Here is a 225,810-nt window from a genome sequence, read left to right on the forward strand (position 1 = left end):
ATTCCGTTCGACTTGCGCGGCAGTCTGGCGATCAGCACCGAACGCAGTAAAACCGGGCAGAGCCAGCAGCGGGTCAACTACAGTCGCGCGGTGCCGACCGAGGGCGGCGTAGGTTTCAATCTGGGTTACGCCAAGGGTGACGGCGCCGACTATCGTCAGGCTGACGTCACCTGGCGCCTGCAATCGGTGCAATTGCAGGCCGGTGTCTACGGTACTTCCGACGCCGAAACCCGTTGGGCCGACGCCAGTGGTTCACTGGTGTGGATGGACCGTCAGGTGTTCGCCGCCAACCGTATCGACGACGCTTTTGTGGTGGTCAGTACTGAGGGTTTTGCCGACATTCCGGTGCGCTACGAAAACCAGCAGGTCGGCCAGACCGACAAGAACGGTCATCTGCTGGTGCCGTGGAGCAGCGCTTATTACCGGGGCAAGTATGAAATCGATCCACTGAATCTGCCGGCCAACGTACGCAGTCCCAACGTCGAACAGCGCATTGCCGTGCGCCGTGGCAGCGGTTATCTGCTGGAATTTCCGCTGACCCGAGTGATTGCCGCGAGCATCGTGCTGGTCGACGCGCAGCAGCGCGAGCTGCCGTTGGGCGCGGGTGTTTTGCACGAGCAGAGCGGCACGCGGACGGTGGTCGGCTGGGATGGGTTGGTCTATCTGGAAAACCTGCAGGCGCAGAACTCGCTGCAAGTAACACTGGCCGACGGCAAGACCTGTCAGGCGCAGTTCAGTGTCGATCTGAATCAGGATCAGGTGCCGTTGATTGGCCCGTTGGTGTGTCAATGATGTTCCGGCGATGGCTGTTATGTCTGGCACTGCTTATACCCGGGGCGGTGCAGGCCGCGTGTTCGGTGGTCAGCACCACGCCGGCGGCGTTCGGTATGCTCAGTTCGATCGCCGTACGCACGACTTCGCAGCCCAGTTCCACACTGAATGCCGGTTTGAGTTGCACCGGCTCTCTGTTGTCCCTGCTGACCAGCAACGACCACTTCTGGGGCACCGTTTCTTCGACTAAAAGTGGTCTGGTCGGGCCGACCGGCGATGTCATCAATTACACGATCTACGCCAACAACAGCACCAGCTACCCGCTGACGCGCGGCACCGCCTACGACTTCGCGCGCAACGGCATCATCGATGCCTTGGGCCTGCTCAACGGTACGACGCCGAAAACCGTGCCGCTGTATCTCGGCACAACCATTGGCAGCAACGTCGCCGCCGGGGTGTACACCGAAACCCTGAGCATTTTCTGGAACTGGAATTACTGTTCCGGGATCGGCATCGGTGCCATTTGCATTGGGCGCGATATCGCCAACGGCACGACTTCTTTGACGGTGAACCTGACGGTGTCCAACGACTGCACGATTACCGCGCCGAACATTGCCTTCGGCAGCGCGCCGGTGGTTAGCGCGTTCACCCCGGTGACCGGACAAACGATCAATCTGGCCTGCACCAAGGGCAGTGCTTACACCGTGGGGTTGAGCGATGGACAGAACCCGGTGAGTGTCGGCGGGCGGCGGCGGATGATTTCCGGGAGCAATTTTCTCGCCTATGACATTTTCAAAAGCGCCGGTACCACGCGCTGGGGCAGTGTTGGCGCGGCGCGGCGCGCCAGTACCGATGCCGAGGTGAATCCGGGTAACGGGTTGGGCACCGGTAGCCAGATCTTCAATTACAACGCAAAAATCTACACCGACCAGACCACACCACCGGCGGGCACTTATCTGGACAATGTGGTGCTCGACGTCGGTTTCTGAGCCTGACTCGCCCCCTTGCTGACCCGACTCAATCCCTGTAGGAGCTGTCGAGTGCAACGAGGCTGCGATCTTTTGACCCTGTTTTTTAAGATCAAGATCAAAGGATCGCAGCGTGCCGCAGCTCCTACGGGAGCGATTCAGAATTGCAGCGATTGCCTGAGCTGTTGCGCCGCCGGGGAGTCAGTCGGGCTGACCATCGCGTAGTTGTACCCACCACCCGACCAGTATTCGGCCTGCAAGTCGCCGTCACTGCGGGTACCGCGCGGCAAAAAAGTATTTTTCGGTCCCGGTGGGCGAACGTAAAAGCTCACCTTGTGCCCGCTGCCATCCTCATACATGACCATCGCCGCCGGGCCTTCGTCAGTGCTGAGCAGGCGTCCGCTGACCGGTTCAAACCCGGCCGCTTTCAGATCGGGCAAGCGACTGGCTTTGGTGAAGTAGCGGTCGAGCCAGCGTTGCATGTCACCGTCGCTGTCGACCTTGTAATCGGCCGGCAACATCCCTTGCTGGGCGATCAGCCGATACGCCTGCAACGCGTCGGTCATCGGTAACAGGGAAGGGCGCACCAGGGTCATCTCACGGGCCTGCCAGCCGCTGAAGCCGCCGACGCTCACCGCGATCAACAGCACCGCCGCACTGGCCAGATGGCGACGTGCCTGGCGCTGACGACGCTGGCGGAGCATCAGCGGGTCAAGCGCCGGATTGGCCGGTAGCTGCAAGGCACCGCCAAGCGCCGCGCGCAATTGCTGGGCATCCTGCTGCCAGGCGCGTACTTGCGCAGCGTGTTCCGGATGACTGGCCAACCAGGTTTCCAGCACACGCCGGTCGGCGTCGCTGAGCTGGTGGTCGACGTAAGCGTGCAAATCACGCTCGCTGGGAGGCAGGCTGATCATTTGAGTATCCGCAAAGAAGGGCTGCTGATTTCGCCGTCGCTGAGTTGGCGCAAGGCCTGGCGGGCGCGGGACAGGCGCGACATCACGGTGCCGATCGGGGCGCCGAGAATCTCGGCGACCTCTTTATAAGTCAGGCCTTCCACCGAAACCATCAACAGCAGGGCGCGTTGTTCGGTCGGCAATCGGTCGAAGGCCTGCAGGGTCGACTGGGCAATCACGGTGCGTTCCACCGAAGGCTCGGCATCCTCGCGTCCGGTGAAAAACTCGAGCATCCGCGCATAGCGCCGCGAGCGCCGGTGGGCGTCGAGAAACTGCCGGTAGAGGATTGCGAACAGCCAGGCACGCAAGTCGCCGTCGGCGCGCTTGGCGCCCCAACTCGACAAGGCACGCTCCAAGCAGGCCTGCACCAGATCGTCGGCGCTGCTGCTGTTGCGCGTCAACGACACGGCAAAGCGGCGCAATCGCGGGATCAATTCACGTAGCTGTTGGTCTAGCTCGTTCATGGTGAGGTATTCATGCCGTAGTGCTGATGAAATGGAACATGCCTTGAGGCCCGAAACGCGGTGTTGGCTTGGAAGACGTCCCGGCGCGCCGATTATTCCATCCGCGGCAGTGAAAGTTTTTGTACCTCGCTTTGTAGGATAGTTCGCCGCGCTTTGTAGTCACTGTAATGGCGGCTGATTTCCCTTCTCAACCCTTTTGACTGACACGTCTGGCAGGCGGTGTAGCCCCAAGCCACTGCGCCAGGCGTGACTGAACCATTGTCGGGATAGAAGGGAAGTCCAATGCAAACATTCGCGAGGAATAACCGTTGTGCATCAAGCACGTTGACGGCTTCGGTTGAATCAAAGTCATGGCCGCGTTTTGGATGCGGTCCGCTGCGCCAGCCTCAAGCGACTTTGATCCACCGCGCCATCGAAGCGCAGGCGATAGCCCGGCCTCAGGCTATCGCTGCGGAGTATCAGGGCCGCTCCATCACTTACCGCGAATTGAATCGCCAAGCCAATCGTCTCGCCGCAACCCTGCTGGAGCAAGGTGTAGTGGCGGACGATCATGTCGCGCTGTTTGTCGAACGCTCGATCCCGATGCTGGTGGGCATGCTGGCGGTGCTGAAAATCGGTGCCGCCTATATTCCGCAGCATGTGGGCGTTACCCCGGCGGCGCAGATGCGGCATATCCTTACGGTGGCCAACGTGCGCGTGGTACTGACGCTGGCGAAACTGGCATCGGCGCTGCCGCTGACGGCGGCACAACAGTGCATCCACCTTGACGCGTTCATCAGCGTCGACAGTGTCGCTGCAGATGACCGGAACATCGGCAGCGCAGCGTCATCGCCTGATTCGTTGTGTTTTGTGCTGTTCACGTCCGGCACCACTGGCCAGCCCAATGGTGTTCGCGTGACGCAACGCAACGTCTGCAACATTCTCCTGACCGCGCCCGGCAACCTCGGCATTCGTCCCGGGTTGAGGGTCGGACAGATCCTCAATATCGCCTTTGATATGTCGGCCTGGGAAGTGCTGGGGTGTCTGGCCCATGGGGCGACACTGTTGATCCGGGGCAAGGACATTGCCCAGACTGCCGAGCGCTGCGACGTGTTGATTGCGACGCCATCGATTCTCGCCACCCTTGATCCGGCGCGCTGCACTCAACTGAAAGTGGTCGCGCTGGCGGGTGAGCCATGTCCGCAACCGTTGGCGGATCGCTGGTCGGCGTTTTGCACGTTCTATAACGCCTGCGGGCCGACTGAAACCACCATCGTCAATACCATGCAGCACTATCGGGGCGTCGGACCATTGACGATTGGCAAACCGACTCCCAACAACACGGTTTATGTATTGGATGAGGCGGGCCAGCTCTGCGCGCCGGGTGAGCCGGGCGAAATGTGGGCCGGCGGCAATTGCGTCACGGCCGGGTACTTGGGCAATCCCGAGTTGACCGCCGAGCGTTATCAACCCGATCCGTTTCTCGGACAGGGGCGCATGATGTTTCGCACCCGTGATCTTGCACGCTGGACAGTCGACGGTGAGCTTGAACACTTGGGCCGCATCGATGATCAGGTCAAGGTCAGAGGCTTTCGGGTCGAGCTCGACTCGGTCTCTGCAGCGTTGGAGTCAGCGCCCAATTGTGAGCGTGCGGTGACGCTCAAGCTCGACAGTCGCCATCTGGTGGCATTCGTCTATCCACCCACCACGGATATCGATGTCGCGCGCAGCCTGTGCGCAGAGCGGCTTGCCTATTACTGCGTGCCGTCCCTGATTCTTGCCGTCGAGGCCATTCCGTTGACGTCGCGTGGCAAGGTCGACAAGCGTTTGTTGCTTGAGTGGGCAGTGGCGCATCAGGCGCAAGATGCTCGCACCGAACAGGCGGTGACGGCATGAGCGGGCTGGCTTCGAACCTGCAGATGCCGCCCAAGCGAGCACTTTGGCGGCGCCTGGGAGCGCTGCCGATGTGCTCGCATTACAACCGTCTGGTGGTGTTGGTATTCACCGCCAACCTTGCCGCGCTGATGTACGGTTTGAACCTCGGTGAGTGGTGGACAAGCGCGGGCGTGAACTTGCCGACCCTGTCGGGGCTGGTGGTGGCGAACCTGTCGATGGCGATCCTGATTCGCCAGCAATACCTGATCAATCTGCTGTTCTGGCTGGCCACCCGGGCGCCCACCACCTGGCCGCTGGCGATTCGCCGGACGTTGGCCAAGGTCTACCATTTCGGCGGGCTGCACAGCGGTGGCGCGATGGCGGCGATTGCCTGGTTTGCGACATTGCTCGGATCAATGATCTGGCAGCGTTTTGCCGGGCCGGGAGGGGTTTCGCTGGCGCTGATCGGAGTGAGCTGCGGATTGTTCGGTTTGCTGCTGCTGGTTGCGATCATGGCGTTGCCGGGTATACGCGGGCGCTTTCACAACGCTTTCGAACGGACTCATCGTTTCGCCGGTTGGGCAGCGCTGTTGATGTTCTGGGCGATGACGCTGATGTTTGCCCAAGAGCAGAATCCTGCCTTGGCGCTGACAGACGTTCTGCTGCAATCGGTGTCGTTCTGGATGCTGCTGTTGCTGACGTTGAGTATCGCCTCGCCGTGGCTGCGTTTGCGCAAAGTCCCGATCAGTGTGGTCAGGCCCTCCGCGCATGCGGTGGTCGCGCGTTTTTCCCATCACACACCGTTTGCCGGCTCCGCCACAGCGATCAGTCGTAATCCGCTGTGGGAATGGCACTCCTTTGCCAATATTCCTGCACCCGCAGAGAACGGTTTCCGACTGATCATTTCAAGAGCGGGAGACTGGACGGGAGCATTCATCGAGCAGGTGCCGACCCACGTCTGGGTCAAGGGCATCAGCACGGCGGGCGTGGCGCGCATTGAAACGCTGTTCAAATCGGTGGTCTACGTCGCCACCGGCAGTGGAATCGGTCCGGTGTTGCCGCACCTGTTGGCCAAACAAGTGCCGATTCGCCTGATCTGGTCGACCCGCAGTCCGCGAACCACCTATGGCGATGCGCTGGTGGACGAAATTCTCGCGGCGCAACCGGACGCGCTGATCTGGGACACCGCGGTGTCGGGCAAACCCGATCTGGTCAAGTTGGCGTATGACGCCGTGCAGTCGTTCGGCGCAGAGGCAGTGATCTGCATTTCCAACCAGAGGCTGACGCAGCAGGTGGTTGAGGAAATGGAAGCTCGCGGTATTCCGGCCTACGGCGCCATCTGGGATTCCTGACACCACTGCGACGTTTTTCCCACAGATTTTTTATTCAAGGAGCGAGACCAACATGAACATTTTGATCGAACGACTGGGGCGCGTGGCGCTGATCCGGCTTAACCGTCCACAGGCGCGCAATGCGCTGAATACGCAAATGATGACGGAGTTGCTGGAGACCCTGCGTGGGCTGGATAACGACCCGGGTGTAGGCTGTTTCCTGATCACCGGTACACACGAATACTTTGCTGCGGGAGCCGATATCAAAGAGATGTACGCCATGTCTTGCCTGGAGATGATCGAGCAAGATTACTTCGCCGGATGGGACGAGTTTGCCGCGTTCAGGACACCGAAAGTGGCTGCAGTGGCGGGGTTTGCCTATGGCGGCGGTTGCGAGTTGGCGATGATGTGCGACGTGATTATCGCTGCCGAATCGGCGCGATTCGCCTTGCCGGAAATCACCCTCGGGGTGATGCCCGGGATGGGCGGCACCCAGCGCCTGACCCGATTGATCGGGCGCGCCAAGGCCATGGACATGATTTTGACCGGGCGCTCGATCTGCGCTCGGGAAGCCGAACAGGCCGGATTGGTTTCACGGGTGACCGCCACCGACGATTTGCTTGCGCAGGCGTTGGCGGTCGCGCAGCGTATCGGCGGATTTCCCCGCACGGCGACCCGCGCAGCCCGCGAGGCGGTGGATCGTGCGCTGGAGCCGGGGTTGCGCGAAGGCCTCCTGTTCGAACGTCGGGTGTTTCATGGCTTGTTCGCAACGCCCGGGCAAAAGGAGGGAATGCAGGCGTTTTTGCAAAAGCGTGAGCCGCGATTTCAGCCGATTTAATCTGCTCGACGCAGCGCCATACGCATCGTCCTGAAAGAAACTACAGTTCAAAGGGAATAATCCTACGAGGCGTGCGTCTCATAGCACCTTTCCCTACGGCCGATGGCCCTGGAGTCTTTCATGGTTGATCGCAGCTCACCGCCCACTTCACCGCCAGGCGGGCCACAGCGCCCGCCTTTGAGCGCCGCGAGCCTGATCTTGCGTCTGAGCGGCATTGCCGTGGTCGTCGCTGCCGTCGCCGGGGCGTTTGCCTACGTGCACGGTAACTTCGACCCACAACGTCTGACGCCGAAAGCGCTGGTCGATGTGCTGGAGAAAAACAACGGCGTACATCCCGGATTTCGTCGTAACCATGCCAAAGGTGTGTGCGTGATCGGCCATTTCGAGAGCAGTGGCGAGGCGCGGGTGTTTTCTTCCGCGCAAGTATTCAACGATCCGCGTACCCCGGTGGTCGGGCGTTTCGCGCTGCCGGCGGGCAACCCTTATGCGCCTGACAGTAGTGTGCCGATTCGCAGTCTGGCGTTGCGTTTCACTCAGGCCAACGGGCAGCAATGGCGCACCGGGATGAACAGCATGCCGGTGTTTCCGGTAGGCACGCCCGAGGCGTTCTACCAGTTGCAGCAGGCGCAGTCACCCGACCCGGCCACCGGCAAACCTGATCCATCGAAAGTCCCGGCGTTTTTCGCTTCACATCCCGAAGCTGTGCCGTTTCTGACCTGGGTGAAGACCGCCAAGCCGTCGGCCAGTTATGCCACTGAAACCTACAACAGCATCAACGCGTTTTATCTGGTGGACGCCAGCGGCAAAAAGCAGGCAGTGCGTTGGAGCATGACGCCCATGGCTGCAGATGCTGCGGGTGCCACCGCACCTGAAGGCGGCGATTTTCTCGAAAAGGATCTGGTGCAAAAGCTCGCCGCCGCACCGCTGCGCTTTCAGTTGAATATCACCCTGGCCAATCCCGACGACCCGGTCAACGATGCCAGTAAAACCTGGCCGGCCGGGCGCAAAGTGCTGAATGCCGGCACGCTGGTACTGGAGAAAACCCAGCCGCAACTCAGTGGTGAGTGCCGCGACATCAACTACGACCCATTGGTACTGCCCTCGGGGATTGAAGGTACTGACGATCCATTGCTTGCCGCGCGCTCTGCCGGTTACGCCGATTCCTATCTGCGTCGCACCAGCGAAGTCAGCCAGTTGCCCGCCGCCAAACAGGAGGCTCGTCCATGAGAACCCAACCGACTCATTTCGCCCTGTTGGCGCGCCTGCTGCATTGGCTGATGGCGGTGATGATTATCGCCATGCTGTTTATTGGCGCGGGTATGGTCACCTCGGTGTCGTCGCGGCATGAATGGTTGATTCATCTGCACAAACCTTTGGGCATTGCGATTCTGGCGCTGGTGATCGTGCGCCTGCTGGTGCGTTTGACCACCCGCCAGCCACCGCTGCCGGCGGATTTGCCGGGCTGGCAGGTGATGGCGGCCAAGGCTTCGCATCTGTTGTTGTATGCGTTGATGCTGGTGTTGCCGCTGCTTGGCTGGGCGATGATCAGTGCTTCGGGCGAGCCGGTCATGCTCAGCACCTCTGTGCAGCTACCGTCGATTGTGCCAGCGGATGCGCAACTGTTTGCGTTACTGCGCAAGGCCCATGGGTATTTGGCGTATCTGCTATTTCTGACGGTGTTGCTGCATCTGGCGGCGGCGTTGTTCCACGGCTGGGTGCGCCGTGACGAGGTGCTCGACAGCATGTTGCGCGGCCGCGATCGCCGTTAACCCGACTGGCTGGCGCATCGCGCAGGTGCGCCACTTTTCAGGGTCAGCCACCAATACCCCAATGCGACGGCGTTGATGCCTGCACCCAGCAGGCACACGCCAGCCCAGCCCGCCCAGGCGTACATGGCGGTTGAGGCAATTGAACCGCCAGCGCTACCAATCGAATAAAACAGCATGTAACCGGCGGTGAGGCGACTTTGCGCTTCGGGGCGCACGCTGTAGATCATGCTCTGACTGGTGACATGTACGGCTTGCAAGCCCAGATCCAGAGTGATCACGCCGAGCAGTAAGGCCCACAGCGAGGACCCGGTCAGAGCGATGGGCAGCCAGGACGCGAGCATCAGCAGCAGCGAAAGCCCGCTGACCCATTGACCGAGACCGCGATCGGCCAAGTGCCCGGCACGCGCGGCGGCCAGCGCACCGGCGGCACCCGCGAGGCCGAACAGACCGATTTCGCTGTGCGAAAGCGACAGCGGCGGGGCGGACAGCGGCAACACCATTGGCGTCCACAGCACCATGGCGCTGGCGAATGTCAGCAGCGCGAGTATCGCGCGTTGGCGCAGCACCGCCTCCTGCCTGAACAGGCTGAATACCGAGGCAATCAACGCCACATATGTGGTGTCGGGCTGCGGCGGTTCATCCTTGGGCAATACACCGAACAGCAACAATGTCATCAGCAACGTCAGCCCGGCCGAGAGCAAATAGATCGCCTGCCAGCCGGCCAGATCAGCCATTGCACCGGCGGCCGTGCGCGCCAGCAAGATGCCGACGACGATCCCGCTGGTCACCACGCCGACTACGCGGCCCCGTTGCGCCGGGTCAGCCAGCGTTGCAGCGTAAGCCACCAGCACTTGCGTCACGACGGCGAGCAGGCCGGTCAGTGTCATGCCCAGTAACAGCCAGGCGCTGTTCGGCGCCCACGCGATCATCAGCAAAGCGACTACCGAGAGCAGGTTTTGCGTAACGATCAGCCACCGCCGGTTGAGCAGATCACCCAGCGGCACCAGCAGTACCAATCCAATGCCGTAACCCGTCTGCGTCAGGGTAATGACGATGCCGATGCTGGCCGGCGACATTGCAAAAGCTTCGGCCATGGCATCCAGCAGAGGCTGTGCGTAATAGACATTACCCACTGCCAGGCCACAAGCCACGGCGAAAAGCAGCACAACGCTGCTGTTTAACGATTTAAGTTGCATGCCCGACGTCCTGTATAGGTTTCAAAATAAAACCAGAGTTACGGTACGGGCTGAGGTTTTGATTTGCAACCGGATTGCGCGAGTCTTTGAATTCCACAAAGCAAAAGATCGCAGACTGGCTGCGATCTTTTGGTGTAGCGGGAGGAGGGATCAGCGCAGGGTATCGACCATGTCGGCGATGGTGGTCAGCACGTCCTTGCCCAGTTGTTTTGAACGTTTGCCAGACCAGCCGGTTTGTTTATCGGGATGGTCGTCGTGATCTTTGAATGGCATTTCCAGAGTCAGCGACAGACAGTCGTACTTTTGACCGACGCTGTTGCAGGCCAGAGTCATGTTGGCCTGGCCCGGTTCGTCGCGGGTGTAGCCGTGTTGGGTCTGGAAGTCTTTGGTGGTGTGTTTCAGGTGGCTGCGGAAATGCTCTTCGAGTTTCTCCAGACGTGGCGTGTAGCCTGGATTGCCTTCGCAACCGGCGGTGAATACGTGGGGGATTTCTTCGTCGCCGTGTATGTCGAGGAACAGATCGACGCCGTATTTTTCCATTTGCTGTTGTACGAAAAATACTTCGGGGCTGACCTCTTGACTGGCGTTCTGCCAGGCGCGGTTCAAATCCTGGCCCATCGCATTGGTGCGCAGGTGACCGTGGAAAGCGCCGTCGGGGTTCATGTTCGGCACCAGATACAGATCGGCACTGGCCAGGAGTTTGTCGAGCAACGGGTCGTCATGTTTTTCCAGACGTTCGATTACGCCTTCCATGAACCATTCGGCCATGTGCTCGCCCGGATGCTGTTGGGCGATGATCCATACTTTGCGCTGGCCCTCGGCACCGGTGCCTTTGCGCAGCAATTGTATATCGCGGCCCTCGATACTTTTACCGGTGGCCAGCAGTTCAGTGCCAGCCTTGCTCAGCGCCTGCTCGATCAGCCAGTCGTGACGGCCACGGCTGTAGGGTTCGAAATAGGCAAACCAGGCGTGGGTCTGGCTTGCTTCGAGACCAAAACGCAGGCAGTCGCCTTCGAAAATCGTCGGTACGCGGAACCAGTTGACGTGATCGTAGGAGGCCACGGCTTGATAGCCGGTCCAGGCTTTGTTGTAGGAAGACTGACTGGCGTTGTTGAGGCGAAACCAGTGTTCCTGGCCTACATGCAGACCGCTGGCTTTGAAGTGAAACCATTGGAAATGGGCGCTGCGGGTGTCGGGGCGAATGGCCAGAACCGGGTTGAGCGGGTTGCTGATATCGATGACTTGAATATTGCCGCTGTCGAAATTGGCGCTGATGTCGAACGAAGATTTGGCCACGGTCATAGTCGGTTCCTGAATATGATTTTTATGGCCGTTACTTTACACGCAGGAAGGGCTGAAACCGAGGGGAATTGCGGGGTGTGCTGGGGGGCGTCCTCCATGACGCGAATGCAGCTTAGTGAGTGTGCGATTGATTCTCAAGTGCTATTTGTCATTAGTTTGCCCCAATGTGGCCGGGCTCGGCTTGCCAATCGATATTCTTTTGATATTATCCGCGCCATCGAATTCGCAGCACCTAAAGACTTCATTAGCCTGAAGCCACAAGCCCAAAAAAAGGGCAAAAAAAGACCCGGCAAAAAGCCGGGTCAAAAACCGTGATTAGCCTGATGAGGAGATAGTCCAGAAGACCGACCTAAGGTCTCTGGTCCATCGACTGATCTCGCGACCAGCTGCTTGCAATAATAATCATTATCATTTGCAAGTCAAATGTTTTTATCTGTGCGATGGGAGAATTCTTTCCCGTCCGTCCTGATCCGTCCTCAGATTTCATCGCCGTCGATCGAATGGTCGACCATCGCCCGCGCCATATCCACCATATGCACCACCGAAAAAGCCAGATCGCGACTTGCGCCCTGCAGGTTTTCTGCGGCCTTGCACGCGGTGGCGGCTGCACAGCGCAATAAATCCGACGCGTGCACCAAGGCTTCTTCGCCGCTGACATGACGATTGACGTCGAAGAAACGCTCATCGACCTCAGGTTCTGAAACAGCTGGTTTCAAGTAATAGTCCAGCGCTCGCTGCGCCGCGGCATTGCCTTGTGGCGAGGTGAACGTGGTGTCCATTTGCAGGTCGGGCAAGTCTTTGCTGCTGATATCCATGATGAGAGGTCACTCCTTGTCACATTGAAAATCCGTGTTCGCAGCATAGTACGATACGTAGTTGTGACCAGAATTTAAATACTACAATATGTGTTTTGCCGGCCGAAGGCGGCCGAGTAAGGTGCCGCACATGGATAAATGGATTGAGCTGGTCAAGGCCAAGATGAGTGAGCTCAAAATCACTCAAACAGAGCTCGGAGAGCGCGTCGGCATGTCCCAGGGCGGGATCGGCCATTGGCTGAACAAACGTCGCGAACCCGGCATAACGGAAATGAACCGCGTATTGCATGCGCTGGGCATGGACTTCCTTGAAGTGGTGCTGGTGATTCGCGAGCCGCCACTGACGCCGGACGACGAGATGCCGCTGGCGCAGAAGTACAACCCGTACTTCCGCTACCCGGTCAGCGATTGGCACACGCCGTGCGAGGTACGCGAGAGCGGGCAGTCAGCCTACACTCCGGCAGCGGATAAACAGCGTTTTCAACTGACGGATTACCACTCCCGAGGCGCAGCGTTCTGGCTGACGGTCACGGGTAACTCGATGACCGCGCCGAGTGGCCAAAGCATTGCCGAAGGCATGCTGATTCTGGTCGATCCGGAGGTGGAGGCGGTGCCCGGCAAGCTGGTGATCGCCCAGTGGCAGGGCAGCGAGGAAGCGATATTCCGCAAGCTAGACGAAGAGGGCGGCCAGCGTTATCTGGTGCCGCTCAATCCGACCTGGCCGAAAGCCCTGTTCACCGATGAGTGTCGAATCATCGGTGTTGTGGTTCAGGCAACGGCGCGTTACTAGTCAGATCGATCCGCGCCCGGCGTAGGATCGATCCTCACTTCACACAGCTTCCAATTCAACCAAAGCGCTGCCTTCGCCGACCATTTCGCCTTCCTGGCAATACAGCGCTTTGATCACTCCAGCGTGGGGCGCACGGATGCTGTGTTCCATCTTCATCGCTTCCAGCACCACCAGTTGCGCACCGGCCTCGACCGATTGGCCAGCCTCGACCAGCACCCGGACGATGCTGCCGTTCATCGGTGCAGTCAGGCCGCCCTGATGACTGTGACTGGCTTCGACGGCACTGATCGGGTCGTGCATGGTAATCCGGCGCAACTCGCCTTCCCATTGCAGGTACAGCGCATCGCCTTGGCGGATAGCACGCAACGTGCGACGTACCCCGTCGTGTTCAACGATGAGTTGCTCGTCGATCAGTTTGCCGTGGCCCGCGGCACTCAGCGTCAGCGCTCGATCCTGCCCCTCACAACTCAAATGCAGCGTGACTTCCGGAGGCAGACCCGCGCGCAACCCGCTGTTCAGCGACCACGGCGAAGCAGGGTCATCCAGGCGCGCAAGTTGAGGCAGACTCTGTGCCACCGCTTGAGCCGCGGCTTCCCAGAACGCTTCGCTCAACGTGCCCGCTACCGGCAGCAACTGTTCCTGATAACGCGGAATAAACCCGGTATCCAGCTCCGCCGCGGCGAAAGCCGGGTGCGCGATGATCCGCCGCAAGAAGTTGATGTTGGTTTTCAAACCACCAATCGCGAATTCATCCAGCATGCTCAGCAAACGCAGGCGTGCCTGCTCACGATCCTCACCCCAGGCAATCAGCTTGCCGAGCATCGGGTCATAGAACGGTGAAATCTCATCGCCTTCTTCAACCCCGCTATCGACTCGACGCCCGGGTCCCGCAGCGGACTCGCGATACAAGTCCAAACGTCCGGTGGCCGGCAGGAAGTCATTCGATGGATCTTCGGCATACAAGCGCACTTCAATCGCATGGCCATTGAGCGGCACTTGCGTCTGAGTGATCGGCAGCGCTTCACCACGGGCCACGCGGATTTGCCAGGCCACCAGATCCAGACCAGTGATCGCCTCGGTCACAGGGTGCTCAACCTGTAGCCGCGTGTTCATCTCCATAAAGAAAAACTCGCCGCGCGCATCCAGCAAAAACTCCACTGTACCGGCGCCGACATAACCGATCGCCTGCGCCGAACGCACGGCGGCTTCGCCCATCGCGCGACGCAGCTCCCCGGACAAACCCGGTGCCGGAGCTTCTTCGACGACTTTCTGATGGCGTCGCTGAATCGAGCAATCGCGCTCATTGAGGTACAGGCAGTTGCCATGCTGATCGGCGAACACCTGGATTTCCACGTGACGTGGTTTGAGCAGATACTTCTCCACCAGCATTCGTGAGTCGCCGAACGACGACAGCGCTTCCCGTTGCGCAGAGGCGAGGGCTTCGGCCAGTTGGCTGACCTCCTCGACCACTTTCATGCCTTTGCCACCGCCGCCGGCAGTTGCCTTGAGCAACACTGGATACCCGATGCGTTCGCAAGCAGCGCGGAAGGTATCCAGATCCTGCGCTTCGCCGTGATAACCCGGTACCAGCGGCACGCCGGCGGTTTCCATCAAAGCTTTGGCGGCGGACTTGCTGCCCATGGCATCGATGGCCGAAGCGGGTGGACCAAGGAAGATCAGCCCCGCCGCTTCGATGGCGCGAGCAAATCCGGCGTTCTCCGACAGAAAACCATAACCTGGATGAATCGCCTGCGCGCCGCTGGCCTTGGCCGCGGCGATCAATTTGTCGATTTGCAGATAACTCTCGGCGGCTTTGCTGCCGCCCAGGTCAACACGGATATCCGCTTCACGGCTGTGCCGCGCTTCGCGGTCAGTGGCACTGTGTACGGCGACGGTCGTCAGGCCCAGCGCTTTGGCGGTGCGCATCACGCGGCAAGCGATTTCGCCACGGTTGGCCACCAGCAGGGTGGTGAGAACAGGTGCGCTCATCAACGCGGCTCCTTGGTGGTGGTTGCGGCTTGCCAGTTCGGCGAACGTTTTTGCAGAAAGGCGCGCAAGCCTTCCTGGCCCTCAGGGCTGACGCGAATGCGGGCGATGGCATTTTCGGTGTAGCGACGCAGCGCCGGGGTCAGTGCGCCGTTGCCGACTTCACGCAACAAGTCTTTGCTGGCGCGCATGGCGGCAGGGCTGTTGAGCAGCAAATTGTTGATCCATTGTTCGACTTGCTCATCCAGTTCGGCAGCCGGATAGCTGTCGGACAACAACCCAATTTCCCGCGCCCGCTGACCGCCAAAACGTTCAGCGGTCAGCGCATAACGCCGCGCTGCACGCTCGCCAATGGCTTGCACCACGAACGGGCTGATCACCGCGGGCGCCAGACCGATACGCACTTCCGACAGGCAGAACTGCGCATCATCGGCGCCAATCGCCATGTCGCAGCAACTGATCAGCCCGAGCGCGCCACCAAACGCCGCGCCTTGCACCACGGCCAGGGTCGGGATTTTCAGCTTGGCGAGGTTGTACATCAGCTCGGCCAGCTCGCGGGCGTCGTCGAGATTGGTGTGGTAATCGAGTTCGGCTGATTGCTGCATCCACGCCAGATCAGCGCCGGCGCTGAAATGCTTGCCACGGCCGCGCACCAGCAGGAAACGCAGGCTGGCGTCACTGGCAACCTTGTCGAGGGCGAGGATCAGTTCACGGATCATCTCGGCGTTGAACGCGTTGTTTTTTTCCGCGCGGTTTAGCCACAGCGTCGCGAAACCTCGTGGGTCGCTGTGCAGTTCGAGGGTGTTGAAATCGCTCATATTCATCCGTCTCCACGGTTCCTGTGGGAGCGAGCCTGCTCGCGAAAGCGATGTATCAGTCGACGTATCCGCTATCTGACAAGCCGTATTCGCGAGCAGGCTCGCTCCCACAAAAAATCACATCCGGAACACGCCGAAGCGGCTCGGTTCGATTGGCGCGTTCAACGACGCGGACAAGGCCAGGGCCAGCACATCGCGGGTCTGCGCCGGGTCGATTACGCCGTCGTCCCACAGCCGTGCGCTGGAATAATAGGGGTGACCCTGCTCTTCGTACTGGTCGAGGATCGGTTGCTTGATCTCTGCTTCCTGCTCGGCACTGAAGCTTAGGCCACTGCGTTCAGCCTGTTCGCGTTTGACCTGCACCAGCACGCCAGCGGCCTGTTCTGCACCCATCACGCCGATCCGCGCGTTCGGCCACATCCACAGGAATCGTGGATCGTAAGCGCGACCGCACATGCCGTAGTTACCCGCGCCAAAGCTGCCGCCGATGATCACGGTGAATTTCGGCACCTTGGCGCAAGCCACCGCCGTTACGAGTTTCGCGCCGTGCTTGGCGATGCCTCCGGCTTCGTATTTCTGCCCGACCATGAAGCCGGTAATGTTCTGCAGAAACAGCAGCGGAATGCCGCGTTGGCAAGCCAGCTCGATGAAGTGCGCGCCTTTCTGCGCTGCTTCGGCGAAGAGGATGCCGTTGTTCGCCAGAATCGCGATCGGGTAACCGTGAAGATGCGCGAAACCGCAGACCAGTGTGGTGCCGAACAGCGCTTTGAATTCATCGAAAACCGAAGCGTCGACCAGCCGCGCAATCACTTCGCGCACGTCGAACGGCTGCTTGGCATCGGCGGAAACCACGCCGTACAACTCGTCGCTGCTGTACAGCGGCGCAATCGGCGCGCGCTGCTGCAATTCGCCGAGCTTGCGCCAGTTGAGGTTGGCAACGCTGCGGCGGGCGAGGGCGAGGGCGTGTTCGTCGCTCTCGGCGTAATGGTCGGCGACCCCGGAAATCTTGCAGTGCACATCGGCACCGCCCAACTCTTCGGCGCTGACCACTTCACCGGTCGCGGCTTTCACCAGTGGCGGGCCGGCGAGGAAAATCGTTGCCTGATTGCGCACCATGATCGCTTCATCCGCCATGGCTGGCACATAAGCGCCACCAGCGGTGCAGGAGCCCATGACCACAGCGATCTGCGGAATACCCATTGCGCTCATGTTGGCCTGATTGAAGAAGATCCGCCCGAAGTGTTCGCGATCCGGAAACACTTCGTCCTGACGCGGCAGGTTGGCGCCACCGGAGTCCACCAGATAAATGCACGGCAGACGATTCTGCTGCGCGATGGTTTGTGCGCGCAGGTGTTTCTTCACGGTCAGCGGATAGTACGAGCCGCCCTTAACCGTCGCGTCGTTGGCGACGATCATGCATTCGACGCCTTCGACCCGGCCGATCCCGGCAATCACGCCAGCGGCGGGTACGTCTTCACCGTAAACGGCGTGAGCGGCCAATTGGCTGATTTCCAGAAACGGTGAGCCTGGATCGAGCAAGCGGTTGATGCGTTCGCGCGGCAGCAGTTTGCCGCGCGAGGTATGGCGTTCCTGGGCTTTAGCGCCGCCACCCTGCACCACTTGGGCGAGCAGAGTGTGCAGGGCGTCGACCTGTTTGAGCATCGCCGCGCTGTTGGCGGCGAATTCCGCTGAACGAGGATTGAGCTGAGTGTGCAGGGTAGCCATGGCCAGCTCCGTTTAGCGGGTTTCGTTGAACAGTTCGCGGCCGATCAGCATGCGACGGATCTCACTGGTGCCGGCACCGATTTCGTACAGCTTGGCGTCACGCAGCAGACGGCCCGCCGGGAATTCGTTGATGTAACCGTTACCGCCGAGAATCTGGATCGCGTCGAGGGCCATTTGCGTGGCGCGTTCGGCGGTGTAGAGGATTACCCCGGCGGCATCTTTACGGGTGGTTTCGCCACGCTCGCAAGCCTGGGCAACCGCATAGAGGTAGGCGCGGCTGGCGTTGAGCTGGGTGTACATGTCGGCGACTTTGCCCTGGATCAGCTGGAATTCACCGATGCTCTGGCCGAATTGCTTGCGGTCGTGGATGTACGGCACGATCAGATCCATGCACGACTGCATGATCCCGGTCGGGCCACCAGAAAGAACCACTCGCTCGTAATCGAGGCCGCTCATCAGTACTTTGACGCCGCCGTTGAGCACGCCGAGGATGTTTTCTTCCGGCACTTCAACGTCATCGAAGAACAGTTCGCAGGTGTTGGAACCGCGCATGCCGAGCTTGTCGAACTTGTTGCTGCGGCTGAAGCCTTTCCAGTCGCGCTCGACGATGAAGGCGGTGATGCCGTGCGGGCCTTTTTCCAGATCGGTCTTGGCGTAGATCACGTAAGTGTTGGCGTCAGGGCCGTTGGTGATCCAGGTTTTGCTGCCGTTGAGGACGAAACGGTCGCCAAGCTTGTCGGCGCGCAGCTTCATCGACACCACGTCGGAACCGGCATTGGGTTCGCTCATCGCCAATGCGCCGACGTGTTCACCGCTGATCAGTTTCGGCAGGTATTTGCTTTTCTGTTCGTGGTTGCCATTGCGGTTGATCTGGTTGACGCAGAGGTTGGAGTGCGCGCCGTAGGACAAAGCCACCGAGGCCGAGCCACGGCTGATTTCTTCCATCGCCACCACGTGCGCCAGGTAACCCAGACCCGCGCCGCCGTACTCTTCCGACACGGTGATGCCGAGCAGGCCCATGTCACCGAATTTGCGCCACATGTCGGCGGGGAACAGGTTGTCGCTGTCGATCTGCGCAGCGCGCGGAGCGATCTCCTTGGCAACAAAGGACTGAACCTGATCGCGCAGCATGTCGATGGTTTCACCGAGGGCGAAGTTCAGGGATGGGTAGCTCATGGGTCACCTTTTGGCTTTTTTGTAGGGTGGGGAGAGCGGTCACTAGCTCTCACCTTTACGTTAACGTAAGCCTGTGACGGATGGCTGTCAATCGCCCTTTACGTTAACGTCAACTTGAGCGAGAGTAGGGGCAGTTCAAGATTGAAAGCTGATTAGTTTTTGTAGGAGTGAGCCTGCTCGCGATCGCGTTGTGTCAGTCGACGTAAATGTTGACTGATGGATCGAGGTCGCGAGCAGGCTCACTCCTGCAAGTGACCGTCGGCAACCCATAAATAAAGACAATAGGGGTCGTCATGGATCAACCCAGTGCAAACCCGCAGCGCAGCTATACCCGTGGCTCTCAGGACAAAGCCTTGCTGGCGATGACCATCGGGCAGAAGTTCGATCAGACCGTTGCGCGATACCCCAACGGTGAAGCGCTCGTCGTGCGCCATCAGCAACTGCGCTATTCCTGGCGACAACTGGCCGACGCGGTGGACCTGCATGCCAAAGCGCTGCTCGCCCTGGGTTTGCAGGCCGGCGATCGCCTTGGTATCTGGGCTCCAAACTGTGCACAGTGGTGCATCACCCAATTCGCCACAGCGAAAATCGGCGTGATCCTGGTCAACGTCAACCCGGCCTACCGCAGCTCCGAACTGGAATACGTGCTGAAACAATCCGGCTGCCAATGGCTGGTCTGCGCCGGGGCGTTCAAATCCTCCAACTACCACGGGATGTTGCAGGGCCTGGTGCCGGAACTGACCGAACAATCCATCGGCCAACTGCGCAGCGAGCGTCTACCGGACTTGCGTGGAGTGATCAGCCTCGACGCACAACCCCCTTCAGGCTTTCTGCCGTGGTCGCAACTCGCGGATATGGCCGCGAGCATCTCCCCACAACAACTCAGCGAACGCAGCGACAGCCTGCACTTCGATCAACCGGTAAACATCCAGTACACCTCCGGCACCACCGGTTTCCCCAAAGGCGCGACCCTCAGCCACTACAACATCCTCAACAACGGTTACATGGTCGGCGAGAGCATTGGCCTGACCCCGCTCGATCGGCTGGTGATCCCGGTGCCGCTGTACCACTGCTTCGGCATGGTCATGGGCAACCTCGGCTGCATCACCCACGGCAGCACGATGATTTACCCCAACGACGCGTTCGACCCGTTGTTGACCCTGCAAACCGTCGCCGAAGAAAAAGCCACCGGCCTCTACGGCGTGCCGACCATGTTCATCGCCATGCTCGACCAGCCGCAACGCGGCGAATTCGAGCTGTCGAGCCTGCGCACCGGAATCATGGCCGGCGCCACGTGCCCGATCGAAGTCATGCGTCGAGTCATCAGCGAAATGCACATGAGCGAAGTGCAGATCGCCTACGGCATGACTGAAACCAGCCCGGTGTCACTGCAAACCGGGCCGAACGACGAACTGGAATTGCGCGTCACCACCGTCGGCCGCACGCAGCCGCAACTGGAAAGCAAGATCATCGACGAGGCCGGCAACCTCGTGCCGCGCGGCACCATCGGCGAACTGTGCACCCGTGGTTACAGCGTGATGCTCGGTTACTGGAACAATCCGCAAGCCACGGCCGAAGCCATCGATGAGGCAGGCTGGATGCACACCGGCGACCTGGCGAGCATGAACGAGGAGGGTTACGTCAACATTGCCGGGCGTAACAAGGACATGATCATTCGCGGCGGCGAAAACATTTACCCGCGTGAGCTGGAAGAGTTTTTCTTCACCCATCCGGCGGTGGCGGACGTGCAGGTGATCGGCATACCGTGCTCGCGTTACGGTGAGGAGATTGTTGCCTGGATCAAATTCCACCCCGGCCACAACGCGTCCGAACTGGAACTGCAAACCTGGTGCAAGGAGCGCATCGCGCACTTCAAGACGCCACGGCACTTCAAGTTCGTTGAAGAGTTTCCGATGACGGTGACGGGCAAGATTCAGAAATTCAGGATGCGCGAGATCAGTATCGAAGAGCTACGCGAAAAGCAGGCCTGACACGAACCCCCTGCAGGAGTGAGCCTGCTCGCGATAGCGGTTTACCAGTCAATATTTTCATCGACTGACACGACGCTATCGCGAGCAGGCTCACTCCTACAAAGGATACGCAGTGAAAACACAAATTGCAGAAAGCACAAAGGGGAGCCGAGGCTCCCCTTTAATTTTGTCGTCGCGTGCTCTTTTTTTATTATTGAGGGTCGGTCTGTTGTTGTTTTTGGCAACCGTGGCCCTTTACCGCTGTTTTTGGCGACCCCCATCCGGGGTCAAGAGCAAACGTATTTTTTTGAGCGCTGATCTGCTTTCTCGTTAAACGATCCAACCGATTCGGGGGCTACCTGACGGTAGTTTTATTGTTCTCTGCCCGGTTGCGGGTCACTCCTGAGAGCACCCTGAAAAGCACACCTTCTCCAAAAAAATCTGTTAGCTGCGTCTCTGCCGTGTTGTTTTTGTTATGTCAGAGTCGTTACGTCTTATTTTTATTGGTTTGCTGCTTTTTATTCTTGTTATGCCATAGAGATAGCAGAAGCCGTGCCAACTTTTAAAAAACCTTATAAAACAAAGGCTTGAGAATTTCAGCGAATTTTCACTCCAGCGAAACCAGACAATTTGTTTCCGTGTTACTCGCTTGAACCCCACATTCCCGACACAGCGGTAACACCTTTCCCCCTCACTGTGCGCTTCGAGCCTTGGCCACGCGCGAACCGCTCGGGCGATCGAGCACTGCGCTGATCTGCTGACCCGCGGCAATCAAGGCGTCCAGGTCGATTCCGGTTTCGATACCGAGGCCATTGAGCAGGTACACAACGTCTTCGGTGGCAACGTTACCGCTCGCGCCTTTGGCGTACGGACAGCCGCCGAGGCCCGCGATAGAGCTGTCGAACACCGAAATGCCTTCGAGCAGGCTGGCGTAGATGTTGGCCATGGCCTGGCCGTAAGTGTCGTGGAAATGCCCGGCGAGTTTCTCCCGTGGCACTTGCGCTGATACCACTTCAAACAAGCGGCGAGTCGCGCCAGCCGTGCCGGTGCCGATGGTGTCGCCCAGCGATACTGCGTAGCAGCCCATCGCGTATAGCTCGCGCGCGACCATCGCCACTTGCTCCGGCGCCACCGTGCCTTCGTACGGGCAACCGAGCACACAGGACACGTAACCGCGCACGGTAACGCCGTGTTGTTTCGCCGCGTCCATGATCGGCGCAAAGCGCGCCAGGCTTTCGCTGATCGAGCAGTTGATGTTGCGCTGCGAGAACGCTTCGGACGCAGCGGCGAACACCGCGACTTCCTTGACCCCGGCGGCGATGGCGTCTTCGAACCCGCGCAGGTTCGGTGCCAGTGCGCCGTAGGTCACGCCGGGTTTGCGCTGGATCTGCGCGAACACCTCGGCGGAACCGGCCATCTGCGGCACCCATTTGGGCGAAACGAAACTGCCGACCTCGATATAGCCAAGGCCGGCGGCGCTGAGGGCATCGACCAGTTGCACCTTGTCGGCAACGCTGATCGGCTGGGCTTCGTTCTGCAGGCCATCGCGCGGGCCGACTTCGATCAGACGTACTTGGGAGGGGAGGGACATGGCGGTTGACCTGCTCTTTTGAATTCGTGGAGAACCCTTGTAGGAGTGAGCCTGCTCGCGATAGCGGTGTGTCAGATAATATTTGTTCGACTGATACACCGCTATCGCGAGCAGGCTCACTCCTACAGGGGATTTGTGTTGTTTGTCAGATCGCCTGCTGGCTCTTGAGGGTTTGCTCCAGCGCCTGCACGCAACGCTCTTCAGCCGTATCGAGTTCCAGCTTCATCTGTTCGATATCGAGCAACTGCTGCTCAAGCTGTTCGCGGCGTTCGCTGATTTTCGCCAGCATGCTGTTGAGCTGTTTGGTGTTACCGCTGGACGGATCGTAGAGCTCGATCAGTTCGCGGCATTCGGCCAGGGAGAAACCGATGCGTTTGCCGCGCAGGATCAGCTTCAGGCTGACCTTGTCGCGCGGCGAATAGATGCGTTCCTGGCCGCGGCGCTCAGGGCTGAGCAGGCCTTGCTCTTCATAAAAGCGGATCGCCCGGGTAGTGATGTCCAGCTCGCGGGCGAGGTCGGAAATGCTGTAGGTCTGACTGCTCATGGAAGCGCTCGGAAAAAGGACTTGGCGCTAAGCTAATGGCAGGTTGACGTTTACGTCAAGCGGGATGGTTTGTGTTGTATTTGATGGCCCCTTCGCGAGCAGGCTCGCTCCTACAGGGAACGCATTCCACATGTAGGAGTGAGCCTGCTCGCGATAGCAGCGCCGCGGTTCAAAGCCCTACACCTTATCGAGCTTCTTCTCCTGCGCCGTCACCTGCTGGCACAACTCGATCATCTGCTCGCGCATCCAGCGATTCGCCGGGTCCTGGTCAGTGCTTTCATGCCAATACAGGTGCGTCTCCACCGGCGGCACATCATTGACTGGCAGATTGAACGCCTGCAGTTCATGGCGACGGGCGAAGCGCTCCGGCACGGTCATGACCATGTCGGTCTGCTGCATCACCTGCGACGCCATCAAGTAATGCTGCGAACGCAGGGCAATCTTGCGCTGAATGCCCATTTTACCCAGCGCCAGATCGACATAGCCCAGACCACTGCGGCGGCTGGAAATATGGATATGCGTCAGCGACAGATAATCATCCAGCGACAGTTTTTCCTTGCCCGCCATCGGATGACCCTTACGCATTGCGCAGACGTAACGGTCTTCCATCAGCTTGACGTGACGCACCTGCGGGTCGGTGTTGAGCGGCGCATCCACGGCGAAATCCAGACGCCCGGCGGCCAGCTCTTTGGTGGTCTCGCGGCGCTTGGACAGAAAACTTTCAATGATGACGGTCGGCGCCAGGCGGCGCAGGCGCTGAAACAGCGGCGGCAGAATCACCGCTTCGGTGAGGTCAGTCATGCTGATGCGGTAAGTCTTGACCGCTTGCGCCGGGTTGAATATGCGACTTTCCTGAACCGACACGCGCAGCAACGACAGAGCGTTGCGCACCGGGCCGATGATGTTCTGCGCCATCGGCGTCGGCACCATGCCCTGCGCGGTGCGCACGAACAGCGGATCGTTGAAGGTTTCGCGCAACCGTGCCAATGCGTTGGATACCGCCGGCTGCGTGATGCCGACAATCTGCCCGGCGCGGGTCAGGTTGGCTTCGGTATAGATCGCGTCGAAGACGATGAAAAGGTTGAGGTCGACCTTACTCAGATTCATAACGCGGCTTCTCTTGTTATTTAGGGCGGTGTTTTAGGGGCTGGCAATCAGCCGATCATATATCGGTGATGAATGTTTATACACGCCGAGAATAGGCTAGGTAAATTATCAACGCTGTTCTAGCATCGATTGCATGACTGAAACAACCTCTGCCAAAGAACTGCCTTAACCATCGGGAGCTGCTCATGGATTTCGCTTATTCGCCCAAGGTGCAAGAACTGCGTGAGCGCGTGACAGCGTTCATGGACACATACGTTTACCCGGCCGAAGCCGTGTTCGAGCGCCAGGTTGCCGAAGGCGATCGCTGGCAGCCGACGGCGATCATGGAAGAGCTCAAAGCCCGCGCCAAAGCCGAAGGCCTGTGGAATCTGTTCCTGCCGGAATCGGAACTCGGTGCCGGTCTGAGCAACCTCGAATACGCGCCACTGGCGGAAATCATGGGCCGCTCCTTGCTCGGGCCTGAGCCGTTCAACTGCTCGGCACCGGACACCGGCAACATGGAAGTGCTGGTGCGCTACGCCAACGAAGAACAGAAACAGCGCTGGCTCGAACCGCTGCTGCGCGGCGAGATTCGTTCGGCGTTCGCCATGACCGAACCGGACGTCGCCTCGTCCGACGCCACCAACATGGCCGCGCGCGCTGTACGTGATGGCGACGAGTGGGTGATCAACGGTAAAAAATGGTGGACCTCCGGCGCCTGCGACCCGCGCTGCAAGATCCTCATCTTCATGGGCCTGAGCAATCCCGATGCACCGCGTCATGCGCAGCACTCGATGATCCTTGTGCCAGTCGACACCCCCGGCGTGAAGATTGTCCGTCCGTTGCCGGTGTTCGGTTACGACGATGCGCCACACGGCCACGCTGAAGTGCTGTTCGACAACGTGCGCGTGCCGTACGAAAACGTCCTGCTCGGTGAAGGACGCGGTTTCGAAATCGCCCAGGGTCGTCTTGGCCCAGGCCGAATTCACCACTGCATGCGTTCGATCGGCATGGCCGAACGTGCCCTGGAATTGATGTGCAAGCGCTCGGTGAGCCGCACTGCTTTTGGCAAACCGCTGGCGCGTCTGGGCGGTAACGTCGACAAGATCGCCGACTCGCGGATGGAAATCGACATGGCGCGCCTGCTGACATTGAAAGCGGCGTACATGATGGACACCGTCGGTAACAAAGTGGCGAAAAGCGAAATCGCGCAGATCAAGGTTGTGGCGCCAAACGTCGCGCTGCGCGTGATCGACCGGGCGATCCAGATGCATGGCGGGGCAGGGGTGTCGAACGATTTCCCGCTGGCTTATATGTATGCGATGCAACGGACATTGCGTCTGGCCGATGGCCCGGACGAAGTACACCGCGCGGCGATCGGCAAGTTCGAGATCGGCAAGTATGTGCCGAAGGAAATGTTGCGTAGCGAGCGCTGATCCACCTGATCGTTCCCACGCTCTGCGTGGGAATGCATCCCGTGACGCTCTGCGTCACATTGGACGCGGAGCGTCCATGGCGGCGTTACCACGCGGAGCGTGGGAACGATCTGGTGATATCAATACACCCAAACCTCAACCCGGCGATTCTTGATCCGCCCCTCATCCGCATTGTTCGCCGCCACCGGCATCAACGCGCCAAACCCGCGAACCTCGCGCAACACCACGCCGTTCTTCACCAACTCCCGCCGCACCGCCATCGCCCGCAGCTTCGACAGCAGATCCGCCCGCGCGGGGTCATCCTTGGCATCACCAAACCCGACCAGTGTCACCGCACGCTCGCTCTTGTCATGCCTCTTTATATAGTCGATCACCCGCGACAGATCCTGACGCGCCTTGTTGTCGAGGTTCGCGCTGCCTTCTTCAAAACGGAAATTCACTGTCAGACGCTGGGCGTGACGGCTGAGGGATTGATAACCCTCGGGCATCAGCGCATTCGGCGCGACGCTCATGGCGTGCACGGTCTGGCTGATAAAACCGTTGGCGGCGACGATTGCCTGACCCTGACGACTTTGCGCAAATGTCACCAAGGCCTGTGTCCAGGGATTTTTGCTGTTGGGTGGCAGATAGAAGAACAAGCGCCGCGACAGTGGATAGTCTTCTGTGGCGATCAGGCTGTTCTGCGGCAACATTGATTGCGACGCGCCATCGGCGATGGCCACGGCTTTGGCCTGACGCACGTAAGGCAAACCGATGAAACCGATGCCCTGCGGATCCGTGCTGACGGCGTCGGACAATTGCTCGCTGGACTCAAACCTTTTCGCGTTGCTGCTCAGACTTTTCCCGCGACGACTGAGGACCAGTTCTTTAAACGTGTCGTAGGTGCCGGATTGATCATCGCGCGCATATAAATGAATCGAACCGCCGCGCCCACCGAGGTCTTCCCAGCTTTTCACTTCGCCGGCAAAGATCCGCGCCAGTTGCTCAGTGTCCAGTTGCTGCAGCGGATTATCGGGATGCAGGATGATCGCCAGGCCATCGATGGCGATGACTTGTTCGGCGGCAGGGCTTTTCAGATCGCCGAGCGATTGCAAAGTCTGCAACTCGCTGTCTTTGATCTCGCGGGAAGACGCAGCCAGATCGGCGCTGGCGTTTTTCAATGCGGCAAAACCGGTGCTGGAGCCATGGGCGGCGACTTCGATGACCACGCGTTTACCTTGCGCGGTCTGGCCGACAATGCGCTGTTCGTTGGCGTTGTCCGGGGTTTCGCGGTGGATTTTCAGCAGGCCTTGCTCCTGCAGCAAACCTTCAACCAGCGCCGGGCCGAGTTCGGCGCCGATGGTGTTGGAGCCTTGAATGCGCAACGCCGGGCCGTCGTCCGGCACCGGCAAAACGGCGGCAGACACCGTCAGCCATGCGCTCAGCAGAAAAACGAACAGAACACGCAGGGTCATGCCGGCACCGAATCAAGCCAAGGGGATTGCCGGGGAGATTAAGTCAGGCGCGTGACCGAAAGATGACAACCAACCAATGTAGGAGTGAGCCTGCTCGCGATAGCGGTGGATCAGTCAATATCTAAGTTGATTGATCCACCGCTATCGCGAGCAGGCTCACTCCTACAGGGATTGCGTAAGGCTTGGGATCAGCTTAGTTCAAGCCAGATCGGCGCATGATCGGACGGTTTTTCCATCCCGCGCAGTTCGTAGTCCACGCCCGCTGCCTTCACCCGTGGCAACAAACCATGGGACGCCAGAATCACATCGATGCGCAGCCCACGCTTCGGCTCATCTTCAAAGCCTCGGCTGCGGTAGTCGAACCAACTGAACATGTCGGTCACGTCCGGATTCAGGTGACGATAACTGTCGGTCAAACCCCAGTTCTTCAGGCGCGCCATCCACTCGCGCTCTTCCGGCAGGAAGCTGCATTTGCCGGTTTTCAGCCAGCGCTTCATGTTGTCCGGGCCGATGCCGATGTCGCAGTCTTCCGGGGAAATGTTCACATCGCCCATCACCACCACGGGCTGTTCGTTGTGGAACTGGCTTTCCAGCAGCGCTTGCAGATCGCTGTAGAAACGCTGCTTGGCCGGGAATTTGGTCGGATGGTCGCGGCTTTCACCCTGGGGGAAATAGCCGTTCATGATGGTCACCGGCACGCCATTGGCGTCGGCGAAGGTGCCCCAGATAAAGCGGCGCTGGGCGTCTTCTTCGTCGGTGGCGAAACCTTTATGGATGGCGATCGGCTCCTTGCGCGAGAGCATCGCCACGCCGTAATGGCCTTTCTGGCCATGGAAATAAACGTGGTAGCCGAGGGCGCGGACCTCTTCGAGCGGGAACTGGTCGTCGTGGACCTTGGTTTCCTGCAGGCCGATGACGTCCGGCTGATGTTTTTCGATCAGCGCTGCCAGCTGATGCGGACGGGCGCGCAGTCCGTTGATGTTGAAGGAAACGATCTTCATGGTCGGCAGTCCTGGCAAAAGGGCGATGCTAGCTGACAGGGGGGAAATGGGCCAGTGTGGGAGAAATCATTTTGGCCTGTGGGATTGGTGGTGTCTGCAATGGCGCCATCGCGAGCAGGCTCACTCCTACAGGGGAACGCATTCCAAATGCAGGAGTGAGCCTGCTCGCGATAGCGTCCGCCCAGTCGATGAAGATGCCGACTTGGTCTATACCTGTGGGGAACCACGCCACCCGCAAAAGGTTCGTACCAACAAGAGCGCGGTCATTTGAACGCGCCCCGGGGAGAATCACCGTCATGCCTGAAACCCAGACCGCCATCGCCGACATTCATATGCTCGACCGCGGCTACTCCCGCGAAGCCCGCTCGCTGCTGTATCAGGCCTATCGCCACGAGCCGACCTTCGGCTACCTGTTCGAAGCCGAGCGCCCCGGCTACGAGCAACGCGTGCGGGCCACAGTGCGCGAACTGGTCAAACAGCATTTTCTGCAGGACTTGCCCGCCATCGGCCTGCTGGTCAACGACCGCTTGATCGGCATCGCCCTGATCGCGCCGCCGCAACGGCGCCTGGGCATCACCGAGAGTTGGGCGTGGCGCCTGCGCATGGTGCTCAGCACCGGTTTCCGCTGTACCCGCCGTTATCTGGAATACCACGATGCCGTGGCTGCCTGCGTACCCAGCGATTCGGTGCACATGCTGCCATTGCTGGGGATTCACCCTCAGTTCCAGGGCAAACACTTCGGCGAACAACTGCTCACCGCCGTACACAACTGGTGCGCGGTGGACGAAACCTCGCAAGGCGTGGTGCTCGACACCGGCAACCCGCGCTATCTGGAATTCTATAAAAGGCAGGGTTACCAAGAGATCGGCGAAGTTGCTGTCGGGCCGGTGCGCGAACACGTGTTTTTCCACGCCAATCCGCAGGTGTTACAAACTGCAACAGCATGACAATCGAACTTCTTGGGAAATTTCCTGTTCTATCACGCTCCCAAGCCCGTGATAGCATCCGCGCCTATGAAGTTTCCAGGAAGATTTACCAGTGGCGTGCTCATGCTGTTAACCAGCTGCGCGGCGCTGGCGCAAAGTGAATTGGATGTGCGGATCGAACCGTCCAACGATGAACTCAAGGCCAATATAGAAGGCTATATCGGCAGCCTCGGCGATCGTGACGAAGAAGCCCTGCAGCGCTTCAGTCGCGGTGCCGAAGAGCAGGCGCGCAAAGCGGCTCAGGCGTTGGGCTACTACCAGCCGCAGATCGAAAGTGACGTCAAGGGCGGCAAAAAACCGCGTCTGGTGCTGAACATCGATCCCGGCGAGCCGATCCGTCTGCGCAACGTCACCATTCGTGTCGACGGCCCGGCTGCTTCCCTCAAATCCTTTCGTGTACCGAAAAGCGACGTGCTCAAGTCTGGCGCGGTGCTCAATCATGGCCGTTACGAAGACGCCAAACGACTGATTCAGAATCAGGCCTCGCGTTTCGGTTTCTTCAGTGGCCATTTCACCAGTCAGAAACTCCTGGTCGACCCGCGCGCCGGTGTCGCCGACGTCGAACTGATCTACGAAAGCGGCCCGCGTTATGCGCTGGGCAAAGTCAAATTCGAAGGCGACACGCCGTTCGACGAAGACCTGCTGCAACGCATGGTGCCGTTCAAGGAAGGCGAACCGTACGACTCCGAGCTGATCGCCGAACTCAATCGTGATCTGCAATCGAGCGGTTACTTCGAAGGCGTACGCGTCGACGCGGCGCCGACTGCCGCGAAAAACGATGTAATCCCGGTGGACGTCAAACTCGACACGCGCAAGCCGCGCACCATGGGCCTGGGTCTCGGTTATTCGACCGACGTCGGCCCGCGCATCAAAGCCAACTGGACACGCCACTGGGTCAACCCACAAGGCGACAGCTATGGCTGGGAAGCCGAACTGTCGGCGCCACGACAAAACGTCGGGCTGTTCTATGACATCCCGCTCGACCCGCCGCTGACCGACAAACTGCGTTGGGCCGGCGGTTATCAATTCGAAGACATCGACGGCTCCGACACACTGAGCAAACTGCTGACCTTCGGCCCGGAATGGCACAGCAAATTACCGAGCGGCTGGCAGCGGGTTATTTCGCTGAAGTGGCAGCGCGAGGAATATGAACTCGGCGACGACTCGGGCCTGAGTACCTTGCTGATGCCCGGCATCAGTTATTCGTACCTGAAAAGCGACAACCGCATCGACCCGCACAATGGCTATCGCCTGAGCTTCGAAAGCAAAGTGGCGAAAGAAGGCCTCGGCTCGGACAACAACCTTTTATATGGCACCGCGCTGGTCAAAGGCCTGACCACGGTGTTCGACAAACACCGCTTGCTCGGTCGTGTTCAGGTCGGCGGCAGCGCCACCAATGGCTACAACTCGATTCCGCCGTCGCTGCGCTTCTTCGCCGGTGGCGATCAGAGCGTGCGCGGTTACGACTACCAGAGCCTGTCGCCGAAAAACTCCGACGGTGATCGCATCGGTGGCCGCTACATGGTCGCCGGTAGCGTCGAGTATCAATACTCGATCGCCGAGAAATGGCGCGTCGCGACCTTCGTCGACCAGGGCAACTCTTTCAACAAACTCGAACTGCCGAACCTCAAGACCGGAGTCGGTATTGGTGTGCGCTGGGTCTCGCCGGTGGGGCCGATCCGCCTCGACCTGGCCCACGCACTCGATGACGACGGCGGCATCCGGCTGCACTTTTCCATGGGGCCTGAGCTGTGAAGCGTGGTTTGAAAATAACGGCACTGGCGCTGTTGGCGCTGGTGTTGTTGATTGTATTGAGTATCAGCGTCGTACTCGGCACCGCGGCTGGCAGCCGTTGGGTGCTCGGCCTCGTGCCGGGGCTGACGGTGGAGAATTTCCAGGGTCGCCTCGGTGGGCAATGGAGCGCCGATCATCTGCTGTGGCAGCAAGACAGCAGCCGCGTCGAACTGAACAAGGCGATCTTCGCCTGGTCGCCGCTGTGCCTGACGCGCATGACCCTGTGCATCGAACAGCTCAAGGCTGATCAGGTGATTCTGCAATTCCCGCCAAGTGAAGAAACCACCGAGAGTGGCCCGATCAAACTGCCGGATCTGCAATTGCCGGTGGCCATCGAATTGGGCGATGTGCAGGTCGGCAGCCTGTTGTTCAACGGCAGCGAGCAGCTCAAGGGCTTGCAACTGGCGGCGCACTGGACCGCCCAAGGCATGCAGATCGACAGTGTGAAATTGCAGCGCGACGACCTCAGTCTGAACCTGTCCGGCACCCTCGCGCCAACCGGCAACTGGCCGCTGAACATGGCCGGTGACCTGACGTTGCCATCGCCGGGCACCGATCCGTGGACGCTGGCCTTAAAGGTTGACGGCGATCTGCTGAAAACCCTCAACCTGCACGCCGACAGCCGGGGCTACCTCGACGGCCAGTTGAGTGGCCAACTGCAACCGCTGGCGGAAAACCTGCCGGCAAAAGTACGCATCACTTCCGAGGCGTTCAAACCGAGCGCTGACCTGCCGGACACCCTGCAACTCAATCAACTGCTGCTGACCGGCGAAGGCGACCTGAAAAACGGCTATCAGCTCAATGGCAACGCCACACTGCCGGCCGACAAAGGCCCGGTGGCGCTGCTGCTCAAAGGCAAGGTCGACGCCAGCGGCGCGCAAATCGCTGGTCTTGATCTGACGGCCAACGACAAACAAAGCCTGAAACTCTCCGGCAGCGTCGACTGGAGCAAAGGCCTCAGCGCGCAAGCCAACATCAACTGGCAGGATTTTCCGTGGCATCGGCTCTATAACGAAATCGACGAGCCACAGGTCGCTTTGCGCACCTTCACTGGCGAGGTTTCCTACACCGACGGTCAATACCTCGGCAATTTCGCCGCCGCGCTGGATGGCCCGGCGGGGGCGTTTACCCTGAGCAGTCCGTTCAGCGGCAGCCTTAAACAGATCGCTTTGCCGCAGTTGAAAATGGAGGCCGGGCAGGGCAAGGCTGAAGGGCACGTCAACGTCCAGTTCGCCGACGGCATCGCCTGGGACACGGCGCTGGATCTGTCGGCGCTGAATCCGGCGTACTGGGTCGCCGAGTTGCCGGGCACGTTGGCTGGACCGCTGAAAAGCACAGGCGAAATGAAGAATGAACGCCTGAGCCTCACCGCTGACCTCGACTTGAAAGGCAAACTGCGCGGCCAACCGGCGATCCTGCAAGCCAAGGCCGACGGCGCTGGTGAACAATGGAACCTGAATGCCCTGCAAATCCGCCTTGGCGACAACAGCATCAGCGGCAAGGGCAGCTTGCAACAGAAACTCACCGGTCAGATCGACATCAAGTTGTCGCGACTGGCTCAGCTCTGGCCGCAACTGCGCGGGCAGGTCAACGGCCAGGTCAATGTCGCCGGCACGTTGAAAGCGCCACAGGGCAAGCTCGGTCTGCAGGGTTCGCAATTGGCCTTCCAGGACAATCGCCTGCAAAGCCTCAACCTCGACGCCACGCTCGACAGTGCGCAACGGGCGAAAATCGATCTGAAGGGCAGCGGCATTCAGGCCGGCGATACCGCGCTGGGCACGCTGACCGCCAACGCTCAGGGTGATATAAAAAACCAGAAACTCAATCTCGATCTGGTCGGGCCGCAGCTGAAACTGGCCCTTGGCCTGGACGGCAATCTGGATAAGGGCAACTGGCGCGGGCGCCTGGCCAGCGGCGATATTCAGGCCGGTGGCCAGAACTGGAAACTGCAAAGCCCGGCCAAACTTGAGCGTCTGGCCGACGGCAAAATCAACTTCGGTGCGCATTGCTGGGTGTCCGGCGATGCCAGCCTGTGTGGTGAAGATCAGCGCCTGATGCCGGAGCCGAAACTGCGCTACCACCTCAAGCAATTTCCGATCGAAAGCCTGGCGCAATGGCTGCCAAAAGACTTCGCCTGGAAAGGCAGGCTCAACGCCGATCTGCAACTGGATCTGCCGGCCAGCGGCCCGAACGGCGTGGTCAGTGTCGACGCCAGCGGCGGCACTTTGCGCATGAAGGACAAGGATCAGTGGCTGGACTTCCCGTACCAGACCCTGAAACTCACCAGCAAACTGACGCCGAAACGCGTCGACACCGAACTCAATTTCGTCGGCGGCAAACTCGGCGAACTGATGGTGCAGGCGCAGCTCAATCCGTTGCCGAAAAACAAACCGCTGAGCGGCTCGTTCCGTCTTTCCGGGCTGGACTTGTCGGTGGCGCGGCCGTTCGTGCCGATGGTCGAGAAACTCACCGGACGCCTCAACGGCAGCGGCACCATCTCTGGTGGATTGCTGGCGCCGCTGGTCAACGGCACCGTGCAACTGAGCGACGGCGAAGTGTCCGGCGCCGAGTTGCCGATGGAGCTGCAGAACCTGCAACTCACCGCCCTGATTGCCGGCGAATCGGTACGCCTTGACGGCGGCTGGAAAAGTGGCAAGAGCGGGCAGGGCAGCCTCAACGGTAACGTTGCCTGGGGCCAGGCGCTGGCGGTTGATCTGGCGTTGAAAGGCACGCAATTACCGGTCACCGTCGAGCCGTACGCCAAGCTTGAAGTGGCGCCGGACCTGAAGATTTCCATGGCCGGCGACGAGCTGAAAATCGCCGGCAAAGTGCAGGTGCCCAAAGGCGAAATCACCGTGCGGGAGCTGCCGCCGTCAACGGTGAAAGTCTCCGATGACACGATCATCGTCGGCGCGCAGACCGAAGAGGGAAAACCGCCGATGGCCATGAAAATGGACATCGACGTGGTGGTCGGTGAGGACAAACTGGCTTTTGCCGGCTTTGGTCTGACCGCCAACGTGCAAGGGCATGTGCACATTGGCGACAACATGGACACCCGTGGTGAACTGTGGCTCAACGACGGCCGCTACAGTGCCTACGGCCAGCGCCTGCAAGTGCGCCGTGCGCGTCTGTTGTTCGCAGGTCCCCTCGATCAGCCGTATCTGGACATCGAAGCGATTCGCCAGACCGACGACGTGATCGCCGGTATCCGCCTGAGCGGCAGCGCCGAGCAACCGACCACGCAGATCTTCTCCGAACCGGCGATGAGTCAGGAGCAGGCCTTGTCCTATCTGGTGCTGGGCCGTCCGCTGAGTACCAGCGGCGAAGACAACAACATGCTCGCGCAAGCGGCGTTGGGTCTGGGCTTGATGGGCAGTTCCGGGGTCACCAGCGGCCTGGCCAAGGATCTGGGCATTCAGGACTTCCAGCTCGACACCGCAGGCAGCGGCGATGCCACCAGCGTGGTGGCCAGCGGCAATATTACCGAGAAGCTCAGTTTGCGTTATGGCGTCGGCGTGTTTGAACCGGCCAGCACCATCGCGTTGCGTTACAAGCTGAGCAAGAAAGTGTATGTCGAGGCCGCCAGTGGTGTGGCCAGTTCGCTGGATATTTTCTACAAGCGCGATTTCTAGATCGTAACTGGTTATTTGAACCGAGGCGCGGCCTTCGCGAGCAGGCTCGCTCTTACATTGGGAATGCGTTCCCTTTGTAGGAGTGGGCCTGCTCGCGATGGCGTTGTTTCGGTCAACATCAATGGTGCGTCTGATGGCCTGATCGCGAGCAGGCTCACTCCTACATTGATCTGTGGCGGGCTAGAATTTTGTGTTACCGGCACACCAGCGACACCCGCTCATAGTTCAGCGCCTTATTGCGTTCCGGCAGTGTGTAAGGCGCCTCGCAGCGCTGGCCTTGCCAGACGATGACGAGGCTGCCGGTGTCGCTTTCCACCAGCGCCAGTGCTTTGCCGCTCGGGTCGGAGATCGCCAGTTGTTTGCCGGCGCTGTCTTCCAGCGAAGCACCGAACGGGATCGGCTGGCGCTGCGCATCGAACAAGGCAAATTGCACGCGCCGTCCAGTCTTGCTGGCATAGCGCGCCAGCACCACTGCTCCACGGCGCGGCACCACTTGCCGGGTCGCATTGTCAATTTCGATATCGGCGCCCAGATCGCGGGTGTCGAGGTTGATCCAGTTGACCCGATAGGGTTGCGCATTGGGCACCACGGCATAGCCGTTACGCCCGGTTTTCGCCCCGGAGAAGCTGCCGATTTTCACCCCGGAAACGCCTTCGACCTGCGCCAGTGCAAACGTCTCACCGACGGTTTGGCCCAGGTTGATACCGCCGCCGTGACCGACGATCGAGCCGGCCAGATTAAGGTTCTGCGAGTTGTAGCCGCGCCCCTGGCTGTATCCGGCGCTGATGTCCATCACCGAGGTGCGGGTGCTGAGGTTGGCTGAACCGCTGCTGCCACCGGTGCTGCTGGTGCCGCCCTGCACCGAGTAATAAGTGTCGCTGCCTTGCGTCAGGTAGCCGTTGATCCCGACCTGAGTGCTGTCGGTGGCTTTCTGTGTACTGGCGGAAACAAAGGCGCGGGGTGCACGAGGTTTTGAGCCGAGCGGGAATGACAGTGACAGGTTGACCAGGGTGTCGTTGTTCGCCGGCCCATAGTTGCCGACATCCTTGGTGTAGGTCGCGCCGAGGTTGTAGCTGACATCGCCCCAATAATTGCTGTAACCCGCCGACAGGCTTTGCGAACCCCCGCGCCCCCAATAGCGCTGGTCACTGGCATTGAGGTAGACGCTGCCAAATTGCTGGTTACGCCCCAGGCTCTGGTTGACGGTCAGGTCGGTGCGGGTTTTCGAGTTGCCCGTGCGCTTCTCGCCTTCGTTGCTCAGTTCCTCGACGTGCTCGGTGAGGGTGCGATAGCCCTCGGTCGAATAGCGATAGGCAGCGAGGGTGAAGCTGGTGTCGGTACCGGTAAAGGTCTTGGCGTACAGCGCCCGCAAGCTGTTGCCTTTGACCACTTGGCCAAAGGTGCGACTGGCGGAATGCGTCACGTCGAGCGACACGGCGCCGATGGGTGTATTGCGTCCTGCGCCCACGGACAACGCCTGGAAGTCCTCGGTCGCTTGCACGCCGACAATGCCGGACAAGTTACTGCTGACACCATAGGCCAGCGTGCTGCTGAGAAACTGCGGCGACTGCTGATCGTCGCTGTTGCTGTTGTAGCGGCCGACCGAGACGCTGTACTTCAACTGCCCTTGGCGCACCATGATCGGCAGGCTGGAAAACGCCTGCACCGTCACCCGGCGCTGACCGTCGGCCTCGATAATCGTCACTTCCAGATCACCGTTGGAGCCACTGGGATAAATATCGCTGATCTCGAATGGACCCGGCGGCACGTTGGTGGTGTAGAGGATGTAGTTGTTCTGGCGAATTTCCACGGTGGCGCTGGACTGTGCAATCCCGCGAATGATCGGTGCATAGCCGCGTTCGCTGTCGGCGCGCATTCCGTCGTCGGAGGCCAGTTTCAGGCCGCGATAACGCACGCTGTCGAACAGGTCGGCATCGGAAAAAATATCCCCGGCGCTGAACTGGCCCTTCAGCGCGGTCAGGTCATGTTGCAGATAGCTGCGGTTGCTCTTGAACGTACTCGGCTGGCCGGTGCTGCTGTTGAAGTTGGACTCGTTGCGCAGGCGCCAGCCACCGAGGTTGATGCCGTTGCGCAGGCCGACGTTGTTGGAAATCGTGTCGGCGGTCTGCGTGCTGTTGCGGTTGCTGCTCACTTGATAGTTGATAAATGCCGCCGGCACGCCTTCGTCCCACAGGGCCGGGTCGACGTAGCCACGTCGACCGCGCTCCATGGCGCTTTGCGGCACGCTGACCAGCAAACGCAAGCGCGGCACGTCATAGCGCACGGTGGCATGCTCGATCAATGCGGGGAGGTCGAGGCAGGCGTTTGGATCGTCAGCGTCGAGTTTGCCGCTGGCCTGCAACCGGGCAATGTCGACGCCCAACTGCTGGACCGTCTCCAGGGTCAGGCAGGCCTGAATTTTGCCGCTGCCGGGGTGGCGGCGGAAGTCGATGTCGCGACGACCGACCAGCGTGTCATTGCTGTACAGGTCAACCCGGTAGTTGCCGGGGAGTACGCTGTTGCTGGCGAGCAGCGATTGCACATCGACGGTGGACGCGGCGCCTTGCAGAAACGACGTGTTGAACTGTTCATCGCCATCAGCCTGGCATGCCGTGCTGATGGCGGAGGCGATCAACAACGACGCCAGACTGTCGCGTTTGAGTAAAAACATGCAGGAACCCTATATCACCTCCGATACGAACTAACGGAGCGAAGAGAAATACAGTGAAAGTGCGCTATCAAAGCGACTCGCGACTTATGGAGATTCGTTCTTTGGGCGAGCGCGGGTTTCGGCGCTGTTGGAAAGTTGCGCGGTAAAACGATCTTGGGCGCCATAGTCATTAATGCTGCTGAACAACAAAGTTGGCGTGTTCGTCGAGTGAAGTTGTTTTAGGGCGAACTCTTTGCGTTCGCCGGGGGCGATCATCAGCGAGTCAAACGGATGCTCGCTGAGTGCGCCGGATTGCAGGGTGATATCGGCAATCGACACGTGATAAAGACCGGGGTTGTTCACCACCAGCACGCTTTTGCCGGCGCGCTCGGCCAGGCGCCAGGTCAATTCACCCGGTGCCAGATACGCGTTGTTTTTCATGCCTGCGGGGCGGAAGAACACCTTGATGCGCTGGCGTACGGCGAGCTGCAAGGTGTTTTCGGTCTTCGCGGTCTGGGGGATTTCCTGCACGTTGAGCCAGACCACCGATTCGCGGTCGGTCGGCATGCCGGTGCCTTCGTAGATGACCCGCAGTATTTGCTGTTCTTCGCCGCTGACGCGCACCAGCGGCGGCGTCACCGCAAACGGCACGGAAGCGGTTTCGCTGGCATCGGTGTCGATCCATGACTGGATCAACACGTCTTCACCGCTGTTGCGCACGGTGATGCCGGCTTCCTTGTGCTGGCCGTCGAAGACCAGGCGGGTGCTGCTCAAGGAAATCCCGGCCGTGGCCTGATTAACTATCAACAGACCCAGCAGGCCCGCACAAAACGACAATGAATGACGATAAAACATGATGGCTACCGCGCAGATAATTGAAAGCACGGGGCCGCGAGGCCCCGCACCGGGTTCGAAAGTTCGCGCGGGTTATTCGTATTGCAGGGTGAACGGCAGGGTGGCGTCGCCGCGACCGGCAACAGCCAGTTTCGGGTCAACCGTGGTGACGTAGGCGGCCGAAAATTTCAGTGTGGTATTGCTGTCCTGCAGGGTGTTTTCGATCTTCGCGGTGGCTGGCGAACTCAAGTCGATCACGGCGCCATTGGCGTCGAGCAAGGCGATACCGATGCCTTTTGCAGCCCCCAGGCCGCTGATCAGTCGCAGCACTTTAGTGCCAGGTTCGATGCCCGAGCCGGCGCCCTTGGTCGGTTCAAAGATCATCGCAACCTTGGTGCCGGCGTTGCAGTTGATCTTCATGTCGAAGTTCTCGACGCTCAACGTACCGTTGCCTTTCGGCGCGGTGGCGGTGCCCATGTCCTTGATCGACACTTCCCCCATGGCGACGGAGATGGTTTTGTCCTTGCCGGCGCTTTCAACCGAACAGGCGTCGTTGTTGATGGTGCCGGTGAAGTTGATGGTGCCGCTGCCGGCTTTGGTCGGGGTCACTGGCGGGTCGGCTGCCAGGACATTGCCGGCCGCAGCAAACATCGAAAGGGCGAGAAGCGTTCGGGACAACTTTTTCATGTTGCTTTTTCCATTGGTGGGGATAAGGCAACACAATAAAATGCGGTTTACCGGTGGAACATCAGACGATCCTTAGAAGTTCGGAAACTGCCGGAAAGTGTCTTTTTCATTAGTTAAACAAGTTACGTTCTATGCAGTAAGTCAATAACTCTTGGTCGCTGCTGACGTCCAGCTTGCGCATTGCCGAGATTTTCTGCGTGCTGATGGTCTTGGCACTTCTGTTCAAGTGGCGGGCAATGTCGTTGACGCCTTGGCCCTGAACGAACAAACGCAGGATTTCATGTTCCTTCGGCGACAGCCTTGAAAAGCGTTCGTCCAGATCAGCGCCGTCGTTCACTACGGATGTCGGCGCGGGTGCCTGCCAGCGCACCGGGTTGCCTTTGGCGATGGCTCTGAGTGCTGTCTCGATTTCGTCGTGCAACTGGTTTTTCTGAATGACCGCCAGCACACCCAGTTCCTGCAGGCGCGTGAGGATCAACGGATTGGAAATCATCGTCAGTACCAGTACCCGAACCTTGGGAAAGTGCCTTATCAAGTACTCCACCAGTTTCAGGCCGTCACCGTAAGGCGAAGCGGCGGGCATGTTGAAGTCGGTGATCAACAGATCTACAGGCTTGGTCTCCAGCAGCTTGATCAGCTCATCGGAGCCAACGGCTTCGCCCACCACGCGAAAGCGTTGGTCACGCTCGACCAGTTCCCGCACCCCCAGCAGCACGATGGGGTGATCATCGGCAATGACAACGTTGAAGGTTTCCATGAGTGATTTATCCAGAGTGAAGTTATTCGAGGGAGTCGAGCAGATCTTGCAGCCGCGTCAGATTCTGTCGCACCGCCACGGCCAGAGCGGGCGTCACGGCCATGCCGGTCAAACGACATTCCAGCTCGACAAACGCGCTGGCCAGCGCATTGATCTGCACCGCCCCCAGCGCCCCTGCCATGCTGTGCAGTTGCTGCGCCACGCTGTTGGCGTCTGCCGCATCCAGTGCCGCCAGGGTGGTCTGAATATCCTGGTGCAGGGTCTCGACAAACAGCTCGCGCATTTTTGCTGATAGCGGCGGCGGGGCATCGATAACGGGGGCCACAGCGATTTTGCAATGTTGCTCAAGTTGCGTACGCAGGGTGGCAAGGTTAAGCGGCTTGACCATCCACGCGTTCATGCCGACGGCGGCGCAGCGCTCGCCTTCTTCGCGCAGGGCGTTGGCGGTGACGCCGATGATCGGCAGTGTCGAGTCCTGCTGGCGTACTGCTTCAGCTAACCGGTAGCCGTTCATGACCGGCATGTTGACGTCGGTCAGCAGCAGATCGAAGCGGCCGGGCGCCCACTGCGCCAGGGCCTGTTCGCCATTCGCAGCGACGATCACCGAGCAGCCGAGGGCTTCCAGTTGTTCCTTGATGATCGCCGCGTTGATCACGTTGTCTTCGGCCACCAGCACCTGCAGATTCAGTGGGCGAGTCTTTGCCTGCAACGCGGCGGGGCGCTGCGCATTGGCGCCGTGTTGTGCCAGATAAATCGCCCAGGCAATCGCGCGTACATCGTCGGCGTCGACCGCCCAGTCTGCATCGCTTGGCTGCGCCGGATTGGGGCCGCCCGCAATGGCAACGATCCTTGGCCCGCTCCAGTGCGGGGCGTTGTCGAGCGGGGTGAGGTCCACCAGCAGCGCCGAGGATGGCGGCATCTCGGTCGTCACCAAGCGGCAATCCAGACCAAAACGCTTGAGCCAGGCCATCAGGTGCAGCGCCAGTTCGCTGATCGGTGCACGTACATAAACGGCGGGGCTGCTGGCCACGAAAGCGGGGCAGTCGGCCAAACTGCCCGGCCTGTTCTCCAGCGTGAGTTGCAGGGTAAAACTGCTGCCCAGTCCCGGTTCGCTGACCACGCTCAACTGGCCGTGCATCAACTCGCACAGCCATTTGCAAATGGCCAGGCCCAGACCCGCACCGGCCTGACTGTCGGCGTCGTTGACCTGATAGAACGGGTCGAACAATTGCTGTTGCTGCGCTTGGGAAATCCCCACCCCCGAATCGCTGACCTGCCACTGTACTTCGGCGTTATCGGCGGCGTTTTGCAACACGCGTACGCGCAGCACCACGCGACCGTTGTCGGTAAACTTGATCGCGTTGCTCAGCAGGTTGTTGAGGATCTGGCGGATGCGCAACGGGTCACCGCGCAGTCGATCCGGCAACGTCGAATCGATGCACGCATACAGTTGCAGGCCTTTGGCGCGGGCAAAGGCGCTGTAAGTGCGCACTACGTCTTCAGTCAGCTCTAGCGGACAGAAGTCCTGAAGCTCAAGGGTCATTTGCCCGGCTTCGATCTTCGACACGTCCAGCACATCGCTGATCAGCTTGAACAGGCTGGCGGAGGAGCGCTGGATGGTGTCCAGATAATCCTGCTGGCGCGGCGCGAGCGGCGTCAGGCCGAGCAATTCGAGGGTGCCCAGCACGCCATAGAGAGGGGTGCGAATCTCATGGCTCATGGTGGCGAGGAAGCGGCTCTTGGCCTGGTTGGCCGAGTCGGCGGCCTGACGGGCTTCTTCAAGAGCGGCGGCGTCTTCGATATGCCGAGTCACGTCATGCAACGCACACAACCAGGCATCCTGGCCTTGATAGCGCGTCGAGACGAAGGCCAGATGCAGATGACGCCCGTCGATCTCGAGATCGGCATGCCCGGACTCGCTGTGCGCCTTGAGCAGGCTCATCAAACGGCTGCTGTCGTGCCATTGCTGGGCGCGCTGGTTTTCCAGGAGCACTTGGTGATCGCTGCGGCGGATCACACAGAGGCCGGTCGGCGCGGTGTCGATCACCGCACGGCTGAACGCCTCGCTTTCGGCAATGCTCGCGTGCGCACTTTGCGCGGGGATGATCACGCGCGCGGTGTACCAGCGATTGATGACGCGACCGCAACCAAGCAACGCCAGCACCACCGCCACGAGGCACAGCAATGGCCACAGCGCGTAACTGAGAAAACTGCGCAGGCTGATGACGTAGATTGCGGTCCAGTGCTGTGCGCCGGGGCTGCTCAGTTTGAACACCAGGCCGTCACGGTCGAAATTTATCCCCTCATCCAGTACCTGGTCGGATCTCTGTGCGCCGGTCAGGACCACGCCGGCCGGGGTGATCAAGGTGAAGTCATCGTAAATCGACCACTCCATCAATCGCTCGATGTTGTTGACCTGAGACAGTTTCAGCAGCGTCCCGACCACCACCCAGGAATCGGCGCCCTCGATGGTCAGCGTTGGCTGCAGCAGATTGATCCTGACGTAGGCCAGCAACGTCGGTGTTGCCTCGTGGTCCTGAGTGGGCGGGTAGGGTGCCCAATGCACTTGATGATCGGCCGCTGATGAAGGCTGTTCGCGTGTGTGCTGGTTCACCTGGCTCATGACTTGGGCAAACGCGCCGATCTGCATCGGGCCAGCACCGCGCAAGCGCCCGGCGGAGGGCACGGCCACGTCGAAATTGTCGGGGCCATTGAGCAGGATCACTTGCGGCGACTGATAGTGCGATGCCGCCCAGAACGCGCTGTAGTAGGCGGCCAGATAACTTCCCAGCGCGAAAACCTTGGGGTATTGGTCGGCGGCGATTCTGTGCGGATCGATCTTGACACTGAACGGCAGTGAAAACGGCAAGCCGCGACCTTCATAGATATTCGGACCTTCATCGGGCAGCAGCTTTTGCGAATAGGTGGGCAACACCACCAAAGGGAAATATCGACCCTTGGCACTGGCCTGGGAGATATCGCGCAGAAACACTTCCTGCTCGTGGATGTTCTCCATCAATCGGGCGAAGTGAAACTGCAGGGTGTCGCGCTGCTCTTCGAGCATGCGCAGCACCCCCACATAGCTGATGCCCAACAGCAGCAACACCAGTGCGCCGAGCAGCAGCAGCGTTTTGTTCAAACGCAGCGAACTGCTGGCCAGTTTGTCCAGAAATGCATTGGTATGCGGCATTACAGCGCCTGACCAGCGGTGATGGGGCAGTCTTGGGGCACAGTGACCTCGGTAGCAAGCGACGTTCAACAATAGCCACGTGCCGCTCACCAGGCGTTCGCTGGCCCGTCGTGGGTCAGCAACTGCTGGAACTGATCTGCAGAGACGGCGTGGGAGATCAGGAAACCCTGAACCTGAGTGCAGTCGATTTTACGCAACAGAGCAAGTTCTTGTGCGGTTTCTACACCTTCGGCCACCACCGTCAGGCCCAATTGCCGACCGAGGCTGACAATACTGGTCAACGCCTGCGCGAGTTCGGCGTTGGCATGGCAACCCTGGACCAGTGCGCGGTCGATTTTCAGTTCGGTGAACGGCGCCGACACCAGGTTCATATACGAGCTGTAGCCCTTGCCAAAATCATCCTGCGACAGACCGAAACCTTTGATCCGCAAGCGGCAGGCGCCGGCGTAGAAATTGCTGATGTCATCGGGCACCGAGCACTCCATCAATTCGAAACAGATCCGCGCGGGCAAGCCTTGATGGGCAAGCACGAAGGCGAGAATGCGATCAGGCAGGTCATGGCTGTTGAGCAGGTGCGTGGGCAGGTTGACCGAGACCGGAATGTCATAACCCTGCTCGCGCCACGTAGCCTGGGCGGCGATCGCCTGTTTCAGCACGCACCAGAGCAACGGCTCTTCGAGACCAAAAGCAATCAACGCCGGCAAAAATACCCCGGGCAACAGCGTGCCATGTTCAGGATGATTCCAGCGTATCAGCGCTTCGGCGGCGACGATCCGGCCATTGTTCAAAGCCTTCTTCGGTTGAAACCACGCTTGCAGCTCACCGTTGTCGAGGGCATTGCAAATACTCTGGCGATCAATGCCGGGATGCGTCGCCGCCGGGACGCTCTGGCGCAGCGCCTGCAATTGATCGATCAGGCAGCGCAGGGCGGCCGCATTCACCGGTTTCGAAATCAGTCCGATGACTTTCACTTGCAGGTTGCTCGCGACCAGACTGGCGCCCATCAACATGCGTCGCGAGGCGGCGCTCATGATCGCCAGTGCCGGGCGCGAACGCTGCGCGGCGAGGCCCTGAATAAACTGCACGCCGTCCATGCCCGGCATCAGCAAATCGGTGAGCACCAGATCGAAGTCGCGGTGTTTCAGGCAGTCCAATGCTTCTTCGCCGTCCCTGGCGCACGCCAGATCGAAGTCGCCCAACTCGCTGAACAGGTTCTGCAAATACAGGTGCTGGAAGGGGTGGTCTTCGACAATCAGAATGCTACAGGGCTTCATGGGCGACTCGTTCGTAGGGAGCCAGGACAGCGAACAAGGCTCGAAGCGTAAAAGGTTTGACCAGGCAGTGATTCATGCCGGCAGCCAGGCACAGCGCGTCCTCACCGCGCAGGGCGTTGGCGGTCGCGCCGATGATCGGAATGCTGCAACCGAGGCGCCGCAGGGCTTTGGCCAACTCGTAACCGTTGAGACGGGGCATGTTGACGTCGGTCAGAACCAGGTCGAACGCAGCGTCGGGCCACAGCGCCAAGGCCTCTTCACCATCGCTGGCCAGCGCCACCGTGCAGCCGAGTTCTTCGAGCTGATCGCGCAGGATCAGTTGATTGATGACGTTGTCTTCGACCACCAGGATGTGCAGGTGCAACGCGCTCATCGCGTGGGGCTCACTGTCTTGCGGGCGGTGAACGATCTGGCCGCTCTGGGCCTGGCGAACGGCCCGTTGAATCGCCAGCAGATCATTCAGATTGACCTGCCAGCCGTCGCCGCTGAACTGCGGCTCGTGGGCGCCGTCACCGCTGGCCAGTACGCGCGGCCCACGCCATGTCAGGTTCGGGCGCTGTCCGAAGGCCGCGGGATACAGTTCCAGCAACACTGCCGTTGTATCAGGCTCGATGTCGTCCGGTGCGCCGATATGCGCGCGGGCGCCCCAACGATGCAACCAGCCACTGACGCTGTCGGCCAGTTCGCGCACGGGCGAAACGACATAGACAATGTCCGCTGCCAAGGGCGGCAAAGCTGCGGATGGTGTGTTGCTGCAGCGTTGCTCCAGCGGCACGCTCAGGGAAAAACTGCTGCCAAGGCCCGGCTCGCTGACCATGCGCAGGGTGCCATTCATCAAGTGGGTCAGACGCTGGCAGATCGGCAACCCCAGGCCGGTGCCGGCAACCACATTGGTGTTGCCGGCGGTCTGGTAGAACGGTTCGAAAATAAACGCCTGATCGTCATGGGCGATGCCTTTGCCGGTGTCCGAAACCTGCCATTGCAGACACACGCGTTCGCCTTCGCGAGCGAGCAGTCTGACCCGCAACACCACGCGCCCGGAATCGGTGAACTTGACCGCGTTGCTCAGCAGGTTGTTGAGGATCTGTCGTACCCGGCTGACATCGCCGATCAAGCGCTCAGGCAGTTGCGGGTCCAGGCAGGCATAGAGTTGCAGGCCTTTGCTTTGCGCGGCAGCGGCGTAACCCTGCACCACCTCGTGCACCAGGTCCGGGACGGAAAATTCGCTCAGCTCCAGCGCCAGTTGCCCGGCCTCGATCTTCGATACATCGAGCACGTCGCAAATCAACTGCAGCAACGTCGCCGATGATCCCTCGATCGCCCGCAGGTAACTTTTTTGCTGAGTGTCCAGTTGCGTGCGCGCCAGCAATTCCAGGGTGCCCAATACACCGTAGAGCGGGGTGCGGATTTCGTGGCTCATGGTCGCCAGAAACAAGGTCTTCGCTTCGTTGGCGGCATCCGCCGATTGGCGTGCCTGTTCCAGTGCTGCTTCGATTTGCCGCCGTGCGCTGATATCGCTAAATGCACAGAGCAACACGTCTTCACCCTTGTAGCGGGTGGGCGCACAGCTCAGGTACAGGTGACGGCCGTCGGCGGTCTCGAAGTAATCGGTCAGGCATGGTGTGGTTTCGTCAAACGCATCACGGATCCAGCCCGCGCCCAGTTGCTCGCTGCACTGGCCCAGCCATTGCCGGGCGAGGGTGTTATCCAGCACCACTTGGCCGTCACTGCGGCGCAGCACGCACAGCGCCACCGGCGCGGTCTGAATCACGTCGCGGCTGAACAGTTCGCTTTCCACCAGCGCCTGTATGCGCTGGATCGCCGGGGTAATGACGCGATGCTCCAGACGACGAACCAACAGGCACACCAGGCTGATACTCAACACGCAGAACAGCAGCGCACCGAGCATTTGTGGCCACAACGCACGCAGCACTGACAGCAAATCAATGGAGTAAGTCAGCTGCCAATCCGACGATTTCAGCTGTTTGCGCAACACCAACTGCTCGGGCAGCCAGCCATCGCCGACGAAGCCGAAGAAATCCTGTTGCCTTAGGAGCGGCAGGTTCTGTTCCGGCGGAGGTCTATGGCTGTTGCTGAACAGCGGTTTGCCTTGTGAGTTGAACATGGTGAACTCGCCGGCACTGTGGTCGTTCAAGGCTCTGGACACTTCACGGTCGTCCATTTCCAGACCAAGCCAGCCGGAGTGGACATCACGTTCATCCAAGCGAATGAAGATGTACAACTGCGAGTGCCCGTCTGCGGCATGGGTCAGCCACAGTTCCGACAAAGTCGCCGTGAGCTTGAGCGCTTCCAACTGATCCAGCGTGGCCTGTGGCAAACCGACGACCAGCGGTGTCGCGTTGTATAGCCGCAATACATGACCGCCGTTGCTGACATATAGCAGGTTGAGCTGCTTGGCTTTCAGGTAATCGCGCATGCGCTGGGTCAACCAGATGCTCCACTGTTTGCCCGGCGTTTGCCCCAGCAGCAGACGGATTTCTTCTTCGGACACCGGCACGTTTATTTTCGCCTTGCGTGTGGCCGACAAGCTCAGGCTCTCCAGCAGCGCTTCACGGGTGGTGAAAAAGGTGTGCGCTTCGGCGATGGCGCTGCTCATGTAGCTGCGCCGTTGGGAAATCTCATTATTGAAGGTAAACAGCAGGAAGCTGTAGACGCCGCCAAGGATGCCCACCAGCAGCACCAGGGCAAAAATGCGCAGCAGGCGCCGCGCCGCATCGGGCGAGGACAGCAGCGGGCTGATCTGATGGAGGTAGTTCTTCAATCTCATCGCGGCACTCTATGGAGGGCCGGCAGCGAGGAAAATCAGACGATCCTTAGAGTGCTACAAGTAATTGACGATGAAGGTGACTTCGGTGTTGGCGCTGCCGGCCTTGAGTTCGCCCGTGGGCAGACGGTAGTACGCGGCGGTTAACGGGATCTTGAAATCGGTGCCGGTGGTGGTGAAGGCGTTGAACGGGTAGGTGGTGTCGAATACGATCGGTTGCCCGACATCGTTCATCAATTGCAGGCCGATGCCGCTGGCGGTGGAGGTGCTATTGAGTGCAACGATGCCCTTGGTCGCGTCGATGACGGGCGTGGTGGCCTTGAGCGAATAGGTGACTTTCTTGATGCCGGTCTGGCACTGATTCAAGGCGATGTCGAAGCGCACGGTGCGGGGTTTGGCGCCCGCTTCGCTAAACTCCTGGAGTTGATAGTCATCGCCCATGGCGACCGGCACGGCAGGGGTCTGGCAGGAGGCTGCATTCAACACCAGCGCATTGGCCAGATTGAAGTTATTCAGAATCAGCTCGCCGGCTTTCAGGCTGCCGAGGTTGCCGGCCGGTATCGTGATCTGCGCCGCCAACGGGCCTGACTTGACGATTTCCAGGCGGATCGAGCCTGACATCACGCCGTAGCCTTTTGGGGCGACCGAAAAGAGCGAGGGCTCATAGCGATCCAGCATACCCATCCAGATACGGAACGACAGCCCGGTCTTGCCCAGGGGGAAGGTCGTGACGCTACTGGTCGGGGAGCCAAATGCGGGATTGACCGCTATTCCGTAGAACGAGCTCGCATTGCACGACCAACTGTGCGAGCTCGATTGCTGCGCGGTTTCCTGATAAACCACCGTGCCATCCGGTGTGTCGGCGGGGATGGTCAGGCCGCCATTGGCCAGGCTGGCGCCGTAACTGAGCGTTTGCGTGGAAGGGGAACTGTTGAAGCTACACGTCGCCATTGCGTCCGTTGCGCATGCCAGCAACGTCGCTGCGGCAAGAGTGAGCAGGGGGCGCTGCAGAGTTATTCGCTTCATGAAAAGGGCTATACGTGTCGGCCAAAGAGCGCCGTACGTTAAACACGCCATCTGCCAATGGACATCAGGCGATTCTTAGAACACGTTCCCGCGAATGCGCAAACGCGGCGATGTATTAGACTCAGCAAAGCCTGAAAACCGTGCAGGTTGTGCGGCCCCCGGTTCATAAGAGAGGTCATATGGTCCGCTTGAGTATGGTCTTGCTCGGTCACGAATTCGTCCGCAAGCGTTGGTCTGCGCTGGCGCTGACGGGCATCGCCTGGGGCGCGGCCGGTGTGGGCATCTTCATCGATGCGCTGGACGGCGTACTGTATTTCCCGCTGCATTTCTTTGGCTATCTGTTGTTGCTCGAAGCGCTGATCCTGCTGCTAGTGCCGGCACCGCAAGCCGGCACCGCTGCGGCCCTGCGCAGAGCGCGAGGTCTGGCGTTTCTCTTGTTGGGACTGCTGATCGTCGACCGGCAACACGCCGCCGGGCTGATTCTGGCGGTGCTGTTTGGAGGGGCTTTTTTGCTCGATGGCGGCTTTCGGTTGGCGGCGGCGCTGGTGGTGCGCTTTGCCGGTTGGCAAGTGTCGCTGCTGGCGGGGTTATTCGAAATCGGTTTTGGCGTATTTATCCTCGAACCGTACCCGACGCTTTATAAGGGCACGGTGCCGTTCTGCATTGGCATGAGCCTGTTTCTCTCGGGCTGCGCGTTGTTGCGGCAAGCGGTGCGCTTTAAAAACCAGCCGCCGCTGACCAGCCCTTTGTCGGTCAGTGTGCCGGCCAGCAGCAACGCGTTGGTGATTCACGTCTGGACCCCCAGCGGCACCGTGGATGACACTTTGGTGCGCAATCGGCTGCTCAACCGCTACATCGCGGCGGTCGACATCAATGGCGTTATCTCCGCCGGTCACGCGGCACTGGAATGCGGCTCGGACATTTACATCAGTCATTACCCGCAGGATGACATTGATCGTTCGGCCGGGGATTTCGTGCGCTTGCTGCGGGCGACGCCGAACAATGATGTTGCCGGCCGGTTTCTGCCGCACTATGTCGGCGAGGTGGCGGACTGGTGCCCGTCTTCGGTGCAGGTCAGTTTTGCCCGCTATGACGCCCGGCGCCTGCATGCGTTCTGGACGGAGTATCGGCAGAACAGCACGTACAACCTGACCAGTCGCAATTGTTCCAGTGCCGTCGCCCATAGCCTCGAAGCCGCGCTGGAAGGGGCGATGAACCGCGGCCATTCGAGCATGCTCGATTTCGCCCGAATCATGTTCAGCCCCGAGTTCTGGGTCGCCGCGCAAGTGCGCAAGCGCGCCGAGGTGATGGCCTGGACGCCCGGGCTGGTGCTCGACTATGCGCGGGCGCTGCATGCGGCCATCGAGCCGGCACCGCCGGGCTGGCACAGCATTTATGCGGTGAGCAAGCGTGCGTTTGGGTATGTGGCCACTGCGTTGCGCGGGCGTGAGGTGCATCCTGTGCAACCGCCATCTGTGCATCCTTCTGACGAATCCTGACCGACTTCACACCGAGTCGCTCCAATCGCGAGCAGGCTCACTCCTACATTTGAAATGCGTTCCCTTGTAGGAGTGAGCCTGCTCGCGATGGCGTCCGCCTGTGCGACACAAAAAAACCAACTCCACTGGTCAACTAATTGCAAAGCAACCTAACTATTGCGTTGACATTCGCTGCCTAGGCAGTAACATCTCGACATACATTCACTGCCTAGGCAGTTATTAGGTGAGCAAATGAAGCATTTCACCCCGGACGAATTCAAACACTGCCATCTCGGCCTGTTGCTTGGCCGTGCTGCGCTGCTCAAGGACCGGATCATCGACACCCACATGGAACCCCACGGCATCACCGCCGCGCAGTTCAAGGTGTTGATCATCATGGCTCAGTTCGGCGTCGATACCCCGGCCGAACTGTGCCGGCATCTGTCGCTCGACAGCGGTTCGATGACGCGCATGCTCGATCGTCTGGAACAGAAAGGCTTTCTGGCTCGCCACCGCAGCGAAGGCGATCGCCGTCAGGTGCAACTGAAACTGACCGAGCAAGGCCAGCAACTGGCCGATCGCCTGCCGCATATCGGCGCCGACGCAATGAATGAACTGGCCGGTGCCGTCACTTCGGACGAGTTAAAGACCCTGGAATACATCCTCAAGAAAATCCTGCTGGCAGCCGGTGACCCGATCACCATCCAGCGCTTAGGTGAACACAATGAGCGGTAAAACCTTGCGCAGCAGCCTCACTTTGGTGCTGTCGGCGATGATCCTCGCCGGTTGCGCCAACTACAGTGGCCTCGACACGTCGGGCGCGAGCCTCGATGCGAAAAGCCTGAAAGTCGGCCAGTCCCTCAACGGCGTGACCCTGTCGCCGGCCGCGTGGCCGAAGAGCGACTGGTGGGCCAGCCTTGGCGATCCGCAGCTCGACGGTCTGATCCGCGAAGCGTTGCACGACAGCCCGGACATGCAGATCGCTGAGGCCCGCGCGCATCAGGCCAGCGCCGCCGCGTATGCCGCCGATGCCGAACGTTATCCGACCCTCGACGCCAGCGCCGGCATCAGCCGTTCGCGTCTGGCTCGCGATCAGGATCCGCTGGGGCAGGGTGGGGCTTATTCGACGGTGCGTAACGTCAGTGCCGGTTTCAATTACAACTTCGACCTGTGGGGCGGTCAGCGTGATGCCTGGGAAGCCGCACTCGGTCAGGCTCGCGCCGCCGAAGTCGATCGTCAGGCTGCACAGCTGACGCTGGCCGCTGATGTTGCTCGCGCTTACAGCGATCTCGGTCAGGCGCACATCGTTTATGACCTGGCCAACGAAGACCTCAAGCGCACCAAGCAGATGCTCGACCTGAGCCAGCGTCGCCTGAGTTCCGGCATCGACAGCCAGTACCAGTTCCAGCAAACGCAAAGTCTGGAAGCCAGTTCCGAGGCCAGCCTGATCGACGCGGAAAAACGCCTGAACAGCGCCAAAATCGCCCTGGCCGTGCTGCTCGGCAAAGGCCCGGATCGCGGCAACGAAATCGCCCGGCCGAAAGTCCTGCAAGCCAGCGCGGTCGCCGTGCCTTCAGTACTGCCGGCAGAACTGCTCGGTCGTCGCCCGGATCTGGTCGCCGCGCGCTGGCGCGTAGAAGCGGCGAGCAAAGACATTGATTCGGCCAAGACCCAGTTCTATCCGAACTTGAACCTCACGGCCTCGGCCGGCGCCGAATCGTTGTTGGGTGACGCGATGTTCGGTTCGGCCAGTCGCTTCTTCAACATTGCCCCGACCATCTCGGTGCCGATCTTCGACGGCGGACGCCTGCGCGCCAACCTCGATGCGCGCGACGCCGATTACGATCTGGCGGTGGCGCAGTACAACAAAAGTCTGGTGAAAGCACTGGGCGATGTCAGCGACACGATCAACCAGTTGCGTGACATCGGTCGGCAGATCGGTGCGCAGCAGCACGCCACCGACATTGCCCAGGATTCTTACAACACCGTCGTCCAGCGTTACGGTTCCGGCATCGGCAACTACCTGGACGTGCTCAGCATTGAGCAGCAATTGCTGCAGGCCCAACGTCAGTTGGCCAATCTCAATGCCGAGCAGATCGACCTGTCGATTCAACTGATGCAAGCGCTGGGCGGCGGCTTCCAGGGTGACACCCTGACCGCAGCCAACGCCAGCCCAGCCACGCCGCACAACTAATTCAAGGTAATTGTCATGGCCACTGCCGAAAACACTCAATCTTCAGACAACACCCCCGACACCGGCAATCCGCGCAAACGCAAAGTGATGCTGCTGGCGCTGACCGTCATCGTCCTGCTCGCGTGTGCGGGCGTCTGGGCCTATCACGAATTTATCGGGCGCTTTAACGAAAGCACCGATGACGCCTACGTCAACGGCAACGTTGTCGAAATCACTCCGCTGGTGACCGGCACCGTGGTCAGCATCGGTGCTGACGATGGTGATCTGGTTCACGAAGGTCAGGTGCTGATCAACTTCGACCCGAACGACGCTGAAGTCGGTCTGCAAAGTGCGCAGGCGAAACTGGCGCGCACCGTGCGTCAGGTGCGCGGTCTGTACAGCAACGTTGACGGCATGAAAGCCCAGGTCAACGCGCAACAGGCCGAAGTGCAGAAGGCCCAGGACAACTACAACCGCCGGAAAAACCTGGCGCAGGGCGGGGCGATTTCCCAGGAAGAACTGTCCCACGCTCGCGACGACCTGACCTCGGCGCAAAACGCCTTGGCCAACGCCAAACAGCAACTGAAAACCACCAGCGCGCTGGTCGATGACACCGTGGTGTCGTCGCACCCGGACGTAATGTCGGCCGCCGCCGATCTGCGTCAGGCTTACCTGACCAATGCCCGCAGCACCTTGATCGCACCGGTCACCGGTTACGTGGCCAAGCGCACCGTGCAACTCGGTCAGCGCGTGCAACCGGGCACAGCGTTGATGGCGGTGATTCCGCTGGATCAACTGTGGATCGACGCCAACTTCAAGGAAACCCAACTGCGTGACATGCGCATCGGTCAGCCGGTCGATATCGAATCCGACATCTACGGCAGCGACGTGAAATACAGCGGCACCGTCGACAGCCTCGGCGCCGGTACCGGTAGTGCGTTCGCTCTGCTGCCAGCGCAGAACGCCACCGGTAACTGGATCAAGATCGTGCAGCGTGTGCCGGTGCGGATTCACATCAACGCCGAAGAACTGGCCAAGCACCCGCTGCGCGTCGGTCTGTCGACCAATGTTGAAGTGAACCTGCACGACCAGAGCGGCCCGGTGCTGGCGCAGCAGCCGCCGCAAAAAGCCTCGTTCAGCACCAGCGTCTACGACCGCCAACTGGCCGAAGCCGACGCGATGATTGCGCAGCTGATCCACGACAACAGCGCTGCGCTCAGCAAAACCGCGCAACGCTGATACCGACGCCGACCCTGTGGGAGCGAGCCTGCTCGCGAAAGCGGTGGGTCATTCAGCATTTAACTGTCTGAAAGGCCGCCTTCGCGAGCAGGCTCGCTCCCACAAGGGCATGGCGCCAACCCGGTTTCATAGGATTCACAATGAGCAATAACGCCTCTTTCACGCCGCCCAGCCTGTTGCTCAGCACCATCGGCCTGTCGCTGGCGACGTTCATGCAAGTGCTCGACACCACCATCGCTAACGTGGCGCTGCCGACGATTTCCGGCAACCTCGGGGTGAGTTCGGAGCAGGGCACCTGGGTGATCACTTCGTTCGCCGTGAGCAACGCAATTGCGCTGCCGCTGACCGGTTGGCTCAGCCGCCGTTTCGGTGAGGTGAAGCTGTTTCTCTGGGCCACCATTCTGTTTGTGCTGGCCTCGTTTCTCTGCGGTATCTCGACGTCGATGCCGGAACTGATCGGTTTCCGCGTCCTGCAAGGTCTGGTCGCCGGGCCGCTGTACCCGATGACGCAAACCCTGTTGATCGCGGTTTATCCGCCGGCGAAGCGAGGCATGGCCCTGGCGTTACTGGCGATGGTCACGGTGGTCGCGCCGATTGCAGGGCCGATTCTTGGTGGCTGGATTACTGACAGCTACAGCTGGCCGTGGATTTTCTTCATCAACGTGCCGATCGGGATTTTTGCGGTGATGGTGGTGCGTTCGCAATTGGCCAAGCGCCCGGTGGAAACCAGCCGTCAGCCGATGGATTACGTCGGTCTGATCACGCTGATCATTGGTGTTGGCGCCTTGCAGGTGATCCTCGACAAGGGCAATGATCTGGATTGGTTCGAGTCGAACTTCATCATTATCGGCGCGGCGATTTCGGTGATCGCGCTGGCGGTGTTCGTTATCTGGGAAATGACCGATCAGCATCCGGTGGTGAATCTGCGGCTGTTCGCCTACCGCAACTTCCGCATCGGCACGTTGGTGTTGGTGCTGGGTTACGCCGGGTTCTTCGGTATCAACCTGATTTTGCCGCAGTGGTTGCAGACGCAAATGGGTTACACCGCGACCTGGGCCGGTCTGGCCGTGGCGCCGATCGGCATTCTGCCGGTGCTGCTGTCGCCGTTTGTCGGCAAGTACGCGAACAAGTTCGACCTGCGTCTGTTGGCCGGGCTGGCGTTTCTGGCGATTGGGCTGAGTTGCTTTATGCGGGCTGGGTTCACCAATGAAGTGGACTTCCAGCACATCGCTCTGGTGCAGTTGTTCATGGGTATTGGCGTGGCGCTGTTCTTTATGCCGACCTTGAGCATTTTGATGTCGGACTTGCCGCCGAGCCAGATTGCCGATGGCGCGGGTCTGGCGACTTTTCTGCGGACGTTGGGCGGTAGCTTTGCGGCGTCGCTGACCACGTGGATCTGGATTCGCCGCGCGGATCAGCATCACGCGTATATGAGCGAAAGCATCAGTACCTTTGAACCGGCGACGCGCGAGACCTTGAATCATTTGGGCGGGGCAAGCCAATCGGCTTATGCGCAGATGGATCAGATTTTGACGAGCCAGGCGTACATGCTCTCTACCGTGGATTACTTCACGTTGTTGGGCTGGGGCTTTATGGGCTTGATTCTGATTGTGTGGCTGGCCAAACCGCCGTTTGCCGCCAAGGCAGGGCCTGCTGCTTCCGGGCACTGATCCCGCAAGATCGTTCCCACGCTCTGCGTGGGAATGCCTCAACGGACGCTCTGCGTTCGGCTCTGGATGGGACGCGGAGCGTCCCGGGCTGCATTCCCACGCGGAGCGTGGGAACGATCATGCGCTCGGGGCGGGCAGGGCTGGCGGCGGGGCGAAGTCGAATGGCGCGAGGGCGTACCCGCTCTCATCCACCTGCAACGCCCAACCCTGGCGATCCCAATCGCCCAGCACAATCCGCTTCGCCGCTTCATCACCGATCTGCAACTTGTGAATCGCCGGGCGATGGGTGTGGCCGTGAATCAGGGTTTTCACCCCGTATTCCTGCATGATCCGCGGAATTTCCTCAGGCGTGACATCGACAATGTCATTGGCCTTCATCCGCGTCTGCGCCTTGCTCTCGCTGCGCAATTTGCGCGCCAGTTTATGGCGGCTGCTCAGTGGCAGGTTGCGCAGGATAAACAGGGTGATCGGGTTACGCAGATAACGCCGCAGCTTCATATAGCCAACGTCGCGGGTGCACAGGCTGTCGCCGTGCATCAACAGCACCGGCTCGCCATAGAACTGCACGACACTCGGGTCCTTCAACAACGTACAGCCGGCCTGCTTGCAGAAGGCCTTGCCGAGCATGAAGTCGCGATTGCCGTGCATCAGAAAAATCGCCGTGCCGCTGTCGCTCAATTGGCGCAGGGCCTGGCAGATGGAACGCTGGAAGGGCGTCATGGCGTCGTCGCCAATCCACGCTTCGAAGAAGTCGCCAAGAATGTACAACGCACTCGCCGAGCGGGCGCGTCCGGCGAGCAAATCCAGAAACGCCCGGGTAATGTCCGGGCGCTCCTCTTCCAGATGCAAGTCTGAAATCAGCAATATCACGCTTCGATGATCTCGGCTTTCTCGATGATCACGTCGTCTGCTGGTACGTCCTGGTGGCCGGCCTTGGAAGTGGTCGAAACACCTTTGATCTTGTCGACAACTTCAGTACCGGCGGTCACTTTACCGAATACTGCGTAGCCCCAGCCTTGAGCGTTCTTGCCGCTGTGGTTGAGGAAGGTGTTATCGGCAACGTTGATGAAGAACTGTGCGGAAGCCGAATGCGGCTCCATGGTGCGGGCCATGGCAACGGTGTACTTCTCGTTGGAAAGACCGTTGTCAGCTTCGTTCTGGATGCTTGGACGCTTGTCTTTCTTTTCCTTCATGCCTGGCTCGAAACCGCCGCCCTGGATCATGAAGTTACCGATGACACGGTGGAAAACGGTGTTGGTGTAGTGACCGGCGTTGACGTACTCGATGAAGTTGGCGACGGTGATCGGCGCCTTTTCAGCGTTCAGTTCGATGACGATGTCGCCATGATTGGTGGTCAATTTAACTTGAGTCATGATCGCTACTCTTTAGAGGAATTCGTGGTTTTGGGACATCGAGCCCCCAAACCGGTTCAGCCAGCGTGGGCCAAGGTGCGCAGTTTAGCGTGACAGGCGCGAATTTCGAGGTTGTTTTTCAATTCCCGGCGATAAAAAGCACACCTTTATAGGGCCTGCTCTGTCAGCCCCTTGACAGCATCGGCTATGATAGCGGCTTTGTTTTGTCTGGCCCCCTCTGCGGCCGCGCACACGTAAGTCAAGGATCCTATGAGCAAGCCCACTGTCGACCCTACCTCGAATGCCAAGTCCGGCCCTGCCGTGCCGGTCAATTTCCTGCGGCCGATCATCCAGGCAGACCTGGACTCGGGCAAGCACACGCAGATCGTCACCCGTTTCCCGCCTGAGCCCAACGGCTACCTGCACATCGGCCACGCCAAGTCGATCTGCGTGAACTTCGGCCTGGCCCAGGAGTTCGGCGGCGTCACGCACCTGCGTTTCGACGACACCAACCCGGCCAAGGAAGATCAGGAATACATCGACGCAATCGAAAGCGACGTCAAATGGCTGGGCTTCGAATGGTCCGGCGAAGTGCGCTACGCCTCGCAGTATTTCGACCAGTTGCACGATTGGGCCGTCGAACTGATCAAGGCCGGCAAAGCCTACGTCGACGACCTGACCCCGGAGCAGGCCAAGGAGTACCGTGGCAGCCTGACCGAGCCAGGCAAGAACAGCCCGTTCCGCGACCGTTCGGTTGAAGAGAACCTCGACTGGTTTGCGCGCATGCGCGCCGGTGAGTTCCCGGACGGCGCCCGAGTGCTGCGCGCGAAGATCGACATGGCCTCGCCGAACATGAACCTGCGCGACCCGATCATGTATCGCATCCGTCACGCGCATCACCACCAGACCGGTGACAAGTGGTGCATCTACCCGAACTACGACTTCACCCACGGTCAGTCGGACGCCATCGAAGGCATCACCCACTCGATCTGCACCCTTGAGTTCGAAAGCCATCGTCCGTTGTACGAGTGGTTCCTCGACGCACTGCCAGTGCCGGCGCACCCGCGTCAGTACGAGTTCAGCCGCCTGAACCTCAACTACACCATCACCAGCAAGCGCAAGCTCAAGCAGCTGGTCGATGAAAAGCACGTGCATGGCTGGGACGATCCGCGCATGTCCACGCTGTCGGGCTTCCGCCGCCGTGGCTACACGCCAAAATCGATCCGCAACTTCTGCGAAATGATCGGCACCAACCGTTCCGACGGCGTGGTCGACTTCGGCATGCTCGAATTCAGCATCCGTGACGACCTCGACCAGACCGCACCGCGTGCGATGTGCGTGCTGCGTCCGCTGAAAGTCGTTATCACCAACTACCCGGAAGGCCAGGTCGAAAACCTCGAACTGCCGCGTCACCCGAAAGAAGACATGGGCGTGCGCGCTCTGCCATTTGCCCGGGAAATCTACATCGACCGTGACGACTTCATGGAAGAGCCGCCGAAGGGCTACAAGCGCCTCGAACCGGCCGGTGAAGTGCGTCTGCGCGGCAGCTACGTGATCCGTGCCGACGAAGCGATCAAGGACGCCGACGGCAACATCGTCGAACTGCGTTGCTCGTACGATCCAGAAACGCTGGGCAAGAACCCTGAAGGCCGCAAGGTCAAAGGCGTGATCCACTGGGTGCCGGCCGCGGCCAGCGTCGAGTGCGAAGTGCGTCTGTACGATCGTCTGTTCCGTTCGGCCAACCCAGAGAAGGCTGAAGACAGCGCGAGTTTCCTCGACAACATCAACCCTGACTCACTGCAAGTGCTGACCGGTTGTCGTGCTGAGCCATCGCTTGGCAATGCACAGCCGGAAGACCGTTTCCAGTTCGAGCGCGAAGGTTACTTCGTTGCCGATTTGAAGGACTCGAAACCAGGTCAGCCGGTATTCAACCGTACCGTGACCCTGCGTGATTCGTGGGGCCAGTGATTCAGCGTCAAAGGAAATAACGTGCTTACGATCTACAACACGCTCACCAAGAGCAAAGAAGTCTTCAAGCCGCTGGATGGCAACAAGGTGCGCATGTACGTCTGCGGGATGACCGTGTACGACTACTGCCACCTTGGCCACGGCCGCAGCATGGTCGCGTTCGACCTGGTGACCCGCTGGTTGCGGTTCAGCGGTTACGACCTGACCTACGTGCGCAACATCACCGACATCGATGACAAAATCATCAACCGCGCCAATGAGAACGGTGAATCGTTCGAAGCGTTGACCGAGCGCATGATCGCCGCGATGCACGAAGACGAAGCGCGCCTGAACATCAAGAAGCCGGACATGGAACCGCGCGCCACGGATCACATTCCGGGCATGCACGCGATGATCCAGACCTTGATCGACAAGGGTTACGCCTACGCCCCGGGCAACGGTGACGTGTACTACCGCGTCGCCAAGTTCATGGGCTACGGCAAGCTGTCGCGCAAGAAAATCGAAGACCTGCGCATCGGCGCCCGCATCGAAGTCGACGAGTCGAAACAGGACCCGCTCGACTTCGTGCTGTGGAAAGCCGCCAAGCCGGGCGAGCCGAGCTGGGAATCGCCGTGGGGCGCCGGGCGTCCGGGCTGGCACATCGAGTGCTCGGTGATGTCCACCTGCTGCCTGGGCGAGACTTTCGACATTCACGGTGGCGGCAGCGACCTCGAGTTCCCGCACCACGAAAACGAAATCGCCCAGAGCGAAGCGGCCACCGGCAAGACCTACGCCAACGCGTGGATGCATTGCGGCATGATTCGCATCAATGGCGAGAAGATGTCCAAGTCCTTGAACAACTTCTTCACCATCCGCGACGTGCTGGAAAAGTACCACCCGGAAGTCGTGCGCTACCTGCTGGTGTCGAGCCACTACCGCAGCGCCATCAACTACTCGGAAGACAACCTCAAGGACGCCAAAGGCGCTCTGGAGCGTTTCTACCACGCGTTGAAAGGCCTGCCGACCGTGGCGCCTGCTGGCGGCGAAGCGTTTGTTGAACGTTTCACTGCGGTAATGAACGACGACTTCGGTACGCCGGAAGCCTGTGCCGTGCTGTTCGAGATGGTGCGTGAGATCAACCGTCTGCGTGAGAGCGATCTCGATGCGGCGGCGGGTCTGGCGGCGCGTCTGAAAGAGCTGGCGAGCGTGTTGGGTGTGTTGCAGCTCGAAGCAGATGACTTTTTGCAGGCGGGCGCTGAAGGGCGTGTCGATGCGGCTGAAGTTGATGCGCTGATTGCGGCGCGTCTGGCGGCTCGGGCGGGTAAGGATTGGGCTGAGTCCGATCGGATTCGTGATCAGCTGACGGCGATGGGTGTTGTGCTGGAAGACGGCAAGGGTGGGACTACCTGGCGTCTGGCTGACTGATAGCTGTGTTTAGCTGATGATCGTTCCCACGCTCTGCGTGGGAACGCCTCCTCGGACGCTCCGCGTTCGGTTTTGCAGGGACGCAGAGCGTCCCGGGCTGCATTCCCACGCGGAGCGTGGGAACGATCAGAACAAAACCCGCCTAGTGCGGGTTTTTGTTTGGCCGCGAAAAAAGCCCCTCACCCTAGCCCTCCCGAAACGTCGGACCGCCCGGAGGGAGAGGGGACTGATTGGGGGATGTTCAGGAAATACGCCGACTTGAAGGTGCTGCTTTGAATCCATAATCAACTGGTTTTTTCAGGTCGATGCACAACGCCAGACTACTCGGTCGACTCCCTCTCCCTCCGGGCGGTCCGACGTTTCGGGAGGGCTGGGGTGAGGGTTGCTTTTGACGTTCGCGTAGGTCTAGATGTCGGCAACGCGTTCAGCCGGATGCTGAGCGGTGACGATCATGTAAGGGAAACCCAATGGCTAATCACTATCGCGAACTGCTAACGACCCCCGGCGCCACCGGGCTAGTGCTCGCGAGTTCCATCGCCCGATTGCCTCAGGCAATGATCGGCATCGGCATCATCACCATGCTCGTGCAGCAAACGGGTGTTTATTGGCTGGCCGGTACCGTCGCCGGTACCTTCACCCTGTGCAACGCGCTGCTCGGCCCGCACATCTCGAAACTGGTAGACCAGCATGGCCAGAGCCGCGTGCTGCCCATCGTCACGGCGTTCAGCATTGTCATGTTGCTGGCACTGATCATCGCCGTTTATTTGCGCGCGCCAGCCGCACTGCTGTTTGTGCTGGCGGCACTGGCGGGGACGATGCCGAGCATGCCGTCGATGATCCGCGCGCGATGGTCGCAATTGTTCCGGGGCAAGCCGCAGCTGCACACGGCGTTTTCGCTGGACACGGTCCTCACCGAAATGGCCTACATCGTCGGTCCGCCGCTGGCGATCGGTTTGAGCGTGAGCTTTTTCGCTGAAGCCGGGCCATTGGTCGCGGTCGGATTGCTGGCCGTCGGGGTGACGGCGTTTCTCTTGCAACGGCAGACTGAACCCAAGGTTGTCGTGGGCCACGCTAGCCATAGTGGCTCGACCTTGCTGATCCCCGGCGTTCGCACCATTTTTCTGGCGCTGTTGGCGATGGGGGTTATCGGCGGAGCAATCGATGTCGCCGTTGTGGCCTTCGCCAATGCGCAGGGCTGGCCAGCCTCCGCAACCTTCATCCTCGCAGCCTATGCGTTTGGTTCATTGGTGGCGGGCCTGACGTTTGGTGCGATGAGGGTTTCGCTGGCGATCGAAAAACAGTTTCTGATCGGGATATTGGTCACGGCGTTCACCGGTGTGCTGCCGGTTTTTGCGACGGATGTTTATGTGCTGACCGCGGCGCTGTTTATCGCCGGCATCTCGTTTGCGCCGACGATGGTCGTGGTCATGAAAATGGGGACGATCATTATTCCTCCTTCGCGGATCACGGAAGGACTAACGTGGATGACTACCGGTATCAGCGTGGGTGTTGCACTCGGCGGCATGCTGGCGGGGATGGTGATTGATGCCTTTGGCGCGCGCGCGGGATTTGCGGTGGCTATTGGTGCAGGTTTAATGATGGTGGTGGTTGTGCTGGTGGGGTTGCGCACATTGGAGGCGGCTTCGGCTGTGCATGTTGAGCCGGAATTTTCGCCCTCACCCTAACCCTCTCCCGCAGGAGAGGGGACTGAATGGGGGATGCTCACGAGATACGCCGACCTGAGCGCTTTGCGCCGAATCCATAATTGCCACGATGTTTCAGGTCGATGTCCAACGCCATCTCGGTCCCCCAAGAGAGGGGACCGATTGGGGGATGTTCACGAGAAACGCCGACCTGAACGTGCTGTGCCGAATCCATAATCAACCCGGTCTCTCAGGTCGATGTACCCCGCCAGACACCTCGGTCGGCTCCCTCTCCTGGGGGAGAGGGCTGGGGTGAGGGGAAGGGCGGTTCACTCAACCTTCAATCTGACGCAACCGCTTATAAAGCGTATTCCGACTCACCCCCAACCGCCGCGCCAGATGCGAAATATTCCCTCCGGAAGCCTTCAGCTCCCGATTCAAAGCCTCCACATCATTCAGATCAACCCCCAACGGCACCGCGCTCTCAACCGGCTCCATCTCCAGATCAACAAAAAAATCATCAGGCAAATGCTCCAGCCTCACCGGCTGCTCCTCAGCCATCGCCAACGCCACCTGCATCACGCTACTGACCTGACGCAAATTCCCCGGCCACGGATGCCGATCGAACAATTCCAACACTTCCTGACTCAATCCCGCCCACTGCGTCGGCTCACGATGCTGTTCCCACAGCCGTTTAAACAACGCCTCCTTATCACTGCGCTCGCGCAGCGGCGGCAGTTCCAGGGTCAAACCACCAATGCGGTAATACAAATCCTCACGAAACCGCCCCAGTTGCACTTGTTCACGCAGCGAGCGGTTAGTCGCCGAGATAATCCGCAGATCCACCGCAAACAACTCGCTACTGCCCACCGGTTGCACGCAACGTTCCTGCAACACCCGCAACAATCGCGCCTGCGTCGGCAGCGGCATGTCGCCGATTTCATCAAGGAACAGCGTGCCTTTATCCGCCTTGCGAATCAGGCCGATGCTGCCTTTCTGGTTGGCGCCGGTGAACGCGCCTTTCTCGTAGCCAAATAACTCGGACTCAACCAGTTCGGCGGGGATCGCTGCGCAGTTGACGGCGATAAATGCCTGTTTGCTACGCGAGCTGGCTTGGTGCAGAGCTTTGACGAAGACCTCTTTGCCGACCCCGGTTTCGCCATGGATCAGCAGCGGAATGTCTTTCTCCAGCAAACGCTCAGCCTGACGCACGGCTTTTTCCACGCGGCTGTCGCCGAAGTGCAGGGTGTTGAGACTGATGGCGGTGGGCGCAACGTTTTTGGGTTCATCAGCAAAAACGCGCGGTTGAATCGACGCCTGCTTCGGCCGCTTCAACAAACATTGAAAACGGTTACGCCCGGAGGTCTGCAAGGCAAACGGCAAGCCGTCCGGCTGATTGATCAACTCCAATAACGACACTTTGAACAGGCTCTCAACGCTGACCCGCGACAAACGCACGCCGAGCAGATTATCGGCACGGCGATTGGCCGACAGCACTTGACCGCTCTCATCAAAGATCAACAACCCGGCCCACTGACTGTCGAGGTTGTTCAACCCGGTGTTGAAGGTCAGTTGAAAATGCTGGCCATGGAACAGATTGAGGATCAGCCGGTTCTCCACGGTCTGGCTCATCATCTTGACCATGCCCAGGGTGTGCGAGGGCGGTAGGTAGCTGTCGCTGGACACGTCGAGCACCGCAATGACCTTGCGCTCGGCGTCGAAAATCGGCGCGGCGGAACCGGTCATGAAGCGGTTGGCCTTGAGAAAGTGTTCATCGTGTTCGATATGCACCGCTTGCTCGCAGGCCAGCGCCGTGCCGATCGCGTTGGTGCCACTGGTGCGCTCCACCCAACTCGCCCCGGCCTGAAAACCCCGCGCCAGATTCGGCTCGATAAAGCGTTGCGTGCCCCACGAGGTCAGAACCTGGCCCTGATTGTCGGCGAGCATGATCAGGCAGTTGGAATTACTGAGGATGTTTTCGTAATAGGGCAGGACTTCCTGATGCGTGGTCTGCACCAGCGAGTGATGGCTGTCGAGCAACTGCGCAATGCCGGCGGCAGGTAATTGATCGAAGGCCGGCGTGCTTTGGTGGTCGAGACCGAACGCGCGGCAACGTTGCCAGGATGTCTGGACGATCGCGTCGTGGGACAGCGGCGGGGCAGGTGCGGCCATGGCAGTGGGCCTCTGATGCAGCGATTTTTATTGTTGTTATGAACCCGATCTTCGAAACCTGCACAGATCCCTGTAGGAGTGAGCCTGCTCGCGATAGCGGTCTATCAGACGGATTTGCATTGACTGACACACCGCTATCGCGAGCAGGCTCACTCCTACAGGGATCTTCCGTGTTTACGAGATCGGGCAAAAAGCGTTCATAGAGTGTTGTTCACTATTGTTCATTGTCAATCGCCCAACTGTTCAAATGTGTTCAGCAATGAATGCTCAATCCCCACGCTTTCAACGATTTTCACGCCAAATCAACCACTTGCCATTTCTGGCACGAAACTCGCTCCCGTGCACAGGTCGCTTGACTCCAATAATAAAAAGGCCGAGCCATGTCACTCACCCTGGAGCACGTCAGCCGTACCGTCGAGGGCCAGACCTGGATCGACGATGCGTGCCTGAAATTCGAACCCGGTTCGTTCAACGTTTTGCTCGGCCGCACGCTGTCCGGCAAGACCAGCCTCATGCGTTTAATGGCCGGGCTCGATAAGCCTGACAGCGGCCGCATCCTGATGAACGGCGTCGACGTCACCCAACGCCCGGTACGCTTGCGCAACGTGTCGATGGTTTATCAGCAGTTCATCAATTACCCGACCATGACCGTGTTCGAGAACATCGCCTCGCCGCTGCGCCAGGCCGGTGTGCCCAAAGAGATCATCCACAGCAAAGTGCAGGAAACCGCGAAGATGCTGCGCATCGAGAAGTTTCTGCAGCGCTATCCGCTGGAACTGTCCGGCGGTCAACAGCAACGCACGGCCATGGCCCGTGCGCTGGTCAAGGACGCCGAGCTGATCCTCTTCGATGAGCCGCTGGTCAACCTCGACTACAAACTGCGCGAAGAACTGCGTCAGGAAATGCGCGAGCTGTTCAAGGCGCGCCACACCATTGCGATTTACGCCACCACCGAGCCCAACGAAGCGTTGGCGCTGGGCGGCACTACGACGATTCTTCACGAAGGCCGGGTGATTCAGAGCGGCCCGTCGACCTCGGTGTATCACCAGCCGCAAACCGTACTCGCTGCCGAATTGTTTTCCGAACCACCGATCAATTTGATGCCCGGCCGGATCGCCGGCAACGAAGTGAGTTTTGCCAACTTCGTACACTTCCCGTTGAACGTCGATCTGCGCCCGGTGGGCGAGGGCGAGTTCCGTTTTGGCGTGCGGCCCAGCCACATCTCGCTGGTGCCGAGCAACGATGACGACCTCGAGCTGGCGGTCACCGTCGAAGTCGCCGAGATCAGCGGTTCGGAAACCTTCCTGCACGTGCGCAACGAACATTTCCTGCTGGTGCTGCACCTGCCCGGCGTTCACGAATACGACGTCGATGCGCCGATCCGCATTTACATCCCGACCCACAAACTGTTCGTTTTCGATGCGCAGGGCCGTCTGGTGCAAGCACCGGGCCGGCGTGTCGCGAGGGTTGCCTGATGGCCGAAATCCGTTTGCAGCACCTCGCCCACAGCTACAGCAAGACCCCGAGCGGCGCCGAGGATTACGCGATTCGCGAGATGGATCACGTCTGGGAGCAGGGCGGTGCCTACGCCTTGCTCGGGCCGTCGGGTTGCGGCAAGTCGACTTTGCTCAACATCATTTCCGGCCTGCTCAGCCCCTCGCAGGGCCACGTGTTGTTCGACGGCAAAGCGGTCAACGACCTGACGCCGGAGAAGCGCAACATCGCTCAGGTTTTCCAGTTTCCGGTGGTCTACGACACCATGACCGTGTTCGATAACCTCGCCTTCCCCCTGCGCAATCAGGGCATGGCCGAGGCGAAAGTGCACAGCAAGGTGCAGGAAATTGCCGAAGTCCTCGACCTGCAAAACCTCCTCAGCAAAAAGGCGCGCAACCTCACCGCCGACGAAAAACAGAAAGTCTCCATGGGCCGTGGTCTGGTGCGTGATGACGTTTCAGCGATCCTCTTCGATGAACCGCTGACAGTGATCGACCCGCACCTGAAGTGGAAACTGCGGCGCAAGCTCAAGCAGATCCACGAGCAGTTCAACATCACCATGGTCTACGTCACCCACGATCAACTGGAGGCCTCGACCTTCGCCGACAAGATCGCGGTGATGTACGGCGGCCAGATTGTGCAGTTCGGCACGCCACGGGAATTGTTCGAACGGCCGAGCCACACCTTTGTCGGCTATTTCATCGGCAGCCCGGGTATGAATCTGATCGAAGTGCAACCGCAGCCCGGTGGCGTCGGTTTTGCCTCGACGCACCTGCCGTTGTCCGACGCCATGCAGCGCCATATCGAACACGGTCAGTGGAAAAATCTGAAGGTCGGCATCCGCCCGGAGTTTATTCATGTCTGGGACGAGCCGTTTGATGACGCGATGCAGGCAAACGTCGTACACGTCGAAGACCTCGGCACCTACAAGATCATGACCCTCGACCTCGACGGCGCGCCGTTGAAAGTGCGTCTGGCCGAAGACAAACCGGTGCCCCAAGGCACGGCGTACATCAGTTTTCCGGCGCAGTGGCTGATGGTCTATGCCGATGAGTTTTTGCTCGAAGCCGATGAAGAGGTGCAGCCATGAACAAGGTGCAGAACAACAAAGCCTGGTGGCTGGTGTTGCCGGTGTTCCTGCTGGTGGCGTTCAGTGCGGTGATCCCGATGATGACCGTGGTCAACTATTCGGTGCAGGACATCTTCGACCAGTCCAGCCGCTACTTCGTCGGCGCTGACTGGTACAAACAAGTGCTGCTCGATCCGCGTCTGCACGACTCGTTGCTGCGCCAGTTCATCTACTCCGCGTGTGTGTTGCTGATCGAAATTCCGCTGGGCATTGCCGTTGCGCTGACCATGCCGACCAAGGGTCGCTGGTCATCAGTCGTGCTGATCATTCTGGCGATTCCGCTGCTGATCCCGTGGAACGTGGTCGGCACCATCTGGCAGATCTTCGGCCGTGCCGACATCGGTCTGCTCGGTTCCAGCCTCAACGCGATGGGCATCAGCTACAACTACGCGGCCAACACCATGGACGCCTGGGTGACGGTGCTGGTGATGGACGTCTGGCACTGGACTTCATTGGTGGCGTTGTTGTGCTTCTCCGGTTTGCGCGCGATTCCCGATGTGTATTACCAAGCGGCGCGCATCGATCGAGCCTCAGCCTGGGCGGTGTTCAGGCACATTCAGTTGCCGAAGTTGAAGAGCGTGCTGCTGATCGCGGTGATGCTGCGCTTCATGGACAGTTTCATGATCTACACCGAGCCGTTCGTGCTCACCGGCGGCGGGCCGGGTAACGCCACGACCTTCTTGAGTCAGACGTTGACCCAGATGGCCGTAGGGCAATTCGACCTCGGTCCGGCAGCGGCGTTTTCGCTGGTGTACTTCCTGATCATCCTGTTGGTGTCCTGGCTGTTCTACACCGCCATGACGCACTCCGACGCCAACCGCTGAGGCCCGGCCATGAGCAAAAGAAAGCTTATTCCGTTGCTGGTGTACATCCTGTTCCTGCTGGTGCCGATCTACTGGCTGCTGAACATGTCGTTCAAGAGCAACACCGAAATCCTCGGCGGCCTGACGCTTTTCCCACAGGCGTTCACGCTGGCGAACTACAAGGTGATCTTCACTGATCCGAGCTGGTACACCGGTTATCTGAACTCGCTGTATTACGTGAGTTTGAACACGGTGATCTCGCTGAGCGTGGCGCTGCCAGCGGCGTATGCGTTTTCGCGCTACCGTTTTCTCGGCGACAAGCACCTGTTCTTCTGGCTGCTGACTAACCGCATGGCGCCACCGGCGGTGTTTCTGCTGCCGTTCTTTCAGCTGTATTCGTCGATTGGTCTGTTCGATACGCACATCGCCGTGGCCTTGGCGCATTGCCTGTTTAACGTGCCTTTGGCGGTGTGGATTCTCGAAGGTTTCATGTCTGGGGTTCCCAAAGAAATTGACGAAACCGCCTACATCGACGGCTACAGTTTCCCCAAGTTCTTCGTGAAGATTTTCATCCCGCTGATAGGCTCCGGCATCGGTGTCACGGCGTTTTTCTGCTTCATGTTTTCCTGGGTCGAACTGCTGCTCGCACGCACGTTGACCTCGGTCAACGCCAAGCCGATTGCGGCAGTGATGACGCGCACGGTGTCCGCTTCGGGTATCGACTGGGGCGTGCTGGCAGCGGCGGGGGTGTTGACCATTCTGCCGGGCATGCTGGTGATCTGGTTTGTGCGCAACCACGTGGCCAAGGGCTTTGCCCTCGGTCGAGTCTGAGGAGCTGATGATGGAATGGATGAGCTGGACGACACCTACCGCAGCATTCTTCATCGTCATCGGCCTGATTCTGGTCGGCATGACGACGTGGGAACTGCGCTCGCCGAGCATCTTGCGGCGAGGTTTTCTGCCGATTGCCACCACCCGTGGCGATCGCTTGTTTATCGGTCTTCTCGGCAGCGCCTACCTGCATTTGCTGGTGATCGGCGCCACCGACTGGAGCATCTGGGTGGCGTCCGCGTTGTCCCTGGTGTGGCTGTTGGCTGTGATGCGTTGGGGCTAGTCGAGTCGTTCGGCAACGCGGCTCCACAACTTAAACAGGAGGTCTCTATGTTCGACAAAAACAATAAGCTGCGACATAGCATTTCATTGGCAGCCATGCTGGCACTCAGCGGTTTGAGCGCATCCGCCTGGGCCGATGCCTACGAGGACGCGGCGAAAAAATGGATCGGCAGTGAATTCAAACCGTCGACCCTGACGGCCGAGCAGCAACTCGAAGAACTGAAGTGGTTCATCAAGGCGGCCGAGCCGTTTCGCGGCATGGACATCAAGGTCGTCTCCGAAACCCTGACCACCCACGAATACGAGTCGAAAGTGCTGGCCAAGGCCTTTAGCGAAATCACCGGGATCAAGCTCACCCACGACCTGCTGCAAGAAGGCGACGTGGTTGAGAAAATGCAGACGGTGATGCAGTCCGACAAGAACATCTATGACGGCTGGGTCAACGACTCGGATCTGATCGGCACGCACTTTCGCTACGGCAAGACCGAATCGATCACTGATCTGATGGCCAACGAGGGCAAGAACTTCACTTCGCCGACCCTCGACATCAAGGACTTCATCGGCATCTCGTTCACCACCGCGCCGGACGGCAAGATCTATCAACTGCCCGACCAGCAATTCGCCAACCTCTACTGGTTCCGCGCCGACTGGTTCGAGCGTGCCGATCTGAAAGCCAAGTTCAAGGAAAAGTACGGCTACGAATTGGGCGTGCCGGTGAACTGGTCGGCCTATGAAGACATCGCCAAATTCTTCAGCGAAGACGTCAAGGAAATCGACGGCAAACGCGTTTATGGGCACATGGATTACGGCAAGAAAGACCCGTCGCTGGGCTGGCGTTTCACCGATGCCTGGTTCTCCATGGCCGGTGGCGGCGACAAAGGCATTCCCAACGGCTTGCCGGTGGACGAGTGGGGGATTCGTGTCGAGGACTGCCACCCGGTCGGCTCCAGCGTAACCCGTGGCGGCGACACCAACGGCCCGGCAGCGGTGTTTGCCACCACCAAGTATGTCGACTGGCTGAAGAAGTACGCGCCACCGGAAGCGGCGGGCATGACCTTTTCCGAATCCGGCCCGGTGCCGTCCCAGGGCAATATCGCTCAGCAGATTTTCTGGTACACCGCCTTCACCGCCGACATGACCAAACCGGGCCTGCCGGTGGTCAACGCCGACGGCACACCGAAATGGCGCATGGCGCCGTCGCCGCGCGGGCCGTATTGGGAGGAGGGTATGAAGCTTGGGTATCAGGACGTGGGTTCGTGGACGTTCATGAAATCCACGCCTGAAAAACAGAAACTGGCGGCGTGGCTGTATGCCCAGTTTGTGACCTCGAAAACCGTGTCGCTGAAGAAAACCATCGTCGGCCTGACGCCGATTCGCGAGTCGGACATCAACTCGCAAGCGATGACCGATCTGGCGCCGAAGCTCGGTGGCCTGGTCGAGTTCTACCGCAGCCCGGCCCGCGTGCAATGGACCCCGACCGGCACCAACGTGCCGGACTATCCGCGTCTGGCACAACTGTGGTGGAGCCACATCGCCGAAGCGGCCAGTGGCGAGAAGACCCCGCAACAGGCGCTCGATGGTCTGGCCAAGGATCAGGACGCGATCATGACGCGTCTGGAACGCTCCAAGGCTCAGGCCGTTTGCGCACCGAAGATGAACCCGGAACGCGATGCCCAGTACTGGTTTGATCAGCCAGGAGCCCCGAAACCGAAACTGGCCAACGAGAAGCCGAAGGGCGAGACCGTGAGCTACAACGAGTTGCTGAAATCCTGGGCGGATGCGCGTAAGTAAAAGCTGAAATGTGAAAGGCGAACGGCACCGCAAGGTGCCGTTTTCTTTGCTGCCTGATCTACCGCAATCGCGAGCAGGCTCACTCCTACAGGGGGCTGAGGCGTACGCATCATCTGTGAACGACACAAAAACCTGTAGGAGTGAGCCTGCTCGCGATAGCGGTGTGTCAGATAACAAAGATATCGAGTGACCCACCGCCATCGCTGGCAAGCCAGACTCCCACGGGTTTCTGTGAGTGCACAAAACTCTGCGTACACTGCAAATTACTTTGGGAGCTGCGGTTCGACGATTCGACTTGCCAGCGATGGCGGCCTGGCAGCCAACATTGATGTGTGCCGGTACTGGATGTGTCTTGATCAGACCAGAACAGCCAGATCGGTGTAACGGGCAACCAAAGCATCAGCCGTGAGCAACTTCATCGGTTCAGTCATTGCCGTGGCCACGATAATGCGGTCAAACGGATCGCGATGATGGTGCTCAAGATCCTTCACGGCAATGGCGTGCTCTGCAGTCACTGGCAGTTCAATAAAGCCACTGTCGAGACAATATTGGCGGATTTCTTCCAGATCAACATTCAGCTTGCCGAGCCCGACCTTGATCGCCATTTCCCAGAAGGTGGCGGCGCTGATGTAGATTTCGGCGGCGTTCTCAATCAATTTTCTGGCTTTGCCGGACAGTCTGGCGTCATCACTGAGCGTCCAGAGCAAAATGTGCGTGTCGAGCAGAAGCCTCATGCTTGAGTACCCTCAAATGCATCAAGCATGTCATCGGGCAATGGTGAGTCGAAATCGTCGGGCAACACCAGTTTGCCCTTCATTGCGCCAATACGCTGAGCGCTGGGTTTTCCTACGGGAACGAGGCGAGCCATCGCCCGCCCATGCTTGGCAATCGTGATGACTTGGCCAGCAGCGGCATCATCGACGAGTTTGGATAGATTGTTTTTGGCTTCAGCCAGCGGAACGATGATCATCAGCTCACCCCTGTATTCTGGACAAATATAGCCAGAATATTTCAACGCTGCCAAACCATAGACTTCTTCAGCCCATTCGCAAACGATATCCCTGTTCATTTTTAGCCTCTCGTCGGTATTCCATCTGCCAAGGCCTCCACCATAGAGCTATCTACTCAAAACTGGCTGTAGGACAAAACGGAGGTTGCGGCGAGAGCTTTCGGTGTTTGTGTGGGGACGGGAGCAAATCGTTAAAAAATCGTACAAAAATGACGACCGACACGATGTCCGAAAATCGATGTAGGAGCTGCCGCAGGCTGCGATCTTTTGATCTTGATTTAAAACAAGAGCAAAAGATCGCAGCCTGCGGCAGCTCCTACAGGGATGATTCGGGGGTGGGGAAGCCCAATCGGAACACCGTCATCACCCCCGGCAAGCTCTTAACCTCCGCCACACCCTGATGCAGGCTCATGATCGAGCGCACGATGGCCAAACCCAACCCGGTGCTGCCCTGCGAACGTGAGCGGCTGCTGTCGACGCGGTAGAAGCGGTCGAACAGATGTGGCAGGTGTTGCGCCTCGATCCCGACGCCGGGGTTGCTGACCAGCAGGGAGGCCTGGGTCGCACCTTGTTCGATCAGCAATGTCACGGTTTTCCCGTTCGGGCAGTGGCGCAGCGCATTGGACAGCAGATTGGAAATCGCCCGCTGAATCATCAGCCGATCCCCCAGAACCGATGCGCTGCCGAGCACATTCAAATGAATCTGCTTATCCTGCGCCGACAACGAAAACATCTCGGCCACCTTCGCCACTTCAACCTCCAGCGCCACCGGTTCAAACGGCGCTAGCGCCGACGGATGACTGACCTGCGCCAGAAACAACATGTCCGAGACAATCCGCGCGACCCGCTCCAGCTCCTCGGTGCAGGACACCAGCACATCCTTGTATTCCTCAACCGAGCGCTCGCGGGAAAGCGTCACCTGCGCCTTGCCCATCAGATTGTTGATCGGCGTGCGCAACTCATGCGCCAGATCGTCGGAGAACTGCGACAACTGCTGCACCCCGGCATCCAGCCGATGCAGCATGAAGTTGATGCCCCGCGCCAGTTCACTCAACTCCTGCGGCATGTTTACCACGGACAATCGATGGTCCAGATCCTGGGTCGAGACCATCGCAGCCACTTTGCGAAATTCACGCAGCGGCGCGAGCCCACGCTGCACCGCACCCCACGCGGTGAGGCCGATAAACACCAGCAACAGCGGCAAGGCAATCAGTGTCGAGCGCAGATAGGCACTGAGCAAGGCCTGATCGTGGGCGTTGTCCATCGACAGCAGCACCGGCACGCTGCTGCTATCCTTGAGGCGAATCAGCTTCGACACGGTGAGGAATTTCGCTCCCTCAGCATCAATGCTGTCGGAGTAAGCCAATTGATCAGTGGTCGCCCGCACCGCCTTCAATTCAACCCGTGGATCGCTCAAGCCGCTGCCGGACTTGAGCAGCGGCGAACGCAAATTCAAGCGGTCATAAATCGTCAGCGTGAGGTTGTCATGGCCCATCACCTGATCGAGCAGGATGTGCGGTTTACCGCTGATTTCATTGGCGTCTACGTACAGCGACAGGCTGTGCTCAACCTGCGCCATCTTCTTTTCCAGGCTGTCCCGAGACAGCGCATTGAGCTCATGGGTCAAGGCGAAATAGGCGAGGATCGCCAAAAACACCACCAGCAGCGCGCCGAGAATACTCACCGTCAGACCCAGGCGCATCGACAGGCTGGCCGGCTTCATTCCCGTGCCTCCAGCACGTAGCCGACACCGCGCAGGGTGTGGATCAGTTTGCTGTCGAACGGGTCGTCGATCTTCGCTCGCAAGCGGCGTATCGACACCTCGACCACATTGGTGTCGCAATCGAAATTCATGTCCCACACCAGCGAGATAATTTGTGTGCGCGTCAGTACTTCGCCGGACTGGCGCATCAGCAGATGCAGCAGGGCGAACTCCTTGGTGGTCAGGTCGATACGCTGCGCACCACGAAACGCGCGGTGGCGGCCGGGATCGAGTTCCAGATCAGCGACTTTCAGCACCTGCGGCACCGGGATGTTTTCGCTACGGCGCATCAACGTACGCACCCGCGCCAGCAGTTCGGGAAACTCGAATGGCTTGACCAGATAATCGTCGGCGCCGAGATCGAGGCCGCGAATCTTGTCGGCCAGACGCCCTCGCGCAGTCAGCATCATCACCCGCGTGGCATGGGTGCGGCGCAGTTGTTCCAGTACGCCCCAACCGTCCAGTTCGGGAAGGTTCACATCGAGAATAATCAGGTCATAGGTCTGTTGTTGCGCCAGGTGCAAACCATCGGCGCCGGTGGCGGCGTGGTCAACAACATAACCACTTTCGGTCAAACCCTGATGCAAGTATTCGGCAGCTTTAAGCTCGTCCTCGACGACAAGGATTCGCATGATCTATCACCACTTATATTTAATGGGTATTTAATTTAGGTGACTGGGAAATTTATTGTTTTTGTAAGGTCTTCCGGACGTTGTTCAATAACGATAAGAAGCCCCTCACCCTAACCCTCTCCCAGAGGGAGAGGGGACTAAACGAGGGATGCTTCAGAACTGCACCGACGTGGAACATCTTTACGGAATCCATAGTCGACTTGATTTAACAGGTCGATGGAAAGTGTCATACACCTCGGTCGGCTCCCTCTCCCTCTGGGAGAGGGCTGGGGTGAGGGGAGTGCGGACGATAAAGGTTGTAGTGGCTACAGGGTCAACCACCCAGCGCTTTAAAACGCTGCTCTGCGACAGTCGGTCGCAGCACAAACCATAAAATCCCCATCAGTTTGATTCCGGCAAGTGCAATTCAGCAGATAACTACCGTGTTTTTGTTTCGATGTATTTCGATAAAACCATTTGCACTTCGCATCCTAGAGCAAAACAACTTCTGCAAACCGTGGATAACGGATTTGTAATGTTTCAGTCACCTTGTCGATAAGTTCAAAACCCTACCGTGGCGGCATCAAAGGTTCTTCACTAAAGGAAGTCTTCCATTGCCCGGTTTAATTGAACGGACGGCGCGATCACGCCTGCAAAAAGCCGTCAGCGGCATGCTCTTGTTGGCCAGTGCGAGCCTGGCCAGTGCCTCGACCCTGACCCTCGATCAAGCCCTGCAAAGCGCCTTCGCCAGCAACCCGGATTTAGCCGCTGCGCAATGGGAAATCGGCATCGCCGAAGGTGACCGCCAACAGGCCGGCCTGATCCCCAACCCCGAAGTGTCGTGGGAAGCCGAAGACACTCGCCGCGAGTCGCGCACGACCACGGTAATGCTCAGTCAGCCGATCGAACTGGGCGGCAAACGCGGTGCGCGCATTGATGTCGCCAGCCGCGCGCAGGACGCCGCCGGCATCGAATTGGAGCGCAAGCGCAATGCCTTGCGCGCCGATGTAATTCAGGCGTTCAACAGCGCGCAAACCGCGCAACAACGCTTGCAGCTGTCGCGCCAGTCGCTGCAATTGGCCGAGCACGGTTTGCGTGTGGCGCAGGGGCGAATCGAGGCGGGTAAATCGTCGCCGGTCGAAGGCACGCGAGCACAAGTGCAGCTCTCGGAAGTGCGCCTTGAATTGAGCCGCGCCGAACGCGATCAGGCCACCGCGTACCAACAACTGGCGCAGGTCATGGGCGCGCCGTTGCCAACGTCGACGAAGGTGCAGGCGCCCACGCAAAGCATGCCGGCCGTTCCACCACCGACAAGATTGCTCGAGCGTCTGAACGAGACCGCCGAACTGCGTCTGGCCAAGTTGCAGATCGATCAGCGCGAAGCATCGCTGGGCCTGGAAAAGTCCCAGCGCATTCCCGACCTCACCGTGAGCATCGGCAGTCAATACAGCGAAACCGAGCGCGAGCGGGTCAACGTGGTCGGGCTGTCGATGCCGATTCCGTTGTTCAACCGCAATCAGGGCAACGTGCTGGCGGCGGCGCGTCGAACCGATCAGGCGCGGGACTTGCGCAATGCCACCGAACTGCGTTTGCGCACCGAAATCCAGACCAGTCTAGAGCAATGGCAGACCGCCAACGGCGAAGTCACCGCGTTCAACCAGACCATCCTGCCCGCCGCGCAAAGTGCGGTCGACAGCGCCACGCGCGGTTTTGAAATGGGCAAGTTCGGCTTCCTCGATGTACTCGACGCCCAACGCACACTGATCGCCGCGCGCAGCCAGTACATCCAGGCCGTCAGTGAAGCCACCGACGCCCGCGTTCGCATCGAACGGATCTTCGGCGACCTCAGCGTCCGCCCTTGAATTTCACTTTTCAGACAACTGCGCGCAGGTACGGCGCAGAGGAGTTTCCATGGATAAAAAACTGATGGTGGTCGCGGTGGCGACGTTGGCGCTGGGCATTGGTATCGGCTCGCAGTGGTCAGGTAACGCAAGCATCGACGCGCATGCCGACGACGCTTCCGAGCATGCCGATCACGCTGAAGAAGGTGCAGCGGCTGAACATGCCGAAGAAGGGCATATCGAATTGAGTGCCGAGCAGATCACGGCTGCCGGTATTCAACTCGCCGAAGCAAAGGCGCAGAACATCAACCGCGGCCTGCCGTTCCCCGGCGAAGTGCGCTTCGACGAAGACCGCACTGCCCACGTCGTGCCACGCGTGCCGGGCGTGGTCGAGTCGGTGGCAGTCAACCTCGGGCAAACGGTGAAGAAGGGCCAGTTGCTGGCGGTGATCGCCAGTCAGCAGATCTCCGATCAACGCAGCGAGCAAGCCGCCGCGCAACGTCGTTTGGCCTTGGCGCGTACCACTTATGAACGGGAGAAAAAACTCTGGCAGGACAAGATTTCTGCCGAACAGGATTTCCTCCAGGCGCGCCAGGCACTGCAAGAAGCCGAAATCGCCGTGAGCAATGCGCAGCAAAAGATCAGCGTGCTCAGCGGCAGCGTGGTCGCCACTGGCGGCAACCGCTACGAATTGCGCGCACCGTTCGATGGCGTCGTGGTGGAAAAACACCTGACGCCGGGCGAAGTCGTCGATGAATCCACGGCGGCCTTCACGCTCTCGGATTTGTCGCGGGTGTGGGTGACGTTCGGCGTTTCACCAAAGGATCTGAACAAAGTGCAGGTGGGCAAAGCGGTGACCGTCAGCGCCCCGGAATTGAACGCGGAAGTGGTCGGCAGCGTGGCCTATGTCGGCAGTTTGCTCGGCGAGCAAACCCGCACTGCGACCGTTCGCGTCACTCTGGAAAACCCGCAAGGCTCGTGGCGTCCCGGCCTGTTCGTCACTGCGCTGGTCGCCACCGACAGCCGCGAAGCCAAAGTTGCCGTGCCGGAAACCGCGATCCAGACGGTAGAGGACAAACCCACCGTGTTCGTGCGCACCGATGACGGCTTCGAAACACGAACGGTGGCGTTGGGCAGCCGTGCGGACGGCCACGTGGAAATCACCCAAGGGCTGGAACCGGGCGCGCAAGTCGCCAGCGCCGGCAGCTTCGTCCTCAAGTCGGAACTGGGCAAAGCCTCAGCCGAGCACAGTCATTGATTGCGGAAGACTCCCATGTTCGAACGCCTGATCCAGTTTGCCATCGAGCAGCGCATCATCGTGCTGCTCGCCGTTCTGCTCATGGCCGGCCTCGGCATCGCCAGTTATCAGAAACTGCCGATCGACGCCGTGCCCGACATCACCAACGTCCAGGTACAGATCAACACCGGCGCCGCCGGGTTCTCGCCGCTGGAAACCGAGCAGCGCATCACTTTCCCGATTGAAACCGCGATGGCCGGTCTGCCGTCACTCGAACAGACCCGATCGCTGTCGCGCTCCGGCCTGTCGCAAGTGACAGTGATCTTCAAGGACGGCACCGACCTGTTCTTCGCCCGCCAATTGGTCAACGAGCGCTTGCAGATCGCCAAGGAGCAATTGCCCGAAGGCGCGGAGGCGGTCATGGGGCCGATTTCCACCGGCCTCGGCGAGATCTTCTTATGGACGGTGGAAGCCAGGGAGGGCGCACTGAAGGACGACGGCACAGCCTACACGCCGACCGATCTGCGGGTGATTCAGGACTGGATCATCAAGCCGCAATTGCGCAACGTGCCGGGCGTGGCCGAGATCAACACCATCGGCGGTTTCGCCAAGGAATACCAGATCGCGCCGGACCCGAAACGGCTGGCGGCGTACAAGCTCACGCTGACCGATCTGGTCACCGCGCTGGAACGAAATAACGCCAACGTCGGTGCCGGTTACATCGAGCGCAGTGGTGAGCAATTGCTGATACGCGCTCCGGGGCAAGTGGCGAGCACCGAGGACATCGCCAACATCGTCATGGCCAATGTCGACGGCACACCGATCCGGGTGAAGAACGTCGCTACGGTGGAAATCGGTCGCGAACTGCGCAGCGGCGCGGCCACGGAAAATGGCCGGGAGGTGGTGCTCGGCACCGTATTCATGCTGATCGGCGAGAACAGCCGCACTGTTTCGCAAGCGGTCGCCAACAAGCTGGAACAGATCAATAAATCCTTGCCCCAAGGCGTGATTGCCGTGCCGGTGTACGACCGCACGCACCTGGTCGACAAAGCCATCGCCACGGTGAAAAAGAACCTCATCGAAGGCGCGATTCTGGTCATCGCGATTCTGTTTCTGTTCCTCGGCAACATCCGCGCGGCGCTGATTACCGCCATGGTGATTCCGCTGTCGATGCTGTTCACCTTCACCGGGATGTTCAGCAATAAGGTCAGCGCCAACCTGATGAGCCTCGGCGCGCTGGACTTTGGCATCATCGTCGACGGCGCGGTGGTGATCGTCGAAAACACCCTGCGAAGGCTGGCCCATGCGCAGCAGCATCACGGGCGTTTGTTGACCCGTGCCGAGCGCTTCAAAGAGGTGTTTGCGGCGGCGAAAGAAGCGCGACGTCCGCTGATTTTCGGCCAGTTGATCATCATGGTCGTGTACCTGCCGATCTTCGCCCTGAGCGGTGTCGAAGGGAAAATGTTCCACCCGATGGCGTTCACCGTGGTCATCGCTTTGCTTGGCGCGATGCTGTTGTCGGTGACCTTTGTGCCGGCGGCGATTGCGCTGTTCGTGACCGGCAAGGTCAAGGAAGAAGAGGGCGCGGTGATGCGCGGCGCACGTCGTGTGTATGCGCCGGCGCTGGCGTGGGTGATGTCCCATCGCGCCGTTGCTGTTGGCGCGGCGCTGGGGGTGATTGTGCTCAGCGGCGTACTCACCAGTCGCATGGGCAGCGAGTTTGTGCCGAGCCTCAGCGAGGGTGATTTTGCGCTGCAAGCGCTGCGCGTGCCGGGCACCAGCCTGACGCAATCGGTGGACATGCAGCAACGCCTGGAGACGTTGATTCTGGCGAAAATGCCGGAAGTCGAACGCGTCTTCGCCCGTACCGGCACGGCGGAAATCGCTTCTGACCCGATGCCGCCGAATATCTCTGACAGCTACGTGATGCTCAAGCCGAAAGAGCAGTGGCCGGATCCAGGCAAATCCCGCGAAACCTTGATGGCGGAACTGCAAACTGCTGCGGCGACGTTGCCGGGCAGCAACTATGAACTGTCGCAACCGATTCAGTTGCGCTTCAACGAGCTGATCTCCGGTGTACGCAGCGATGTTGCGGTGAAGGTCTTTGGCGATGACATGGAGGTGCTCAATGCCACGGCGGCGAAGATTGCCGCAGCGATGCAGAAGGTCGATGGCGCCTCTGAGGTGAAGGTCGAGCAAACCACCGGGTTGCCGGTGCTGACCATCAACATTGATCGCGATAAAGCCGCGCGTTATGGGCTGAACGTCGGTGATGTGCAGGACACCATTGCCGTCGCGGTGGGTGGACGGCAGGCGGGGACGTTGTATGAGGGCGATCGGCGTTTCGACATGGTTGTGCGTTTGTCCGATGCCATGCGCAAGGACATCGACGGCTTGGCGGCGTTGTTGATTCCGGTGCCGGCGGTGACTGGCGCGGCGAATCAGATCGGCTTTATTGCGCTGCAAGAAGTCGCCAGCCTCGACCTGGTGCTCGGGCCGAATCAGGTCAGCCGCGAGAACGGCAAGCGTCTGGTGATTGTCAGCGCCAACGTGCGCGGGCGTGATATCGGTTCATTCGTCAGCGAGGCCGGCGCAGTGATCGAACGTGATGTGCAGGTGCCGGCCGGTTACTGGACCAGTTGGGGCGGGCAGTTCGAACAACTGCAATCGGCGGCCAAACGCTTGCAGATTGTCGTGCCGGTGGCGTTGCTGCTGGTGTTCGGCCTACTGTTCATGATGTTCAACAATCTGAAGGACGGCTTGCTAGTGTTTACCGGGATCCCGTTTGCGTTGACCGGGGGCGTCATGGCGTTGTGGGTGCGCGATATTCCGCTGTCGATTTCGGCGGGGGTCGGGTTTATCGCGTTGTCCGGGGTGGCGGTGTTGAACGGCTTGGTGATGATTGCGTTTATTCGCAATTTGCGCGAGGAGGGGCGTTCGCTTTCGGATGCGATTCACGAAGGTGCTCTCACTCGTTTGCGGCCAGTGTTAATGACAGCACTGGTGGCGTCGCTGGGGTTTATTCCGATGGCGCTTGCCACCGGCACCGGCGCCGAAGTGCAGCGGCCGCTCGCTACCGTAGTGATCGGCGGAATCCTCTCCTCGACGATTCTCACACTGCTGATCTTGCCGGCGCTCTACCAACTCGCCCATCGCCGGGATGAGGACACCGTTCCATCTGAATAGGTAATCCCCCCTGTAGGAGTGAGCCTGCTCGCGATAGCGGTCTATCAGTCAGATCTACATTGACTGACCCACCGCTATCGCGAGCAGGCTCACTCCTACAGGTTTTGTGTTCGACTTCAGAAGAGGGCCCGGGAGATAACGGATATGTAATTTCCCCGCCACCGTCACGAAAGGTGCGCCTTGTTACCTTGATCCCGTCAGCTACTTAAACGAGGAATCAAAGATGAAACTTGCCCAACTCAGTGCTTTCGCAGTCGCTCTGGTGATCTCTTCCGTGGCCCTGGCCGAAGGCGGCGGCGACCGTACTTTCGAGCGGATGATGACCAACAACGACCGCTCCATGGAGCTGTTTGTCGCCAAGGAAAAAGCCGCCGGCAACCCGGTTGTCGTCACTGACAAGAAAGACGACAAAACCCGCGATCTGTAAGCCTGCTGCAGCTGAACAAGCCCTTCATCGCGCATCGATGCCGGGCTTTTTTTACGCCCGGACGGGAAGGAAATGGATATGAAATTACTCAAGTTGATCGCATTCGCCGCTGTCATGGCGATGTCACTGAATGTGCTGGCTGAAGGCGGTGGTGACCGCACCTTTGAACGCGCGCTCAGCACCAACAGCAAAGCCATGGAACAGTACGCTGCCAATCAGGGCAAAGCGCCGCCGGTGGTGAAGGATTACGAATACGGCATGAAGCTGGACGTGGTCAAAGTGGTGAGCGTGGTGAAGCCGCAGCCTGGGTGCAAAGTGGTGCCCACCGCGATGACCTACGAGGATTCCAAAGGTCAGATCAATACCATCAAGTACAGCGTGATGGGCGTGTGTCGGAACGGCGGCAGCTGAAATCTGTAACGTCTAAACGCGGTCCCCTGTAGGAGCTGCCGAAGGCTGCGATCTTTTGACTTTAATGTTAAAGATCAAGATCAAAAGATCGCAGCCTTCGGCAGCTCCTACACGTTCTGTGCGCGGGAGACTTCGAGTCTGTCGGGTTTGCTCAGTTGCCCGGGTTCCAATCTGCGTACAGCTGCCACCCTTTCGCTTGGAACCGAAAGGGCCAACTCCACTTTCAAACTGAGTAAAACATTATGAAAAAGCCAACCCCAAATCCCCCAGAAACAGACGCAATCCCCGACGCCAACTCAACATCCCCCTACGCCTCCGTCGACACCCGAAAACTCCACGAAGCCGCCGACCGCGCCCTCGACTTCTAGCTCAAACCGTCGGCCGCCATCATGTCCGCACCGTACATCCCCAACCAGATGTTCCTGGTCAATCCCAAAGACGACACCGAATCATTACTGGCCAACGTCAGCGAATCCCTGGCCTCGGCCACAGTGATGCTCGGCGACTTCGCCGCGCTGTTGGGCGGCACCCATCGCGAGACCCTGCTGGGTATCGCTCAGGTCGTCATGCTCGGCGAACTGGCGGTGAACGAAGCACTGGATAACGTCGATGTCCACCGCATAACCCTTGTAGGAGTGAGCCTGCTCGCGATAGCGTCGGTACAGCCAACATCTTCATCGACTGGCCCAGCGCCATCGCGAGCAGGCTCACTCCTACAGTTGACCGAGTGAAGTCCAGACATAAAAAAAGCGCCCCGAAGGACGCCAAAGGATTCACCTCTTACCAAAGGAGCAAGGAGCTTCTAAAGGTGAATTTGCATCAACCGCGCAATCAAAGAATCGCCAACGGATACTCGACAATCACCCGCACTTCATCCAGATCCGACTCGAACGCCGTGGCGCGGGTGGTGGCCTGGCGCAAGCGCAGTGACAGGTCTTTCATCGAACCGCTTTGCACCACGTATTTGACTTCGATATCGCGCTCCCAACGCTTCTGATCGGTCAGCGGATTGCCCTCGGCATCGCGGCGCATGTACACCGCGTTGGCGTTGGAATAGTCGGCATCCGTACCGCGCGCGTAACGGGTCATGAACGACAAACCCGGTACGCCGTAAGTGCTCATGTCGAGGTCATAACGCGCCATCCACGAACGCTCTTTCGGCGAGTTGAAGTCGCTGTACTGGATCGAGTTGTCGAGGAATATCGAATCGGACTGGCGCAGGTAATCGAAGTCGTCATTGCCGTTGTTGCGCTGGTGGGAGAGGGCGACCGAGTGGGCGCCGAGCTTCACGCCAATGCGCGCGCTCCAGATGTTGTTGTCGAATTCGCCGAGCAGTTGTTTGCCTTCATCGACGGCCTTGTAATAGTTCAGGCCACCGAACAGCGACACATCATCGGACAGTGGATAGGTCCAAGCGGTACCGGCGTAATACTGATTCCACGCGTCTTTGAGGCGACTGGAATAGAGGCTGACGCTGAGGTTCTTGTTCAGCGCATAGTCGCCGCCGCCATAAGCAATCCACGGTGAGTTGACCGGTCCGGCGTAGAACGTCGCGAAGTTTTCACGCATGTCGCTGGACACCGGCTGGCTCATTGCATGCAGTCGCCCCCCCTGTACCGACAGACCTTCGATGCTGGTGTTGGTCGCCGTTACACCGCGAAAGCTTTCCGGCAGCAAGCGTGAGTCACCTGCCGCGACAACCGGGTTGGCCGGGAATACATCGCCGATCCTGAGCACCGTATCAAACGCCCGCACTTTTGCCGCACCACCGACCTTGGTGTATTCATCCCGCGCCTCGCCGTCGCTGTTGACCGGTAGCACATCAAACGAGCTGCGACCACCATTGCGCCCGTCGCCGGTGTCGAGCTTCAAGCCGATCATTGCAAATGCATCAACACCCACCCCGACGGTGCCTTGAGTGAAGCCGGATTCGAACTTGCCGATCAGCGCATGTGCCCAGGCTTCTGAATAGCCATTGCCTGTAGGGCTGGACTGGCCGTTGCGGTGATCTCGATTGAAGTACAAGTTGCGGTTGAGTAGCGTCAGGCTGCTGCCTTCGATAAAGCCTTCCGGCTTGTCCTCCGCCAACACTATGGATGGTGCGCAACCAGCCACTACCGCTAATGCGGCCATCGACATTCTTGAATTGTTAACCATCATTCACTCCTGAGGTTGGGCAGAACGGGAACGTGCTTCGGCGTGGGTTTTATTGTGCGGCGGGCAAGGCAAGGGCCGCCGGGACGGTCGCCGGGTGACATCGTTGCAGGCTGCTGATAACGCCAAGGTGATGAGGGCGTTACAATTTCGTCATGTGCAGGTGTATCGATTCAGATCCGCCAACCCGAAAATGTGGCGAACGCGCAGGGCGACAAACGGTCGATAGTGGCCACTGAATCAACACGGTTTTACCCGGTCGTATGGGCGGCTGCGCGCACCGCGTCCCGAAGGTGAGGGCGTGGGCAGCGCGGCCGATTCCGTCGTCAAGACCTTGGTTTTAGGGATGTGTTGAATGAAGCGCGCAACAACGATGCTGCTGACTGTGACCGCCGCCGTATTGCTCGGTGGCTGTGTCGCGGATTTTGATGATGACCACCGCCATGGCCGGCATTACGACCGCGATCACGGGCGCAATTACGATCATGATCGACGCTGGGACGACCGCGATGACCGCCGCGATGGCCGTCGTTACTATCGTGATCGGGATGATGACTGATTGATTGACCGGCCAGAGGGCGTTCCCGTCAAGGAACGCCCTCTGTCATTGCCTCTCAATTAAAAATGAGCGCTCGCCTGGACGCTGGATCGCGCAGGCCTTGAGGCCTCGATGTCCAGCAAATGGGTGGCGAGAATGTCGCTCAGAAAGCGGAATTGATCGTTGATGCCGACCACTTCATTGCTGAAATGGTTGCTCGCAGCAGGCATCAGCAGATCGTCGAAATCTTCGTTGAACACCAGCGCCTGAGTCTTGTGCGATACGGCGTGCTGATCGTAATAGTTGCTGCCGAACACCGGGAAACTCACGGAGAGTGTGACGTGGGTGTGAATCATGTTGTGAACTCCTCGTTGTGTCTCGGATGGGGCAATCGTGCCTTTCGTTGGCTGCGAGCGGAAGGCATTCGTGGCGATGGTGAATATCGACGGCAGTGATGGTCCGGGTTTTCGGGTGTCGCTGATGGCGCCATCGCGAGCAGGCTCACTCCTACATTTGAAATGCATTCTTCTGTAGGAGTGAGCCTGCTCGCGATGGCGCCAGACCAGGCAAAACCGGACAAACGGCCTTAAACCCACACCTATACTCAAATCTGTCTCCCCGGATCTTCAAGGACACCCTCACCGTGAATCCGCGTGCGCTGCTCGTCGCCGCCCTGTTGCTACTGGCCGGTTGCGCCACCTCGGCGCGGGCACCGGTGTCAGCGCCGCAAGCCGTGTTCGTCTCGCCGCAGACCTGGCAGCAGATCGACCGCGAAATCATCAGCGCTTCGCAGCAGTCCACCGAGCAGGTCAAGCTGTTCGCCCGTGGCTCGATGGAACATTGGCGTACTCGCGTCTATCAGCAAACTGAAGAAAATTTCATCCCGTGGTTCAGCAGCTACTGGACCCAGGAATGGCTATCGATGAAGGTCAGTTGGTACACGGTCAGCGCTGGCGGCGAACAGGACGCTTCAGCCAAGCGCCTGGCGGCGTATCTGCTTGAGCAATATCAGGAAAGAGTGCTGGCGCCGGTGGCGGTGGAGATCGACCCGGACGCGATCCTCGGACAGGCCACCGAGTTTTATACGCAACTGATGGCCAAACAGATGCCGCTCATCGCCCAGCGTCACGGCGTGCCGGTCGCGCAGCTCAACGGGCATTTGCAGAAGATCCCGGCCATCGCCCTCGGCCCGCCGCCGGCACGGGATGCGTCGCTGCTGCAAGTCATCAGCATCGCGCCGTTGAACACCTTGCCGGCGTATGCCGCGCTGATCGACAAGATCCACACCGAGGGTGGCGCCAAGGGCATTGCCTCGACGGATGCCGGCATGGCCCCGGTGGCCAAGCGTGCCAGCCAGCGGATGGAGGCGGAAATGGCCCCGCGCGGGGCTGCCAGTGCGGTTGCCGCCGCTGCAGGTAAATTGGCTGGCGGGCTGATTTCGGTGGGTGTGGCGGGCATCCGCGCGATCATCCAGGCCAATGATCGGCCCGACAGCGAAGCGTTGATCCGCAGCAGCCTTGGCAGCACCTTCGACAAAGCCTGGCTGAAACTGGTGCAGAACCCGACGACTGGCGTCATGGCCGGCACATTGCACATGGCCGGGCAGGTTGAGCGCAATCTGGGTGAGGGCGATGAGCCGTCGGTCGGGTTGGGTGTGAATCATGTCGAATGGCAACCGCCGCAATCGACCAGTCAGCAGATCGAACCCAACGTACAAGGAGAATGATCATGGCTTACATCGATATTTTTGTGGCGCCGGTGCCGACTGCCAATCGTGAGCAGTACAAAAAACACTGCGATATCGCGGCAAAACTGTTCAAGGAATACGGCGCGCAGGACGTGGTGCAGTGCTGGGGCGATGACGTGCCGGACGGCAAAATCACGTCATTTCCGATGGCGGTCAAACTCGAGGAAGGCGAAACGGTTTCGGCTGGTTGGCTGATCTGGCCGGACAAAGCCACCCGTGATGCCGGCATGGCAAAAATGATGGAAGACCCGCGCATGCAACCGGACGTCAACCCGATGGGGTTTGACGGCCAACGGATGATCTTTGGCGGCTTTAAAATCATCCTCGAACCCTGAGGCCAGCGCAAATCTCTTGTAGGAGTGAGCCTGCTCGCGATCGCGGTGGGTCTGTCAATTAAGCATTGAATGTGCAAACGCCATCGCGAGCAGGCGAAGGCCTACAGGTTTTGTGTTCACTCCGATGTGGGGGTGATACGGCAGCTTTTGCGCTCGCGGATCTGCTCGTCCGTCGGGCGTTCGCGGACGAATTCAAAGCGCGGCTCACCCTCGCTGTAGTGCACCAGCCAGCCCCATTCCAGTTCCTTCTCATCCTGCCCGGGATGCGGCGGGCGGGCCCACCACGGTTCTTTGCTGAGGATCTCGCGCATGGCCGCCTCCGGTTTGATGGCAATCCTTGAACTATAGCTGCCTGTCGCGAGTCGTCAGATCAGGCTGTGTAGAATCCGGCAGGTCACGATGAACAGGGGAGCAGGGCCATGACCGATGAAACAAAGCGACTGTTTTTCGCCCTCGATTGCCCTCCGGTGCAACGCAAGGCGATTGCACAATGGCGAGCAGAGCTGGGCTTGCGAACCGGCAAACCGGTACCGGCCGACAATTTTCATCTGACGCTGCTGTTTCTCGGCGCGGTGCCATTGGCGCAGATCAACGAAGTCTGCGAGGCCGCCGGGCAAGTGCGTACGCCGGGTGAGGCGTTGAAGATTGCGCTGGATCGCTTGCAGGTCTGGCATCGCGCCGGGGTGTTGTCGCTGGCGCCGGAGCAGGCGCCGCAGGCGTTGTTGCGCCTGGTCTATGCGCTGGAGGAGGCGATGTTGCCTTTTGGCTTTGAAGAGACGCCTCGCGAGTTTCGCCCGCATCTGACGCTGGCCCGTGAGTACCGCGCGCCGGAGCCGGAATCCGCTACGCCGCCGGCGTTTTTTCTGCGCGCTGAACGCTTTGCTTTGTTCGAATCACACAAGGGCCGCTATCGGATTTTGCAAGACTGGCCGCTGATCTGAAGGTACAAAAAAAGGCGCCCGAGGGCGCCTGAGAATTCACCTGAACCGAGGGAGCCAGGTGAGGCCGTTCATAGCAGGGTGCAGCGGTGGTAAGGCGCTGCGTGAACGGGAAATTTTTCAGCACTGCATTGCTTCATTGTGGGAGCGAGCCTGCTCGCGAAGGCGTCGGCACATCCAATATTTTCGTCGCCTGTCTTACCGCTTTCGCGAGCAGGCTCGCTCCTACATTGTTGATCATCGGTGTTTTTATTTACCGAGCTTCACCCGGGTCCAGCCACGGGTCATGATCCGCTGGGTGGCAATCGGTTGATCCGGCACCGCATACAACGTCGCCATCACCGCTTGCGACGGGTACGAGCCCGGGTCGTTGCGGATCGCTTCATCCACCAGTGGCGTCGCCGCTGCGTTGGCGTTGCTGTAGCCGTTGCTGTTGGTGATCTCGGCGATGATGTCCGGACGCATCAGGAAGTCCATGAACAGGTAGGCGTTCTCGACGTTGGCGGCATCGCGCGGGATGGCGACCATGTCGTAGAAGCTGCCGGCGCCTTCCTTGGGAATGCTGTAGTCGATCACCACGTTGTTGCCCGATTCCACCGCGCGGGCCTTGGCCTGCAGCACGTCACCGGAGTAACCGACCGCCACGCAGATGTTGCCGTTGGCCAGATCGGAGATGTATTTCGAGGAATGGAAGTACGCCACGTTCGGGCGAATCTTCATGAACAGCGCCTCGGCTTCCTTGATGTGCGCGGTGTCCTTGTCGTTCACCGGATAGCCCAGGTAGTGCAGGGCGGCCGGGATCATTTCCGTCGGCGAGTCGAGGAAACTGATGCCGCAGGCTTTCAGTTTTTCAGCGTTTTCCGGTTTGAACAGCAAGTCCCAGGAATTGGTCGGGGCGTCGGCGCCGAGCACTTCCTTGACCTTGGCCGGGTTGAAACCGATGCCGATCGAGCCCCACATGTACGGGAACGCGTGGGCGTTGTCCGGATCACTGGCGGCGGCGTTTTTCAGCAGCACCGGGTTGAGATTCTTCCAGTTCGGCAGCTTCGATTTGTCCAGCGTCTGATAAACGCCAGCCTTGATCTGCTTGGCCAGGAAACTGTTCGACGGCACGACCAGGTCATAGCCGGATTTGCCCGCCAGCAAGCGCGCCTCAAGGGTCTCGTTGCTGTCGAAAACGTCGTAGGTCACGCGGATGCCGGTCTCGTCTTCGAACTTCTTGACGGTGTCCGGCGCGATGTAATCTGACCAGTTGTAAACACGCAGCACCTTGTCGTTGGCCTGGGCGCCCATGACCATTGCGCCCATTAAGGACAGTGTCAGCAGAGTCCTGCCAAACATTTTCATCGGTACAACTCCATTCTTTTTATTCACATTGCACGAAGCCCCCTCACCCTGACCCTCTCCCGAGGGAGAGGGGACTGACCGAGGGGCTGACTATATTTGTGTAGGAGCTGTCGAGTGAAACGAGGCTGCGATCTTTTGATCTTCAAAAACAACGTCAAAAGATCGCAGCGTGCCGCGGCTCCTACAGGGTTATGCGGTGGCGGCTTGTTGCGGTTGCTGCCACGACTCATTCGCGGTTTGATCCATCGCTTCCTGAATCGCCCGTTTGCGGTTGGCTTCTGCCTTGCGGCCGAAGTACCAGACCAGGAAGGTCACCAGCGACACCGCCAGCAGAATCAGGCTGGCCACGGCGTTGATTTCAGGCTTCACGCCCAGACGCACGGCCGAGAACACTTCCATCGGCAAGGTCGTCGAACCCGGCCCGGAAACGAAGCTCGCCAACACCAGGTCATCCAGCGACAGGGCGAACGACATCATCCCGCCCGCCGCCAGCGACGGCGCGATCATCGGAATGGTGATCAGGAAAAACACCTTGAACGGTTTCGCACCGAGGTCCATCGCCGCTTCTTCGATCGACAGATCCAGCTCGCGGAGGCGGGCGGAGACTACCACCGCGACATAAGCGGCACAAAACGTGGTGTGGGCGATCCAGATGGTGACGATGCCACGCTCCTGCGGCCAGCCGATCAACTGTGCCATCGCCACGAACAGCAGCAACAGCGACAGACCGGTGATCACTTCAGGCATCACCAACGGCGCGGTCACCAGACCACCAAACAGCGTACGACCCTTGAAGCGCGTCACACGAGTCAGCACGAAAGCGGCGAGGGTGCCCAACGCCACTGCAGCAATCGCGGTGTAGCAAGCGATTTCCAGCGAGCGCACCACCGAGCCCATCAGCTGCGTGTTGTCGAGCAAGCCGACGTACCACTTCACCGACCAGCCGCCCCACACGGTCACCAGTTTGGATGCGTTGAACGAGTAGATCACCAGAATCAGCATCGGCAGATAAATGAACATCAAACCGAAGATCAGCATGAACTTGGAAAAATTGAAGCGTTTCATCCCCGCGCCTCCATTTCTTTGGCCTGACTACGGTTGAACAGCAGAATCGGCACAATCAGGATCAACAGCATCACCACTGCCAGCGCAGATGCTACCGGCCAGTCGCGGTTATTGAAGAACTCTTGCCACAGCACGCGACCGATCATCAGCGTCTCCGGGCCACCGAGCAGCTCCGGAATCACGAACTCACCGACCACCGGAATGAACACCAGCATGCAGCCAGCAATAATGCCGTTCTTGGCCAGCGGCACGGTGATTTTCCAGAAGTTGTTGAAGTTGCTCGAGCCCAGATCCTGCGCGGCTTCCAGCAAGCTACCGTCGTGCTTCACCAGGTTGGCGTACAGCGGCAACACCATGAACGGCAAATACGCGTACACGACACCGATATACACGGCAGTGTTGGTGTTGAGGATCTCGATCGGGTGATCGGTCAGCCCGGTCCACATCAGAAACGCGTTGAGCAAACCGTTGTTGCTGAGGATGCCCATCCACGCGTAAACGCGGATCAGGATCGCGGTCCAGGTCGGCATCATGATCAACAGCAGCAGGACGTTTTGCGTTTCCTTGCCGGTCTTGGTGATCGCGTAAGCCATCGGGAAACCGATCAGCAGGCACATCATCGTGCTCAGCGCCGCGACCTTCAGCGAACCGAGGTACGCCGACAGGTACAGCTCGTCTTCGCCGAGCATGGTGTAGTTGCCGATGTTGAGCAGCAGCTGGAATTTCTGTTCGGCGTAGGTGTAGATCTCCGAGTACGGCGGGATCGCCAGTGCGGCTTCCGAGAAGCTGATCTTCATCACCAGGAAAAACGGCAGCATGAAGAACAGGAACAGCCAGATGAACGGGATGCCGATCACCAGTTTTCGCCCGCTGGGCACCAGGCGCAGGAATTGCTGATTGAAGGTTTTCATGAGCGCAGTACCACGCCGCTGTCGTCTTCCCACCACACGTAGACCTTGTCGTCCCAGGTCGGACGCGCGCCGCGGCGTTCGGCGTTGGCCATGAACGACTGGACGATTTTGCCGCCGGGCAATTCGACGTAGAACACCGAGTGACCGCCGAGGTAGGCGATGTCATGCACCTTGCCTTCGGACCAGTTGTAGCGGAACTCGGGTTGAGTGGTGCTGACGAGCATTTTTTCCGGACGGATCGCGTAGGTGACCGACTTGTCCTGCACCGAAGTGCTGACGCCGTGACCGACGTAGATCTTCTGCTGCAAGTCCGGGCTGTGGATGATCGCGTGACCTTCAAGGTCTTCCACCACGGTGCCATCGAAGGCGTTCACGTTGCCGATGAACTCGCAGACCATGCGGCTGACCGGTGCTTCATAAATGTCGATCGGGCTGCCAATCTGCGCGATCCAGCCGAGGTGCATGATCGCGATGCGCTCGGCCATGGTCATGGCTTCTTCCTGGTCGTGAGTGACCATCACGCAGGTCACGCCGACGCGTTCGATGATCTGTACCAGCTCCAGTTGCATCTGCGAACGCAGCTTTTTATCCAGCGCACCCATCGGCTCGTCGAGCAGCAACAGCTTCGGACGCTTGGCCAGCGAGCGGGCGAGGGCGACGCGCTGACGCTGGCCGCCGGACAACTGGTGCGGACGGCGTTTGGCGTATTGAGTCATGTGTACAAGGCGCAGCATTTCATCGACACGGGCGTCGATTTCGCTGGCGGGCAAACGGTCCTGCTTGAGGCCGAAGGCGATGTTCTGCGCGACGGTCATGTGTGGGAACAGCGCGTAGGACTGGAACATCATGTTGATCGGCCGCTCGTACGGCGGCATGTCGGTGATGTCCACGCCGTCGAGCAGAATCCGCCCTTCGGTCGGGCGCTCGAAACCGGCGAGCATGCGCAGCAGGGTCGATTTGCCCGAACCGGAGCCACCGAGCAGGGCGAAGATTTCGCCCTGATGGATCTCCAGGGACACATCGTCCACGGCTACGGTTTCGTCGAACTTCTTGGTGACACGATCGACTTTCACCAGCACCTTTTTCGGTTGCTGATGACCTTCAAGTGCCTTCCTGTAAGTGCTGGAGGCGTTTGCCATGTGAAACTCCCAACAGGTTTCGTTCGCCGGGCCAATGTGGCCGGGCTTAAGTGGATTGCAAGCCTGTAAGCACTGCTCTGGTCGAATCGCCGCAATACCCTGTGGGAGCTGGCTTGCCAGCGATGGCGGTGGGTCAGTCACCATTAATGTTGAAGGTGACGGCCTCATCGCTGGCAAGCCAGCTCCCACAGGGTTTTGCATTGTTCTGACAGGTATTGCACTTACCGATCCGGCTTGGTCGGCGCCGCCGTCCTGGCTGCCTGGGTCGTACTTGTTGTTATTACGGGTGTTGTTGTTCACGGATGACGGATGTGCGCAGGCACACCCGACGTCCGTGGGGGCAGTAAATCGTTATGTATTCTTTGCTTGGGTCAGCGCTGGTTGCGCTGCGCCGCCCGTTGTCGGCAAGCCGCGCCGAATGCCTGGAAAATCTTCAGGTAGTTCGGGTTGTCGAGCACTTGCCATTCCGGGTGCCATTGCACGCCGAGGGCGAAGGTCGGGCTGTGTTCGACCGAGACCGCCTCGATCAAACCGTCCGGCGCCACTGCTTCGGCACGCAGGCCGGGGGCGAGGCGGTCGATGCCCTGGCTGTGAATCGAGTTCACCTGGAACTCGCCCGGCAACTCCAGCGCTTCGAACACGCCGCCGGCCAATACCGTCACGGCATGGGCCGGTGCGTATTGCACGGCCACATCCGGGCTGTCGGCTTCGCGGTGATCGAGCATGCCCGGTAGCTCGTGCACCTTCTGATGCAGGCTGCCGCCGAACGCCACGTTCATTTCCTGGAAGCCACGGCAGATGCCGAGCACCGGAACGCCCGCCGCGATGGCTGCACGCAATAAAGGAAGGGTGGTGGCATCCCGCGCCGGATCATGATCCGTGCCGGGGGCGCTGGCCGGGCCTTGATAGTGGAAGGGTTCCACGTTCGAGGGCGAACCGGTCAGCAGCAGACCGTCGAGTTGACCGAGCAGGTCTTCGATTTCAGTCAGCTTGCCAAGGGAAGGAATGACCACTGGCAGCCCTTCAGCGCCAACGCTGACAGCACGTACGTACTTGTCGCCGCTGATGTGATAGGGGTGCAGGCCAATCTGTTTGACGCACGCAGTAACGCCGATCAATGGCTTGAATGCCATTTTTATTCACCTCGAAGTTTGACACTTGAACGAGCTTTTCCGGAGCTTAGCCTCGTTGATTTTAATTAACAACTGCCATGTAAAAAATTCTAAACGCCGTTCATCATATCTTCATGATTCTCGGGGCTCTGGCGCCTGTATTGGCACGCAAGTGTTAAAAAAAGCCCGAAAAATAAACCCTGAGCGGCCATCTGTTCGCTATTGACTTCACTTTGCCGTTCGGGTTGACTGGCTCGGCGAAACAGCAGTGAACATAATAATTAACAGCTAAATAGGTGCATCATGTCGGTCCCTCTGCGTACCGTTCAACTCAACGAAGCAAACGCATTCCTTAAGAAATATCCTGAGGTTTTGTACGTCGACCTTCTGATTGCGGATATGAACGGTGTGGTGCGCGGCAAGCGCATCGAACGCACCAGTCTTCATAAGGTTTACGAGAAAGGCATCAACCTGCCGGCCTCGCTTTTCGCCCTCGACATCAATGGCTCCACGGTGGAAAGCACCGGCCTGGGTCTGGACATCGGCGACGCCGACCGCATCTGCTACCCGATCCCCGGCACCCTGAGCATCGAGCCGTGGCAGAAGCGCCCAACCGCACAACTACTAATGACCATGCACGAAATCGAAGGCCAGCCGTTCTTCGCTGACCCGCGTGAAGTGCTGGCCAACGTCGTACGCAAATTCGATGACCTCGGGCTGACCATCTGCGCAGCATTCGAACTCGAGTTCTATCTGATCGATCAGGACAACGTGAACGGCCGTCCACAATCGCCACGTTCGCCGGTGTCCGGCAAGCGTCCGGTGTCGACTCAGGTCTATCTGATCGACGATCTCGACGAATACGTCGATTGCCTGCAAGACATCCTCGAAGGTGCGAAAGAGCAGGGCATCCCGGCTGACGCGATCGTCAAGGAAAGCGCCCCGGCGCAATTCGAAGTCAACCTGCATCACGTCTCCGACCCGATCAAGGCGTGCGACTACGCCGTCCTGCTCAAGCGTCTGGTGAAGAACATCGCCTACGACCATGAAATGGACACCACCTTCATGGCCAAGCCGTATCCGGGCCAGGCGGGCAACGGTCTGCACGTGCACATTTCGATCCTGGACAAAGAAGGCAACAACATCTTCGCCAGCGAGGATCCCGAGCAGAACGCCGCACTGCGTCACGCGATCGGCGGTGTGCTGGAGACCCTGCCTGCGCAAATGGCGTTCCTCTGTCCGAACGTCAACTCGTACCGTCGTTTCGGCGCGCAGTTCTACGTACCGAACTCGCCAAGCTGGGGCATCGACAACCGCACCGTTGCGGTACGTGTGCCAACCGGTTCGGCCGACGCCGTGCGTATCGAGCATCGCGTGGCTGGCGCTGACGCCAACCCGTACTTGCTGATGGCTTCGGTGCTGGCCGGTATTCACCACGGTCTGACCAATCAGATCGAGCCGGGCGCACCGGTCGAAGGCAACAGCTACGAGCAGAACGAACAGAGCCTGCCGAACAACCTGCGTGACGCATTGCGCGAGCTGGACGACAGCGAAGTCATGGCCCGCTACATCGACCCGATGTACATCGACGTGTTTGTCGCGTGTAAGGAGAGCGAGTTGGCCGAGTTCGAGAACTCGATCTCTGACCTTGAGTACAACTGGTATCTGCATACGGTTTGATTGGCTGAGGCCCTCAAAAGCTGAAGAGCCCCTCACCCTAATCCTCCCGAAACGTCGGACCGCCCCGAGGGAGAGGGGACTGACCGGGTTGTATCGATATATCCGGCGACCTGAACGATCCAGTCGATTATGGATTCGGCAAAGATTTTTCAGGTCGGCGGAGATTCTGAGCATCCCCGAATCGGTCCCCTCTACCCCTGGGAGAGGGCTAGGGTGAGGGCAGCCATCCCAAGCCAGACATCGCAGCCAGACAACACCCCCAAATCCCCCTTGTCGAGCCACAACAATGACAACGACCCGCAACGACTGGGAACAACGCTTCCAGTCCCTGACCATCGAAGCCCGCGCATTCATCAACGGTGAATACCGCCCGGCCATCAGTGGCGACACGTTTGAATGCCTGAGCCCCGTCGACGGCCGTTTCCTCGCCTCCGTGGCCAGCACCGATGAAGCCGACGCCAACCTCGCCGTTGAAGTCGCGCGCCAGTCTTTTGAATCCGGCGTGTGGGCGAAAAAAGCCCCGGCCGAGCGCAAGCGCATTCTGATCCGCTTCGCCGATCTGATCCTGCAGAACCAGGAAGAACTGGCGCTGCTGGAAACCCTCGACATGGGTAAACCGATCAGCGATTCGATGAGCATCGACATCCCGGCGACCGCCAACGCGATCCGCTGGAGCGCCGAAGCCATCGACAAGATCTACGACGAAGTCGCCGCCACACCCCACGACCAACTGGGCCTCGTCACTCGCGAGCCTTCCGGTGTGGTCGCGGCCATCGTGCCGTGGAACTTCCCGTTGATCATGGCCAGCTGGAAGTTCGCCCCGGCGCTGGCAGCGGGCAACTCGTTCATTCTCAAGCCATCGGAAAAATCGCCACTGACCGCAATCCGCATCGCGCAGTTGGCGCTGGATGCCGGCATTCCGAAAGGCGTGTTCAACGTGCTGCCTGGCTTCGGTCACACCGTCGGCAAGGCATTGGCGTTGCACATGGACGTCGACGTGCTGGCCTTCACCGGCTCCACGGCGATTGCCAAACAGCTGATGATTTATGCCGGCCAAAGCAACATGAAACGCGTCTGGCTCGAAGCAGGGGGCAAGAGCCCGAACGTGGTGTTTGCCGACGCACCGGACTTGCGCGCGGCAGCACAAGCGGCGGCCGGCGCCATTGCCTTCAACCAGGGCGAAGTGTGCACGGCGGGTTCGCGCTTGCTGGTCGAGCGTTCGATCCGTGAGCAGTTCATTCCACTGTTGGTGGAAGCGCTGCAAGCGTGGAAACCGGGTCATTCACTGGATCCGGCGACCACCGTCGGTGCCGTGGTCGATCAGCGTCAACTCGATAACGTGCTGCGCTACATCAGCATCGGTCGCGAGCAGGGCGCCGAGCTGATCGCTGGCGGCCAACGCACCCTCGAAGAAACCGGCGGCCTCTATGTGCAACCGGCGCTGTTCGACGGCGTGACCAACGCGATGACCATCGCCCAGGAAGAAATCTTCGGCCCGGTGCTGTCGCTGATCACCTTCGACACCGCTGAAGAAGCGCTGCAGATCGCCAACGACAGCATCTTCGGCCTCGCCGCCGGCGTGTGGACCAGCAACCTCAGCAAGGCGCACACCTTCGCCCGTGGCCTGCGTGCCGGCAGCGTCTGGGTCAACCAGTACGACGGCGGCGACATGACCGCACCGTTCGGTGGCTTCAAACAGTCGGGCAACGGCCGCGATAAATCGCTGCACGCGTTCGACAAGTACACCGAGCTGAAAGCGACCTGGATCAAGCTCTGACTCTATTACAGCGGTGGTCGCCTTCTATTGGCGGCCCTCGGAGAAACGTATGAAACAGCAACACGTAAACAGCTACTACGCCGCCACCCGCAACGAAGTCATCGACTTCCCGGTTCTGGAAGAATCGGTCGAGTGCGATGTCTGCATTATCGGCGCCGGTTACACCGGCCTGTCCTCGGCGCTGTTCCTGACCGAAGCCGGCTACAAAGTGACGGTGCTGGAGGCGGCGAAAGTCGGCTACGGCGCCAGCGGTCGCAACGGCGGTCAACTGGTCAACTCCTACAGCCGCGACGTCGACGTGATCGAAGAGCGCTACGGCGACAAGACCGCGGAAATCCTCGGCAGCATGATCTTCGAAGGCGCCGATATCATCCGTTCGCGCATCAAGGAATACGACATCCAATGCGACTACCGCCCGGGCGGCATCTTCGCAGCGATGAACAAGAAACAACTCAACGGCCTGGCTGAGCAGAAGCGCGGCTGGGAACGTTATGGCAACAACAATCTGAAGATGCTCGACGCGGCTGACATTCGTCGTGAAGTCGGTTCCGATGCTTACGTCGGCGGTCTGCTGGACATGCAGGGTGGTCACGTTCACCCGTTGAACCTGGCGCTCGGTGAGGCGGCTGCGATCACGCGTCTGGGCGGCAAGATTTACGAGCAGTCCGCAGCCGTCGAAATCAAATACGGCGAGCCGAACGTTGTGCGCACCGCCAAAGGCCAGGTGCGCGCCAAGTACCTGTTGATCGCCGGCAACGCCTACCTGCCGCAAGGTCTGGATAACCGTGTGACCGCGAAAAGCATGCCGTGCGGCTCGCAGATCGTCGTCACCGAGCCGTTGACCGAGAAGCAGGCGCGCAGCCTGATCACCAACAACTACTGCGTCGAAGACTGCAACTACCTGCTGGATTACTACCGTCTGACTGCCGACAACCGTCTGTTGTACGGCGGTGGCGTGGTCTACGGCGCGCGTGAACCGGACGACATTGAACAACTGATCCGCCCGAAGATCCTCAAGACCTTCCCGCAGCTCAAAGACGTCAAAATCGACTACCGCTGGACCGGCAACTTCCTGCTGACCATGTCACGCATGCCGCAATTCGGCCGTATCGAAAAGAACGCCTATTACATGCAAGGCTACAGCGGCCACGGCGTCACCTGCTCGCACCTGGCCGGCAAACTGATCTCGGAAATGATCCGTGGCGACGCCGAGCGTTTCGATGCGTTCGCCTCGTTGCCACACATGCCTATGCTCGGCGGTCGCACCTTCTCGGCGCCACTCACCGCCCTCGGTGCCGTCTACTACTCGCTGCGCGACCGCTTCGGCCTCTAGGTTACCTCCCCGGCGGCGGTCCCAAGACCCCGCCGGTTTTTTACCTGCCAGTACATGCACCATCAATCTGACTGAAACAACCCAGATCAAAATGTAGGAGTGAGCCTGCTCGCGATGAGGCCAGCTCAGCCACCATCCCTCCCACAGAAACACCACAAACCCTGTGGGAGCGAGCCTGCTCGCGAAAGCGGTCTATCAGTCAAAAAAGATGTTGAATGTGCCACCCAATCGCGAGCAGGCGAAGGCCTACAGGTCCGTATTACCAAGGCAACAAGAACTTTTGCCCCACCGTCCATCGAACCTGCTGAGCAACACCGGCAAACGTGATTTAATAGCCGCCTTTCACGGTTCCGGGACACGGGAGCAACGTGATCCGCGCCCCTCGCGCGGCACCCGCCACCCACCCCCATTACCCGTGGGTCTGCGCGAGAACCGCCGAGCGGCGATCAGGCAAGGCAAAAACAGGCGAGGAAGCGGAGTGTAGGGCCCTACATGAGCATTCCGAGCCTGTTTTTAACGCAGCATGATCGTCGCGCAGGCAGTTTTCGCGCAGAGCCTAAGTACTTCTCACATAAGGCAGTCATGGATACGGGTTCTCGACTCAAACTAGTACGCGAAAGCTACAAACTCTCCCAGCGCGAGCTGGCCCGGCGTAGCGGCGTGACCAATGCCACCATTTCCCTGATCGAACAGAATCGCGTCAGCCCCTCCGTCAGCTCCCTGAAAAAGCTGCTCGAAGGCATACCGATGTCCCTGGCCGACTTCTTCACCTTCGACCAACCCCCGCGCGAACACCAATACGTCTTCCGCGCCAACGAACAACCCGACCTCGGCCGCCACGGCCTGCGCCTGCTCCTGATCGGCGCCTCCGTACCCAGCCGCCAGATGCGCTTGCTGCGCGAGCAATACGCACCGGGTGCGAGTTCCGGGGAAGAGCCGATTGTGCATGCCGAGGGCGAGGAGTGTGGGCTGGTGACGCGTGGCACGGTTGAGTTGACTGTGGATGGGTCGGTGAGTGTGTTGAATGCTGGGGATGGGTATTACTTTCCGACGACGCTGCCGCATAAGTTTCGGAATATCGGGGCGGATGAGGCTGAGATTATTAGTGCGAATACGCCGGCGAATTTTTGATGGCAATAGATTCTTGTGGAGTTTAAGTTTAACTAAAATCCGGCACTTAGCGCCGGATTTGTATGATGCACTGTGATCGTTTTTGGTTTGGCTATTTTGCCGGCGGCGGCGGTGTATAGCTTTCGAGTCCATGGACGTGATTTAGCTTTTTCGCGTTTGGATTAGGCTTTGGTTTTTCGGACGATGGAGGAGACGGAGGCTTGGGGTTGGAGTGGTTGTTTTGTTCGCTCATGTTTTTTACTCTTGGTAAAGTGAAATTAAAAAGTACAATGAAATGGAGGCCGAAAGAAACCAAGTGGCGCAACATATTTCTTTGTAAGCGAGTTCGAGATGGCGTGCTTTTTGAGTAAGTGTTCTCCTTGTCTCTGTAATTGCCTCTCTACAATAATTTGCGAAGCAGCTGTATATGGTTAGCATGTCCTCTTCTTCTATTATTGAAATGGCAGTGTCATCGATCTCAACTGTTGAAATTCTAGTTAGTCTAATAGTTCTGAAAATTTTGTGCCAAGCAGAAAATAAAGCAATGTAAGTTATGATTATTAGTGTTATGAATGCGACTTTTAAAGAGCCGTTTGTTGTTATTATTGTGGGTTTTGATGCGCTTATTAGCGCAGTGTAACCTACGATGATCACGCTTAGGATATTGAGGAATTTAGCCGCCTTTTCATCAAGTTTTCTATATCTTTCAACCTCTTCGTCTAAAGTTTTTTTTGAGAATTCATATAAAAATTTGTATCGTTCCATTTTATGGTTCTTTGTGCTTAAGTGAAAAGGTGACAGATTAATCTTGTTGATGAACTGTTACCGTTGGTGGCTATTTATTTTTAGGGTTAGCTGCATCACTTCGCTTGTCGCGAACTTAGCCATCGTTATTTCTGGAGCGAGGCTGCTCACCACCGCCTGGCTTCGGTACAGTCACGTTTGGGTTAAAAGGTCTTCTGTCTGTCATTTTTTCTTCCTTACATTAATTGAAGGGATACATGAAAAAACACAGCCTTGATTCACTAAATATTCGGTGGTTTAAGTCTCACCGAACTGCTGATGGCCAATGGCTTATCCGAACGCTATCAAATCGCTATCGCTATTTCCATCCCTTATTGTGGAAAAATGGCTATCGAAAAATGGGGTAGCGGAATGACCTCCACATCCTGCTCCTGCTCTTACTACGATGCAGCCTCAAACCCCCGTTGCTCAATCACTCGAAACACATCACTCACATCCTGCACCATGATCCTGGCGATGTTGGTGACTGTGTTGATGTCGTGCTCAGCATAGTCAGGTAGGCGAGTGCAGGCGATGAGGTCGAGGTATTTGAGGACGGCGTTGAGGCGTTCGGCTGCGCAGGCGTGGAGATCGCGTAGTGGGGCGTTAGCGTCGATAAGGAGGACGCGGTTGTCGGTGGCGGGGTGGGACATGTGGGCGTAGTGGTGGAGCGGTGTTTTGATCGTCATAGGTTGCACTCTTCGATGGGTCAGGAAGTGCCACCTTTCTGCTGCGAAACAAATGGGTGGCAGCTGTATGCGGGTTCGCAGACCGGAGAAGAGTCAAACCGGCAGACCCGAAAGTCTCCCACACACAGCCGCCATAAAATGAAGCGGTGGCGGATTTTGCCACAGTTGTCATTTAGCGGTGTGTGTCACTTCTGAGGGCTGCGAAACCCATCGCCAACTGCGGTCAGCGACAGACCCACTCTAGGCAGCAATTCCGGCAGCGACAACCGACCTGTAGGACGTGATACGCGTACCTGTGGCGAGGGAGCTTGCTACCGCTCGGCGACGCAGTCGTCGTAATTCGGGGCGTGCGGTGTGTCGGGGGAAACGGACTAGCTGGTTTTGGATCTGTTTCGCAGCCCAGCGGGAGTAAGTTCCCTCGCCACACGGGGTGTTTTCCTACGAAGATTTCAGACATCGAAATTGCGCGAGCCTTTAGGCGATAACTATTGGTGTGGCGCACAGCACCTTCTTCGCACACCCTCTTCCAATGCTGTAACCGACCTTGGCCGTTACGACCGGCGCCTGTTGCTGATCGGCCTCTCCGTGCGCAGCCGCCAGATGCGTTTGCTGTGCGAACAACACGCACCGGGCGAAAGTTCTGGGGAAGAGCGGATTGTGCATGCGGAAGGCGAGTAGTGCGAGCTTGTCACCCGTGGCACGGTTAAGTCGACCGAGGATGGGACGATGAGCGTGTTGAGTGCGGGGGATGGGTATTACTTTCCGACGACGCTGCCGCATAAGTTTCGGAATATCGGTGCGGATGAGTCGGAGATTATTAGCGCGAATACGCCGGCTAAACTCTGGCTGGTGTCTGTAAGAAGTGTCGTAGGGTGTGAATAATCCGACATCTGTTTGGGTGTCGGATTTTTTTATTAATTTTTATTTTGATCGGGGCAGGTCGCTGCTTTGGACTCGACCAGTTCTATTGGGAAACGTTTGTAAGAGTTTTCGTGAAGTGCTGTAAGACGAGTATGAGTTTTTACTGGGGATTTAGTCAAGAAGTGCTCGTCCTTTCTGGTTATGTGTATATTGATTTTGTTTTGGTCTTTCACTAATTGTTAACGTGAGTGGAGATATGTTAATTCGAGAGTTTGGTGTTGTTATTGGTCTTTTTGTTGTCACTCTTCTTCTCAGTGCGCTGTATAGTGCTTTGCTGGTGCATAATTTGGAAAAGGTTGTTCCCCTGAGTGGTGTTGTCAGAAAAGTTATTTTGGGTGTTGTTTTTTCTGGAATGTTGTTTATTAATTTTCGTTATTTTTTTGTTGGGGAGCTTGCGGGGTGGCTTGGTCGAGATGCAGGGGCAGAAGAAACTCCAGTAATTGTCGGCTATATTTACATTTTTGTTTCTGCATTGTTTTGCGCTGAGATTGTGGTTAGATTCATCGTTCAATTTATCGGTGGTGGCTTCGATTTTACCGATCTTCATCGTGGCGTCATAGGTATAGTGGTGTTTGTAATAGTTTTTATTTGGCTCTGGTTGCGTACAATAGATTTATGATGGGGCTAGTTTGTTTTTGGCGTATTTGTGTTGTCTTTGTCTGTCATGCTTTTTATTGTAATTGAGTTGATCAGGGCTTCAAAAGCTAAGGCCAATTTACCCATCTGATTGTAGGCGTGATCATAATTCAAGGGGTCTCGAATAAATAGTTCGGTTGAGTTGGCTTTTCGAGTCAGCCTAAAGAAACCAATCATAGATAGGCTCAGGTCGGCCGAGTAATAACTAATGTTTCCATTGTTTTTTCCTAGATAATATTGATAGAACTGCCTGGTAGGGCCGGTGACACCCTCTTTGCCCGGGCCGTTGTAAATATTGCCTAGGCCCTCGTAAATATTATTGACGCCATGGGCGTAATAAGCCATCCCTAATGGCAGGTTGAGGCCTCGCCGCTGTCCCATCGTTATCGTGCCGGTTTGTATTTGCATTACTCCTGCCGCTACGCCAATGCCATTTTGCGTATAGAACAGTATTTTTTCCGTTAAGTCAGCATACTCAGCTTTCAGTTCCTGCAGCCCATGCTTCGCACTAATAACACCTTCATCCACCGCCCGAATAATCTCATTCGCATAAGACGACACAATCTCGCCAAACTTGAGTTGGCTGAAACTGTCGTACAACTGCGTGGCGCCAATCTGGCAGCCGAAAGCGACCAGGTCCGACGCGGCGCGAGTAACATCGTTAATGTCGCATGAGTCCTCATTCATCGTTATTTCCCCACGTGCTGTGGCCGCACGTGCCCGCTTGAATATGCGTCCAACTGATTTCGCGATAGGTGAATGACACCAGTTCCTGTGGCTGTGCGTCATTGAGGTGAATGGCATGGGGAACTTGAAGATTGATGTGGGCGACTTTGGCGCCGGTTATGTGGATTTTGAAATATTTATCTTGGGTGCCGGCGGGTGAGGTTCGGTAGAAAAATATTGTGCATTCCAGTACTTCGCGCTCGTGAAGAGCGGCGGACAGGAGAGGGGAGGATTTGTCTATATTCTTGGTAATCATGATTGGCAGGTGTTGGCCTCGGTCGGCGCCAACGCCACCGTTATTGCCGGCGGTCATGTTGTGTGAGTAGGCCAGCACCATGATTTCATCCAGGTGGCCCAGCTGGCATTTGTTGCCGATTGAGCTAGTGTCGGAACATCCGCCGGAGATCAGTCCTTGTCGGTTTCCGGTGATAGTCATGTAACTGTGATTGGCCATGGCTACTCTGCCTTATTAAAAGATTAGTCTTGTCTGCAGAGTAACCGTCAAATAAACCCATGGCGGAGAGGAAAAAGTTCAGTAGTTTTCAAACTCAGACGCGTCTTACAGGAGCTGCGGAAGTCAGGAAGTGAATGTTCTGAAGTGGTAAAAAGTTATGTCCGATTTTAAGGCCGCTTCGTATCCCGGCGGGAGCAAGCTCACTCGCCACATGGGGTGTTTTCCTGCGAAGTTTTCAAACATCGAAATGGCGCGAGCCTTTTGGGCGATAACCATTCGTCCGGCGCACCGCACGTTCGCCGCACACCTTCTTCCAATGCTGTAACTCACCCAGCAAAGGAAGAGTCACCATGCTGAACCATAAAATCGCGGTGTTTACCCTCGCGGCGTTGCTGTCCGGTAGTTCGCTGTATGCGATCGCGGCCGGCGAAACGTCCACCCCGACAGCGAACGACGGCACTAGCCAGACTCGCGACCCGGCGTCCCCCGCCACCAATGCCGATCCCGATGCTGATTCGCTGCCCAAAGGTGGCGACGGCGGCAAAACTGACAACGGACCGGTTCCGTCTGCCTCCAAGCCCAGTGGTGCGGGTCAAACGTCCGGTAGCAGCAGTGGCGGTAGCGGTGGCGGTTAATGAATGTCGCACACTGAAAAGCCCGGTTTTTTGAGCCGGGCTTTTCTTTGCGTATCGCCAGCGCAAATATCAAACGCTTACTTCGCCTTCCAATGCCCGCCGCCATTCTCACAATCAATCCGTGCCTGCGCCAAATGCTCCACGTCGTAGTAATACGTGGTCACTTGCGCGTTGTCGGGGATGTTCAACGCTTTGGCATTCTTGTCTTTGCTGGTGGAGTGCGGGTTGGCCAGGGATTCCTGGGTAATCGTGGCGATACACGTAGCCTGATAGTGATCGGCGCAGTGTTCAACCTTGGTTTTAGTGCTGCTGAGCATGTCTTTGCTTTCGTTGCTGCACGACCAGTCGATTGAGTTGACCGGCATGCCTTCGTATTCATAGCAACTGTGGGTTTCCACCGCCGGCACGGAGGCGCTGGAGGATTGGGTCTGGACGTCGCAGCCTTCGGCCATGACGCAGGTGGGGATGACGGCGAAGGTGGCGATCAGAAGCAGGAATCGAATGTTCATCGGGCTTTCCTCTCCAATGGCGCCGTGTCTGATCGATGATTTGGCGCTGATACAGTTTCGAGATTGTGCGGAGGAGGGAGGTTCCATCGGGTTTTTGATTTGCTCCTATCGCGTACACTGCGAAACAATCGGAAACATTCAGCGCCCAAGGATTGGAACATTGCCCATGATCGAAATTGGCAGCCGCAATAACGCGCCCCCCTCGCAGCATCCATTCCACGACATCTACCTGTTTCACATTGACCCTGCAAAGCCAGACACGCCTTTCTGTTTCGAGCAGTCGATGTCCGGTGGGCATATGGAGCACGGCGGTGCGCGGTGGTTGGCGCTGGATGAGCTGGACGCCTGGCCCGGTGAGTGGCGTGAGCATCTGCAGAAGGCTGATTGCGCTTGGGTTGCCGAGTTGATCGATGCCAATCCTAAAGCCGATCAGGCCACATTGGTGACGCTGATTCTTCAGCGTCATTGCGGGCCAGCGAAGCCGGTCAGTCGCCTGAAGGCGATCGGCAACTGGCTCAAGCGCAATATCCATGTCGGCGGCCGCTACGGCGTTTAATCCTCGGAGAATCCCATGACCCAGACACTCGAACGCGCTATCGCCATCGCCGCCACGGCCCACGCCGGGCAGGTCGACAAGGGCGGTGCGCCGTACATTCTGCATCCGCTGAAAGTCATGTTACGCATGAGCACGCTGGAAGAACGCATCGTCGCCGTGCTGCATGACGTGGTTGAGGATTGCGGTGTCAGCCTTGATGATTTGCGCAAGGAGGGTTTCAGCGAAGAGGTGCTGACGGCGATTGAGTCGGTGACCAAAGTGCCGGGCGAATCCTATGAAGACTTCGTAGACCGCGCCGCGCAGAACCCGATCGGTCGGGTGGTGAAACTGGCGGATCTGGAGGAGAACAGCGACCTGTCGCGAATTGCCTCGCCAAGTTGGGAGGATCTGGAACGGATCGAAAAATACCGCCGGGCGATTGCACGGTTGCGTTTGTAATAGAAACGACATCCTTGTGGGAGCGAGCCTGCTCGCGAAGGCGTCAGGTCAGTTACATATCTGCGACTGGCACGACGCTTTCGCGAGCAGGCTCGCTCCCACAGTGACAAGTGATTCTTCGACGATGTTGGGTCAGTTTATTAGCCAGGAAGGCGACTATGAAATCCATTTTCTGTTTGTTGATTGCCGCCGGTTTCGGCGCACTGTTGCAGTTCGAAGGCGTGCCCCATGGCCTGCTGTTGGGTTCGATTGTTGTTACCGCATTGTTCGCCAGCAAGACCGGCATCGCCCCGGCAACCCCTTATGGACTTGGCTACATCCAGGTCACGCTGGGCATTGCTACCGGGCTGATGTTCGAGGCGTGGGACAGTGAGACGGCCTCGACGATGTTGCCGAGCCTTGGTGTGTTGTTGATTTGCCTGACGGTGCAAATCGCGCTCGCCGGATGGTGGCTGATGCGTGGTGCAGGCTGGAATCGCACTGATGCGCTGTTGGCGGTTTATCCCGGTGCGCTGGCGGCGGTGTTTGATTTGCTCGAATCGGAAAAGGCATCGAGCAAGGTCATCATCGTGCACCTGATGCGCTTGCTGCTGATCACCGTGCTGGTGAGTTTCCTTATACCCGGCCAGGCCGCTGCAGTGGCGGTTGCCGATGGTGATCCTTTAACGACAGGGATGGCGCTGACCGCACTTTCGGTGATCGCTTTGAGCGTGCTGCTCGGGCGCTTGCTGCTGGTGATCGGCGTGCCGGCGCCGTTCATGCTCACCGCGATCATCATCACGGCAGTGTTTGTGAAATCGGGATGGCTGCACGGGTTTCACATGCCGGACTGGAGCCTGAATCTGGCCGCGCTGATACTCGGCGTGCGGATCGGCTCAAGGTTTCAGGGGCTTGGCTTCGCGGAACTGGGGCGCCATGGCCGCACGGCGTTGGTCTCGGTCGGGTTGATGATCGTGGTTGCGGCGGTATTTGCGGAAGTGGCGGCGCGGTGGTTGGGCAGTGATCCGCTGTCGCTGTGGCTGGCGTACATGCCGGGGGCGATTGAGACGATTGCGATTGTCGCGTTTGGTGGTGGGTTGAATGTGGTGTTTATCCTGACTCATCATTTGAGCCGGATGGTGTTGCTGCATTTTGCCCCGGCGTTGTTGGTGCAGGTGCGTCGGGCACGCGAAGAAGCCTGACCGGAGCTACTGATGCCTGCATGTTGCGGCGTGTCAGTTAGATCCATCCCCCTCACCCCAGCCCTCTCCCCCAAGGGGGCGAGGGGGAAGGGAGCCGATTGTGGGCTGTTCAAAACTTGAGTTCGGCTCGATATCCCAGGTCGGCGTAGCTCGAAAAAACAACACCAGCCCTCTCCCTCAAGGGGGCGAGGGGGGAGGGAGCCGATTGTGGGCTGTTCGAAACTTGAGGTCGGCTCGATATCCCAGGTCGGCGTAGCTCGAAAAAACAACTCGGTCAGTCCCCTCTCCCTTTGGGAGAGGGTTAGGGTGAGGGGCTTTTGCTCTACGTGGTCGATGCGGCGCTAGCGGATGTGTGCTGCGAAGCCTTCGCTATCCGGCGCGATATCGCTCTTCAAGGTCAAAGCAGGAATCTCATACTCCCCCGCATTCTGCTGCCGAAACCCGATCGGCCGTGCACTCCACAACTCATCCAGCCGCCGCCCCAACTCATCACAAGTCTCGGCATAGCGCGCCGCATCCATCCGACTGGTCCGATACACCACAAACGGTGGCACCACTTCAAAACCGGGATAGTACAAAATCCCGTGCTGAATCGGGAACAGCAAATCATTGATCGGCCCGTTGATCCCGCGCGGCGCATAGTGCGATTCCCAGCCGCCGGTGGTGACCATCAACATCGCCCGTTTGCCTTTCATTTTCCCTTCGCCATAACGCTCGCCCCAACGACTGTCGGAATGCTCGCCGACGCCATAGGCAAAACCGTAGGCGTACACCCGATCGACCCAGCCTTTGAGAATCGCCGGCATGGTGAACCACCACAGCGGAAACTGCAGAATCAGCGCATCGGCCCACAACAGCTTTTCCTGCTCGCGAGCGATGTCGGCAGCCTGGGTGCCATCGGCGTAAGCGACTTTCGAATCGAGCGAAGCGTGGAACGGTTTCGTCGCATCGCGCTGCGGGGCGTCGTCGGCGTCGAGGCTGGCTTTCCAGTTCATCGCGTAGAGGTCGGAGACCTGCACGGTGTGGCCGGCGGCTTGCAGGCGCTGGACGCTGAAGTCGCGAAACGAGCCGTTGAGGGAAGTCGGTTCCGGGTGCGCGTAAACAAGTAAGACGTTCATGTTGAAGCTCCGTTAGCTGAGTGACTGCAGGATCGGCGCTCAACCGGTATATTGGAAATGAATGTCTGATATGTCTGGTATAGCCATGAATAATTTGAGACGACTGGATATCAATCTGCTGCTGACCCTCGATGTGTTGCTGTCGGAGCACAACGTCACTCGCGCGGCGCAGCGCCTGAACCTGTCGCAGCCTTCGGTGAGTGTGCATCTGGCCAAGTTGCGCGACATCTTCGGCGATCCGCTGCTGTTGCCCGGGCCGCGTGGTATGCGCCCGACGGCGCGCGCCGATGAATTGCGTGAGCCGTTGCGCGAAGCGTTGGAGGCGTTGGAGAGGGCGGTGGCACCGGCCAGTGCGTTCGCCCCGGCGCAGGCGACGCACACCTGGAAAATCGCCGCGACCGATTACGGTGAGTCGACGGTGGTGTTGCCAGCGCTGGGTGGTTTGCGTGAACAGGCGCCGGGCACGCGTCTGGCGGTGATCGATCTGACGCCGGCGCATTTGGTCAAACAGGCCGAGCAGGGGGTGTTCGATCTGGCGCTGCACATCAGTGAAGACGCGCCGCCGGAACTGCATCGGCGACCACTGTTCACCGAACGTTATGTGCTGGCCGGTCGTGTCGGGCATCCAGGTTTGATGCGTGCGCCAAGCCGTAAACAATTCTGCGCGCTGGAGCACGTGATGGTGTCGCGCGAGGGCGGTGGCTTTTTCGGGGTGACCGATCGGGCGCTGGCCGATGTCGGGCTGATGCGCAAAGTGGTGTTGTCGGTGCCGCACTTTCTGATGGCGATGTCGGTGTTGGCCAGCACCGATCTGGTGGCAATGCTGCCGTCACGCCTGGTGCGCGGCAACCCGGCATTGCAAGTGGTCGACGCGCCGCTGGAAGTACCCGGTTACGAGATGGCGATGTTCTGGGGCGAACGTTCGCACCGCGATCCGGCGCACAAATGGCTGCGTGAGCAGTTGCTGGCGTCGGTCTGAGGCGCTGTCAGGCGTGACCCAGTGCCACCGCAAACGACACAACGATCATGCACGCAAACGCAAAATTGAGATTCATGAGGTGTTCATCCTGAGCCTTTTAGAAGTGGTGCCATTGTGAACAGGCTGAAAGCAAAGAAAAAATTCGCCTTGTTGATTCCAATGATCGAAACAATTGATACCCCGCCTGTTTGTGTTTGTTGAAGGCTTTCGCTACTCTCGCAAACCTGCAATTACAAGCATAAACAGGCATGACCATGCACGATCATTCTGCGGCTGAACTGCCGTCCCTGCGTCGACAGAAAATTCTTTTGCTCCTCGAACGCGACGGCAAAGTCATGGCGTCCGAGTTGAGCCAGCACTTTGCGGTGTCCGAGGACACCATCCGCCGCGACCTCGCCGAACTGGACAGCGCCGGGCTGGTGCAACGCGTGCACGGCGGGGCGCTGCCGCGTCCGAAAGACTCCGGCAAGGATTACTTCACGCGGCTGGACGAGACGGATGAGGTGAAAATTCACCTGGCGCAACGGGCGGCGCAGCAGATTGAAGACGGGCAGATTGTGCTGTTCGACTCCGGCTCCACCACGTTGCAGGTGGCGCGCTCGTTGCGTGCCGATATCAGCATCACGGCGGTGACCGCGTCACCGATGACGGCGATTGCCTTGTCCGAATTCAAGGCAGTGAAAGTGATTCTCGCTGGCGGCCAGCTGAATCCACGGACGATGGCGGCGGGTGGGCATGAGGCGCTGCGTTTGCTCGCGGGGATCAAGGCGGATCTGGCGATTACCGGGGTGTGTGCGATTCATCCGGAGGTGGGGATTACTTCGCTGCATTTTGATGAAGTGCCGGTGAAGCAGGCGATGCTCGATGGCGCAGCGCGGGTGATTGCGGTGACCACGGCGGACAAGCTCGGGGCGGTGGAGCCGTTTGTGGTGGCGCCGTGTACGCGCCTGCATACGCTGATTACCGAGCGGCATGTGGCGTCGGGGAGTGTCGAGGATTATCGGCGGTTGGGGATTGTGGTGGAGCAGTTGGCGGATTGAATTTTTGCTGGATTTGAGGGCCTCTTCGCGAGCAGGCTCGCTCCCACAATGGATCTTCAGTGAATCGATGACCCTGTAGGAGCTGCCGAAGGCTGCGATCTTTTGATTTTGATTTTTAAAGACAAGATCAAAAGATCGCAGCCTTCGGCAGCTCCTACAAGTGGAGGGTGTGTCAGCGAAAGCGCTCAAGCATCTGGTAGTACCACATCCCGGCAGCCAGTAACGGATTGCCGAGCAAATCCCCCATCGGCACGCGTATGTGCTGGCACTGGGCAAACGTATCGAACTGCTCCATCTGCCCGGTGATCGCCCGGCTCATGATTTCGCCCATGATGTGCGTCGTCGCGATGCCGTGCCCCGAGTAGCCCTGGCAATACCAGACGTTGTCCGAGAGCTTGCCCAGTTGCGGAATGCGGTTGATGACGATGCCCATCGCGCAGCTCCACTGATAATCGATCTGCACGCCTTTGAGCGCCGGAAAGGTTTGTTCGATGCACGGGCGCAGTTCGGCGGCGATGTCACGTGAATCCTTGCCGCTGTAGTTGGCGCCGCCGCCGAACAGCAAGCGGCCATCGGCGGTGAGGCGGTAGTAGTCGAGGACGAAGCGGCAGTCGTACACCGCCAGATCTTCCGGGTTGATCTGCTTGGCCAGATCACCGAGCGGCGCGGTGGTGACGATGCCGCCCATGGCCGGAAAAATCTTGCCCTTGAGCTGTCCCGGTTCGAGCTTGTGATAGACGTCGCCAGCGAGCATCACTTGATTAGCGTCGATCTGCCCGTGAGCCGTGCGCACACCGGGTGTAGCGCCATGAATAATCTCCAGCACTTCGCTGTTTTCGTAGATCAGCGCACCGAGACTTTCCGCCGCCCGCGCTTCACCGATGCACAGGTTAAGCGGGTGCAGATGCATGTTGCGGGTGTTCTTGATCGCGCCGTGGTACAGGTCGCTTTGCAGCAGGTCGCGTACCTGGCTGCGGTCGAGCAGGCTGACCTCATCGCCCAATCCGCGCCGCACGGCTTCTTCATAATCCTTGCGCAAGTCGGTCATGTGGCTGGGCTTGTACGCCGCGTGCAAATGGCCGTGTTTCAGGTCGCATTGAATGCCGTATTTGTCGACGCGTTGCTGGATGATTTCGTGTCCGCGCCAGCGCAGGTGCCAGATGAAGTCATCGACCTCGTCGCCGAGTTTCGCGCGCATCTGTTTGCGCATCGCGCCGTCGCCGGAAAGGCTGCCGGTGACTTGGCCGCCATTGCGCCCGGTGGCGCCCCAGCCGATCTTGTGGCTTTCGACGATGGCGACTTTCAGGCCTTTTTCCGCGAGTTCGACAGCGGTGGCGACGCCAGTGAAGCCGCCGCCGATGATCACCACGTCGACGGTGTGCCGACCTTGCACGGTCGGGTAGTCGGTGTCCTGGTTGAGGGTGGCGGTGTAGTAGGAATTGCAGCGTTCGGTCATGTCAGTGTCCACACGAATTCTTAGGTTGTACGCGGTCCCCTGTAGGAGTGAGCCTGCTCGCGATGAGGCCATGTCAGACACATTATTGCTGAATGACACTCCGCTATCGCGAGCAGGCTCACTCCTACAGGGGGTAGGGGTGAGTCTTCAGGCCTCGGTGAGATACCAGCGCCAATCCTGCTCACCCACCTCGGCCATGAACTGCCGATACTCGGCACGTTTCACCGCCAGATACACCCCGAGAAATTCCTGCCCCAAGGCATCCCGCGCCCACACCGAATTCTCCAGCGCCTGCAGCGACGTCAGCCAATCGGTCGGCAACAATTCCTTCGCCTGCGCATAACCATTGCCCTCGACCGGCGCACCCGGATCGAGGTCTTCACGAATGCCACGATGAATCCCGGCAAGGATCGCTGCCGCTGCCAGATACGGGTTGGCGTCGGCGCCGCAGATGCGGTGTTCGATGTGCCGAGTGTTGGCCGGGCCGCCCGGAACGCGCAGGCTCACGGTACGGTTGTCGACACCCCAGGTCGGCGCCAACGGTGCATAGCTGTTGGCCTGAAAGCGCCGGTACGAGTTGGCGTTCGGGCAGAACAGCAGCAGCGAATCGAGCAAGGACGCGAGCATGCCGCCAATCGCTGTGCGCAGCAGCGGAGTGCCGGCCGGGTCTTCCGAGGCGAACAGATTGTGCCCCGCGCCATCGGCCAGACTCACGTGCATGTGCATGCCGGTGCCAGCCAGATCATCGAACGGCTTGGCCATGAACGTCGCCTGCATGCCGTGCTTGTGGGCGATGGCTTTGACCAGACGTTTGTAGCGCACGGCCTGATCCATCGCCTCTAGTGCGTCGCCATGTTCAAGGGTAATTTCCACCTGACCCGGCGCGTATTCGGAGATCGCCGTGCGCGCCGGAATGCCGTGCAATTTGCAGGCGCTATAGAGGTCGGCGAGGAACGGTTCGATCTGTTCCAGCTCACGCAAGCCGTAAACCTGAGTATGTCGCGGTCGACCGCCGTCCGCGTCCAGTGCCGGTTGCGGGCGACCGTTGTGATCGCGTTTGGCGTCGAGCAGGTAAAACTCCAGTTCGCAGGCCATCACCGGGTAATAACCCTCAGCCTTGAGACCGTCGATGACCTTGACCAGCAAATGGCGAGGGTCGGCGATGCTCGCCGGCATACCCTCGGTCGGGTGCATGCTGACCTGCACGGCGGCGGTCGGAATCTGCCGCCACGGCAGGCGCACCAGACTGCCCTCAAGCGGATAGGCGCGGCAGTCGATATCGCCGACGTCCCAGACTAGACCGGAGTTTTCGACGTCTTCACCCTGCACGGTCAGACCGAGAATAGTGCTTGGTAGCGGCCGACCGCTTTGGTACACGGCGAGCAGTTCCTCACGGTGCAACAGCTTGCCGCGTGGCACGCCGTTGGCGTCGAGGATGAACAACTCGATCATGTCGATATCGGGGTTCTGTTCAAGGAACAGGCGGGCGTCTTCAAGGGCTGCGAATTTCATAACGATCACTCACGATGGCGCCGCACAGGCGCGCAGATTCGGGCCGGACACGACGCAGCAATAGGCGTGGCTGTCCTGGCAGGGATATCAAGGAATAGAAGGCTGTCGCGGTTCTTTAACGGACGCGATCAGACAGACCGGGCGATATCCGGCGGGCGTGCGGAGTGACGCAGCTTGGAACGGCGCAGGGCCATGGGGAGATTGACGATACGATTCATACGCCGCCCCTGTGAGAGAGGGCGCGCAGGGTAGAGACGTTCAACGATTCTGCTTGTTGTAGTGACGTACTCATAACGCGTGTTTCCGTTGGCGGAAAACGTCGGTGGCGGGCTGACCCGCCGACCGGTGTGCCCGGATAGTAAGGGGGAATTCCCGGGCGTGTAAACGGGAGATTCGCAGGCCAGGGTTCAGCGCATCAGGTGAAAGCCCAGCCCGGCGAGGGCGCAAACGATCAACACACTGATCACGCCGCGTTTGAAAACGAACAAGGCCAATGCTGCTGCAACCGCCAGCATCAGCGAAAACACATCAAGCGCCCCGGCAAAACCGTTTGGCCACAACACGTGATAGGCGAAGAAACACGCCAGATTCACAATCACCCCGACCACGGCAGCGGTGATCGCCGTCAGCGGTGCGGTGAACTTCAGTTCGTTGTGGGTCGATTCCACCAACGGCCCGCCGGCCAAAATGAACAGAAACGAGGGCAGGAAGGTGAACCAGGTCACCAGCGTTGCGGCCAGTGCGCCGGCGGCAAACGCATGTTCGGCGCCGAACGTCGGTTGCACGTAGGCACCGACGAAACCGACAAACGCCACCACCATGATCAGCGGGCCCGGCGTGGTTTCGCCCAGCGCGAGGCCGTCGATCATCTGTGTCGGCGTCAACCAGCCGTAATGTCCGACGGCGCCCTGATAGACGTAAGGCAGTACCGCGTAGGCGCCACCAAAGGTAAGCAGCGCAGCTTTGGTGAAGAACCAGGCCATTTGTGTGAACGTGCCATCCCAGCCGAATAACGCCGTCAACAACGCCATGGGCAAACACCAGAGCACTGCGCCGATCAACGCCAGACGCAGCAGCTTCGGCGGGCTGAAACGGGCATGTTCGGGGGCCGGCGTATCGTCGTCGATCAACGCCGGGCCGAAGGATTTCTCGCTGTTGCGCGCACCCGCGTTGCTGAACCGCTGCGGCGCGAATCGTCCGCCCAGATAGCCGATCAACGCAGCCCCGAGGACGATCAAGGGGAAGGGCAGATTGAAGGCGAAAATCGCCACGAACGAGGCTCCGGCAATCGCCCACAGCCACGCGTTTTTCAACGCACGCGAGCCGATGCGATGCGCGGCGTGCAGGACAATCGCGGTGATCGCCGGCTTGATCCCGTAAAACACCCCGGCCACTGCCGGCACGTCACCGAAGGCAATGTACAGCCAGGACAAGGCGATCAGAATGAACAACGATGGCAGCACAAACAGCGCACCGGCTATCACGCCACCCCATGTGCGATGCAGCAGCCAGCCGATATACGTTGCCAATTGCTGAGCCTCGGGGCCGGGCAGCAACATGCAGTAGTTGAGTGCGTGCAGGAAACGTTTTTCGGAGATCCAGCGCCGACGCTCGACCAGCTCCTGATGCATGATCGCGATCTGCCCGGCCGGCCCGCCGAAACCGATGCAGCCGAGTTTCAGCCAGAAACGCCAGGCCTGGCGCAGGGTCACGGGATCGGGGCGGGGCAGGTGGTTCGGCGCTGTGCTCAAGCGAGACTCCGGAGTTGGGTCCTGGCGGAGCGGCTATCTAATCAGACTTTCAACCCTCACCCCAGCCCTCTCCCAGAGGGAGAGGGGGCTGACCGAGGTGTCTGGCGTTATCCATCGACCTGAAAGACCGAGTCGATTATGGATTGGTCATCAGCCAAATGCTCGAGGAAGAGGGGCCGGCCAGCTACGCAGGGAGAGATAGCGGACCGGGGTTATGTGCGTTTCACATCGAGCTGAAGGGGTTTGATCAATTATGGATTCACCACAACTCCTTCACGTCGGCGTACTTCTGCAATATCCCCCAATCAGTCCCCTCTCCCTCGGGGAGAGGGCTAGGGTGAGGGGCTTTTGCTTTTCAGGCATGCGCCAGACTCCAACGCAACGCCGCATCCCGATCGCTTTCACGGCCCTCGACCCAATGCGCACCCTGCGCCGTAGTCTCACGCTTCCAGAACGGCGCGCGGGTCTTGAGCACGTCCATGATGAATGCGCAGGCTTCGAACGCCATATGCCGATGCTTGCTGCTGACCCCGACAAACACGATTGGCTCACTCACCGACAACGCACCGACCCGATGCACAATCTCCACCCCCAACAGCGGCCAGCGCTCGCGGGCTTCTTTGGCGATCTGTTCGAGGGCCTTCTCGGTCATGCCCGGATAGTGTTCCAGAAACAGCTCATTCACGCTCTGGCCAATATTCAGATCACGCACATAACCAATGAAATTCACCACCGCGCCCACCCGTGGATTGCGCGCGTGCAGGTCGGCAGTCAACTGGCCGACATCGAAACTTTTGTGCTGGACTCGAATAGCCATTGATCAACCCCCGGTCACAGGCGGAAAAAACGCGATTTCATCGAAATCCTCAATCGCCTGACCGGGCTGACACAACTCTTGATTCACCGCGCACATCAGGTTGCCGGCGCCGAGCACTTCACGCCACAGATCACCGCGCTGCATAAGCATTTGCCGCACATCTTCAACGCTGGCCAATGCAGCAGTCAGCGGAATTTTTTCACCACCCAGATTGAGCCGGTCACGGTAGCTGGCGAAGTAATTGATCAGAATCATTGCGCGTCCTCCGATTGAAAGTGACCGGAGCGCCCGCCCTGTTTGCTGAGCAGGCGGATATCGCCGATGACCATCGCCCGGTCCACCGCTTTGCACATGTCGTAGATGGTCAGCGCGGCAACGCTGGCGGCGGTCAACGCTTCGAGTTCGACGCCGGTCTGGCCGGTGAGGCGGCAGGTGCTGGTGATCTGCACACGATCCGGTTCGCAGGCCTTGAGTTCGACGTGAATCGAACTGAGCAACAGCGCATGGCACAGCGGGATCAGTTCATGTGTGCGTTTGGCTGCCTGAATCCCGGCGATCCGCGCCACCGCGAAGACATCGCCTTTCGGGTGCCCGTTGGCCTGAATCATCTGCAGGGTTTGCGGGCGCATCTGCACCCAGGCTTGCGCCGTGGCTTCGCGCCGGGTCGCGGCTTTGTCGCTGACGTCGACCATGTTGGCACGGCCCTGATCGTCGAGGTGGGTGAGGGTGTGGCTCATGCGGCAAACTCCTGGAGCGGGCTGTAAATTCGCGGGGCGTTGCGGTGCGGCACATGGATCAGATTGAGTCGATGCTTGAGCGCCCAACGCACGGTCAACGCGGTAGGTGCCGAAAGACTGACGAGGGTGCCGATGCGCGCGCGCACGGCTTTGTGGATCAGTTCGAGGCTGCAACGGCTGGTGACCACGACGAAGCCTTCAGCAGCATTGATGGCGTCGATCTGCATCGCGCCGATCAGCTTGTCGAGGGCGTTGTGGCGGCCGATATCTTCGCGGCACAGCAAGGCTTCACCTTCAGCGTCGAAGTACAGCGCGGCGTGCAGGGCGCCGCTGCTGCGCGCCAGTTGTTGAGCGGCTTCGATGCGTTGGCGGATGCCGTCGAAATGCTCGGCTGGCGGCAGCGGTGAAGGTTGCAGAATCTGCAGATGCGGCAGCGCCTGCTCCAGCGCTTCAACGCCACAGATGCCGCAACCGCTGGTGCCGGTCATTTGCCGACGATGATCCTTCAAGGCCCAGAATGCGCGGCTGGAAATCTGCACATCGGCCTGACAGGCCTGGTCGAAATGCGTGAGGCGGACGTCGTAGATCTCGTCAACGCTGTCAATGATCGCGTTGCTCAGGCTGAAGCCACGGATGAAGTCTTCGAGGTTGCCGGGCGAGACCATCATCACTGCTTGGCTCAGGCCGTTGTAGCTGATGGCGAGGGCGATTTCGGAGGCCAGCGCGGCGTGGGAGATGGCGGCGTCGGGCAGGTATTCGCGAAACGCCACCTGCGCCGGTTGCGGGGCGGGGGCGTTGGGTTCGCTGGTGGATTCTGTGATGGTTTCGAGGTGGCAGAGCATCTTGAAAGTCCCGAAGCGCTGAAGAGTGTTCAGGCTACGGGGGCGTTAAAAGTGCGTCCAATCGCTTGTTCCGATGTGGTGATTGCTTTGGTCGATCAACGCCGTCACATCCAGAATTTTTGCTGTCTGGTCGGGCCTCTTCGCGAGCAGGCTCGCTCCCACAGGGGAATGCATTTCAACTGTGGGAGCGAGCCTGCTCGCGAAGGCGGCCTGACATTCAACATCATTTACTCGGCAAAAACCTCAACCCCAAACAACTTCCGCGCCTCGGCAAAACACTTCTCGGCAATCGCCGAACGCGGCTCGGTCTTGCGCATCACCAGCCCCAACGGCGCGAGCACGCTGGCATCCGGCAGTTGCATGAACGACAGGTGTTCGATCGGCTCCTCCAGGCCACTGTCCAGCGGCATGATTGCACAGCAGAAGCCCTGGTGAATCGCCTGCAGCAGCTGATAGGTCGAGTCGCTTTCCATGATCGGCTGCGGACTCAGCCCACGGCTGCGAAAGCTCAAATCAATGGATTTACGGTAATGCATGCCGGCGGTGATCATCCCCAGCGGTAACTCGGCGGCGTCTTCCCAGCTCATCTGCGAGCCTTCGAACTGGAAGTGGCGGTTGTCGTAGAGCAGGCCGACACGGGTTTCGCCGATCTCGAAAAACTCGAAATAGTTCGGGTTGACGTGGTCCAGATAGCACACGCCGAGATCAAGCTGATTATTGCCCAGCCCGGCGATGATCTCGTCAGAACTTAGCGACGACAGGCTGAACTTCAACTCCGGATACGTCCCCGACAACCCCTGAATGTAATTGACCGGGTTGAAGCTGCTCAGCGGCACCAGACCCAGACGCAGACTACCCACCAGTTGCCCGCGACACGCCGCCGCTTCGGCGAACAAACCGTCATGCGCTGCGAGCAAGGTACGCGCCCAGGCCAGCACACGCTCGCCGGCCTGGGTGAAACCTTCAAAGCGCTGGCCACGGTTGACCAGCACCAGATCCAGCTCGTCTTCCAGATTGCGCAGGCGCATCGACAACGTCGGTTGGGTGATGTGGCAGCGTGCGGCGGCCTGGCCGAAGTGGCGGGTTTCGTCCAGCGCGATCAGGAACTTGAGTTGTTTGATGTCCACGATGGCACCTGCTCGATGAGGATTTTTTGATTGAGTATTGACGCAGATGCGCGAGGCGCACGAAAAGCGCAGGGTGCGACGATCTCATCTGAACGATTGTTCGTCCAATCGGAAGTATTTAAGGCACTATCGATCAGCTCTATCAGGGCCGGTTTTACTGGCCTTGAACAACGTGAAAGGCACCGATAGAGCCGGTCGATAATGTGGTTGGCCAGAGTGATTAGACAGTACTCATAAGTGGCACTTAGGCTGCTCGGCAATGTTGATTGACTGCTGCCGGAGAACTGCCATGAGCGCCAAAGCCGATGCCCTGTTTGTCCCCCTGAATATTGCCGTGCTGACGGTCAGCGATACCCGCGACTACGCCAGCGATACGTCGGGCCAGTTGCTGGTCAGTCGGTTGCTCGAGGCCGGTCATACGCTGAGCGAGCGCAACCTGCTCAAGGACGATCTGTACAAGATCCGCGCACAGGTGGCGAACTGGATTGCCGACGAAACCGTTCAGGTGGTGCTGATCACTGGCGGCACGGGTTTCACCGGTCGCGACAGCACGCCGGAAGCGGTGGCCTGCTTGTTTGATAAGCAGATTGACGGCTTCGGCGAACTGTTCCGGGCGATTTCGATTCTGGATATTGGCACGTCCACCGTGCAAAGCCGTGCGCTGGCCGGGCTGTCGAACGGCACGCTGGTGTGCTGCCTGCCGGGCTCAACCGGTGCTTGCCGTACGGCGTGGGAAGGCATTCTTGCCGAGCAACTGGATAATCGTCATCGCCCATGCAATTTCGTCCCGCACCTGAAAGCCGTGCAAGCCTGCGGGCCACGCGGATGAGCAAGGCGCCGCTGATGCCGGTCGAGGACGCCCTCGACCAATTGCTCGGCATGGCCAATGAGCAACGTCTGGCCGACAGCGAACTATTGGCGCTCGACGATGCGCGTGGGCGGGTGCTGGCCAGTGATCTGGTGGCGACACTCGACTTGCCGCCGTGGCCGAACAGCGCCATGGACGGTTACGCGCTCAATCTCGCCGATTTGCACCGACAGCCGTTGAAGGTCTCGCAGAAGGTTTACGCCGGGCTGGCGCCGGACACGTTGCTGCCCGGCACCTGCGCACGGATTTTTACCGGCGCGCCACTGCCGCCCGGCGCTACCTGCGTCGAAATGCAGGAGAACGTCGAAGTGCTGGAGGACGGCCGCGTGCGCTTCTTGCAGCCGCTGAGGGCGGGGCAGAACATCCGCGCGCAAGGTCAGGAAAATCGCGTCGGCGACATCCTGCTGCGGGCCGGCAAACGCCTTGGGCCGTTCGAACTGGCGGTCGCCGCCGGGCAAGGGCTGGCGCAACTGCACGTGGTGCGTCGCCCGCGTGTGGCGCTGCTGTCGACGGGTGATGAACTGGTCGAGCCGGGCCAGCCGTTGCGCCCCGGCAGTATCTACAACAGCAACCGCGTGTTGCTCGGCCACTGGTTGCGCGAGCTGGGTTGCGAAGTGATCGACGCCGGCATCCTCCCGGATCGCCCGGCGCAGACGCGGCTCAAGCTTGAGCAACTGCAGGTGAGTGCGGATCTGATTCTGACTACGGGTGGCGTGTCTGCCGGTGATGCCGATTGCCTCGGGCAGGTGCTGCGCGACAACGGCAAACCGCTGGTGTGGAAACTGGCGATCAAGCCTGGCAAACCGCTGACGGTCGGGCATTTTGGTGCGGTGCCGGTGATTGGGTTGCCGGGTAATCCGACTTCGGCGCTGGTGACGTTTGGCTTGTTGGCGCGGCCGTATCTGTTGCGCATTCAAGGTGTGGATGACGTCATGCCGCTGAGCTTCACCGTCAATGCAGGTTTCGACTGGCACAAGGCTGGCGGCCGCCGTGAATACCTGCGGGTGAGGCTGGAGGCGGGGCGTGCGGTGCTCTATCCGAATCAAAGCTCCGGCGTCCTGCTCGGCGCCACCTGGGCCGATGGCCTGGTGGAAATCCCCGAGAACAGCACGCACAACCTCGGCGACCCGCTGCGCTTCATCCCCTTCAACGAACTCTTCTGACCTCACCACCAATCAAAACTGTGGGAGCTGGCTTGCCAGCGATGGTGGCATGTCAGTCACATTGACGTTGGCTGACACAGCCTCATCGCTGGCAAGCCAGCTCCCACAATGATTTGTGGTGATGCTTGATGTTGAGGATGTACACAGAGCGTGTGGGAGCTGGCTTGCCAGCGATGGCGGCATGTCAGTCACATTGACGTTGGCTGACACAGCCTCATCGCTGGCAAGCCAGCTCCCACAATGATTTGTGGTGATGCTTGATGTTGAGGATGTACACAGAACGTGTGGGAGCTGGCTTGCCAGCGATGGCGGCATGTCAGTCAACATTGATTTTGGCTGATAGGGCCCCTTCGCGAGCAAGCTCGCTCCCACAGGGTTTTGAGGAGTTTGCAGAGCTAAGGATCAGCTCAGGACATAGTCCACAGGCTTCAACGCCGGCGGTACGTCTGCGCCAAGTTCGGCGAGGATGTCACGTTCGATGGTGCGCACCAGCGCATCGGTCGGCAGGTCGTTTTCGTCGCGGCCAAACGGGTCTTCCAGCTCATCGGCAATCGCATCCAGGCCAAAAAATGTGTAGCTGACAATCGCCGTGAACAGCGGTGTCAGCCAGCCTAGCGGTTCGGCCATGGCGAACGGCAGCAGGATGCAGAACAGATAAATCGTCCGGTGCAACAACAGCGTGTAGGGAAACGGCAGCGGCGTGGTTTTGATCCGTTCGCACACCGCTTGCGCCTGGGTCAGGCTGGTCAGGTGATTGGCCAGCAACATGTAGCGCCATTCAGTCAGTTGACCGTTCTGATGCAGATCGGAACACTGCTGGCCGACCGTTTGCAGAATGCGGCCACTGTAATCCGGCGTCTGTGGATCAGGTTTGGGCATGATCCATTGGCTGCTCGCATCGGCCTCGCTTTCCTTGCGCAACCGCGCGTTCAACGCATGGGCAAACCCGCACAAATTGAGCAGCAACGGCTTGCGCTCAGCCGACTCACGAATCACATGAGTTTCGCGAATCACCGAACGAATATGCACGATCACTTCGCCCCAGGCTTTACGCGCTTCATACCAGCGGTCATAGCAAGCGTTGTTGCGAAAATTCATGAAGATCGACAGCGACAAACCGAGCAAGGTAAACGGCGTGGCGTTAACCTTGGTGAAGTTGCTTGGATGAAGGATTTCCACCAGCACAATGGCCGAAGCGAGCAGGGTAACCATCAACGTGCGCATGGCGATGCGCTTGGCGATCGAACCCTTGAGGGTGAAGAGAATGGCGAATTGATTGACCTTGGGTCTGATGATCATGCTGAGCGGTTCCGATAACCGATGAAACTGGCGGGATCAGCCGCCGGTCATGTTCATGAAGCGCACGACCTGAACGTCGTCGTTCACTTCGAAATTATGTCGATACGGCTTGAGTTTCATCGCCTCGACGATGGCCTTCTCCAGCCGTTGCGGTTGTCCCGGATGCGCACGCAGCACCGCTTTCAGATCCACCGAATGCTCGTTACCCAGACACAGTAGCAGGCGCCCTTCAACGGTGAGCCGCACGCGGTTGCAGGTGCCACAAAAGTTGTGGCTGTGCGGCGAGATAAAGCCCAGACGAATCTCCGGCGCCTCGGCCAGCCGCCAGTAGCGCGACGGGCCTTGCGTCGACTCCGCCGAGTCGATCAGGGTATAGCGTTCGGCAATCTTCTCCCGCACCTGTGCGCTGGAGAAAAACGACTCGGCGCGGCTGTGTTCGCTGATGATCCCCAGCGGCATCTCTTCGATGAAAGAGACGTCGAGCTGACGATCAATGGCGAAGCTGACCAGATCATTGATCTCCTCATCGTTGCGACCCTGCATCACCACCACGTTGAGTTTAGTGCGGGTAAAACCGGCCTTGCGCGCGGCATCGATGCCGTTGATCACCTGCGCCAGATCACCGGTGCGGGTCATCTGTTTGAAGCGCTGCGGATCGAGGCTGTCGAGGCTGATGTTCAGGCGTTTGACCCCGGCATCGAACAGCGGCGCGGCGAGTTTGCCCAGTTGTGAGCCGTTGGTGGTCATGCACAGTTCACGCAGGCCGGGCAGGGCGGCGATCTGCTCACACAACTTGACCACGCCCGGACGGATCAGCGGTTCGCCGCCGGTGAGACGAATCTTGCGCGTGCCGAGGGCGACGAAGCTCTGCGCCAGTTGATAGATCTCCTCCAGCGTCAGCACTTGCTGGCGTGGCAAAAACTGCATGTCTTCCGCCATGCAATAGACGCAGCGGAAATCGCAGCGGTCGGTCACCGACATGCGCAGATAGTCGACGCGGCGGTTGTAACCATCGATCAAGACACGCTCTGACATGACAGCCTCGCAGGAATGAAAACCCCGGTTGAAGGAGTTTGGTCAGCGCAGGTTATGGGCAACTTTCACTGCCGTCCAATCACTGTTAATGAACAGCTGATTGATGCCGTCGATGATGAATTATTTTTCGCCGAAAGTTGCTTCGTTAGTTTCGCAACGCCCCGTAAATAAAGGGTTTTTAGCCGTGATAGATGCTTTCGATAAGACGGTCATTAATAGCGATTAGACAACGTTTTGTAACGGTTCATATCCTTGCCCCGGCAAAACCAACGACCACTTTTCAACTTTGAAAGTCGGCCGTCGCTGTTTAACCGAATCAGGTTCATGCCTGTGTGCATCGTCATGGAGAGTCCCATGTCACAAGTCGACCGTTACAAACCCTACAAAGGCGCCGCTGCCGGTTGGGGCGCTGTCATCAGCCTGACCAAGAGCTGGCTGGGCAGTGAAAACGCCCTGAAAAACATCCGCGCCATGCTCAAGACCAACCAGAACGGCGGCTTCGACTGCCCGGGTTGTGCCTGGGGTGAAGCGCCGGGCGCGAGCATGTTGAAGTTCTGCGAGAACGGCGCGAAAGCGGTGAACTGGGAAGCGACCGGGCGTTTGGTCGACCCGGCGTTCTTCAACAAGTACACGGTGTCGAGCCTGGCCGAGCAGAGCGACTACTGGCTGGAATATCAGGGCCGTCTGACCCACCCGATGCGCTACGACGCGCGGGTCGACCGCTATGTGGAAATCAGCTGGGCAGACGCTTTTGCGCTGATCGCTGATCACCTGAAAAACCTCAAATCGCCGCATGAAGCCGAGTTCTACACCTCGGGCCGCGCGAGCAACGAAGCGGCGTTTCTCTATCAGTTGTTCGTGCGGGCGTTCGGCACCAACAACTTCCCCGACTGCTCGAACATGTGCCACGAAGCCAGTGCAGTGAGCATGAACGAGACCCTTGGCGTCGGCAAAGGCACCGTGGTCTACGAGGATCTGCACCACGCCGATGCGATTTTCGTCATCGGCCAGAACCCCGGCACCAACCACCCGCGCATGCTCGAACCGTTGCGTGAGGCGGTGAAACGCGGTGCGCAAGTGGTCTGCATTAACCCGCTGAAAGAGCGTGGCCTGGAGCGTTTCCAGAACCCGCAGAACCCACTCGAAATGCTCAGCAACGGCTGGGAAGCGACCAACACCGCGTACTTCCGCCCGGCCCTTGGTGGCGACATGGCGATGATTCGCGGCATGGTCAAATTCCTCCTGCAGTGGGAGCGCGAAGCGCAAGCGACTGGCGGCGAAGCGGTGTTCGATCACGCCTTCATCGCCGAGCACACCGCGGGCCTCGACAGCTATCTGGCTGAAGTCGATGCGACCTCCTGGGAGCACATTCTCGAGCAGTCCGGCGTGCCGCTGCATGACATCGAACTGGCCGCGCGCATGTATGGCCGCGCCAAAAGCGTGATCATGTGCTGGGCCATGGGCCTGACCCAACACGTGCATTCAGTGGCAACCCTGCAGGAAGTCATCAACCTGCAACTGCTGCGCGGCAACGTCGGCCGTCCGGGCGCAGGTCTGTCGCCGGTTCGCGGCCACAGCAACGTGCAGGGCGACCGCACCATGGGCATCAACGAACTGGCGCCGAAAGACCTGATGGACGCGCTGGAAAAGCGCTTCAATTTTGACGTGCCGCGCATGCACGGGCACAACACGGTGATGGCGATCGGCGCCATGGAACGTGGCGAAGCCAAGGTGTTCATTGGTCTGGGCGGCAACTTTGCCCAAGCCACGCCGGACACGCCGCGCACCCACGCGGCGATGCGCAAACTCGACCTGACCGTGCACATCGCGACCAAGCTCAACCGCAGCCATTTGGTCACCGGTCGCGACGCGCTGATCCTGCCGTGCCTCGGGCGCACTGACATCGATATCCAGGCTGAAGGCCCGCAAGGCGTGACCGTCGAAGACACGTTCAGCATGGTGCATTTGTCGTTCGGCCAGTTGAAGCCGAAGTCGGCGCAGTTGAAATCCGAGCCGGCGATCATTGCCGGAATTGCTGCTGCAACTCTGGGTAAGCATCCGATCGATTGGGAATGGGTGGTGGGTGACTACGGACGCATCCGCAACCTGATTGCCGACGTGATTCCGGGCTTCGAGAACTTCAATGAAAAACTGTTGATCCCGGGTGGCTTTCACCTCGGCAACGACGCTTCGGATCGGGTCTGGAACACCGAGAGTGGCAAGGCGCAGTTCACCCCGTGCGTGCTGCCCGAGCACTTGATCAGCGAGGGCGTGCGCAACCTGCCGGTCAAGCCGCATCTGATTCTGCAAACCATGCGCTCCCACGATCAGTACAACACCACGCTGTACGGCCTCGATGACCGTTATCGCGGGGTTTACGGCATGCGTGATGTGATCTTCGCCAACGAGCAGGACATCCAGCGCCTGGGTTTCGAGCCGGGGCAGAAGGTTGATCTGGTGGCGCTGTGGGATGACGAACGTGAGCGTCGGGTCAGCGGTTTTACCTTGATCGCCTACGACATTCCCGCAGGGCAAGCGGCGGCGTATTACCCGGAGACTAACCCTCTGGTACCGCTGGAAAGCTACGGCGACCGGACGTATACGCCGACCTCCAAGTTCGTGGCGATCCGCCTCGAAGCCGCGAAGGTCAGCAACCTGATCCCGTCGTCGGTGGCGTAACCCGCGACTCATAAAAACACTGGCAATTTGACTGGCTGCAGGCGTTCGCGTCTGGCGGTGGCCCGGGTTCGTGCTGCCGCTTTTCAGCCTGGATGAGGACATCATCATGTTCAATCTGGAGGCGCTGGACCTGGCGCGGATTCAATTCGCGTTCACGGTTTCGTTCCACATTATTTTCCCGGCGATCACCATTGGCCTGGCGAGTTTCCTGGCGGTACTCGAAGGTCTGTGGCTGAAAACCCATAACGACACGTACCGCGATCTTTACCATTTCTGGTCGAAGATTTTCGCCGTCAACTTCGGCATGGGCGTGGTTTCGGGCCTGGTCATGGCTTACCAGTTCGGCACCAACTGGAGCGGTTTCTCGGACTTTGCCGGGAGCATCACCGGGCCGTTGCTGACCTATGAAGTGCTGACGGCGTTCTTCCTTGAGGCCGGGTTCCTCGGGGTGATGCTGTTCGGCTGGAACCGCGTCGGCCGGGGTTTGCACTTTTTCGCCACGGTGATGGTGGCCATCGGCACGTTGATTTCGACGTTCTGGATTCTTGCGTCCAATAGCTGGATGCAGACGCCGCAGGGCTTCGAAATCGTTGACGGGCGGGTGATGCCGCTGGACTGGCTGGCGATCGTGTTCAACCCGTCATTCCCGTTCCGTCTGGCGCACATGGCGATTGCCGCTTTTGTGGCGACGTCGTTCTTCGTTGGTGCGTCGGCTGCCTGGCATTTGCTGCGCGGCAATAACACCGCGCCGGTGCGCAAGATGTTTTCCATGGCGTTGTGGATGGCGCTGATCGTTGCGCCGATTCAGGCAGTGGTCGGTGACGCCCACGGTTTGAACACGCTGGAGCATCAACCGGCAAAAATCGCCGCCATCGAAGGGCACTGGGAAAACGCCGACAACGGCCCGACGCCACTGGTGCTGTTCGGTATCCCTGATATGCAGGCGGAGAAGACCAAGTATGCGCTGGAAATCCCCTATCTCGGCAGCCTGATCCTCACCCACAGCCTCGATAAGCAGATCCCGGCGCTGAAGAGCTTCCCGAAGGAAGATCGGCCGAATTCGACCGTGATTTTCTGGAGCTTTCGCGTCATGGCCGGGCTGGGGATGTTGATGATCCTCGTCGGTTTGCTCGGTCTGGCGTTGCGCCGTGGCGGCAAGCTTTACCGGCATCGCGGCTTTCAGCGACTGGTGTTGTTGATGGGGCCGAGCGGCTTGATTGCGCTGCTGGCCGGTTGGATCACCACGGAAGTCGGGCGTCAGCCGTGGGTGGTGTATGGCTTGCTGCGCACCCACGACGCCGCGTCGCATCACTCGGTGGCGCAGATGAGCACGTCGCTGGTGCTGTTCGTGGTGATCTATTTCACCGTGTTCTCCGTGGGCATCGGCTACATGCTGAATCTGGTGAAAAAAGGCCCGCAGCCGCACCACGAGCATCCGCCTGCTGGCGATGAATTGCAGACGCCGCGTCGGCCGATTTCGGCGGCTACCGCCCCTATGAAGGAGCATTGAGTCATGGCTATTCAAGGTATCGATCTCTCGTTGATCTGGGGCGTGATCATTGCCTTCGGGGTGATGATGTACGTGATCATGGACGGCTTCGATCTGGGCCTCGGGATCCTGTTTCCGCTGATCCCGGACGAGCAGGAACGCGATGTGATGATGAACACCGTGGCGCCGGTCTGGGACGGTAACGAGACCTGGCTGGTGCTGGGTGGCGCGGCGTTGTATGGCGCGTTTCCGCTGGCGTATGGGGTGATTCTCGAAGCGTTGTATCTGCCGCTGATCCTGATGCTTTGCGGGCTGATTTTTCGTGGCGTGGCGTTCGAGTTTCGCTTCAAGTCTTCGCCGCAAAAACGTCACTGGTGGGACAAGGCGTTTATTGGTGGTTCGCTGCTGGCGACGTTCTCTCAGGGCGTAGTGATTGGCGCCTATGTGTCGGGGATTCCGGTGATTGATCGACAGTTTTCCGGTGGCGGCCTGGACTGGCTGGCGCCGTTTCCGCTGGTGTGTGGCGTGGGTCTGGTGATTGCGTATGCGTTGCTCGGCAGCACCTGGCTGCTGGTCAAGACCGAGGGCATGCTGGAGTCGCGGATGCGTCTGTTCACCCGGCCGCTGGCCTTGCTGTTGATGGCGATGGTGCTGGTGATTGGCGTGTGGACCCTGCAAATGCATCCGGAGCTGGCGGCGCGTTGGTCGACGCACGGGCATCTGCAAGAGTTTGCCGGGTTGGTGGTGTTGGCGTTGCTGGCGCTGTTCGGGCTGCTGCGCACGTTGCGTCAGCGGCATACGCACTGGCCATTCGTGTTCACGCTGGTGCTGATGTTGCTCGGTTACATCGGCCTGGCGCTGAGCATCTGGCCGAACATCATCCCGCCGTCGGTGAGCATCTGGGCCGCCGCATCACCGCCGTCGAGCCAGTTGTTCGCGCTGATCGGTGCACTGTTCATCCTGCCGGTGATCCTCATGTACACCTTCTGGAGCTACTACGTATTCCGCGGCAAAGTGAGGATTGGCGATGGCTACCATTGATTCGCGCGAAGTGAAATCCAGCCGCTGGTACAGACGTCTGGGCTGGCTGTTGTTGATCTGGCTGGGCAGTGTGGTGTCGCTGGCGATGGTGGCGAGTCTGCTGAAACTGGCGATGTATGCGGCGGGGATGAGGACCCATTGACCCCAAAAAAACCGGAGCCTGGCTCCGGTTTTTTATTGTCGGGGATTTTGGATGTACCACCGGACATTGTGGGAGCGAGCTTGCTCGCGAAGGCGTCAGTTCAGACGACATTGATGTTGAATGTAATGGCCTCTTCGCGAGCAGGCTCGCTCCCACATTTGATCTCGATTCGGCCGAAGATCTAATGATCAACCCGATCCCCTGTGGGAGCGAGCCTGCTCGCGAAGGCGGCAGGTCAGACAACATTGATGTTGAATGTAACGGCCTCTTCGCGAGCAAGCGCGCTCCCACATTTGATCTCGGTTCGGCCGAAGATCGACTGATCAACTCAATCCCCGGTGGGAGCGAGCCTGCTCGCGAAGGCGTCAGGTCAGACACATTGATGTTGACTGTAAAGGCCTCTTCGCGAGCAGGCTCGCTCCCACAGGTATTGTGGTGTTTTTGAGATTGGGCTTATTGGGCGCCGAACATCGCGGTCCAGTAAATGCCGGCGCTGCTTTTCGGGTCGGTCGCGTAAGCGGCGCCGAGTTCCTGGTATTGCGGGTTCATCAGGTTGGCGCAGTGGCCAGGGCTGGCGAGCCAGCCTTCGACGACTTTGTGCACGGTGTCCTGGCCGGCGGCGATGTTTTCGCCGACCAGTTGGCCGCTGTAACCGGCCAGTTCCGCGCGATCGCCGGGGGTGCGGCCGTCGCGGTCCTTGTGGTCGAGGTAATTGTTGTTGGCCATGTCGCGGCTGTGATCCTGAGAGATCGAGCCCAGCGTCGCGTTCCAGGCCAACGGTGCAGCGGCAGCGAAAGCCTGACCACCACACTGACGCGCCTGACTTCGAGCAACGTTCAGTTCACTCAGCAGTTTCTGCCCCTCACTTTGCGCATCGCCCAATTTGGCCGACAGCAGCGGCCGCGCCAGCACAATGCGCCAGTCACGGTCGTCGCGGCTGACGCCGACATCGACAAACTGCGGATCGAGCACCACCTGACAGAAACTTTCCTGAATCGCTTTCATCGCCGACGCCGCATCACGCGGGCCGTTAAGGGTGATCGCTTGCACGTTCACCATCGGGTAACTGGCGCTGGCCATGGCTTGTTGCAGGTCGACAGCACCGCTGGCCCGCAGCCGTAGCCGTGGATCAGCCGACAACGGTGGCAGTTCATTCGACGCCTGCGAACCGCACCGCTGCGGTTGGCTGCGGTAGCTGTTGATCGATTCGATCAATTGCGACTCATCGCTGGCCAGCGCCGGGATAGCAAACACAACGCTGGCGGACAACGCGGCAAGACGCAAAACGGATGGCATGAAGCGCATGGAAATCTCCCTTGAGCTGAATGCGCCCATGATGCGCGAAACGACCCCGGTGAGTGCAATGTCTTTTTTCTTCATCCGGCCGGTTTTCTGCGCAACTTTGCCGATGGATTTGCCGTCTACACTCACCGAAGACCCCGGGAACCGGGCGTCTCCCCGACGTAACATCTTGCCCGACTCGGGCGCTGCCGGAAGAACAGACATGGGATTGAAAGGCTTGGCAGGTTGTCTCGTATTGACCTTGTTGGCAGGCTCCGCATGGGCCACCGATCAGGCCCCGATCAAAGCGAAGGCCGAAGAGAAAGCTCAAGTGCTGGAAGAGAAAGCGGCGGACAAAGTCAGCGCCGCGCCGGCGCCGAAAGCCGAAGCGATCACCCCGACCGAAGTGCAAGCGGTCGACCCGGCCGGCGCTGCACCACTGGACGATCCGATTACCTGTCTGGCGCGCAGTATCTATTGGGAAGCCAAAGGCAAAGACACCCCGGAAATGGAAGCCGTGGCCAGTGTGGTGATGAATCGCCTCGGTCACGAGGGCTTTCCCGACTCCGTGTGTGCTGTCGTCAAACAAGGTTCGGAAACCAGGAGCTGCCAGTTTTCCTGGTGGTGCGACGGCAAACCGGATCAGGTCAAGGAAGATGCCGAATACACGCTGGCCAAGGATATCGCCCGCAAAGCACTGAATCGCCAACTCAAGGATCGCACCAACGGCGCGCTGTATTTCCACGACCGCAACGTGCATCCGAGCTGGGCCAAGGAGTACCGCAAGACTGCCGAAACCGGGAAATTCCTCTTCTATAAACCGGCTGGCGGGGATGCGCGCTAGGCGCAGACTTCCCGCACGCAATCGCGCAACCAGCGATGCGCCGGGTCGGCATCCATGCGCGGATGCCAGAGCATCGACACGCTGATGTCCGGCATCGCGAAGGGCAGGGCGAAACTGTGCAGGCCCGTGCGCAGTTTGCTGGTGTGGCGCTGCGGGACCGTGGCGATCAAGTCGGATTCGCGCACCAGCGTCAGCGCCGCCGAGAATCCGCCGAATGAGGTGACGATATCCCGCGTCAGGCCGAGCGCGAGTAAGGCTTCGTCGACCGGGCCGCTGCTGCGTCCGCGTCGTGAAATGAGAATGTGCTCGCCGCCGGCAAAGCGCTTGCTGGTGACCTTCCCCGAACTCAAGGAGTGCCCCTCGCGCACCACACCGATCCACTGATCCCGAAACAGGATGCGGCTGTGCAGGGTCGGATCGGTCGTGTCGTCGACCACGCCGGTTTCCAGATCGACGCGGCCTTCGCGCAACGGCGTACTGTCCTTGTCGGCTTTTTGCACAAAGCGCAGACGTACGCCGGGCGCCTCTTGAGCGATGCGCGCAAGCAGGGCGGCGGCAAAGGTTTCGACAAAACCGTCGGTGTTGCGCAGGGTGAAGGTGCGTTGCAAGCGGCCAGGATCGAGGACCTCGGCCGGACGCAAAACCGCCTCGGCGTCCTGCACCAGATGACTGACTCGCTCGCGCAACTCCAATGCGCGCGGCGTTGGCACCAGGCCACGACCCGCCCGCACCAGCAACGGATCGCCAGTGGTTTCGCGCAGACGGGCGAGGGCACGGCTCATCGCCGACGGGCTCAGCCGCAGGCATTTGGCGGCGCGGGCGACGCTGCCTTCGCGTAGCAAGACGTCGAGGGTGATCAACAGGTTCAGATCCGGTGCCGTCATGACATGGCGTTCCATGCAGGTATTAAGTGCAAAGCATGCGTCTTGCGCCGTGTGTTGTCGAGCCTCAGGCTATGGCGGGTCATCTTTGCATTGTGAGCCCGCCATGCCCCAGGAATCCCTGAGCACTCCCGCCCGCTGGGCGCTGACCAGTCTGGCCCTGTCGATGTTGATGCCGTCGCTGGACACCAGCATCGCCAACGCCGGGTTGCCGATTCTCGCATCGGCGTTTGCGGCGACGTTTCAACAGGTGCAGTGGATCGTTCTGGCGTATTTGCTGGCGGTCACCACATTGATTGTCAGCGTCGGGCGTCTGGGTGATGGTGTGGGGCGACGGCGATTGCTGCTGATCGGGATCGGCATTTTCACCAGCGCTTCGTTGGCTTGCGCGCTGGCACCGGGACTGGGTTGGCTGATTGGCGCACGAGCGGTGCAAGGCGTTGGCGCGGCGATCATGTTCGCCTTGACCGTGGCGCTGGTGTCAGAAGCCGTGCCCGAATCGCGGGCGGGCAGTGCGATGGGGTTGCTGGCAACGATGTCGGCGACGGGCACCAGTCTCGGGCCGTCGCTGGGCGGGCTGTTGATGACGCATGTGGGCTGGCAGGCGATATTTTTGCTCAACGTACCGTTGGGCTTGCTGAATATCTGGTTGGTGTACCGTTTTCTGCCGGCGGACCGGGCAACAGGCCCGCGTGCTGCGTTCGATTACTCTGGCAGCGCAGTGTTGGTCTTGACGCTGGCGGCCTATGCGCTGGCGATGACGCTTGAAGGTTTGCTGTTACCGCTGCTGCTGGCCAGCCTGTGCGGCGCGGGATTGTTCATCGTCGTCGAGTTGAAGGCCAAGTCGCCGCTGATTCGTTTGTCGCTGTTCAGCGACGCGCGACTGAGCAGCAGTCTGGCGCTGACCTTACTGGTGACAACGGTGATGATGACCACGCTGGTGGTCGGGCCGTTTTACCTGCACCGGGGGTTGGGCCTCAGCAGCACGATGGTCGGCGTGGCGTTGTCGGTCGGGCCGTTGGTGTCTGCGTTGAGTGGAGTGCCGGCGGGACGTCTGGTGGATCGCTTCGGTGCGCACCGGATTGTGCCGGGCGCATTACTCGGCATGGCCGGCGGTTGCAGCTTGCTGGCGCTGCTGCCCATGAGCATGGGCCTGCCTGGGTACGTGCTGCCGATCATGGTGGTTGCTGTCAGCTACGCGCTGTTCCAGGCGGCCAACAACACCGGATTGATGGCCGGTGTCAGTCAGGATCAGCGTGGGGTGGTTTCGGCGATGCTCGGGCTGGCGCGCAACCTCGGGTTGATTACCGGTGCCGCGGTGATGGGCGCGGTGTTCGCGCTGGCGGCGGGCGATCCGACGCAAGCGCCGGCAACGGCGATTGCCAGCGGATTGCACATCACTTTTGGCATAGCGGTGGCGCTGATGCTCATGGCATTGATCATCAGCCGAGCGCAGTTCAACTGTAGGAGTGAGCCTGCTCGCGATAGCGAACTATCTGCCGACGAAGGTGTTGTAGGTGCTGGCCTCATCGCTGGCAAGCCAGCTCCCACAATGATCGGCGCTCAATCCAGGTCTCTGGCCAAACCAAAACCCTGTGGGAGCTGGCTTGCCAGCGATGACGGCGGAACAGTCGATCAAGATCATTGGCGGGCGGGGAAGTAGAGTTCGAAGCAGGTGATGCCATCCGCACTGCTGGCGCTGTAGCGGCCCTGATGCAACTGCATGATGGTTGCCACGATCGACAGGCCCAGCCCATTCGATTGCGCCGAACGCTCGCGGGACTGGTCAACGCGGTAGAAGCGTTCGAACAGTCGCGCCAAGTGTTCTGGGGCAATGGTTGTGCCCTGATTGCGTACCCGCAGGTAGGCGCCATCCGGTTCGGCAATCGCCTCCACCTGCACCGTCGAATCCGCCGCGCCATACTTGATCGCATTCGCGCACAAATTGGCCAGTGCCCGGCGCAGCAGCATCGGCTCGGCCCAGATCACTCCGCTGCCGCGTGCCTCGATACTCACGCCGACATCCGCCGCCAGCCCTTCAAAATAATCGGCAATGCGCTGCATCTCATCTGCAGCATCCAGCTCCTGGCGCTGGCTCAAGGCACTGGCCGGGTCGGTGCGGGCGAGAAACAGCATGTTGTCGAGCATCCGTGTCAGGCGTTCGAGCTCCTCGACGTTGGAGGCGAGCAACTGTTGATAGGCCTCGCTGCTGCGATTCTGCTGCAGCGCGACCTGGGTTTCGCCGAGCAGGTTGTTGATCGGTGTGCGCAATTCGTGGGCCATGTCGGTGGACACCTGACTCAGTTGCGCAAAACCCTTGGCGAGCCGATCGAGCATGGCATTGAACGCCTCGATCATCGGCTGTAATTCTCGCGGCGCACCGCTGCTGGCAAGGCGTTCGCCAAGGTTGCCGACACCAATGCCATGAGCGTGCTTCGCCAGTCGCCGCAACGGCAGCAAACCGCGATACACCAGCAGGCAACCCACCAGCGCCAGCAACAGTGCCGCCAGCGAGGCGAGGCCATAAACGCTCAAACGGTAATTGGCGAGCATCGCCGTACGCTCGCTCATCAGGCGCCCGGTGGTGACTTGCAGGTTGCCCAGTTCGCCGGAATCGATCCGCGCCGCCACCGCCGAAAACGGCACGCCGTCGACGCTTGACAGGTGCTGTACGTCGTTGAGCGTCATCGCATGGTCGATCGGCACCGCCGGCAACGTCGGTGTCTTCAGGTTGCCCGGGTTGACCACCAGCAGCGGCGGTTGCCCTGGCGCGCCGATGGTCAGCAGCGCTTCGCGATTGCCGAGCATGTTCTGGAACAACGCCGGTTTGTTCTTGATCAGCTCCAGGGTGTTGCTGTCATTGAGAAAGGTGCGCAACTGATCGACGCGGCTGACCAGCGCAGTGTCATCACGGCGGATCAGCTGTTGCTCCAGTTCGTTGTACAGCGCGGCACCGAGGCCGGCCAGCGAGGCGAACGCGAGCAGGGCGAACGCCAGCGCCAGACGAAGGGTCAGCGAATGCGGGCGTTGGGCACTCATGGCTGCGTATCGAAGCGGTAGCCGATACCGCGCACGCTGTGGATCAGCTTGAGCTGGAACGGATCATCGATTTTCGCCCGCAGACGACGCACGGCGACATCGACCACGTTAGTGTCGCTGTCGAAATTCATGTCCCACACCCGCGACGCGATCAGCGAGCGCGCCAGCACTTGCCCGGTATGCGTGGCGAACAACTGCAGCAACGCGAACTCCTTGTTGGTCAGGGTGATGCGCACCCCGGCGCGGGTCACGCGGCGTTTGAGCACGTCAATCTGCAGGTCGGCCACTTGCAGTTGTTCATCTTCATGAATCGGCCCGCGCCGGGTCAGGGTACGCAGGCGCGCCACCAGTTCGGCAAAGGAGAACGGCTTGATCAGGTAATCGTCGGCGCCCAGTTCGAGGCCTTTGACGCGGTCGGCGATGTCGTCGCGGGCGGTGAGGAACAGCACCGGCGTGTCGGCTTCCTTGCGCAGCCGGCGCAAGACTTCCCAGCCATCCATTTTCGGCATCATCACATCCAGCACGATCACGTCGAAGCTGTGTTCCAGCGCCAGGTGCAGACCGTCGGCACCGTCGCGGGCGAGGCTGACGCTGTAACCCAGTTCCTGCAAACCGTTGAGCAGGTAATTGCCGGCCTTGGGCTCGTCTTCGACAACCAGAATATTCATCGATCAGTCTCAATGGTCATTGATGCAGCCGCTGCCTTGTACCTGATAGTCCAGCACATGTTCGCGGCCCTGATGGTCGAGATAATTCAATTGCGCCGGCACCACGCCGCACGCTTGTGAAATATCGGTGCTGGACAGGACTTTGTCGACATCCAGATTGACGTAGAAGCCGGATTTGTCATGAATCACTGCGGTGTCGGGCATGTTCGCGGCGAACGCGCTGCCGGTGGCGAGGAGGGCGGTGAAGGCGAGCAGGAGGGTTTTCATGGTCAGTCACTCAGTGGTCGGAGTTGATCGGCATTGGCGCCGGGACAACTTCAGGCTACCGAGCGATCCGCACGGCAAACCGACAGCTGAATGACAAAGTTGTAATGAAACGTGGGGCTGACAGAGATCAATTGTAGGAGTGAGCCTGCTCGCGATAGCGGTGTATCAGTCAGCATCTGTGCTGGGTAAGACACCGCTATCGCGAGCAGGCTCACTCCTACAGGGGTTTGCGGCGTTCTTTTTAGCTTGCGTGGGTACTGAGAGTGCTCGCCACCTGCTGCGGCTGGCAGTTGAGGTACGGCGACGATTTCAGCCAGCGCTGATCCGGGTACCAGGAAAACATGAACTGGCCATTCTTCAGACGATCAATCACCTGTTTGGCAATCTGTGGCCGAACCGCCGGGCAGCCCTGGCTGCGGCCGATGCGCCCCTGTTTCTTGCTCCACAGCGGATTCACGTAACTGGCGGCATGAATGACGATGGCGCGATCGCGAGCCATGTCATTGAAGCCTGGCTCCAGACCGTCCATGCGCAACGAATAGCCGTGGGCGCCGCTGTAACTTTCCTGGGTGCGGAACAAGCCGAGACTGGATTGATAACTGCCTTCACGGTTGGAGAACTGCGTGGCGAAGTTTTCCCCGGAGTTGGAACCGTGGGCGACCAGATCGCGTAGAACCAACTTCTGCTTGCTCAGGTCGAAAATCCACAAGCGGCGCTCAGTGGACGGTTGCGAGTAATCGATAATCGCCAGGTGGCGGGACGGTTTCGCACCGTTGTTGACCGCACATTGCATGGCGTTCAGAGCACCTTTCAGCGCTTGGGGATTGAGTTCTGGCGCGGCGTGCGCGAGGCTGTTGTAGAGAATCGGCGATGGCTTGCCGGTGGCAAAAGCTGGACTGGACACGGCGACGAGGGTCGCAGTGGTCAGCAGAAGTCGGCGCAAAAACGTCAACATTTATAAAGTGTCCTCACTTGCTACTTATTTGGCACTTTGGCTCCTGACTCCCAGTCGTTACCGGCAAGCCCGTTGATCGAGCCTGACTGTTCAGCGCACCTGATGTAAGGTTGACCGTCATCTGGACGGCCATGGATTGGAGTAAAGCAGTTGTTCAAAAAGTACGCATGCTACTTGAGCATTTGCCTGATCGCTGCGCCGTTTGTCGCTTGTGCCGATGAGCCGCTGCCGCCCTTGCAGACGCTGCCGACGCCACCGGCCGAAATGCCCGTCGAGCCGCAAAGTCCGTTGCAGGCGGTGTTGATCAGCCTGCCCCAGGCTTGCCCGGCGATTGGCACGCAGCTTAACGGCCCGGCGCTGACGCAGCTGCAAGCGTTCTATGAGCAGCAGGACTGGATGCCGGTGTGGGCGAGCGAAACTGCACGATTGCCGGCTTTGCACACGCAATTGCAGCTGTTGGCCGACGATGGCCTCAATCCGAAACGCTACCCGGTCGCCGCCGTCCCCCCGCAGGACGGTGAGTTGTGCGCCGACATCGAGATCAGTCGCTACTACCTTCAAGCCTTGCAGGATTTGCATTACGGCCGTCTGTTGCAATCGCACTTCGAACCGCTGTGGCATGCCGACACGAACCCCCGCGACCGTCAGGCGGAATTGTTGGCCATTGCCGTGCCGGGCATGCATGACATTGCAGCAGCGTTCGATCTGGCGCGCCCGCGTCTGGCGCAATATCAAAACCTGCGTCAGCTGTACGCCGCGCAACGCCAGAAGGCCCTGCCGCAATGGCAGTCGGTAGGCGACGGCCCGTTGCTGCGTCCCTCAATGGAAGACAAACGCGTGCCGCAACTGGCTCAGCGCTTGTTCAACGAAGGTTACCTGACCCACGCCATCGGCACGCCGGACAACGCCTACAGTGGGGTGCTGGTGGACGCGGTGAAAAGTTTTCAGGTCAATCATTCGTTGCAGGCCGATGGGGTGGTCGGGCCGGGGACGATTGCCGAACTCAATATCAGCCCGCTGATCCGCCGCGAACAGTTGCGGGTCAATCTCGAACGCTTCCGCTGGATGGCCCAGGACATGGAGCCGGACGGCTTGCTGGTCAACGTTGCCGCTGCCGAATTGAGCCTCTATCAAGGCGGTCAGGTGGTGTGGCAGACCCGCACCCAGGTCGGTCGCGCCGAGCGCCAGACACCCTTGCTCAAATCCCGCGTCACGCGCCTGACCTTGAATCCGACCTGGACCGTGCCGCCGACCATCTGGAAAGAAGACAAGCTGCCAGCGATCCGTAAGGATCAGACTTTCCTCAGTCGCCAGAACTTGCAGGTGCTCGACGCCAACGGTCAACCGATCGCGGCGGCAGACGTCGATTGGGAGAACCCCGGCAACATCCTTCTGCGCCAGGACGCCGGGCCGCGAAATCCGCTGGGGCAAATGGTCATTCGCTTCCCCAATCCGTTCTCGGTGTACCTGCATGACACGCCGAGCAAGGCACTGTTCGACAAAGGCCCACGGGCGTTCAGCTCCGGTTGCGTGCGGGTCGAGCATCCGATGCAACTGCGCGACCTGCTGCTCAGTCCGGCAGAAAAGGCCCGCACTGAAACACTGTTGGCGACGGGCACCACGCATGAATTCCGCTTGTCGGCACCGGTGCCGATCCTGATGACCTACTGGACTGCGCAAGTCGGCAGCGATGGCCATGTACGCTATGCGCCCGATATCTATAGCCGCGACAGCGCGCTGCTGGCGGGACTCGACCGGGCGCACTGAACCTCAGCGCTGGTGGCGCTGCCAGAAGCGACGGGCCAGCGCCGCATCAAGGCTGAGACGACCTGCCCCGGCGAACACCAGCGGCAACAGTGCAACCAGATAGATCGCTGGCAGCTTGAAGTTGCCGAAACCCTTGTTGGTGATGGCGTAACCCTGCGCCAGTTCACTGAGGCTCGACCAGTCTGCCGGCCAGTGCACGGCGGCGGTGGCAACAATGGTTACCACGATCAGCGAAAGGGCAAAAATGCGTGTGCCGAAACCGAGCAGAATCGCCAGCGCACCGATCAACTCCACCCACATCGCCAGCTCCCAGTTCAGCGTCGCCGGCAGGTGATCGAAGGGAAACGGAAATTTGTCCTGAATATCATCGAACCAGTTCTGGCCATTGAGTTTTTCCACGCCTGACTCGAAAAACTCCCAGGCGATGAACAGCCGCAGGGTCAACGGCGCGAGCCAGAGTCCGGCGCGGTCGAGGTGCAGGTGCAGGGTTTTGAGGGTGATCATATGAGTTCTCCGGTGCGAGGGGGGAAGTGCTTCGACCGGGGTATTTCAGCGCTGGGGTGTATCCAGGTTGTGTCGTCGGCGGTTGGCTTTTCGGGCCCGGTGTGTCTGCGTGGACGCCATATACATTGCGATACACGCCATCCCCGCTCCCACAGTGATGTGTGATCCAGCGCGCTTGCGCAGCGTCTAGCCCCAGTGTCCCCGCGATCCCATGGGGCGAGACTTCGGAACCCGGCATGCAAGCGCTGTTGAACGAGATCCTTGACGCTGTCCGGCCCTTGATCGGGCAGGGCAAAGTGGCTGATTACATTCCTGCCCTCGGCACCGTGCCGGCCAATCAACTGGGCATCGCCGTGTACGGCAACGACGGCGAGATGTACTGCGCCGGTGACGCCGAGACGCCGTTCTCGGTGCAGAGTATTTCCAAGGTGTTCAGCCTGGTACAGGCCATCGATCATTCCGGTGAGGCGATTTGGGAGCGCCTCGGTCACGAACCATCCGGTCAGCCGTTCAACTCGCTGGTGCAGCTGGAGTTCGAGCGCGGTCGGCCGCGCAATCCATTCATCAACGCTGGCGCGCTGGTGATTTGCGATATCAACCAATCACGCTTCGCCGCGCCGACCCTGTCGATGCGCGATTTTGTGCGGCGCCTGTCGGGCAACCCGCAAATCATGATCGACGGCAAAGTCGCCGACTCCGAATACCAGCACCGCGCGCGCAACGCGGCGATGGCGTACCTGATGCAGTCGTTCGGCAATTTCCACAATGACGTCGAGGCGGTGTTGCGCAGTTACTTCAGTCACTGTGCATTGCGGATGAATTGCATCGACCTGGCGCGGGCCTTCTGTTTTTTGGCCAACGACGGTTATTGCAAGCACAGCGGCGAGCAGGTTCTGGCGCGGCGTCAGACCCAGCAGGTCAACTCGATCATGGCCACCAGCGGGCTGTATGACGAGGCGGGCAACTTTGCCTACCGCGTCGGGCTGCCGGGCAAGAGCGGCGTCGGTGGCGGGATCGTTGCGGTAGTGCCGGGGCAGTTCACCGTGTGCGTGTGGTCGCCGGAATTGAATGCCGCCGGCAATTCGCTGGCGGGAATGGCCGCACTGGAGATGCTTAGCGCGCGGATTGGCTGGTCGGTCTTCTGACCCGATCCGCCAAACACCACAAACCCTGTGGGAGCTGGCTTGCCAGCGATGAGGTCCTGTCAGTCACAATAAATTTGACTGAACCACCGCTATCGCTGGCAAGCCAGCTCCCACAGGTTTCTTTAGTGTTTGAAGAGGTGTATTCCATCGAGTAATCCGCTACATTTTCCGGCCGCCCTTTGCATGGTGAATCCGCTTCATGTCTCTTGCACTCGAACGTCTCGTCGCTGGCACGCCGATCCCTTTCGCCGGTAACCGCGTCACGCTGGTCAGCCCCGAACTGGCCGCGCGTTTTCAGCCCGGTGACCACCTTCTGGTGGAGCAGGTGAGTGGCGAGTTGTTGTTGATTCCCGTGGCTGATCAACAAGCCGCGGCGGTGGCAATCGAACGTGCTGCTACTGCGTTTACCGCGTTGTCGGCGGTCTCGGATGAGGCGATCAGCCAGTTCTTCGACTTGTTTGCACAACGCCTCGAAACCCCGGATTGCTGGGCGCACATTGAAACCGCCAACCGCGCCGATATCGAGCGGGCCAAGGCGCGCGGTCGCTCGACCACCCGTCTGCTCGCCGATGAGCGCATGCGCCGTGACATGATCGCCGGCCTGCGCGCCTGGCGTGATGCCGCGCCAACCCGGGGCAAAATCATCAGCAGCGTCGAACACGATGGCTGGAAGGTCGAGCAAGTCGTCTCGCCGTTGGGCATCGTTGCTTTTGTCTTCGAAGGACGGCCGAATGTGTTTGCCGACGCTGCCGGCGTCCTGCGCACCGGCAACACGGCGGTGTTGCGCATTGGCAGCGATGCCTTGGGCACCGCGCAAGCCATCGTCACTCACGCCTTGAACCCGGCGCTGGCCGATGCCGGTTTACCGGTCGGTGCGGTGTCGTTGGTGGAAAGCGTCAATCATGCGGCCGGCTGGGCGATGTTCGCTGACCGCCGTTTGTCGTTGGCGGTGGCGCGCGGTTCGGGGCGAGCGGTCAGTCAATTGGGCAGCATTGCCCAGCAGGCCGGCACCGCTGTCAGCCTGCATGGCACGGGCGGGGCGTGGCTGATTGCTGATCGTGCTGCCGATGCAGCGCGCTTTGCGGCGGTAGTACGTAACTCGCTGGATCGTAAAGTCTGCAACACCCTCAACGTGTGTCTGATCCAGCGTGATCGCGCGGCGGAACTGGTGCCGTTGTTTCTTGATGCGCTGCAACAGGCCGGTACTGCGCGTGGCCAGAGCTGCAAATTGCACATCGTCGAGGGCAGTGAACGTTATTTGCCAACGGAGTGGCAGAGCGCGACGGTCGAGGTTTATCGCGCCGAGGGTTATCAGACCGAAGCGTTGGCTGAGCCATTGGCGGAAACCGAGTTGGGTCGGGAATGGGAATGGGAGGAGACCCCCGAAGTCAGTCTGATGATCGTTGACGATCTGGATCAGGCGATTGCGCTCTTCAATCGCTACAGCCCGCAGTTCACTGTGTCGCTGATCAGTGAAGATGCAGCCGTACAAGAACGTTTCTACAACGCGGTGAATGCGCCGTTCGTGGGCAACGGCATTACCCGTTGGGTCGATGGGCAGTATGCGTTGAACAAGCCGGAGCTGGGTCTTTCGAACTGGGAGAGCGGGCGCTTGTTTGCGCGCAGTGCGATTCTTTCGGGGGATGGCGTGTTCACTGTGCGCAGCCGCATGACCCAGATCGATCTCACAGTAAAACGCTGATCTGGCGGACAGTGATCGTTCCCACGCTCCAGCGTGGGAACGATCAGTTGCTCAGGCCGCGTGGGTGGCCTGTGCGTGGATCGCGCAAGTCGCCGGTTGCTCGGCCAGCGGCACAAACGTGCGGCGGTCCGAGGACAGCGCATCGACCGAGCCGGTCTCGATGTCATACACCCAGCCGTGCAGGTTCAGCAGGCCTTTCTCCTGAGCCAGACGCACGCTCGGGTGGGTCTGAATATTCGCCAGTTGCGCAATCACGTTCTCGCGCACCATCGAACTCAATTTCGCCGCGTCACTGGCATGCGTTCGCGCTTCATTCACCACTTTCGCCGACTCGGCATGCTGCAGCCAACCGCTGACGGCGGGCAGATGATCCATGCATTTGCACTGGGCGATTGCGGTCATCGCGCCACAGTCCGAATGGCCGCAAATCACAATATCCGTCACGCCAAGCACCGCCACCGCGTATTCCACCGTCGCCGAAACCCCGCCCGGATGCGGGCTGTAGGACGGCACGATATTGCCGGCGTTACGGATCACGAACAGTTCGCCGGGTTCTTGTTGGGTCAGCAATTCGGGCACTACACGGCTGTCGGAACAGGTAATGAACAGCGTTCCTGGCTGTTGCGTGGTTGCCAGGTGTTTGAACAGTTCGGTGCGTTGCGGGAACGCTTCGTTCTGGAATTTCAGGAAGCCATCAATCAGGTTTTTCATGGTCTTGTCCTCTTAGTTCGAGCAACCGCTGCCGAATTCGCTGTATTGAAGAATGTGTTTGCCGCCGAGGCTGTCCAGATACGTCATCTCCACCGGCACCACGCCACACACATCGGCTACCGGGGTAATGCTCAGCACTTGGGCGATATCCAGTGGCATGCCGTAGCGGTAGGCGACGGCTTCGTCAGCGGCAAATGCCTGGACGGAAAAGCCGCCGAGCAGGGCCAGGATCAACAGAATTTTTTGCATGGGGCAGCCTCCAGATGTGTTTGGTGACGGGTAGCCATTTGGGGTGTGTTGGCCCGCACGCAGGGTGCGGGCCGGTGCGGATCAGAACGGACGCAGGGGCAGGAACTTGCCGTCGAGGGTGACCACGGCGCGGGAGCCGCCTTCCGGGTCTTCGACTTTCTTGATGTCCAGTTTGAAGTTGATCGCGCTGATGATGCCGTCGCCGAACTGCTCGTGAACCAGTGCCTTGAGCGTGGTGCCGTAGATCTGGATCATCTCGTGGAAGCGGTAGATGGTCGGGTCGGTCGGTACCCCACTGAGGCTGCCACGCAGGGGGATGATCTGCATTGCCGCGACATCGTCGGCGGCCAGTTCGAGCTTGTCGCCGACCACTTGGGCGGCATTTTCCGGCAGTGGGTGCTGGCCGAGCAGGGCGGCGGTGACGTACGCCAGGCTCAGGCCGGTGCCGTCGGCGAGATCCTGCCACGACAGATCTTTGCGTGCCTTGGCGTCGAGAACGCGGGTAGTCAGGGCCAGGCTGGTGTCGTTATAGGCGTGGGACTGTTGCATGGTGTCACTCCTTTCAGGGTTGGCTTGCTGTGTGGGAGCAATCTTCTGCCGATTGATCTATAGCGTCCAAGATCGATATACAATACTTCGCATAAGTTCTGCCTATAGATGGTGTGCCCCATGCTGCTGCGACATTTGCGTTATCTGCTGGCCGTTGCCGATCACGGCGGCTTCACCCGTGCCGCCGAGGCGCTGCACGTGTCGCAGCCGACCCTGTCGCAACAGATCCGCCAACTGGAAGAGTCTCTCGGTGTGAATCTGTTTGATCGCACCTCACGCACAGTCAAACCCACCGATGCCGGCGAGGCTTACATCGAGTGCGCGCGGCGGGTGCTGGTGGAGCTGGAAGCGGGTAAACGCGCGCTGCATGACGTCAAGGATCTGTCTCGCGGGACGTTGCGCCTGGCGATGACACCGACGTTCATGGCCTACCTGGTCGGGCCGTTGGTGCGCGATTTCGCGGCGCGGTATCCGGGAATCCATCTGCAGGTTTTTGAATTGTCGATGGACGACATCGAGGCGGGGCTGGCGGATGACTCGCTGGATGTTGCGATTGCGTTTACACCGGTGCGTAACCCGGAGATCGAATGCATTCCAGCGTTCACCGAACGCTTGGGGATCATGGTCGGGCGTGAGCATCCGCTGTATGACAGCCGCTCAGTACTGACGCCGGATGACATCGCCCAACTGGATTTCGCCTTGTTGGCGCCGGACTTCATTACGCGGTTATCGATTGATGAGTATTTCCGTCAGCACGGGATTACACCGCAGGTGCGGATCGAGGTGAACTCGGTGAGTACGTTGCTGGAGGTGGTGCGTCATTCGCCAATGGCGACGATGTTGCCGCAGGCAATTGCCACCGAGGATCGGGCGTTGCGCCGGTTGCGGGTAGAGAGCGAGGCGCCGCAGCGAGGGGCGGCGTTGTTGCGGCGGCGCAATAATTATCACAGTGCGGCGGCGGTGGCGTTTGTGGAGTTGGTGTTGGACATGGGAAGCCCCTCACCCTAACCCTCTCCCACAGGGAGAGGGGACTGACCGAGGTGTTTGTGCGATCTACGCCGACTTGGGAAACCTGAGTCGAACTCCGGTTCTGAAAGCACCATAAATCGGCTCCCTCTCCCTCGGGAGAGGGCTGGGGTGAGGGGCTACAATTCCAGTCACGCCAAATCAATGCAAGCGAACAAAAAAAGGCCTGCTTCCGTTAAGGAAGCAGGCCTTTCAATTATTTAATGACTAACTCAGCAGAACCGATCAATCACCCGAACACCGTTGTGGTTCTGCATCGAGTCCCACGCCTGTTTCAGCGTTTGCAGAACATTACCGATGAAGTCCTTGTCGGCCGCAGCCTTCTTGCCAACATAACCGTGGCCGCGACGGTACATCTTCAGGCGGGCCAGCAAGTTCTGATGGTTGCGGTCGAATTCGTCTTCGTCAGCATGGGTCGCCAGGCAGTCGATATGCACCTGCCCCGACTTGCTGATCCACAGAATATGGCTGTCGTGGCTGTCTTTCTGCGCAGCGAACATACGAGCCAGTTCTTCGATAGTGGGTTGATTGTTCAGATTCATGATATTGCCCCTTGACCAGTCTGGTGATCTTTCAAAGTTGATTCGCTAATACAGGTAGCCCATCGGTTAGTTGATCCCTGGCACCGAAACCAGGACGTCAGCGCTCGCCCGTGGAAAGTACGGGGTCGTGCATCTGTTGCATGTAGTCGTGTTGAATAACTGCTACGCAATAGCGTCACAACGAGGAGAAGCAGCGAAAACCGGGAGGCTCCTTGACGACATTTACCGTGTCGACCACAAGCGTCTTGAGAATTTTCGCCAGCGCTTCTCGTCCTTGTACTGGACGTTCAGGCCAGGTCAGCTTCTTCAATCTGCCTTGTGGGCAGCGTGTATCCGGAAAAAACAACTCGGCGGTCAGACGAGTTTGCTCAAGCATGTTGCCAGTGTTCCCGATCGGGGAACGTCTTCATCATGCAAAAGCAAAACGACGCCGTCAACGGTTTTGTAGTGATTATTTTTGAGCACTACATATTGTCGGACAAAGCTGTTCTGGAATGAGAAAAGATCCGTTCAGGCAACGGAAAAAGGCGTGCGCAGGACGTAGAAGGAGCACGGATAACTGTCCACTTCGCGCTGCTGCAGGGTGAATTCGCCGCCGCTGATTTGCGGAATCAGCCCGGCCCAGAAGCGCTGTGCCGGCAGGTTGGCGTCGATATGAAAAATTTGCCATCGACCGGGGATGCGGCTCAAGAGGGCAGAGACGACAAACTGCGCGACACCTTGGCCACGAAAGCGTCGCGCTATGAAAAAGTAGCCGATGTTGTGTTCGGCACCAGGGATATGGATTTCGTTATCGACGCTCACGAAGCCGGCCAGTTCGCCGTCGACCTGAATCAGAAATGGTTGGGTGGCCGGGTGGCGCCAGTAGTCGGTTTTCGGCTGGATGGAGAAGAAGCCATGTGAAGCGAGCTTCAGCGGCAGCCATTCGCTGAAGTCGTGCATGTAGAACTGCATAAGGTTTTCGATGATTTCCAGCTCATCGCGCTGAGCGGGGTGCAGTTCGATATTGGCCATGCGCCGGATTCCTGAAAGTGCTGAGCCTTGCAGAAACAGTAGCGGGTTTTATTTGCCTGCCGCTTTCGGCGCGCGTTTGGTTGTACCTGTGGTTTTGCTGCGGGTCGATGATTTGCGTTTCTTCTTCCAGGGGGCCGCCGCTTTACCGGCCGGTGGCGGGCCGCTGATGGTCAGGCTGAGGCTGGAGCAGCGCGTCACTTGCTTGCTCATCCACGCCGCTTGTTTGGTGACGAATTCTTCCAGACTCATTTCGCCGCTTTGCACCATGTCCAGCGCCTGTTCCCAGATCGCCGTGGTGCCGGGGTCGGCGATCGCGCGTGGCACGGCGTCGATCAGGCTGAACGCGGCCGGGGTGGCGGCGAGGGCCTTGCCGTTTTTCACCAGATAGCCACGATCCAGCAACCCCTGAATGATCGACGCGCGGGTGGCCTCGGTGCCGATACCGGTGGTGTCCTTGAGTTTCTGTTTGAGCAGTGGATCCTCGACCAGTTTGGCGACGTTCTTCATCGCCTTGATCAGATCACCCTCGGTGTAGGGTTTCGGTGGTTGCGTCCACAGATCCTTGAGTCTCACAGACGCGATGGCGCATTCGACACCCTGGCTCAGGGCCGGCAAGGTTTGTGGCGCGGGTGCCTCGCGGCCCTTTGCCGCCGCCAGTGCTTCGGGCAATGCGCGTTTCCAGCCCGGTTCGATGATCTGCTTGCCGACTGCGCGTAAGGCTTCACCGGCACAATCGAAATCAGCCTGGGTGCGATCGTATTCGTGACTGGGCAGAAACTGCGCCAGATAGCGTGCGCGAATCAAGGTGTAGACCGCGCGGTGTTTGCCGGTCAGGCGTTCAAGATTTTTCGCCGCTGCGGTGGGGATGATGCCGTGGTGGGCGCTGACCTTGGCGTCGTTCCATGCGCGAGACTTGCGCTGCGGTTCGAGAAAGCCTTGCAATGCTTGAAGGCCCGGATCGGCCTGACGCAACGCGGCGAGAATCCCCGGCGCCTCACTGTGCTGGCTCAGCGGCAAGTAGCCGCAATCACTGCGCGGGTAAGTGATGACCTTGTAGGTTTCATAGAGCGCCTGGGCGATGTCGAGGGTTTCCTGCGCGCCGATGCCGAGCTTCTTCGAGCAGACTTCCTGCAAGGTGCCGAGATCGAAGGGCAGGGGCGCCACTTCACGCATGCGCTCGGTTTTCAGCTTGACCACCCGGGCACTGGCAGCGCTATTGATCGCAGCCGCCGCTTGCTGGGCCAACGCCTGGTTCAGGCAGCGCTCCTGATCATCACAGACATCCGACGGCGCCCGCCACTGTGCGGTAAACGGAATGCCGTTGTGCAGCAGATCGACATCGATAGCCCAGAATGGCACCGGCACGAAATCGGCGATGCTGCGGTCGCGGTCCACCACCAGGCGCAACGTCGGCGTCTGTACGCGGCCTACCGGCAACACCCCTTGATAACCCGATTGCCGACCGAGCAGCGTGAACAGCCGACTCATGTTCATGCCGATCAGCCAGTCCGCCCGCGAGCGGCCCAGCGCCGAGTGATACAGGCTGAAGGTTTCGGCCCCCGGTTTCAGCGCGGCCAAGGCTTTGCGGATCGAGGCTTCGTCCAGCGCCGACAGCCACAAGCGGCGGATCGGCCCGCGATAACGGCAATGCTCGACCAGTTCCCGGGCAATCATCTCGCCCTCACGGTCGGCGTCGGTGGCGATGATCAGTTCGCTGGCCTCGCCGAGCAGGCGCTTCACCGCTTTGTACTGGCTGGCGGTGCGTGGCTTGACGGTCATTTTCCATTTGTCCGGAATGATCGGCAGGTCGGCCAGCACCCAGCGCTTGTAACGGGCGTCGTAGGCATCCGGCGGGGCGGTTTCGAGCAAGTGGCCGATGCACCAGGTGACTGTGACATCCGTTCCCAGCCAGCAGCCGTCGCCCCGGCGCTTGGCACCGAGCACGGCCGCAATGTCTTTGGCCTGGGAGGGTTTTTCACAGAGGTACAGCCGCATATCCACCATCGTCGATCAAGGTCTGAACAGGTGCACAGAATGGCCGGAGTTGGCGCTCGGAGCAACTTTTATCTGTATGGATATACAGATAAAAAGATTGCCGCAAGTGACGGTAAAAACCGGGACGCAGCACCGCACTATCGAGAAATTGATTAGCGCCAGGGGTCTGCGCCGTGTCAGCTTCGGCGCGTTTGCAACGCGAGTGACAGGACGATCTCGCCAGTAGATCGCCGTGGTCTGTCGGACACTGACTACCCAGAAACAAGGACGTAAACCATGCTTCAAACCTCCTTCAACACCAGCACTGCCTTTACCGAAGTCGACACGTTCAGCCATCTGTACGACCGTGGCGGCGATGCGCTGGTCAACGGTAAACCATCGTTCACCGCCGACCAGGCCGCCGATGAAATCCTGCGCAAGGGCCTGTCGTGGGGCGACAAGAACGCTGACGGCAAGATCGACCTCAGCTACAACTTCCTCAGCGAGAAACCGGCGAACTACAACGTCAAACTGGGCAATTTCAGCGAATTCAGCGCTCAGCAGAAGGCACAAGCCGTGCTCGCGATGCAATCCTGGGCTGATGTTGCCAACGTCACCTTCAGTGAAGGCAAGGGCGGCGATGGTCACATGACCTTCGGCAACTACGACGTCAGCACCGGTGGCGCAGCGTTCGCGTATCTGCCGAGCGGCGGTGGCTATGACGGTCAGTCGTGGTACCTGATCAACGATCAATATCAGGTCAACAAGACCCCGGACACCAACAACTACGGGCGTCAGACCCTGACCCACGAAATCGGCCACACCCTCGGTCTGTCGCACCCGGGCGCGTACAACGCCGGTAACGGCAACCCGACCTACAACGACGCCAAGTACGCTGAAGACACGCGCGGCTACAGCCTGATGAGTTACTGGAGCGAAGCCAACACCGACCAGAACTTCAGCAAGGACGGCAGCGGCGCCTACGCTTCGGCGCCATTGCTGGACGATATCGTCGCGGTGCAAAAGCTGTATGGCGCCAACTACGCGACCCGCGCCGATGACACTACGTACGGCTTCAACTCCAATGCCGAGCGCGATTTCTACAGCGCCTCTTCGGCGTCCTCCAAAGTGGTTTTCTCGGTGTGGGATGGCGGCGGTAACGACACGCTGGATTTCTCCGGCTTCAGTCAGAACCAGAAGATCAACCTCAACGAAGGTTCGTTCTCCGATGTCGGCGGTCTGGTGGGCAACGTGTCCATTGCTTACGGTGTGACCGTGGAGAATGCGGTGGGCGGTGCGGGCAATGACCTGCTGATCGGCAACGCCGCCGTCAACGAACTGGTCGGCGGTGCCGGTAACGACATCATTTACGGGGGAGGCGGTGGCGATACCTTGTGGGGCGGTGCAGGCGCAGACACCTTCGTGTTCGGTGCCGCCAGCGATTCGACCATGACCGCGCCGGACTGGATCATGGATTTCACCAGCGGCCTGGACAAGATCGACCTGTCGGGCATTGCCGGTTTCGCCACGGGGGCGGCGTCGCTGAACTTCGTCAGCGGCTTCACCGGGCATGCGGGCGATGCGATCCTGACCTACTTCGCGCAGACCAATCAGACCAGCCTGATGGTGGACCTGACGGGGCAGGGTTCGGTGGATTTTGCCGTGGGTGTGGTGGGGCAAGCGGTGGCGACTGATATCGTTGCGTGATGCCTTAAGAGCGGCCCTCACCCTAACCCTCTCCCAGAGGTAGAGGGGACTGACCGAGTTGTCTGGCGAAATCCATCGACCTGGAAAACCGAGTCGATTATGGATTCAAAGCCAAACGTTCAAGTCGGTGAAGTTCGCCAATATCCCCCAATCGGCTCCCTCTCCCTCGGGGAGAGGGCTGGGGTGAGGGGCTTTTGATGTTAAAGGGCCGTTCAGCTGTAAACCCAACCCAACCCGTACCAATGGGCTATACCTGAACCGGTCTCTTCGCCGTACTCAGGAGAACCCCATGAAAACCTCCGGCCCAAGTCCAGTCATCGCCCTCGAACAACTTGCCGGCTGTCTGCTGGTGAAATTCCACGGCATCCAGGTCGCCGCCTCTTCCCACGTCATGATTCTCAACGAAGCCAACTACCCGCCGGTCTATTACGTCCCCCGCGAAGACATCGACGAAAAGTATTTCGCCCGCACCGATCACACCAGTTACTGCCCGTACAAGGGCGACGCCAACTACTTTAGTCTGCAAGTGCCGGGGCATGAGGGCGCGAATGCGGTGTGGACTTACGAGAATCCGAAAGTGTCAGTGGCGCCGATCCGCGACTACGTGGCGTTTTATCCGGATCAGGTGAAGTTCGAGGTGATCAAGGTTGATGCCTGAGCAAAAAAATCGGCGAGGGTAAAAGCCCTCGCCGATATTTGTCTGGTTGAGTGTCAGTTCTTGTCGAGATCGATATTCTTCGTCTCACGCAAACAGATCATCCCCACCACCAGGCTCACCCCGGTAATCAGCACTGGATACCACAGCCCGTAAAAGATGTCCCCGGTGTACACCACCAGCGCGAACGACACCGTCGGCAGGAATCCGCCAAACCAGCCGTTACCAATGTGATACGGCAGCGACATCGAGGTGTAGCGAATCCGCGTCGGGAACAGCTCCACCATCAGCGCCGCAAGAGGCCCGTAACACATGGCCGAGATGATGATCAGCGCGACGATCAGCGCAACGATCATCGGCTTGTTGATCTGCTGCGCATCCGCCTGTTGCGGGTAGCCGGCGAGGGTGATTGCGCCGCGTAATGCCGCCTCATCGAAGCCGTCGAGTTTGACGTCACCGACGCTGATTTGCACCGCGCTGCCGGCAGGCGCAGCGGCGCTGGAGTAGGGCAGGCCTTGCTTGACCAGAAAGGTTTTGGCCTTGTCGCACGGGCTGTCGAATTTGGCTTTGCCGACCGGATCGAACTGGAAGGTGCAGGTCGCCGGATCCGCCAGCACAGTGATCGGTGCCTGGCGGCTGGCCTGATCAATCGCCGGATTCGCATAGTGCGCCAGCGATTTGAAGATCGGGAAGTACAGCGCCGTGGCCAGCAGCAAGCCGAGCATCAGCACCGGTTTGCGCCCGACCTTGTCCGACAGCCAGCCGAAGATGATGAAGAACGGCGCGCCGATCACCACGCTGATGATCAGCAAGGTGTTGGCCACCGCCGGGTCCATTTTCAGGAACTGGGTGAGGAAGAACAGCACGTAGAACTGCGCCGCGTAGAAGGTCACCGCTTGCCCGGCGTTGATGCTGAACAGGGCGATCAGCACGACTTTGAGGTTTTCCCATTTGCCGAAGGATTCGCGGATCGGCGCTTTTGAGGTTTTGCCTTCCTCTTTCATTTTCAGGTACGCCGGCGACTCGTGCAGGCTCAAGCGAATCCAGGTGGAAATGCCCAGCAGCACGATCGACAGCAGGAACGGAATGCGCCATCCCCAGACTTCAAACTGATCGCCGGTGAAGTAGCGGCAACCGAGTACCACCAGCAGCGACAGCAGCAGGCCGAGGGTGGCGGTCGACTGAATCCAGCTGGTGTGGAAGCCGCGTTTGCCAATCGGCGCGTGCTCGGCAACGTAGGTCGCAGCGCCGCCGTATTCACCGCCGAGCGCCAGCCCCTGAAGCATGCGCAGCACCACCAGAATGATTGGCGCGGCGATGCCGATGCTGGCGTAGGTCGGCAGCAGACCGACGCAGAACGTCGCCACGCCCATCAAAATGATCGTCGCGAGGAAGGTGTATTTGCGCCCGATCATGTCCCCCAACCGACCGAACACCAGCGCCCCGAACGGCCGCACGATAAAGCCTGCGGCGAAGGCCATCAGCGCAAAGATGAACGCCGTGGTGTCGTTGACGCCGGCGAAAAACTGCTTGCTGATCACTGCCGCGAGGGCGCCGTAGAGGAAGAAGTCATACCACTCGAACACCGTCCCCAGTGAGGAAGCGAAGATGACTTTGCGTGTATCCGGGCTGGTCTCCGCGCTGCGCACGGCGTCCAGCGGCTGAACGTGTTCTGACATATCGGTATCCCTCACAGTGATTGTTTTTGTTGTTCCACTGGTGCTCGATGTCCATGAATCAAACGCATATCCCCTGTAGGAGTGAGCCTGCTCGCGATGGCGGTGTATCAGTCAACACAGATGTCGAATGTTATTCCGTCATCGCGAGCAGGCTCACTCCTACAGGTACGGTGTTTACAGCTTTGGAATTGAGAATGAGTTGAGCAGCCTTTTCCGCAATCATCAGCGTAGGCGAACACGTATTGCCCGAGGTGATGCGCGGCATGATCGAGGCGTCGGCGATGCGCAAGCCGGGCACGCCGTGTACACGCAGCTGTGCGTCGACCACCGCCTCAGCGTCGTTGCCCATGCGACAGGTGCCGACCGGGTGGAAAATCGTCGTGCCGATCTTCGCCGCCGCTTGCTGCAACTCTTCTTCGCTTTGCAGGTTGGCGCCGGGCAGATACTCGACCGGTTTGAAAGCCCGCAAAGCAGGGGCGCTGACGATGCGTCGGGTCAGGCGGATTGCGTCCGCTGCCACGCGCAAATCTTCCGGATGGCTCAGATAGTTGGGCTGAATCAACGGCGCCTCCTGTGGATCCGCCGAACGAATATCAATGCGTCCACGACTCTGCGGACGCAGATCGCAAACCGACGCGGTGAACGCCGGGAAACTGTGCAACGGCTCGCCAAAACGCTCCAGCGACAGCGGCTGCACGTGGTACTCAAGATTCGCCGAGGTCTGCTCCGGTCCTGAACGCGCAAACGCGCCCAGCTGACTTGGCGCCATCGACAGCGGCCCGCTGCGGTCATACAGGTAACGCAGGCCCATGCCCATCTTGCCCCACACGCTGCCAGCGATCTGGTTCAGCGTGCGCGCATTTTCCAGTTGGTAGATCAGGCGTAACTGCAGGTGATCCTGCAGATTGCCGCCGACTCCTGGCAGCTCATGAATCACGCCGATTCCCAAGCGTTCGAGCAGTGGCCGAGGACCAATCCCCGAACGCTGCAAAATACTTGGCGAACCGACCGCGCCGGCGCACAAAATGATCTCCTTGCGCGCCTTGAACTGTTTGCTCTGGCCTTCATGACGCGCACTGACTTTGCACGCGCGACCGTTTTCCAGCAGAACCCGATCGACTTCAACCCCGGTCAGCACCGTCAGATTCGCCCGGTTGCGCAGCGGTTTCAAAAAGGCCTTCGCCGCATTCCAGCGCACGCCGGCCTTCTGATTGACCTGAAAGTAGCCGCAACCCTCGTTATCGCCCTGATTGAAATCATCGATGCTGGCGATGCCGCTCTGCTCGGCAGCGCTGCGAAACGCGTCCAGAATCGGCCACGACAGCCGCTGCTGTTCCACCCGCCATTCACCCTTGGCGCCGTGAAATTCAGCCGCACCGGCAAAATGGTTTTCGCTCTGTTTGAACAGCGGCAGCACATCATTCCAGGCCCAGCCCGGATTGCCCTCGGCGGCCCAGCCATCATAGTCGTTGGCCTGACCACGCATGTAGATCATGCCGTTGATGGAAGAACAGCCGCCCAGCACTTTGCCGCGCGGATAACTCAGCGCGCGGCCGTTGAGGCCCGGTTGTTCTTCGGTCTTGAAGCACCAGTCGGTGCGCGGGTTACCGATGCAGAACAGGTAACCGACAGGAATGTGGATCCACGCATAGTTGTCGCGCCCGCCGGCTTCCAGCAACAGCACACGCTGCTGCGGATCCGCCGACAGCCGATTGGCCAGCAGACACCCGGCAGGGCCGGCGCCGACCACGATGTAGTCATATTCATCGAGGGAAGTCTGCATTCCCTGACCTCGCTTTTTGTTTTTATTGTCGGACACTCTAGTTGTTAGCTTTCGTCAAAAGAATGTTAGTTTTTGCGCAGCCGCTGTGCGTTTTTGAACAGCCTCACTAGACGATAGCCGACAAGGACACAGCATGTTCGACTGGAACGACCTGCGGTTTTTTCTCGAACTGCAACGCAGCGGCCGCCTGCTCACGGCCGCCCGCCGTCTCAACACCACCCACGCCACCGTCGCCCGCCACATCGAAGCCATCGAAAAAAGCCTCGGCACTGCATTGTTTGTTCAGCACGCGCAAGGCTATGAGATGACCCCGGCGGGGGAGGCGCTGCTCAAGCATGCCGAGGCGATGGAAAATGTTGCGTTGTTGGCGCAGGAGGAAATCACCCAGTCGACAGCACCGTTGGGCAAAATCCGCGTAGGGGTGACGGAAGGGCTCGGGATCAAGTTTCTCGCCAGCCGCATGATCGGCCTGTTCGAACGGTATCCGGGACTGGAAGTGGAACTGGTCGCGGTGCCGCGCTTTGTCAGCATCCTCAACCGTGAGGCGGAAATCAGCATCCATCTGGAGCGCCCGGCGGCAGACATGCTGGTGACGCGCAAACTCACGGACTATCGACTCGCGTTATACGCCAGCCAACGCTATCTCGATAAGGCACCGCCCCTGCAAAGCCGCGAAGACCTCGGGCGGCATGCGTGGATCGGTTATGTCGATGATTTGCTGTTCAGCCAGGAACTGATGTTTCTCAACAGCTTCTGCCGCAGTCCTCGGGTGGTGTTTCACAGCACCAGTGTCATTGCGCAGCAGGAAGCGGCGCGGTCGGGATTGGGCATTGCGGTGTTGCCTTGCTACATGGCCGAATCGGATCCCGATCTGGTGCCGTTACTGCCGGATGAAAGCATCGAGCGCAGCTACTGGATCAGCACGCGGCGCGAGTTGCACAAGTCGGTGCGGCTGCGGGTGGTCTGGGATTATGTGGTGGGGTTGTGTGAGGCGGAGCTGGGGTTGTTGCTTAACCTTTGAGATCAACAGCTCGCAGCCTTCGGCAGCTCCTACAGGAGCCGGTGTAGGAGCTGCCGAAGGCTGCGATCTCTTGATCTTGTTTGACCGTATATATGGATATCCGTATATTCGAATCTTCATATGCGCCGAGCCCGTCCCATGATCACCCCCACCGACGTCTTCAAGAGCCTCGCCGACGAAACCCGCGTCCGCGCCATGCTGCTCATCGCCGATCAAGGTGAACTCTGCGTCTGCGAGTTGATGTGCGCACTCGGCGACAGCCAGCCGAAAATCAGCCGCCACCTCGCGCAATTGCGCAGCAACGGCCTGCTGCTCGATCGCCGTCAGGGGCAATGGGTCTACTACCGCCTTAATCCGCAACTGCCCGATTGGGTTCGTCAAATCCTCCAGGTGACGTCCGGGGCCAACGCCGATTGGCTCAAGGACAACGCCGCGCGCCTGCAGAGCATGGATGGCCGCCCGGTTCGCGAAACCGCCTGCTGCTAAGGGAGCAAACACCATGCGAATTCTGTTTATGTGCACGGCCAACAGCTGCCGCAGCATCCTCTCTGAAGCCATGTTCAATCATCTGGCGCGCGCCGGATTCGAGGCCGTGAGTTCAGGGAGTTTCCCCAAAGGCCAGGTGTTGCCGCGCAGTCTGTCGACGCTGCAACAGGCCGGCATTGCCATCGATGGCTTATCCAGCAAGGGCAATGACGCGTTCGAAGACAATCCGCCGGATATTGTCATCACCGTCTGCGACAAGGCCGCCGGTGAAAGCTGCCCGGTGTACTTCGGCCCAGCGCTCAAAGCCCATTGGGGCCTCGCAGATCCCTCGGATGTGCTCGGCGACGATGCCGCTGTGGACGCGGCGTTCGCTGCCACGCTGGCGATCATCGAGCGGCGCTGCGCGACCTTTCTCGGTCTGCCCTTTAAAGCACTCAGCCGCGCTGAACTCCAGCGTGAGCTGGATCGTATCGGCTCTCTCTGAGCTGGAGGACATATGTCAGAACAACTGCCCAATCTTGACCATTCTTTGTTCGAAGGCTTGCAGACGTCTTCTTTGGATCAACACAAACCGCGCATCCTGCTGCTCTACGGCTCGACCCGCGAACGCTCGTTCAGCCGTCTGCTGGTAGAGGAGGCCGCGCGCCTGCTCGAACACTTCGGCGCTGAAACGCGGATCTTCAACCCGTGCGGCCTGCCGCTGCCCGATGACGTCCCTGTCGATCACCCCAAAGTGCAGGAACTGCGCGATCTGGTGTTGTGGTCGGAAGGGCAGGTCTGGTGCTCGCCGGAACGTCACGGCGCCATGTCTGCGGTGTTCAAGGCGCAGATCGACTGGATCCCGCTGGAGCTCGGCGCCGTCCGCCCGACCCAAGGCAAAACCCTCGCGGTGATGCAAGTCTGTGGCGGCTCGCAGTCGTTCAACGTGGTCAACCAATTGCGCGTGTTGGGCCGCTGGATGCGCATGTTCACCATCCCCAACCAGTCCTCGGTGCCGAAGGCCTATATGGAATTCGACGAAGCCGGGCGGATGAAGCCGTCGCCGTTTTATGATCGTGTGGTGGATGTGATGGAGGAACTGGTGAAGTTCACTGTGCTGCTGCGTGGCCAACAGACTCATCTGGTTGATCGCTATTCCGAGCGCAAAGAAACCGCCGAACAACTGATGAACCGCGTCAATCAACGCTCGATCTGAGCATATCCGGCCGGCTGATTGCATCCGGCCCATGCAACTAAGACCCACGCCACAGGTCACTGAATCAGCGGAGGTTGATTCAATTCGCACAACCTCGAACATCGAAGACGCTGCCTGTGGCCATTCAGCTCGATCGTCGCAACAACCTGTCACTCGACAGCCTGAATTTTTTCCTCGCCGACGTGCGCGATGGGCTCGGCCCCTATCTGGCGATCTACCTGTTGGCGGTGCATCACTGGGATCCGGCGAGCATCGGTGCGGTCATGACCCTTGCCGGGATCGCCGCGCTCATCACGCAAACACCTGCGGGGGCGCTGGTCGATAACACGCGTTACAAACGCGCGATCATCGCCATTGCCGCGCTTTTGGTCACCGGCAGTTGCCTGCTGCTGCCCTTCGTTAGTTCATTCAGTCTGGTCGCCTTGACGCAAGCGCTCAGCGCCGTTGCCGCATCGGTTTTCGCTCCGGCGATTTCGGCGATCACCTTAGGGATTACCGGACCACGAGCCTTCACCCGCCGCACCGGGCGCAACGAAACATTCAACCACGCCGGCAATGCCTGCGCGGCGCTGCTGGCAGGGTTATTCGCCTACCTGTTCGGTCCGGTGGCGGTGTTTTATCTGATGGCGGTGATGGCGCTGGCCAGCGTGGTTGCGATCGCCTTTGTGTCGCCAAAAGCCATCGACCACGATGTGGCGCGAGGGCTGGATCCCGGCGGCGCGGGACATGGCACGCAACCGTCGGGTCTGGCGGTGCTGCTGACGAACAAACCGCTGTTGTTGTTCGCGGTTTGCTGCGCGCTGTTTCACCTGGCGAACGCCGCGATGTTGCCGCTGGTAAGCCAGAAACTCGCCCAGGCTAATTTACACATGGCCACGCCACTGACCTCGGCCTGCATCGTCGCCGCGCAACTGGTCATGGTGCCCGTCGCGTTACTGGTCGGGGCCAAGGCCGATCTTTGGGGACGCAAACCGTTGTTGCTCGCAGGCTTCCTGATTTTGCCGTTGCGCGGCGTGCTCTACACCTTGTCCGATGATCCTTATTGGCTGGTCGCGGTGCAGTTGCTTGATGGCGTTGGCGCGGGGATTTTCGGCGCGCTGTTTCCGGTGGTGGTTAAGGATCTGACGTTGGGGACCGGGCATTTCAATGTCAGTCTGGGTGCGCTTTCGACTGCGTTCGGGTTGGGTGCGGCGTTGAGTAATGGCCTTGCCGGGCTGGTGGTTGAGGCGGCGGGTTACCGTGCGGCGTTTTTGACGTTGGCGGCGGTGGCGGGAGTGGCATTGGTGTTGTTGTGGGTGGCGTTTCCTGAAACCTCAGTTACACCCGGCAGGAATGAACTTGCTCACGAAAGGGGGGTGTCGGCCGACATTTGATTTGCATACCTGGCGCAATCGCGAGCAGGCTCATTCCTACAGGTTGCATTCTCATTCTTTCAGCTGTTCTGCCGATGCAGTCGCAATGAACTTCAAGGATTTACTTCATGTACAAGGCTGTTGCCGTTCTTGCCTTTGCGGCTTTCATCTGCGGTTGCCATTCCATCGGCAGCAGCAACCCGTTAGGCGATATGTATCCGATCCTGCGATGTGTTTCCCTTTACGATAAAGATGACATTACGTCAGATCAGGTCGATACCATCCGTTACCTTGCCAAGCAGGAAAACGGCTGCACAATGATCCTCGGCAAACTGTACGAACGTGGACACGGCGTACCTCAGGATTATCAGCAAGCCAAAGCCATTTATCAGGCCGCCGCCGCAGTAAATCCAGCAGCCTATTCCCGACTCGGCACCATGGCGGCAGAGGGCATCGGCGGGCCGGTGGATCTCGTGGCGGCCAGAGACTTCTATCTGCGCGCCACTGCCCATCCCGGTAATACGGAAATCGAACTCAAAGTCGCCGCCTATCTGGAGAACGGCATCGGTGGTGCGCAAGATCTGCCAAGTGCGCTGGAGCACTACTTCAATGCCGGCAAGGCGGGTGGCAGCGAATCCTGGAAAGGAGTCGAGCGACTGCGTGCCAAAGGTGTGGCGATGACCATTGAGCAGCAACAGCGCTACAACAATCTCTTTGTCGCCATGGTGCGCAGCGACCTCGAGACTTACATAGAAACGGCCGAGAAAACCCTCGAAAAAGTCACCACTGCGACGCAACCCGGGAAACCGGTTCAGGTGCAGCTTGCGTACATCCCCGGCACGTTGGTACCAGTGATTTCGCTGTACGCCAGCTGCGGCGATAACGCGATTGATCAGAAGGTGATGCAGGGGTTCAAGGATTATCGCTTTCCCGGTGACCCTATCGTGCCAGCGGGCCAGAAGAATTATCAGGCAATTGCCTCGGTCAGGACGGATGGGATGACACCGATGGAGCGGTTTTATCAGGACCGCAAAACAACCCGGTGATCGCGAACGCAGGGGAGTAGTTGCCGGATCGCCACTTCCCGGCCACTCTATGCCCAGACGACAAGGAGCGTCAGCCGACCCTCCGTCGCGATCACAGGGAGCTTGCAGCATGAGCGAAGACAGCAAAGTCAAAGGCCCGGCGTCCTATTTCCCCTCCATCGAAAAGAAGTACGGCCAACCGATCGATCACTGGTTGAACCTCCTTGCCGGCCTCGGCGACAAAAAGCACATGGAACGGGTCGCCTGGCTCAAGTCCGAGCACGGCATGGGCCACGGCCACGCCAACGCACTGGTTGCGCATCATCTGGCGAGCAGTAAACAGTGAGGGCAGGGCGGCCATGAACGTCGGCCACCGCTCCAACGAAAATACCGCCGGCCTGCTGCTCTATCCGAAACTCGGCTTCGAGCCATTTGCCATTGAAGAGCGCCTGGCACCGGGCGGCGGACGACCTGTGCGGCGCCAGACCCGACTCAGTCTGCCTTCAGAATGTACCGATGGTCTGAAGCGATGCACTGAAGGTTAAGGTGACCTGGTTGCCAGGGCCTGACTGCTCGGTGACTACATCGTTAGGAGGATTCTCGTTGCGAACGATGCATTTCCACTTAATGACGTCACCGGGCTTTGCGTTGCTGAATTTTATTTTGCCGGACCAGGTAGGGTAAGGAGAGGGACTGAGTCGGAAAGCCTTGGTTGGATCACCATTCCCCAACTCCACAACATCTCCCACTACATAGACGCTATAGCCCGGCTTAGTGATGCCGTTATCACAGCGAAAATTCGCTTCGAGATTAAGGTACGTCCAGGTGGCGCCGGCATCGGCAGCGGCCGGCAGTATTGCCGACAGCAGAAACCCCAGCGGTAACAGGCAGCGAATCGGGTTCATGATCAATCCTCGGCTATCTTCAGTCGAGCCAGCCTAATCCCCATCGCACTGGAAATTACCTGTAAGAACTGACAGTCCTTTAGAGCCATTCGCTATAGTCGAAAACGCTGCTTACAACCTGTGAAAGTTGTCAGCGGTGTTGATCCCCTGAGGCTTGTAGTCTCGAAGTCAACCTTGCAAAACCGGCTGAAATCCGGCCAGATCGGTTCAGGATTTCATACCTTACAAGGATCGATCAATGCCGCTGAGCTTCCACAAGATGCACGCCAACGGCGACGATTTCGTCCTGGTCGACACCCGCAACAGCGCCAACCCGATCACCAGCGAACTGGCCCGGCGCCTGGGCGACCGTCATCTAGGCATCGGCTTCAACCAGCTCGCCGTGGTGCTCGACTGCGATGATGCCGATGCGCGCCTGCAATTCTGGAATGCCGACGGTTCAGCGCTGGATGTCTGCGGCAGCGCAACCCGTGGCGCCGCCGATCGACTGATGCGTGAGGCCAGCGGCAAATCGATCACTCTGCGCACCCAGCGTGGGCTGCTTATCTGCGAACGCACGCCGGGCGGCTTGATCGCCGTCGACATGGGCCAGCCGCTGTTCGACTGGACAGACATTCCCCTGGCGCAGGCGTACGACACGCTCGCACTGCCGTTGCCTGGCGATCCAAGCGCCTGCAGCATGGGCAATCCGCACTGCACGTATTTCGTCGACGACCTCGGCAGTGTCGACATCGCCAGCCTCGGCCCAACCCTCGAAAGCCACCCCTTGTTCCCGCGCAAGACCAACGTTCATTTCGTGCAGATCATCGACCGCCAGCACATCCGCCTGCGCATCTGGGAACGCAACGGCGGCATCCCGCTCGGCTCTGGCTCATGCGCCTGCGGCGCCGCCGTCAATGGTATCCGCCGGGGCCTGCTTGACCACACCGTCGAAGTCGAATGCGACGGCGGCCCCGTCAGCGTGCACTGGAGCGGTACCGGCAACGTCACCCTCAGCGGCCCGGTCGAACACCTCTACTCCGGCACAATCCCCGACACACACCTGTAAAACCACTACCAACCCCGCAGGAGCAAAGCTTGCTCGCGAAAGCGTCCTTCTTAACAGCAAATCACTACTTGTTTAAACGACGCCTCCAGCAACCCATAAAGCCCTACAACGTCTTGCGCCGTTGCCTACGACTAAGCCAGAATCCGCCGGCTTGTGCGTCTAGGTCGCGGGTTTTATCGTCTGTCGGTCACTGAAAAACAGTGATCGGGTTTGGTAGCCCTGAGTTTTCGTAGATTGCATAAGCATCATGATTCGCAGTGTCTGTTCGACACGGCTTTTATGGTGGTCATGCACAGGGCGTCTTCGGGCGCGCCGGTTTTCTACGTCCCGGTCTACCAACCTGCGCATGGCCGCCACCCTCGTTTGGTAGCGAGAGTGATGGCTCCTTTTTTTGACGTAGGAGCTTCATCAATGATCAAACCAACACCCAACCCACCCGAAACCGACCCCACATCTCCCTACGAATCCCTCGACTCCAAGCGATTCCACGAAGCCGCCGAACGGGCTCTCGACCACTACCTCAAACCCGCCAGCCAAATCATGGCCAGCCCCCAACAACCCGAACGCATGTACCTGGCCAACCCGAAGTACGACAACGAATCCCTGCTCGCCAACGCCAGCGAAACCCTCGGCTCCGCCAGTGAAATGCTGATCAACTTCGCCGCCATGCTCGACACCTCCCACCGCAAAACCGCGCTCGGCATCGCCCAAGTCGTGATGCTCGGCGAAATCGCCGTCAATCAAGCGCTGGATAACGTCGAAATCGCCAGCTAACCCCCACCCCGACGAGGGGAAACCCTCGTCGAACCCCGCGGGCACACCTTGGCTGGCACACGGCCACGGCTTGCGCGCAAAAGTCTCGGCTGTCACCCTTCGGGCCGTTCTCAAGGATCAGAGCCAGGAAACATGGATGAGTGGCTACGTACCCAACCCCCCGAAAAATTATCGTTACGAAGAAGCCAAACCCGTCGATATTCACGCCCAGCGTTGGGCGGAATATGAGAAGCACGGGAAAGAGCCTGCGCGCGAACCTGAGAAAATCGGGATCGCGTTGAGGATTGGGGTTTTCTTTGATGGCACTGGGAATAATGCGAACAACACGGCGGCTGGATTGCTGTGTGGGGCGCAGCATCCGATTGCGCCGGAAGATATTCCTGCTAGCTGTCAGCCCTATATGAGAGATCCGGACAGCAGTTATGGCGCCGGGCCTACCAATGTGAAGAAATTATTTTCCTTATATAAAAAGACCCAGAAAGCCGAGGGAGATGGCTTTCTAAAGGACGTATCAAGCCCAATTTATGTCGAAGGTATCGGCACCGACAGCAATAAAAAAGACAGCGTCGTGGGCTCCGGAATGGGGCGGGGTGAGACTGGTGTTGTGGGGCGTGTGCAGGCGTCTTTTACGCAAATAAAACAGGCTATAGAAGAAGCACTGCAAGAAAACCCCAACTGTGAGATAGCCTCTCTGACTTTTGATACATTCGGTTTCAGTCGTGGGGCCGCCGCTGCACGGCACTTCTCGAACGAAGTCGTGCGGGGTAAGCAGGGTGCTTTAGGAAGTCTGCTAAACAGTAACGCCAGAGATTTCAGCCGCGACTTTGATAGCCAATTCGGAGGCGGCATCAAAATGGGATTCATCGGGCTATTCGATACGGTGCCCTCCATAGCCGGCTTTATCAATTTTGGTCGCGTGAAGAGTCCCATCGCTCCTGGTGTGAGGCTTTACTTGGATCGTCGATACTTCACGGATGTAGTCCACCTCGTAGCCCGTGATGAATGCCGCGCCAATTTTGCCCTCAGCCGAGTAAAACCCGTACATCCTGAGTTCGCCTTTCCCGGGGTCCATTCGGATATAGGCGGCAGCTATCTCGATGAAGTCGAGGAGTGCGTTCTAGTCAGTCCTATGCAAACTCTCGCGGTACCGCTGTATGTCGACGTTTCAACCACGTCGATTTATCAAGATGCTGCGCGTGTGAAAAACGAGTGGATTGCTAAAGGATGGCCGGCTCATCTACTGGAAATTGTCACCCCCGCTTCCTTCGAAATACCCCAAGAGCATCAAGACAGACTTTCGCCGGGGCAGAAGCGCGTGTTCGCCGCTCTACAACTAAAACGTCCCGTCAGCGGTAAGCTCTCAAGGATCTACCTGAGAGTCATGTATCAACTGGCAAAAGAAAAGGGTGTTCAGTTTTCCGACATACCTGAAGATGACGAATACTCCGTCCCCGCAGAACTCCAATCCCTGTGTGATCGATTTCTCGCCGGAAACTACAGAACCACTCCAGAGGATGAATCTCTGCTTAAGCTCAAGTACATCCACGCCTCCGCGAACTGGAATCATCCCCTCGGAAGAAGAGACGGAAGCGGTATTGATGCTGTTTACATCAACGCCCCGACGCAAGACGCGATCCGTGTACAACACCCCCACGTACCTGATTGGAAGCTTTGGTGATGAAGGTAGCGATAGCTTTGCTCTGCGTTCTACTGTTGATGGGCTGCCAGACCGGAGGTTCCGAAAGTGGAGAAAATGACCCTAAGTCTCCTTGGTGGCAACTAGGATTCGTTGAACCGAGTTATATGAAAATCTGGGTGGAAGACAGCTCAGTCCTCGACATCAATAACATGATGTTTTTCAGAGTCGGCGCAAAATCCGCCCCCGGAGGCGAACCAGAAGATGGGACGGAGTCTGCCCGAGGTTGGGGAGCTGTAGGTGGCTCCGGGGTTCCGGTTACCGGCGCTGATCTTCCTAGGATGATCTTTGTCCGTTGGCAGTCCATATCAGAGCAAAAAACCTATAAGGGCTTTATAGAAATTCCAGAAGAAGCGAGGCAACTGATGGTGAGGTCAACACATCATCGCTGCCCGGAGACTCCAGAAAGAGCCGCCCGATATATGGCTACGTTGTATGTGGGCCTAGCCCCTGGCGGTGTGCTTCAAGCTTGGGTCAGAGATTCATGCCACCGTCCAATAAAAGTTGCCCATGCCCAGGGAGAGATCGAACCGTTAGGCCCGGAGCAGGGAAAACACGGTGGTCGTTACGCTTATCCAGTGAGTGAAAAGGCGAAGCGGTATATCGACAAGTACGGCATTCCGTACGGGAGTTGGTAAACCGTCAGCCAATGAAGCAACTCATTACGATGCTGTGCATCTTGCTGGGCACTGGATGCCAGGTTGCTGAACCACTATCAGCCAAAAACGACCCTAAATCCGAATGGTGGGAACTGGCTTTTACGGAGCCGGATTACATGAAGGTTTGGGTGGAGAACAGTTCTGTTCAAGACATTAACGGCAGGATTTTCTACAAAACCGGCGGCGGCACCGCTGCGGGGGGAGAGCCTGAAGATGGCACGGAGTCCGCCCGAGGTTGGACAGGTGGGGTAGGCGGCAGTGGAAGGAGAGTGGTGGGAGCAGATTTGCCTGTTCGCATCTGGGTTCGCTGGCAATCGATTGTCGAACAGAAAACGTGGCAGGCATGGGTAGAAATCCCAGAGGAAGCCAGACAGTTGATGGTGGCGTCCGTCAATCAACGTTGCCCGCAAACGCCTGATCAAGAAGCAAGATTTATGGCGTCGGTTTATTTAGGGTTGGCCCCCGGTGGTGTTGTGCAGGTTTGGGTAAGAGACTCTTGCCACCACCCGGTCAAAGTCGCTCGAGCGCAGGCAGAAATTGAGCCGCTAGGGCCGAGCCAAGGTAAGAACGAAGGGCGTTACGCTTATCCGGTGAGTGAAAAGGCAAAGCGGTATATCGACAAATATGGCATTCCGTACGGAAGTTGGTAGTCGTGACACTTAACTGAATGGATCTTTTGTAATGAAAGCAAGGATTGCGCTGCTGGGCGCTTTATTGTTGTCCGGCTGCCAAATCACAGGCCCAGAAACCGGCGAAATGACCCTAAATATCCATGGTGGGAGTTAGTGTTCGTTCAGCCGAATTACATGAAGGTCTGGGTAGAGGACAGCTCCGTCCAAGACATCAATGACAGAATTTTCTTTCGCGCTGGCAAGAGCACTGCTGCTAGCGGTGAACCCGATATCAGCACAGAGTCTGCTCGTGGTTGGGGGGCAGTATCGGGGACCGGGAGACCTGTGACGGGCGCTGATCTTCCAAAACAGATCTTTGTCCGCTGGCAATCCATAACAGAGCAAAAAACCTATCAAGGTTTCATCGAAATTCCGGAAGAGGGCAGGCAACTGATGGTGAAGTCAACACACCAGCGTTGCCCGGAAACACCGGAGAAAACCGCGCGGTTTATGGCGTCGCTCTACGTGGGTCTCGCTCCGGGCGGCGTACTCCAAGCATGGGTCAGAGATTCATGTCGAAATCCGGTTGAGGTCGCCCGAGGTAAAGGTGAGATAGAGGTTTTGGGGCCGGAACAAGGGAAGCACGGTGGTCGTTATGCCTATCCGGTAAGTGCGAAAGCTAAGCGATACGTCAAAAAGTACGGCATTCCGTATGGAAGTTGGTAGGAGGCAGGCAGAAGATATTTCTCCTACCTGTCTTCCAGTACCGTGGTTTTGAGTAACCATCTTTGACAGTTGCCGTGTCAATGGTGGGTTCAACGGAGGTCCGCTTTCGGCCAAAAGCAGTCATCCTGGTTTAGCATTATCTGGAATGACTTAGGTTTCGACATCAAATCTGCCCAATAGCGCGGCGCCGTCAGTGGCACCTAAAATTTGATCGATCGCAGCGATTTTTTGGGATGCGTCGTCGAGCGCAAAGTCAGCATTGGTGTAAACAGCCTCCGCCTCGTTATGAAGTGCATAGGCAATATGCGCCGCCACGCGAACATTCGTCGGGGCGTCTACAACGCTACCCAGATAATCAACAAGTAAAGTCTTGATCTCTAGCAATGCGAGGGCGAGTAGTCTGTTTTGGTCTGTCTGCATATCGGGAACCTGGATATTGCAATGCGGGGTTCGAAACGAATTTCCCGAGGTTATACAAAACGTTGGATAGGCAAAAGCAAATGACCGCTCCGGGGCCGAAACATTTCGCTTATGACAGGCTGCTTCTGGCCGAAATCCGCCCCATGCGCAATTTTCCCATCACTCCGAGTATTGCCAGATCAACGAATCCACACACGACCTCATCCAGCAACGATGTCAAACGCAGTACCCCCCAAAACCTCCCCATTAACAATCATTCGCACCCCATGCCGCCCCACAAAATGCTTCCGCGTCGTAAAATCCCTAATCACCTGCCGCCTCCCCACAACCTCCCTCGCAGACCCCGCCAACACCACCGTCTTCAACTTAAAAACCTTCCTAGAAACCCCGCCATTCGCCTTCACATAGTCAATCGCATAATCAATCACCAGCCTCTGCTCATGCGCCACCGTCGACTTCACCACAAACGACAACGTAATCGCTTCCCCCAACCTCACCACCGCCGGCTCAACCCGCACATCCAACAACTCAACCTCAGCCTTCGCCCCGGCACCAATCACCGTCAGCGCCCGCAAATCCCCCTGCTTGATCAAACTCCGCAACGCATGCTTGGCAATCCAAGCCGTGTGCTTGTTCTCCAGCGACCAACCTTCAATCGCGTCCAACACCCACTCCGGATGCACCTTCGTCACATCATTCAAATGATTCGCCACGGACTTGCGCACGTACAAACTCTCATCCGCCTTCAACCGATCCAGTATCCCGGCGGCCAACTGCGGATCCGCCTGCACCGCGTCCAACCGAAACGACCAAGGCAGGCGAGGGCGGCTGCCTTCGCTGGCGAGTCGTCGAACGTGGTGGTTTTCGTCTCGGGTCCAGTCGTGCATCCGTTCCAGCGAGCGCTCCAGGTCGCTGCGCAGAAAGTGGCGGATGGCGAATTCGGAGGAGCCGAAGGTGGTGAAGTACTTCAGCGCTTCCATCGAGGTGTCGAACGCGTGGCCGCCGTAGCTCGCGACGTAAAGCGGCAGGCACATGCTGACGAATCCGCTGTTCAGCCGTGGCGCGAGTTCGAAAAGGACTTCTAGGGAATCTTGGTAATCCAGCGGCAACACGGCGTGCAGGCTTTCGCTGACACGCGCCATGCGTTGCATCACTGATAATTCAGCGAGTCCATCCTGGGCGTGTTTGAGAAATGCCTTGGCCTTGAACGCCGGGTACACGGCGCTCATTTCGCGGGCGATGTGTTGCAAGCGCTCGGCGTTGAAGATTTCCTTTAACGCCGGGGCGGCGGTGTCGGTGGTGCTCATGGTCAGGTCATCGGGGTGCTGACGAACGCTTCGAGGCTTTCCGCGTATGCAGTGTATTGGGCGATGCGCGGGTAGCGGTCGTTGTCGATCTGGTCGGGTACGACGAGGCCGGTGAAGCTCCAGGCGACCGCAAGGCTGATGCCGTCCTGAGCTAGGGTGCCGTCGGTGGGCAAGTGGTAGTTGTCGAGTTCTGTTTCCAGCGCGCTGAACGCGGCGGCGAGTTGGCCTTCGACGCGTTCGACCCACGGTTGGTACTGAATGTCGGCGGGGCGCAGGTTGCGTTCGTAGTAGAGCTGAACGGCTTTTTCGCAGGCGGCGAGGCTCAGGCCGATAAGGCGCAGGGCGCCGGCGCGTTGGCTCAACTCGGTCGGCAGCAGGCTTTTGCCTGAAGCAGACTCGAGGTAGTCGAGGATCAGCGTCGAGTCCATCAGCACCACGCCGTCATCGAGAATCAGCGTCGGCGCCTTGACCACCGGGTTGATCTGCTGGAATTGCTCGAAGTGGCGAAACACCGAGACCGCCTCATGTTCGAGGTCGATCCCTAAGCGTTTGGCGGAGATCGCCACGCGCCGCACGTAGGGGGAATCCAGCATTCCGATCAGTTTCATGACGCGTTCCTTCAAGTCGAACCGGTGGGGAAGGCATAACCTAGCCGAGCTTGAAGGAATTGTCAGTCGTCGAAGCCGACCTGTTCGTGAATTTCGTCGACCTTGAGTTCCAGGCGATAGGCGACGGCGATGAACAGCGCCTGGCACAGGCACAACGTCGCGCTTAGCGAGCGGAAGGCGAAGGAGCTGCCTTCGTTGACCAGCAACACGGTGTTCGCGCGTTTGGCCAGTGGCGAGAGGTTGCTGTCGGTGAGGATCAGGGTTTTCGCCTGATGGTGCTGGGCGATGCGCAGGCAGTGTTGGGTTTCCTTGGCGTACGGGGTGAAGCTGATCGCGATGACCAGGTCGTTGGCGCGCACGCTGCGCATCTGTTCGCGGTAGCTGCCACCGAGGCCGGAAACCAGATGGATGCGCTTGTTGGTGTGTTGCAGGTTGTAGACCAGGTAGTCGGCGACGGCGAAGGAACGGCGCACGCCAACCACGTAGATATTGTCGGCGTTGACGACGAGGTCGACGGCTTTGTCGAAGGCGGCGTCGTCGAGCTCCTGGCCCAGGCGTTCGATGCCGGAGAGGGTGGCGTCGATGCATTCACGGGCGAGGTCGCCGCCGCTGGCCTTCTGCGACTTGTTGGCGATCATGCTGCGGATGCGTTGCTGGTAGTTCTGCACCGGCGTGGCTTTGTGCGTGTAGGCCTCGCGAAACAAGGCCTGCATTTCGCTGAAACCGCTGAAGCCGAAGCGCTGCGAGAAACGCACGATGGCCGACGGGTGCACTTCGCACTCGCGGGCGATGTCGCTGATGCGGTCGACCATGATCCGGTCGCTCTGCTGGCTCATGTAGCTGGCGATGCGTTTGAGCTGGCGCGGCAGGGCTTCGTATTCTTCGGTGATCAGTTGCAGCAGGCGCTCGGCATTGATCGGGGGGCTGGCGAGGTCGCGCTCGGAGGTTTGCTCGTCGGTAGCCGGCTGATCGGTGCGGGACATAAAGAATCCTTCTGGCTTGTTCTTATAGGGCTGACGAATCGGTCAGCCCCTGACAATAGGTGGGCTGTGCGCAGTCTACAGGGTAGGCCGGAATAAAATCTGCGGCATGCAATCGGCGCTCACGCTGCTGAATCGATGCACTGGGGCTGGAACGGTCGTACAAAAGTTTATTGGAAAAAATATTCCACGTAAAAATTATTTGGAATATTTATTGATTGTTCGGTTCCAGTCGTTTTAGTCTGCATCCACCAAGAGTGTTCGGCACGGCCACCGTCCCGAACGCAGGCTGATAAAAATAACAGGAGCCAGCATGGGCCAGACTCGTTTTGCCAGTGGGCGTCAATTGGATCTGATTTGCCTGGGGCGCCTTGGCGTCGATCTCTATGCGCAGCAAGTCGGCGCGCGGCTGGAGGACGTTTCCAGTTTCGCCAAATACCTCGGCGGCTCCTCCGCCAATATCGCCTTCGGCACTGCGCGGCTGGGCCTCAAGTCGGCGATGTTGAGCCGGGTCGGCGACGATCACATGGGCCGTTTCCTGCTCGAATCGCTGGCCCGCGAGGGTTGCGACGTCAGCGGCATCAAGGTCGATCCGGAACGTCTGACCGCTATGGTCCTGCTCGGTCTCAAGGACCGCGAAACCTTTCCCTTGGTGTTCTACCGCGAGAACTGCGCCGACATGGCGTTGCGCACCGAAGACATCAGCGAAGCCTTTATTGCCTCCAGCAAAGCCTTGCTGATCACCGGCACGCATTTCTCCACCGATGGCGTCTACAAAGCGAGCATCCAGGCCTTGGAGTACGCCGAGAAGCACGACGTCAAACGCATTCTCGACATCGACTATCGGCCGGTGCTGTGGGGTTTGGCCGGTAAGGCGGACGGCGAAACCCGTTTCGTCGCCGATCAGAACGTCAGCCAGCATGTGCAGAAAATCCTCCCGCGTTTTGACCTGATCGTCGGTACTGAAGAGGAGTTTCTGATTGCCGGTGGTTCGGAGGATTTGCTCACCGCGTTGCGCAATGTGCGGCGCGTCAGTGCGGCGACATTGGTGGTCAAACTCGGTCCGCAGGGCTGCACGGTGATTCACGGGGTGATTCCGGTGCGTCTTGAAGACGGTGCGATTTTCCCCGGCGTGCGTGTTGAAGTGCTTAACGTGTTGGGTGCTGGCGATGCGTTCATGTCGGGGTTCCTCGCCGGTTGGCTGGAGGACGCCAGCGATGAGCGCTGCTGCCAGCTCGCCAATGCCTGCGGCGGTCTGGTGGTGTCGCGGCATGCCTGTGCACCGGCAATGCCGACCCGCGCCGAACTCGATTATCTGTTCAACAGCACGGTGCCGATCACCCGGCCGGATCAAGACGTCACCCTGCAGCGTTTGCATCAGGTCAGCGTGCCACGCAAACAGTGGAAGCAGCTGTTCATTTTTGCTTTCGATCATCGCGGGCAACTGGTGGAACTGGCGCACAAGGGCGGGCGCGATCTCGACGCGATCTGCCAGCTCAAACAACTGTTCATTCAGGCCGTGGAGCGCGTCGAAGCCGATTTGCGTGAGCAGGGCATCGAGGCCGATGTCGGGCTGCTGGCCGATCAGCGTTTCGGTCAGGACTCGCTGAACGCCGCCACCGGGCGTGGCTGGTGGGTGGCGCGCCCGGTGGAGGTGCAGGGTTCGCGGCCGCTGGCGTTCGAACATGGGCGCTCGGTGGGCAGCAATCTGATTGCCTGGCCGCAGGAGCAGATCATCAAGTGTCTGGTGCAGTTTCACCCGGACGATGAACCGCTGCTGCGCCTGGAGCAGGAGGCGCAGATCAAGGGTTTGTATCAGGCGTCGCTGGTCAGCGGGCATGAGTTGCTGCTGGAGATTATTCCGCCGAAGGATCTGCCGTCGGCGCATCCGGAGGTTTTGTATCGCGCGCTGAAACGTCTCTACAACCTCGGGATTTATCCGGCGTGGTGGAAGATCGAGGCGCAAAGTGCCGAGGAATGGCAACAGCTCGATGAGTTGATTCAGGAACGTGATCCGTACTGCCGTGGCGTGGTGTTGCTGGGGCTGAATGCGCCGACGGCGGAGTTGGCAACCGGGTTTCAGCAGGCGCGCCAGAGCCGGACCTGTCGCGGGTTCGCCGTGGGCCGGACGATTTTTCAGGAACCGAGCCGCGCGTGGATGGCCGGCGAGATCGACGATGAAACACTGATCAGGCAGGTGCAGGGCACGTTTGTCGAATTGATCGAGGCGTGGCGCTCATCGCGCAGCTAAGCATTCACCCCGAACCCTGTAGGAGTGAGCCTGCTCGCGATAGCTGCGTCAGGTAACCCTGAATTGAATGTGCCACCGCTATCGCGAGCAGGCTCACTTCTACAGGGGAGCGGTGGTGGTCTTAATGATTGATGTAAAAACAATAAAAGGTGCAGCCATGCCCGCTATCCGAATTGGCATCAACCCGATCTCCTGGAGCAACGACGACTTGCCGTCCCTCGGTGGCGAGACGCCGCTGAGCACCGCGCTGAGCGAAGGCAAGGAGATCGGCTACGAAGGTTTTGAGCTCAACGGCAAGTTTCCCAAGGATGCCAAAGGCGTCGCTGACGTGCTGCGGCCTTACGATCTGGCGTTGGTCTCCGGCTGGTATTCCAGTCGTCTGGCGCGGCGTTCGGTGGCCGAGGAAATCGACGCCATCGGCGGCCACGTCGAGCTGCTGGCGAAGAATGGCGCCAAGGTGCTGGTCTACGGCGAGGTCGCTGACTCGATTCAAGGCCAGCGCATTGCCTTGGTCGAACGCCCGCGTTTTCACACCGAACAAGCGTGGCAGGCATACGCCGACAAGCTCACTGAGCTGGCGCGTTTCACCCTGTCGCAGGGTGTGCGTCTGGCGTATCACCACCACATGGGTGCCTATGTGGAATCGCCGTCGGACATCGACAAGTTGATGGCACTGACCGGCAGCGAAGTCGGCCTGCTGTTCGACTCGGGCCACTGCTACATGGGCGGCGGCGAGCCGTTGCAGGTGCTGCGCAAACACATCGAACGCATCTGCCACGTGCATTTCAAGGACGTGCGCAAACCGGTGGTGCAACTCGCGCGCAATAACCTCTGGAGTTTCCCCGACTGCATCATCAACGGCACTTTCACCGTGCCGGGCGATGGCGATATCGATTTCGGCGCGTTGCTCGATGTGCTGCTGGCCGCCGATTACCACGGTTGGTTGGTGGTCGAGGCCGAGCAGGATCCCGCCGTGGCGCCGAGTTATGTCTACGCGAAAAAAGGCTTCGACACCTTGCGTGCGCTGCTCGATGAGAGGAGCCGCTGATGAGCCTTCTGGTCAAGAGTAACGGCCGTGGCCGGACAGTGGTCGAGTTGGCCAAGGGTGAACTGGAATATGTCGGGTTCGCCGCGTATCGCTTGAGTCTCGGCGAAACCTTGCCGGTCGCTGCTGGCGATAAGGAGTTGTGTCTGGTGCTGCTCAGCGGCCGTATCGGCCTCAAGGGCGAAGCGCCGGGGCAGGGTGCGTTCGACTGGGACAACCTCGGCGATCGGCAATCGGTGTTTGAAGACAAATCTCCGTTTGCCGCGTATTTGCCGCCCGGCAGTCAGGCGCAGGTGACAGCACTCAGCGACGTGCAAATCGCCGTATGTGCCGCGCCCGGTTCGCCGGACAAGGGTTTCGGCCCACGGCTGATCAAGCCCGACAACATGAAGCGCAGTGTGCGTGGCAAAGGCGCGAACACCCGTTACGTCTGCGACATCCTGCCGGACACCGAGCCTGCGCATTCGCTGTTGGTGGTGGAGGTGCGCACGCCGTCCGGGCATTCCTCGAGCTACCCGCCGCACAAGCACGACACTGACGATCTGCCGCACCAGAGCTTTCTCGAAGAAACCTATTACCACCAGATCAATCCGCCGCAGGGCTTTGTGTTCCAGCGCGTGTACACCGACGACCGCAGCATCGATCAGGCCATGGCCGTGGAAAACAGCGACCTGGTCGTGGTGCCCAAGGGGTATCACCCGGTCAGCGTGCCGTATGGCTACGAGTCTTATTATCTGAACGTGATGGCCGGGCCGAAACGGGTCTGGCAGTTCCATAACGATCCTCAGCACAGTTGGCTGCTCGACCTCTGAATTCCAGCACTTGCACGGAGAACAACAATGAGCGACACCCCGGTTTTAGGCCATTACATCCACGGCCAGGTGCAGGACAGCGGCAGCGAACGCTTCAGCAATGTGTTCAACCCGGCCACCGGTGCGGTGCAGGCGCGGGTCGGGCTGGCCACTGAAAAAACCGTCGACGAGGCAGTGGCCTCGGCGCTGCAAGCGTTCCCGGCGTGGTCGGAGCAATCGTCGCTGCGCCGCTCGCGGGTGATGTTCAAGTTCAAGGAACTGCTCGACCGTCACCACAACGAACTGGCAGAAATCATCAGCCGCGAACACGGCAAGGTGCTGTCCGACGCAAAGGGTGAAGTGACCCGTGGTATCGAGATCGTCGAGTACGCCTGTGGCGCGCCGAACCTGCTGAAAACCGATTTCAGCGACAACATCGGCGGCGGCATCGACAACTGGAACCTGCGTCAGCCACTCGGTGTGTGCGCCGGGGTGACGCCGTTCAACTTCCCGGTGATGGTGCCGCTGTGGATGATCCCGCTGGCGCTGGTCACCGGTAATTGCTTCATCCTCAAACCGTCGGAGCGCGACCCGTCGGCAAGTCTGCTGATGGCGCGATTGCTCACGGAGGCCGGTTTGCCCGATGGCGTGTTCAACGTCGTGCAGGGCGACAAAGTTGCGGTGGACGCCTTGCTGCAACACCCGGATATCGAGGCGATCTCGTTTGTCGGTTCGACACCGATTGCCGAATACATCCACCAGCAAGCGACCGCGCGCGGCAAACGTGTGCAGGCGCTGGGTGGGGCGAAGAACCACATGATCGTCATGCCCGATGCCGATCTCGATCAAGCCGCAGACGCTTTGATCGGCGCGGCTTACGGCTCGGCGGGCGAGCGTTGCATGGCGATTTCGGTTGCCGTCGCGGTGGGCGATGTCGGCGATCAGTTGATCGCGAAACTGCTGCCACGCATCGATCAACTGAAAGTCGGCAACGGTATGCAGGGCGACAGCGACATGGGGCCGTTGGTGACGGCTGAGCATAAGGCCAAGGTCGAAGGTTTTATCGACGCAGGCGTGGCGCAAGGTGCGCAATTGATAGTCGATGGGCGCAACTTCAAGGTGCCGGGCGCGGAGGAGGGTTTCTTCGTCGGGGCGACGCTGTTCGATAACGTCACTACCGAGATGAGCATCTACCAGCAAGAGATTTTCGGCCCGGTGCTGGGCATTGTTCGCGTGCCCGATTTTGCCAGTGCCGTGGCGTTGATCAATGCCCATGAGTTCGGCAACGGCGTGTCCTGCTTTACCAGTGACGGCGGCATTGCCCGGGCATTTGCGCGCACGATCAAGGTCGGCATGGTCGGGATCAATGTGCCGATTCCGGTGCCGATGGCGTGGCACTCGTTCGGCGGCTGGAAGCGCTCGCTGTTTGGCGATCATCACGCTTATGGCGAGGAAGGCATTCGTTTTTACAGCCGCTACAAAAGCGTGATGCAGCGCTGGCCCGACAGCATCGCCAAAGGCCCTGAATTCAGCATGCCCACCGCCAAATAACGTCTTTCTGCGGAGAACCACTGTCATGAGCAAACCCCTGCGTTTCGCCCTGAACCGTATGGTCGCCCCACGCCTGTCGCTGCCGGCATTCATTGAACTGGCGGTGACCCTGAAAGCCGACGCCATCGAGATTCGCAACGACCTCAAGGGTGTCGAAATCGAAGACGGCACCGCGCCTGAGCAAGTGCGTGAATTGTGCGCGGCGAAAGGCATCAACGTGCTGTCGATCAATGCGCTGTATCCCTTTGATGTGTGGAACGACCAGCGTCGCGCGCAAGCCTTGAAGCTCGCCGCGTATGCCCGCGATTGCGGCGCGCAGGGCCTGGTCATGTGCCCACTGAATGATCGTGCCGACGCTCGCAGCCAGGCCGAACGCGCGGCGGGTTTGCGCACCGCGTTGTCTGAGCTGGCACCGATGCTGCGCGATCACGGCATCCTCGGTTTCATCGAACCGCTGGGTTTCGAAGAGTGCTCGCTGCGCCGTAAATACACGGCAGTGGAGGCGATCAAGGCTGTGGGCGGCCTGGATGTATTCCGCTTGGTGCATGACACCTTCCACCATCATTTGGCCAGGGAGCAGGCGTTCTTCCCCGAGCTGACCGGGCTGGTGCATATCTCCGGCGTCGAAGAGGCCGACGCCCCGCTCAATAGCATTCGTGATGGTCATCGCGTGCTGGTGGGCGAGGGCGACATTCTGGGGAATGCCGCGCAGATCGAGCAACTGCTCGCCAGTGGCTACGACGGCTACCTGTCATTCGAGCCATTCGCCGACAGCGTGCATGGCCTGACGGATATCCGCCAAGCCATCGGCGCCAGCATGGCTCACCTGCAAAATTCCCTGACCTGACAAATCCCCCTGTAGGAGCTGCCGAAGGCTGCGATCTTCTGATTTTGTTTTGGAAGATCAAGATCAGAAGATCGCAGCCTTCGGCAGCTCCTACAGGGGGCGAGGTGTACTTTTTGAAGGATCGGTTATGACCACAACAAGATTGACCATGGCTCAGGCCCTGGTGAAATTCCTCGATAACCAGTACATCGAGGTCGATGGCGTAGAAAGCAAATTCGTCGCCGGGATTTTCACTATTTTTGGTCACGGCAACGTGCTGGGCCTCGGCCAGGCACTGGAGCAGGACAGCGGTGACTTGATCGTCCATCAGGGCCGCAACGAGCAGGGCATGGCGCATGCCGCCATCGGTTTCGCCAAGCAGCACCTGCGTCGCAAGATCTACGCCTGTTCCTCTTCGGTCGGCCCCGGTGCGGCCAACATGATTACCGCTGCCGCCACGGCTACTGCCAACCGTATCCCCTTGCTGTTGTTGCCCGGCGATGTCTACGCCTGCCGACAACCCGACCCGGTGCTGCAACAGATCGAGCAGTTCCACGACTTGAGCATCAGCACCAACGATGCCTTCAAAGCCGTGAGCAAATACTGGGACCGCATCAACCGCCCCGAGCAGTTGATGACGGCGGCGATCCACGCCATGCGCGTGCTCACCGATCCTGCCGAAACCGGCGCGGTGACGCTGGCCTTGCCGCAAGACGTGCAAGCCGAAGCCTACGACTACCCTGATTATTTCCTGCAAAAACGCGTGCATCGCATCGAGCGTCGTCCGGCCACCGAAGCGATGCTCGGCGATGCGCTGGCGCTGTTCAAAGGCAAGCGCAAACCGTTGATCATCTGTGGCGGCGGAGTGCGTTACTCCGGGGCCAATGCGGCGTTGCAGGCGTTTGCCGAACGCTTCGACATTCCTTTTGCAGAAACCCAGGCCGGCAAGAGTGCGGTGGTCTCCAGCCATCCGCTGAACGTTGGCGGCATCGGTGAAACCGGCTGTCTGGCGGCGAATCTGCTGGCCAGAGAGGCCGATCTGATTATTGGTATCGGCACCCGTTACAGCGATTTCACCACGGCGTCGAAGTCGTTGTTTCAGCATCCGGAGGTGCAGTTTCTCAACCTCAATATCAGCCCCTGCGATGCGCTGAAACTCGACGGCGTGCAGTTGCTTGCCGACGCCAAAAACGGCTTGCAGGCGTTGTCGCAAGCACTGGGTGAATACCGTTCGAGCTGGGGCGAGCAACCGCGTCAGGCCAAGGCGCAACTGGATGAGGAGGTTGATCGGATTTATCAGGTCGACTACCAGGCCAAGGATTTCGTCCCGGAAATCAACGACCACATGGATCCGGCGGTCTTGCGTGAATTTATCGAGCTGACCGGGTCGTGCCTGACCCAAAGCCGCGTGCTCGGCGTACTCAATGAGACTCTGGCCGACGACGCAGTGATCGTTGCCGCCGCCGGCAGCCTGCCCGGCGATTTGCAGCGCAGTTGGCGCAGCAAGGGCGTCAACACCTATCACGTCGAATACGGCTATTCCTGCATGGGTTACGAAGTCAACGCCGCGCTGGGCGTGAAGCTCGCCGAACCTGAACGCGAGGTCTACGCACTGGTCGGTGACGGCTCCTACATGATGCTGCACTCGGAGCTGGCGACCTCGATTCAGGAGCGGCGCAAGATCAACGTCGTGCTGCTGGACAACATGACTTTCGGTTGCATCAACAACCTGCAAATGGAACACGGCATGGACAGCTTCGGCACCGAGTTCCGTTTCCGCAATCCCGAGACCGGCAAGCTCGACGGTGGTTTTGTGCCGGTGGATTTCGCCATGAGCGCGGCGGCTTACGGCTGCAAGACCTACAAGGTCAATAACGTCGAAGAGCTGCAAGCGGCGCTGGCCGATGCGCGCTTGCAGACGGTGTCGACGCTGATCGATATCAAGGTGCTGCCGAAGACGATGATCCACAAATACCTGTCGTGGTGGCGGGTCGCAGTGGCGCAGGTGTCGACCAGTGCGCGCACCGATGCGGTGGCCAAGACCCTCAATGAACGACTGGCCAAGGCCCGTCAGTACTGATTGCCCCTGAATCCAGGAATAATTTCGCAGGAGAGTGTCCATGACTTTGAAGATTGGCGTTATCGGTACCGGGGCCATCGGCCAGGATCACATCCGTCGTTGCAGCCAGACCTTGCTCAACAGTCAGGTCGTCGCTGTCACTGACATCAATTTGCAGCACGCGGCGAAAGTCGTTGCCGATCTGAAACTGACTGCCGAGGTCTATCCCGACGGCCATGCGCTGATCAGGGCGCCAGAGGTCGAGGCGATCCTCGTCACGTCCTGGGGGCCGAGTCACGAAGAGTTTGTGCTGGCAGCGATTGCCGCCGGCAAACCGGTGTTTTGCGAGAAGCCGCTGGCGGTGACTGCCGCCGGCTGCCGCAAGATCGTCGAAGCCGAGGTCGCCCACGGCAAGCGTCTGGTGCAGGTCGGTTTCATGCGGCCGTACGATGAAGGCTATCGCGCGCTCAAAGCGGTGATCGACAGCGGCCAGATCGGTGAACCACTGATGCTGCACTGCGCGCACCGTAACCCGAGCGTGGGCGAAAACTACAAGACCGACATGGCGATCACCGACACGCTGATCCACGAACTGGATGTGCTGCGCTGGTTGCTCGACGACGATTACGTGTCGGTGCAAGTGGTGTTCCCGCGCAAATCGAGTAAAGCACTGGCGCATTTGAAAGACCCGCAAATCGTCCTGCTGGAAACCGCCAAGGGCACGCGTATCGACGTCGAAGTTTTCGTTAATTGCCAGTACGGCTACGACATTCAGTGCGAGGTGGTGGGCGAGACCGGCATCGCCAGGCTGCCCGAGCCACAGCAGGTGCAAATGCGCAGCGGCGCGAAGCTGTCGAACGCGATTTTGATGGACTGGAAGGATCGCTTCATTGGCGCCTACGACGTTGAGTTGCAGGCCTTCATCGACAGCGTGCGCGCCGGGCAAATCGGTGGCCCGTCGGCGTGGGATGGCTTCGCCGCAGCGGTCGCGGCGGATGCGTGCATCGAAGCGCAAAACAACGGGCAGATCGTCAAAGTCACCCTGCCAGAACGGCCACGTTTCTACGGCTGATTGATCGTTCCCACGCTCCGCGTGGGAATGCATCCCGTGACGCTCTGCGTCACAACGCGGACGCCGAGCGTCCATTGATGCGTTCCCACGCAGAGCGTGGGAACGATCAAGAAGGAGTCGAATCATGCGTATCGGACTTGTCGGTTACGGCCATGGCGGTCGCTTTTTTCATGCACCGCTGCTCAGCAGTCTGCCCGGTGCGACCTTTGTCGGTGTGGTCACGCGCTCCGCCGAACGCCGGCAGTTGCTCGCCACTGAGTATCCCGGCGTGCCAGCCTTCGACAGCATTGGCCAACTGGTCGAGGCGGGCGTGGATGTGCTGGTGATTTCCACGCCGCTCAAGGGCCGGCCGGCGCTGGTACTCGATGGCCTTGAGCACGGGGTGATGGTAGTCAGCGACAAACCTTTCGCCGCCGATGCGCAACAGGCGCAGACCTTGATCACCATGGCCGAGCGCCAGGGTGTGCGGCTCAGCGTTTATCAGAACCGTCGCTGGGATTCCGATTTCCTTACGGTGCGCAAACTCATCGAATCCGGTGCGTTGGGGCAGGTCACCCGCTTCGAGTCGCGGGTCGAACGCTACTCGCCGCCATCGGTGAACAACGGCAGCGGCGGAGGTTTTCTGCGCGATCTCGGCAGTCACCTGGTGGATCAGGCGCTGCTGCTGTTCGGCCCGGTCAGCCGGGTGTACGGCGAGCTGGATCACCTGGAAAAAGAGCAGGCCTACGACAGCGGTTTCTTCGTCTCGCTGACCCACGCCAGCGGGGTGATCTCGCACTTGGGCGGCAGTTGCCTGCAAAACAGCCCCGGCCCGCGCTTTCGCGTCACCGGCACGCAGGGTTGCTACAGCGTCGATGGCCTCGACGGTCAGGAGGCTCAGGCGTTGGCCGGGCTTTCGCCGAGATCGGCGGGCGAACGCTGGGGTGTCGAGGAGCATCGCCGGTGGGGCTGGTTCGAACAGGGCGAGATTCGCGAGCGAGTGCCATCGGAGCGCGGCTGCTGGAATCAGTTCTATCTGCAGCTACAAACCGCGTTACACAGCGGCGGCCCATTGCCCGTGGAGGCGCGTGATGCACTGGCAACCACCCGTGTTCTGGACGCGGCACGGCTGAGTGCCGAGCGTGGCCAAGTGGTCGATTTGCAGGCGTTCGGAGCGCCTGGAGCAAATTTAGAATAAAATTCTAAAATGAGTTGAATTGGAATTAAATTTCCAATAATGTCGTTTCCAGGTTGCCGACTATCAACGTCCAGCCTCGCTCAAGCCAGGCTTGAACGAGGGCAGGGCGAACCAAAAACAAGAAACAAAAGCCAGGTACCGTCGATGAAAACCTTTAACGCTGCTTCGCCTGTTTCACGCCTCGCGCTCCACCTCTTTCGCGATCTGCCTCGCGCCTCGTTGCATTTCTTCGTTCGCCTGCTCTGCGTCGAGCGCAACGGCGCCCTGGTCTGCTGCATCCCCGGCGCCCCGATCGTCCGTTTGCCCGTTCACTGAAATCGTCCCGCCTCATCCATAAAACCAACAAGAATGTGGAGAAAGACCTTTCATGAAGACCCCGATCCGTTTCACCGCACTGGCCCTGTCCCTGATGTTCGCCAGCGGCGTGGCATTGGCCGACATGCGCATCGGCGTAAGCATGTCGCAGTTCGATGACACCTGGCTGACGTACCTGCGCGAATCCATGGACAGCAAGGCCAAGTCCTACCCCGATGGCGTCAAGCTGCAATTCGAAGACGCGCGCAGCGACGTGGTTAAGCAGTTGAGCCAGGTCGAAAGCTTCATCAGTCAGAAAGTCGATGCCATTGTCGTCAATCCGGTGGATACCGCAGCGACCCGCAAAATCACCGAAGCCGCCGTGAAGGCAGGCATCCCGCTGGTCTACGTCAACCGCCGTCCCGATGATCTGAAACTGCCCAAGGGCGTGGTCACGGTTGCCTCCAACGATCTTGAAGCCGGCGAAATGCAGATGCAGTACCTCGCCGACAAAATGGGCGGCAAGGGCGAAATCGTCATCCTGCTGGGTGACCTCGCCAACAACTCCACGACCAACCGCACCAAGGGCGTGAAAGAGGTCCTGGCGAAATATCCGCAGATCAAGGTTGAGCAGGAACAGACCGGTATCTGGCTGCGCGATAAAGGCATGACGCTGGTCAATGACTGGCTGACCCAGGGCCGCAAGTTCGACGCGGTGGTCTCCAACAACGACGAAATGGCCATTGGCGCCGCCATGGCCTTGCAACAGGCCGGAGTGGACAAGGGCAGCGTGCTGATCGCCGGTGTCGACGGTACGCCCGATGGTTTGAACGCCATCAAGAAAGGCAGCATGGCCGTGTCGGTGTTCCAGGACGCCAAAGGCCAGGCTGACGGTTCCATCGACACTGCCGTGAAAATGGCGAAAAACGAAGCGGTGGAGCAGAACGTCTGGGTGCCGTATCGCCTGATCACTCCGGAAAACGTCGACACCTTCAAATAGTCCGTCGGTTCAATAACAACAATAAACACGCAAGGTGGCTGCGGCGACCTTGCTGATGGAGTACCTGATCATGTTCGCTTCAGCGACTGCTTCGAGCACCCTCCCGTTGGCGGGCATCCCGCCAGCAACAACTCTCGTCGATGAGCCGTACCTGCTGGAAATCAGCGACATCAGCAAGGGTTTTCCCGGTGTGGTGGCCTTGTCCAATGTGCAACTTCGCGTGCGTCCTGGGTCGGTGCTGGCACTGATGGGCGAGAACGGCGCAGGCAAATCGACGCTGATGAAAATCATCGCCGGCATCTACCAGCCCGACGCCGGCGAACTGCGTCTGCGCGGCAAACCGGTGGTGTTCGAAACACCGCTGGCGGCGCTGCAGGCGGGGATCGCGATGATCCACCAGGAACTCAACCTGATGCCGCACATGAGCATCGCCGAGAACATCTGGATCGGTCGCGAGCAGCTCAATGGCCTGCACATGATCGATCATCGCGAGATGCATCGCTGCACCGCGCAATTGCTCGAGCGCCTGCGCATCAACCTCGATCCGGAAGAGCAGGTCGGCAACCTGAGCATCGCCGAGCGACAGATGGTCGAGATCGCCAAGGCGGTGTCCTACGACTCCGACATCCTGATCATGGATGAGCCGACCTCGGCTATCACCGACAAGGAAGTCGCGCACCTGTTTTCGATCATTGCCGACCTCAAGCGGCAGGGCAAAGGCATCATCTACATCACTCACAAAATGAACGAAGTGTTCGCTATCGCCGATGAAGTGGCGGTGTTTCGCGATGGCCAATACATCGGCCTGCAACGCGCTGACAGCATGGATGGCGATAGTCTGATTTCAATGATGGTTGGCCGTGAGCTGAGCCAGTTGTTCCCGGTGCGAGAGAAGCCGATCGGCGACCTGTTGCTGTCGGTGCGCGAGCTCAAGCTCGACGGAGTTTTCCAAGGTGTCTCGTTTGATCTGCATGCCGGCGAAATCCTTGGCATTGCCGGACTGATGGGCTCCGGGCGCACCAACGTGGCTGAAGCGGTGTTCGGGATTACCCCAAGCGACGGCGGCGAGATTCGCCTCGATGGCGAGGTGGTGCGCATCACCGATCCGCACATGGCAATCGAGAAGGGCTTCGCGCTGTTGACCGAGGATCGCAAGCTCAGCGGTTTGTTTCCGTGCCTTTCGGTCCTGGAAAACATGGAAATGGCGGTGCTGCCACATTACGCCGGCCACGGTTTTATCCAACAGAAAGCCCTGCGCGCGCTGTGCGAAGACATGTGCAAGAAGCTGCGGGTGAAGACCCCGTCACTGGAGCAATGCATCGATACCTTGTCCGGGGGCAATCAGCAGAAAGCCTTGCTCGCGCGCTGGCTGATGACCAATCCGCGCATCCTGATTCTCGATGAGCCGACCCGAGGCATCGATGTCGGCGCGAAGGCCGAAATCTACCGACTGATCTCGCTGCTGGCCAGCGAAGGCATGGCGGTGATCATGATTTCCTCGGAGTTGCCCGAAGTACTCGGCATGAGCGACCGCGTGATGGTCATGCACGAAGGCGATCTGATGGGCACCCTCGACCGCAGCGAAGCGACTCAGGAACGGGTGATGCAGTTGGCTTCGGGCATGGCGCTGCATCACTGACAGCCGTTGTGACCTGATGGCGGATTTTTATTTTGAAGGTGGGTGGTTATGAACGCGATACTGGAAAACAAGCCAGCGACGGTGCCGACCAAGAGTCGTCGGCGCTTTCCGACTGAACTGAGCATTTTTTTGGTGCTGATCGGCATCGGTCTGGTTTTTGAGGTGTTCGGCTGGATCGTCCGCGACCAGAGTTTCCTGATGAACTCGCAGCGCCTGGTGCTGATGATCCTGCAGGTGTCGATCATTGGCTTGCTGGCCATTGGCGTGACGCAGGTGATCATCACCACGGGCATCGACTTGTCTTCGGGTTCAGTGTTGGCGCTGTCAGCCATGATCGCCGCCAGCCTGGCGCAGACCTCGGACTTCGCCCGGGCGGTGTTTCCGTCGCTGACGGACTTGCCGGTGTGGATTCCAGTGATCGCCGGGCTCGGTGTCGGCTTGCTGGCGGGCGCGATCAACGGCAGCATCATTGCCATCACCGGCATCCCGCCGTTCATTGCGACCCTCGGCATGATGGTCTCGGCTCGCGGTCTGGCGCGGTATTACACTGAAGGTCAGCCGGTGAGCATGTTGTCCGACTCCTACACAGCGATTGGTCATGGCGCGATGCCGGTGATCATCTTTCTGGTGGTGGCGGTGATCTTCCACATCGCCCTGCGTTACACCAAGTACGGCAAATACACTTACGCCATCGGCGGCAACATGCAGGCGGCGCGGACTTCGGGGATCAACGTCAAGCGCCATCTGGTGATCGTCTACAGTATTGCCGGGTTGCTCGCAGGCCTGGCTGGCGTGGTTGCCTCGGCGCGTGCCGCCACCGGGCAGGCGGGAATGGGCATGTCGTATGAACTGGATGCGATTGCCGCAGCGGTCATCGGCGGCACCAGTCTGGCGGGGGGCGTAGGGCGCATTACCGGCACCGTGATCGGGGCGTTGATCCTCGGGGTCATGGCCAGTGGCTTTACCTTTGTCGGGGTGGATGCGTATATTCAGGACATTATCAAAGGATTGATTATTGTTGTGGCCGTGGTCATCGACCAGTACCGCAACAAGCGCAAACTCAAGCGCTGATACCGAAGCAAACCGCAAAATGCGCCACGCCTGCCCGCGTGGCGCAGCCGTTTGTCTTCTATATACAGCCGCTTGACTGAATTTCTTGCTATAAACGCACTCCGATGACCGCTGTGAAGCTTGTGTCAGAGCAGTTTCCGGGCGTTGTCGGACAAATTCCCAGTATTTACAGTTGCTGAGGCCTCAAGTCGGCCTTAGACTGCCGCCCCTCGTAAATTGAGTGCCGGGTGGCATTTGCAATAAACGATGCCTTTTCGATGACCGCACGCGGATCGCCGAAACGCTCCCTAATTCGCCTTAATGCACGTTTTTTTATAGAGATATCAATGACAAAGGACAAGTTGCTGGCCATGCCGGCAGATGACTACATGAATTCCGAACAACACGCTTTCTTCACTGAGCTGTTGCAGAACATGAAAGTCGAAACCCACGAGCGCATTGAGCAAAACCGTATCGCCATCGAGAGCCTGGACACTCCGGCCGACCCGGCGGACGCGGCTTCGGTTGAAGAAGAGCGCACCTGGCTGGTCAACGCGATCGATCGCGACCAGCGCATGCTGCCGCAACTGGAACAAGCCCTTGAGCGCATCAAGGAAGACAGCTTTGGCTGGTGCGACGACAGCGGCGAGGCCATTGGCCTGAAGCGTCTGCTGATCAGCCCGACCACCAAATACTGCATCGAAGCTCAAGAGCGTCACGAGCAGATCGACAAGCACCAGCGTCAGGCCTGATTCTGTGAGGTGCCCCTTTAATCAGGGGCGCCTGGAAAAGATCGCAGCCTTCGGCAGCCCCTACAGAGGGTTGTCGGGGCTGCGATCTTTGCTTTTTTTCGCCTGCGATATTCCACGCGGTTCATTGACCTGCCACAGCCCCACGACTAACGGACCATGGATAATGGCGTTGTAGTGGCGTTTAATGCAGTCACAACAATGAGAACAAGCGTGGGGTGTTGATATGACGAGAGATGGATCTCTGGTTGCGGCTTTGCCTGCACCAGTGTTTTTACCGAAAAACCGCTGGCTCGCACCGACGTTGCAAAGCATCGCCCTGATGCTGTTGCTCGCCGGCATGACACTGGGTGAGTGGTCGCTTTACCTAGGCATGCCGTTGGCAATGCTGGTCATCTGGCTGCCGCGCCTGCGTTCCCGTACTGTCACCGATGCCGCGCCTGTCGACACTGGCAACGCCATGTCCGAATTGACCCGTGACCTTTCCTATACCACCAGCCATAACGCGTTGTCGGCGGCCGGTGTGGCGTTTTCGGTCAAGGAACTGGCGAGCAAACTCGAATCGCAACTCGATGCGGCGGCACGGATTGTCAGCAACGCCGAGGTGATGATTGCCACTGAGCAGGCCACGTCGCAGCTCAGCCGAGAAGCGCTGGAGGCCGCCAGCGAAGCGCATCACAGCAGTGCGGCGGGGCGTACCGAACTGGCCGATTCGATCCTGCGGATGCAACAACTCAGTCAGCGCGCCAACGCCAGCCGTGAACTGATCGAAGCCTTGAGCGTGCGCAGCGATGACATTCAACGCGTGACGCTGGTGATTCAGTCGATTGCCAGCCAGACCAATCTGTTGGCGCTGAACGCGGCGATCGAAGCGGCGCGGGCCGGCGAGCATGGCCGTGGTTTCGCTGTGGTGGCGGACGAGGTGCGTGGTCTGGCGGCGCGCACGGCATCGGCGACGGGCGAGGTCGGCGAGATGGTGGCCGACATTCAGCAGCGTACGGCGCAAGTGGTCGAGCAGATTCGCCAGCTGTCGAGCGATTTGCACACCGGCGTCGAGCAGGTCGAGCACACCGGCCAGCACCTGGACAACATCGCCCGACTGGCGGCCGGCGTGGAAAGCCAGGTCGGCGAAATCGCCCGAGGTGCACAAACCAACCGTGAACAGCTCGACAGCTTGTTCAAGGCCGTGGAGCAGATGCGCAGCGATCTGGCGATCAGCGATCAACAGACCCGGCGCCTCGCTGACGCAGCGGTGCAGATGGAAGGGCAGGCGGAGACCATCAGCGAGCGCCTCGCCGAGGTCGGTCTCGATGACTATCACCAGCGTATCTACGACCTCGCACGTGAAGGCGCGAACCAGATTGCGGCGCGCTTCGAAGCGGATGTCGAGCAGGGACGGGTCAGCCTGGAGGATCTGTTCGATCGTCAGTACCAGCCGATTGCGAATACCCAGCCAGCGAAGTATCAAACCCGTTTTGACCGCTATACCGACCAGGTGCTGCCGGCGATTCAGGAACCGTTGCTACCGCGCCATGAGGGCCTGGTGTTCGCGATCGCCTGCACGCAGCAGGGTTATGTACCGACGCACAATCAACTGTTCAGTCAGCCATTGACCGGTGATGCGCAGGTCGACGCGGTCAACAATCGCACCAAACGCAAGTTTGCCGACCGCACCGGCATTCGCTGCGGCAGTCATCAACAACCAGTGCTGTTGCAGACCTATACCCGCGATACCGGCGAGCTGATGCACGACCTGTCGGTACCAATCCTGGTCAAGGGGCGCCACTGGGGCGGATTGCGCTTGGGCTACAAACCGGAAAATCCGCGCTGATCGATTGTTACTGAAGGTGCAATGAATCTGTGCACGAGGGTTGCTGTTTTCTTTCGACAGAAAGCATTAATCTGCCTAGATAGTTAGGTAGCTAATGAATTCGTGAGGTCAGCATGCAATCAAGAGTCGATGTCGCGGTGATGATCGGCAGTGGCGTGCCCGCCGGTCTGCGCGCATTGGGTCAAAGTGTCTGTTGGGTCGTGCTGCTTGATGGCGAGCGGTGCGGAACCGCATTCGCCAGTCGCGACGAAGCCGAGGAGTGCAAGGCTGCCTGGCTCGCGCAACTGCAAGCCGAGCCGGGCGAAAGCCTGCACTGATCCGGTTTACTTGCCGCGGTGCAGACGTACGTTCAGTTCATCGACCATCACGGCTTCCTCGCCGTCGGCGCGCAGCCACTCCTTGAGCAATTGCGCCTGTTGCGGCGTCCAGAAGTCGGCATCGATCAGTTTGGTCTCGGCAGCCAGCGGATGTGCTTCGATGAAGTCGTCGATTGCGCTGTCTTCCGAAGGCAGTCCCAGTTGATCAAACAGGGTTTTCAAGTCGTATGCAGGCAGTTCCATCGTGTGCTCCTTATTGAGCGCCCTATGGCGCAGATGATCACTCTCTTTATCTGAGGCAGTCGCTGGCGCGGAGTTCGATTTGTGATTCAAGCGAGCGAGCGAGGGCGCAGGCTTCGTTATGATCCTCGCGGAAACCTCTTACAAGTCCCGTCGATTTTCCCTGATGTGAAAGAAGGCGTTGCCGGCAGGGATTACCTGAAAACGTGGGGTATGGGCGTATTGCCCGGCGCTGGACAGTTCGGCCATCCCGTTCACGTGCAGGACGAGGGGAGACTTTACGCGGGCGTCAGCGGGCAGGGCGAAGTGAGTCAGAGTGCACATATGAAGTCCTTTTCATGAGGCGGCCGGTATTTACAGGCCGTTTCGGGTAGTCGTAATGAGCATCGCTGCTCTAGAATCGCCAGTACCTGTTGACGACAGCGCTTATCTAAAGCAATTTTTCACGAGCGATATGTCGGAAAAGAGCTTTTTTTCGTGAGAATTTTCCCTAAAGTTCGTAGTCAGCATTCTCTGTGCACAAGTAAGGAATTTTCCTTCGAGTTTTGGCGACATCGAGGCAAGTTTCGCGGGTGACATTCCAGTAGTCTTGCGAACCTCGCGATGATTGAGCAGTCTGCTCGGTTCGAGCTTTTCATTTGAGTCACCGGCAGTTCCATCGGCCTGGCCGTTTTTTTGCCGTGCGCGTTTTCCCGCGTACGGTTTTTTCAGATGTGGGGATGTTTCTTTGGCAGTCAGTAACCTCGATATGCATGCTTTGTTCGTGCTGGGTGATTTGCGTGCAAAGCTGGTCAAGCAGTTTCAATCGCGTTTTGTTTACATCACCGAGCAAAACGCCGAAGGCATTTACGTTGCCGAAATCGATACCGAAAGCGCTTTGGTCGTAGATGACAAGCCCGGGCTCAAGCTCAAGGTCGGCGATCATTTCAGTGCCTCGGTCCTGCCCAGCCGTGAAGGCGGCAAGATGGATATCCGATTTCGCGAAATCAAACTGACGGTCTATGGCCTGGGCGACTACGCTTTTGTCTCGACGGCCGATGGTCAGGCGATTCTGTTCAAGGAAGGGCACAGTGTCGTAACGGTGTTCGCCGCCAATGAACAACTGCAGGAAGGCCTGACCAAAACGCTGAAAGCCGTCACCGCCAAAGCCGCCAAGTGGCGCAAGGGCGAGCTGGTGACCTTCAAGGCCAGCGAGTGAGCGCAGCATTGAGCCGCGCCGATTTCCATTCGCAAAACTTCGATACCGCGCGTGCGCAAGCCCGGCGCCTGTTCGCGGCGAAGGCCGAAATGCAAGGCGCGTGGCTGAGTTGGGTCGCCTCGCAGATCTACACGTTGCGTCCCGCGGCATACGCCAGCATGGTCAGACGCGAGCTACAAAGCTTGCAGGAAAAATCTGAAACATAACCTCGTCACGCGCAGGCACCTGAAAAAGCAGGAACCTCGGCTACAGTCAGTTGACTGAGTATTCAGAGGCTTGCGGTCTTCTGTCAGGCCATCCTGCCATTGCTGTGAACAGCACGAGGTGCAATGCATGAACGGATTTCGACGGTTAATGGCCGCCAGCGTGGTCACACTCGGATTGCTGACGTCAGCGCAATCGGTGATGGCGGCACAAGCGCCGATTCATTTTGCCGACCTGAACTGGGAAAGCGGCAGCCTGATCACCGATGTCCTGCGGATCATCGTCGAGAAGGGCTACGGGCTGCCGACCGACACGCTGCCGGGCACTACCATTACTCTGGAAACCGCCCTGGCGAACAATGACATTCAGGTCATCGGCGAGGAATGGGCAGGGCGCAGTCCGGTGTGGGTCAAGGCTGAGGCTGAAGGCAAAGTGGTCAGCCTGGGCGATACGGTCAAGGGCGCCACCGAGGGCTGGTGGGTGCCGGAATACGTGATCAAGGGCGATCCCGCCAAGGGCATCAAGCCGCTGGCACCGGACCTGCGCAGCGTCAGTGACCTGAAAAAATACAAGGATGTGTTCAAGGATCCCGAAAATCCGAGCAAGGGGCGTTTCCTCAACAGCCCGATCGGCTGGACGTCGGAAGTGGTCAACAAGCAGAAGCTGACGGCTTACGGCTTGCAGGATGACTTCACCAATTTCCGCAGCGGTTCGGGGGCTGCGCTGGATGCCGAGATCAGCTCTTCGATCCGTCGTGGTAAACCGGTGCTGTTCTACTACTGGTCGCCGACGCCATTGCTCGGCAAATTCAAACTGGTGCAACTGCAAGAGCCGCCGTTCGATGCCGAGGCGTGGAAAACCCTGACCGACGCCGATAATCCCAATCCGAAACCGACCCGGTCGCTGGCGTCCAAGCTGTCGATTGGCGTGTCAACGCCGTTTCAGAAGCAATATCCGCAGATTGCCGAGTTCTTCAGCAAGGTGGATTTTCCGATCGAACCGTTGAACAAGGCGTTGGCGGACATGAGCGAGAAGCACTCGGCGCCACGGGAGGCGGCAGTGGCATTTATGAAGGCCCACCCGGACGTGTGGCAGGCCTGGTTGCCGAAGGATGTGGCGGAGAAGGTTTCGGCTGATTTGAGGTAAAGGGTTGAGGCTGATGGCCTCATCGCGAGCAGGCTCACTCCTACATTTGGAATGCATTCCCCTGTAGGAGTGAGCCTGCTCGCGATGCTTTTAAAACTTCATCTGCACCGCCAGTTCGAAGGTGCGCGGTGTGCCCAGGTAATACGCCGGCGAAACATGCGCAAACTCGGCATACACCTCATTGGTCAGATTGCGCACCCGCCCGGTCACGGTGGTGTGTGCGTCGACCTTGTAGCTGAGGAAACTGCCGAACAACGTGTAGGACGGCACCGTCATGGTGTTGGCAGTGTCAGCAAACACCGATGCCACATACCGCGCATCCACCCCACCTTGCCATTGCGGCGAAAAATCATAAGTCAGCCACAGATTGCCGACTCGATCCGGTACGTTGGTCGGCGTATTGCCCTTGCGTGACACCACCACGCCGGCAGCATTTTTCTCGGTGAAGTCGTCGTACTGCGCATCGACCCAAGCGAAGTTGCCTTCGGCCAATAGCTTGTCGGTGATCCGCAGCGAACTGGCGATCTCTAAGCCTTTCGAGGTCTGCTGGCCGACTGGAATGCTGCTGGTCGGGTCCAGCGGATCAGTCACGGCGAAGTCCTTGCGCTCAATGGTGTACGCCGCCACGGTCGCCGAGCCGCGGCCATTCAGATAATCGAATTTGCTACCCATCTCCCATTGCTTGCCGGTCGAAACGTCGAAGTCCTGCGTGCCATTCGGTTGCTCGGCGGCGGTGCTGTATTGCACGTAGACGTTGGCCGACGGAATGAACTGGTAGGTCAGGCCGGCGCGGCCGGTGACTGGCTCCCAACTGCGCTTGAGGTGCTTGGGGTTGGCGGCGGTCACGGTGCGATGGTTGGTCACGTCGAGGTCAATGTCGTCATAGCGCAGACCGGTGAGCAGCGACAGTTTGTCGGTCAACGCCAAACGGTTTTCCACGAACAATGCCTTGGTGGTGACCTCGTTGGTTTTGTCGCTGATCAATTTGGGGGTGGTGCCGGGAATGTCGTAGAAATGCCCCGGGCGATAATTGTTTGGGTCTACCGTGCTGGCACCTTTGACGTTCAGCGGCGAGTTGGTGGTCTGGTTGACCTTGTATTCGAAGCCACCCGACCACGTCGTATCGAGACCGAACATCGTGTTGTCGTGGCGCAGTTCGAACTGGTTGCCGTTCTGTTCGCCCTGATGCCGCACCTGATACGCGGTTGAGCGGTTCACCGCGCTGTTGTCGGCGTTGTACTGATAGGTCTCGAGGTTGCGGTAGTCGCGCTGGCTGTCGAGGTGATAAAGCGTGTTGCGCAAGGTGGTGCTGTCGTTGATCCGGTAGTCGATGATCGAACGTACCCAGATCGTCCGTTGTTCGTAACGACCGTCCTCGACGTTGTAGTTGTTGAAGCGATTGTGTTTATCGATTTTCAACTCACCTGCCTTGGGGTTGAGCACGGGTGTACCCCAATACGGGCTGTCCTCGTGTTCGTCCTGATACTCCAGCGCCAGGGTGTGCGACAAGTCGGGTGTGAGATCGCTGAGCAACGAGAACGCCACGCTCCAGGCATCGCGTTCCTGACGGTCGATGTAGCCGTTGCTGGTGTTGTGGCTGACGTCGAGGCGCGCGTAGTGCTGCACATCGGCGCCCGGCTCGGTCAGGGCATGGTTGAGGCCAAACGCGGTTTCGGTGGTGTCGTAGGTGCCGTAGCTGACCCGGCCTTCAATTGCCTGTTCATCGCGGGTGGCGAGTTTGGTTACGTAGTTCAGCGAACCGCCGACGGAGCCTGCGCCATTGATCAGCGATGACGGGCCGCCGACCAATTCCACACGGTCGTAGATCCACGAATCAACAGGACGTGCGAGGCCGCCTGAGACATTGATGCCGTTGAACATCTGGGTGATCTGGCTACTGGTGAAGCCGCGATAGGAAACGAAACCGCCAAAACCCGGCGGCGCACTGGCGTTGACCCCGGGCAGGGTATTGGCGGCGTCCTGGAAGTTTTGCGCGCCATGGCGTTCGATGTCGTTGCGGTTGGCGATGGCGACCGAGGCCGTTGTGTCGCGCACGCTCAGACCAAGCCGCGAGGCCATGCCGCTGGACTGGTCGAGGCTCAGACCGGGTTCTGTGCCGGACTCGCCGTTGATGGTGATGGGGGCCAGATCGACGGAGGCTTGTGCCCAGGCGTTGACGGACAGGCAGCCGCACAGGCTCGCCAGCAAAGTGAGTTGTTTCATCATTGAATCCTGAATGCTTGTCTAGGAGTCAGCGCACAGGCAAACGCCGCGCGTTGGCGCAGTGGGCTGACAAATCAAAAACGCAGAAACACTCAGGCGAGCGGCGGGGCGCGAGGGTTGGCTGTAGGCCAGGTGAAGCGGGCAGGCAGGTCGGCGCTGACAATCGTTGCCAGCGGTGGGCTGTGTTGCTCCGGCAGGATCGCCAAGGTCAGGCTGGAATTGAACGCCGGGCCCATGCCGCCGCCAACGGAGCACAGTGGACAGCCAAACGCCTTGGACAGCGTCGGCAGTTGCTCTTCGGTGGGATTGCTGGCAAGCGGGGCCTGCGTGGCCGGGTCGACCGTACAGAACTGACCGCCGATACCGTTCAGCTGCAAACCGACCATTTGTCCGTGACCGATGCTGCAGGCGAACACGTTGAACAGGACGCAGCAATAGAGCATCCAGGCCAGCAATGAGCGATCGGAACGGGAGAATTTCATGGAGCGGCACTTTACCGTACCGCTGATCGGTCGTGCACTTGAAAAAAATGCGGCTAGGATGATTTGTTCAAATCCCTTTCAAGGATTTCAACCATGACCTTTGTGTTGGCTCAATGGCTGGTGACGGTTTTTACAGTGATCAGCCTGATGCATGTGTATTGGGCGCTGGGCGGGCAATGGGCGGCGGCGGTGGTGGTGCCGCAGGTGCCGGTGCGCGGATTTGTCGCAACGGTGCGGCCGGCCTTCAAACCTTCGGGCTGGCTCACGCTGATCGTGGCGGCGGCGTTATTGGTGATTGCTGTGCTGGTGTGCATGCGGGTGGGCTGGGGAGTGCCGGCTGTGACGCACAAGGCGCTGCAATGGGTGATCAGTGCGATTGCATTGTTGTTGTTTGCCCGGGCGATCGGTGATTCGAATCTGGTCGGGTTCTTCAAGGAAGTGAAGGATTCACGGTTTGCGCGACTGGATACGTGGGTGTATTCGCCGTTGTGTGCGGTGTTGGGGGCGGGGTTGTTGGCGGTGGCTTGGGTTTGATATTTGAGGTGATCTGGAGATTGCCATCGCGAGCAGGCTCACTCCTACAGGGGAACGCATTCCAAATGTAGGAGTGAGCCTGCTCGCGATAACGTCATTGCAGACAATACAAAACTTCAGCTACCACTCTCGGTGCGTCGGCTACTGACCTCGGCCGGCACATCATCCCCGGCCATGCGCTTGCGGAACAACGCCGCCCGCGCCAGCAGCAAGGTGGTCACCGGCACGGTGATCGCGAGTAAAATCGGAATCAGCCAGGCGTGTATGACCGGCCCGGATTTCAGCGCCGAAAAACAGATAATCGACGCCAGCGCCACACACCACGCACCCAGTGTTGAAGCCAGTGCCGGCGGGTGCATGCGCTGGAAATAATCCTTCATGCGCAATAACCCGATCGCACCGAACAGCGCAAAAACGCCACTGAGCACCAGCAGGATCGCCACCGGGATTTCAATCCACAAAGACAATTCAGCATTCATTCGATCACCTCGCCACGCAGCAGGAATTTCGCCAAGGCAAACGAGCCAACGAAGCCGAACAGCGCGATCAGCAGCGCCGCCTCGAAGTAAGTGTCACTGGAATAACGGATGCCCAGCGTCAGCATCATCAGCATCGCAACGATGTACAAGTAGTCCAGCGCCAGTACCCGATCCTGCGCCGAGGGCCCTTTGAACAGACGAACCAGCGTCAACACCATCGCCAGCGAGAACAGGAACAGCGTCAGCAGAATCGCGTTCGACAATAATGGGCTCATTCGAAAATCTCCATGAGCGGCCGCTCGTAGGTGCTCTTGAAGTGCTCGATGAACTGCGCTTCGTCATCCAGATCCCAAACATGCAGCAACAGCACGCTGCGATCCAGCGCCAGTTCCGACCAGACCGTGCCGGGCACCACCGTGCAGATCATCGCCAACGTCGCCAGACCGTGAGCATCGCGCAGGTCCAACGGCACTTTGACAAAGCCTGAGCGCGGAGGGCGGCGGCCGGCATTAAGCACGCCCCACGCGACGATCAGGTTGGACAGCACCACGTCACGACCTACGATCACGAGCAGGCGCAGAATCGTCCCCGGTTGGCGAATACGCGCTTGTTTCGGGCGCAGCTTGCGCATCATCAGGGGGGCAGCAAATCCCAGTATTGCGCCGAGCAGCAGATTTCCCGGGCTGATCGACAGGTTTAGCGTCAGCCACAAGGCACAAAGTGCCAACGACAATAACGGTGCAGGAAACACGCGCCTCATGGCTGCACCTCCAGCATCGCGGCTTTCGCTTCCGGACTCGGTACGGCACGGGTGCCGAGCACCGCCATCACGTACTGTTGCGGGTTGTGCAACGCCTCGGCGGTGGCCTGGGTGTAACGCAACAGGGGTTCAGCCTTGAAGGTCAGGACGATGCTCAGCCCCAGCAACAGGAAGATCGGCGCGCATTCGAGTTTGCGCAGCAGCGGCGAAGGACGCTCTTCGGGTGTCCAGAAGCGCTGGATGCCGAGGCGCGAGAACGCCATCAGCGACGCGAGGCCGGACAGGATCAGCAGCGCCAGCAGCGCCCAGGCTGCGTTGGAAATCGGCGCGCCAGTGCCCAGGCCCAGCGGATTGAGGAGTGCGCCGATCAAGCTGAGCTTGCCGATAAAACCGGACAGCGGTGGCATGCCGATGATCAGCAGGGCACAGGCTATGAAGCTCAGACCGAGAAACGCCATGGTCCACGGGATGACCTGACCGACCACGGCTTTCTGTTCGTCGTCGAGGTTGATGCCTTTGGGCGGTTGCAGGGATTCCTGTGGTCGCGGCAGCAGCTCGCTTTCATCCTCCAGCGGGATCTCGTTGGCCGAGCGCGAACGTTCGATCAACTCGGCCAGCAGGAACAACGCGCTCAACGCCAGAGTGGAGCTGACCACATAGAACAGCGCCGCGCCGATCAGGTTCGGCTGAGCGAAACCGATCGCCGACAGCAGGATGCCGGCCGACACCAGAATGCTCAGGCTGGCCATGCGCTCCAGGCGTTGCGCGGCGAGAATTGCCAGCGCCGCGCAGGCCATAGTCGCCATGCCGCCGTAGATCAGCCAGTCGCCGCCAAAAAACGCAGACGCTCCGGCTTGCCCGGAGAACAGCAGCGTCCACAGGCGCAACAAGGTGTAGACGCCAACCTTGGTCATGATCGCGAACATTGCCGCCACCGGCGCGCTGGCCGAAGAATAGGCAGGGACGAGCCAGAAGTTCAGCGGCCACATGCCGGCCTTGGCCAGAAACGCCACCGCGAGAATTCCCGCGCCGGCGTGCAGCAAGCCTCTGTCGGCTTCCGGCACCAGCGGAATCTTCAGCGCCAGATCGGCCATGTTCAGCGTACCGGTTACGCCATAGATCAGTGCGGCGCCAATCAGGAACAGCGACGAGGCGAGCAGGTTGATCGAGATGTAATGCAGCCCCGAAGACACTCGCGCTCGGCCGGAGCCGTGCAGCAACAGGCCATAAGACGCGGCGAGCAGCACTTCGAAAAACACGAACAGGTTGAACAGATCCGCGGTCAGGAACGCGCCATACAGACCCATCAACTGAATCTGGAACAGCGCATGGAAGCTCGAGCCGGCGCCGTCCCAACGCGCCATCGCAAACAGCAGGGCGCTGACGCCGATGATCCCGGTCAGCACCAGCATCAGCGCCGACAGGCGATCGACCACCAGCACGATGCCGAACGGCGCTTGCCAGTTACCCGGCAAGTACACGCCGATGGAGCCGGGCACGCCGGTGGTTTGCGTCCATTGCAGCAGCATCACCGAAATGAACAGGCCGACGAGGCTGGAGAACAGATTGATTTTCGCCTTCAGCGGCCGGTGCCGTTCGCCGAGCATCAGCATGATGGCGGCGGTCAGCAGCGGCAGCAGGATCGGTGCGGCGATCAGGTGAGTCATCGCCATCATTCTTTAGGCTCCCGGCCGTCGACGTGGTCGGTGCCGGTCAGGCCGCGTGAAGCGAGCAGAACGACGAGAAACAGCGCGGTCATGGCGAAACTGATGACGATTGCCGTGAGTACCAGTGCCTGTGGCAGCGGATCGGTGTAATGCAGCAAGTCCTGAGTGACGCCATCCTTGATCACCGGCTCCTTGCCGATGAACAGGCTGCCCATGCTGAAGATGAACAGGTTGACCGCATACGACAGCAGACACAGGCCCATGACCACCTGAAAGGTTCGTGGCCGCAGGATCAGCCAGACGCCTGACGCGGCGAGGATGCCGATGGCGATTGCGATGACTTCTTCCATCAGACGGCTCCTTTGCTGGCGACGGACTTGGGCAGCGATGCGGTCTTGTGACCCCGCACCGATTGGTGGGCGAGGGCGGTGAGGATCAACAGCGTCGAGCCGACCACCACGCCGTACACACCAATGTCGAAGAACAGTGCGCTGGCGATATGGATGTCACCGAGCAGCGGCAAGCTGAAATGCCAGGTATGCGTGGTCAGGAACGGATAGCCGACCAGCATCGCGCCGAGGCCGGTGGCGGTGGCGAACAGCAATCCGGTGCCCATCCAGCGCAACGGCCGCAGGCTCATTTGCGCCTCGACCCACTGCGTGCCGGCGACCATGTATTGCAGGATGAACGCCACCGACATCACCAGACCGGCAACAAAACCGCCGCCCGGCTGGTTGTGCCCGCGCATGAACAGGTAGAACGACACCACCAGCGCAATTGGCAGCAGCAGGCGCACCAGCACCGCCGGCACCATCATGAAACCGAGCGCGGTGTCGCTGGCCGAACGCGGGTTGACCAGGTCGGTGACCACGTCCGGCGCGAGCAAGCGTTGCTGGGCTGGCAGTTGCAGGCTTTCTTTCGGCGGGCGGAAGCGTCGCAGCAGGGCGAACACGGTCAGTGCCACGGCAACCAGCACGGTGATCTCACCGAGGGTGTCAAAGCCACGGAAATCCACCAGCATCACGTTGACCACATTGCTGCCGCCGCCCTCGGGCAGGGCTCGGCTGAGGTAGAACGAGGAGATGTCGTTCGGTGTCTGCCGCGTGAGCATGGCGTAGGACAGCAGGGCCATGCCGGCGCCGACGGCAATCGACAGCAGCAAGTCGCGCAGACGACGAATGCGTGCCCTGCGCAGACTGCTTGGCAGGGGCGAGACTTCTTCGATACGGCGTGGCAACCAGCGCAGGCCGAGCAGGATCAGCACAGTGGTCACCACTTCAACCGCCAGTTGCGTCAGGGCAAGATCGGGCGCGGAGAACCAGACGAAGGTCACGCAGGTCATCAGGCCACAAACGCTGACCATGGTCAGAGCCGCGAGTCGGTGATACTTGGCTTGCCAGGCAGCGCCGAGGGCACAGGCAATCGCCAGCAGCCACAGGGTCACGAAGACGATCGAGCCGGGGATCTTCGGCCGGTCGCCCCAGCTCAGCGTGCTGTGCAGCATCGGGATCAGGCCGGCGAGCACCGCCGCCAATACCATCAGGAACAATTGCATTTGCAGGCGTCGGGTGCCGAGTCGCCGCTCCACGCGGCGGGCCATGCGCATCATCACCACCAGACTGCGCTCGAACAGGCGCTTGCCGTTGAAACGGCCGATCAATGGCGGGTATTTGAAACGGCCGCGCTTGAGCTGATTGCGCAGCAGCAGATAGACGACAATACCGCCGGACATGGCGATCAGGCTCATGATCATTGGCGCGTTGAGGCCGTGCCAGATTGCCAGGCTATATTCCGGCAGTACGCCACCGACAACCGGTAGCGCTGCCGCCGCGAGCAACGGTCCGACGATCTGCGCCGGGAAAATCCCCACCAGCAAGCAGGTAAACACCAGCAGCTCGACCGGCGCACGCATCCAGCGCGGCGGTTCGTGCGGGGTGTGCGGCAGGTCGGTGGCCGGCGGGCCGAAGAACACATCGACGGTGAAGCGCAGGGAGTAGGCGACGCTGAATGTACCGGCAATGGTCGCGACAATCGGCAACGCCGCTTCGACCCACGCGGTGGCATTGATGAACACGGTTTCGGCGAAGAACATCTCTTTCGAGAGGAAACCGTTGAGCAATGGCACGCCCGCCATCGAGGCGCTGGCAACCATGGCCAGTGTCGCGGTGAACGGAATCAGCTTGATCAGGCCGCTGAGTTTGCGGATGTCACGGGTGCCGCTTTCGTGGTCGATGATGCCCGCCGCCATGAACAGCGAGGCCTTGAACGTGGCGTGGTTGAGGATGTGGAACACCGCTGCCACTGCCGCCAGCGGACTGTTCAGGCCGAGCAGCAGGGTAATCAGGCCTAGATGGCTGATGGTCGAGTAAGCGAGCAAACCTTTGAGATCGTTCTGGAACATCGCGCAGTACGCGCCGAGCAACAGCGTACACGCGCCGGCTCCGCTGACGATGTAGAACCACTCTTCACTGCCGGACAGCGACGGCCACAGACGCGCGAGCAGGAATACACCGGCCTTGACCATGGTGGCCGAGTGCAGATACGCAGAGACTGGCGTGGGCGCCGCCATGGCGTGGGGCAGCCAGAAGTGAAACGGGAATTGGGCACTTTTGCTCAGTGCGCCGATGAGGATGAGGGGTAACAGGATAGGGTAGAGGGCATGTGCGCGAATCATGTCGCCGGCGGCCAGGACCTTGTCGAGGTCATAGCTGCCGACGACATGGCCGAGAATCATGACCCCCGCCAGCAGGCATAACCCGCCCGCACCGGTGACCATCAGCGCCATGTAAGCGCCGCGACGCGCGTCGGCGCGGTGGTGCCAATAGCCGATCAGCAAGAAGGAGAAGAGGCTGGTCAGCTCCCAGAAGAACACGATCTGAATCAGGTTGCCGGAGATCACCAGGCCGAGCATGGCGCCCATGAACGCCAGGAAAAACGCGAAAAAGCGCGGCACCGGATCGTCCGGCGACATGTAATAACGCGCATATAAAGAAACGAGTGTGCCGATGCCGAGCACCAGCATCGAGAACAGCCAGGCGAAGCCGTCCATGCGCAAAACGAAGTTCAGGCCGAGGCTGGGCAGCCACATGAACTCTTCGCGGATCACGCCGCCATGGGCAATTTGCGGGTACAACAACGCAACCTGGACGGTGCCGATCAAAGCGACCAGACCTGCCAACAGGGATTCGGTATTACGCGCGTTGTGTGGCAGCACCGCTGCCAGACAGCTGCCAATGAATGGCAGAAGCAGTAGAACTATCAGGGACATAGGCTTCTAATCTGCGGAAGTTTGTGAAGCATCATACGTGCCAGCTCCCCGATCACCAAACGCCAGGATGTCTCAGAATCCTACAAAGTAGTCTGAATATTTATGTTTGGCATTGTTTCAGGTAGATCGATGTTGCTTGGATTGGCCTCATCGCGAGCAGGCGAAGGCCTACATTTGGAATGCGTTCCCCCTGTAGGAGTGAGCCTGCTCGCGATAGCAATAATTCAGCCTATGAAGGCTTCGGAGCTTTACCCCTGTGCTTCCCGCTCCAGCTCAGCTTCGGCTTCTGCAACCTTGCCCTTGGTCTTCAGCTCACTGACAATCACCGCCGCCACAATCAATCCGGCCCCCAGCAGCGCAATCGCCGGCAACCGCTCGCCGGCAATCCGCCCGACGATCCCGGCCCACACCGGCTCACCGGCATAGATCAACGTCGCTCGGGTCGGCGAAACGCTTTTCTGCGCCCAGTTCATTGCCACCTGAATCGCGGCACTCGCAGCGCCCAGGCCCAGCGCCGTCACCAGCAGCGTCCAGGAAAAGTCCGGTATCAGCTCGCCCGTCGGCACCACCAGCAGGAACGACAACACCGATGTTGTGGCCAGTTGCACCACGGTGATCCGGCGCACATCCACTTGGCCGGCATAGGTACTGATCAGGATGATCTCGGCGGCAATCGCGATGGCGCTGATCAACGTGGCAATTTCACCCGGGCTGAAATTCAGCGACGCCCCCGACGGCCCCGACAGCAGCATCAAACCGGTAAACGCCAGCATGATCCCGATGCTCGGCATCAACCCCGGTCGCCGTCCCAGCACCAGCCATTGCAACAACGGCACGAACGGCACGTACAACGCGGTGATGAACGCCGACTGACTGCTCGGGATCGTTTGCAGTCCGACGGTCTGCAGGCCGTAACCAAGCATGATCGCCACGCCGATGAACGCGCCGGCCTTGAGTTCAAACAGGGTCAGTTCGCGCAAATGCCGCCATGAGAACAGCGCAACGATACAAGCCGCCGCCGCAAAACGCAGACCGACAAAAAACATCGGGCCGCTGACGGTCATCGCATGCTGAACCAGCAGGAAGGTGCCGCCCCAGATCATGGTGATCAGCACCAGCACGCACTCGGCTTTGCTGAAACGAGAGAAACGGAGAGGAGCGGCGGTATTGTTCAGCGACATGATGACCTTGCGCACTATAAAAAGGAGGCCGCACAATGCGCCCAACGTTGCGCAGTATACTGCCCAACCTCACCGAGTGAGCAATATAGTGCACAAAGATTCGACTCAAAGAACCTCCGTTCTCCAGCACGTCAGTCAGAACGTCCGACGCCTGCGCCACGCTGCGGACATGAGCCAGACCGCGCTGGCGGAAAAATCCGGCGTCAGCCGACGCATGCTGGTGGCGATCGAGGCGGGAGAGAAGAATGTCAGCCTGACCACCCTTGACCGCGTCGCCGAAGCGCTGGATGTGGCGTTCAGCGATCTGATCCAGGCGCCGGACGCCCGTGACCCGAGCCGGATCAACGAAGTGGCCTGGGCGGGAACGATTCCAGGCAGCAAAGCGGTGCTGCTATCGAAAGCCACCGCCACCCGCGAAGTCGAACAATGGGAGTGGTGCCTGCAACCGGGCGAGGTTTATCCCTCGCAAGCGGATGCCGAGGGCTGGAGCGAGCAGATTTTCGTCTTCGAAGGTTGCCTGACGCTCATGCTCGGCAATCAACCGCAACAAATCGGCACAGGGGAGTTCTTCATGTTTGCCAGCAACCAGCCGCACTCCTACCGCAACGATGGCGATGTTGCGGCGCGGTTCGTGCGTAATGTGGTGATTTGAATGGCTTGCGACGCGGACATCCTGATCATCGGTGGTGGGCTCAGCGGTACGATGCTGGCCGTGCAATTGCTGCGTCAGCCCGGGCGGCGAACAATCCTCGTCATCGAGCCGCGTACCGAACTCGGTCGAGGCGAGGCGTACAGCGCGCTCGAGCTGGGGCATACGCTGAATGGCAATGCGGCGCGGATGAGCGTCGATCCGGATAACCCCGATGACCTCACGCAATGGCTGACTGCACATATTGCGGCTGGCGGCTGGCCAGAGTCTGCCGAACAGAATGTGCCGATCAGCGAGCTGTTTCCACCGCGCGGACTGTTTGGCGTGTATGTGCAGCAGCGCCTGGCGGAAGCCCGACAGGTGGGGGCGCAGCAGGGTTCCACCGTCGAGCACCTTTGCGCCGAAGTGCTGGACCTGCGAACCGATGCCGATACGGTGTTGCTCGGCTTGAGCGATGGCCAATCGTTGCGAGGTGCCTGTGCGGTACTCGCCACCGGCATGTTTGCCGCCGCGCGCACTGCGCAGAAACACTCCAGTGGCCTCAACGCCGCCGCGCTGGACCCGTGGAACGTCGCGGCCATGCGCCAACTCGATCCGCAGGCGAGCGTGCTGATCATCGGTTCCGGCCTGACCATGGTTGACGCCGTGGTATCGCTGGAGCAGGCCGGGCATCGCGGGCCGATTGAGGTGTTTTCCCGGCATGGTTTGTTGCCCCATGTGCGTCGCCAGCCGCCGGCGTGGCCGGACTTTCTCGACGACGACCAGAGCATTCGTACACCACGGCAGTTGTTGCGCGAGTTGCGCCGACACTGTCGCGACGCCATCGCTCAAGGCATTGACTGGCAGGCGCCGCTGGACACGGTGCGGGTGCATATCGCCCGCCTGTGGAGTCAGGCGACTGACGTGCAGCGGCGACAATTCGTACGCCATGTGCGGCCATGGTGGGAAAGCCATCATCATCGCTCGCCACCGCTGAGCGCGGCGTTGGTCGAGCGCTTGCACAGCGAAGGGCGTCTGCGCACTCAGGCGGCTTCATTCAAAGGGCTTGAGCCGAATTCGAAAGATGGCATCAGCATTCGCATTCGACGTCGCGGTGAGTCTGAAACCTGCGTGGTGCAGGGGGCGGCGCTGATCAATTCCAGTGGCATTGAATACGACTGGCGCCGAGTGGCGCGGCCGTTGCCGCAGCAATTGCTGGCGCGCGGCTTGATACAGCCGGGGCCGTTGGCGTTGGGGATTGCGGCGGCGGTGGATGGCGCCGTGCTGGATGCCGACGGGCGTGCGTCCAGCCGGGTGTTTGCGATGGGGCCGCCACTGCGGGGAATGTGGTGGGAGAGTACGGCGGTGACGGATGTGGCGTTGCAGGCCAAGGCGTTGGCGATGCGGTTGGCGGGCAGGTCAGAAATTTGAGGTGTGCTTGGCGGCCTCTTCGCGAGCAGGCTCGCTGCCACATTTGCTTGGGTGAACGCAGACTTTGTGTCCACATTCAGACCCTGTGGGAGCGAGCCTGCTCGCGAAAGCGGTGGGGCAGTCGAGATCAACAGTGACTGATAAACCGCTATCGCGAGCAGGCTCGCTCCTACATTTGTTACGTGTTGGCCGGAAGGGTTACGCCACCACCCGATAGCAAGGCACATACGCCGCACCGCCCGGCAGTTTCATCCGGTGCTGGGCGACGAAGGCTTTGAGCAGCGCGTCGAGCGGTTGCATGATCGCCGCATCACCACGGATCTGATATGGCCCGTGTTCTTCGATCAGGCGAATACCTTTGTCCTTGACGTTGCCGGCGACTATCCCGGAGAACGCCCGACGCAGATTCGCCGCCAGTTCGTGCGGTGGCTGGTCGCGGTGCAATTTCAGGTTGGCCATGTTTTCGTGAGTCGGATCGAACGGACGCTGGAAGCCTTCGTCGATTTTCAACAGCCAGTTGAAGTGGAACGCGTCGTTGCGCTCGCGGCGGAACTGCTTCACTGCTTTGAGCCCTTGAGTCATCTGTCGCGCGACTTCGGCCGGGTCGTCGATGATGATTTCGTAGTGCTGCTTGGCCGCCTCGCCAAGGGTCGCAGTGACGAACGCGTCGAGCTGTTCCAGATACGGCGCGGCATGTTTCGGCCCGGTGAGGATCACCGGGAACGGCAGGCCGGCGTTGTCCGGGTGCATCAGGATGCCGAGCAGATAAAGGAACTCTTCCGCCGTACCGGCACCGCCCGGAAAGATGATGATGCCGTGGCCGACACGCACGAACGCTTCCAGACGTTTTTCGATGTCCGGCAGAATCACCAGCTCATTGACGATCGGGTTCGGCGCTTCAGCCGCAATAATGCCCGGCTCGGTCAAACCGAGATAACGACCGCCATGAATACGCTGCTTGGCGTGGGCGATGGTTGCGCCTTTCATCGGGCCTTTCATCACGCCGGGGCCGCAACCGGTGCAGATGTCGAGGCTGCGCAGGCCCAGTTCGTGGCCGACTTTCTTGGTGTATTTGTATTCTTCGGTGTTGATCGAGTGGCCGCCCCAGCACACGACGATTTTTGGCTCGACGCCCGGGCGCAAGGTGCGCGCGTTGCGCAGCAGGTGGAAAACGTAGTCGCTGATGCCTTGCGAGGTGGTCAGGTCGATGCGTTGGCTGTCGAGTTCGTTTTCGGTGTAGACGATGTCGCGCAGGGCGCTGAAGAGCATTTCACGGGTGCTGGCGATCATTTCGCCGTCAACGAACGCGTCGGCCGGAGCGTTCAGCAGCTCCAGGCGTACGCCGCGATCCTGTTGGTGAATGCGGATTTCGAAGTCCTTGTAGGCTTCGAGGATGGTCTTGGCGTTATCGACATGGGCGCCGGTGTTGAGGATGGCCAGGGCGCACTGGCGGAAGAGGGTGTAGGTGCTGCCGGATCCGGCTTCGCTCAGTTGTTGGACTTCACGTTGAGAAAGGGTTTCCAGGCTGCCTTTCGGGCTGACCGAGGCATTGATTACGTGTCGTTGGGTCATGCAATGATCCTTAAAACGATGTCATCTCAAGACTAGGCGATGGCATCCGAATGATGTGTATCCATGAATGAAGATGGCACGATCTGCGCTGTACCGCCATGTCCCCGTTGGACGCTGAAAAGATGAAAAGGAGCCCCAGCATAGCTAAATCCCTCGCAGAGGCGATAATGCGCCGGCGAGTTTTTTCCGTTGCCCCTTTTGTCGCTCAAGGAAGTCATAAGTGATGTTCGAGATTCAGCCGATGGACGCCGCCACCTTTCGCCAGCAGACCCGGCGCAGCACGATCATCATCGCCGTGCTGTTCCTGGTGCTGGCGATGTTGTTTTCCAGCGTCGCAGTGGCGCTGTTCGGCGAGCCTGGCGGCGATAACCTGCGGTTCAACGTCGGTGGGGTATTTGTCGCGTTCCTGCTGACGGCGGCATTGCTGCGCGGGCGCTTCTGGCATCAGACCTGGATGGCCCCGGCGGTGTACAGCTGGCGACTCAAACGCAACCTGATGAGCATCACCAATGTGATGCATCAGGTGACGGCAGCCGTGGAGAAGAACGATCCAACAGCGATGAAGGTGCTGCGCTTCTATCATCTGGGCCTGACGCAAATGCATGAACTGGATGGTAACTCCAGCGATCATGGGCAACGGTGGCGAGAAGTCGAAGCGCATAAAGAACGGATGCAGGCGCTGGGTCTCGACACTGAGCAGGCACGACTCGACCCCGCCTGGCTGGACGCGTTGAAGCAGACGCCGCGCTAGAGCATCTGCTTGCCGCGCAATTTCGATGAACGGATCATGCGCCCGTAGACCAACAGATTGACCGCCAGCACCACGCTGCCCAGTGCCAGTTGAATCTGCGGGGTCAGCCCGGCCGGATAGATGATCGGCCAGATGTAGTGCTCGATGAAGCCGCCGGCGTATTCGGTCTGCCCGGCGGCGTGGCGCATCAGGTTTTCCCAGTAGGTCAGCGGACAGGTCAGGTGCAATACCTCGACCGCCACGCCCCAGGCCGCAGCCGGCAAATGCAGCCACATGATTCTCGGCCATTTCAGTACCAGCAACCCGCCGAACAGTACGAACAAAATAAAGCACAAATGAAACAGCACCAGCCCGTCGGCTGCGATTCGGTACAGCATGTGGTCTCCCTGACGCGAGTGTGAATGGCGCTATGTTACGCCCGTCAGAGGACTAAACGTCAGTGCGAAAATCAGCGAATTCGGCGCGCATGCGCCCGTTGTGTTTGGCTTTGTAGAGCAGCTTGTCGACCTGTTCGACGAAATCCAGGGGATCGCTGCCGGCAGCGGCTTTCGTCGTGCCGACGCCCAGGCTCAGACTGACCTGCGACGACACCTTCGACTGCGCGTGCGCAATCTGCTGCTGACGGATCAAGTGCAGACATTTTCGCGCCACCAGACGCGCCGACTCGGCATCGGTTTCCGGCAGCAGCCAGACAAATTCTTCGCCACCGATCCGCGCAATGAAATCCCGTGGCCGGTTGGCCGCCAACGACAGCGTCCTGGCCACCTGGCGCAAGCATTCGTCACCTTTGATGTGGCCGTAATGGTCGTTGTATTGCTTGAAGTAGTCGATGTCGAGCACCAGCAGTGACAGCGGCAGGCCACTGCGTTGTGCGCTGGTCCACTCGCGTTCAAGGACCGTGTCGAACATGCGCCGGTTGGCGATGCCGGTGAGCCCGTCCTGGAACGAATACTCTTCGAGTTGCTTCTGCAAACGGATCAGATGCTCTTCGGTTTTCTTGCGTTCGCTGATATCGAACATGAAGCCGACCAGCGCTTCGACTTCGCCGTCCTTGCGCACCACGTGCACCACATCGCGGATCCACACGTAGTCGCCGCTGCTGGTGAGGGCACGATAATCGGCTTCGTGATCGACGCCGGCACGCGATTGCGAGACGCAGAATTCGACGACGTAATCGCGGTCATCCGGGTGCATGCGCTCGACCCAGTCATTGACTCCGCCCCAGCTGTCCTGCTGCCAGCCGAGCAAGGTTTCGATCTGTGGGCCGATATAGCTGAAGGTCATGCTTTTCCAGTCGATCCGCCATGGAATGGCTTTGGTCGATTCCAGCAGGGTTTTGTACACGTCATTGTCGATGGCGGTCATGGCAGGCAGGGTCTCAACGGGAATGTCTCGAGGAGGAAGATGCTGCGCCAGCATGTTGCTGGCACCTTGGCGTTGCAAGCGGCTGGCCGATGAACGGTTGCATCAGGCCGATTTCCCACAAGTGCGCAAGATTGTTCAAGCCAAAAAACCGCGTTTACTGGCAAAGTCTCTGGCCGTTTCCCTGATTGAAGAGCGTTATGTCTGATTCACTTTTGCCCCGCAGCGCGTTCCTGCGCGGCGCTGCAGCGATCATGCCGTTGTCTCTGGCGACTGCGCCGTGGGGGCTGCTTGCCGGCTCCATGGCGATTGAAGCCAATCTTACGCCGCTGCAAGGGCAGGGCTTGTCGAGCATCGTGTTTGCCGGCGCTGCGCAACTGGTCGCGATTGGCATGCTCAAGGGCGGGGCGGGAATTTTCTCGATTCTGCTGACCACAGTGCTACTGACGTCACAGCATTTGCTGTACGGGATGAGCATGCGTTCGGTGATTTCGCCGCTGCCGGGGCGCTGGCGAATCGGCCTGGGCTTTTTGCTCACCGACGAGTTGTTCGCTTTGACCAGCCAGCACGACCGCCAGCAGTTCAATCGCTGGTATGCATTGGGCGTCGGCCTGACGTTCTACATCGCCTGGAACCTCTTCACCCTGGCCGGCATCATTCTCGGCAGCAGCATTCCGGGGCTTGAGCATCTGGGCCTGGACTTCTCGATTGCGGCGACCTTCATTGCCCTGATCACCCCGGTAGTGCGCAATGTGCCGACCGTGGTGTGCGTGGCGGTGTCGCTGTTCTGCTCGGTGCTGTTCAGTTATTGGCAATGGGGTTCGGCGCTGGTGTTGTCGGGGCTGGCGGGTATGACCGCCGGATTTGTCTGCAACAAGCTGTATCGGGGGCGCACATGATGGTCTGGGCAGTGATTTTCGGTATGGGGATTCTGGTGTTCCTCAACCGCTACGTGTTTCTCGAACCGCGCTTGCCGGTGCGTTTGAGCAGCAATGCCCGGCAGTTTCTCGGGTTCGCAGTGCCAGGCATGTTGACCGCGATCTGCGGCCCGATTGTATTCATGCCCGACAAACAGCTGAATCTGCAGTGGGACAACCCCTATCTGCTTAGTTCGCTGGTAGCGATCGGGCTGGTGATATACACGCGCAGCACTTTGCTCAGCATGCTATTGAGCATGGCGTTCTTCTTTGTGCTGCGCTGGTGGCTCTAAGTTGTCGAATTAAAACTGTTCTACGCTGTAAGGATGACAGGTTACTTGTGACGGGAGGCGGGCATGGCGACTGAGCAAAAACATCCGGAGCCGGATGACGACGACACAGACGAGCCGACGCAAGAGGAAATAGAACGCGAGAAACACAAAGAGCAGACCTGGAAGCACGATGATGGCAGAGAGCTATCCGATCCTGATCGCAAGTTCTGACCGACTGATATGTAAAAGCCCCGCATGAGCGGGGCTTTTTGTCTATCGAAGATCGTCCATCTGCGGGAATTCGGGGTGTGATGCCCGATATCCCAAAGTTCGATCGATCCACGCATTGAGCTCGTTGACCATCACCGGTGGGTGGCCGGGATACCCCTCGAGGGTGGTGCGCAGGATACGTTCGATGTCGGGAACGGAACGCAGGTTTCGGGTCTTGATGTAGTGGCCGATAAAACAGTCGAGTTCAAAGCGTTCTGTCATCGACAGAAAAATACACTCCAGGCCGCTGACCTGTTTGATTGCAAAATCGTCGCGCAACTTATTTCTCTGCAAGGGCTTGTAAAGTTATAGGGAATTCCTGATTTGTTGACTCTTTGGTCAACTGGTATACCAATCGGAAAGGCGGCGCGCATGCTAGCTGTAGTGCATCTAAATGTATGTATGACGATTGAAATGTCAGACCAGTGGTTAATTCATTCGAACGACTGTTTTAAGTGCTTTGATTCAAAAATGAAACACCATTTGTAAAGCCCATGCGTCATCTGCAGGAGCTGCCGAAGGCTGCTATCTAATACTGTGCTTAACAACAGCAAAAGATTGCAGCCTGCGGTAGCGCCTACAGGGGATAGACGCGAGGGGCGCAAAGATATTCAGGGTTGTTCGAGAATCAGGCTCGCGCCTTGATTGCGGGTGTTACCCACGGCTTTGCCGACTTTGTGCCATTCGAAGTTTTCGCTGCTTTCGCCTTCGAACAACAGCATCTGTTCGGCGCGCTCGACAGGCGTGGCAGGGTCGAGCCATTCGTGCACCAATTCTGCGCAGAACACCACCGGGCGACGATCATGGATATCGAGCAGACCGCCGGCGCTGTCAGCTGTGATGATCACGAATCCATCGTCATCGCGAGCATCGGCGTCCGGTGTCGGACACTGACCGATGGCCGCGCAGAAAACTGCTCCACGATCGGCCCGACGGATCAGCCAGGGCTGTCGGGTTTTGTCCTCGGCATCGACCCACTCGAACCAGTTGTCGACAGGCACGATCAGGCGCTGACGCCAGATCGCCCGGAAAAATGGGCCATGGGCAACCTTCTCCACGCGCGCATTGATCGGTGCCGCGCGATCCTTGGCCCAGTGCGGGCGCCAGCCCCAGCGCAAATCGTCGGCATACACGCGTTGTTCATGTTGATGGAGAACCGCCAGCGCAGTGGTCGGCGCCGCGTTGTAGCGGTTCAGCGGTGCATCGCCGACGTGGTTGATCAGCGCATCGGGAATGCTCAACACGGCGACAAAGTCGTGAATGCCACGGTATTGCGAAAGTCTTCCGCACATGCGCTGAACCTCCGGCAGGACATTTTCAGCTTAGTTGCCTTTGAGCATTCAATCCTTGCCGTCCTGCCCGGTGAACGTATCGCGCCACGCCAGCCAGCGTTTTTCCAGCGCCGCGAGCAAGCCGTCGCTGAGTTTGCCCAGCAGGGCGAGGACGATGATCGCGGCCAGGACAATGTCCGGGCGTGAGGTTTCGCGACCGTCACTGAGCAAATAGCCGAGGCCTTTGGTTGCGGCGATCAGTTCGGCGGCGACCAGAAACATCCACGCCAGGCTCATGCCGCTGCGCAAACCGGTGAACAGGCCGGGCAGTGCGGCCGGCAGGAGAATCCGCCGCACCAGTTGCCAGCGACTGAAGCCGTAGATGCGGCCGACCTCCACCAGTTTGCGATCGATATTGCGGATCGCCGCGACAACGTTGACGTACACCGGAAAGAACGCGCCGATGGCGATCAAAACGATTTTCGAAGTCTCGTCGATGCCCAGCCACAGCAGCAACAGCGGCACCCAGGCCAGGCTCGGGATCGAGCGTAGCGCGGCAAAAGTCGGTTCCAGAAACGCCTCGGCCTCGCGGCTCAAACCGACCCATGCGGCAAACACCAGTGCCAGGCTGGCGCCGATGGCGAACCCGAGCAAGACGCGAATCAGACTGGCGCCGATGTGTTTCCACAGGGCTCCTTCGGCGAGATCGGTCAGTGTCACGGCGATTTCGCTGGGCGCTGGCATCTGGTAGGACGGCAGCCAGCCAATGCGTACGATAATTTCCAGCACGACGACGATCAGCAGGGGCAGGGCGAGGCCTTTCAGGCGGCGCTGCCACATTGGTTTGAAAACGGCAGAAGGCCGGCGCGACAAGGCGAGCGGCGCGGGCAGGTCTTTGCTGTGACTGGTCATGATGCAGGCTCCGCTCACGACAAATCCGCGACGAGCGCGGATTTGTCGTGAGTCTGGTCAGTTACTGGTGGGCGATGGCTTGCTGCACACCGCGGTCGAGCAACTGATCGATGACTTGATCGACGTTGACACCACGGCGCACCAGTTCTTCGGAAACCAGAACAGGCGCTGCAGCTTTAGAGGCGCTGACGTCGTTGTTCGTCAATTGCGAGCTGCTCAGGTCGGTGCGCGACAATTGCAGCTTGGCTACATCCAGCGGCAGGCCGGATTCCTTGGCGAGCAGTTCGGCGAACTCTTCAGGATTTTTCAGCGACCATTCACGTGCCTGTTCGTAAGCCTTGATCACGGTGTCGATGGTTTGTGGATGTTCCTTGGCGTATTGCTCGGTCACACTGACCACCCCGTAACTGTTGAACGCCGGGTTGCGATACAGCAATCGCGAACCGGCCTGCACCTGGCTGGCGGCCATGTGCGGATCGAGCCCGGCCCAGGCGTCGACGTCACCCTTTTCCAGCGCGGTGCGACCATCCGGATGTTGCAGATGGACCAGCTCCACGTCGTCCTTTTTCAACCCGGCCTGTTGCAGGCTGCGCAAGGTGAACAGGTACGGGTCGGTGCCTTTGGTGGCGGCGATTTTCTTGCCTTTCAGATCGGCAACCGTTTGCAGCGGCGAATCTTTAGGCACCACCAATGCGGTCCATTCGGCGCGGCTGTAAACATAAACGGACTTGATCGGACTGCCGTTGGCGCGGCTGAGCACCGCGGCGAGGCTGGCGCTGGAAGCAAAATCGACGCCGCCGCTGTTGAGGTATTCCAGCGATCGGTTGCTGCCTTGGCTCAACACCCAACTGACTTTGGTTTGCGGCAGGGCTTTTTCAAGGAAGCCAAAGTGCTTGAGCACCAGGCTCACCGGCGAGTAATAGGCGTAGTCCAGATGCACTTCTGCTGGCGCGGTTTCAGCCGCGTGGGCCAGCGGTTGCAGACTCAGGGCCATTGCGCCAGCGGCCAACAGGGTCTTGAAGTGGGTTAACGGAAAGAACGAGGTCATGGGGGCGCTCCGGCAAAGGCACAGGTTTCTTATGTCCGAAAAGATATTTTTGTCGAATGCTTCCTGCATGAATGGAATATTGCAGGCTCTGTGCCATGTGGGCCAAAGCACCGGTTTGTCGGGCTTTAAAGGAATTGAAGGCGATTTTTGCTGTTGCGTGATGAACAATGTGGCGAGGCACTGTTGCGGGGTGAACAGTGCGCGTCGGCGGTTTTGAGCTTATGCATTATTCGAATTTCAAATTCGGAAATTAACAGCGTTATGGTCTATGCAATCCCTTTTTGCAGGACTCGCCATGAAACTCTCCCGTTTTGTTCGCAAGGCGCTCGCCGCCGCGCTGTTTATATCGCCGCTTTCCTACGCCGCCGAACCTGTGGTCCTGCATATAGGCGATCAGAATTACTACAACATCCGTGCTTCAATAGAAGCTTCGGGTGTATTGAAGGACGCGCCTTACACGGTCGATTGGAAACATTTTCAGGCCGCAGCACCGTTGGCCGAAGCGCTGCAAACCGGTTCGCTGGATTTGGGCTTCCTTGGCGATTCCGGGTTTCTGTTTCTCGCCGCAAAACAGGCGTCGGTGAAACTCATCGGCGTGTCGCGGCAGAATCCGGACACGATTGCGCTGCTGGTGCCCAAGGATTCTCCGGTAAAAACCATCGCTGATTTGAAGGGCAAGAAAGTCGCCTACTGGCCGGGTGCCTGGAGCCAGCAATTGACCTTGCGCGCGCTGGAGCAGGGCGGTCTGCCGGAAAATTACGTCGACTTCGTCAAGCTGATGCCGATTGATGCAGCCGCCGCTCTGCCACAGGGCAGCATCGACGCGTTTCCGGTATGGGAACCGTACATTTCTCAGCAAATTGTATTCTCAGGGGCGCGACCGATTCTGACCGCGAAAAACCTGATGCCGGGGCTCAGCGCGATTGCCGCCTCGACGCCGTCCATCGACAGCAAGCGCGAAGCCATCGCCGATTTTCTCGGGCGTTTGAAGCAGGCGCGGGCCTGGGTCGACAGTCACACCGATGAGTACGCTGACCTGTGGGCGAAGAAGGCCAATCTTGATCAGCAGGTGTCGCGGCACTGGTTGCGTCAGGCGCACATGAGCATCGGGCCAGTGGATCAGCAGGCCGCCGCGGATCTGCAAAGCACCGCCGATTTCCTGTTTAAAGTGAAGGCATTGCCCGCAGCGTTGAGTACCGCCGGGATCATCGACACTTCATTCCAGCAAGCCTTGGCGAACTGAGCGAGCACTGGAACCAAACACTGTGTACCTTATCCAACCTCGGCTCGCGGATCGGAGCGCAGGGACAAATAAAGGCGAGGGAGTTTTGCCTATCGAAAACATGACCGGCGTGCTCGGGCTCAAGGCAAAACATGACATCCGTATTCAAACTCATCGGTGCAGTGGCCATCGCTTTCGGGCTGGCCGGCTGCATCGCCGCGCCGATCGAAATGACGGCGCAAACCGAAACTCGCCTCAAGGCTCAGGCGCCAGTGCGCTTTCTGCTGACCTTCGATGACGGCCCCAGCGCCTCCAGTTTCTGGAATCCGTCGGCAACAGTCCTCGACAGCCTAAAAGACAATCCGGTGCAGCCCGGCATCAAAGCGGTTTTTTTCGTCCAGACCCGCGCACCTCGGGCCGGCAATAGCGAGATAGGTCGCGGCATCATGCGGCGCGAGTTTGCCGAGGGACACATCCTCGCGTTCCACACCGCCACCCGCTGGCACACCAACCATCGCTCGCTTGATCCTCAGGAACTCGAAGAGTCGCTGACCAACGGCACCGCTGATATCGCGAGCATTACGGGCGCGCCACCGACACTGTTACGTCCGCCATTCTGGAACTACGACAAGCGCACCTTCGCCGCCTATCAACAGCACGGCTTGCAAGTCTTGCTGACGGACTTGAGCGCCAATGACGGAAAAATCTGGGGCTTCAATGCCAGCCCTCGACGTCGGGCCAATATGCTGCGGCAATTATCGGAGGTTCGTGAGCGCATCGCTTTGGGGGAATTTCCCAGTGTGGATGGGGTGACTCCGGTGGTGGTGACCTTCCACGATCTCAATCGTTACACCGCACGACATACGCGCGAATACCTGCAGATCCTGCTCGACAGTGCAGCGGCCACGGGTGTGAAACTGGCGGACAAGCCGTTTTATGATGATCACGCCGCGTTGCAAAAGGCCGCGTTGGCGCGCTCCGTTGAAAAAAGCTCGGAACCGGTGAATTTACCGGGTATCTGGAACTGGATCTGGGATGGCGACGCTCATTGAGCGGTCGCAGTAGAAATGTGATCGGGTTGGCATATTTGTATCGGGCAAGACACAAACTGCTCATCTATGCTCTACCGATCAAATCGATTCGCCTGTGAGGCGTTCGCCCATGCTTGCCATTACCGACATTTGCCGCATCGTCGAGTCCGGCTTCCCTGCGCTTAAATGTGACTGCACCCCCTCGGCGCAGGGACTTCTGCAAATCAAGGTGTATGAGCCAGAAAGCGGGCGAGTGGATCTGCTCCTCAACGGTGTTTCCCCGGAACATCTCGTCACGATCCGTGACATCTCCAACTTCATTGGTGAGCTACGTACGGAGATGAGTGCCGGGCGCCGGGCATTCGCCGGTTGAGATTTTATAAACGCCGTTGAAATGCCTTCACAATGCGCAGCGTTGCCGCACTGGTGCTCAGATTTTGTACTGAATCGAGTGGATGCCAGATGCAATCGATGATCTCGTTTTGCGGCCTGACCTCATCGATATTCAGCACTGAGGCTTCGTAGACGTGGTGCCGTGTGGTGCCGCTCTGCAACTCCATCAAGTACAACACCTCTTCGGCGTTCAGCCCGGTCTCTTCCTGCAACTCGCGCACAGCAGCGTCCGCCCGGGTTTCGCCTGGCTCGACCTTGCCGCCGGGCAATGTCCATTGGCTGCGGGGTTTGCGTACCAGGAGGATGTGGCGATCCTGTTCGCAAATAACGGTGGCGCGTACTTTCATTTGTTACCTATGTGCTGCTTGTCATAAAACTGAAATGAAACTGCAATATTCGAGCCGGGCTCGCAATCAGAGGTTCCGTAAGAATTTGAGCGTTTGCCTGAGTGAAAAGTGCCGGTCTGGCGGATGTCGCGACGCTCGGTTGGCACCTCGTTCAACACCGGGTGTAAGGTAAAGCGTGAGGCTGTACCCACCGCTAGCGAAAAGGAGGTACCCATGAGCATTCCTGTGATGAACAAAATGCACATGAACGGCTACGACGTACTCAGCGTAAACAATGGCCCGTGGCGGGTTTGTACCCAAGGCGATCGACTGGCTTCGTTTGGCAGCAGGGAGGAAGCACTGGCTTATGCTGCGTCACTTCCCGGCTACAAAAAACGCTCCGTACGCGGACAAAGTCACACAGCCACATGATGAGTGGTAATAAATGAGCCCCGGCATTTGTCGGGGCTTTTGTTTGCGGGAAAGGGGCGGGCAGGTTTCAGTGGACTTTGGTTCGGCTGATAGCGCGTGCCTTCACTTCCTTGGCATACAGTTGCAGGCGTTCCTCATCGCTTTGCAGAACCTCGCAGGATCTCAGTACCGTTTGCGCGTCGGCTTCGTTGCCGGATTTGCGCAGTTGTTCGGCGATGCGTTTGAGGTCGACCGCCGACCATCTCAAATCCGATGCAACACTTTGCAGGTCGCGTTGAAGTTCGTGTTCGTATTCATTGAGCCGCATGATCACCTCCAGAACATTCTCGGTAGAAAAGAGTAGTCGCATTTTTCGTCGCCGGGGCAGGGCGCGTCCGTCATCAGGCTCAACGGATGTAAAAAATTGTCCAAACCCCACCAGGGGCTGATTGCTACGATGGATGTCCACCCAGTTACGCGTTACATTCGCTTTTTTTCAGAATAGGGCAATACAGATGCGGATATGGATCGGGGGGCTGACGTTGGCCATGTTGGCAGGTTGCTCGTTGCCGGCGTCGTTGGTGCCGGGTGAGCCGAATGTCAGCAAGACCAGTGACAAGACACCTAAAGACTATGCCGCGTGTGTATTACCGTTGTGGCAGCAGGACGTCGCCAAAACGACGCAGATGTCCATTTCCAACGGCTATCGCATTACCGCGCCAAGCATCATCACTGCCGATGAAATTCTCGACATCGTCAAATACAAGGACGGCAGCCGGGTTTCGTTGTATCAGGGACCGCCATGGGCCAAGTCCGGGTCGCTGCGCAAATCGGTGCGTGATTGCCTGTAACCACTCTGGCGTTAAAAAAGCAGAAACCGGGTCAACGATTTCTGCTTTTTTTTGCCTGTCGCAAGCTGCAATCAGTCTGAAAGAGTGGTCAGCGGGATAGTCCCGACATTGCCCTTTTTCTCCCGGCGATCCTGAATCCAGTCTTCCACTTGCTGGCCGAATTCCTTGGGAGCCTTGCGCCCGACCTTTCTTGCGATGTCGAGAATGGTCTGTTGGGCGAGGGCTTCTTCCATGCGTTTTTGCGCGGTCATCATGGCGCTGTGGATCGAGCAGGTGTCTTCAATCGCCCATTGCGGCGGGTTGCCTTCAAACAGGGCACAACGCCCGCGGATGTCCCTGCATTCGAAAATATTCTTGCGGCCATCGATGGCTTTGACGATGTCGAGCAAGGTGATTTCGTCCGCCGGTCGGGCGAGGCTGAAACCTCCGCGCACACCTTCGCTGGCTACCACCAGTTTGCCCTTGGCCAGCTTGGTGAAGATCTTTGCCAGATATTCCAGTGGCACGCCTTGCAGTTCAGCGAGGTCGCGCACGCTGGCCTCGCGGGTATCGCCGTTGCTGGTGACCAGAAAGGCCAGGCAATGAATGCCGTATTCGACGCCTGCGCTGTATAGAGACATAACTAAGTCCGACTTGATTTGTCGTAAATATTAACAGGCTGATCAACCGCCGGCAATGCGATAAAGCTGCGGAGATCGGCGGGTTTAGTGACTGGATATGCCTGTTTAATGGCGGTATGCCGTTTTTTTGTTACTCCAAAAGTATCTATATTTTAGATAAATAACATCAATAAAACTGACTTGTTGATAATATGTGCGACTAATAGAGTCGGCGCTATTCGATGAGCACCGCGTTGCACCTTTCGAAAAAACCCAGCACCGAGAGGCTTCGACTCGCGGGCAGCGAGTACCACTCACTCTCTATTTCAGTACTTGGCGACGAGCCTGGAGACAACGATGAAACAGCACATTCTGGTAATTGGCGCAGGCTTTGGTGGCATGTGGACGGCGCTGAGCGCCACGCGCCTGGTGGATATCCATGGGCGTGACAATGTCGATGTGACCGTCCTGGCGCCTCAGGCCGAATTGCGTGTACGCCCGCGTTTCTATGAACCGAATGCTCATCAACTGACAGCACCGTTGAGTGAACTGTTCGAAGCAGTCGGCGTTCATTTCATCAAGGGTGCTGCCGAGACCATCGATGTGGCGTCTAAAGCCGTGGGTTACACCGACGCGTCCGGGACAAAGCAAGTCTTCAACTACGACAAGCTGGTGCTGGCCACCGGCAGCGGTCTGGCGCAATCCGACACGCCGGGCGTCACTGAGTACGCGTTTGACGTTGACCAGATCGAAACGGCAGTCCGCCTGGAAACCCATCTGAAAGCGTTGAAAAACCTTCCCGACAGCCTGGCGCGCAACGCCGTCGTGGTGGCGGGCGGTGGCTTTACCGGGATTGAAACGGCAACCGAAATGCCTGGACGCCTTCGCGACATTCTTGGCGAGCACGCCGACATCAAGGTGATCATTGTTGATCGCGGGCAAAAAATCGGTGCCTCGATGGGCGAAGAGATCAGCAAGTCCATTGTCGCAGCCAGCGAAGAGTTGGGTGTTGAATGGCGTTTGGGGGTGTCGGTGCAGTCCGTCGATGCTGACGGCGTGACGCTTTCGGACGGTCAGCACATCGAGGCGAAAACCGTGGTCTGGACCACTGGCGTGCGGGCCAGTTCGTTGACTGAACAGATCCCCGCCGAGCGCGACAAGCAGGGTCGTCTGCATGTGGACGCCAACCTGAAAGTCATCGGCCAGAACGATATTTTCGCCACTGGTGATGTGGCTTACGCTGCCACCGACGACATTGGCAACTACGCGTTGATGACCTGCCAGCATGCGATTTCGCTGGGCCGTCATGCCGGTAATAACGTCGCGGCACAGCTTCTCGGGGTCGATCCGACGCCTTACAGCCAGCCAAAATACGTGACGTGCCTGGATCTCGGTGCCTGGGGCGCGGTGTATACCGAGGGCTGGGATCGTCAGGTGAAACTGGTTAAACAAGAAGGCAAAACCCTGAAGACCCAGATCAACACCCAGTGGATCTACCCGCCAGCGGCTGATCGCGTGAGCGCATTGGCGGCGGCTGACCCGATGATTCCTGTGGTCGCGTAACATCGCCGTGATAAACAAATCCCGCTCGCTGAGCGGGATTTTTTTGTCCATGCACTTTCCAGCCTCGCTGGGCTATTTATGATTTTTAACGGTTACGGCCGGCTCGTTGGCCTGTGTGCATCCCGCGACGCGTGGAGTGTTGCGTAATGAGTGGTGACAGTTGGGCGCAGGCGTTTTTTCTGTGTGCACTAGGCTTCAGATGCTGGCGTGCGATCGATGTCAGTAAGCGTTCAAGGAGCCTCGGATCATGGATGATCTGGTCAAAGAAGTTATTCCGTTGCTGCAGTATCTGATTCCCGGATTCCTGTCAGCGTGGATTTTTTACTCGCTGACCGCGTTCAAACGGCCCGATACGTTTGGGCAGATTGTGCAGGCGCTGATTTTTACGTTTGTGATTCAGGGCGCGGTTTTGGGGATCGGGGCAATTTGTCTGTGGGTGGGTTCGAAAGGATTTTCTGTAGGGAAATGGGATGCTCGGGCGGAGGCATTCTGGGCATTTATTGTTTCAGTATGTCTCGCCGGACTTTTCTGCTATTTGGCTTCAAACGGGAGGCTGCATGCGTTGCTACGCAAGCGAAATCTGACACGTAAAAACTCTCATCCCAACGAGTGGTACAGCGCTTTTGAGAGGCACGATCGCCTTGTCACTTTGCATCTGAGTGATGAGCGGCGATTGTTTGGCTGGCCTTTGGAGTGGCCCTCCGGCCCTAAGGAAGGGCAATTCATCGTGTTGAATCCACGCTGGCTTGGCGATGATGGCCTGGCGCTCCCTTTTGGCGCCGAATTATTGGTGATAGATTCGTCGAAAGTTCAGTGGGTCGAATTCAGTTTCGTCGAGGAGGTTTTATCATGAGTGCAAAAGAACCAAAACCTATTCCACCTCATATTGCGCGCCTCTTTGTCGGCCCGGACGGTAAGCAGCTGGCAAAGACGTTGGTTAAAGGACCCAGTGCGCCTCCACCGCCAAAGCGCTGATTAGCGCTGCCAGTCTCCTAACCCCAACCCTCAGCCACCGCCCGGCGAATCGCTTCCAGCAACATCGCAAACGCCGGGTTGTCGTTGTTCTCCCGCCAGATCAGATGCAGCTCGCTCTGCACCCCTTCGCCCAGATCGATATCGCGAAATACCACATTCTTGAACACCACACTGGTGGCGCAGCGCGGTACCAGCGCCAGGCCCATGCCAGCGTTGACCAAGGCCAGAATCGTCAACGATGACCCCAGCCACTGCACATAATCCGGCGCGACCCGTGCTGAGCGCAGCATGCCGGTCAGCAGTTCGTTGAACGGCGGATAAGCCGCGTGGGAGTACATCAGAAATGGCTGCTTATCCAGGTCGCTGACCGACACTTGAGCCGCGCTCGCCAACGGATGAGCACCGGGCACCGCCAGCACAAACGGCTCGCGCACCAGGCATTCAGTGGCGTAGCCCGGCTCCAGTAATGGCGCGCGAGCGATGCCCAGATCAATGCGCCGAGCACGCAGGGCTTCGTGCTGCTGGTAGGTGTTCATTTCCGACAGATCGATCTTCACCTGCGGCTGTTTCAAGCGTGCCTCGGCAATGACCTTGGGCAAAAATTCATACACCGCGCTGCCGACAAAACTGATGTTCACCGAACCGATATCGCCCTCGGCGAACCGTCGCGCGGTCACGGCTGCCTGCTGGGCGCGCTCCAGCAGGTTCTGTGCTTCGATGAAGAAAGCCCGGCCGGCGGCGGTCAGCGCGACGCTGCGGGTGCTGCGCGTGAACAACTCGACGCCGAGGTGATGTTCGAGCAACTGAATCTGTCGGCTCAGTGGCGGCTGCGTCATGTTCAGCCGTTCGGCGGCGCGACGGAAGTTGAGTTCGGTGGCGACGGTGGTGAAGCAACGCAGCTGGGTCAGTTCGAACATTGATCTAATCCGGGTATCAATCGAATGCCAAGTTAGATTAGACGGGATCAATGATCGCCGTCCATGATCGATCCATCGCTTTACGCCATCCCTAAAAAAACAAGATCGGGAGTCGCCCTTGAAAACCCTCCAGAGTCCACTGGATGTCACGGTTCTCGCCCGTGCCGCCGCCAAGGTCAAGCGCCACGTGCTGCCGCTGTTCGTGGTGATGTTCATCGTCAACTATATCGATCGGGTCAATATCGGTTTTGTGCGCAGCCACATGGAGACCGATCTGGGCATCGGCGCTGCGGCGTATGGCCTCGGCGCCGGTTTGTTCTTTGTCGGCTACGCGCTGTTCGAAGTGCCGTCCAACATGCTTCTGCAGCGTTATGGCGCGAGGGTCTGGCTGACGCGGATCATGTTCACTTGGGGCGCGGCGGCCATGGCCATGGCGTTCGTCAAAGGAGAAACCAGTTTCTACGTGCTGCGTTTTATTCTCGGCGCGGCCGAGGCGGGGTTCTTTCCGGGGATCATTTACTACTTCACCCAATGGCTGCCGGCCTCCGAGCGCGGCAAGACCATGGCGGTATTTCTCAGCGGTTCGGCGATTGCCTCGGTGATCTCCGGTCCGGTGTCCGGTGCGCTGCTGCACATCAGCGGCCTTGGTCTGCACGGCTGGCAATGGATGTTTTTGATTGAGGGCGCGGCTTCAGTGGTGCTCTGCGCATTCGTCTGGTTCTGGCTGCAATCGCATCCGCGTCAGGCCAAGTGGCTGACCGAAGAGGAGCGTGAAGCGCTGGTCAGCGCCATTGCTGAAGAACAGCGTGCCCGTGAAGCGGTGCAAGTGGCCAAACCGTCGATGTTCAAGCTATTGGCCGATCGGCAGATCGCGCTGTTCTGCTTCATCTATTTCTCCATTGCCCTGACCATCTACGGCGCAACATTCTGGCTGCCGAGCATGATCAAGAAGATGGGCAACCTCGGCGACTTCCAGGTTGGCCTGCTCAATTCGATTCCGTGGATCATTTCGATTGTCGCGATGTACGGTTTCGCGGCGATGGCCGGCAAGTGGAAATTCCAGCAGGCCTGGGTGGCGCTGACGCTGGTAATCGCCGCCATCGGCATGTTCATGTCGACCACTGGCGGGCCGATCTTCGCCTTCGTCGCCATCTGCTTCGCCGCTATTGGCTTCAAGGCTGCCTCGGCGCTGTTCTGGCCGATTCCGCAAAGCTATCTGGATGCCCGCATCGCCGCTGCGGTGATCGCGCTGATCAACTCCATCGGCAACCTCGGCGGCTTCGTTGCGCCGACCGCGTTCGGCTTCCTTGAACAAAGCACCGGCTCCATCGAGGGCGGCCTGTATGGCTTGGCGACGACGTCACTGATCGCCGCGGTGGTGATCTTCTTCGCCCGCACGGCGCCGGGCGCCAAAGGCAAAACCCCGGCAAAGCCCCATGACGAAAGCGCCGTTGTTGCGACGGCCAGGCCGGCCGCCAGCCATTGAATTGATTGTTGATCTGTCAGGAGCGTTATCTTGAAAATCACCCGTGTCACCGTGACCCCGATTGCCTTCCGTGATCCGCCGTTGCTCAACGCCAGCGGTATCCACGAACCTTTCGCCCTGCGCTCGATCATCGAGATCGAAAGCGACAACGGCTACATCGGCCTCGGCGAAAGCTATGGCGATGCCCCGGCGCTGGCGATCCAGCAACAGTTGCAGTCACAACTGATCGGCCTCGATCCGTTCAACCTCAACCAGCTGCGCGCGATCGTGCAGGCCACCGTTGCGGCCAACAAACCTGCGAGCATTGCCGGTGCCGAACTGGCGCCCGGTTCCCACGCCAGCAAGGCGGTCAGCAATGCCTATTCGGCGTTCGAAGTGGCCTTTCTCGACTTGCAGGCGCATTACCTGAATGTGCCGTTGGTGGACCTTCTTGGCGGCGCGATTCGCGATGAAGTGCCGTTCAGCGCCTATCTGTTCTTCAAGTACGCGCAGCATGTCGATTCGCCGTACAAGCCGGACAACTGGGGCGAGGCACTCAACGAGCAGCAGATCGTTGCCCAGGCCGCGCGGATGATCGAGGCGTACGGGTTCAAAAGCATCAAACTCAAGGCCGGCACGTTGCCGCCGGAGCATGAAGTGGCGTGCATCAAAGCCTTGAAGAAGGCGTTTCCCGGCTACCCGCTGCGTATCGATCCGAACGGCAACTGGTCGCTGGACACCTCGATTCGCATGGCCGAATTGCTCGGCGATGATCTGCAGTATTACGAAGACCCGACCCCGGGTCTCGACGGCATGGCCGAGTTGCACAAACGCACCGGATTGCCGCTGGCAACCAACATGGTGGTCACCGATTTCGACGAGTTCCGCCGCAGCGTCGCGCAGAACAGCGTGCAGATTGTCCTCGCCGACCACCATTATTGGGGTGGTCTGCGCGACACGCAGACGCTGGCGAAGATGTGCGATGTATTCGGCGTGGGGGTGTCGATGCATTCCAATTCACACCTGGGCATCAGCCTGATGGCGATGGCCCATGTCGCGGCGGCCGTGCCGAATCTGGATTACGCCTGCGACACGCATTACCCGTGGCAAGAGCCGGATGAGGAGGTGATCAAGGGCGGCAAGCTACCGATTGTCGATGGCTGCGTGAAGATCACTCGGGCACCGGGGCTTGGCTTGGAGCTGGATCACGATCAGTTGGGCAAGCTGCATGATCAGTACCTGACGTGCGGGATTCGACAGCGCGATGATGTGCGGCAGATGCAGCGTTATAAGCCGGACTGGAAGGCGGTCAAGCCGAGGTTTTGAGGTGTCTGAATTGACGGCATCGCGAGCAGGCTCACTCCTGCAGGGAAGCGCATTCCAAGTGTAGGAGTGAGCCTGCTCGCGATTGGCGTCCTCTCGGTTACAACGTTTCTACCAGCCAATCCCGAAACGCTTTCAGCGACGGCAAATTCTCATTGCGCGGCGGATACACAAGGTAATAGCTGCGCCGACTGGTAATCGGCTCGCCCAGTTGCAGCAACTCACCGCTCGACAACTCATCCTCCACCAGAATCCGCGGTACCAAGCCCACACCAATGTTCGCCCGCACTGCCTGAATCAGGTGCGAGGTCATTTCAAAGCTTGGCCCGATGCGCATGCTGCGGTGGGGCAGGCCGTGATGGCTGAACCACTCCGCCCACGCCTGCGCATTGCTGCTGACATTGAGTAGCAGTTGACCGGCGATCTGCTGTTCGGCGTCATCGCGCTCGGCAGCGGACAACTGCGCACTGGCGATCACCACCAGTTCTTCGGTGTGCAAGGGCAGGGCGCTCAGCCCCGGCCATTCACCGCCGCCCACACAAATCGCCGCATCGATTTCGCTGGTATCGAAGTCGATCGCTTCGATACGCGAATGCAAGTGCACGGTCATGCCCGGGTGCGCGGTGTAGAAATCCTTGAGGCGCGGCAACAGCCATTTCGAGCCAAACGTCGGCAGCGTCGCCAGGCGCAAACTGTGAATGCCGGAGCCAAACGCCATCGCCTGCAAGGTTGCACTGCGAATCTGCCCCAGTGCCTCCGCCAGTTCGCGCTGATACATACGCCCGACATCGGTCAGCACCACTTGCCGGCCTTCGCGGCTGAACAAGCGCATGCCGAGCATTTTCTCGAGAATCTGCACCTGACGGCTGACCGCACTTTGCGTCAGCGACAATTCATGGGCGGCGCGGGTGTAGCTTTCGTGGCGCGCAGCGGCCTCGAAGGCCAGCAATAACGACATGGAAGGGGTGAGCGTGCGCGGATTCATTCGTAAAAGTCATGGATAGTGGGTGGATTTTACGGTTGTCCCAATGCCCGGCAACAATGAACATGGGCGGCATTAGATGGCGGAGCCTGACGCAATCATTCGTTGCGTACAACTGTTCACCGCCACACTGCCCGATTTTGACCGAGATGCCCTGACCGATGATTGCCCAGTTGTCCCCCGCCAAAGCCCTGACCAGCGATTACCAAGAATTCCTCAACGCCCTGAAGAACAGCGGCTTTCGCGGTGAAATCAGCGCCGATTACGCCAGCCGCGTGGTGCTGGCGACCGACAATTCGATCTATCAGCGCCTGCCGCAAGCGGCGGTGTTTCCGCGAGATGCCGAGGACGTGGCGCGGGTGGCGCGGCTGATTGCCGAGCCGGCCTACCAGCAAGTAGTGATCACTCCTCGCGGCGGCGGCACCGGCACCAACGGCCAATCGCTGACCGATGGCATCGTCGTTGACCTGTCGCGGCACATGAACCGCATCCTTGAAATCAACGTCGAAGAACGCTGGGTGCGCGTGCAGGCCGGGGTGGTCAAGGATCAGCTCAACGCCGCGCTGAAGTCCGCCGGACTGTTTTTCGCCCCAGAGTTGTCGACCTCCAACCGCGCCACCGTTGGCGGCATGATCAACACTGACGCCAGCGGCCAGGGCAGTTGCACCTACGGCAAGACCCGCGACCATGTGCTTGAACTCGAGATGATCCTGCGCGGCGGCGAACGTCTGCACGGTCAGCCGCTGGAAGAGCGCGAGCTGGAAGCACTCTGTGCCCGTGAAGATCGCGTCGGTGAGGTCTATCGTTGTGCGCGGCAGATCATTGATGAGCAGGGCGAGCTGATCACGGAGCGCTTCCCCGATCTCAACCGTTGCCTGACCGGTTATGACCTGGCGCACCTGCGCGAGGCCGACCAGCGGTTCAACCTCAACAGCGTGCTCTGCGGTGCCGAAGGCTCGCTGGGTTTTGTGGTCGAGGCGCGGCTGAATGTGCTGCCGATCCCCAAGCACACAATGCTGGTGAACATCCGCTACGCCGGGTTCATGGACGCACTGCGCGATGCGCGGGCCTTGATGGCGCTCAAGCCGTTGTCGATCGAAACCGTCGACTCGAAAGTCTTGCTGCTGGCGATGCAGGACATCGTCTGGCACGGCGTCGCCGAATACTTCCCGGCGAGCGCCGAGCGGCCGACTCTGGGCATCAATCTGGTCGAGTTCTGTGGTGACGATCCGGAAGAGCTGCAACGCCGGGTCGAGGTGTTCGTCGAGCATTTGAGCAGTGACCGCACGGTCGAGCGTTTGGGCCACACGCTGGCGGTCGGGCACGCGGCGGTGAACAAGGTCTACGGCATGCGCAAACGTGCGGTGGGCTTGCTCGGCAACGTCGCCGGAGAGGCGCGGCCGCAGCCATTTGTCGAAGACACGGCGGTGCCGCCGCAGCATCTGGCCGAGTACATCGCCGAGTTGCGCGACCTGCTCGACAGCCACGGATTGCAGTACGGCATGTTCGGTCATGTCGATGCCGGCGTATTGCACGTACGGCCGATTCTCGACATGAAAGATCCGCAACAAGCCGCGCTGGTGCGCCCGGTGTCCGATGGCGTTGCGGCGCTGACCCAACGTTACGGCGGTCTGCTGTGGGGCGAGCACGGCAAAGGTCTGCGTTCGGAATACGCGCCGGCATTTTTCGGTGAACTCTATCCGGCGCTGCAAGCACTGAAAGCCGCGTTCGACCCGTTCAACCAGTTCAACCCAGGCAAGATCGCCACCCCAGCCAACACCGATGCGGCGTTGCTGAAGATCGACGAAGTGACCCTGCGCGGTGAACTCGATCGGCAGATCGACGAGAAGGTCTGGCAGGACTACGGCGCGGCGATGCACTGCAACGGCAACGGTGCCTGCTACAACTTCGATCCGGATGATGCGATGTGCCCGTCATGGAAGGCCACCCGCGAGCGTTCGCAGTCGCCGAAGGGGCGCGCGTCATTGATCCGCGAGTGGCTGCGTTTGCAGGGCGAGGCGGGCGTTGATGTGTTGTCTGATGCCATGCGCAAACCGGCGTTTTTCAGCACGCTGTGGCAGCGTTGGCGCAACACGCGTCAGCAGTCCGAAGATTTCTCTCATGAGGTTTACGACGCCATGGCCGGTTGCCTGGCGTGCAAATCCTGCGCGGGGCAGTGCCCGGTGAAGGTCAATGTGCCGGAGTTTCGTTCGCGCTTTCTTGAGCTGTATCACGGCCGTTATCTGCGCCCGGCGCGGGACTATCTGATCGCCTCGCTGGAATACAGCATTCCGTACATGGCGCGGATTCCAGCGTTGTATAACGGTTTGATGGGCGCATCGATTGTGCGTGGATTGCTGGACCGTGTTGGCGGCATGGTCGATGTGCCGTTGCTCAGCCGCTTCGATTTCCACGCTGCGATGCGTCGCTGGCAGGTGCGACCGGCAACGGTTTCGACGTTGTCTGCGTTGACCTCGGCGCAACGTGAGCGCAGCGTGGTGATCGTTCAGGACGCGTTCACGCGTTACTTTGAAGCGCCACTGTTGGTGGATATGGTCGAGCTGATTTCGCGTCTCGGTTATCAGGTTTATCTGGCGCCGTTCAGTGCCAACGGCAAGCCGTTGCATGTGCAGGGCTTCCTTTCGGCGTTCAACCGTGCGGCGTTGCGCAATGCGCGGCAGTTGCGCGAATTGGCCGAGCTCGGTGTGCCGCTGCTGGGGCTCGATCCGGCGATGACGCTGGTGTATCGCCAGGAATACCTGAAAGTGCCGGGGATGGACCAATGCCCGGAAGTGGCGCTGCTGCAGGAGTGGTTGCTCAAGGTGATGCCGGAGCAGGCGCCTGAGGATAAAACCGCGCTGTTCCGTTTGCTCGCGCACTGCACTGAGAAAACCAACGCCCCGGCCGCGACCCGCCAGTGGGAGCAGGTCTTCGAACGCGCCGGTTTGAAACTGGCCACGCAGGCCACCGGTTGCTGTGGCATGTCCGGCACCTACGGCCATGAAGCGCGCAATCGCGAGACATCAGCGGTGATCTACGAACAGTCCTGGGCGCGTCAGGTCGACGCACCGGCAGAGCAGGGCGAAGCGCTGGCGACCGGTTATTCCTGCCGCAGCCAGGTCAAGCGCCAATCGGATCAGGCACTGCGCCATCCGTTGCAGGTGCTGCTTGAGGTTCAGCGTCGCTGAGGTCGCCGCCCGTGTCCTTGTCCCAGATCAGGCGCGGATCGAAGCTCATCGCTGCGAGCATGGTGAACACCACGACCAGGCCGAAAAACAGAATGCCCGGTCGTGGCTCGATATCGCCCAGCGCCTGGAACTTCACCAGTGCTGCGACCAGCGCCACCACCAGCACGTCGAGCATCGACCAATAGCCAATCAGCTCGACGAAGCGGTACAGCTTCGAGCGCTCCTTGCGCGCCCAGGCGCTGTCGCGTTGCACGGTCACCAGCAGCAAGGTCAGGGCGACGAACTTGATCCCCGGCACGGCGATGCTGGCGATGAAAATGATCAGCGCGATGTCCCACGCACCGTGCTCCCAGAACTCCAGCACGCCACTCATGATCGTGCTGTCGGCGCCGCTGCCGAGCATGGTGGTGTTCATCACCGGCAGCAGATTGGCCGGCACGTAAAACGCCAGCGCAGCGAGCATGTAGGCCCAGGTGCGGGTCAGCGAGTTGGTCTTGCGCCGATGCAGCGGCGCGTCGCAACGCGGGCACTGGTGCGGCTCGTCGCTCATGTCGCAGGCCAGCCCGCAGCTGTGGCACAGACACAGATTGAGTTCGCTGGCAGTCGGTGGTCGCTTCATGGAATGTCCCAGAGGTCGCGGATGTCGCGACCGGCAATTCGGATCATCATCAGACTCAGCGCGGCCAAGGCAAACAGGCCGATGCCGGGCAACACATCAAGCAGCCCGGCCAGTTTGAACACCGCCACCATGGCCCCGAGCAAACACACTTCAAGCATGCTCCACGGACGCAGGGTTTCCAGCCAGCGCATGCACAGTTTGAAGCCCGGTGCGCGTTTCCCGCCGAGGGCGAAGCTCAATACCCAGGTCAACAAAACCAGTTGAAACGCCGGGGCAATGATGATGGCAATGGCCGCGACCATGGCGATGAAAGTAATCGGCCCCTGGCTCAGCGCCAGCACCGAGTCCCACAGCGTTGCGCTGTTTTTCAGGCCTTTCATGCTGATGCTCATCACCGGGTAGAAATTGGCGAACAGCCACAACACCGCCGCCGTGAACGTCAGCGCCAGACGCTGCTCAACGGTCAAACCATTGAAGCGCTGCAGCACGCCACCGCAGCGCACGCACGAGGTTTTCTGGTGTTTGGCGAGCGTGACTTTCTCGTAAACGCAATCGCAGTGCTCGCAGATGATCAGGTGTTCGGTGTTGACCATGGACAACGCTCGACAACAGGCCACAGAGGGCAGGGGGACTTGATCACTATAGAAGCCTGAGGCCGGAGGGCAAATTGCGCGGCGTAATCAGCTTCAGTTTTCTGAGAATCACTATCGATTGAGTTTGGGTTTTTGCTTCTTGGTGTTATAAGGTAACGCAAATTTTCAGGGTGGCCGTTGCTGGCACCCACTGATATCCCTTCGAATGCGAAACGCTTATGACGATTGTGCTTCCCCGTTCTGCCCCGGTGACTGGCCGGCTACTGTCCATCGATGCACTCAGGGGCCTGGTCATCCTGTTCATGCTGCTGGACCACGTGCGCGAAACCTTCCTGCTGCACCGTCAGGTCAGCGATCCGATGGACATCGCCAGCACCGAGCCGGCACTGTTTTTCAGCCGCACTCTGGCGCACTTGTGTGCACCGGTGTTTGTCTTGCTGACCGGGTTGTCGGCATGGCTGTTTGGCGAAAAGTATGCAGGCAAGACTGACGTCAGTGCGTTTCTGTTCAAGCGCGGACTGTTTCTGGTGGTGCTCGAATTCACCCTGGTCAACTTCGCCTGGACCTTCCAGCTGCCACCGAGCGTGATTTATCTGCAAGTGATCTGGGCGATCGGTTTGAGCATGATCGCGCTGTCGCTGCTGGTCTGGTTGCCGCGCTGGCTGTTGCTGGCATTGAGTTTGTTGATCATCGCCGGGCACAACCTGCTCGATGGTCTGCACTTCCCGGTCGAGTCAGCGCTGCATGTGCCGTGGGCGATTTTGCATGATCGTGGCTGGATCGAAGTCAGCGACAGTTTGCGCTTGCGCACGTCCTATCCGTTGCTGCCGTGGATCGGTGTGATCGGTCTGGGTTATGCGTTGGGGCCGTGGTTTGCTCGGGGTGTTGAAGCAGGCGCGCGTCAACGGCGCCTGTTGATCGGCGGTGTTGCGGGGCTGCTGGGGTTCGTCGCGCTGCGGCTGCTCAACGGTTACGGCGAGAAACCATGGGCCGTGGGCGACTCGATGCTGCACACCGTGATGAGTTTTTTCAACATCACCAAGTACCCGCCGTCATTGCTGTTTATCGCGTTGACGGTAAGCACTGGGTTGTTGCTGTTGTTGGCGTTTGAGCGCGTGCAGGATCGACGCTGGATTCGCTGGCTGACGGTGTTCGGATCGGCGCCGATGTTTTTCTATCTGCTGCACCTGTATGCGTTGAAGGTGTTGTACCTGATCGGCGCGGCGCTGTTTGGTTTGAATCAGGGCAGCTATTTCGGTTTCTCCTCGGTGACGTCGATCTGGCTCGCCGCAATCATTCTGGCGATTGCACTGTTCCCGGCCGTGCGCTGGTTCTCGGCGTTGAAGGCGCGTCGCCGCGACATCGCTTGGCTGAAATACCTGTAAGCGGCCGATTGTTGGAGCGAACCTTCTCGCGAAAGCGGTGGGTCAGTGGCAATCAAGCTGCCTGACTTACCGCCTTCGCGAGCAGGCTCGCTCCCACATTGGATGGGGTTGAATCAGTTGATTTGGCGTGGCGCACCCCTCCCTGTGGGAGCGAGCTTGCTCGCGAATACGGTGGGTCAGCTACAGACTTGTTGGCTGACACGCCGCAATCGCGAGCAGGCTCACTCCTACAAGGGGTGTCTTGTGTCTGGATTACTTGCGATCCAGCCACACGGTTTGCGCGTTGCAGAATTCACGTACGCCGAAGTGCGACAGTTCGCGACCGAAACCGCTCTTCTTCACGCCACCAAAGGTCACACGTGGATCGCTGGCGGAGTAGCCGTTGATGAACACGCCGCCGGTTTCCAGTTCGCTGGTCAGTTGCTGGGCCAGTTGCACGTTGGCGGTGTAAATCGTCGCGGTCAGACCGAATTCACTGTCGTTGGCCAATGCCACGGCATGCGCGCAATCGCGGGCGGTGATGATCGAAGCGACCGGGCCGAACAATTCCTGTTTGAACGAGGTCATGCGGTCGGTGACGTCGGCCAGCACGGTCGGTTCGTAGTAGTTGCCCGGGCCTTCGGACTTGCCGCCGCCGAGCAGCAGGGTCGCGCCCTCTTCAAGGGTGTCGCGCACTTGCTGGTCGAGTTCGTCACGCAGGTCGAAACGCGCCATCGGGCCGATGTAAGTATCGGCAGACAAAGGATCGCCAACCTTCAGTTTGCGCGTGGCTTCGACGAATTTGCGGGTGAATTCTTCAACCACGCCTTCCTCGATGATCAGACGCTTGGCCGCGGCGCAAACCTGGCCGGAGTTCTGATAACGGCCGATCACCGCGGCTTGCACGGCTTCGTCGATATCGGCGTCGTTGAGCACGATGAACGGGTCGGAACCGCCCAGTTCCAGCACGCATTTCTTCAGCGCCGCACCGGCCTGAGCGCCAATCGCCATACCGGCGCGGACGCTGCCGGTCAGGGTCACCGCAGCGATTCGCGGGTCAGCGATGGCGGTGGAGACGCCTTCCGGGGTGACGTTGATCACTTCAAACACGCCATCGGCGAAACCGGCGCGGGTGAAGGCATCGCGCAGCAAGTAGGCGCTGCCCATCACGTTCGGTGCATGCTTGAGCACGTAGGTGTTGCCGGCGATCAGCGCAGGAACGGCGCCACGCAGCACTTGCCAGATCGGGAAGTTCCACGGCATCACAGCGAGGATCGGACCCAGCGGACGGTATTCGATGCGCGCCTTGCCGCCCTCGACCTGAGTCGCTTCGGCGTCGAGCATGGTTGGGCCGTGTTCGGCGTACCACTCGCACAGCTTCGCGCATTTTTCGATTTCGCCACGGGCCTGAGCAATCGGCTTGCCCATTTCCTGCGTGATCATTGTGGCCATGGCTTCAGCGGTTTCACGCAGCGCGCCGGCAAGAGCGGTCAACAGACGCGAGCGATCCTGCAATGGCTTGCGCTTCCATTTGCCGAAACCATAAGCGGCGCGGGTCAACGCGGCGTCAAGCGCAGCGGCGGATTCAAA

Annotated in this window: 210 protein-coding genes and 4 pseudogenes (2 of these 214 only partly in view); 114 read left to right on the forward strand and 100 right to left on the reverse strand. The window is 59.4% G+C overall.

Translation table 11 applies throughout. The annotated features are described in order from the left end of the window. Both CQ009_RS03370 and CQ009_RS03375 read left to right on the forward strand, forming a co-directional pair. Positions 1–792, forward strand: partial view of a fimbria/pilus outer membrane usher protein gene (locus tag CQ009_RS03370; protein ID WP_105704862.1) — the final stretch only. The gene continues 1,566 nt to the left of window position 1, outside the view; 792 of the gene's 2,358 nt are visible here — the last part of the coding sequence; its start codon lies off the left edge, out of view; the stop codon is at positions 790–792. Beyond that, the gene (locus CQ009_RS03375) at positions 789–1,760 is read left to right on the forward strand and encodes a spore coat U domain-containing protein (RefSeq protein WP_105704863.1); all 972 of its coding nucleotides are present in this window, start codon (positions 789–791) and stop codon (positions 1,758–1,760) included. The genes CQ009_RS03370 and CQ009_RS03375 overlap by 4 nt, the downstream gene beginning before the upstream one ends. Before the next feature lie 137 nt (positions 1,761–1,897). Here CQ009_RS03375 and CQ009_RS03380 read toward each other — a convergent pair whose 3' ends face one another. Further along, complete coding sequence (locus CQ009_RS03380; protein ID WP_105704864.1) at positions 1,898–2,653, reverse strand: anti-sigma factor; 756 nt, start codon at positions 2,651–2,653, stop codon at positions 1,898–1,900. After that, positions 2,650–3,156, reverse strand: coding sequence for a sigma-70 family RNA polymerase sigma factor (locus CQ009_RS03385; RefSeq protein ID WP_105704865.1), 507 nt, complete (start codon positions 3,154–3,156; stop codon positions 2,650–2,652). The genes CQ009_RS03380 and CQ009_RS03385 overlap by 4 nt, the downstream gene beginning before the upstream one ends. Before the next feature lie 282 nt (positions 3,157–3,438). On the opposite strand from CQ009_RS03385, the gene CQ009_RS03390 reads away from it, so the two are divergent. The 5 genes from CQ009_RS03390 to CQ009_RS03410 all read left to right on the forward strand — a co-directional run bounded on the left by CQ009_RS03390 (position 3,439) and on the right by CQ009_RS03410 (position 8,948). Next, positions 3,439–5,031, forward strand: a complete 1,593-nt coding sequence (locus tag CQ009_RS03390) for an amino acid adenylation domain-containing protein (RefSeq protein ID WP_105704866.1) — start codon at positions 3,439–3,441, stop codon at positions 5,029–5,031. After that, positions 5,028–6,362 carry a hypothetical protein gene (locus CQ009_RS03395; RefSeq protein ID WP_105704867.1) on the forward strand — a complete coding sequence of 445 codons (1,335 nt, stop codon included), beginning with the start codon at positions 5,028–5,030 and terminating at the stop codon, positions 6,360–6,362. The genes CQ009_RS03390 and CQ009_RS03395 overlap by 4 nt, the downstream gene beginning before the upstream one ends. Before the next feature lie 52 nt (positions 6,363–6,414). After that, positions 6,415–7,179, forward strand: coding sequence for an enoyl-CoA hydratase-related protein (locus tag CQ009_RS03400; RefSeq protein WP_105704868.1), 765 nt, complete (start codon positions 6,415–6,417; stop codon positions 7,177–7,179). A 120-nt stretch (positions 7,180–7,299) separates the two neighbouring features. Beyond that, entirely contained in the window at positions 7,300–8,406 is a 1,107-nt protein-coding gene (locus CQ009_RS03405; RefSeq protein ID WP_105704869.1) for a catalase family peroxidase, read from the forward strand. Beyond that, positions 8,403–8,948 (forward strand): cytochrome b, encoded by a 546-nt coding sequence (locus CQ009_RS03410; protein WP_064389261.1) that lies wholly within the window; start codon positions 8,403–8,405, stop codon positions 8,946–8,948. Before CQ009_RS03405 ends, CQ009_RS03410 begins: the two co-directional genes overlap by 4 nt. Here the strand turns inward: CQ009_RS03410 and CQ009_RS03415 are convergent. Both CQ009_RS03415 and CQ009_RS03420 read right to left on the reverse strand, forming a co-directional pair. Next, positions 8,945–10,144, reverse strand: a complete 1,200-nt coding sequence (locus CQ009_RS03415; RefSeq protein ID WP_105704870.1) for an MFS transporter — start codon at positions 10,142–10,144, stop codon at positions 8,945–8,947. The two genes, CQ009_RS03410 and CQ009_RS03415, sit on opposite strands and share 4 nt — an antisense overlap. 150 nt (positions 10,145–10,294) lie before the next feature. Next, positions 10,295–11,446: a M14-type cytosolic carboxypeptidase gene (locus tag CQ009_RS03420; protein WP_064389263.1), complete on the reverse strand. Its 1,152-nt coding sequence runs from the start codon at positions 11,444–11,446 to the stop codon at positions 10,295–10,297. Positions 11,447–11,542: 96 nt separating this feature from the next. Here CQ009_RS03420 and CQ009_RS30030 point away from each other — a divergent pair, with 96 nt between their 5' ends. Then, on the forward strand, positions 11,543–11,761 hold the full coding sequence (locus tag CQ009_RS30030) for a hypothetical protein (RefSeq protein WP_162531852.1): 219 nt from the start codon (positions 11,543–11,545) through the stop codon (positions 11,759–11,761). A 161-nt stretch (positions 11,762–11,922) separates the two neighbouring features. On the opposite strand, the gene CQ009_RS03425 is transcribed toward CQ009_RS30030, so the two are convergent. Further along, entirely contained in the window at positions 11,923–12,261 is a 339-nt protein-coding gene (locus CQ009_RS03425; protein ID WP_105704871.1) for a DUF6124 family protein, read from the reverse strand. Between the two features lie 130 nt (positions 12,262–12,391). Here CQ009_RS03425 and CQ009_RS03430 point away from each other — a divergent pair, with 130 nt between their 5' ends. Next, positions 12,392–13,051 (forward strand): LexA family transcriptional regulator, encoded by a 660-nt coding sequence (locus CQ009_RS03430; RefSeq protein ID WP_105704872.1) that lies wholly within the window; start codon positions 12,392–12,394, stop codon positions 13,049–13,051. A 39-nt stretch (positions 13,052–13,090) separates the two neighbouring features. On the opposite strand, the gene CQ009_RS03435 is transcribed toward CQ009_RS03430, so the two are convergent. From CQ009_RS03435 to CQ009_RS03450, 4 genes are all read right to left on the reverse strand, one after another. Beyond that, entirely contained in the window at positions 13,091–15,040 is a 1,950-nt protein-coding gene (locus CQ009_RS03435) for an acetyl/propionyl/methylcrotonyl-CoA carboxylase subunit alpha (RefSeq protein WP_105704873.1), read from the reverse strand. Further along, complete coding sequence (locus CQ009_RS03440) at positions 15,040–15,855, reverse strand: gamma-carboxygeranoyl-CoA hydratase (protein ID WP_105704874.1); 816 nt, start codon at positions 15,853–15,855, stop codon at positions 15,040–15,042. Before CQ009_RS03440 ends, CQ009_RS03435 begins: the two co-directional genes overlap by 1 nt. Positions 15,856–15,972: 117 nt before the next feature. Then, positions 15,973–17,580, reverse strand: a complete 1,608-nt coding sequence (locus CQ009_RS03445; RefSeq protein ID WP_105704875.1) for a carboxyl transferase domain-containing protein — start codon at positions 17,578–17,580, stop codon at positions 15,973–15,975. Positions 17,581–17,592: 12 nt separating this feature from the next. Beyond that, positions 17,593–18,756: an isovaleryl-CoA dehydrogenase gene (locus CQ009_RS03450; protein ID WP_105704876.1), complete on the reverse strand. Its 1,164-nt coding sequence runs from the start codon at positions 18,754–18,756 to the stop codon at positions 17,593–17,595. Positions 18,757–19,049: 293 nt separating this feature from the next. Between CQ009_RS03450 and CQ009_RS03455 the strand changes: the two genes are divergently transcribed. Beyond that, positions 19,050–20,747: an AMP-binding protein gene (locus CQ009_RS03455; protein WP_064389269.1), complete on the forward strand. Its 1,698-nt coding sequence runs from the start codon at positions 19,050–19,052 to the stop codon at positions 20,745–20,747. 670 nt (positions 20,748–21,417) lie between these two features. Here CQ009_RS03455 and CQ009_RS03465 read toward each other — a convergent pair. The 3 genes from CQ009_RS03465 to CQ009_RS03480 all read right to left on the reverse strand — a co-directional run bounded on the left by CQ009_RS03465 (position 21,418) and on the right by CQ009_RS03480 (position 23,968). Continuing rightward, positions 21,418–22,317: a hydroxymethylglutaryl-CoA lyase gene (locus tag CQ009_RS03465; protein WP_105704877.1), complete on the reverse strand. Its 900-nt coding sequence runs from the start codon at positions 22,315–22,317 to the stop codon at positions 21,418–21,420. Between the two features lie 145 nt (positions 22,318–22,462). Then, positions 22,463–22,861 (reverse strand): MerR family DNA-binding transcriptional regulator, encoded by a 399-nt coding sequence (locus CQ009_RS03475; RefSeq protein WP_042559912.1) that lies wholly within the window; start codon positions 22,859–22,861, stop codon positions 22,463–22,465. A 177-nt stretch (positions 22,862–23,038) separates the two neighbouring features. Further along, a complete protein-coding gene (locus tag CQ009_RS03480) occupies positions 23,039–23,968 on the reverse strand; it encodes a LysR family transcriptional regulator (RefSeq protein WP_016986544.1) in 930 nt (309 codons plus the stop codon). Positions 23,969–24,153: 185 nt separating this feature from the next. Here CQ009_RS03480 and CQ009_RS03485 point away from each other — a divergent pair, with 185 nt between their 5' ends. Beyond that, complete coding sequence (locus CQ009_RS03485) at positions 24,154–25,383, forward strand: acyl-CoA dehydrogenase (protein ID WP_105704878.1); 1,230 nt, start codon at positions 24,154–24,156, stop codon at positions 25,381–25,383. Between the two features lie 119 nt (positions 25,384–25,502). Here the strand turns inward: CQ009_RS03485 and CQ009_RS03490 are convergent, their stop codons facing one another. Together CQ009_RS03490 and xthA are read right to left on the reverse strand one after the other, a co-directional pair. After that, positions 25,503–26,837, reverse strand: coding sequence for a substrate-binding domain-containing protein (locus CQ009_RS03490; RefSeq protein WP_105704879.1), 1,335 nt, complete (start codon positions 26,835–26,837; stop codon positions 25,503–25,505). A gap of 188 nt (positions 26,838–27,025) precedes the next feature. After that, positions 27,026–27,838 (reverse strand): exodeoxyribonuclease III, encoded by an 813-nt coding sequence (gene xthA, locus CQ009_RS03495; RefSeq protein ID WP_105704880.1) that lies wholly within the window; start codon positions 27,836–27,838, stop codon positions 27,026–27,028. A gap of 296 nt (positions 27,839–28,134) precedes the next feature. Here xthA and CQ009_RS03500 point away from each other — a divergent pair, with 296 nt between their 5' ends. The 3 genes from CQ009_RS03500 (at position 28,135) to CQ009_RS03510 (ending at position 34,250) form a co-directional block, all read left to right on the forward strand. Next, positions 28,135–28,785, forward strand: coding sequence for an N-acetyltransferase (locus CQ009_RS03500; RefSeq protein ID WP_064389274.1), 651 nt, complete (start codon positions 28,135–28,137; stop codon positions 28,783–28,785). A gap of 66 nt (positions 28,786–28,851) precedes the next feature. Continuing rightward, positions 28,852–30,579, forward strand: coding sequence for an autotransporter assembly complex family protein (locus CQ009_RS03505; RefSeq protein ID WP_105704881.1), 1,728 nt, complete (start codon positions 28,852–28,854; stop codon positions 30,577–30,579). Further along, the gene (locus CQ009_RS03510; RefSeq protein WP_105704882.1) at positions 30,576–34,250 is read left to right on the forward strand and encodes a translocation/assembly module TamB domain-containing protein; all 3,675 of its coding nucleotides are present in this window, start codon (positions 30,576–30,578) and stop codon (positions 34,248–34,250) included. Before CQ009_RS03505 ends, CQ009_RS03510 begins: the two co-directional genes overlap by 4 nt. Before the next feature lie 193 nt (positions 34,251–34,443). On the opposite strand, the gene CQ009_RS03520 is transcribed toward CQ009_RS03510, so the two are convergent. From CQ009_RS03520 to CQ009_RS03555, 8 genes are all read right to left on the reverse strand, one after another. Next, positions 34,444–36,921, reverse strand: coding sequence for a fimbria/pilus outer membrane usher protein (locus CQ009_RS03520; RefSeq protein ID WP_105704883.1), 2,478 nt, complete (start codon positions 36,919–36,921; stop codon positions 34,444–34,446). An 84-nt stretch (positions 36,922–37,005) separates the two neighbouring features. After that, positions 37,006–37,755, reverse strand: coding sequence for a molecular chaperone (locus CQ009_RS03525; protein ID WP_064389278.1), 750 nt, complete (start codon positions 37,753–37,755; stop codon positions 37,006–37,008). Positions 37,756–37,827: 72 nt separating this feature from the next. After that, a complete protein-coding gene (locus CQ009_RS03530) occupies positions 37,828–38,421 on the reverse strand; it encodes a fimbrial protein (protein ID WP_064389279.1) in 594 nt (197 codons plus the stop codon). Between the two features lie 109 nt (positions 38,422–38,530). Continuing rightward, positions 38,531–39,178, reverse strand: a complete 648-nt coding sequence (locus CQ009_RS03535; protein ID WP_064389280.1) for a response regulator — start codon at positions 39,176–39,178, stop codon at positions 38,531–38,533. A 22-nt stretch (positions 39,179–39,200) separates the two neighbouring features. Further along, a complete protein-coding gene (locus CQ009_RS03540) occupies positions 39,201–42,368 on the reverse strand; it encodes a hybrid sensor histidine kinase/response regulator (protein WP_105704884.1) in 3,168 nt (1,055 codons plus the stop codon). Between the two features lie 86 nt (positions 42,369–42,454). After that, on the reverse strand, positions 42,455–43,642 hold the full coding sequence (locus tag CQ009_RS03545) for an EAL domain-containing response regulator (protein WP_064389282.1): 1,188 nt from the start codon (positions 43,640–43,642) through the stop codon (positions 42,455–42,457). Next, positions 43,629–46,430, reverse strand: a complete 2,802-nt coding sequence (locus CQ009_RS03550) for an ATP-binding protein (RefSeq protein ID WP_105704885.1) — start codon at positions 46,428–46,430, stop codon at positions 43,629–43,631. Before CQ009_RS03550 ends, CQ009_RS03545 begins: the two co-directional genes overlap by 14 nt. A 54-nt stretch (positions 46,431–46,484) precedes the next feature. Continuing rightward, complete coding sequence (locus CQ009_RS03555) at positions 46,485–47,453, reverse strand: fimbrial protein (RefSeq protein ID WP_105704886.1); 969 nt, start codon at positions 47,451–47,453, stop codon at positions 46,485–46,487. A gap of 179 nt (positions 47,454–47,632) precedes the next feature. Between CQ009_RS03555 and CQ009_RS03560 the strand changes: the two genes are divergently transcribed. The 5 genes from CQ009_RS03560 to CQ009_RS03580 all read left to right on the forward strand — a co-directional run bounded on the left by CQ009_RS03560 (position 47,633) and on the right by CQ009_RS03580 (position 54,013). Beyond that, on the forward strand, positions 47,633–48,952 hold the full coding sequence (locus CQ009_RS03560) for a DUF308 domain-containing protein (protein ID WP_105704887.1): 1,320 nt from the start codon (positions 47,633–47,635) through the stop codon (positions 48,950–48,952). Positions 48,953–49,183: 231 nt separating this feature from the next. Next, complete coding sequence (locus tag CQ009_RS03565; RefSeq protein ID WP_064389286.1) at positions 49,184–49,666, forward strand: MarR family winged helix-turn-helix transcriptional regulator; 483 nt, start codon at positions 49,184–49,186, stop codon at positions 49,664–49,666. After that, positions 49,656–51,125: an efflux transporter outer membrane subunit gene (locus CQ009_RS03570; RefSeq protein ID WP_105704888.1), complete on the forward strand. Its 1,470-nt coding sequence runs from the start codon at positions 49,656–49,658 to the stop codon at positions 51,123–51,125. Before CQ009_RS03565 ends, CQ009_RS03570 begins: the two co-directional genes overlap by 11 nt. Before the next feature lie 15 nt (positions 51,126–51,140). Then, positions 51,141–52,343, forward strand: coding sequence for an efflux RND transporter periplasmic adaptor subunit (locus tag CQ009_RS03575; RefSeq protein WP_105704889.1), 1,203 nt, complete (start codon positions 51,141–51,143; stop codon positions 52,341–52,343). A 140-nt stretch (positions 52,344–52,483) separates the two neighbouring features. Then, entirely contained in the window at positions 52,484–54,013 is a 1,530-nt protein-coding gene (locus CQ009_RS03580; protein ID WP_095050765.1) for a DHA2 family efflux MFS transporter permease subunit, read from the forward strand. Positions 54,014–54,130: 117 nt separating this feature from the next. Here the strand turns inward: CQ009_RS03580 and lpxH are convergent, their stop codons facing one another. Both lpxH and CQ009_RS03590 read right to left on the reverse strand, forming a co-directional pair. After that, the gene (lpxH, locus tag CQ009_RS03585; protein WP_064389290.1) at positions 54,131–54,883 is read right to left on the reverse strand and encodes a UDP-2,3-diacylglucosamine diphosphatase; all 753 of its coding nucleotides are present in this window, start codon (positions 54,881–54,883) and stop codon (positions 54,131–54,133) included. Continuing rightward, positions 54,880–55,386 (reverse strand): peptidylprolyl isomerase, encoded by a 507-nt coding sequence (locus CQ009_RS03590; protein ID WP_064389291.1) that lies wholly within the window; start codon positions 55,384–55,386, stop codon positions 54,880–54,882. Before CQ009_RS03590 ends, lpxH begins: the two co-directional genes overlap by 4 nt. A 249-nt stretch (positions 55,387–55,635) precedes the next feature. Between CQ009_RS03590 and CQ009_RS03595 the strand changes: the two genes are divergently transcribed. The 3 genes from CQ009_RS03595 (at position 55,636) to CQ009_RS03610 (ending at position 60,422) form a co-directional block, all read left to right on the forward strand. Next, on the forward strand, positions 55,636–57,333 hold the full coding sequence (locus CQ009_RS03595; RefSeq protein WP_105704890.1) for a glutamine--tRNA ligase/YqeY domain fusion protein: 1,698 nt from the start codon (positions 55,636–55,638) through the stop codon (positions 57,331–57,333). Between the two features lie 21 nt (positions 57,334–57,354). Beyond that, positions 57,355–58,737 (forward strand): cysteine--tRNA ligase, encoded by a 1,383-nt coding sequence (cysS, locus tag CQ009_RS03600; RefSeq protein WP_007912474.1) that lies wholly within the window; start codon positions 57,355–57,357, stop codon positions 58,735–58,737. 467 nt (positions 58,738–59,204) lie between these two features. After that, positions 59,205–60,422 carry an MFS transporter gene (locus CQ009_RS03610; protein WP_105704892.1) on the forward strand — a complete coding sequence of 406 codons (1,218 nt, stop codon included), beginning with the start codon at positions 59,205–59,207 and terminating at the stop codon, positions 60,420–60,422. A 291-nt stretch (positions 60,423–60,713) separates the two neighbouring features. Here the strand turns inward: CQ009_RS03610 and CQ009_RS03615 are convergent, their stop codons facing one another. Further along, positions 60,714–62,552, reverse strand: coding sequence for a sigma-54-dependent Fis family transcriptional regulator (locus tag CQ009_RS03615; protein ID WP_105704893.1), 1,839 nt, complete (start codon positions 62,550–62,552; stop codon positions 60,714–60,716). Positions 62,553–62,932: 380 nt separating this feature from the next. Here CQ009_RS03615 and CQ009_RS03620 point away from each other — a divergent pair, with 380 nt between their 5' ends. Genes CQ009_RS03620 through CQ009_RS03645 form a run of 6 tightly spaced genes read left to right on the forward strand, consistent with a single transcriptional unit; the run spans position 62,933 to position 68,882 of the window. Beyond that, positions 62,933–64,027 (forward strand): ABC transporter ATP-binding protein, encoded by a 1,095-nt coding sequence (locus CQ009_RS03620; protein WP_105704894.1) that lies wholly within the window; start codon positions 62,933–62,935, stop codon positions 64,025–64,027. Next, positions 64,027–65,136 (forward strand): ABC transporter ATP-binding protein, encoded by a 1,110-nt coding sequence (locus tag CQ009_RS03625; protein WP_105704895.1) that lies wholly within the window; start codon positions 64,027–64,029, stop codon positions 65,134–65,136. Before CQ009_RS03620 ends, CQ009_RS03625 begins: the two co-directional genes overlap by 1 nt. Beyond that, positions 65,133–65,999 (forward strand): carbohydrate ABC transporter permease, encoded by an 867-nt coding sequence (locus CQ009_RS03630; RefSeq protein ID WP_007912484.1) that lies wholly within the window; start codon positions 65,133–65,135, stop codon positions 65,997–65,999. The genes CQ009_RS03625 and CQ009_RS03630 overlap by 4 nt, the downstream gene beginning before the upstream one ends. A gap of 9 nt (positions 66,000–66,008) precedes the next feature. Further along, the gene (locus CQ009_RS03635; protein WP_090284391.1) at positions 66,009–66,809 is read left to right on the forward strand and encodes a carbohydrate ABC transporter permease; all 801 of its coding nucleotides are present in this window, start codon (positions 66,009–66,011) and stop codon (positions 66,807–66,809) included. A gap of 10 nt (positions 66,810–66,819) precedes the next feature. Then, entirely contained in the window at positions 66,820–67,092 is a 273-nt protein-coding gene (locus CQ009_RS03640; protein WP_007912485.1) for a DUF2160 domain-containing protein, read from the forward strand. Between the two features lie 47 nt (positions 67,093–67,139). Further along, complete coding sequence (locus tag CQ009_RS03645) at positions 67,140–68,882, forward strand: ABC transporter substrate-binding protein (RefSeq protein WP_064389298.1); 1,743 nt, start codon at positions 67,140–67,142, stop codon at positions 68,880–68,882. 356 nt (positions 68,883–69,238) lie between these two features. Here the strand turns inward: CQ009_RS03645 and CQ009_RS03650 are convergent, their stop codons facing one another. The 4 genes from CQ009_RS03650 to CQ009_RS03670 form a co-directional block, all read right to left on the reverse strand. Further along, positions 69,239–69,616, reverse strand: coding sequence for a type II toxin-antitoxin system VapC family toxin (locus CQ009_RS03650; protein ID WP_064389299.1), 378 nt, complete (start codon positions 69,614–69,616; stop codon positions 69,239–69,241). Continuing rightward, positions 69,613–69,951 (reverse strand): type II toxin-antitoxin system Phd/YefM family antitoxin, encoded by a 339-nt coding sequence (locus tag CQ009_RS03655; protein WP_224789363.1) that lies wholly within the window; start codon positions 69,949–69,951, stop codon positions 69,613–69,615. The genes CQ009_RS03650 and CQ009_RS03655 overlap by 4 nt, the downstream gene beginning before the upstream one ends. Before the next feature lie 256 nt (positions 69,952–70,207). After that, positions 70,208–71,614: a heavy metal sensor histidine kinase gene (locus CQ009_RS03665; RefSeq protein ID WP_105704897.1), complete on the reverse strand. Its 1,407-nt coding sequence runs from the start codon at positions 71,612–71,614 to the stop codon at positions 70,208–70,210. Further along, positions 71,611–72,285: a heavy metal response regulator transcription factor gene (locus tag CQ009_RS03670; protein WP_105704898.1), complete on the reverse strand. Its 675-nt coding sequence runs from the start codon at positions 72,283–72,285 to the stop codon at positions 71,611–71,613. The genes CQ009_RS03665 and CQ009_RS03670 overlap by 4 nt, the downstream gene beginning before the upstream one ends. Before the next feature lie 593 nt (positions 72,286–72,878). Here CQ009_RS03670 and CQ009_RS03675 point away from each other — a divergent pair. The 6 genes and pseudogenes from CQ009_RS03675 to CQ009_RS03705 form a co-directional block, all read left to right on the forward strand. After that, on the forward strand, positions 72,879–74,126 hold the full coding sequence (locus CQ009_RS03675; protein ID WP_105704899.1) for a TolC family protein: 1,248 nt from the start codon (positions 72,879–72,881) through the stop codon (positions 74,124–74,126). A 49-nt stretch (positions 74,127–74,175) separates the two neighbouring features. Further along, positions 74,176–75,363 carry an efflux RND transporter periplasmic adaptor subunit gene (locus CQ009_RS03680; protein WP_064389303.1) on the forward strand — a complete coding sequence of 396 codons (1,188 nt, stop codon included), beginning with the start codon at positions 74,176–74,178 and terminating at the stop codon, positions 75,361–75,363. Positions 75,364–75,378: 15 nt separating this feature from the next. Further along, positions 75,379–78,528, forward strand: coding sequence for a CusA/CzcA family heavy metal efflux RND transporter (locus CQ009_RS03685; RefSeq protein WP_064389304.1), 3,150 nt, complete (start codon positions 75,379–75,381; stop codon positions 78,526–78,528). A 223-nt stretch (positions 78,529–78,751) separates the two neighbouring features. Next, positions 78,752–78,955, forward strand: coding sequence for a co-regulatory protein PtrA N-terminal domain-containing protein (locus CQ009_RS03690; protein ID WP_064389305.1), 204 nt, complete (start codon positions 78,752–78,754; stop codon positions 78,953–78,955). Between the two features lie 78 nt (positions 78,956–79,033). After that, complete coding sequence (locus CQ009_RS03695) at positions 79,034–79,366, forward strand: DUF2790 domain-containing protein (protein ID WP_105704900.1); 333 nt, start codon at positions 79,034–79,036, stop codon at positions 79,364–79,366. Between the two features lie 242 nt (positions 79,367–79,608). Further along, positions 79,609–79,977, forward strand: a pseudogene (locus CQ009_RS03705) (DUF6124 family protein); the annotation flags it as partial. 220 nt (positions 79,978–80,197) lie between these two features. On the opposite strand, the gene CQ009_RS03710 reads toward CQ009_RS03705, so the two are convergent. Continuing rightward, positions 80,198–81,523 carry an OprD family porin gene (locus tag CQ009_RS03710; RefSeq protein WP_105704901.1) on the reverse strand — a complete coding sequence of 442 codons (1,326 nt, stop codon included), beginning with the start codon at positions 81,521–81,523 and terminating at the stop codon, positions 80,198–80,200. Positions 81,524–81,875: 352 nt separating this feature from the next. Here CQ009_RS03710 and CQ009_RS03715 point away from each other — a divergent pair, with 352 nt between their 5' ends. Next, positions 81,876–82,079, forward strand: coding sequence for a hypothetical protein (locus CQ009_RS03715; RefSeq protein ID WP_007918829.1), 204 nt, complete (start codon positions 81,876–81,878; stop codon positions 82,077–82,079). 59 nt (positions 82,080–82,138) lie between these two features. Here CQ009_RS03715 and CQ009_RS03720 read toward each other — a convergent pair whose 3' ends face one another. Further along, entirely contained in the window at positions 82,139–82,414 is a 276-nt protein-coding gene (locus CQ009_RS03720; RefSeq protein ID WP_064389308.1) for a hypothetical protein, read from the reverse strand. Positions 82,415–82,701: 287 nt separating this feature from the next. Here CQ009_RS03720 and CQ009_RS03725 point away from each other — a divergent pair, with 287 nt between their 5' ends. Both CQ009_RS03725 and CQ009_RS03730 read left to right on the forward strand, forming a co-directional pair. Then, on the forward strand, positions 82,702–83,784 hold the full coding sequence (locus CQ009_RS03725; RefSeq protein WP_105704902.1) for a hypothetical protein: 1,083 nt from the start codon (positions 82,702–82,704) through the stop codon (positions 83,782–83,784). Between the two features lie 2 nt (positions 83,785–83,786). Beyond that, positions 83,787–84,140, forward strand: a complete 354-nt coding sequence (locus tag CQ009_RS03730; protein ID WP_105704903.1) for a DUF1428 domain-containing protein — start codon at positions 83,787–83,789, stop codon at positions 84,138–84,140. A gap of 116 nt (positions 84,141–84,256) precedes the next feature. Here CQ009_RS03730 and CQ009_RS03735 read toward each other — a convergent pair whose 3' ends face one another. Then, complete coding sequence (locus CQ009_RS03735) at positions 84,257–84,451, reverse strand: hypothetical protein (RefSeq protein WP_105704904.1); 195 nt, start codon at positions 84,449–84,451, stop codon at positions 84,257–84,259. A 108-nt stretch (positions 84,452–84,559) separates the two neighbouring features. On the opposite strand from CQ009_RS03735, the gene thpR reads away from it, so the two are divergent. Continuing rightward, complete coding sequence (thpR, locus tag CQ009_RS03740) at positions 84,560–85,081, forward strand: RNA 2',3'-cyclic phosphodiesterase (protein WP_105704905.1); 522 nt, start codon at positions 84,560–84,562, stop codon at positions 85,079–85,081. Between the two features lie 246 nt (positions 85,082–85,327). On the opposite strand, the gene CQ009_RS03745 is transcribed toward thpR, so the two are convergent. The 5 genes from CQ009_RS03745 to CQ009_RS03765 all read right to left on the reverse strand — a co-directional run bounded on the left by CQ009_RS03745 (position 85,328) and on the right by CQ009_RS03765 (position 90,673). Beyond that, on the reverse strand, positions 85,328–86,425 hold the full coding sequence (locus CQ009_RS03745; RefSeq protein WP_105704906.1) for a polyamine ABC transporter substrate-binding protein: 1,098 nt from the start codon (positions 86,423–86,425) through the stop codon (positions 85,328–85,330). A 189-nt stretch (positions 86,426–86,614) separates the two neighbouring features. Next, positions 86,615–87,490, reverse strand: coding sequence for an ABC transporter permease subunit (locus tag CQ009_RS03750; RefSeq protein WP_064389313.1), 876 nt, complete (start codon positions 87,488–87,490; stop codon positions 86,615–86,617). Beyond that, on the reverse strand, positions 87,487–88,368 hold the full coding sequence (locus tag CQ009_RS03755; protein ID WP_177330943.1) for an ABC transporter permease subunit: 882 nt from the start codon (positions 88,366–88,368) through the stop codon (positions 87,487–87,489). The genes CQ009_RS03750 and CQ009_RS03755 overlap by 4 nt, the downstream gene beginning before the upstream one ends. A 29-nt stretch (positions 88,369–88,397) precedes the next feature. Continuing rightward, positions 88,398–89,540 (reverse strand): ABC transporter ATP-binding protein, encoded by a 1,143-nt coding sequence (locus CQ009_RS03760; RefSeq protein WP_064389315.1) that lies wholly within the window; start codon positions 89,538–89,540, stop codon positions 88,398–88,400. A 371-nt stretch (positions 89,541–89,911) separates the two neighbouring features. Continuing rightward, entirely contained in the window at positions 89,912–90,673 is a 762-nt protein-coding gene (locus CQ009_RS03765; RefSeq protein WP_105704907.1) for a gamma-glutamyl-gamma-aminobutyrate hydrolase family protein, read from the reverse strand. A gap of 282 nt (positions 90,674–90,955) precedes the next feature. Between CQ009_RS03765 and CQ009_RS03770 the strand changes: the two genes are divergently transcribed. The 4 genes from CQ009_RS03770 to CQ009_RS03785 all read left to right on the forward strand — a co-directional run bounded on the left by CQ009_RS03770 (position 90,956) and on the right by CQ009_RS03785 (position 96,573). Continuing rightward, positions 90,956–92,332 carry a glutamine synthetase family protein gene (locus CQ009_RS03770; RefSeq protein ID WP_007918694.1) on the forward strand — a complete coding sequence of 459 codons (1,377 nt, stop codon included), beginning with the start codon at positions 90,956–90,958 and terminating at the stop codon, positions 92,330–92,332. 286 nt (positions 92,333–92,618) lie between these two features. Then, positions 92,619–94,109 carry an aldehyde dehydrogenase gene (locus CQ009_RS03775; protein WP_064389317.1) on the forward strand — a complete coding sequence of 497 codons (1,491 nt, stop codon included), beginning with the start codon at positions 92,619–92,621 and terminating at the stop codon, positions 94,107–94,109. Positions 94,110–94,158: 49 nt separating this feature from the next. After that, positions 94,159–95,442 (forward strand): FAD-binding oxidoreductase, encoded by a 1,284-nt coding sequence (locus tag CQ009_RS03780; protein WP_105704908.1) that lies wholly within the window; start codon positions 94,159–94,161, stop codon positions 95,440–95,442. Between the two features lie 582 nt (positions 95,443–96,024). After that, entirely contained in the window at positions 96,025–96,573 is a 549-nt protein-coding gene (locus CQ009_RS03785; protein WP_007950154.1) for a cupin domain-containing protein, read from the forward strand. Positions 96,574–96,810: 237 nt separating this feature from the next. Here CQ009_RS03785 and CQ009_RS03790 read toward each other — a convergent pair whose 3' ends face one another. Together CQ009_RS03790 and CQ009_RS03795 are read right to left on the reverse strand one after the other, a co-directional pair. Continuing rightward, on the reverse strand, positions 96,811–97,317 hold the full coding sequence (locus CQ009_RS03790; protein ID WP_105704909.1) for a hypothetical protein: 507 nt from the start codon (positions 97,315–97,317) through the stop codon (positions 96,811–96,813). A gap of 419 nt (positions 97,318–97,736) precedes the next feature. Continuing rightward, positions 97,737–98,024 carry a fructose-bisphosphate aldolase gene (locus CQ009_RS03795; protein ID WP_105704910.1) on the reverse strand — a complete coding sequence of 96 codons (288 nt, stop codon included), beginning with the start codon at positions 98,022–98,024 and terminating at the stop codon, positions 97,737–97,739. Positions 98,025–98,549: 525 nt separating this feature from the next. On the opposite strand from CQ009_RS03795, the pseudogene CQ009_RS03805 reads away from it, so the two are divergent. Both CQ009_RS03805 and CQ009_RS29750 read left to right on the forward strand, forming a co-directional pair. Next, positions 98,550–98,906 (forward strand): annotated as a pseudogene (locus CQ009_RS03805) (cupin domain-containing protein); the annotation flags it as partial. A gap of 235 nt (positions 98,907–99,141) precedes the next feature. Beyond that, positions 99,142–99,564 (forward strand): hypothetical protein, encoded by a 423-nt coding sequence (locus CQ009_RS29750; RefSeq protein WP_146117520.1) that lies wholly within the window; start codon positions 99,142–99,144, stop codon positions 99,562–99,564. A gap of 5 nt (positions 99,565–99,569) precedes the next feature. Here CQ009_RS29750 and CQ009_RS03815 read toward each other — a convergent pair whose 3' ends face one another. Together CQ009_RS03815 and CQ009_RS03820 are read right to left on the reverse strand one after the other, a co-directional pair. Next, on the reverse strand, positions 99,570–100,268 hold the full coding sequence (locus CQ009_RS03815) for a DUF4225 domain-containing protein (RefSeq protein WP_105704913.1): 699 nt from the start codon (positions 100,266–100,268) through the stop codon (positions 99,570–99,572). Next, positions 100,261–100,761, reverse strand: a complete 501-nt coding sequence (locus tag CQ009_RS03820; protein ID WP_105704914.1) for an Hcp family type VI secretion system effector — start codon at positions 100,759–100,761, stop codon at positions 100,261–100,263. The genes CQ009_RS03815 and CQ009_RS03820 overlap by 8 nt, the downstream gene beginning before the upstream one ends. Positions 100,762–101,111: 350 nt before the next feature. Between CQ009_RS03820 and CQ009_RS03825 the strand changes: the two genes are divergently transcribed. Then, a complete protein-coding gene (locus CQ009_RS03825; protein WP_105704915.1) occupies positions 101,112–101,396 on the forward strand; it encodes a hypothetical protein in 285 nt (94 codons plus the stop codon). Positions 101,397–101,473: 77 nt separating this feature from the next. Here the strand turns inward: CQ009_RS03825 and CQ009_RS03830 are convergent, their stop codons facing one another. Beyond that, the gene (locus CQ009_RS03830; protein WP_105704916.1) at positions 101,474–101,905 is read right to left on the reverse strand and encodes a hypothetical protein; all 432 of its coding nucleotides are present in this window, start codon (positions 101,903–101,905) and stop codon (positions 101,474–101,476) included. Positions 101,906–102,071: 166 nt separating this feature from the next. Between CQ009_RS03830 and CQ009_RS03835 the strand changes: the two genes are divergently transcribed. The 3 genes from CQ009_RS03835 (at position 102,072) to CQ009_RS03845 (ending at position 104,080) form a co-directional block, all read left to right on the forward strand. After that, positions 102,072–102,461: a hypothetical protein gene (locus CQ009_RS03835; RefSeq protein ID WP_105704917.1), complete on the forward strand. Its 390-nt coding sequence runs from the start codon at positions 102,072–102,074 to the stop codon at positions 102,459–102,461. 15 nt (positions 102,462–102,476) lie between these two features. Then, positions 102,477–102,899: an HD domain-containing protein gene (locus tag CQ009_RS03840; RefSeq protein WP_105704918.1), complete on the forward strand. Its 423-nt coding sequence runs from the start codon at positions 102,477–102,479 to the stop codon at positions 102,897–102,899. Between the two features lie 158 nt (positions 102,900–103,057). After that, entirely contained in the window at positions 103,058–104,080 is a 1,023-nt protein-coding gene (locus tag CQ009_RS03845) for an AbrB family transcriptional regulator (protein WP_105704919.1), read from the forward strand. A 341-nt stretch (positions 104,081–104,421) separates the two neighbouring features. On the opposite strand, the gene CQ009_RS03850 is transcribed toward CQ009_RS03845, so the two are convergent. Beyond that, positions 104,422–105,198 (reverse strand): NAD(P)H-dependent oxidoreductase, encoded by a 777-nt coding sequence (locus CQ009_RS03850; protein ID WP_105704920.1) that lies wholly within the window; start codon positions 105,196–105,198, stop codon positions 104,422–104,424. Between the two features lie 85 nt (positions 105,199–105,283). On the opposite strand from CQ009_RS03850, the gene CQ009_RS03855 reads away from it, so the two are divergent. Then, the gene (locus CQ009_RS03855) at positions 105,284–106,177 is read left to right on the forward strand and encodes a LysR family transcriptional regulator (RefSeq protein ID WP_177430989.1); all 894 of its coding nucleotides are present in this window, start codon (positions 105,284–105,286) and stop codon (positions 106,175–106,177) included. A gap of 254 nt (positions 106,178–106,431) precedes the next feature. Continuing rightward, the gene (locus CQ009_RS03860; protein ID WP_105705066.1) at positions 106,432–107,217 is read left to right on the forward strand and encodes a DeoR/GlpR family DNA-binding transcription regulator; all 786 of its coding nucleotides are present in this window, start codon (positions 106,432–106,434) and stop codon (positions 107,215–107,217) included. Positions 107,218–107,389: 172 nt separating this feature from the next. On the opposite strand, the gene CQ009_RS03870 is transcribed toward CQ009_RS03860, so the two are convergent. The 8 genes from CQ009_RS03870 to CQ009_RS03905 form a co-directional block, all read right to left on the reverse strand. After that, entirely contained in the window at positions 107,390–108,673 is a 1,284-nt protein-coding gene (locus tag CQ009_RS03870; RefSeq protein WP_105704922.1) for an FAD-binding oxidoreductase, read from the reverse strand. A gap of 147 nt (positions 108,674–108,820) precedes the next feature. Further along, on the reverse strand, positions 108,821–110,185 hold the full coding sequence (locus CQ009_RS03875; protein WP_105704923.1) for a glutamine synthetase family protein: 1,365 nt from the start codon (positions 110,183–110,185) through the stop codon (positions 108,821–108,823). A 407-nt stretch (positions 110,186–110,592) separates the two neighbouring features. Continuing rightward, entirely contained in the window at positions 110,593–111,936 is a 1,344-nt protein-coding gene (chrA, locus tag CQ009_RS03880; RefSeq protein ID WP_105704924.1) for a chromate efflux transporter, read from the reverse strand. 355 nt (positions 111,937–112,291) lie between these two features. Then, on the reverse strand, positions 112,292–112,753 hold the full coding sequence (moaE, locus tag CQ009_RS03885) for a molybdopterin synthase catalytic subunit MoaE (RefSeq protein WP_105704925.1): 462 nt from the start codon (positions 112,751–112,753) through the stop codon (positions 112,292–112,294). Between the two features lie 3 nt (positions 112,754–112,756). Then, positions 112,757–113,008 (reverse strand): MoaD/ThiS family protein, encoded by a 252-nt coding sequence (locus CQ009_RS03890; RefSeq protein WP_105704926.1) that lies wholly within the window; start codon positions 113,006–113,008, stop codon positions 112,757–112,759. Further along, on the reverse strand, positions 113,005–113,490 hold the full coding sequence (gene moaC / locus CQ009_RS03895; protein ID WP_105704927.1) for a cyclic pyranopterin monophosphate synthase MoaC: 486 nt from the start codon (positions 113,488–113,490) through the stop codon (positions 113,005–113,007). Before moaC ends, CQ009_RS03890 begins: the two co-directional genes overlap by 4 nt. Continuing rightward, positions 113,487–114,332: a formate dehydrogenase accessory sulfurtransferase FdhD gene (fdhD, locus tag CQ009_RS03900; RefSeq protein WP_105704928.1), complete on the reverse strand. Its 846-nt coding sequence runs from the start codon at positions 114,330–114,332 to the stop codon at positions 113,487–113,489. The genes moaC and fdhD overlap by 4 nt, the downstream gene beginning before the upstream one ends. 227 nt (positions 114,333–114,559) lie before the next feature. After that, complete coding sequence (locus tag CQ009_RS03905) at positions 114,560–115,459, reverse strand: LysR family transcriptional regulator (protein ID WP_105704929.1); 900 nt, start codon at positions 115,457–115,459, stop codon at positions 114,560–114,562. 289 nt (positions 115,460–115,748) lie between these two features. Between CQ009_RS03905 and moaB the strand changes: the two genes are divergently transcribed. Further along, entirely contained in the window at positions 115,749–116,288 is a 540-nt protein-coding gene (moaB, locus tag CQ009_RS03910) for a molybdenum cofactor biosynthesis protein B (RefSeq protein ID WP_105704930.1), read from the forward strand. Beyond that, positions 116,285–117,490 (forward strand): gephyrin-like molybdotransferase Glp, encoded by a 1,206-nt coding sequence (glp, locus tag CQ009_RS03915; RefSeq protein WP_105704931.1) that lies wholly within the window; start codon positions 116,285–116,287, stop codon positions 117,488–117,490. The genes moaB and glp overlap by 4 nt, the downstream gene beginning before the upstream one ends. Positions 117,491–117,892: 402 nt before the next feature. Here the strand turns inward: glp and CQ009_RS03925 are convergent, their stop codons facing one another. Both CQ009_RS03925 and moaA read right to left on the reverse strand, forming a co-directional pair. Next, positions 117,893–118,789 (reverse strand): bestrophin family protein, encoded by an 897-nt coding sequence (locus CQ009_RS03925; RefSeq protein ID WP_105704932.1) that lies wholly within the window; start codon positions 118,787–118,789, stop codon positions 117,893–117,895. Positions 118,790–118,825: 36 nt separating this feature from the next. Continuing rightward, complete coding sequence (gene moaA, locus CQ009_RS03930; protein WP_105704933.1) at positions 118,826–119,824, reverse strand: GTP 3',8-cyclase MoaA; 999 nt, start codon at positions 119,822–119,824, stop codon at positions 118,826–118,828. Between the two features lie 354 nt (positions 119,825–120,178). On the opposite strand from moaA, the gene CQ009_RS03935 reads away from it, so the two are divergent. The 4 genes from CQ009_RS03935 (at position 120,179) to CQ009_RS03950 (ending at position 125,175) form a co-directional block, all read left to right on the forward strand. Next, positions 120,179–122,503, forward strand: a complete 2,325-nt coding sequence (locus tag CQ009_RS03935; protein ID WP_105704934.1) for an FdhF/YdeP family oxidoreductase — start codon at positions 120,179–120,181, stop codon at positions 122,501–122,503. 106 nt (positions 122,504–122,609) lie between these two features. Beyond that, entirely contained in the window at positions 122,610–124,013 is a 1,404-nt protein-coding gene (locus tag CQ009_RS03940) for a cytochrome ubiquinol oxidase subunit I (RefSeq protein ID WP_105705067.1), read from the forward strand. A gap of 3 nt (positions 124,014–124,016) precedes the next feature. Continuing rightward, complete coding sequence (gene cydB, locus CQ009_RS03945; RefSeq protein ID WP_105704935.1) at positions 124,017–125,033, forward strand: cytochrome d ubiquinol oxidase subunit II; 1,017 nt, start codon at positions 124,017–124,019, stop codon at positions 125,031–125,033. Further along, complete coding sequence (locus CQ009_RS03950) at positions 125,020–125,175, forward strand: DUF2474 family protein (protein ID WP_105704936.1); 156 nt, start codon at positions 125,020–125,022, stop codon at positions 125,173–125,175. Before cydB ends, CQ009_RS03950 begins: the two co-directional genes overlap by 14 nt. 453 nt (positions 125,176–125,628) lie before the next feature. Here CQ009_RS03950 and CQ009_RS03960 read toward each other — a convergent pair whose 3' ends face one another. Continuing rightward, the gene (locus CQ009_RS03960; RefSeq protein ID WP_064389455.1) at positions 125,629–126,480 is read right to left on the reverse strand and encodes a CAP domain-containing protein; all 852 of its coding nucleotides are present in this window, start codon (positions 126,478–126,480) and stop codon (positions 125,629–125,631) included. Positions 126,481–126,679: 199 nt separating this feature from the next. On the opposite strand from CQ009_RS03960, the gene CQ009_RS03965 reads away from it, so the two are divergent. After that, complete coding sequence (locus CQ009_RS03965) at positions 126,680–127,300, forward strand: cell wall hydrolase (RefSeq protein WP_105704938.1); 621 nt, start codon at positions 126,680–126,682, stop codon at positions 127,298–127,300. Here CQ009_RS03965 and CQ009_RS03970 read toward each other — a convergent pair. Further along, entirely contained in the window at positions 127,297–128,184 is an 888-nt protein-coding gene (locus CQ009_RS03970; RefSeq protein WP_064389343.1) for a LysR family transcriptional regulator, read from the reverse strand. The genes CQ009_RS03965 and CQ009_RS03970 overlap by 4 nt on opposite strands. Before the next feature lie 103 nt (positions 128,185–128,287). Here CQ009_RS03970 and CQ009_RS03975 point away from each other — a divergent pair, with 103 nt between their 5' ends. Continuing rightward, positions 128,288–129,844 (forward strand): MFS transporter, encoded by a 1,557-nt coding sequence (locus CQ009_RS03975; RefSeq protein ID WP_256585370.1) that lies wholly within the window; start codon positions 128,288–128,290, stop codon positions 129,842–129,844. Here the strand turns inward: CQ009_RS03975 and CQ009_RS03980 are convergent. The 4 genes from CQ009_RS03980 to CQ009_RS03995 all read right to left on the reverse strand — a co-directional run bounded on the left by CQ009_RS03980 (position 129,823) and on the right by CQ009_RS03995 (position 133,110). Continuing rightward, complete coding sequence (locus CQ009_RS03980; RefSeq protein WP_105704939.1) at positions 129,823–131,220, reverse strand: heavy metal sensor histidine kinase; 1,398 nt, start codon at positions 131,218–131,220, stop codon at positions 129,823–129,825. The genes CQ009_RS03975 and CQ009_RS03980 overlap by 22 nt on opposite strands. After that, positions 131,217–131,888, reverse strand: coding sequence for a heavy metal response regulator transcription factor (locus tag CQ009_RS03985; RefSeq protein WP_016985270.1), 672 nt, complete (start codon positions 131,886–131,888; stop codon positions 131,217–131,219). The genes CQ009_RS03980 and CQ009_RS03985 overlap by 4 nt, the downstream gene beginning before the upstream one ends. A 9-nt stretch (positions 131,889–131,897) precedes the next feature. Next, a complete protein-coding gene (locus CQ009_RS03990; RefSeq protein ID WP_064389346.1) occupies positions 131,898–132,155 on the reverse strand; it encodes a DUF2790 domain-containing protein in 258 nt (85 codons plus the stop codon). Positions 132,156–132,396: 241 nt separating this feature from the next. Beyond that, positions 132,397–133,110 (reverse strand): murein L,D-transpeptidase catalytic domain family protein, encoded by a 714-nt coding sequence (locus CQ009_RS03995; protein ID WP_105704940.1) that lies wholly within the window; start codon positions 133,108–133,110, stop codon positions 132,397–132,399. Between the two features lie 150 nt (positions 133,111–133,260). On the opposite strand from CQ009_RS03995, the gene CQ009_RS04000 reads away from it, so the two are divergent. Then, complete coding sequence (locus CQ009_RS04000; protein ID WP_105704941.1) at positions 133,261–134,877, forward strand: murein L,D-transpeptidase; 1,617 nt, start codon at positions 133,261–133,263, stop codon at positions 134,875–134,877. Between the two features lie 3 nt (positions 134,878–134,880). Here CQ009_RS04000 and CQ009_RS04005 read toward each other — a convergent pair whose 3' ends face one another. Beyond that, complete coding sequence (locus CQ009_RS04005) at positions 134,881–135,381, reverse strand: DoxX family protein (protein WP_105704942.1); 501 nt, start codon at positions 135,379–135,381, stop codon at positions 134,881–134,883. A gap of 236 nt (positions 135,382–135,617) precedes the next feature. Between CQ009_RS04005 and glsB the strand changes: the two genes are divergently transcribed. Continuing rightward, positions 135,618–136,526, forward strand: coding sequence for a glutaminase B (gene glsB, locus CQ009_RS04010; protein WP_064389350.1), 909 nt, complete (start codon positions 135,618–135,620; stop codon positions 136,524–136,526). Positions 136,527–136,725: 199 nt separating this feature from the next. Next, positions 136,726–138,228, forward strand: coding sequence for an aldehyde dehydrogenase family protein (locus tag CQ009_RS04015; RefSeq protein ID WP_105704943.1), 1,503 nt, complete (start codon positions 136,726–136,728; stop codon positions 138,226–138,228). Positions 138,229–138,279: 51 nt separating this feature from the next. Here the strand turns inward: CQ009_RS04015 and CQ009_RS04020 are convergent, their stop codons facing one another. The 3 genes from CQ009_RS04020 to cynS form a co-directional block, all read right to left on the reverse strand. Next, a complete protein-coding gene (locus tag CQ009_RS04020; RefSeq protein ID WP_105704944.1) occupies positions 138,280–138,939 on the reverse strand; it encodes a carbonic anhydrase in 660 nt (219 codons plus the stop codon). Between the two features lie 12 nt (positions 138,940–138,951). Next, positions 138,952–139,188, reverse strand: a complete 237-nt coding sequence (locus CQ009_RS04025) for a DUF2790 domain-containing protein (RefSeq protein WP_064389353.1) — start codon at positions 139,186–139,188, stop codon at positions 138,952–138,954. A gap of 81 nt (positions 139,189–139,269) precedes the next feature. Continuing rightward, positions 139,270–139,737 carry a cyanase gene (gene cynS, locus CQ009_RS04030; RefSeq protein ID WP_105704945.1) on the reverse strand — a complete coding sequence of 156 codons (468 nt, stop codon included), beginning with the start codon at positions 139,735–139,737 and terminating at the stop codon, positions 139,270–139,272. Between the two features lie 120 nt (positions 139,738–139,857). Between cynS and cynR the strand changes: the two genes are divergently transcribed. Then, positions 139,858–140,745 carry a transcriptional regulator CynR gene (cynR, locus tag CQ009_RS04035; RefSeq protein ID WP_064389355.1) on the forward strand — a complete coding sequence of 296 codons (888 nt, stop codon included), beginning with the start codon at positions 139,858–139,860 and terminating at the stop codon, positions 140,743–140,745. A gap of 230 nt (positions 140,746–140,975) precedes the next feature. Here cynR and CQ009_RS04040 read toward each other — a convergent pair whose 3' ends face one another. The 4 genes from CQ009_RS04040 to CQ009_RS04050 all read right to left on the reverse strand — a co-directional run bounded on the left by CQ009_RS04040 (position 140,976) and on the right by CQ009_RS04050 (position 144,314). Beyond that, entirely contained in the window at positions 140,976–141,305 is a 330-nt protein-coding gene (locus tag CQ009_RS04040; protein WP_105704946.1) for a hypothetical protein, read from the reverse strand. Between the two features lie 175 nt (positions 141,306–141,480). Then, the gene (locus CQ009_RS29915) at positions 141,481–141,681 is read right to left on the reverse strand and encodes a hypothetical protein (protein WP_158260938.1); all 201 of its coding nucleotides are present in this window, start codon (positions 141,679–141,681) and stop codon (positions 141,481–141,483) included. 134 nt (positions 141,682–141,815) lie between these two features. Next, entirely contained in the window at positions 141,816–142,319 is a 504-nt protein-coding gene (locus CQ009_RS04045) for a GNAT family N-acetyltransferase (protein WP_105704947.1), read from the reverse strand. Between the two features lie 48 nt (positions 142,320–142,367). Beyond that, positions 142,368–144,314 (reverse strand): DNA topoisomerase III, encoded by a 1,947-nt coding sequence (locus CQ009_RS04050; protein ID WP_105705068.1) that lies wholly within the window; start codon positions 144,312–144,314, stop codon positions 142,368–142,370. A 276-nt stretch (positions 144,315–144,590) separates the two neighbouring features. Here CQ009_RS04050 and CQ009_RS04055 point away from each other — a divergent pair, with 276 nt between their 5' ends. Together CQ009_RS04055 and CQ009_RS04060 are read left to right on the forward strand one after the other, a co-directional pair. After that, on the forward strand, positions 144,591–146,000 hold the full coding sequence (locus CQ009_RS04055; protein WP_105704948.1) for a serralysin family metalloprotease: 1,410 nt from the start codon (positions 144,591–144,593) through the stop codon (positions 145,998–146,000). A 289-nt stretch (positions 146,001–146,289) separates the two neighbouring features. Next, positions 146,290–146,658 (forward strand): DUF427 domain-containing protein, encoded by a 369-nt coding sequence (locus CQ009_RS04060; protein ID WP_105704949.1) that lies wholly within the window; start codon positions 146,290–146,292, stop codon positions 146,656–146,658. Positions 146,659–146,711: 53 nt separating this feature from the next. On the opposite strand, the gene CQ009_RS04065 is transcribed toward CQ009_RS04060, so the two are convergent. Both CQ009_RS04065 and CQ009_RS04070 read right to left on the reverse strand, forming a co-directional pair. Then, positions 146,712–148,334: an MFS transporter gene (locus tag CQ009_RS04065; protein ID WP_064389360.1), complete on the reverse strand. Its 1,623-nt coding sequence runs from the start codon at positions 148,332–148,334 to the stop codon at positions 146,712–146,714. 130 nt (positions 148,335–148,464) lie between these two features. Beyond that, positions 148,465–150,117: a GMC family oxidoreductase gene (locus CQ009_RS04070; protein WP_105704950.1), complete on the reverse strand. Its 1,653-nt coding sequence runs from the start codon at positions 150,115–150,117 to the stop codon at positions 148,465–148,467. A 133-nt stretch (positions 150,118–150,250) separates the two neighbouring features. Between CQ009_RS04070 and CQ009_RS04075 the strand changes: the two genes are divergently transcribed. From CQ009_RS04075 to CQ009_RS04105, 7 genes are all read left to right on the forward strand, one after another. Further along, entirely contained in the window at positions 150,251–151,138 is an 888-nt protein-coding gene (locus CQ009_RS04075; RefSeq protein ID WP_105704951.1) for a LysR family transcriptional regulator, read from the forward strand. 138 nt (positions 151,139–151,276) lie between these two features. Beyond that, positions 151,277–151,624 (forward strand): metalloregulator ArsR/SmtB family transcription factor, encoded by a 348-nt coding sequence (locus CQ009_RS04080; protein WP_105704952.1) that lies wholly within the window; start codon positions 151,277–151,279, stop codon positions 151,622–151,624. 13 nt (positions 151,625–151,637) lie between these two features. Then, positions 151,638–152,108 (forward strand): arsenate reductase ArsC, encoded by a 471-nt coding sequence (locus tag CQ009_RS04085; protein ID WP_105704953.1) that lies wholly within the window; start codon positions 151,638–151,640, stop codon positions 152,106–152,108. A gap of 12 nt (positions 152,109–152,120) precedes the next feature. After that, positions 152,121–152,819, forward strand: a complete 699-nt coding sequence (gene arsH, locus CQ009_RS04090) for an arsenical resistance protein ArsH (RefSeq protein WP_064389365.1) — start codon at positions 152,121–152,123, stop codon at positions 152,817–152,819. A 116-nt stretch (positions 152,820–152,935) separates the two neighbouring features. Then, positions 152,936–154,192: an MFS transporter gene (locus CQ009_RS04095; RefSeq protein WP_105704954.1), complete on the forward strand. Its 1,257-nt coding sequence runs from the start codon at positions 152,936–152,938 to the stop codon at positions 154,190–154,192. A 107-nt stretch (positions 154,193–154,299) separates the two neighbouring features. Beyond that, positions 154,300–155,217 carry an SEL1-like repeat protein gene (locus CQ009_RS04100; protein ID WP_105704955.1) on the forward strand — a complete coding sequence of 306 codons (918 nt, stop codon included), beginning with the start codon at positions 154,300–154,302 and terminating at the stop codon, positions 155,215–155,217. Between the two features lie 109 nt (positions 155,218–155,326). After that, a complete protein-coding gene (locus CQ009_RS04105; protein ID WP_064389368.1) occupies positions 155,327–155,542 on the forward strand; it encodes a DUF4287 domain-containing protein in 216 nt (71 codons plus the stop codon). Between the two features lie 157 nt (positions 155,543–155,699). Here the strand turns inward: CQ009_RS04105 and CQ009_RS04115 are convergent, their stop codons facing one another. Continuing rightward, positions 155,700–156,101, reverse strand: coding sequence for a carbohydrate-binding module family 20 domain-containing protein (locus CQ009_RS04115; protein WP_105704956.1), 402 nt, complete (start codon positions 156,099–156,101; stop codon positions 155,700–155,702). A 238-nt stretch (positions 156,102–156,339) separates the two neighbouring features. On the opposite strand from CQ009_RS04115, the gene dapF reads away from it, so the two are divergent. The 6 genes and pseudogenes from dapF to CQ009_RS04145 all read left to right on the forward strand — a co-directional run bounded on the left by dapF (position 156,340) and on the right by CQ009_RS04145 (position 161,615). After that, positions 156,340–157,149 carry a diaminopimelate epimerase gene (gene dapF, locus CQ009_RS04120; RefSeq protein WP_105704957.1) on the forward strand — a complete coding sequence of 270 codons (810 nt, stop codon included), beginning with the start codon at positions 156,340–156,342 and terminating at the stop codon, positions 157,147–157,149. A gap of 411 nt (positions 157,150–157,560) precedes the next feature. Beyond that, the gene (locus CQ009_RS04125; protein ID WP_064389370.1) at positions 157,561–157,923 is read left to right on the forward strand and encodes a DUF6124 family protein; all 363 of its coding nucleotides are present in this window, start codon (positions 157,561–157,563) and stop codon (positions 157,921–157,923) included. Positions 157,924–158,059: 136 nt separating this feature from the next. After that, positions 158,060–159,601 (forward strand): DUF2235 domain-containing protein, encoded by a 1,542-nt coding sequence (locus CQ009_RS04130; protein ID WP_105704958.1) that lies wholly within the window; start codon positions 158,060–158,062, stop codon positions 159,599–159,601. Next, positions 159,601–160,257, forward strand: a complete 657-nt coding sequence (locus CQ009_RS04135; protein ID WP_105704959.1) for a DUF2931 family protein — start codon at positions 159,601–159,603, stop codon at positions 160,255–160,257. Before CQ009_RS04130 ends, CQ009_RS04135 begins: the two co-directional genes overlap by 1 nt. An 11-nt stretch (positions 160,258–160,268) precedes the next feature. After that, complete coding sequence (locus CQ009_RS04140; protein ID WP_105704960.1) at positions 160,269–160,928, forward strand: DUF2931 family protein; 660 nt, start codon at positions 160,269–160,271, stop codon at positions 160,926–160,928. Between the two features lie 31 nt (positions 160,929–160,959). Further along, positions 160,960–161,615 (forward strand): annotated as a pseudogene (locus CQ009_RS04145) (DUF2931 family protein). Between the two features lie 150 nt (positions 161,616–161,765). Here CQ009_RS04145 and CQ009_RS04150 read toward each other — a convergent pair. The 4 genes from CQ009_RS04150 to CQ009_RS04165 form a co-directional block, all read right to left on the reverse strand. Beyond that, complete coding sequence (locus CQ009_RS04150; RefSeq protein WP_064389996.1) at positions 161,766–162,035, reverse strand: hypothetical protein; 270 nt, start codon at positions 162,033–162,035, stop codon at positions 161,766–161,768. Positions 162,036–162,235: 200 nt separating this feature from the next. Beyond that, positions 162,236–163,342: a DNA alkylation repair protein gene (locus tag CQ009_RS04155; protein WP_105704961.1), complete on the reverse strand. Its 1,107-nt coding sequence runs from the start codon at positions 163,340–163,342 to the stop codon at positions 162,236–162,238. Positions 163,343–163,344: 2 nt separating this feature from the next. Next, complete coding sequence (locus tag CQ009_RS04160; protein ID WP_064389380.1) at positions 163,345–163,950, reverse strand: glutathione S-transferase; 606 nt, start codon at positions 163,948–163,950, stop codon at positions 163,345–163,347. A gap of 62 nt (positions 163,951–164,012) precedes the next feature. Then, positions 164,013–164,933 (reverse strand): MurR/RpiR family transcriptional regulator, encoded by a 921-nt coding sequence (locus CQ009_RS04165; RefSeq protein WP_064389381.1) that lies wholly within the window; start codon positions 164,931–164,933, stop codon positions 164,013–164,015. A 310-nt stretch (positions 164,934–165,243) separates the two neighbouring features. Between CQ009_RS04165 and iolC the strand changes: the two genes are divergently transcribed. The 15 genes from iolC (at position 165,244) to CQ009_RS04235 (ending at position 182,582) form a co-directional block, all read left to right on the forward strand. Further along, positions 165,244–167,181, forward strand: coding sequence for a 5-dehydro-2-deoxygluconokinase (gene iolC, locus CQ009_RS04170; protein WP_105704962.1), 1,938 nt, complete (start codon positions 165,244–165,246; stop codon positions 167,179–167,181). 157 nt (positions 167,182–167,338) lie between these two features. Continuing rightward, entirely contained in the window at positions 167,339–168,229 is an 891-nt protein-coding gene (gene iolE / locus CQ009_RS04175; RefSeq protein WP_105704963.1) for a myo-inosose-2 dehydratase, read from the forward strand. Then, a complete protein-coding gene (gene iolB, locus CQ009_RS04180; RefSeq protein ID WP_105704964.1) occupies positions 168,229–169,038 on the forward strand; it encodes a 5-deoxy-glucuronate isomerase in 810 nt (269 codons plus the stop codon). The genes iolE and iolB overlap by 1 nt, the downstream gene beginning before the upstream one ends. A gap of 27 nt (positions 169,039–169,065) precedes the next feature. Next, on the forward strand, positions 169,066–170,568 hold the full coding sequence (locus CQ009_RS04185; RefSeq protein ID WP_105704965.1) for a CoA-acylating methylmalonate-semialdehyde dehydrogenase: 1,503 nt from the start codon (positions 169,066–169,068) through the stop codon (positions 170,566–170,568). A gap of 25 nt (positions 170,569–170,593) precedes the next feature. Beyond that, complete coding sequence (locus tag CQ009_RS04190) at positions 170,594–171,415, forward strand: TIM barrel protein (protein ID WP_105704966.1); 822 nt, start codon at positions 170,594–170,596, stop codon at positions 171,413–171,415. A gap of 127 nt (positions 171,416–171,542) precedes the next feature. After that, positions 171,543–173,474, forward strand: a complete 1,932-nt coding sequence (gene iolD / locus CQ009_RS04195; RefSeq protein WP_105704967.1) for a 3D-(3,5/4)-trihydroxycyclohexane-1,2-dione acylhydrolase (decyclizing) — start codon at positions 171,543–171,545, stop codon at positions 173,472–173,474. Positions 173,475–173,514: 40 nt separating this feature from the next. Beyond that, complete coding sequence (locus CQ009_RS04200; RefSeq protein WP_105704968.1) at positions 173,515–174,525, forward strand: Gfo/Idh/MocA family protein; 1,011 nt, start codon at positions 173,515–173,517, stop codon at positions 174,523–174,525. Between the two features lie 124 nt (positions 174,526–174,649). Continuing rightward, positions 174,650–175,702, forward strand: a complete 1,053-nt coding sequence (locus CQ009_RS04205; RefSeq protein ID WP_105704969.1) for a Gfo/Idh/MocA family protein — start codon at positions 174,650–174,652, stop codon at positions 175,700–175,702. Positions 175,703–175,846: 144 nt separating this feature from the next. Further along, on the forward strand, positions 175,847–176,017 hold the full coding sequence (locus CQ009_RS30035; RefSeq protein WP_163024178.1) for a hypothetical protein: 171 nt from the start codon (positions 175,847–175,849) through the stop codon (positions 176,015–176,017). Between the two features lie 52 nt (positions 176,018–176,069). Continuing rightward, positions 176,070–176,996 carry a sugar ABC transporter substrate-binding protein gene (locus CQ009_RS04210; RefSeq protein ID WP_064389391.1) on the forward strand — a complete coding sequence of 309 codons (927 nt, stop codon included), beginning with the start codon at positions 176,070–176,072 and terminating at the stop codon, positions 176,994–176,996. Positions 176,997–177,066: 70 nt separating this feature from the next. Beyond that, complete coding sequence (locus tag CQ009_RS04215; protein ID WP_105705069.1) at positions 177,067–178,635, forward strand: sugar ABC transporter ATP-binding protein; 1,569 nt, start codon at positions 177,067–177,069, stop codon at positions 178,633–178,635. A gap of 48 nt (positions 178,636–178,683) precedes the next feature. Further along, positions 178,684–179,706, forward strand: a complete 1,023-nt coding sequence (locus CQ009_RS04220; RefSeq protein ID WP_105704970.1) for an ABC transporter permease — start codon at positions 178,684–178,686, stop codon at positions 179,704–179,706. A gap of 326 nt (positions 179,707–180,032) precedes the next feature. Further along, positions 180,033–180,437 (forward strand): TraR/DksA family transcriptional regulator, encoded by a 405-nt coding sequence (locus CQ009_RS04225; RefSeq protein ID WP_008084239.1) that lies wholly within the window; start codon positions 180,033–180,035, stop codon positions 180,435–180,437. A gap of 604 nt (positions 180,438–181,041) precedes the next feature. Then, positions 181,042–182,265, forward strand: coding sequence for a methyl-accepting chemotaxis protein (locus CQ009_RS04230; protein ID WP_371920152.1), 1,224 nt, complete (start codon positions 181,042–181,044; stop codon positions 182,263–182,265). A gap of 113 nt (positions 182,266–182,378) precedes the next feature. Then, a complete protein-coding gene (locus CQ009_RS04235) occupies positions 182,379–182,582 on the forward strand; it encodes a hypothetical protein (RefSeq protein ID WP_105704972.1) in 204 nt (67 codons plus the stop codon). Between the two features lie 6 nt (positions 182,583–182,588). Here the strand turns inward: CQ009_RS04235 and CQ009_RS04240 are convergent, their stop codons facing one another. Next, positions 182,589–182,825 carry a DUF2789 family protein gene (locus CQ009_RS04240; RefSeq protein ID WP_105704973.1) on the reverse strand — a complete coding sequence of 79 codons (237 nt, stop codon included), beginning with the start codon at positions 182,823–182,825 and terminating at the stop codon, positions 182,589–182,591. A 46-nt stretch (positions 182,826–182,871) separates the two neighbouring features. Beyond that, positions 182,872–183,146 (reverse strand): annotated as a pseudogene (locus tag CQ009_RS30175) (hypothetical protein). Between the two features lie 403 nt (positions 183,147–183,549). Here CQ009_RS30175 and CQ009_RS04250 point away from each other — a divergent pair. The 3 genes from CQ009_RS04250 (at position 183,550) to CQ009_RS04260 (ending at position 185,370) form a co-directional block, all read left to right on the forward strand. Next, a complete protein-coding gene (locus tag CQ009_RS04250) occupies positions 183,550–184,020 on the forward strand; it encodes a hypothetical protein (protein ID WP_082355425.1) in 471 nt (156 codons plus the stop codon). A gap of 8 nt (positions 184,021–184,028) precedes the next feature. After that, the gene (locus CQ009_RS04255; RefSeq protein ID WP_105704974.1) at positions 184,029–184,226 is read left to right on the forward strand and encodes a hypothetical protein; all 198 of its coding nucleotides are present in this window, start codon (positions 184,029–184,031) and stop codon (positions 184,224–184,226) included. 127 nt (positions 184,227–184,353) lie between these two features. Then, the gene (locus tag CQ009_RS04260) at positions 184,354–185,370 is read left to right on the forward strand and encodes an ABC transporter substrate-binding protein (RefSeq protein WP_105704975.1); all 1,017 of its coding nucleotides are present in this window, start codon (positions 184,354–184,356) and stop codon (positions 185,368–185,370) included. Between the two features lie 90 nt (positions 185,371–185,460). On the opposite strand, the gene CQ009_RS04265 is transcribed toward CQ009_RS04260, so the two are convergent. Both CQ009_RS04265 and CQ009_RS04270 read right to left on the reverse strand, forming a co-directional pair. Continuing rightward, positions 185,461–187,593: a TonB-dependent siderophore receptor gene (locus CQ009_RS04265; RefSeq protein WP_105704976.1), complete on the reverse strand. Its 2,133-nt coding sequence runs from the start codon at positions 187,591–187,593 to the stop codon at positions 185,461–185,463. Between the two features lie 92 nt (positions 187,594–187,685). Beyond that, positions 187,686–188,075 carry a DUF2946 domain-containing protein gene (locus CQ009_RS04270; RefSeq protein WP_105704977.1) on the reverse strand — a complete coding sequence of 130 codons (390 nt, stop codon included), beginning with the start codon at positions 188,073–188,075 and terminating at the stop codon, positions 187,686–187,688. 93 nt (positions 188,076–188,168) lie between these two features. Between CQ009_RS04270 and CQ009_RS04275 the strand changes: the two genes are divergently transcribed. After that, on the forward strand, positions 188,169–188,609 hold the full coding sequence (locus tag CQ009_RS04275) for a DUF3995 domain-containing protein (RefSeq protein WP_064389402.1): 441 nt from the start codon (positions 188,169–188,171) through the stop codon (positions 188,607–188,609). Positions 188,610–188,725: 116 nt separating this feature from the next. On the opposite strand, the gene CQ009_RS04280 is transcribed toward CQ009_RS04275, so the two are convergent. From CQ009_RS04280 to CQ009_RS04310, 7 genes are all read right to left on the reverse strand, one after another. Further along, positions 188,726–189,088, reverse strand: a complete 363-nt coding sequence (locus tag CQ009_RS04280) for a Na+/H+ antiporter subunit G (protein WP_064389403.1) — start codon at positions 189,086–189,088, stop codon at positions 188,726–188,728. After that, a complete protein-coding gene (locus tag CQ009_RS04285) occupies positions 189,085–189,363 on the reverse strand; it encodes a K+/H+ antiporter subunit F (protein ID WP_007910754.1) in 279 nt (92 codons plus the stop codon). The genes CQ009_RS04280 and CQ009_RS04285 overlap by 4 nt, the downstream gene beginning before the upstream one ends. Then, positions 189,360–189,848, reverse strand: coding sequence for a Na+/H+ antiporter subunit E (locus CQ009_RS04290; RefSeq protein WP_064389404.1), 489 nt, complete (start codon positions 189,846–189,848; stop codon positions 189,360–189,362). The genes CQ009_RS04285 and CQ009_RS04290 overlap by 4 nt, the downstream gene beginning before the upstream one ends. Further along, the gene (locus CQ009_RS04295) at positions 189,845–191,524 is read right to left on the reverse strand and encodes a monovalent cation/H+ antiporter subunit D (protein ID WP_064389405.1); all 1,680 of its coding nucleotides are present in this window, start codon (positions 191,522–191,524) and stop codon (positions 189,845–189,847) included. The genes CQ009_RS04290 and CQ009_RS04295 overlap by 4 nt, the downstream gene beginning before the upstream one ends. Continuing rightward, positions 191,521–191,865: a Na+/H+ antiporter subunit C gene (locus CQ009_RS04300; RefSeq protein WP_016775082.1), complete on the reverse strand. Its 345-nt coding sequence runs from the start codon at positions 191,863–191,865 to the stop codon at positions 191,521–191,523. Before CQ009_RS04300 ends, CQ009_RS04295 begins: the two co-directional genes overlap by 4 nt. Then, positions 191,865–194,783: a monovalent cation/H+ antiporter subunit A gene (locus tag CQ009_RS04305; RefSeq protein WP_105704978.1), complete on the reverse strand. Its 2,919-nt coding sequence runs from the start codon at positions 194,781–194,783 to the stop codon at positions 191,865–191,867. The genes CQ009_RS04300 and CQ009_RS04305 overlap by 1 nt, the downstream gene beginning before the upstream one ends. 248 nt (positions 194,784–195,031) lie before the next feature. Continuing rightward, complete coding sequence (locus CQ009_RS04310; RefSeq protein WP_371920149.1) at positions 195,032–195,964, reverse strand: DMT family transporter; 933 nt, start codon at positions 195,962–195,964, stop codon at positions 195,032–195,034. Between the two features lie 88 nt (positions 195,965–196,052). Here CQ009_RS04310 and CQ009_RS04315 point away from each other — a divergent pair, with 88 nt between their 5' ends. Beyond that, positions 196,053–196,616: a helix-turn-helix domain-containing protein gene (locus tag CQ009_RS04315; RefSeq protein WP_064389408.1), complete on the forward strand. Its 564-nt coding sequence runs from the start codon at positions 196,053–196,055 to the stop codon at positions 196,614–196,616. Continuing rightward, entirely contained in the window at positions 196,617–198,023 is a 1,407-nt protein-coding gene (locus CQ009_RS04320; protein WP_105704979.1) for an FAD/NAD(P)-binding protein, read from the forward strand. Between the two features lie 198 nt (positions 198,024–198,221). Here CQ009_RS04320 and ppnN read toward each other — a convergent pair whose 3' ends face one another. Further along, a complete protein-coding gene (gene ppnN, locus CQ009_RS04325) occupies positions 198,222–199,595 on the reverse strand; it encodes a nucleotide 5'-monophosphate nucleosidase PpnN (protein WP_105704980.1) in 1,374 nt (457 codons plus the stop codon). A 223-nt stretch (positions 199,596–199,818) separates the two neighbouring features. Here ppnN and CQ009_RS04330 point away from each other — a divergent pair, with 223 nt between their 5' ends. Beyond that, positions 199,819–200,346 carry a DUF3087 domain-containing protein gene (locus CQ009_RS04330; RefSeq protein ID WP_105704981.1) on the forward strand — a complete coding sequence of 176 codons (528 nt, stop codon included), beginning with the start codon at positions 199,819–199,821 and terminating at the stop codon, positions 200,344–200,346. On the opposite strand, the gene CQ009_RS04335 is transcribed toward CQ009_RS04330, so the two are convergent. Further along, positions 200,343–200,723, reverse strand: coding sequence for a DUF2784 domain-containing protein (locus tag CQ009_RS04335; RefSeq protein ID WP_105704982.1), 381 nt, complete (start codon positions 200,721–200,723; stop codon positions 200,343–200,345). The genes CQ009_RS04330 and CQ009_RS04335 overlap by 4 nt on opposite strands. A 52-nt stretch (positions 200,724–200,775) precedes the next feature. Then, positions 200,776–201,711 (reverse strand): sensor domain-containing diguanylate cyclase, encoded by a 936-nt coding sequence (locus tag CQ009_RS04340; RefSeq protein WP_064389458.1) that lies wholly within the window; start codon positions 201,709–201,711, stop codon positions 200,776–200,778. A 52-nt stretch (positions 201,712–201,763) separates the two neighbouring features. Between CQ009_RS04340 and CQ009_RS29920 the strand changes: the two genes are divergently transcribed. The 4 genes from CQ009_RS29920 to CQ009_RS30040 all read left to right on the forward strand — a co-directional run bounded on the left by CQ009_RS29920 (position 201,764) and on the right by CQ009_RS30040 (position 203,128). Continuing rightward, complete coding sequence (locus tag CQ009_RS29920; protein ID WP_158260939.1) at positions 201,764–201,916, forward strand: hypothetical protein; 153 nt, start codon at positions 201,764–201,766, stop codon at positions 201,914–201,916. Next, positions 201,909–202,607 carry an AzlC family ABC transporter permease gene (locus CQ009_RS04345; protein WP_064389413.1) on the forward strand — a complete coding sequence of 233 codons (699 nt, stop codon included), beginning with the start codon at positions 201,909–201,911 and terminating at the stop codon, positions 202,605–202,607. Before CQ009_RS29920 ends, CQ009_RS04345 begins: the two co-directional genes overlap by 8 nt. Continuing rightward, a complete protein-coding gene (locus CQ009_RS04350; RefSeq protein WP_064389414.1) occupies positions 202,604–202,918 on the forward strand; it encodes an AzlD domain-containing protein in 315 nt (104 codons plus the stop codon). Before CQ009_RS04345 ends, CQ009_RS04350 begins: the two co-directional genes overlap by 4 nt. A 63-nt stretch (positions 202,919–202,981) precedes the next feature. Then, positions 202,982–203,128 (forward strand): hypothetical protein, encoded by a 147-nt coding sequence (locus CQ009_RS30040; protein ID WP_163024179.1) that lies wholly within the window; start codon positions 202,982–202,984, stop codon positions 203,126–203,128. 42 nt (positions 203,129–203,170) lie between these two features. On the opposite strand, the gene CQ009_RS04355 is transcribed toward CQ009_RS30040, so the two are convergent. The 4 genes from CQ009_RS04355 to CQ009_RS04370 all read right to left on the reverse strand — a co-directional run bounded on the left by CQ009_RS04355 (position 203,171) and on the right by CQ009_RS04370 (position 206,398). Next, positions 203,171–203,446, reverse strand: a complete 276-nt coding sequence (locus CQ009_RS04355) for a hypothetical protein (protein ID WP_064389415.1) — start codon at positions 203,444–203,446, stop codon at positions 203,171–203,173. A gap of 332 nt (positions 203,447–203,778) precedes the next feature. Continuing rightward, complete coding sequence (locus CQ009_RS04360; RefSeq protein ID WP_105704983.1) at positions 203,779–204,459, reverse strand: SOS response-associated peptidase; 681 nt, start codon at positions 204,457–204,459, stop codon at positions 203,779–203,781. A gap of 48 nt (positions 204,460–204,507) precedes the next feature. Further along, positions 204,508–205,350 carry an ABC transporter permease gene (locus tag CQ009_RS04365; protein WP_105704984.1) on the reverse strand — a complete coding sequence of 281 codons (843 nt, stop codon included), beginning with the start codon at positions 205,348–205,350 and terminating at the stop codon, positions 204,508–204,510. A gap of 61 nt (positions 205,351–205,411) precedes the next feature. Beyond that, positions 205,412–206,398: an aliphatic sulfonate ABC transporter substrate-binding protein gene (locus CQ009_RS04370; protein WP_105704985.1), complete on the reverse strand. Its 987-nt coding sequence runs from the start codon at positions 206,396–206,398 to the stop codon at positions 205,412–205,414. Between the two features lie 295 nt (positions 206,399–206,693). Between CQ009_RS04370 and CQ009_RS04375 the strand changes: the two genes are divergently transcribed. From CQ009_RS04375 to CQ009_RS04385, 3 genes are all read left to right on the forward strand, one after another. Then, positions 206,694–207,641, forward strand: coding sequence for an ABC transporter substrate-binding protein (locus CQ009_RS04375; RefSeq protein ID WP_105704986.1), 948 nt, complete (start codon positions 206,694–206,696; stop codon positions 207,639–207,641). A gap of 131 nt (positions 207,642–207,772) precedes the next feature. Further along, positions 207,773–208,672, forward strand: a complete 900-nt coding sequence (locus CQ009_RS04380) for a polysaccharide deacetylase family protein (RefSeq protein WP_105704987.1) — start codon at positions 207,773–207,775, stop codon at positions 208,670–208,672. Positions 208,673–208,781: 109 nt separating this feature from the next. Then, entirely contained in the window at positions 208,782–209,024 is a 243-nt protein-coding gene (locus CQ009_RS04385; RefSeq protein WP_064389421.1) for a DUF1652 domain-containing protein, read from the forward strand. Positions 209,025–209,028: 4 nt separating this feature from the next. On the opposite strand, the gene CQ009_RS04390 is transcribed toward CQ009_RS04385, so the two are convergent. Then, positions 209,029–209,391: an NUDIX hydrolase gene (locus tag CQ009_RS04390; protein WP_064389422.1), complete on the reverse strand. Its 363-nt coding sequence runs from the start codon at positions 209,389–209,391 to the stop codon at positions 209,029–209,031. Positions 209,392–209,604: 213 nt separating this feature from the next. On the opposite strand from CQ009_RS04390, the gene CQ009_RS04395 reads away from it, so the two are divergent. Further along, positions 209,605–209,802 (forward strand): hypothetical protein, encoded by a 198-nt coding sequence (locus CQ009_RS04395; protein ID WP_064389423.1) that lies wholly within the window; start codon positions 209,605–209,607, stop codon positions 209,800–209,802. Between the two features lie 67 nt (positions 209,803–209,869). Here CQ009_RS04395 and CQ009_RS04400 read toward each other — a convergent pair whose 3' ends face one another. After that, positions 209,870–210,109, reverse strand: coding sequence for a hypothetical protein (locus CQ009_RS04400; protein WP_008085812.1), 240 nt, complete (start codon positions 210,107–210,109; stop codon positions 209,870–209,872). 187 nt (positions 210,110–210,296) lie between these two features. Here CQ009_RS04400 and CQ009_RS04405 point away from each other — a divergent pair, with 187 nt between their 5' ends. Then, positions 210,297–210,632 carry a hypothetical protein gene (locus CQ009_RS04405; protein ID WP_105704988.1) on the forward strand — a complete coding sequence of 112 codons (336 nt, stop codon included), beginning with the start codon at positions 210,297–210,299 and terminating at the stop codon, positions 210,630–210,632. A 71-nt stretch (positions 210,633–210,703) separates the two neighbouring features. Here the strand turns inward: CQ009_RS04405 and CQ009_RS04410 are convergent, their stop codons facing one another. After that, complete coding sequence (locus CQ009_RS04410) at positions 210,704–211,252, reverse strand: Rrf2 family transcriptional regulator (RefSeq protein ID WP_064389425.1); 549 nt, start codon at positions 211,250–211,252, stop codon at positions 210,704–210,706. A 336-nt stretch (positions 211,253–211,588) separates the two neighbouring features. On the opposite strand from CQ009_RS04410, the gene CQ009_RS04415 reads away from it, so the two are divergent. Together CQ009_RS04415 and CQ009_RS04420 are read left to right on the forward strand one after the other, a co-directional pair. Continuing rightward, positions 211,589–212,794: an NAD(P)/FAD-dependent oxidoreductase gene (locus CQ009_RS04415; protein ID WP_064389426.1), complete on the forward strand. Its 1,206-nt coding sequence runs from the start codon at positions 211,589–211,591 to the stop codon at positions 212,792–212,794. 247 nt (positions 212,795–213,041) lie between these two features. Beyond that, entirely contained in the window at positions 213,042–213,647 is a 606-nt protein-coding gene (locus tag CQ009_RS04420) for a DUF6338 family protein (RefSeq protein WP_064389427.1), read from the forward strand. 139 nt (positions 213,648–213,786) lie between these two features. On the opposite strand, the gene CQ009_RS04425 is transcribed toward CQ009_RS04420, so the two are convergent. Further along, complete coding sequence (locus tag CQ009_RS04425) at positions 213,787–214,686, reverse strand: LysR substrate-binding domain-containing protein (RefSeq protein ID WP_064389428.1); 900 nt, start codon at positions 214,684–214,686, stop codon at positions 213,787–213,789. Positions 214,687–214,804: 118 nt separating this feature from the next. Between CQ009_RS04425 and CQ009_RS04430 the strand changes: the two genes are divergently transcribed. Further along, entirely contained in the window at positions 214,805–216,172 is a 1,368-nt protein-coding gene (locus CQ009_RS04430) for an MFS transporter (protein ID WP_105704989.1), read from the forward strand. A 30-nt stretch (positions 216,173–216,202) separates the two neighbouring features. After that, positions 216,203–217,477: a glucarate dehydratase family protein gene (locus tag CQ009_RS04435; protein WP_105704990.1), complete on the forward strand. Its 1,275-nt coding sequence runs from the start codon at positions 216,203–216,205 to the stop codon at positions 217,475–217,477. Between the two features lie 97 nt (positions 217,478–217,574). Here the strand turns inward: CQ009_RS04435 and CQ009_RS04440 are convergent, their stop codons facing one another. Further along, positions 217,575–218,459: a LysR substrate-binding domain-containing protein gene (locus CQ009_RS04440; protein ID WP_105704991.1), complete on the reverse strand. Its 885-nt coding sequence runs from the start codon at positions 218,457–218,459 to the stop codon at positions 217,575–217,577. Between the two features lie 158 nt (positions 218,460–218,617). Between CQ009_RS04440 and CQ009_RS04445 the strand changes: the two genes are divergently transcribed. Beyond that, a complete protein-coding gene (locus CQ009_RS04445) occupies positions 218,618–221,644 on the forward strand; it encodes an FAD-binding and (Fe-S)-binding domain-containing protein (RefSeq protein ID WP_105704992.1) in 3,027 nt (1,008 codons plus the stop codon). On the opposite strand, the gene CQ009_RS04450 is transcribed toward CQ009_RS04445, so the two are convergent. Together CQ009_RS04450 and CQ009_RS04455 are read right to left on the reverse strand one after the other, a co-directional pair. Continuing rightward, complete coding sequence (locus CQ009_RS04450; RefSeq protein ID WP_105704993.1) at positions 221,577–222,263, reverse strand: paraquat-inducible protein A; 687 nt, start codon at positions 222,261–222,263, stop codon at positions 221,577–221,579. The genes CQ009_RS04445 and CQ009_RS04450 overlap by 68 nt on opposite strands. Then, positions 222,260–222,856 carry a paraquat-inducible protein A gene (locus CQ009_RS04455; RefSeq protein ID WP_064389434.1) on the reverse strand — a complete coding sequence of 199 codons (597 nt, stop codon included), beginning with the start codon at positions 222,854–222,856 and terminating at the stop codon, positions 222,260–222,262. The genes CQ009_RS04450 and CQ009_RS04455 overlap by 4 nt, the downstream gene beginning before the upstream one ends. A gap of 218 nt (positions 222,857–223,074) precedes the next feature. Between CQ009_RS04455 and CQ009_RS04460 the strand changes: the two genes are divergently transcribed. Next, positions 223,075–224,241, forward strand: a complete 1,167-nt coding sequence (locus CQ009_RS04460) for a DUF1624 domain-containing protein (RefSeq protein ID WP_105704994.1) — start codon at positions 223,075–223,077, stop codon at positions 224,239–224,241. Positions 224,242–224,493: 252 nt separating this feature from the next. Here the strand turns inward: CQ009_RS04460 and CQ009_RS04465 are convergent, their stop codons facing one another. Continuing rightward, positions 224,494–225,810: the 3' portion of an aldehyde dehydrogenase family protein gene (locus CQ009_RS04465; RefSeq protein WP_105704995.1), read on the reverse strand. 75 nt of this gene lie beyond the right edge of the window; the window shows 1,317 of its 1,392 coding nt (coding positions 76–1,392); its start codon lies off the right edge, out of view — the gene reads right to left on this strand; its stop codon occupies positions 224,494–224,496.

The sequence above is a fragment of the Pseudomonas sp. MYb2 genome, assembly GCF_002979955.1.
Classification (GTDB): domain Bacteria; phylum Pseudomonadota; class Gammaproteobacteria; order Pseudomonadales; family Pseudomonadaceae; genus Aquipseudomonas.

What these genes read in the sequence shown, in the direction of transcription:
- CQ009_RS04460 (WP_105704994.1), top strand. Translation starts at nt 223,075, where the DNA reads ATGACGATTGTGCTTCCCCGTTCTGCCCCGGTGACTGGCCGGCTACTG.
- CQ009_RS03685 (WP_064389304.1), top strand. Translation starts at nt 75,379, where the DNA reads ATGTTCGAACGCCTGATCCAGTTTGCCATCGAGCAGCGCATCATCGTG.
- CQ009_RS04150 (WP_064389996.1), bottom strand. Translation starts at nt 162,035, where the DNA reads ATGCAGACAGACCAAAACAGACTACTCGCCCTCGCATTGCTAGAGATC.
- CQ009_RS04350 (WP_064389414.1), top strand. Translation starts at nt 202,604, where the DNA reads ATGATGGTCTGGGCAGTGATTTTCGGTATGGGGATTCTGGTGTTCCTC.
- CQ009_RS03925 (WP_105704932.1), bottom strand. Translation starts at nt 118,789, where the DNA reads ATGATCATCAGACCCAAGGTCAATCAATTCGCCATTCTCTTCACCCTC.
- CQ009_RS04310 (WP_371920149.1), bottom strand. Translation starts at nt 195,964, where the DNA reads ATGTCGCTGAACAATACCGCCGCTCCTCTCCGTTTCTCTCGTTTCAGC.
- cydB (WP_105704935.1), top strand. Translation starts at nt 124,017, where the DNA reads ATGGCTATTCAAGGTATCGATCTCTCGTTGATCTGGGGCGTGATCATT.
- CQ009_RS04065 (WP_064389360.1), bottom strand. Translation starts at nt 148,334, where the DNA reads ATGTCAGAACACGTTCAGCCGCTGGACGCCGTGCGCAGCGCGGAGACC.
- dapF (WP_105704957.1), top strand. Translation starts at nt 156,340, where the DNA reads ATGCCGCTGAGCTTCCACAAGATGCACGCCAACGGCGACGATTTCGTC.
- CQ009_RS03530 (WP_064389279.1), bottom strand. Translation starts at nt 38,421, where the DNA reads ATGAAAAAGTTGTCCCGAACGCTTCTCGCCCTTTCGATGTTTGCTGCG.
- CQ009_RS03750 (WP_064389313.1), bottom strand. Translation starts at nt 87,490, where the DNA reads ATGAAACGCTTCAATTTTTCCAAGTTCATGCTGATCTTCGGTTTGATG.
- CQ009_RS04450 (WP_105704993.1), bottom strand. Translation starts at nt 222,263, where the DNA reads ATGAAGCGACCACCGACTGCCAGCGAACTCAATCTGTGTCTGTGCCAC.
- CQ009_RS04215 (WP_105705069.1), top strand. Translation starts at nt 177,067, where the DNA reads ATGTTCGCTTCAGCGACTGCTTCGAGCACCCTCCCGTTGGCGGGCATC.
- moaC (WP_105704927.1), bottom strand. Translation starts at nt 113,490, where the DNA reads ATGAGCCACACCCTCACCCACCTCGACGATCAGGGCCGTGCCAACATG.
- CQ009_RS29915 (WP_158260938.1), bottom strand. Translation starts at nt 141,681, where the DNA reads ATGCTTGAGCAAACTCGTCTGACCGCCGAGTTGTTTTTTCCGGATACA.
- CQ009_RS03425 (WP_105704871.1), bottom strand. Translation starts at nt 12,261, where the DNA reads ATGGATATCAGCAGCAAAGACTTGCCCGACCTGCAAATGGACACCACG.
- CQ009_RS03490 (WP_105704879.1), bottom strand. Translation starts at nt 26,837, where the DNA reads ATGACCCTGCGTGTTCTGTTCGTTTTTCTGCTGAGCGCATGGCTGACG.
- CQ009_RS03745 (WP_105704906.1), bottom strand. Translation starts at nt 86,425, where the DNA reads ATGAAAATGTTTGGCAGGACTCTGCTGACACTGTCCTTAATGGGCGCA.
- CQ009_RS04240 (WP_105704973.1), bottom strand. Translation starts at nt 182,825, where the DNA reads ATGGAACTGCCTGCATACGACTTGAAAACCCTGTTTGATCAACTGGGA.
- CQ009_RS04025 (WP_064389353.1), bottom strand. Translation starts at nt 139,188, where the DNA reads ATGCAAAAAATTCTGTTGATCCTGGCCCTGCTCGGCGGCTTTTCCGTC.
- CQ009_RS03720 (WP_064389308.1), bottom strand. Translation starts at nt 82,414, where the DNA reads ATGATTCACACCCACGTCACACTCTCCGTGAGTTTCCCGGTGTTCGGC.
- CQ009_RS03395 (WP_105704867.1), top strand. Translation starts at nt 5,028, where the DNA reads ATGAGCGGGCTGGCTTCGAACCTGCAGATGCCGCCCAAGCGAGCACTT.
- CQ009_RS04115 (WP_105704956.1), bottom strand. Translation starts at nt 156,101, where the DNA reads ATGAACCCGATTCGCTGCCTGTTACCGCTGGGGTTTCTGCTGTCGGCA.
- CQ009_RS03960 (WP_064389455.1), bottom strand. Translation starts at nt 126,480, where the DNA reads ATGCGCTTCATGCCATCCGTTTTGCGTCTTGCCGCGTTGTCCGCCAGC.
- CQ009_RS04380 (WP_105704987.1), top strand. Translation starts at nt 207,773, where the DNA reads ATGACATCCGTATTCAAACTCATCGGTGCAGTGGCCATCGCTTTCGGG.
- CQ009_RS03850 (WP_105704920.1), bottom strand. Translation starts at nt 105,198, where the DNA reads ATGAACGTCTTACTTGTTTACGCGCACCCGGAACCGACTTCCCTCAAC.
- CQ009_RS04100 (WP_105704955.1), top strand. Translation starts at nt 154,300, where the DNA reads ATGTACAAGGCTGTTGCCGTTCTTGCCTTTGCGGCTTTCATCTGCGGT.
- CQ009_RS04015 (WP_105704943.1), top strand. Translation starts at nt 136,726, where the DNA reads ATGTCTCTTGCACTCGAACGTCTCGTCGCTGGCACGCCGATCCCTTTC.
- CQ009_RS03630 (WP_007912484.1), top strand. Translation starts at nt 65,133, where the DNA reads ATGAACAAGGTGCAGAACAACAAAGCCTGGTGGCTGGTGTTGCCGGTG.
- CQ009_RS04365 (WP_105704984.1), bottom strand. Translation starts at nt 205,350, where the DNA reads ATGACCAGTCACAGCAAAGACCTGCCCGCGCCGCTCGCCTTGTCGCGC.
- CQ009_RS03735 (WP_105704904.1), bottom strand. Translation starts at nt 84,451, where the DNA reads ATGCGCGAGATCCTCAGCAAAGAACCGTGGTGGGCCCGCCCGCCGCAT.
- CQ009_RS04440 (WP_105704991.1), bottom strand. Translation starts at nt 218,459, where the DNA reads ATGAATCCGCGCACGCTCACCCCTTCCATGTCGTTATTGCTGGCCTTC.
- CQ009_RS04260 (WP_105704975.1), top strand. Translation starts at nt 184,354, where the DNA reads ATGAACGGATTTCGACGGTTAATGGCCGCCAGCGTGGTCACACTCGGA.
- CQ009_RS03505 (WP_105704881.1), top strand. Translation starts at nt 28,852, where the DNA reads ATGAAGTTTCCAGGAAGATTTACCAGTGGCGTGCTCATGCTGTTAACC.
- CQ009_RS03455 (WP_064389269.1), top strand. Translation starts at nt 19,050, where the DNA reads ATGGATCAACCCAGTGCAAACCCGCAGCGCAGCTATACCCGTGGCTCT.
- CQ009_RS03590 (WP_064389291.1), bottom strand. Translation starts at nt 55,386, where the DNA reads ATGACTCAAGTTAAATTGACCACCAATCATGGCGACATCGTCATCGAA.
- CQ009_RS04340 (WP_064389458.1), bottom strand. Translation starts at nt 201,711, where the DNA reads ATGACCGCCATCGACAATGACGTGTACAAAACCCTGCTGGAATCGACC.
- CQ009_RS03640 (WP_007912485.1), top strand. Translation starts at nt 66,820, where the DNA reads ATGGAATGGATGAGCTGGACGACACCTACCGCAGCATTCTTCATCGTC.
- CQ009_RS03565 (WP_064389286.1), top strand. Translation starts at nt 49,184, where the DNA reads ATGAAGCATTTCACCCCGGACGAATTCAAACACTGCCATCTCGGCCTG.
- CQ009_RS03730 (WP_105704903.1), top strand. Translation starts at nt 83,787, where the DNA reads ATGGCTTACATCGATATTTTTGTGGCGCCGGTGCCGACTGCCAATCGT.
- CQ009_RS03775 (WP_064389317.1), top strand. Translation starts at nt 92,619, where the DNA reads ATGACAACGACCCGCAACGACTGGGAACAACGCTTCCAGTCCCTGACC.
- CQ009_RS04130 (WP_105704958.1), top strand. Translation starts at nt 158,060, where the DNA reads ATGAGTGGCTACGTACCCAACCCCCCGAAAAATTATCGTTACGAAGAA.
- CQ009_RS03620 (WP_105704894.1), top strand. Translation starts at nt 62,933, where the DNA reads ATGTCACTCACCCTGGAGCACGTCAGCCGTACCGTCGAGGGCCAGACC.
- CQ009_RS30030 (WP_162531852.1), top strand. Translation starts at nt 11,543, where the DNA reads ATGACGCGAATGCAGCTTAGTGAGTGTGCGATTGATTCTCAAGTGCTA.
- CQ009_RS04335 (WP_105704982.1), bottom strand. Translation starts at nt 200,723, where the DNA reads ATGCTGTACCGAATCGCAGCCGACGGGCTGGTGCTGTTTCATTTGTGC.
- CQ009_RS03680 (WP_064389303.1), top strand. Translation starts at nt 74,176, where the DNA reads ATGGATAAAAAACTGATGGTGGTCGCGGTGGCGACGTTGGCGCTGGGC.
- CQ009_RS30040 (WP_163024179.1), top strand. Translation starts at nt 202,982, where the DNA reads ATGGCGACTGAGCAAAAACATCCGGAGCCGGATGACGACGACACAGAC.
- CQ009_RS04360 (WP_105704983.1), bottom strand. Translation starts at nt 204,459, where the DNA reads ATGTGCGGAAGACTTTCGCAATACCGTGGCATTCACGACTTTGTCGCC.
- CQ009_RS04040 (WP_105704946.1), bottom strand. Translation starts at nt 141,305, where the DNA reads ATGAATCTGAACAATCAACCCACTATCGAAGAACTGGCTCGTATGTTC.
- CQ009_RS04045 (WP_105704947.1), bottom strand. Translation starts at nt 142,319, where the DNA reads ATGGCCAATATCGAACTGCACCCCGCTCAGCGCGATGAGCTGGAAATC.
- CQ009_RS03795 (WP_105704910.1), bottom strand. Translation starts at nt 98,024, where the DNA reads ATGACGATCAAAACACCGCTCCACCACTACGCCCACATGTCCCACCCC.
- CQ009_RS03970 (WP_064389343.1), bottom strand. Translation starts at nt 128,184, where the DNA reads ATGACGGCACCGGATCTGAACCTGTTGATCACCCTCGACGTCTTGCTA.
- CQ009_RS03415 (WP_105704870.1), bottom strand. Translation starts at nt 10,144, where the DNA reads ATGCAACTTAAATCGTTAAACAGCAGCGTTGTGCTGCTTTTCGCCGTG.
- CQ009_RS03665 (WP_105704897.1), bottom strand. Translation starts at nt 71,614, where the DNA reads ATGAAGCCGGCCAGCCTGTCGATGCGCCTGGGTCTGACGGTGAGTATT.
- CQ009_RS03990 (WP_064389346.1), bottom strand. Translation starts at nt 132,155, where the DNA reads ATGAAAACCCTCCTGCTCGCCTTCACCGCCCTCCTCGCCACCGGCAGC.
- CQ009_RS03485 (WP_105704878.1), top strand. Translation starts at nt 24,154, where the DNA reads ATGGATTTCGCTTATTCGCCCAAGGTGCAAGAACTGCGTGAGCGCGTG.
- cynR (WP_064389355.1), top strand. Translation starts at nt 139,858, where the DNA reads ATGCTGCTGCGACATTTGCGTTATCTGCTGGCCGTTGCCGATCACGGC.
- CQ009_RS03835 (WP_105704917.1), top strand. Translation starts at nt 102,072, where the DNA reads ATGATCGAAATTGGCAGCCGCAATAACGCGCCCCCCTCGCAGCATCCA.
- CQ009_RS03595 (WP_105704890.1), top strand. Translation starts at nt 55,636, where the DNA reads ATGAGCAAGCCCACTGTCGACCCTACCTCGAATGCCAAGTCCGGCCCT.
- CQ009_RS03825 (WP_105704915.1), top strand. Translation starts at nt 101,112, where the DNA reads ATGCTGAACCATAAAATCGCGGTGTTTACCCTCGCGGCGTTGCTGTCC.
- CQ009_RS04305 (WP_105704978.1), bottom strand. Translation starts at nt 194,783, where the DNA reads ATGTCCCTGATAGTTCTACTGCTTCTGCCATTCATTGGCAGCTGTCTG.
- thpR (WP_105704905.1), top strand. Translation starts at nt 84,560, where the DNA reads ATGACCGATGAAACAAAGCGACTGTTTTTCGCCCTCGATTGCCCTCCG.
- CQ009_RS04270 (WP_105704977.1), bottom strand. Translation starts at nt 188,075, where the DNA reads ATGAAATTCTCCCGTTCCGATCGCTCATTGCTGGCCTGGATGCTCTAT.
- CQ009_RS03940 (WP_105705067.1), top strand. Translation starts at nt 122,610, where the DNA reads ATGTTCAATCTGGAGGCGCTGGACCTGGCGCGGATTCAATTCGCGTTC.
- CQ009_RS03410 (WP_064389261.1), top strand. Translation starts at nt 8,403, where the DNA reads ATGAGAACCCAACCGACTCATTTCGCCCTGTTGGCGCGCCTGCTGCAT.
- CQ009_RS03710 (WP_105704901.1), bottom strand. Translation starts at nt 81,523, where the DNA reads ATGGTTAACAATTCAAGAATGTCGATGGCCGCATTAGCGGTAGTGGCT.
- CQ009_RS04080 (WP_105704952.1), top strand. Translation starts at nt 151,277, where the DNA reads ATGATCACCCCCACCGACGTCTTCAAGAGCCTCGCCGACGAAACCCGC.
- CQ009_RS04235 (WP_105704972.1), top strand. Translation starts at nt 182,379, where the DNA reads ATGCAATCAAGAGTCGATGTCGCGGTGATGATCGGCAGTGGCGTGCCC.
- CQ009_RS29750 (WP_146117520.1), top strand. Translation starts at nt 99,142, where the DNA reads ATGTTAATTCGAGAGTTTGGTGTTGTTATTGGTCTTTTTGTTGTCACT.
- CQ009_RS03435 (WP_105704873.1), bottom strand. Translation starts at nt 15,040, where the DNA reads ATGAGCGCACCTGTTCTCACCACCCTGCTGGTGGCCAACCGTGGCGAA.
- CQ009_RS04290 (WP_064389404.1), bottom strand. Translation starts at nt 189,848, where the DNA reads ATGAGGCGCGTGTTTCCTGCACCGTTATTGTCGTTGGCACTTTGTGCC.
- CQ009_RS03695 (WP_105704900.1), top strand. Translation starts at nt 79,034, where the DNA reads ATGAAATTACTCAAGTTGATCGCATTCGCCGCTGTCATGGCGATGTCA.
- moaE (WP_105704925.1), bottom strand. Translation starts at nt 112,753, where the DNA reads ATGGCTATTCGAGTCCAGCACAAAAGTTTCGATGTCGGCCAGTTGACT.
- iolE (WP_105704963.1), top strand. Translation starts at nt 167,339, where the DNA reads ATGCCCGCTATCCGAATTGGCATCAACCCGATCTCCTGGAGCAACGAC.
- CQ009_RS03400 (WP_105704868.1), top strand. Translation starts at nt 6,415, where the DNA reads ATGAACATTTTGATCGAACGACTGGGGCGCGTGGCGCTGATCCGGCTT.
- CQ009_RS03645 (WP_064389298.1), top strand. Translation starts at nt 67,140, where the DNA reads ATGTTCGACAAAAACAATAAGCTGCGACATAGCATTTCATTGGCAGCC.
- CQ009_RS04330 (WP_105704981.1), top strand. Translation starts at nt 199,819, where the DNA reads ATGTTCGAGATTCAGCCGATGGACGCCGCCACCTTTCGCCAGCAGACC.
- glsB (WP_064389350.1), top strand. Translation starts at nt 135,618, where the DNA reads ATGCAAGCGCTGTTGAACGAGATCCTTGACGCTGTCCGGCCCTTGATC.
- CQ009_RS04300 (WP_016775082.1), bottom strand. Translation starts at nt 191,865, where the DNA reads ATGGAAGAAGTCATCGCAATCGCCATCGGCATCCTCGCCGCGTCAGGC.
- CQ009_RS03715 (WP_007918829.1), top strand. Translation starts at nt 81,876, where the DNA reads ATGAAGCGCGCAACAACGATGCTGCTGACTGTGACCGCCGCCGTATTG.
- CQ009_RS04155 (WP_105704961.1), bottom strand. Translation starts at nt 163,342, where the DNA reads ATGAGCACCACCGACACCGCCGCCCCGGCGTTAAAGGAAATCTTCAAC.
- CQ009_RS30035 (WP_163024178.1), top strand. Translation starts at nt 175,847, where the DNA reads ATGAAAACCTTTAACGCTGCTTCGCCTGTTTCACGCCTCGCGCTCCAC.
- CQ009_RS03840 (WP_105704918.1), top strand. Translation starts at nt 102,477, where the DNA reads ATGACCCAGACACTCGAACGCGCTATCGCCATCGCCGCCACGGCCCAC.
- iolB (WP_105704964.1), top strand. Translation starts at nt 168,229, where the DNA reads ATGAGCCTTCTGGTCAAGAGTAACGGCCGTGGCCGGACAGTGGTCGAG.
- CQ009_RS03815 (WP_105704913.1), bottom strand. Translation starts at nt 100,268, where the DNA reads ATGAATGAGGACTCATGCGACATTAACGATGTTACTCGCGCCGCGTCG.
- CQ009_RS03385 (WP_105704865.1), bottom strand. Translation starts at nt 3,156, where the DNA reads ATGAACGAGCTAGACCAACAGCTACGTGAATTGATCCCGCGATTGCGC.
- CQ009_RS04405 (WP_105704988.1), top strand. Translation starts at nt 210,297, where the DNA reads ATGCGGATATGGATCGGGGGGCTGACGTTGGCCATGTTGGCAGGTTGC.
- CQ009_RS04055 (WP_105704948.1), top strand. Translation starts at nt 144,591, where the DNA reads ATGCTTCAAACCTCCTTCAACACCAGCACTGCCTTTACCGAAGTCGAC.
- CQ009_RS04165 (WP_064389381.1), bottom strand. Translation starts at nt 164,933, where the DNA reads ATGTCCCGCACCGATCAGCCGGCTACCGACGAGCAAACCTCCGAGCGC.
- CQ009_RS03420 (WP_064389263.1), bottom strand. Translation starts at nt 11,446, where the DNA reads ATGACCGTGGCCAAATCTTCGTTCGACATCAGCGCCAATTTCGACAGC.
- CQ009_RS04295 (WP_064389405.1), bottom strand. Translation starts at nt 191,524, where the DNA reads ATGATGGCGATGACTCACCTGATCGCCGCACCGATCCTGCTGCCGCTG.
- CQ009_RS03500 (WP_064389274.1), top strand. Translation starts at nt 28,135, where the DNA reads ATGCCTGAAACCCAGACCGCCATCGCCGACATTCATATGCTCGACCGC.
- CQ009_RS04415 (WP_064389426.1), top strand. Translation starts at nt 211,589, where the DNA reads ATGAAACAGCACATTCTGGTAATTGGCGCAGGCTTTGGTGGCATGTGG.
- CQ009_RS04375 (WP_105704986.1), top strand. Translation starts at nt 206,694, where the DNA reads ATGAAACTCTCCCGTTTTGTTCGCAAGGCGCTCGCCGCCGCGCTGTTT.
- CQ009_RS03625 (WP_105704895.1), top strand. Translation starts at nt 64,027, where the DNA reads ATGGCCGAAATCCGTTTGCAGCACCTCGCCCACAGCTACAGCAAGACC.
- CQ009_RS04425 (WP_064389428.1), bottom strand. Translation starts at nt 214,686, where the DNA reads ATGTTCGAACTGACCCAGCTGCGTTGCTTCACCACCGTCGCCACCGAA.
- CQ009_RS03790 (WP_105704909.1), bottom strand. Translation starts at nt 97,317, where the DNA reads ATGGAACGATACAAATTTTTATATGAATTCTCAAAAAAAACTTTAGAC.
- CQ009_RS03935 (WP_105704934.1), top strand. Translation starts at nt 120,179, where the DNA reads ATGTCACAAGTCGACCGTTACAAACCCTACAAAGGCGCCGCTGCCGGT.
- CQ009_RS03525 (WP_064389278.1), bottom strand. Translation starts at nt 37,755, where the DNA reads ATGTTTTATCGTCATTCATTGTCGTTTTGTGCGGGCCTGCTGGGTCTG.
- CQ009_RS03875 (WP_105704923.1), bottom strand. Translation starts at nt 110,185, where the DNA reads ATGAAATTCGCAGCCCTTGAAGACGCCCGCCTGTTCCTTGAACAGAAC.
- CQ009_RS03950 (WP_105704936.1), top strand. Translation starts at nt 125,020, where the DNA reads ATGGCTACCATTGATTCGCGCGAAGTGAAATCCAGCCGCTGGTACAGA.
- CQ009_RS03430 (WP_105704872.1), top strand. Translation starts at nt 12,392, where the DNA reads ATGGATAAATGGATTGAGCTGGTCAAGGCCAAGATGAGTGAGCTCAAA.
- CQ009_RS04280 (WP_064389403.1), bottom strand. Translation starts at nt 189,088, where the DNA reads ATGAATGCTGAATTGTCTTTGTGGATTGAAATCCCGGTGGCGATCCTG.
- CQ009_RS04345 (WP_064389413.1), top strand. Translation starts at nt 201,909, where the DNA reads ATGTCTGATTCACTTTTGCCCCGCAGCGCGTTCCTGCGCGGCGCTGCA.
- CQ009_RS04445 (WP_105704992.1), top strand. Translation starts at nt 218,618, where the DNA reads ATGATTGCCCAGTTGTCCCCCGCCAAAGCCCTGACCAGCGATTACCAA.
- CQ009_RS03820 (WP_105704914.1), bottom strand. Translation starts at nt 100,761, where the DNA reads ATGGCCAATCACAGTTACATGACTATCACCGGAAACCGACAAGGACTG.
- CQ009_RS03785 (WP_007950154.1), top strand. Translation starts at nt 96,025, where the DNA reads ATGGATACGGGTTCTCGACTCAAACTAGTACGCGAAAGCTACAAACTC.
- CQ009_RS03650 (WP_064389299.1), bottom strand. Translation starts at nt 69,616, where the DNA reads ATGAGGCTTCTGCTCGACACGCACATTTTGCTCTGGACGCTCAGTGAT.
- CQ009_RS03995 (WP_105704940.1), bottom strand. Translation starts at nt 133,110, where the DNA reads ATGTTGACGTTTTTGCGCCGACTTCTGCTGACCACTGCGACCCTCGTC.
- glp (WP_105704931.1), top strand. Translation starts at nt 116,285, where the DNA reads ATGAGCAAGGCGCCGCTGATGCCGGTCGAGGACGCCCTCGACCAATTG.
- CQ009_RS03575 (WP_105704889.1), top strand. Translation starts at nt 51,141, where the DNA reads ATGGCCACTGCCGAAAACACTCAATCTTCAGACAACACCCCCGACACC.
- CQ009_RS03610 (WP_105704892.1), top strand. Translation starts at nt 59,205, where the DNA reads ATGGCTAATCACTATCGCGAACTGCTAACGACCCCCGGCGCCACCGGG.
- CQ009_RS03765 (WP_105704907.1), bottom strand. Translation starts at nt 90,673, where the DNA reads ATGGCATTCAAGCCATTGATCGGCGTTACTGCGTGCGTCAAACAGATT.
- CQ009_RS03520 (WP_105704883.1), bottom strand. Translation starts at nt 36,921, where the DNA reads ATGTTTTTACTCAAACGCGACAGTCTGGCGTCGTTGTTGATCGCCTCC.
- CQ009_RS03405 (WP_105704869.1), top strand. Translation starts at nt 7,300, where the DNA reads ATGGTTGATCGCAGCTCACCGCCCACTTCACCGCCAGGCGGGCCACAG.
- CQ009_RS03445 (WP_105704875.1), bottom strand. Translation starts at nt 17,580, where the DNA reads ATGGCTACCCTGCACACTCAGCTCAATCCTCGTTCAGCGGAATTCGCC.
- CQ009_RS03975 (WP_256585370.1), top strand. Translation starts at nt 128,288, where the DNA reads ATGCCCCAGGAATCCCTGAGCACTCCCGCCCGCTGGGCGCTGACCAGT.
- CQ009_RS04455 (WP_064389434.1), bottom strand. Translation starts at nt 222,856, where the DNA reads ATGGTCAACACCGAACACCTGATCATCTGCGAGCACTGCGATTGCGTT.
- CQ009_RS03480 (WP_016986544.1), bottom strand. Translation starts at nt 23,968, where the DNA reads ATGAATCTGAGTAAGGTCGACCTCAACCTTTTCATCGTCTTCGACGCG.
- CQ009_RS03870 (WP_105704922.1), bottom strand. Translation starts at nt 108,673, where the DNA reads ATGACCGAACGCTGCAATTCCTACTACACCGCCACCCTCAACCAGGAC.
- CQ009_RS03690 (WP_064389305.1), top strand. Translation starts at nt 78,752, where the DNA reads ATGAAACTTGCCCAACTCAGTGCTTTCGCAGTCGCTCTGGTGATCTCT.
- CQ009_RS03780 (WP_105704908.1), top strand. Translation starts at nt 94,159, where the DNA reads ATGAAACAGCAACACGTAAACAGCTACTACGCCGCCACCCGCAACGAA.
- CQ009_RS04105 (WP_064389368.1), top strand. Translation starts at nt 155,327, where the DNA reads ATGAGCGAAGACAGCAAAGTCAAAGGCCCGGCGTCCTATTTCCCCTCC.
- xthA (WP_105704880.1), bottom strand. Translation starts at nt 27,838, where the DNA reads ATGAAGATCGTTTCCTTCAACATCAACGGACTGCGCGCCCGTCCGCAT.
- CQ009_RS03655 (WP_224789363.1), bottom strand. Translation starts at nt 69,951, where the DNA reads ATGAACAGGGATATCGTTTGCGAATGGGCTGAAGAAGTCTATGGTTTG.
- CQ009_RS03985 (WP_016985270.1), bottom strand. Translation starts at nt 131,888, where the DNA reads ATGAATATTCTGGTTGTCGAAGACGAGCCCAAGGCCGGCAATTACCTG.
- CQ009_RS04285 (WP_007910754.1), bottom strand. Translation starts at nt 189,363, where the DNA reads ATGAGCCCATTATTGTCGAACGCGATTCTGCTGACGCTGTTCCTGTTC.
- CQ009_RS03560 (WP_105704887.1), top strand. Translation starts at nt 47,633, where the DNA reads ATGGTCCGCTTGAGTATGGTCTTGCTCGGTCACGAATTCGTCCGCAAG.
- CQ009_RS04085 (WP_105704953.1), top strand. Translation starts at nt 151,638, where the DNA reads ATGCGAATTCTGTTTATGTGCACGGCCAACAGCTGCCGCAGCATCCTC.
- CQ009_RS03540 (WP_105704884.1), bottom strand. Translation starts at nt 42,368, where the DNA reads ATGCCGCATACCAATGCATTTCTGGACAAACTGGCCAGCAGTTCGCTG.
- CQ009_RS04075 (WP_105704951.1), top strand. Translation starts at nt 150,251, where the DNA reads ATGTTCGACTGGAACGACCTGCGGTTTTTTCTCGAACTGCAACGCAGC.
- moaA (WP_105704933.1), bottom strand. Translation starts at nt 119,824, where the DNA reads ATGTCAGAGCGTGTCTTGATCGATGGTTACAACCGCCGCGTCGACTAT.
- CQ009_RS03860 (WP_105705066.1), top strand. Translation starts at nt 106,432, where the DNA reads ATGCACGATCATTCTGCGGCTGAACTGCCGTCCCTGCGTCGACAGAAA.
- CQ009_RS04220 (WP_105704970.1), top strand. Translation starts at nt 178,684, where the DNA reads ATGAACGCGATACTGGAAAACAAGCCAGCGACGGTGCCGACCAAGAGT.
- CQ009_RS04050 (WP_105705068.1), bottom strand. Translation starts at nt 144,314, where the DNA reads ATGCGGCTGTACCTCTGTGAAAAACCCTCCCAGGCCAAAGACATTGCG.
- fdhD (WP_105704928.1), bottom strand. Translation starts at nt 114,332, where the DNA reads ATGCTCTGCCACCTCGAAACCATCACAGAATCCACCAGCGAACCCAAC.
- CQ009_RS03570 (WP_105704888.1), top strand. Translation starts at nt 49,656, where the DNA reads ATGAGCGGTAAAACCTTGCGCAGCAGCCTCACTTTGGTGCTGTCGGCG.
- CQ009_RS03380 (WP_105704864.1), bottom strand. Translation starts at nt 2,653, where the DNA reads ATGATCAGCCTGCCTCCCAGCGAGCGTGATTTGCACGCTTACGTCGAC.
- CQ009_RS04135 (WP_105704959.1), top strand. Translation starts at nt 159,601, where the DNA reads ATGAAGGTAGCGATAGCTTTGCTCTGCGTTCTACTGTTGATGGGCTGC.
- CQ009_RS04265 (WP_105704976.1), bottom strand. Translation starts at nt 187,593, where the DNA reads ATGAAACAACTCACTTTGCTGGCGAGCCTGTGCGGCTGCCTGTCCGTC.
- CQ009_RS04205 (WP_105704969.1), top strand. Translation starts at nt 174,650, where the DNA reads ATGCGTATCGGACTTGTCGGTTACGGCCATGGCGGTCGCTTTTTTCAT.
- CQ009_RS04140 (WP_105704960.1), top strand. Translation starts at nt 160,269, where the DNA reads ATGAAGCAACTCATTACGATGCTGTGCATCTTGCTGGGCACTGGATGC.
- CQ009_RS03475 (WP_042559912.1), bottom strand. Translation starts at nt 22,861, where the DNA reads ATGAGCAGTCAGACCTACAGCATTTCCGACCTCGCCCGCGAGCTGGAC.
- CQ009_RS03760 (WP_064389315.1), bottom strand. Translation starts at nt 89,540, where the DNA reads ATGGCAAACGCCTCCAGCACTTACAGGAAGGCACTTGAAGGTCATCAG.
- CQ009_RS04420 (WP_064389427.1), top strand. Translation starts at nt 213,042, where the DNA reads ATGGATGATCTGGTCAAAGAAGTTATTCCGTTGCTGCAGTATCTGATT.
- iolC (WP_105704962.1), top strand. Translation starts at nt 165,244, where the DNA reads ATGGGCCAGACTCGTTTTGCCAGTGGGCGTCAATTGGATCTGATTTGC.
- CQ009_RS03635 (WP_090284391.1), top strand. Translation starts at nt 66,009, where the DNA reads ATGAGCAAAAGAAAGCTTATTCCGTTGCTGGTGTACATCCTGTTCCTG.
- CQ009_RS04070 (WP_105704950.1), bottom strand. Translation starts at nt 150,117, where the DNA reads ATGCAGACTTCCCTCGATGAATATGACTACATCGTGGTCGGCGCCGGC.
- CQ009_RS04230 (WP_371920152.1), top strand. Translation starts at nt 181,042, where the DNA reads ATGATTGCCACTGAGCAGGCCACGTCGCAGCTCAGCCGAGAAGCGCTG.
- CQ009_RS03670 (WP_105704898.1), bottom strand. Translation starts at nt 72,285, where the DNA reads ATGCGAATCCTTGTCGTCGAGGACGAGCTTAAAGCTGCCGAATACTTG.
- CQ009_RS04020 (WP_105704944.1), bottom strand. Translation starts at nt 138,939, where the DNA reads ATGAAAAACCTGATTGATGGCTTCCTGAAATTCCAGAACGAAGCGTTC.
- CQ009_RS03855 (WP_177430989.1), top strand. Translation starts at nt 105,284, where the DNA reads ATGAATAATTTGAGACGACTGGATATCAATCTGCTGCTGACCCTCGAT.
- CQ009_RS03440 (WP_105704874.1), bottom strand. Translation starts at nt 15,855, where the DNA reads ATGAGCGATTTCAACACCCTCGAACTGCACAGCGACCCACGAGGTTTC.
- CQ009_RS03390 (WP_105704866.1), top strand. Translation starts at nt 3,439, where the DNA reads ATGCAAACATTCGCGAGGAATAACCGTTGTGCATCAAGCACGTTGACG.
- ppnN (WP_105704980.1), bottom strand. Translation starts at nt 199,595, where the DNA reads ATGACCCAACGACACGTAATCAATGCCTCGGTCAGCCCGAAAGGCAGC.
- CQ009_RS04275 (WP_064389402.1), top strand. Translation starts at nt 188,169, where the DNA reads ATGACCTTTGTGTTGGCTCAATGGCTGGTGACGGTTTTTACAGTGATC.
- CQ009_RS03830 (WP_105704916.1), bottom strand. Translation starts at nt 101,905, where the DNA reads ATGAACATTCGATTCCTGCTTCTGATCGCCACCTTCGCCGTCATCCCC.
- CQ009_RS03770 (WP_007918694.1), top strand. Translation starts at nt 90,956, where the DNA reads ATGTCGGTCCCTCTGCGTACCGTTCAACTCAACGAAGCAAACGCATTC.
- iolD (WP_105704967.1), top strand. Translation starts at nt 171,543, where the DNA reads ATGACCACAACAAGATTGACCATGGCTCAGGCCCTGGTGAAATTCCTC.
- CQ009_RS04390 (WP_064389422.1), bottom strand. Translation starts at nt 209,391, where the DNA reads ATGAAAGTACGCGCCACCGTTATTTGCGAACAGGATCGCCACATCCTC.
- CQ009_RS04190 (WP_105704966.1), top strand. Translation starts at nt 170,594, where the DNA reads ATGAGCAAACCCCTGCGTTTCGCCCTGAACCGTATGGTCGCCCCACGC.
- CQ009_RS04060 (WP_105704949.1), top strand. Translation starts at nt 146,290, where the DNA reads ATGAAAACCTCCGGCCCAAGTCCAGTCATCGCCCTCGAACAACTTGCC.
- arsH (WP_064389365.1), top strand. Translation starts at nt 152,121, where the DNA reads ATGTCAGAACAACTGCCCAATCTTGACCATTCTTTGTTCGAAGGCTTG.
- cynS (WP_105704945.1), bottom strand. Translation starts at nt 139,737, where the DNA reads ATGCAACAGTCCCACGCCTATAACGACACCAGCCTGGCCCTGACTACC.
- CQ009_RS03845 (WP_105704919.1), top strand. Translation starts at nt 103,058, where the DNA reads ATGAAATCCATTTTCTGTTTGTTGATTGCCGCCGGTTTCGGCGCACTG.
- CQ009_RS03375 (WP_105704863.1), top strand. Translation starts at nt 789, where the DNA reads ATGATGTTCCGGCGATGGCTGTTATGTCTGGCACTGCTTATACCCGGG.
- CQ009_RS03450 (WP_105704876.1), bottom strand. Translation starts at nt 18,756, where the DNA reads ATGAGCTACCCATCCCTGAACTTCGCCCTCGGTGAAACCATCGACATG.
- CQ009_RS03890 (WP_105704926.1), bottom strand. Translation starts at nt 113,008, where the DNA reads ATGATTCTGATCAATTACTTCGCCAGCTACCGTGACCGGCTCAATCTG.
- CQ009_RS04125 (WP_064389370.1), top strand. Translation starts at nt 157,561, where the DNA reads ATGATCAAACCAACACCCAACCCACCCGAAACCGACCCCACATCTCCC.
- CQ009_RS04370 (WP_105704985.1), bottom strand. Translation starts at nt 206,398, where the DNA reads ATGACCTCGTTCTTTCCGTTAACCCACTTCAAGACCCTGTTGGCCGCT.
- CQ009_RS03980 (WP_105704939.1), bottom strand. Translation starts at nt 131,220, where the DNA reads ATGAGTGCCCAACGCCCGCATTCGCTGACCCTTCGTCTGGCGCTGGCG.
- CQ009_RS04160 (WP_064389380.1), bottom strand. Translation starts at nt 163,950, where the DNA reads ATGAAACTGATCGGAATGCTGGATTCCCCCTACGTGCGGCGCGTGGCG.
- CQ009_RS04005 (WP_105704942.1), bottom strand. Translation starts at nt 135,381, where the DNA reads ATGATCACCCTCAAAACCCTGCACCTGCACCTCGACCGCGCCGGACTC.
- CQ009_RS29920 (WP_158260939.1), top strand. Translation starts at nt 201,764, where the DNA reads ATGTTGCTGGCACCTTGGCGTTGCAAGCGGCTGGCCGATGAACGGTTG.
- CQ009_RS04210 (WP_064389391.1), top strand. Translation starts at nt 176,070, where the DNA reads ATGAAGACCCCGATCCGTTTCACCGCACTGGCCCTGTCCCTGATGTTC.
- CQ009_RS04385 (WP_064389421.1), top strand. Translation starts at nt 208,782, where the DNA reads ATGCTTGCCATTACCGACATTTGCCGCATCGTCGAGTCCGGCTTCCCT.
- CQ009_RS03550 (WP_105704885.1), bottom strand. Translation starts at nt 46,430, where the DNA reads ATGAGATTGAAGAACTACCTCCATCAGATCAGCCCGCTGCTGTCCTCG.
- CQ009_RS04225 (WP_008084239.1), top strand. Translation starts at nt 180,033, where the DNA reads ATGACAAAGGACAAGTTGCTGGCCATGCCGGCAGATGACTACATGAAT.
- CQ009_RS03535 (WP_064389280.1), bottom strand. Translation starts at nt 39,178, where the DNA reads ATGGAAACCTTCAACGTTGTCATTGCCGATGATCACCCCATCGTGCTG.
- CQ009_RS04400 (WP_008085812.1), bottom strand. Translation starts at nt 210,109, where the DNA reads ATGCGGCTCAATGAATACGAACACGAACTTCAACGCGACCTGCAAAGT.
- CQ009_RS03545 (WP_064389282.1), bottom strand. Translation starts at nt 43,642, where the DNA reads ATGAAGCCCTGTAGCATTCTGATTGTCGAAGACCACCCCTTCCAGCAC.
- CQ009_RS03555 (WP_105704886.1), bottom strand. Translation starts at nt 47,453, where the DNA reads ATGAAGCGAATAACTCTGCAGCGCCCCCTGCTCACTCTTGCCGCAGCG.
- CQ009_RS03615 (WP_105704893.1), bottom strand. Translation starts at nt 62,552, where the DNA reads ATGGCCGCACCTGCCCCGCCGCTGTCCCACGACGCGATCGTCCAGACA.
- CQ009_RS04410 (WP_064389425.1), bottom strand. Translation starts at nt 211,252, where the DNA reads ATGTCTCTATACAGCGCAGGCGTCGAATACGGCATTCATTGCCTGGCC.
- CQ009_RS04200 (WP_105704968.1), top strand. Translation starts at nt 173,515, where the DNA reads ATGACTTTGAAGATTGGCGTTATCGGTACCGGGGCCATCGGCCAGGAT.
- CQ009_RS03580 (WP_095050765.1), top strand. Translation starts at nt 52,484, where the DNA reads ATGAGCAATAACGCCTCTTTCACGCCGCCCAGCCTGTTGCTCAGCACC.
- CQ009_RS04395 (WP_064389423.1), top strand. Translation starts at nt 209,605, where the DNA reads ATGAGCATTCCTGTGATGAACAAAATGCACATGAACGGCTACGACGTA.
- CQ009_RS04320 (WP_105704979.1), top strand. Translation starts at nt 196,617, where the DNA reads ATGGCTTGCGACGCGGACATCCTGATCATCGGTGGTGGGCTCAGCGGT.
- moaB (WP_105704930.1), top strand. Translation starts at nt 115,749, where the DNA reads ATGAGCGCCAAAGCCGATGCCCTGTTTGTCCCCCTGAATATTGCCGTG.
- CQ009_RS03465 (WP_105704877.1), bottom strand. Translation starts at nt 22,317, where the DNA reads ATGTCCCTCCCCTCCCAAGTACGTCTGATCGAAGTCGGCCCGCGCGAT.
- CQ009_RS03965 (WP_105704938.1), top strand. Translation starts at nt 126,680, where the DNA reads ATGGGATTGAAAGGCTTGGCAGGTTGTCTCGTATTGACCTTGTTGGCA.
- CQ009_RS04185 (WP_105704965.1), top strand. Translation starts at nt 169,066, where the DNA reads ATGAGCGACACCCCGGTTTTAGGCCATTACATCCACGGCCAGGTGCAG.